The sequence below is a fragment of the Pseudonocardia thermophila genome, assembly GCF_900142365.1.
GTDB classification, from domain to species: domain Bacteria; phylum Actinomycetota; class Actinomycetes; order Mycobacteriales; family Pseudonocardiaceae; genus Pseudonocardia; species Pseudonocardia thermophila.
Genome location: NZ_FRAP01000007.1, coordinates 1 through 223,639, shown reverse-complemented (window position 1 = coordinate 223,639; position 223,639 = coordinate 1). Strand labels below are relative to the sequence as shown.

At 72.6% G+C, this 223,639-nt stretch carries 227 protein-coding genes, 5 pseudogenes and 1 riboswitch (1 of these 233 cut by a window edge); of the genes and pseudogenes, 91 read left to right on the top strand and 141 right to left on the bottom strand.

The window, feature by feature from the left end:
* On the top strand, positions 1 to 414 hold the 3' portion of the coding sequence (locus tag BUE41_RS11755) for a hypothetical protein (RefSeq protein WP_073457065.1). Its footprint begins 126 nt before the window's first position; only the last 414 of its 540 coding nucleotides appear in the window; the start codon falls outside the window, past its left edge; its stop codon occupies positions 412 to 414.
* Positions 415 to 855: 441 nt separating this feature from the next.
* The gene (locus BUE41_RS11750) at positions 856 to 1,098 is read left to right on the top strand and encodes a hypothetical protein (protein ID WP_073457064.1); all 243 of its coding nucleotides are present in this window, start codon (positions 856 to 858) and stop codon (positions 1,096 to 1,098) included.
* Between the two features lie 669 nt (positions 1,099 to 1,767).
* On the opposite strand, the gene BUE41_RS11745 is transcribed toward BUE41_RS11750, so the two are convergent.
* Both BUE41_RS11745 and BUE41_RS11740 read right to left on the bottom strand, forming a co-directional pair.
* Positions 1,768 to 2,505, bottom strand: coding sequence for a sugar phosphate isomerase/epimerase family protein (locus tag BUE41_RS11745; RefSeq protein WP_073457063.1), 738 nt, complete (start codon positions 2,503 to 2,505; stop codon positions 1,768 to 1,770).
* 16 nt (positions 2,506 to 2,521) lie between these two features.
* Positions 2,522 to 3,307 (bottom strand): SDR family NAD(P)-dependent oxidoreductase, encoded by a 786-nt coding sequence (locus tag BUE41_RS11740; RefSeq protein ID WP_234997185.1) that lies wholly within the window; start codon positions 3,305 to 3,307, stop codon positions 2,522 to 2,524.
* 116 nt (positions 3,308 to 3,423) lie between these two features.
* Between BUE41_RS11740 and BUE41_RS11735 the strand changes: the two genes are divergently transcribed.
* The 3 genes and pseudogenes from BUE41_RS11735 to BUE41_RS31840 form a co-directional block, all read left to right on the top strand.
* Positions 3,424 to 4,107 (top strand): ThuA domain-containing protein, encoded by a 684-nt coding sequence (locus BUE41_RS11735; protein ID WP_073457061.1) that lies wholly within the window; start codon positions 3,424 to 3,426, stop codon positions 4,105 to 4,107.
* Entirely contained in the window at positions 4,104 to 4,865 is a 762-nt protein-coding gene (locus tag BUE41_RS11730) for an SDR family NAD(P)-dependent oxidoreductase (RefSeq protein ID WP_234997184.1), read from the top strand. The genes BUE41_RS11735 and BUE41_RS11730 overlap by 4 nt, the downstream gene beginning before the upstream one ends.
* A 1-nt stretch (position 4,866) precedes the next feature.
* Positions 4,867 to 5,919 (top strand): annotated as a pseudogene (locus BUE41_RS31840) (MFS transporter); the annotation flags it as partial.
* Between the two features lie 127 nt (positions 5,920 to 6,046).
* On the opposite strand, the gene BUE41_RS11720 reads toward BUE41_RS31840, so the two are convergent.
* The 8 genes from BUE41_RS11720 to BUE41_RS11685 are packed head-to-tail and all read right to left on the bottom strand — an operon-like array spanning position 6,047 to position 12,925.
* Positions 6,047 to 6,967: a TrmB family transcriptional regulator gene (locus BUE41_RS11720; RefSeq protein WP_073457058.1), complete on the bottom strand. Its 921-nt coding sequence runs from the start codon at positions 6,965 to 6,967 to the stop codon at positions 6,047 to 6,049.
* A gap of 50 nt (positions 6,968 to 7,017) precedes the next feature.
* Complete coding sequence (locus BUE41_RS11715; protein WP_073457057.1) at positions 7,018 to 7,752, bottom strand: SDR family oxidoreductase; 735 nt, start codon at positions 7,750 to 7,752, stop codon at positions 7,018 to 7,020.
* Positions 7,753 to 7,760: 8 nt separating this feature from the next.
* On the bottom strand, positions 7,761 to 8,057 hold the full coding sequence (locus BUE41_RS11710) for a Dabb family protein (RefSeq protein WP_073457056.1): 297 nt from the start codon (positions 8,055 to 8,057) through the stop codon (positions 7,761 to 7,763).
* On the bottom strand, positions 8,057 to 8,278 hold the full coding sequence (locus BUE41_RS11705; RefSeq protein WP_073457055.1) for a ferredoxin: 222 nt from the start codon (positions 8,276 to 8,278) through the stop codon (positions 8,057 to 8,059). The genes BUE41_RS11710 and BUE41_RS11705 overlap by 1 nt, the downstream gene beginning before the upstream one ends.
* Positions 8,275 to 9,468, bottom strand: a complete 1,194-nt coding sequence (locus BUE41_RS11700) for a cytochrome P450 (protein ID WP_073457054.1) — start codon at positions 9,466 to 9,468, stop codon at positions 8,275 to 8,277. The genes BUE41_RS11705 and BUE41_RS11700 overlap by 4 nt, the downstream gene beginning before the upstream one ends.
* A complete protein-coding gene (locus tag BUE41_RS11695) occupies positions 9,465 to 10,460 on the bottom strand; it encodes a Gfo/Idh/MocA family protein (RefSeq protein WP_073457053.1) in 996 nt (331 codons plus the stop codon). The genes BUE41_RS11700 and BUE41_RS11695 overlap by 4 nt, the downstream gene beginning before the upstream one ends.
* Entirely contained in the window at positions 10,457 to 11,473 is a 1,017-nt protein-coding gene (locus tag BUE41_RS11690) for an LLM class flavin-dependent oxidoreductase (RefSeq protein ID WP_073457052.1), read from the bottom strand. Before BUE41_RS11690 ends, BUE41_RS11695 begins: the two co-directional genes overlap by 4 nt.
* A gap of 9 nt (positions 11,474 to 11,482) precedes the next feature.
* A complete protein-coding gene (locus BUE41_RS11685) occupies positions 11,483 to 12,925 on the bottom strand; it encodes an FAD-dependent oxidoreductase (RefSeq protein WP_234997182.1) in 1,443 nt (480 codons plus the stop codon).
* 166 nt (positions 12,926 to 13,091) lie between these two features.
* Between BUE41_RS11685 and BUE41_RS11680 the strand changes: the two genes are divergently transcribed.
* Positions 13,092 to 14,273, top strand: a complete 1,182-nt coding sequence (locus BUE41_RS11680) for a cytochrome P450 (protein WP_073457050.1) — start codon at positions 13,092 to 13,094, stop codon at positions 14,271 to 14,273.
* 92 nt (positions 14,274 to 14,365) lie between these two features.
* On the opposite strand, the gene BUE41_RS11675 is transcribed toward BUE41_RS11680, so the two are convergent.
* From BUE41_RS11675 to BUE41_RS11635, 9 genes are all read right to left on the bottom strand, one after another.
* The gene (locus BUE41_RS11675) at positions 14,366 to 14,866 is read right to left on the bottom strand and encodes a nuclear transport factor 2 family protein (RefSeq protein WP_073457049.1); all 501 of its coding nucleotides are present in this window, start codon (positions 14,864 to 14,866) and stop codon (positions 14,366 to 14,368) included.
* Entirely contained in the window at positions 14,866 to 16,803 is a 1,938-nt protein-coding gene (locus BUE41_RS11670) for an oxidoreductase (RefSeq protein ID WP_073457048.1), read from the bottom strand. The genes BUE41_RS11675 and BUE41_RS11670 overlap by 1 nt, the downstream gene beginning before the upstream one ends.
* Positions 16,804 to 16,841: 38 nt before the next feature.
* Positions 16,842 to 17,276, bottom strand: a complete 435-nt coding sequence (locus BUE41_RS11665) for a cupin domain-containing protein (protein WP_143172096.1) — start codon at positions 17,274 to 17,276, stop codon at positions 16,842 to 16,844.
* 129 nt (positions 17,277 to 17,405) lie between these two features.
* A complete protein-coding gene (locus tag BUE41_RS11660; protein WP_073457046.1) occupies positions 17,406 to 19,031 on the bottom strand; it encodes an FAD-dependent oxidoreductase in 1,626 nt (541 codons plus the stop codon).
* A 265-nt stretch (positions 19,032 to 19,296) separates the two neighbouring features.
* Entirely contained in the window at positions 19,297 to 20,112 is an 816-nt protein-coding gene (locus BUE41_RS11655; RefSeq protein ID WP_073457045.1) for an SDR family NAD(P)-dependent oxidoreductase, read from the bottom strand.
* On the bottom strand, positions 20,109 to 20,297 hold the full coding sequence (locus BUE41_RS11650; protein WP_073457044.1) for a ferredoxin: 189 nt from the start codon (positions 20,295 to 20,297) through the stop codon (positions 20,109 to 20,111). The genes BUE41_RS11655 and BUE41_RS11650 overlap by 4 nt, the downstream gene beginning before the upstream one ends.
* A gap of 2 nt (positions 20,298 to 20,299) precedes the next feature.
* Complete coding sequence (locus BUE41_RS11645) at positions 20,300 to 20,761, bottom strand: VOC family protein (RefSeq protein ID WP_073457043.1); 462 nt, start codon at positions 20,759 to 20,761, stop codon at positions 20,300 to 20,302.
* Positions 20,758 to 21,537, bottom strand: a complete 780-nt coding sequence (locus BUE41_RS11640) for an SDR family NAD(P)-dependent oxidoreductase (RefSeq protein WP_073457042.1) — start codon at positions 21,535 to 21,537, stop codon at positions 20,758 to 20,760. Before BUE41_RS11640 ends, BUE41_RS11645 begins: the two co-directional genes overlap by 4 nt.
* The gene (locus BUE41_RS11635) at positions 21,534 to 22,805 is read right to left on the bottom strand and encodes a cytochrome P450 (protein ID WP_073457041.1); all 1,272 of its coding nucleotides are present in this window, start codon (positions 22,803 to 22,805) and stop codon (positions 21,534 to 21,536) included. The genes BUE41_RS11640 and BUE41_RS11635 overlap by 4 nt, the downstream gene beginning before the upstream one ends.
* A 124-nt stretch (positions 22,806 to 22,929) precedes the next feature.
* On the opposite strand from BUE41_RS11635, the gene BUE41_RS11630 reads away from it, so the two are divergent.
* Positions 22,930 to 24,111, top strand: coding sequence for an MFS transporter (locus BUE41_RS11630; protein ID WP_073457040.1), 1,182 nt, complete (start codon positions 22,930 to 22,932; stop codon positions 24,109 to 24,111).
* Positions 24,112 to 24,142: 31 nt separating this feature from the next.
* On the opposite strand, the gene BUE41_RS11625 is transcribed toward BUE41_RS11630, so the two are convergent.
* The 10 genes from BUE41_RS11625 to BUE41_RS11580 form a co-directional block, all read right to left on the bottom strand.
* Positions 24,143 to 24,925 carry an amidohydrolase family protein gene (locus BUE41_RS11625; RefSeq protein ID WP_073457039.1) on the bottom strand — a complete coding sequence of 261 codons (783 nt, stop codon included), beginning with the start codon at positions 24,923 to 24,925 and terminating at the stop codon, positions 24,143 to 24,145.
* A complete protein-coding gene (locus tag BUE41_RS11620) occupies positions 24,922 to 25,671 on the bottom strand; it encodes an SDR family NAD(P)-dependent oxidoreductase (RefSeq protein ID WP_073457038.1) in 750 nt (249 codons plus the stop codon). Before BUE41_RS11620 ends, BUE41_RS11625 begins: the two co-directional genes overlap by 4 nt.
* Complete coding sequence (locus tag BUE41_RS11615) at positions 25,671 to 27,209, bottom strand: class I adenylate-forming enzyme family protein (RefSeq protein ID WP_073457037.1); 1,539 nt, start codon at positions 27,207 to 27,209, stop codon at positions 25,671 to 25,673. The genes BUE41_RS11620 and BUE41_RS11615 overlap by 1 nt, the downstream gene beginning before the upstream one ends.
* Positions 27,210 to 27,222: 13 nt before the next feature.
* Positions 27,223 to 27,615, bottom strand: a complete 393-nt coding sequence (locus BUE41_RS11610) for a Rieske (2Fe-2S) protein (protein WP_073457036.1) — start codon at positions 27,613 to 27,615, stop codon at positions 27,223 to 27,225.
* Positions 27,608 to 28,750, bottom strand: coding sequence for an amidohydrolase family protein (locus BUE41_RS11605; protein WP_073457035.1), 1,143 nt, complete (start codon positions 28,748 to 28,750; stop codon positions 27,608 to 27,610). Before BUE41_RS11605 ends, BUE41_RS11610 begins: the two co-directional genes overlap by 8 nt.
* Positions 28,751 to 28,767: 17 nt before the next feature.
* Positions 28,768 to 29,925 carry a thiolase family protein gene (locus BUE41_RS11600; protein WP_073457034.1) on the bottom strand — a complete coding sequence of 386 codons (1,158 nt, stop codon included), beginning with the start codon at positions 29,923 to 29,925 and terminating at the stop codon, positions 28,768 to 28,770.
* Positions 29,922 to 30,317 (bottom strand): Zn-ribbon domain-containing OB-fold protein, encoded by a 396-nt coding sequence (locus tag BUE41_RS11595; RefSeq protein ID WP_073457033.1) that lies wholly within the window; start codon positions 30,315 to 30,317, stop codon positions 29,922 to 29,924. The genes BUE41_RS11600 and BUE41_RS11595 overlap by 4 nt, the downstream gene beginning before the upstream one ends.
* A complete protein-coding gene (locus BUE41_RS11590; RefSeq protein WP_073457032.1) occupies positions 30,314 to 31,183 on the bottom strand; it encodes a hypothetical protein in 870 nt (289 codons plus the stop codon). Before BUE41_RS11590 ends, BUE41_RS11595 begins: the two co-directional genes overlap by 4 nt.
* 269 nt (positions 31,184 to 31,452) lie before the next feature.
* Positions 31,453 to 32,226, bottom strand: coding sequence for a FadR/GntR family transcriptional regulator (locus BUE41_RS11585; protein ID WP_084754781.1), 774 nt, complete (start codon positions 32,224 to 32,226; stop codon positions 31,453 to 31,455).
* A 190-nt stretch (positions 32,227 to 32,416) separates the two neighbouring features.
* Positions 32,417 to 33,145, bottom strand: a complete 729-nt coding sequence (locus tag BUE41_RS11580; protein ID WP_159444895.1) for a carboxymuconolactone decarboxylase family protein — start codon at positions 33,143 to 33,145, stop codon at positions 32,417 to 32,419.
* Positions 33,146 to 33,206: 61 nt separating this feature from the next.
* Here BUE41_RS11580 and BUE41_RS11575 point away from each other — a divergent pair, with 61 nt between their 5' ends.
* Complete coding sequence (locus BUE41_RS11575; protein ID WP_073457030.1) at positions 33,207 to 34,352, top strand: acyl-CoA dehydrogenase family protein; 1,146 nt, start codon at positions 33,207 to 33,209, stop codon at positions 34,350 to 34,352.
* A gap of 98 nt (positions 34,353 to 34,450) precedes the next feature.
* Here the strand turns inward: BUE41_RS11575 and BUE41_RS11570 are convergent, their stop codons facing one another.
* From BUE41_RS11570 to BUE41_RS30735, 4 genes are all read right to left on the bottom strand, one after another.
* Positions 34,451 to 35,236 (bottom strand): crotonase/enoyl-CoA hydratase family protein, encoded by a 786-nt coding sequence (locus tag BUE41_RS11570; RefSeq protein ID WP_084754777.1) that lies wholly within the window; start codon positions 35,234 to 35,236, stop codon positions 34,451 to 34,453.
* A complete protein-coding gene (locus tag BUE41_RS11565; RefSeq protein WP_073457029.1) occupies positions 35,233 to 35,997 on the bottom strand; it encodes an SDR family NAD(P)-dependent oxidoreductase in 765 nt (254 codons plus the stop codon). Before BUE41_RS11565 ends, BUE41_RS11570 begins: the two co-directional genes overlap by 4 nt.
* A gap of 19 nt (positions 35,998 to 36,016) precedes the next feature.
* A complete protein-coding gene (locus BUE41_RS11560; RefSeq protein ID WP_073457028.1) occupies positions 36,017 to 37,198 on the bottom strand; it encodes a thiolase family protein in 1,182 nt (393 codons plus the stop codon).
* 207 nt (positions 37,199 to 37,405) lie between these two features.
* Complete coding sequence (locus tag BUE41_RS30735) at positions 37,406 to 37,564, bottom strand: hypothetical protein (RefSeq protein WP_159444894.1); 159 nt, start codon at positions 37,562 to 37,564, stop codon at positions 37,406 to 37,408.
* Positions 37,565 to 37,709: 145 nt separating this feature from the next.
* On the opposite strand from BUE41_RS30735, the gene BUE41_RS31835 reads away from it, so the two are divergent.
* Together BUE41_RS31835 and BUE41_RS11550 are read left to right on the top strand one after the other, a co-directional pair.
* The gene (locus tag BUE41_RS31835; RefSeq protein WP_073457027.1) at positions 37,710 to 37,919 is read left to right on the top strand and encodes a hypothetical protein; all 210 of its coding nucleotides are present in this window, start codon (positions 37,710 to 37,712) and stop codon (positions 37,917 to 37,919) included.
* Entirely contained in the window at positions 37,916 to 39,523 is a 1,608-nt protein-coding gene (locus BUE41_RS11550; protein WP_281690240.1) for an FAD-dependent oxidoreductase, read from the top strand. The genes BUE41_RS31835 and BUE41_RS11550 overlap by 4 nt, the downstream gene beginning before the upstream one ends.
* A gap of 92 nt (positions 39,524 to 39,615) precedes the next feature.
* Here the strand turns inward: BUE41_RS11550 and BUE41_RS11545 are convergent, their stop codons facing one another.
* From BUE41_RS11545 to BUE41_RS11535, 3 genes are read right to left on the bottom strand one after another with little or no spacing between them, the layout of a single operon-like run.
* On the bottom strand, positions 39,616 to 40,236 hold the full coding sequence (locus tag BUE41_RS11545) for a carboxymuconolactone decarboxylase family protein (RefSeq protein WP_073457026.1): 621 nt from the start codon (positions 40,234 to 40,236) through the stop codon (positions 39,616 to 39,618).
* Positions 40,236 to 41,882 (bottom strand): AMP-binding protein, encoded by a 1,647-nt coding sequence (locus BUE41_RS11540; protein ID WP_073457025.1) that lies wholly within the window; start codon positions 41,880 to 41,882, stop codon positions 40,236 to 40,238. Before BUE41_RS11540 ends, BUE41_RS11545 begins: the two co-directional genes overlap by 1 nt.
* Positions 41,879 to 42,637, bottom strand: coding sequence for an enoyl-CoA hydratase/isomerase family protein (locus tag BUE41_RS11535; RefSeq protein ID WP_073457024.1), 759 nt, complete (start codon positions 42,635 to 42,637; stop codon positions 41,879 to 41,881). Before BUE41_RS11535 ends, BUE41_RS11540 begins: the two co-directional genes overlap by 4 nt.
* Positions 42,638 to 42,689: 52 nt before the next feature.
* On the opposite strand from BUE41_RS11535, the gene BUE41_RS11530 reads away from it, so the two are divergent.
* The gene (locus tag BUE41_RS11530; protein ID WP_073457023.1) at positions 42,690 to 43,241 is read left to right on the top strand and encodes a nuclear transport factor 2 family protein; all 552 of its coding nucleotides are present in this window, start codon (positions 42,690 to 42,692) and stop codon (positions 43,239 to 43,241) included.
* Between the two features lie 16 nt (positions 43,242 to 43,257).
* On the opposite strand, the gene BUE41_RS11525 is transcribed toward BUE41_RS11530, so the two are convergent.
* Together BUE41_RS11525 and BUE41_RS11520 are read right to left on the bottom strand one after the other, a co-directional pair.
* Positions 43,258 to 43,872: an EthD domain-containing protein gene (locus BUE41_RS11525; RefSeq protein WP_073457022.1), complete on the bottom strand. Its 615-nt coding sequence runs from the start codon at positions 43,870 to 43,872 to the stop codon at positions 43,258 to 43,260.
* 80 nt (positions 43,873 to 43,952) lie between these two features.
* Positions 43,953 to 44,783, bottom strand: coding sequence for a hypothetical protein (locus tag BUE41_RS11520; RefSeq protein WP_073457021.1), 831 nt, complete (start codon positions 44,781 to 44,783; stop codon positions 43,953 to 43,955).
* Between the two features lie 113 nt (positions 44,784 to 44,896).
* Between BUE41_RS11520 and BUE41_RS11515 the strand changes: the two genes are divergently transcribed.
* Genes BUE41_RS11515 through BUE41_RS11505 form a run of 3 tightly spaced genes read left to right on the top strand, consistent with a single transcriptional unit; the run spans position 44,897 to position 48,629 of the window.
* Positions 44,897 to 45,778 (top strand): FAD binding domain-containing protein, encoded by an 882-nt coding sequence (locus BUE41_RS11515; RefSeq protein WP_073457020.1) that lies wholly within the window; start codon positions 44,897 to 44,899, stop codon positions 45,776 to 45,778.
* Complete coding sequence (locus tag BUE41_RS11510) at positions 45,775 to 46,269, top strand: (2Fe-2S)-binding protein (protein WP_073457019.1); 495 nt, start codon at positions 45,775 to 45,777, stop codon at positions 46,267 to 46,269. Before BUE41_RS11515 ends, BUE41_RS11510 begins: the two co-directional genes overlap by 4 nt.
* A complete protein-coding gene (locus tag BUE41_RS11505; RefSeq protein WP_073457018.1) occupies positions 46,269 to 48,629 on the top strand; it encodes a xanthine dehydrogenase family protein molybdopterin-binding subunit in 2,361 nt (786 codons plus the stop codon). The genes BUE41_RS11510 and BUE41_RS11505 overlap by 1 nt, the downstream gene beginning before the upstream one ends.
* A 70-nt stretch (positions 48,630 to 48,699) precedes the next feature.
* On the opposite strand, the gene BUE41_RS31265 is transcribed toward BUE41_RS11505, so the two are convergent.
* The 6 genes and pseudogenes from BUE41_RS31265 to BUE41_RS11480 form a co-directional block, all read right to left on the bottom strand.
* Positions 48,700 to 48,894: an SDR family oxidoreductase gene (locus BUE41_RS31265; RefSeq protein ID WP_200803872.1), complete on the bottom strand. Its 195-nt coding sequence runs from the start codon at positions 48,892 to 48,894 to the stop codon at positions 48,700 to 48,702.
* A gap of 67 nt (positions 48,895 to 48,961) precedes the next feature.
* Positions 48,962 to 49,450: pseudogene (locus tag BUE41_RS32875) on the bottom strand (SDR family oxidoreductase); the annotation flags it as partial.
* A gap of 18 nt (positions 49,451 to 49,468) precedes the next feature.
* Positions 49,469 to 51,346, bottom strand: coding sequence for a metallophosphoesterase (locus BUE41_RS11495; RefSeq protein ID WP_073457016.1), 1,878 nt, complete (start codon positions 51,344 to 51,346; stop codon positions 49,469 to 49,471).
* Between the two features lie 15 nt (positions 51,347 to 51,361).
* A complete protein-coding gene (locus BUE41_RS11490) occupies positions 51,362 to 51,664 on the bottom strand; it encodes a hypothetical protein (RefSeq protein ID WP_073457015.1) in 303 nt (100 codons plus the stop codon).
* Positions 51,661 to 52,221 (bottom strand): RNA polymerase sigma factor, encoded by a 561-nt coding sequence (locus BUE41_RS11485; protein ID WP_084754774.1) that lies wholly within the window; start codon positions 52,219 to 52,221, stop codon positions 51,661 to 51,663. The genes BUE41_RS11490 and BUE41_RS11485 overlap by 4 nt, the downstream gene beginning before the upstream one ends.
* Complete coding sequence (locus BUE41_RS11480; RefSeq protein WP_073457014.1) at positions 52,218 to 53,702, bottom strand: sodium:solute symporter family protein; 1,485 nt, start codon at positions 53,700 to 53,702, stop codon at positions 52,218 to 52,220. Before BUE41_RS11480 ends, BUE41_RS11485 begins: the two co-directional genes overlap by 4 nt.
* A 205-nt stretch (positions 53,703 to 53,907) precedes the next feature.
* Here BUE41_RS11480 and BUE41_RS11475 point away from each other — a divergent pair, with 205 nt between their 5' ends.
* The 7 genes from BUE41_RS11475 (at position 53,908) to lexA (ending at position 61,094) form a co-directional block, all read left to right on the top strand.
* Entirely contained in the window at positions 53,908 to 56,076 is a 2,169-nt protein-coding gene (locus tag BUE41_RS11475) for a carbon starvation CstA family protein (RefSeq protein WP_234997181.1), read from the top strand.
* Positions 56,073 to 56,252 (top strand): YbdD/YjiX family protein, encoded by a 180-nt coding sequence (locus BUE41_RS11470; RefSeq protein WP_073457013.1) that lies wholly within the window; start codon positions 56,073 to 56,075, stop codon positions 56,250 to 56,252. The genes BUE41_RS11475 and BUE41_RS11470 overlap by 4 nt, the downstream gene beginning before the upstream one ends.
* Positions 56,253 to 56,456: 204 nt before the next feature.
* Positions 56,457 to 57,629, top strand: coding sequence for an acyl-CoA dehydrogenase family protein (locus BUE41_RS11465; RefSeq protein ID WP_073457012.1), 1,173 nt, complete (start codon positions 56,457 to 56,459; stop codon positions 57,627 to 57,629).
* 6 nt (positions 57,630 to 57,635) lie between these two features.
* Positions 57,636 to 58,781: an acyl-CoA dehydrogenase family protein gene (locus BUE41_RS11460; protein ID WP_073457011.1), complete on the top strand. Its 1,146-nt coding sequence runs from the start codon at positions 57,636 to 57,638 to the stop codon at positions 58,779 to 58,781.
* A 44-nt stretch (positions 58,782 to 58,825) separates the two neighbouring features.
* Complete coding sequence (locus tag BUE41_RS11455) at positions 58,826 to 59,602, top strand: alpha/beta fold hydrolase (protein WP_073457010.1); 777 nt, start codon at positions 58,826 to 58,828, stop codon at positions 59,600 to 59,602.
* A gap of 47 nt (positions 59,603 to 59,649) precedes the next feature.
* Positions 59,650 to 60,402 carry an FkbM family methyltransferase gene (locus BUE41_RS11450; protein WP_073457009.1) on the top strand — a complete coding sequence of 251 codons (753 nt, stop codon included), beginning with the start codon at positions 59,650 to 59,652 and terminating at the stop codon, positions 60,400 to 60,402.
* Between the two features lie 29 nt (positions 60,403 to 60,431).
* The gene (gene lexA / locus BUE41_RS11445; RefSeq protein WP_073457008.1) at positions 60,432 to 61,094 is read left to right on the top strand and encodes a transcriptional repressor LexA; all 663 of its coding nucleotides are present in this window, start codon (positions 60,432 to 60,434) and stop codon (positions 61,092 to 61,094) included.
* Here lexA and BUE41_RS11440 read toward each other — a convergent pair.
* The 5 genes from BUE41_RS11440 to BUE41_RS11420 are packed head-to-tail and all read right to left on the bottom strand — an operon-like array spanning position 61,025 to position 64,953.
* Positions 61,025 to 61,690, bottom strand: a complete 666-nt coding sequence (locus BUE41_RS11440; RefSeq protein WP_073457007.1) for a histidine phosphatase family protein — start codon at positions 61,688 to 61,690, stop codon at positions 61,025 to 61,027. The genes lexA and BUE41_RS11440 overlap by 70 nt on opposite strands.
* Positions 61,684 to 62,472 (bottom strand): methyltransferase domain-containing protein, encoded by a 789-nt coding sequence (locus BUE41_RS11435; RefSeq protein ID WP_200803870.1) that lies wholly within the window; start codon positions 62,470 to 62,472, stop codon positions 61,684 to 61,686. Before BUE41_RS11435 ends, BUE41_RS11440 begins: the two co-directional genes overlap by 7 nt.
* Before the next feature lie 17 nt (positions 62,473 to 62,489).
* Entirely contained in the window at positions 62,490 to 63,554 is a 1,065-nt protein-coding gene (locus tag BUE41_RS11430; protein ID WP_200803860.1) for a glycosyltransferase family 4 protein, read from the bottom strand.
* Entirely contained in the window at positions 63,551 to 63,943 is a 393-nt protein-coding gene (locus BUE41_RS31260) for a 6-pyruvoyl trahydropterin synthase family protein (protein WP_073457005.1), read from the bottom strand. The genes BUE41_RS11430 and BUE41_RS31260 overlap by 4 nt, the downstream gene beginning before the upstream one ends.
* 20 nt (positions 63,944 to 63,963) lie before the next feature.
* Positions 63,964 to 64,953 carry a zinc-dependent alcohol dehydrogenase gene (locus tag BUE41_RS11420; RefSeq protein ID WP_073457004.1) on the bottom strand — a complete coding sequence of 330 codons (990 nt, stop codon included), beginning with the start codon at positions 64,951 to 64,953 and terminating at the stop codon, positions 63,964 to 63,966.
* A 45-nt stretch (positions 64,954 to 64,998) separates the two neighbouring features.
* Here BUE41_RS11420 and BUE41_RS11415 point away from each other — a divergent pair, with 45 nt between their 5' ends.
* From BUE41_RS11415 to BUE41_RS11405, 3 genes are read left to right on the top strand one after another with little or no spacing between them, the layout of a single operon-like run.
* Positions 64,999 to 65,715 (top strand): CDP-alcohol phosphatidyltransferase family protein, encoded by a 717-nt coding sequence (locus BUE41_RS11415; protein WP_073457003.1) that lies wholly within the window; start codon positions 64,999 to 65,001, stop codon positions 65,713 to 65,715.
* Positions 65,712 to 67,307 carry a sulfatase-like hydrolase/transferase gene (locus BUE41_RS11410; RefSeq protein ID WP_073457002.1) on the top strand — a complete coding sequence of 532 codons (1,596 nt, stop codon included), beginning with the start codon at positions 65,712 to 65,714 and terminating at the stop codon, positions 67,305 to 67,307. The genes BUE41_RS11415 and BUE41_RS11410 overlap by 4 nt, the downstream gene beginning before the upstream one ends.
* Positions 67,308 to 67,348: 41 nt before the next feature.
* Positions 67,349 to 68,380, top strand: coding sequence for a Gfo/Idh/MocA family protein (locus tag BUE41_RS11405; RefSeq protein ID WP_073457001.1), 1,032 nt, complete (start codon positions 67,349 to 67,351; stop codon positions 68,378 to 68,380).
* A gap of 3 nt (positions 68,381 to 68,383) precedes the next feature.
* Here the strand turns inward: BUE41_RS11405 and BUE41_RS33075 are convergent, their stop codons facing one another.
* The 7 genes and pseudogenes from BUE41_RS33075 to BUE41_RS11385 form a co-directional block, all read right to left on the bottom strand.
* Positions 68,384 to 68,644, bottom strand: coding sequence for an aldo/keto reductase (locus BUE41_RS33075; protein WP_456107111.1), 261 nt, complete (start codon positions 68,642 to 68,644; stop codon positions 68,384 to 68,386).
* A 94-nt stretch (positions 68,645 to 68,738) separates the two neighbouring features.
* Positions 68,739 to 68,810 (bottom strand): annotated as a pseudogene (locus tag BUE41_RS33070) (hypothetical protein); the annotation flags it as partial.
* Positions 68,811 to 68,952: 142 nt separating this feature from the next.
* Positions 68,953 to 69,180, bottom strand: a pseudogene (locus tag BUE41_RS33065) (aldo/keto reductase); the annotation flags it as partial.
* 44 nt (positions 69,181 to 69,224) lie between these two features.
* Positions 69,225 to 69,365: a hypothetical protein gene (locus BUE41_RS33060; protein WP_425595365.1), complete on the bottom strand. Its 141-nt coding sequence runs from the start codon at positions 69,363 to 69,365 to the stop codon at positions 69,225 to 69,227.
* A 15-nt stretch (positions 69,366 to 69,380) separates the two neighbouring features.
* The gene (locus BUE41_RS11395) at positions 69,381 to 70,073 is read right to left on the bottom strand and encodes a DUF6766 family protein (RefSeq protein ID WP_234997178.1); all 693 of its coding nucleotides are present in this window, start codon (positions 70,071 to 70,073) and stop codon (positions 69,381 to 69,383) included.
* A 101-nt stretch (positions 70,074 to 70,174) separates the two neighbouring features.
* Entirely contained in the window at positions 70,175 to 70,558 is a 384-nt protein-coding gene (locus BUE41_RS11390; RefSeq protein WP_084754772.1) for a hypothetical protein, read from the bottom strand.
* Between the two features lie 7 nt (positions 70,559 to 70,565).
* Positions 70,566 to 70,823 carry a DUF7218 family protein gene (locus BUE41_RS11385; RefSeq protein ID WP_073457118.1) on the bottom strand — a complete coding sequence of 86 codons (258 nt, stop codon included), beginning with the start codon at positions 70,821 to 70,823 and terminating at the stop codon, positions 70,566 to 70,568.
* A gap of 158 nt (positions 70,824 to 70,981) precedes the next feature.
* On the opposite strand from BUE41_RS11385, the gene BUE41_RS11380 reads away from it, so the two are divergent.
* Both BUE41_RS11380 and BUE41_RS11375 read left to right on the top strand, forming a co-directional pair.
* Positions 70,982 to 71,863 (top strand): manganese catalase, encoded by an 882-nt coding sequence (locus BUE41_RS11380; protein ID WP_073457000.1) that lies wholly within the window; start codon positions 70,982 to 70,984, stop codon positions 71,861 to 71,863.
* A 70-nt stretch (positions 71,864 to 71,933) separates the two neighbouring features.
* Positions 71,934 to 72,383 (top strand): DUF4383 domain-containing protein, encoded by a 450-nt coding sequence (locus tag BUE41_RS11375; protein ID WP_073456999.1) that lies wholly within the window; start codon positions 71,934 to 71,936, stop codon positions 72,381 to 72,383.
* A gap of 500 nt (positions 72,384 to 72,883) precedes the next feature.
* Here the strand turns inward: BUE41_RS11375 and BUE41_RS11370 are convergent, their stop codons facing one another.
* The 9 genes from BUE41_RS11370 to BUE41_RS11330 all read right to left on the bottom strand — a co-directional run bounded on the left by BUE41_RS11370 (position 72,884) and on the right by BUE41_RS11330 (position 83,515).
* Positions 72,884 to 73,579, bottom strand: a complete 696-nt coding sequence (locus BUE41_RS11370) for a GntR family transcriptional regulator (RefSeq protein ID WP_200803859.1) — start codon at positions 73,577 to 73,579, stop codon at positions 72,884 to 72,886.
* A gap of 175 nt (positions 73,580 to 73,754) precedes the next feature.
* Positions 73,755 to 74,228 (bottom strand): hypothetical protein, encoded by a 474-nt coding sequence (locus tag BUE41_RS11365; protein ID WP_073456998.1) that lies wholly within the window; start codon positions 74,226 to 74,228, stop codon positions 73,755 to 73,757.
* A gap of 29 nt (positions 74,229 to 74,257) precedes the next feature.
* Positions 74,258 to 75,370 carry an FAD-dependent monooxygenase gene (locus BUE41_RS11360; protein ID WP_073456997.1) on the bottom strand — a complete coding sequence of 371 codons (1,113 nt, stop codon included), beginning with the start codon at positions 75,368 to 75,370 and terminating at the stop codon, positions 74,258 to 74,260.
* Between the two features lie 47 nt (positions 75,371 to 75,417).
* On the bottom strand, positions 75,418 to 76,212 hold the full coding sequence (locus BUE41_RS11355) for an alpha/beta fold hydrolase (RefSeq protein WP_073456996.1): 795 nt from the start codon (positions 76,210 to 76,212) through the stop codon (positions 75,418 to 75,420).
* Between the two features lie 123 nt (positions 76,213 to 76,335).
* Positions 76,336 to 78,171: an ABC transporter ATP-binding protein gene (locus tag BUE41_RS11350; RefSeq protein WP_073456995.1), complete on the bottom strand. Its 1,836-nt coding sequence runs from the start codon at positions 78,169 to 78,171 to the stop codon at positions 76,336 to 76,338.
* Positions 78,168 to 79,025, bottom strand: a complete 858-nt coding sequence (locus BUE41_RS11345; protein WP_084754770.1) for an ABC transporter permease — start codon at positions 79,023 to 79,025, stop codon at positions 78,168 to 78,170. The genes BUE41_RS11350 and BUE41_RS11345 overlap by 4 nt, the downstream gene beginning before the upstream one ends.
* Entirely contained in the window at positions 79,022 to 80,026 is a 1,005-nt protein-coding gene (locus BUE41_RS11340; protein ID WP_084754768.1) for an ABC transporter permease, read from the bottom strand. Before BUE41_RS11340 ends, BUE41_RS11345 begins: the two co-directional genes overlap by 4 nt.
* Complete coding sequence (locus BUE41_RS11335; protein WP_159444893.1) at positions 80,023 to 81,618, bottom strand: ABC transporter substrate-binding protein; 1,596 nt, start codon at positions 81,616 to 81,618, stop codon at positions 80,023 to 80,025. Before BUE41_RS11335 ends, BUE41_RS11340 begins: the two co-directional genes overlap by 4 nt.
* A 94-nt stretch (positions 81,619 to 81,712) precedes the next feature.
* Positions 81,713 to 83,515 carry a gamma-glutamyltransferase family protein gene (locus tag BUE41_RS11330; RefSeq protein ID WP_073456993.1) on the bottom strand — a complete coding sequence of 601 codons (1,803 nt, stop codon included), beginning with the start codon at positions 83,513 to 83,515 and terminating at the stop codon, positions 81,713 to 81,715.
* Positions 83,516 to 83,771: 256 nt separating this feature from the next.
* Here BUE41_RS11330 and BUE41_RS11325 point away from each other — a divergent pair, with 256 nt between their 5' ends.
* Positions 83,772 to 85,283 (top strand): FAD-dependent oxidoreductase, encoded by a 1,512-nt coding sequence (locus tag BUE41_RS11325; protein WP_073457114.1) that lies wholly within the window; start codon positions 83,772 to 83,774, stop codon positions 85,281 to 85,283.
* A gap of 3 nt (positions 85,284 to 85,286) precedes the next feature.
* Here the strand turns inward: BUE41_RS11325 and BUE41_RS11320 are convergent, their stop codons facing one another.
* From BUE41_RS11320 to BUE41_RS11285, 8 genes are all read right to left on the bottom strand, one after another.
* Entirely contained in the window at positions 85,287 to 86,069 is a 783-nt protein-coding gene (locus BUE41_RS11320) for an IclR family transcriptional regulator (RefSeq protein WP_159444892.1), read from the bottom strand.
* A gap of 86 nt (positions 86,070 to 86,155) precedes the next feature.
* Positions 86,156 to 87,493 carry an NADP-specific glutamate dehydrogenase gene (gene gdhA / locus BUE41_RS11315; protein ID WP_073456991.1) on the bottom strand — a complete coding sequence of 446 codons (1,338 nt, stop codon included), beginning with the start codon at positions 87,491 to 87,493 and terminating at the stop codon, positions 86,156 to 86,158.
* Between the two features lie 111 nt (positions 87,494 to 87,604).
* On the bottom strand, positions 87,605 to 88,549 hold the full coding sequence (locus tag BUE41_RS11310; protein ID WP_073456990.1) for a DUF6282 family protein: 945 nt from the start codon (positions 88,547 to 88,549) through the stop codon (positions 87,605 to 87,607).
* Between the two features lie 25 nt (positions 88,550 to 88,574).
* Positions 88,575 to 89,570 carry a cyclase family protein gene (locus BUE41_RS11305; protein WP_084754764.1) on the bottom strand — a complete coding sequence of 332 codons (996 nt, stop codon included), beginning with the start codon at positions 89,568 to 89,570 and terminating at the stop codon, positions 88,575 to 88,577.
* Positions 89,567 to 91,015 carry an MFS transporter gene (locus tag BUE41_RS11300; RefSeq protein WP_073456989.1) on the bottom strand — a complete coding sequence of 483 codons (1,449 nt, stop codon included), beginning with the start codon at positions 91,013 to 91,015 and terminating at the stop codon, positions 89,567 to 89,569. The genes BUE41_RS11305 and BUE41_RS11300 overlap by 4 nt, the downstream gene beginning before the upstream one ends.
* A 60-nt stretch (positions 91,016 to 91,075) precedes the next feature.
* Positions 91,076 to 91,999 carry a hypothetical protein gene (locus BUE41_RS11295; RefSeq protein ID WP_073456988.1) on the bottom strand — a complete coding sequence of 308 codons (924 nt, stop codon included), beginning with the start codon at positions 91,997 to 91,999 and terminating at the stop codon, positions 91,076 to 91,078.
* Between the two features lie 28 nt (positions 92,000 to 92,027).
* The gene (locus tag BUE41_RS11290; RefSeq protein WP_073456987.1) at positions 92,028 to 92,807 is read right to left on the bottom strand and encodes an HpcH/HpaI aldolase family protein; all 780 of its coding nucleotides are present in this window, start codon (positions 92,805 to 92,807) and stop codon (positions 92,028 to 92,030) included.
* 155 nt (positions 92,808 to 92,962) lie between these two features.
* Positions 92,963 to 93,709 (bottom strand): SDR family NAD(P)-dependent oxidoreductase, encoded by a 747-nt coding sequence (locus BUE41_RS11285; RefSeq protein ID WP_073456986.1) that lies wholly within the window; start codon positions 93,707 to 93,709, stop codon positions 92,963 to 92,965.
* 256 nt (positions 93,710 to 93,965) lie between these two features.
* On the opposite strand from BUE41_RS11285, the gene BUE41_RS11280 reads away from it, so the two are divergent.
* From BUE41_RS11280 to BUE41_RS30145, 5 genes are read left to right on the top strand one after another with little or no spacing between them, the layout of a single operon-like run.
* The gene (locus tag BUE41_RS11280) at positions 93,966 to 94,364 is read left to right on the top strand and encodes a carboxymuconolactone decarboxylase family protein (protein ID WP_073456985.1); all 399 of its coding nucleotides are present in this window, start codon (positions 93,966 to 93,968) and stop codon (positions 94,362 to 94,364) included.
* Positions 94,365 to 94,380: 16 nt separating this feature from the next.
* The gene (locus tag BUE41_RS11275; protein WP_073456984.1) at positions 94,381 to 95,889 is read left to right on the top strand and encodes a flavin-containing monooxygenase; all 1,509 of its coding nucleotides are present in this window, start codon (positions 94,381 to 94,383) and stop codon (positions 95,887 to 95,889) included.
* A 1-nt stretch (position 95,890) separates the two neighbouring features.
* Positions 95,891 to 96,805, top strand: coding sequence for an MBL fold metallo-hydrolase (locus BUE41_RS11270; RefSeq protein ID WP_084754761.1), 915 nt, complete (start codon positions 95,891 to 95,893; stop codon positions 96,803 to 96,805).
* Positions 96,802 to 97,743 (top strand): DUF6282 family protein, encoded by a 942-nt coding sequence (locus BUE41_RS30150; RefSeq protein ID WP_073456983.1) that lies wholly within the window; start codon positions 96,802 to 96,804, stop codon positions 97,741 to 97,743. Before BUE41_RS11270 ends, BUE41_RS30150 begins: the two co-directional genes overlap by 4 nt.
* Complete coding sequence (locus BUE41_RS30145) at positions 97,740 to 98,312, top strand: carboxymuconolactone decarboxylase family protein (RefSeq protein ID WP_073456982.1); 573 nt, start codon at positions 97,740 to 97,742, stop codon at positions 98,310 to 98,312. Before BUE41_RS30150 ends, BUE41_RS30145 begins: the two co-directional genes overlap by 4 nt.
* 3 nt (positions 98,313 to 98,315) lie before the next feature.
* Here BUE41_RS30145 and BUE41_RS11255 read toward each other — a convergent pair whose 3' ends face one another.
* Complete coding sequence (locus tag BUE41_RS11255; RefSeq protein ID WP_073456981.1) at positions 98,316 to 99,794, bottom strand: HNH endonuclease signature motif containing protein; 1,479 nt, start codon at positions 99,792 to 99,794, stop codon at positions 98,316 to 98,318.
* 71 nt (positions 99,795 to 99,865) lie between these two features.
* On the bottom strand, positions 99,866 to 101,650 hold the full coding sequence (locus BUE41_RS11250; RefSeq protein WP_143172093.1) for a sigma-54-dependent Fis family transcriptional regulator: 1,785 nt from the start codon (positions 101,648 to 101,650) through the stop codon (positions 99,866 to 99,868).
* A gap of 556 nt (positions 101,651 to 102,206) precedes the next feature.
* On the opposite strand from BUE41_RS11250, the gene BUE41_RS11245 reads away from it, so the two are divergent.
* The 7 genes from BUE41_RS11245 to BUE41_RS11215 all read left to right on the top strand — a co-directional run bounded on the left by BUE41_RS11245 (position 102,207) and on the right by BUE41_RS11215 (position 109,269).
* Positions 102,207 to 103,391 carry an LLM class flavin-dependent oxidoreductase gene (locus tag BUE41_RS11245; RefSeq protein WP_073456979.1) on the top strand — a complete coding sequence of 395 codons (1,185 nt, stop codon included), beginning with the start codon at positions 102,207 to 102,209 and terminating at the stop codon, positions 103,389 to 103,391.
* A 115-nt stretch (positions 103,392 to 103,506) separates the two neighbouring features.
* Positions 103,507 to 104,655 carry a 3,4-dihydroxy-2-butanone-4-phosphate synthase gene (locus BUE41_RS11240; protein ID WP_073456978.1) on the top strand — a complete coding sequence of 383 codons (1,149 nt, stop codon included), beginning with the start codon at positions 103,507 to 103,509 and terminating at the stop codon, positions 104,653 to 104,655.
* Between the two features lie 2 nt (positions 104,656 to 104,657).
* Complete coding sequence (locus BUE41_RS11235; protein ID WP_234997176.1) at positions 104,658 to 105,185, top strand: flavin reductase family protein; 528 nt, start codon at positions 104,658 to 104,660, stop codon at positions 105,183 to 105,185.
* A 29-nt stretch (positions 105,186 to 105,214) separates the two neighbouring features.
* Positions 105,215 to 106,822, top strand: a complete 1,608-nt coding sequence (locus tag BUE41_RS11230) for a long-chain fatty acid--CoA ligase (protein WP_234997174.1) — start codon at positions 105,215 to 105,217, stop codon at positions 106,820 to 106,822.
* Positions 106,823 to 106,873: 51 nt separating this feature from the next.
* Positions 106,874 to 107,650: an N-acyl homoserine lactonase family protein gene (locus BUE41_RS11225; RefSeq protein ID WP_073456977.1), complete on the top strand. Its 777-nt coding sequence runs from the start codon at positions 106,874 to 106,876 to the stop codon at positions 107,648 to 107,650.
* 111 nt (positions 107,651 to 107,761) lie between these two features.
* The gene (locus BUE41_RS11220) at positions 107,762 to 108,163 is read left to right on the top strand and encodes a hypothetical protein (protein ID WP_143172092.1); all 402 of its coding nucleotides are present in this window, start codon (positions 107,762 to 107,764) and stop codon (positions 108,161 to 108,163) included.
* Between the two features lie 59 nt (positions 108,164 to 108,222).
* Positions 108,223 to 109,269, top strand: a complete 1,047-nt coding sequence (locus BUE41_RS11215) for a zinc-binding dehydrogenase (RefSeq protein ID WP_234997173.1) — start codon at positions 108,223 to 108,225, stop codon at positions 109,267 to 109,269.
* 48 nt (positions 109,270 to 109,317) lie between these two features.
* Here the strand turns inward: BUE41_RS11215 and BUE41_RS31830 are convergent, their stop codons facing one another.
* The 9 genes from BUE41_RS31830 to BUE41_RS11170 are packed head-to-tail and all read right to left on the bottom strand — an operon-like array spanning position 109,318 to position 115,292.
* The gene (locus tag BUE41_RS31830) at positions 109,318 to 110,088 is read right to left on the bottom strand and encodes a carboxymuconolactone decarboxylase family protein (protein WP_073456974.1); all 771 of its coding nucleotides are present in this window, start codon (positions 110,086 to 110,088) and stop codon (positions 109,318 to 109,320) included.
* Between the two features lie 46 nt (positions 110,089 to 110,134).
* On the bottom strand, positions 110,135 to 110,860 hold the full coding sequence (locus BUE41_RS11205) for a GntR family transcriptional regulator (RefSeq protein ID WP_073456973.1): 726 nt from the start codon (positions 110,858 to 110,860) through the stop codon (positions 110,135 to 110,137).
* Positions 110,857 to 111,714 carry an NAD(P)-dependent oxidoreductase gene (locus BUE41_RS11200; protein ID WP_200803858.1) on the bottom strand — a complete coding sequence of 286 codons (858 nt, stop codon included), beginning with the start codon at positions 111,712 to 111,714 and terminating at the stop codon, positions 110,857 to 110,859. The genes BUE41_RS11205 and BUE41_RS11200 overlap by 4 nt, the downstream gene beginning before the upstream one ends.
* Positions 111,707 to 112,099, bottom strand: coding sequence for a carboxymuconolactone decarboxylase family protein (locus tag BUE41_RS11195; protein WP_073456972.1), 393 nt, complete (start codon positions 112,097 to 112,099; stop codon positions 111,707 to 111,709). Before BUE41_RS11195 ends, BUE41_RS11200 begins: the two co-directional genes overlap by 8 nt.
* A complete protein-coding gene (locus BUE41_RS11190) occupies positions 112,092 to 112,490 on the bottom strand; it encodes a cupin domain-containing protein (RefSeq protein ID WP_073456971.1) in 399 nt (132 codons plus the stop codon). Before BUE41_RS11190 ends, BUE41_RS11195 begins: the two co-directional genes overlap by 8 nt.
* Before the next feature lies 1 nt (position 112,491).
* Complete coding sequence (locus tag BUE41_RS11185; protein ID WP_073456970.1) at positions 112,492 to 113,385, bottom strand: NAD(P)-dependent oxidoreductase; 894 nt, start codon at positions 113,383 to 113,385, stop codon at positions 112,492 to 112,494.
* Entirely contained in the window at positions 113,378 to 114,235 is an 858-nt protein-coding gene (locus BUE41_RS11180; RefSeq protein ID WP_073456969.1) for an SDR family NAD(P)-dependent oxidoreductase, read from the bottom strand. Before BUE41_RS11180 ends, BUE41_RS11185 begins: the two co-directional genes overlap by 8 nt.
* Positions 114,232 to 115,035: an N-acyl homoserine lactonase family protein gene (locus tag BUE41_RS11175; protein ID WP_073456968.1), complete on the bottom strand. Its 804-nt coding sequence runs from the start codon at positions 115,033 to 115,035 to the stop codon at positions 114,232 to 114,234. Before BUE41_RS11175 ends, BUE41_RS11180 begins: the two co-directional genes overlap by 4 nt.
* The gene (locus BUE41_RS11170; protein WP_073456967.1) at positions 115,032 to 115,292 is read right to left on the bottom strand and encodes a hypothetical protein; all 261 of its coding nucleotides are present in this window, start codon (positions 115,290 to 115,292) and stop codon (positions 115,032 to 115,034) included. The genes BUE41_RS11175 and BUE41_RS11170 overlap by 4 nt, the downstream gene beginning before the upstream one ends.
* Before the next feature lie 86 nt (positions 115,293 to 115,378).
* On the opposite strand from BUE41_RS11170, the gene BUE41_RS11165 reads away from it, so the two are divergent.
* Positions 115,379 to 116,305, top strand: a complete 927-nt coding sequence (locus BUE41_RS11165) for an alpha/beta hydrolase (protein WP_073456966.1) — start codon at positions 115,379 to 115,381, stop codon at positions 116,303 to 116,305.
* 18 nt (positions 116,306 to 116,323) lie between these two features.
* Here the strand turns inward: BUE41_RS11165 and BUE41_RS11160 are convergent, their stop codons facing one another.
* From BUE41_RS11160 to BUE41_RS11150, 3 genes are all read right to left on the bottom strand, one after another.
* Complete coding sequence (locus tag BUE41_RS11160; protein ID WP_073456965.1) at positions 116,324 to 117,532, bottom strand: uroporphyrinogen decarboxylase/cobalamine-independent methonine synthase family protein; 1,209 nt, start codon at positions 117,530 to 117,532, stop codon at positions 116,324 to 116,326.
* Positions 117,533 to 117,618: 86 nt separating this feature from the next.
* The gene (locus BUE41_RS11155; RefSeq protein ID WP_073456964.1) at positions 117,619 to 118,638 is read right to left on the bottom strand and encodes a peptidyl-alpha-hydroxyglycine alpha-amidating lyase family protein; all 1,020 of its coding nucleotides are present in this window, start codon (positions 118,636 to 118,638) and stop codon (positions 117,619 to 117,621) included.
* Positions 118,635 to 119,888, bottom strand: coding sequence for an amidohydrolase family protein (locus BUE41_RS11150; protein ID WP_073456963.1), 1,254 nt, complete (start codon positions 119,886 to 119,888; stop codon positions 118,635 to 118,637). The genes BUE41_RS11155 and BUE41_RS11150 overlap by 4 nt, the downstream gene beginning before the upstream one ends.
* A gap of 234 nt (positions 119,889 to 120,122) precedes the next feature.
* On the opposite strand from BUE41_RS11150, the gene BUE41_RS11145 reads away from it, so the two are divergent.
* Positions 120,123 to 121,061 (top strand): LysR substrate-binding domain-containing protein, encoded by a 939-nt coding sequence (locus BUE41_RS11145; RefSeq protein WP_084754751.1) that lies wholly within the window; start codon positions 120,123 to 120,125, stop codon positions 121,059 to 121,061.
* Positions 121,062 to 121,065: 4 nt separating this feature from the next.
* Here BUE41_RS11145 and BUE41_RS11140 read toward each other — a convergent pair whose 3' ends face one another.
* A complete protein-coding gene (locus BUE41_RS11140; RefSeq protein WP_073456962.1) occupies positions 121,066 to 122,121 on the bottom strand; it encodes a PucR family transcriptional regulator in 1,056 nt (351 codons plus the stop codon).
* 399 nt (positions 122,122 to 122,520) lie between these two features.
* Between BUE41_RS11140 and BUE41_RS11135 the strand changes: the two genes are divergently transcribed.
* The 8 genes from BUE41_RS11135 to BUE41_RS11100 all read left to right on the top strand — a co-directional run bounded on the left by BUE41_RS11135 (position 122,521) and on the right by BUE41_RS11100 (position 130,291).
* On the top strand, positions 122,521 to 123,513 hold the full coding sequence (locus tag BUE41_RS11135) for a carbohydrate kinase family protein (RefSeq protein WP_234997171.1): 993 nt from the start codon (positions 122,521 to 122,523) through the stop codon (positions 123,511 to 123,513).
* Positions 123,514 to 123,688: 175 nt separating this feature from the next.
* Complete coding sequence (locus tag BUE41_RS11130; protein ID WP_073456961.1) at positions 123,689 to 124,711, top strand: ABC transporter ATP-binding protein; 1,023 nt, start codon at positions 123,689 to 123,691, stop codon at positions 124,709 to 124,711.
* Between the two features lie 45 nt (positions 124,712 to 124,756).
* Complete coding sequence (locus BUE41_RS11125; protein ID WP_073456960.1) at positions 124,757 to 126,289, top strand: ABC transporter substrate-binding protein; 1,533 nt, start codon at positions 124,757 to 124,759, stop codon at positions 126,287 to 126,289.
* Between the two features lie 16 nt (positions 126,290 to 126,305).
* Positions 126,306 to 127,253: an ABC transporter permease gene (locus tag BUE41_RS11120; RefSeq protein ID WP_073456959.1), complete on the top strand. Its 948-nt coding sequence runs from the start codon at positions 126,306 to 126,308 to the stop codon at positions 127,251 to 127,253.
* The gene (locus tag BUE41_RS11115) at positions 127,250 to 128,146 is read left to right on the top strand and encodes an ABC transporter permease (RefSeq protein ID WP_073456958.1); all 897 of its coding nucleotides are present in this window, start codon (positions 127,250 to 127,252) and stop codon (positions 128,144 to 128,146) included. The genes BUE41_RS11120 and BUE41_RS11115 overlap by 4 nt, the downstream gene beginning before the upstream one ends.
* Positions 128,143 to 129,183 carry an ABC transporter ATP-binding protein gene (locus BUE41_RS11110; protein ID WP_084754750.1) on the top strand — a complete coding sequence of 347 codons (1,041 nt, stop codon included), beginning with the start codon at positions 128,143 to 128,145 and terminating at the stop codon, positions 129,181 to 129,183. The genes BUE41_RS11115 and BUE41_RS11110 overlap by 4 nt, the downstream gene beginning before the upstream one ends.
* Positions 129,184 to 129,328: 145 nt before the next feature.
* Positions 129,329 to 129,706, top strand: coding sequence for a hypothetical protein (locus BUE41_RS11105; RefSeq protein ID WP_073457105.1), 378 nt, complete (start codon positions 129,329 to 129,331; stop codon positions 129,704 to 129,706).
* 3 nt (positions 129,707 to 129,709) lie between these two features.
* Complete coding sequence (locus BUE41_RS11100) at positions 129,710 to 130,291, top strand: cyclodeaminase/cyclohydrolase family protein (protein WP_073456957.1); 582 nt, start codon at positions 129,710 to 129,712, stop codon at positions 130,289 to 130,291.
* Position 130,292: 1 nt separating this feature from the next.
* On the opposite strand, the gene BUE41_RS11095 is transcribed toward BUE41_RS11100, so the two are convergent.
* The 6 genes from BUE41_RS11095 to BUE41_RS11070 form a co-directional block, all read right to left on the bottom strand.
* Positions 130,293 to 132,002: a formate--tetrahydrofolate ligase gene (locus tag BUE41_RS11095; RefSeq protein WP_073456956.1), complete on the bottom strand. Its 1,710-nt coding sequence runs from the start codon at positions 132,000 to 132,002 to the stop codon at positions 130,293 to 130,295.
* A 22-nt stretch (positions 132,003 to 132,024) separates the two neighbouring features.
* Positions 132,025 to 132,936: a methylenetetrahydrofolate reductase gene (locus tag BUE41_RS11090; protein ID WP_143172091.1), complete on the bottom strand. Its 912-nt coding sequence runs from the start codon at positions 132,934 to 132,936 to the stop codon at positions 132,025 to 132,027.
* Positions 132,937 to 133,037: 101 nt separating this feature from the next.
* Entirely contained in the window at positions 133,038 to 133,997 is a 960-nt protein-coding gene (locus tag BUE41_RS11085; protein ID WP_084754747.1) for an electron transfer flavoprotein subunit alpha/FixB family protein, read from the bottom strand.
* A complete protein-coding gene (locus BUE41_RS11080; protein ID WP_073456955.1) occupies positions 133,994 to 134,752 on the bottom strand; it encodes an electron transfer flavoprotein subunit beta/FixA family protein in 759 nt (252 codons plus the stop codon). The genes BUE41_RS11085 and BUE41_RS11080 overlap by 4 nt, the downstream gene beginning before the upstream one ends.
* Before the next feature lie 6 nt (positions 134,753 to 134,758).
* Entirely contained in the window at positions 134,759 to 137,269 is a 2,511-nt protein-coding gene (locus tag BUE41_RS11075; RefSeq protein WP_073456954.1) for a GcvT family protein, read from the bottom strand.
* 14 nt (positions 137,270 to 137,283) lie between these two features.
* The gene (locus BUE41_RS11070) at positions 137,284 to 138,756 is read right to left on the bottom strand and encodes a trimethylamine methyltransferase family protein (RefSeq protein ID WP_268794468.1); all 1,473 of its coding nucleotides are present in this window, start codon (positions 138,754 to 138,756) and stop codon (positions 137,284 to 137,286) included.
* A gap of 114 nt (positions 138,757 to 138,870) precedes the next feature.
* On the opposite strand from BUE41_RS11070, the gene BUE41_RS11065 reads away from it, so the two are divergent.
* The 6 genes from BUE41_RS11065 (at position 138,871) to ku (ending at position 144,681) form a co-directional block, all read left to right on the top strand.
* A complete protein-coding gene (locus BUE41_RS11065) occupies positions 138,871 to 139,680 on the top strand; it encodes an IclR family transcriptional regulator (RefSeq protein WP_073456952.1) in 810 nt (269 codons plus the stop codon).
* Positions 139,677 to 140,345 carry a corrinoid protein gene (locus tag BUE41_RS11060; protein ID WP_073456951.1) on the top strand — a complete coding sequence of 223 codons (669 nt, stop codon included), beginning with the start codon at positions 139,677 to 139,679 and terminating at the stop codon, positions 140,343 to 140,345. The genes BUE41_RS11065 and BUE41_RS11060 overlap by 4 nt, the downstream gene beginning before the upstream one ends.
* Positions 140,346 to 141,233, top strand: coding sequence for a dihydropteroate synthase (locus BUE41_RS11055; protein WP_073456950.1), 888 nt, complete (start codon positions 140,346 to 140,348; stop codon positions 141,231 to 141,233).
* Entirely contained in the window at positions 141,230 to 143,062 is a 1,833-nt protein-coding gene (locus BUE41_RS11050) for an ASKHA domain-containing protein (RefSeq protein ID WP_073457102.1), read from the top strand. Before BUE41_RS11055 ends, BUE41_RS11050 begins: the two co-directional genes overlap by 4 nt.
* A 13-nt stretch (positions 143,063 to 143,075) precedes the next feature.
* Positions 143,076 to 143,648 (top strand): DUF1638 domain-containing protein, encoded by a 573-nt coding sequence (locus tag BUE41_RS11045; RefSeq protein WP_073456949.1) that lies wholly within the window; start codon positions 143,076 to 143,078, stop codon positions 143,646 to 143,648.
* Positions 143,649 to 143,715: 67 nt separating this feature from the next.
* Positions 143,716 to 144,681 (top strand): non-homologous end joining protein Ku, encoded by a 966-nt coding sequence (gene ku / locus BUE41_RS11040; RefSeq protein WP_073456948.1) that lies wholly within the window; start codon positions 143,716 to 143,718, stop codon positions 144,679 to 144,681.
* 535 nt (positions 144,682 to 145,216) lie between these two features.
* Here ku and BUE41_RS11035 read toward each other — a convergent pair.
* Positions 145,217 to 145,831, bottom strand: coding sequence for a TetR/AcrR family transcriptional regulator (locus BUE41_RS11035; RefSeq protein WP_073456947.1), 615 nt, complete (start codon positions 145,829 to 145,831; stop codon positions 145,217 to 145,219).
* Positions 145,832 to 145,931: 100 nt separating this feature from the next.
* Here BUE41_RS11035 and BUE41_RS11030 point away from each other — a divergent pair, with 100 nt between their 5' ends.
* A complete protein-coding gene (locus BUE41_RS11030; protein WP_200803857.1) occupies positions 145,932 to 146,993 on the top strand; it encodes a hypothetical protein in 1,062 nt (353 codons plus the stop codon).
* Here BUE41_RS11030 and BUE41_RS11025 read toward each other — a convergent pair.
* A complete protein-coding gene (locus BUE41_RS11025; RefSeq protein ID WP_073456946.1) occupies positions 146,959 to 147,699 on the bottom strand; it encodes a DUF1345 domain-containing protein in 741 nt (246 codons plus the stop codon). The genes BUE41_RS11030 and BUE41_RS11025 overlap by 35 nt on opposite strands.
* A 52-nt stretch (positions 147,700 to 147,751) precedes the next feature.
* Here BUE41_RS11025 and BUE41_RS30730 point away from each other — a divergent pair, with 52 nt between their 5' ends.
* Positions 147,752 to 147,907, top strand: coding sequence for a hypothetical protein (locus BUE41_RS30730; RefSeq protein ID WP_159444891.1), 156 nt, complete (start codon positions 147,752 to 147,754; stop codon positions 147,905 to 147,907).
* A 9-nt stretch (positions 147,908 to 147,916) separates the two neighbouring features.
* Here the strand turns inward: BUE41_RS30730 and ctaD are convergent, their stop codons facing one another.
* Positions 147,917 to 149,677, bottom strand: coding sequence for an aa3-type cytochrome oxidase subunit I (gene ctaD, locus BUE41_RS11020; RefSeq protein ID WP_073456945.1), 1,761 nt, complete (start codon positions 149,675 to 149,677; stop codon positions 147,917 to 147,919).
* A 99-nt stretch (positions 149,678 to 149,776) separates the two neighbouring features.
* A complete protein-coding gene (gene ligD, locus BUE41_RS11015) occupies positions 149,777 to 151,351 on the bottom strand; it encodes a non-homologous end-joining DNA ligase LigD (protein WP_073456944.1) in 1,575 nt (524 codons plus the stop codon).
* Positions 151,352 to 151,535: 184 nt separating this feature from the next.
* Here ligD (BUE41_RS11015) and BUE41_RS11010 point away from each other — a divergent pair, with 184 nt between their 5' ends.
* On the top strand, positions 151,536 to 151,967 hold the full coding sequence (locus BUE41_RS11010; protein ID WP_073457100.1) for an Hsp20/alpha crystallin family protein: 432 nt from the start codon (positions 151,536 to 151,538) through the stop codon (positions 151,965 to 151,967).
* 312 nt (positions 151,968 to 152,279) lie between these two features.
* Here the strand turns inward: BUE41_RS11010 and BUE41_RS11005 are convergent, their stop codons facing one another.
* The 4 genes from BUE41_RS11005 to BUE41_RS10990 form a co-directional block, all read right to left on the bottom strand.
* On the bottom strand, positions 152,280 to 153,053 hold the full coding sequence (locus tag BUE41_RS11005; RefSeq protein WP_073456943.1) for an amino acid ABC transporter ATP-binding protein: 774 nt from the start codon (positions 153,051 to 153,053) through the stop codon (positions 152,280 to 152,282).
* Positions 153,050 to 153,718 (bottom strand): amino acid ABC transporter permease, encoded by a 669-nt coding sequence (locus BUE41_RS11000; RefSeq protein WP_073456942.1) that lies wholly within the window; start codon positions 153,716 to 153,718, stop codon positions 153,050 to 153,052. The genes BUE41_RS11005 and BUE41_RS11000 overlap by 4 nt, the downstream gene beginning before the upstream one ends.
* Positions 153,719 to 154,474, bottom strand: coding sequence for an amino acid ABC transporter substrate-binding protein (locus BUE41_RS10995; protein ID WP_073457099.1), 756 nt, complete (start codon positions 154,472 to 154,474; stop codon positions 153,719 to 153,721).
* A gap of 376 nt (positions 154,475 to 154,850) precedes the next feature.
* Positions 154,851 to 155,648 (bottom strand): multicopper oxidase domain-containing protein, encoded by a 798-nt coding sequence (locus BUE41_RS10990; RefSeq protein WP_084754742.1) that lies wholly within the window; start codon positions 155,646 to 155,648, stop codon positions 154,851 to 154,853.
* A gap of 339 nt (positions 155,649 to 155,987) precedes the next feature.
* On the opposite strand from BUE41_RS10990, the gene BUE41_RS10980 reads away from it, so the two are divergent.
* Positions 155,988 to 156,776 carry a class I SAM-dependent methyltransferase gene (locus BUE41_RS10980; protein ID WP_073456939.1) on the top strand — a complete coding sequence of 263 codons (789 nt, stop codon included), beginning with the start codon at positions 155,988 to 155,990 and terminating at the stop codon, positions 156,774 to 156,776.
* 362 nt (positions 156,777 to 157,138) lie between these two features.
* On the opposite strand, the gene BUE41_RS10975 is transcribed toward BUE41_RS10980, so the two are convergent.
* Genes BUE41_RS10975 through BUE41_RS10965 form a run of 3 tightly spaced genes read right to left on the bottom strand, consistent with a single transcriptional unit; the run spans position 157,139 to position 158,396 of the window.
* Positions 157,139 to 157,480: a nuclear transport factor 2 family protein gene (locus BUE41_RS10975; RefSeq protein ID WP_073456938.1), complete on the bottom strand. Its 342-nt coding sequence runs from the start codon at positions 157,478 to 157,480 to the stop codon at positions 157,139 to 157,141.
* Positions 157,477 to 158,046 carry a TIGR03086 family metal-binding protein gene (locus BUE41_RS10970; RefSeq protein ID WP_073456937.1) on the bottom strand — a complete coding sequence of 190 codons (570 nt, stop codon included), beginning with the start codon at positions 158,044 to 158,046 and terminating at the stop codon, positions 157,477 to 157,479. The genes BUE41_RS10975 and BUE41_RS10970 overlap by 4 nt, the downstream gene beginning before the upstream one ends.
* On the bottom strand, positions 158,043 to 158,396 hold the full coding sequence (locus BUE41_RS10965; protein WP_073456936.1) for a cupin domain-containing protein: 354 nt from the start codon (positions 158,394 to 158,396) through the stop codon (positions 158,043 to 158,045). The genes BUE41_RS10970 and BUE41_RS10965 overlap by 4 nt, the downstream gene beginning before the upstream one ends.
* Before the next feature lie 117 nt (positions 158,397 to 158,513).
* Between BUE41_RS10965 and BUE41_RS32415 the strand changes: the two genes are divergently transcribed.
* From BUE41_RS32415 to BUE41_RS10945, 3 genes are all read left to right on the top strand, one after another.
* Positions 158,514 to 161,654, top strand: coding sequence for an ATP-binding protein (locus tag BUE41_RS32415; protein WP_073456935.1), 3,141 nt, complete (start codon positions 158,514 to 158,516; stop codon positions 161,652 to 161,654).
* 771 nt (positions 161,655 to 162,425) lie between these two features.
* A complete protein-coding gene (locus BUE41_RS30140) occupies positions 162,426 to 162,605 on the top strand; it encodes a hypothetical protein (RefSeq protein WP_143172090.1) in 180 nt (59 codons plus the stop codon).
* A 455-nt stretch (positions 162,606 to 163,060) separates the two neighbouring features.
* On the top strand, positions 163,061 to 163,771 hold the full coding sequence (locus BUE41_RS10945; protein ID WP_073456932.1) for a YoaK family protein: 711 nt from the start codon (positions 163,061 to 163,063) through the stop codon (positions 163,769 to 163,771).
* A gap of 26 nt (positions 163,772 to 163,797) precedes the next feature.
* Here the strand turns inward: BUE41_RS10945 and BUE41_RS31250 are convergent, their stop codons facing one another.
* Complete coding sequence (locus tag BUE41_RS31250) at positions 163,798 to 164,004, bottom strand: helix-turn-helix domain-containing protein (protein WP_200803856.1); 207 nt, start codon at positions 164,002 to 164,004, stop codon at positions 163,798 to 163,800.
* 553 nt (positions 164,005 to 164,557) lie between these two features.
* Here BUE41_RS31250 and BUE41_RS10935 point away from each other — a divergent pair.
* Positions 164,558 to 166,345: pseudogene (locus BUE41_RS10935) on the top strand (thiamine pyrophosphate-requiring protein); the annotation flags it as partial.
* 12 nt (positions 166,346 to 166,357) lie between these two features.
* Here BUE41_RS10935 and ligD (BUE41_RS10930) read toward each other — a convergent pair.
* Complete coding sequence (gene ligD, locus BUE41_RS10930) at positions 166,358 to 167,284, bottom strand: non-homologous end-joining DNA ligase (protein ID WP_084754798.1); 927 nt, start codon at positions 167,282 to 167,284, stop codon at positions 166,358 to 166,360.
* A gap of 50 nt (positions 167,285 to 167,334) precedes the next feature.
* Positions 167,335 to 167,817, bottom strand: a complete 483-nt coding sequence (locus BUE41_RS10925) for a DNA polymerase ligase N-terminal domain-containing protein (RefSeq protein ID WP_073456930.1) — start codon at positions 167,815 to 167,817, stop codon at positions 167,335 to 167,337.
* A 96-nt stretch (positions 167,818 to 167,913) separates the two neighbouring features.
* On the opposite strand from BUE41_RS10925, the gene BUE41_RS10920 reads away from it, so the two are divergent.
* Positions 167,914 to 168,867, top strand: coding sequence for a TIGR03557 family F420-dependent LLM class oxidoreductase (locus BUE41_RS10920; RefSeq protein WP_073456929.1), 954 nt, complete (start codon positions 167,914 to 167,916; stop codon positions 168,865 to 168,867).
* Positions 168,868 to 168,890: 23 nt separating this feature from the next.
* On the opposite strand, the gene BUE41_RS10915 is transcribed toward BUE41_RS10920, so the two are convergent.
* Entirely contained in the window at positions 168,891 to 169,274 is a 384-nt protein-coding gene (locus BUE41_RS10915; RefSeq protein ID WP_073456928.1) for a DUF5313 family protein, read from the bottom strand.
* Positions 169,275 to 169,366: 92 nt separating this feature from the next.
* Between BUE41_RS10915 and BUE41_RS10910 the strand changes: the two genes are divergently transcribed.
* A complete protein-coding gene (locus BUE41_RS10910; RefSeq protein ID WP_073456927.1) occupies positions 169,367 to 169,639 on the top strand; it encodes a hypothetical protein in 273 nt (90 codons plus the stop codon).
* Positions 169,636 to 170,322, top strand: coding sequence for an HAD family hydrolase (locus tag BUE41_RS10905; protein ID WP_073456926.1), 687 nt, complete (start codon positions 169,636 to 169,638; stop codon positions 170,320 to 170,322). The genes BUE41_RS10910 and BUE41_RS10905 overlap by 4 nt, the downstream gene beginning before the upstream one ends.
* On the opposite strand, the gene mptB is transcribed toward BUE41_RS10905, so the two are convergent.
* Entirely contained in the window at positions 170,295 to 171,770 is a 1,476-nt protein-coding gene (gene mptB, locus BUE41_RS10900; RefSeq protein ID WP_073456925.1) for a polyprenol phosphomannose-dependent alpha 1,6 mannosyltransferase MptB, read from the bottom strand. The two genes, BUE41_RS10905 and mptB, sit on opposite strands and share 28 nt — an antisense overlap.
* Before the next feature lie 163 nt (positions 171,771 to 171,933).
* Between mptB and BUE41_RS10895 the strand changes: the two genes are divergently transcribed.
* Positions 171,934 to 172,314: an ATP-binding protein gene (locus BUE41_RS10895; RefSeq protein ID WP_073456924.1), complete on the top strand. Its 381-nt coding sequence runs from the start codon at positions 171,934 to 171,936 to the stop codon at positions 172,312 to 172,314.
* A gap of 29 nt (positions 172,315 to 172,343) precedes the next feature.
* Complete coding sequence (locus tag BUE41_RS10890) at positions 172,344 to 173,324, top strand: L-histidine N(alpha)-methyltransferase (RefSeq protein ID WP_073456923.1); 981 nt, start codon at positions 172,344 to 172,346, stop codon at positions 173,322 to 173,324.
* Here the strand turns inward: BUE41_RS10890 and BUE41_RS10885 are convergent.
* Genes BUE41_RS10885 through BUE41_RS10875 form a run of 3 tightly spaced genes read right to left on the bottom strand, consistent with a single transcriptional unit; the run spans position 173,303 to position 175,192 of the window.
* Positions 173,303 to 174,313 carry an iron-containing redox enzyme family protein gene (locus BUE41_RS10885; protein WP_200803855.1) on the bottom strand — a complete coding sequence of 337 codons (1,011 nt, stop codon included), beginning with the start codon at positions 174,311 to 174,313 and terminating at the stop codon, positions 173,303 to 173,305. The genes BUE41_RS10890 and BUE41_RS10885 overlap by 22 nt on opposite strands.
* Positions 174,310 to 174,504: a CDGSH iron-sulfur domain-containing protein gene (locus BUE41_RS10880; RefSeq protein ID WP_073456921.1), complete on the bottom strand. Its 195-nt coding sequence runs from the start codon at positions 174,502 to 174,504 to the stop codon at positions 174,310 to 174,312. Before BUE41_RS10880 ends, BUE41_RS10885 begins: the two co-directional genes overlap by 4 nt.
* Positions 174,494 to 175,192 carry a HemK2/MTQ2 family protein methyltransferase gene (locus BUE41_RS10875; RefSeq protein ID WP_200803854.1) on the bottom strand — a complete coding sequence of 233 codons (699 nt, stop codon included), beginning with the start codon at positions 175,190 to 175,192 and terminating at the stop codon, positions 174,494 to 174,496. The genes BUE41_RS10880 and BUE41_RS10875 overlap by 11 nt, the downstream gene beginning before the upstream one ends.
* A gap of 169 nt (positions 175,193 to 175,361) precedes the next feature.
* Between BUE41_RS10875 and BUE41_RS32410 the strand changes: the two genes are divergently transcribed.
* Entirely contained in the window at positions 175,362 to 175,490 is a 129-nt protein-coding gene (locus BUE41_RS32410; protein ID WP_268794464.1) for a hypothetical protein, read from the top strand.
* A 7-nt stretch (positions 175,491 to 175,497) separates the two neighbouring features.
* Here BUE41_RS32410 and BUE41_RS10870 read toward each other — a convergent pair whose 3' ends face one another.
* The gene (locus BUE41_RS10870; protein WP_073456920.1) at positions 175,498 to 176,790 is read right to left on the bottom strand and encodes an MFS transporter; all 1,293 of its coding nucleotides are present in this window, start codon (positions 176,788 to 176,790) and stop codon (positions 175,498 to 175,500) included.
* An 88-nt stretch (positions 176,791 to 176,878) separates the two neighbouring features.
* Between BUE41_RS10870 and BUE41_RS10865 the strand changes: the two genes are divergently transcribed.
* The 5 genes from BUE41_RS10865 (at position 176,879) to BUE41_RS10845 (ending at position 180,239) form a co-directional block, all read left to right on the top strand.
* Positions 176,879 to 177,751, top strand: a complete 873-nt coding sequence (locus BUE41_RS10865) for a LysR family transcriptional regulator (RefSeq protein WP_073456919.1) — start codon at positions 176,879 to 176,881, stop codon at positions 177,749 to 177,751.
* Between the two features lie 71 nt (positions 177,752 to 177,822).
* Positions 177,823 to 178,401 carry an ArsR/SmtB family transcription factor gene (locus BUE41_RS10860; RefSeq protein ID WP_073456918.1) on the top strand — a complete coding sequence of 193 codons (579 nt, stop codon included), beginning with the start codon at positions 177,823 to 177,825 and terminating at the stop codon, positions 178,399 to 178,401.
* Positions 178,398 to 179,048, top strand: a complete 651-nt coding sequence (locus BUE41_RS10855; protein ID WP_073456917.1) for an SRPBCC family protein — start codon at positions 178,398 to 178,400, stop codon at positions 179,046 to 179,048. The genes BUE41_RS10860 and BUE41_RS10855 overlap by 4 nt, the downstream gene beginning before the upstream one ends.
* The gene (locus BUE41_RS10850; protein WP_073456916.1) at positions 179,045 to 179,443 is read left to right on the top strand and encodes a VOC family protein; all 399 of its coding nucleotides are present in this window, start codon (positions 179,045 to 179,047) and stop codon (positions 179,441 to 179,443) included. The genes BUE41_RS10855 and BUE41_RS10850 overlap by 4 nt, the downstream gene beginning before the upstream one ends.
* 85 nt (positions 179,444 to 179,528) lie before the next feature.
* On the top strand, positions 179,529 to 180,239 hold the full coding sequence (locus BUE41_RS10845; protein ID WP_159444890.1) for a type 1 periplasmic-binding domain-containing protein: 711 nt from the start codon (positions 179,529 to 179,531) through the stop codon (positions 180,237 to 180,239).
* Here BUE41_RS10845 and BUE41_RS10840 read toward each other — a convergent pair.
* Positions 180,236 to 180,532, bottom strand: a complete 297-nt coding sequence (locus BUE41_RS10840; protein ID WP_073456914.1) for a PadR family transcriptional regulator — start codon at positions 180,530 to 180,532, stop codon at positions 180,236 to 180,238. The two genes, BUE41_RS10845 and BUE41_RS10840, sit on opposite strands and share 4 nt — an antisense overlap.
* Before the next feature lie 168 nt (positions 180,533 to 180,700).
* Here BUE41_RS10840 and BUE41_RS10835 point away from each other — a divergent pair, with 168 nt between their 5' ends.
* Complete coding sequence (locus BUE41_RS10835; RefSeq protein ID WP_073456913.1) at positions 180,701 to 181,495, top strand: SDR family NAD(P)-dependent oxidoreductase; 795 nt, start codon at positions 180,701 to 180,703, stop codon at positions 181,493 to 181,495.
* Here the strand turns inward: BUE41_RS10835 and BUE41_RS10830 are convergent.
* Positions 181,492 to 182,322 carry a sigma-70 family RNA polymerase sigma factor gene (locus BUE41_RS10830; protein WP_073456912.1) on the bottom strand — a complete coding sequence of 277 codons (831 nt, stop codon included), beginning with the start codon at positions 182,320 to 182,322 and terminating at the stop codon, positions 181,492 to 181,494. The two genes, BUE41_RS10835 and BUE41_RS10830, sit on opposite strands and share 4 nt — an antisense overlap.
* A gap of 133 nt (positions 182,323 to 182,455) precedes the next feature.
* Between BUE41_RS10830 and BUE41_RS10825 the strand changes: the two genes are divergently transcribed.
* Entirely contained in the window at positions 182,456 to 183,976 is a 1,521-nt protein-coding gene (locus BUE41_RS10825) for a catalase (RefSeq protein WP_073456911.1), read from the top strand.
* Positions 183,977 to 184,036: 60 nt separating this feature from the next.
* Here the strand turns inward: BUE41_RS10825 and BUE41_RS10820 are convergent, their stop codons facing one another.
* Positions 184,037 to 184,582, bottom strand: coding sequence for a Dps family protein (locus BUE41_RS10820; RefSeq protein WP_234997168.1), 546 nt, complete (start codon positions 184,580 to 184,582; stop codon positions 184,037 to 184,039).
* Positions 184,583 to 184,649: 67 nt separating this feature from the next.
* Positions 184,650 to 185,717, bottom strand: a complete 1,068-nt coding sequence (locus BUE41_RS10815; RefSeq protein ID WP_073456910.1) for a glycosyltransferase family 4 protein — start codon at positions 185,715 to 185,717, stop codon at positions 184,650 to 184,652.
* Between the two features lie 116 nt (positions 185,718 to 185,833).
* Between BUE41_RS10815 and BUE41_RS10810 the strand changes: the two genes are divergently transcribed.
* Positions 185,834 to 186,376: a type 1 glutamine amidotransferase domain-containing protein gene (locus BUE41_RS10810; RefSeq protein ID WP_073456909.1), complete on the top strand. Its 543-nt coding sequence runs from the start codon at positions 185,834 to 185,836 to the stop codon at positions 186,374 to 186,376.
* Here BUE41_RS10810 and BUE41_RS10805 read toward each other — a convergent pair whose 3' ends face one another.
* Positions 186,377 to 187,492, bottom strand: a complete 1,116-nt coding sequence (locus BUE41_RS10805) for an LLM class flavin-dependent oxidoreductase (RefSeq protein WP_073456908.1) — start codon at positions 187,490 to 187,492, stop codon at positions 186,377 to 186,379.
* Positions 187,493 to 187,693: 201 nt separating this feature from the next.
* Positions 187,694 to 187,788, top strand: a riboswitch (SAM riboswitch).
* 204 nt (positions 187,789 to 187,992) lie between these two features.
* Here BUE41_RS10805 and BUE41_RS10800 point away from each other — a divergent pair.
* From BUE41_RS10800 to BUE41_RS10745, 12 genes are all read left to right on the top strand, one after another.
* Positions 187,993 to 189,597, top strand: coding sequence for an ABC transporter substrate-binding protein (locus BUE41_RS10800; protein WP_073456907.1), 1,605 nt, complete (start codon positions 187,993 to 187,995; stop codon positions 189,595 to 189,597).
* A gap of 32 nt (positions 189,598 to 189,629) precedes the next feature.
* Positions 189,630 to 190,574, top strand: coding sequence for an ABC transporter permease (locus tag BUE41_RS10795; RefSeq protein ID WP_073457095.1), 945 nt, complete (start codon positions 189,630 to 189,632; stop codon positions 190,572 to 190,574).
* On the top strand, positions 190,571 to 191,467 hold the full coding sequence (locus tag BUE41_RS10790) for an ABC transporter permease (RefSeq protein ID WP_073456906.1): 897 nt from the start codon (positions 190,571 to 190,573) through the stop codon (positions 191,465 to 191,467). Before BUE41_RS10795 ends, BUE41_RS10790 begins: the two co-directional genes overlap by 4 nt.
* A complete protein-coding gene (locus tag BUE41_RS10785) occupies positions 191,464 to 193,092 on the top strand; it encodes a dipeptide ABC transporter ATP-binding protein (RefSeq protein ID WP_407691657.1) in 1,629 nt (542 codons plus the stop codon). Before BUE41_RS10790 ends, BUE41_RS10785 begins: the two co-directional genes overlap by 4 nt.
* Complete coding sequence (locus tag BUE41_RS10780) at positions 193,089 to 193,802, top strand: hypothetical protein (protein ID WP_073456904.1); 714 nt, start codon at positions 193,089 to 193,091, stop codon at positions 193,800 to 193,802. Before BUE41_RS10785 ends, BUE41_RS10780 begins: the two co-directional genes overlap by 4 nt.
* Positions 193,799 to 194,623, top strand: coding sequence for a DUF1684 domain-containing protein (locus BUE41_RS10775; RefSeq protein ID WP_073456903.1), 825 nt, complete (start codon positions 193,799 to 193,801; stop codon positions 194,621 to 194,623). The genes BUE41_RS10780 and BUE41_RS10775 overlap by 4 nt, the downstream gene beginning before the upstream one ends.
* Positions 194,620 to 195,648 (top strand): LLM class flavin-dependent oxidoreductase, encoded by a 1,029-nt coding sequence (locus BUE41_RS10770; protein WP_073456902.1) that lies wholly within the window; start codon positions 194,620 to 194,622, stop codon positions 195,646 to 195,648. The genes BUE41_RS10775 and BUE41_RS10770 overlap by 4 nt, the downstream gene beginning before the upstream one ends.
* On the top strand, positions 195,645 to 196,997 hold the full coding sequence (locus BUE41_RS10765; protein ID WP_073456901.1) for an NtaA/DmoA family FMN-dependent monooxygenase: 1,353 nt from the start codon (positions 195,645 to 195,647) through the stop codon (positions 196,995 to 196,997). The genes BUE41_RS10770 and BUE41_RS10765 overlap by 4 nt, the downstream gene beginning before the upstream one ends.
* A 16-nt stretch (positions 196,998 to 197,013) precedes the next feature.
* Positions 197,014 to 198,192 (top strand): threonine synthase, encoded by a 1,179-nt coding sequence (locus BUE41_RS10760; protein ID WP_073456900.1) that lies wholly within the window; start codon positions 197,014 to 197,016, stop codon positions 198,190 to 198,192.
* Positions 198,189 to 199,436 (top strand): amidohydrolase, encoded by a 1,248-nt coding sequence (locus BUE41_RS10755; protein WP_073456899.1) that lies wholly within the window; start codon positions 198,189 to 198,191, stop codon positions 199,434 to 199,436. Before BUE41_RS10760 ends, BUE41_RS10755 begins: the two co-directional genes overlap by 4 nt.
* Before the next feature lie 94 nt (positions 199,437 to 199,530).
* Positions 199,531 to 199,758 carry a hypothetical protein gene (locus BUE41_RS10750; protein ID WP_073456898.1) on the top strand — a complete coding sequence of 76 codons (228 nt, stop codon included), beginning with the start codon at positions 199,531 to 199,533 and terminating at the stop codon, positions 199,756 to 199,758.
* A 197-nt stretch (positions 199,759 to 199,955) separates the two neighbouring features.
* On the top strand, positions 199,956 to 200,351 hold the full coding sequence (locus BUE41_RS10745) for an ester cyclase (RefSeq protein ID WP_073456897.1): 396 nt from the start codon (positions 199,956 to 199,958) through the stop codon (positions 200,349 to 200,351).
* Here the strand turns inward: BUE41_RS10745 and BUE41_RS10740 are convergent.
* The 11 genes from BUE41_RS10740 to BUE41_RS10690 all read right to left on the bottom strand — a co-directional run bounded on the left by BUE41_RS10740 (position 200,348) and on the right by BUE41_RS10690 (position 211,011).
* The gene (locus tag BUE41_RS10740; RefSeq protein ID WP_073456896.1) at positions 200,348 to 202,138 is read right to left on the bottom strand and encodes a chorismate-binding protein; all 1,791 of its coding nucleotides are present in this window, start codon (positions 202,136 to 202,138) and stop codon (positions 200,348 to 200,350) included. The genes BUE41_RS10745 and BUE41_RS10740 overlap by 4 nt on opposite strands.
* Complete coding sequence (gene der, locus BUE41_RS10735) at positions 202,138 to 203,571, bottom strand: ribosome biogenesis GTPase Der (protein WP_084754739.1); 1,434 nt, start codon at positions 203,569 to 203,571, stop codon at positions 202,138 to 202,140. Before der ends, BUE41_RS10740 begins: the two co-directional genes overlap by 1 nt.
* Positions 203,571 to 204,209 (bottom strand): lysophospholipid acyltransferase family protein, encoded by a 639-nt coding sequence (locus BUE41_RS10730; RefSeq protein ID WP_084754793.1) that lies wholly within the window; start codon positions 204,207 to 204,209, stop codon positions 203,571 to 203,573. The genes der and BUE41_RS10730 overlap by 1 nt, the downstream gene beginning before the upstream one ends.
* A gap of 88 nt (positions 204,210 to 204,297) precedes the next feature.
* Positions 204,298 to 204,972 (bottom strand): (d)CMP kinase, encoded by a 675-nt coding sequence (cmk, locus tag BUE41_RS10725; RefSeq protein WP_073457092.1) that lies wholly within the window; start codon positions 204,970 to 204,972, stop codon positions 204,298 to 204,300.
* 144 nt (positions 204,973 to 205,116) lie between these two features.
* A complete protein-coding gene (gene aroH, locus BUE41_RS10720) occupies positions 205,117 to 205,479 on the bottom strand; it encodes a chorismate mutase (RefSeq protein ID WP_073456895.1) in 363 nt (120 codons plus the stop codon).
* 10 nt (positions 205,480 to 205,489) lie between these two features.
* A complete protein-coding gene (locus BUE41_RS10715) occupies positions 205,490 to 206,302 on the bottom strand; it encodes a pseudouridine synthase (RefSeq protein WP_073456894.1) in 813 nt (270 codons plus the stop codon).
* Between the two features lie 25 nt (positions 206,303 to 206,327).
* A complete protein-coding gene (gene scpB, locus BUE41_RS10710; protein WP_234997165.1) occupies positions 206,328 to 207,131 on the bottom strand; it encodes an SMC-Scp complex subunit ScpB in 804 nt (267 codons plus the stop codon).
* 19 nt (positions 207,132 to 207,150) lie between these two features.
* Positions 207,151 to 207,942, bottom strand: coding sequence for a segregation and condensation protein A (locus BUE41_RS10705; protein ID WP_073456893.1), 792 nt, complete (start codon positions 207,940 to 207,942; stop codon positions 207,151 to 207,153).
* A 7-nt stretch (positions 207,943 to 207,949) separates the two neighbouring features.
* Positions 207,950 to 208,921 (bottom strand): ParA family protein, encoded by a 972-nt coding sequence (locus BUE41_RS10700; protein ID WP_073456892.1) that lies wholly within the window; start codon positions 208,919 to 208,921, stop codon positions 207,950 to 207,952.
* A 174-nt stretch (positions 208,922 to 209,095) separates the two neighbouring features.
* The gene (gene xerD / locus BUE41_RS10695) at positions 209,096 to 210,025 is read right to left on the bottom strand and encodes a site-specific tyrosine recombinase XerD (protein ID WP_073456891.1); all 930 of its coding nucleotides are present in this window, start codon (positions 210,023 to 210,025) and stop codon (positions 209,096 to 209,098) included.
* Positions 210,022 to 211,011: an LLM class F420-dependent oxidoreductase gene (locus tag BUE41_RS10690; RefSeq protein ID WP_073457090.1), complete on the bottom strand. Its 990-nt coding sequence runs from the start codon at positions 211,009 to 211,011 to the stop codon at positions 210,022 to 210,024. Before BUE41_RS10690 ends, xerD begins: the two co-directional genes overlap by 4 nt.
* 118 nt (positions 211,012 to 211,129) lie before the next feature.
* On the opposite strand from BUE41_RS10690, the gene BUE41_RS10685 reads away from it, so the two are divergent.
* On the top strand, positions 211,130 to 211,651 hold the full coding sequence (locus BUE41_RS10685) for a DUF1707 SHOCT-like domain-containing protein (RefSeq protein ID WP_073457089.1): 522 nt from the start codon (positions 211,130 to 211,132) through the stop codon (positions 211,649 to 211,651).
* A 32-nt stretch (positions 211,652 to 211,683) separates the two neighbouring features.
* The gene (locus BUE41_RS10680) at positions 211,684 to 212,283 is read left to right on the top strand and encodes a DUF1707 domain-containing protein (RefSeq protein WP_143172088.1); all 600 of its coding nucleotides are present in this window, start codon (positions 211,684 to 211,686) and stop codon (positions 212,281 to 212,283) included.
* A gap of 1 nt (position 212,284) precedes the next feature.
* Here BUE41_RS10680 and BUE41_RS10675 read toward each other — a convergent pair whose 3' ends face one another.
* From BUE41_RS10675 to BUE41_RS32405, 11 genes are all read right to left on the bottom strand, one after another.
* Positions 212,285 to 212,911 carry an NUDIX domain-containing protein gene (locus BUE41_RS10675; protein ID WP_073456890.1) on the bottom strand — a complete coding sequence of 209 codons (627 nt, stop codon included), beginning with the start codon at positions 212,909 to 212,911 and terminating at the stop codon, positions 212,285 to 212,287.
* Positions 212,908 to 214,644: a CTP synthase gene (locus tag BUE41_RS10670; RefSeq protein ID WP_073456889.1), complete on the bottom strand. Its 1,737-nt coding sequence runs from the start codon at positions 214,642 to 214,644 to the stop codon at positions 212,908 to 212,910. Before BUE41_RS10670 ends, BUE41_RS10675 begins: the two co-directional genes overlap by 4 nt.
* Before the next feature lie 75 nt (positions 214,645 to 214,719).
* The gene (locus tag BUE41_RS10665; protein WP_073456888.1) at positions 214,720 to 215,637 is read right to left on the bottom strand and encodes a copper transporter; all 918 of its coding nucleotides are present in this window, start codon (positions 215,635 to 215,637) and stop codon (positions 214,720 to 214,722) included.
* Positions 215,634 to 216,830 (bottom strand): putative cytokinetic ring protein SteA, encoded by a 1,197-nt coding sequence (gene steA, locus BUE41_RS10660; protein WP_073456887.1) that lies wholly within the window; start codon positions 216,828 to 216,830, stop codon positions 215,634 to 215,636. Before steA ends, BUE41_RS10665 begins: the two co-directional genes overlap by 4 nt.
* A gap of 71 nt (positions 216,831 to 216,901) precedes the next feature.
* The gene (gene recN, locus BUE41_RS10655; protein ID WP_073456886.1) at positions 216,902 to 218,686 is read right to left on the bottom strand and encodes a DNA repair protein RecN; all 1,785 of its coding nucleotides are present in this window, start codon (positions 218,684 to 218,686) and stop codon (positions 216,902 to 216,904) included.
* Between the two features lie 73 nt (positions 218,687 to 218,759).
* Positions 218,760 to 219,671 carry an NAD kinase gene (locus BUE41_RS10650; protein ID WP_073456885.1) on the bottom strand — a complete coding sequence of 304 codons (912 nt, stop codon included), beginning with the start codon at positions 219,669 to 219,671 and terminating at the stop codon, positions 218,760 to 218,762.
* Positions 219,668 to 220,462, bottom strand: coding sequence for a TlyA family RNA methyltransferase (locus BUE41_RS10645; protein WP_073457087.1), 795 nt, complete (start codon positions 220,460 to 220,462; stop codon positions 219,668 to 219,670). Before BUE41_RS10645 ends, BUE41_RS10650 begins: the two co-directional genes overlap by 4 nt.
* Before the next feature lie 5 nt (positions 220,463 to 220,467).
* Complete coding sequence (locus BUE41_RS31245) at positions 220,468 to 220,629, bottom strand: hypothetical protein (RefSeq protein ID WP_200803853.1); 162 nt, start codon at positions 220,627 to 220,629, stop codon at positions 220,468 to 220,470.
* Positions 220,626 to 221,705 (bottom strand): HAD-IIA family hydrolase, encoded by a 1,080-nt coding sequence (locus BUE41_RS10640; protein ID WP_084754737.1) that lies wholly within the window; start codon positions 221,703 to 221,705, stop codon positions 220,626 to 220,628. The genes BUE41_RS31245 and BUE41_RS10640 overlap by 4 nt, the downstream gene beginning before the upstream one ends.
* Positions 221,702 to 222,706, bottom strand: a complete 1,005-nt coding sequence (locus BUE41_RS10635) for a tetratricopeptide repeat protein (RefSeq protein ID WP_200803852.1) — start codon at positions 222,704 to 222,706, stop codon at positions 221,702 to 221,704. The genes BUE41_RS10640 and BUE41_RS10635 overlap by 4 nt, the downstream gene beginning before the upstream one ends.
* 674 nt (positions 222,707 to 223,380) lie before the next feature.
* Positions 223,381 to 223,506, bottom strand: coding sequence for a hypothetical protein (locus tag BUE41_RS32405; protein ID WP_268794463.1), 126 nt, complete (start codon positions 223,504 to 223,506; stop codon positions 223,381 to 223,383).
* Between the last annotated feature and the right edge of the window lie 133 nt (positions 223,507 to 223,639).

Here is a 223,639-nt window from a genome sequence, read left to right as displayed (position 1 = left end):
GTGGCGCTGATCGTGCAGCTCATCGACCTCGCGGCCGAGCACCGCCCGGTCACGGAGGTCATCGACGAGCTCATCGGTGGTACGACCGTGCACATCGACGATCTCGTCGGCTCCCGCGTCGACGCCCGCGAGATCGCCGCGCTGCTGCGGGCCCACGGCTCGCTCGGCACCGTCGAGGTGGACGGCGACTCCACGACGTTCCGTCATCGCTGCGGTAGCGGAGGGCAGTACTGGCGGGCCAATCCCGACGTCGCGAAGGTCGACGAGGGGGAGGTGCCCGGGGTTCCGGGCGGGCGGCCGCGGTACTGCGCGCGGTGCGTGCGCAGCATCCAGGCGCACGCCGGGGATGCGTGGACCGTGCAACCGCCGGAGACCGCCGAGGAGCTCTGCACCTGGGTGGTCAAGGGGTCGTAGCTCGGCTCTCTGCGTGGGTGCCCGCGCACATCCCGACGGATGTGCGCGGGCACCCCTGTCTCGGGGAATCGGCTCCGACGAGGACGGCCCACCTCTCCCGGGTTCTCGCCTCCGCGTTTCCTTCCGCATCCCGCCAGCCGGCTGCGGAGTACCTGCGCCGCCGCGGTCCCGGCATCGTGCTCATCTCTCCGACCGCGTCAGATGCCGCTCAGCGCGCCGCGGTTCGTCGGGCAGTGGGTCACCCTTCGCGGCGAACACAGCCGTGTCGTCACGACGGGTTCCGCAGGGTTCTGGCCGACTGAGTTGCCGCTGCGCTGCATCCGCTCTCCGAGCTGTGTTCGATTGAGGGCCTGCGGAGCGGCTCAAGTCGAACGGCGCGTGCTGCCGAAGGCTCCCCGATCAGACCCCGGCCCAGTTGCGAGCCGCGGCAAGCGGGCGGTCATGGCCAACGACGCCGAGGACGTCGAGAACCGCCGCGAGCGGGCCTTCGAGGCTCGGCGGGTGCCGGTCTACCACCAGGACGACGAGGACGGTCCTGGTACGGCCGGCCTGTGGATCCTCATGCCCACCACCGACGTGGTCGCCCGCTGCGGAAGGCTCACCCGGCTAGCCGAGGGCGGCCTCGGCGCGAACGATCCCCGCACCAGGATCAGCGTCGCGCTGATCTCGCCGCCGCTGTGCTGAGCGGCCGGATGATCACCTAGGCCGACGACGCCGACGGGCCGATGCCGCCACCGGTCAACCCCCGCGACGCACACTGCCAGATCGTGGTGGACGCCGCCACGCTGCTGGGGCAGAACAACGACCCCGCTGGTCGGCTACCGGCCCTTCCCCGCAGAGCCGGCGCGGCAGGTCGCGCCGGATGCGATCTGGCAGCGGCGCAGCTCGAGCCCTTCTCCGGGCGGCTGCTCGATCTGGGCCGCACCCGCCACCACCCCTCCACCGCACTGGCTGATCATGTGAAACCCAGGGACGTGCACTGCCGGTTCCCGAGCTGTCGGCGGAGAGTCGTCAACGGCGAACTCGACCACATCCAGGATTGGGCCGGGGCGGCCCGACCAGCGAAGCCAACTCGGCCGAGCACTGCGTCCACCACCTCGAACACCGAGCGCCCCGGGGGAAGGTCCACGCCGGAGACGACGGCAGCCTCGTCCGGATCACCCCTTCACGACACCGCCGGGTCACCGAGCCCCGCCACTACCGGGCAAACCCGCCATCACCCTTCGAGAAGGCGGCCACCACCCGATCACAACCGAACAGCGCCGGACAGGCCGAACCCTGCACAGGAGCGGAGAGTGTCGGCCGATTCGGGCTGCCGCAACCAGGGCCGACGAGCGGCAGCGCCCGTAGACCTCAGAGCAGCTTCTCCGCCGCCTCCCGCACCAGTACCGCCCGCGGGAAGGGCTCCAGCATCGCCGCCAGCTGGTCCGACTGCACCTCGATCGAGAGCGGCGTGGCGGGCGGCAGCGCCGCCAGGAACTCACTCAGCGCCAGCACCCCCTCCCCCGGCACCAGACGCTCGTGGCGGGCCTCGTGGGCGAGGTCGAGGGGCTCCTCGGCCGCCGCGTCGCACAGCTGCGCGTAGCCCGTCAGGTCCGGGTCGGCGGGCTGCGACAGCGGGGTGCCGGCCCGGTGCAGGTGCAGCGGATCGAGCAGCACGACCGTCCCCGGCACCGCACGCGCGACGCGCTCGGCGTCGGAGCGCGTGCGGATGCCGGTGAACAGCATCGGCTCGATCGCCACCCGGGTCGTCGAGCCGGCGAGGAGGTCCGCGACGGCGGCGACCCGGTCGGTGGTGGCAGCGAGGTCCGGGTCCTGCGAGACGGTCAGCAGGAACCGCGCACCCAGCTCAGCGGCGGCGTCGGCGAGGCGGCGGTGCTCGTCGGTGACGCCGTCCGGACCCAGGCGCACCACCTCGACGTCGAGCAGCTCGACGCCCGAGGACCGGAGCCCGGCGGCGACAGCCGGAGCCTGCGCGGCGACGTCGGAGAACCGCACCCCGCAGAAGGGGTAGCCGGCGTCGGCCGCGCAGCGCGGGACGTCGCCGGGCGCCAGGTCCAGGACCGTCGCCGCCGAGAGCGAGAAGATCATCGCGGTCGCCCGTCGCTCACCGCGAGTCCGCCTCCACGCCCACCGAGTCGACCGACGCCGGGCGCGGCATCTTGTGCAGCGCCGAGGCCGTGATGCCGCCGTCGACGGCGATCGTCTGCGCGGTCACGTACGCGGCCTTCGGCGAGCCGAGGTACATCACGGTCTCGGCGACGTCGTCGGCCGAGCCCAGTCGGCCCATCGGCACGCGGCCCTGGCGCAGGGCACGCACCTCCGGGTCGGCGAAGATCGGCTCCGACATGCCCGCGTTGATCAGTCCCGGTGCGACCGCGTTGACGCGGATCCCGGCGTCCCCCCACTCCAGGGCCATGTGCTCGGTCAACTTGATCACCGCTGCCTTCGAGGCGGTGTAGGCACCCGCGTTCGGCGCCGCCGCGATGCCGTTGATCGAGGAGATGTTCACGATCGCCCCGCCACCGGCGTCGATCATCCGCCGAGCCGCTGCGCGCGAGACGAGGAACGTGCCGGTGAGGTTGACCTCCACCGCCGCCCGCCAGTCGGCGACCGAGAGGTCCAGCAGCGGCCCGAAGCGCACCACGCCGGCGTTGTTCACCACCAGCTTGGGTGCCTCCGGCAGCGCGGCCATCGCCGCGTTGACCGCTTCCTCGTCGGTCACGTCGACGGCGGTCCCGACGCACGATGCGCCGAGCTCGGCCGCGAGCGCCGTCACCGCCTTCTCGTCCACGTCCCACGCCGCGACGCGGTAACCCGCCTTCACGGCGTGCCGGGTGATCACGGCACCGATTCCGTTGCCCGCCCCGGTCACCACTGCCCAACCCGTCACGGCTTTCACCCCATCGTCGTTGCTCGGGTAACGACGCTACTTCTCTACACCTTGCCTTGACCAGAGGGCGGCGTTAGGTTCCTAACGTCGAATTTGGCCAAGGGGGTCCCGGACGCATGAGTCTCCGACGTGCCGTTGTCCTGTCCGGCGGTCCGACGCACGATTTCCCCGCCACTACGGCGTGCCTGACGGAGCTACTGGCCGAGCAGGGGCTGACCGCCGAGGTGCACGAGGACATCGACGCCGGCCTGCGTGCGTTGCCAGGGGCCGCGCTCCTGGTGGTCAACGCCCTGCGCTGGACGATGACCTGCCCCGGCACACCCGATCGCTACCGGGTGCAGGCCGCCGAGCTGGGCTGCTCCCCCGCCCCTGACGCCCGGTCCGCGCTGGAGGAGCACCTGGCCGCGGGCGGCGGGCTGCTGGCGATGCACACCGCGAGCATCTGCTTCGACGACTGGCCGGAGTGGGGTGCCGCGGTCGGTGGGGCCTGGCGCTGGGGGCATTCCTCGCACCCGCCGCTCGGCCCGCTGCAGATCGAGGTCTGCGCCGACCACCCGCTCGTCGCCGGGCTGGACGACTTCGCGATCGAGGACGAGCGCTACAGCGACCTCGATCTCGCCGCCGACGTGCAGCCGCTGCTGCAGTGCGCGGGTCAGCCGCTGCTGTGGGCGCGCGAGCACGGCGGCGGGCGCGTCGTGTACGACGCACTGGGCCACCATCCGCCGTCGTACGAGGTGCCGCAGCACCGTGAGATCGTGCGGCGAGCCATCACCTGGACATCGGGAGAGGGGACCGCGTGAGGGCGCTGAAGGACATGCCGGTGCTGGTCACCGGGGGCGGGTCGGGGATCGGCGCGGCGGTGGTCGCGCGCTTCGCGGCGGAGGGTGCCCGGGTCACGGTCACCGGCCGCCGCGCCGACCGCGTCGCCGCCGTGGCCGAGCAGGCCGGGCCGAACGTGCGGGCCGTGGCCGGCGACGTGACGAACCCCGACGACCGGCAGCGGATGATCGACGCCGCGGTCGAGCACGGCGGCGGCCTGGAGGTGCTCGTGCACGCCGCGGGCAACATGTACCGCGGGCCGCTCGAGGAGCTGGACGAGCAAGCCCTCCTCGACGTGTTCACCTCGAACACGATCGCACCGATGCTGCTCACCGGCCTCGCCCTGCCGCACCTGCGGGAGCGCCAGGGCGCAGTGATCTTCTTCGGCTCCGTGCACACCCAGCGGGCCTTCCCCGGCGCCTCCCCCTACGCGGCCACGAAGGGGGCCCTGGAGGCGCTCACGGGCGTGCTGGCGGCCGAGCTGGGTCCGCAGGGCGTGCGGGTGAGCTGCGTGCGCCCCGGCGGGGTCCTGACCGAGATCAACCAGCGGGCCGGCCTGTTCACCGACGAGGAGGCGGCGGAGCGCATGCGGGCCCTCGGCGCCGCGCACGCCCTGGGGCGCAGCGGCACCCCGGAGGAGGTCGCCGAGGCCGTCGAGTACCTCGCCCGAGCCGAGTGGGCCACCGGCGCCGTGCTCACCATCGACGGCGGGCTCTCGCTCGGCGTCACCAACGCCTGAGGTGGCCGGGCCGCGCGCCGTCGTCGCGGTCTCCACGCTGGCCACCGGGCTCGGTGCGTTCCTCGGTTTCGTGCCGGGGTTCCTGGCCCCGGTGCTGCAGGCGGACCTCGACCTGTCCCGCACCGAGCTGGGCGTCCTCATCGGCGTCTTCTACGGCTCGACCGGGGTCTCTGCGCCGCTCGCCGGGCGGCTCACCGACCGGATGGGCGCTCGCCGCGCCGTCACCCTCGACCTGGTGCTGATCGCGGCGGCGCTGGTGACCGCCGCCGTGTGGCCGGTCTACCCCGTCCTGCTGGTGGGCGCGCTCGCCGCCGGGTTCGGCTACGCGCTCACCAACGCCGGCACGAACCTCGCCGTCGCCGTGGCCGTCCCGGCGCACCGGCACGGGATCTCGCTCGCGACGAAGACGGCCGGCGTGCCGCTGCTGGTGGCCGTCTCCGCGCCGATCGCGACCGCCGCGGGCGAGGCCGTCGGCTGGCGCCCGGTGTACCTCGGCGCCGTCCCGCTGGTGCTGCTCACCGCCGCCGGTGCCGCATGGGCGCTGCCGAGCGCGCGGCCGACCGGCGCACCCGGCCGGTCGGCCGACGCTGCGCCGCGTCGGCTCCCGCGCGGCTTCCTGTGGTACCCGATCGCAGCGTTCCTGCTGGTGGGCGGCTCGCAGCCGCTGTACTCGTGGATGGTCGCCTACCTCAACGAGGCGGGCGACACACCGCTCGCGCTCGCCGGCGCCCTCACCTCGCTCGGTTCGGTCGCCGGCGTCGCCGGGATGGTGCTGGCGGCCCAGCTCTCCGACCGCGGCACGTCCCGCAGCACCGCTACCGGCAACCCGCGCATCCCGGGGGTGGTCGCGATGTGCCTGGCCACCGCGGCCGGGATGGTGCTGCTCCTCGCGGGCCCCGTCACCGGGCTGGTGCCGATGGTGGCCGGGCTGCTGCTGGCGACCGCCGCGCAGCTGGCCGCGATCGGGATCATGCACGCCTCGGTCGTCGCCGCCGCCCCGCACGCCGTCGGACGAGCCTCCGGCGCGACGATGGCCGGCTACTACGTCGGCGCACTGCTGGGCGCACCCGTGTTCGGCGCCGTCGTCGACGCGACCGGCGGCTACACCGCGGGCTGGGCGATGTCGCTGGTGCTCGTGCTGGGCGGGACAGCGGCGTTCAGCCGCTGCCGCCGTGTGGGGTTCACTTCGACGACTGCGTCGTCGCCGAACCCGACTTCGGGGTCCGCCGCCGCGGCCGACGAGCCTGCGCCGCCTGACCCGCGCTCCGACGCAGCAGCGCCGCCGCCGCACCGTGATCCGCCCGCAGGTGGTTGAGCGCCGGGTCCGAGGTCCAGAACTGCTCGAAGTCCTCGACGTCGAACTTCTCGGCGATCAGGTGCATCGCGATGTCGTGGCGCACGTACTCGACGGCGACCAGCACGACCGCGGGATCGTCGGTGTAGACCCCCCAGGCCTCGCCGTTGACGATGCCGCCGATGACCGCCTGCTCCCGGTCCGCGGCGATCACCAGCAGCCGGCAGCCGAGGTTCTCCAGCACCACCTCGGGCTTGGAGAACCGGTGCGCGATGGTGTTGCCGACCGGGTCGGGATCCTCCCCGAACGACACCACGGACACGTCGACGCCCTCGTCCGCGGCGCGCTTCACCAGCGGCTTGAGCTCGGCGATCTCCTCAGGCCACCCGGACAGGAACAGGTCGGTCTGCGCGGCCGCCACGACGTCCTCGGCGCGGTCGAGCAGGGACGCCCGGTCGACCATGCTGTGCACGAGCCGCACCTGCGGCGGCGACGCCACCTGCGGCAGCTCGGCGCGCAGCGTCTCGATCGACTGGTCGAAGTCGCGGCGCATCCGGTCCAGCAGCGCCGACGGCGGCAGCGAGATGTAGCCGACGCTGGCCTCCCCCGCCCGCACCTCGTACGCGGCGCCGCGGCTGACGAGCTTGCCGAGGGTCTCGTAGACGGTGCTGCGGGGGACGCCCGACCGCTTGGCCACCTCGTAGCCGTTCAGCGGTGTACCCGCTGCGACCAGCGCGACGTAGGCCTTCGCCTCGTACCCGGACATCCCCAGGCGTTGCAGCTCCTCGACGACGCTCTGCTGCGACATGTTCCCCCTGCCTTCGGCCGTCCCCGCCGCAGTCATCGTCGCACCTGGGCTCACAGGAGGGCCTGGTAGGCCCCACCGTCGACCGGGATGGCCGCGCCCGTCAAGTACTGCGCCTGGGTCGAGCAGAGGAACGCCACGATCGCGCCGAAGTCGTCCGGATCGCCCATCCGCCCGGCCGGGATGTCGTCGGTCGGCGGGTTGTCCCCGTAGACCGCCGCGACCCGTGCGGTGGCGTGCAGGCCGGGCTGCACCGAGTTGACGGTGATGCCGTCGCGCGCCACCTCACGCGCCAGCGTGCGCAGGAAGCCGGTGAAGCCGGTGCGAGCGGTGTTGGACAGCGCCAGCTCCATGTACGGCTGGCGCACGCCCAACGAGGTGATCGCGACGATCCGGCCCCACCCCTGCTCCCGCATGATCGGCACGGCGGCCAGGCACATGTGGACCGGCGCGAGCAGCGCGCGGTCGAGCGCCTCCTGGTAGGCCTCCGGCGGCACGTCGGTGACCCGGCCCGGCGCGGGGCCGGGACCGTTGACGACGAGGATGTCCAGCCCGCCCATGATGCTGCGGGCCTCCTCGACGAACCCGGCCGCGGCCTGCGGGTCGGTCAGGTCCGCGACCACCCAGTCGGCCCCCAGCTCCACGCCGGCATCGTGTGCGCGCTCCTCGTCGGAGCCGCAGATGGTCACCTCCACGCCTTCCGCGGTGAGCGCGGCGGCGGCGGCCCGGCCCAGGCCCGCCGTGGCGGCCGCGACGGCGGCCTTGCGGCCGTAGATCCCCAGATCCATTCCCTGCCTCAGGTCTCGTGCTGGACAGCGGCCCGTTCCGCGAGGATCGGCCGGATGTACTCGGCGATCATCTTCTGGTGCCGCTCGTCCGCAGCGTAGGCCAGGTAGGCGTCGCGGTCGGGGAGATCCACGACGACGGCCGTGTCCCAGTTGCCCTCGGCGAGCCCGGCGTCGGTGCCGAAGGTGAGCGCGCCGTACTGCTCGGCGTCGCGGCCCCACTGCCGCAGCGCCTCGATCGCGGCGTCGCGCTGCTCGCTCGTGCTGTCGCTCTTCCACTTGAAGAGCACGACGTGCCGGAACCCCATCAGGTCAGCTCGATCTCGTTGCCGTCCGCGTCGAGGACGCGGATCGCGCCGGACGGGCACGAACGGGCCAGCTCGACGAGCGCCTCGTCGGACAGCCCCGGGTGCCCCTCGACGGCCTCGGCGATCTCGTCGTCGTCGAAGACGAACGCCTCCGGCGCCTCGGCCACGCACAGGCCTGCGCTGATGCAGACGGTCTTGTCGACGCTGGCGGTGTAGCTCATGCATCTCCTCCCAGAAGGACCGGGTAGCGGCCCCAGTACGGCCGCGCGGTGTTCGCGTCGCGAACCGGTGGATCGTCCGGATCGCGACGGACCCCGCAGGTGAACATGTACCGCACCGCGCCGGTGACGAGCCCGAACAGGTGGTTGTCCGGATCGACGTCGTTGCCCGGCACCACGCCCGCGGCCAGGTCCTGACCGATGCAGACGTGCATCCCGGCGGCGAACGACAGCCCGAACGGCGCCACGCCGGGCGGCGGCGTGCGGTACGGGTTGAACTCGGCGGCGTCCGGCCCGAACACCTCGGGATCCCGGTTGACCGCCATGAGGTCGATGATCACCGAGGAACCCTCGGGGATCTCCATGCCCGACCGCAGCCGGACCGGCGCGAGCGCGCGCCGCTTCCCGATCGGGCTGGACGGGTTCAGGCGCACCGTCTCGTGCACGCAGCGCTGCACGAACAGCGGATCACCCGCCGCCTTCGGCGCGTCCTCGGGGTGCTCGGCGATCCAGCCGAGGATGTGGTCGATCGAGCGCACGAACGCCGTCGCGCTGGTGTGCGCGGCCGCGAGCAGGAAGAACGCCACCTCGCGGCGCAGCACCTCGTGGGTGAGGCCGAGCTCGTCGGCGTGCTCCATGAGGCAGGTGAGCACGTCGCGGGGCCGGTCGGCGGGGTCGAGTGCGCGGCGCCGCTCGATGGACGGGGTGAGGAACTCCGCGTCCCAGTCCAGCAGCGCCTGCCCGATGACGACCCGCTGCGCGTCCTTGTCCTGCGTCGAGTGCGCCAGGGTGGCGCCCTCGACGAACCGCATCATGTACGCGTAGAGCCGCTCGGTCTCCGCTGCCGTGCCCTCCGGCCGGTCGATGCCCGCGGTCAACGCGGCCAGGTTGAGCAGCAGCTCGTGGCCGAGGTGCACGAGATCGACCTTCCCGGCCGCCAGGTACGGCGCGACGGTGGTCTCGATGACGCCCGGGAACAGATCGCGCTCGTAGTGGTCGAACGTCTCCCGGCGGAACAGCCGGTTCTCCACCCGCCGCCGGGCGCGGTGCTCCTCACCGTGCAGGTTGACCAGCACGTCCGCCATGACGATCTCGCCCTCGTCGTAGAGCGCCTGGCGCAGGTCCTTCGCGCGGTAGGCGTCCTTGGCGTCGGCGAACGTGGTCAGCACGACCGTCTGCTCGGTTCCGGTCATCGCCCCTCCTCCACCGCTTCGGCCACCCGTAGGGTGGCGATCCCGTCTTCGAACGTCGGCACGCCTTCGCCGCCCGCGGCGATCCGCCGCACCAGCTCGGCGAAGGCGAACGTCGCCGGCTCCTCCCCCGGCACGACCAGGTCACGCAGCTGCGGCTCGTCGGCGCGGGCGCCCTGCAGCCGCACCGGGAAGTGCCCGGTGTGCCCGGCCGCGGTGGCGACGAGGGTCCCGTCGCTGCCGTGCGCGACCAGCCGCCAGCCGTCGCCGTGCCGGGCCACCCAGGAGGTGTGCACGGAGCAGACCGCGCCGCTGGGCAGCCGAGCGGTGAAGGCGACACTGTCCGCGCTGGTCGCGGGCACCCCGCCGGGCCACTCGGGCCGCCGGGTGGCGACGGTCGCGCCGGTGACCTCCAGGTCGCCGAAGAGCCAGCGGATCAGGTCGGCGGTGTGCAGGCCGTGCACCCGCAGCGAGCTCGCCCCGTTCGCGGCGTCCGCGCACCAGCCGGAACCGGCGACGGCCTCGGGCCGGGTGAACGTCGGGTAGAACGCGGTCGCGACGACGTTCTCGACCGTCCCGAGCCATCCGCTCTCCACCAGCGCGCGGAACTCCTGCATCCCCGGCCAGAACCGCGACTGCATGTCCACCCACGCGTTGCGCCCGGCCGCGGCCTTCGCCATCGCCTCCGCGTCGCCCAGCGACGGCGCGAGCGGGGCCTCCACCAGCACGTCCTTGCCGGCGGCCAGCGCCGCCTCGGCCATCTCGCGGTGGCGGCTCGGCCGGGTGGCGACGTCGACGAGATCGACGTCCGGATCCGCGCACAGCGCCTCGAACCCGACGTGCGGACGGGCACCGAACCGCTCCGCGACCGCGCGGGCGGTGTCTTCGTGCGCGGTCGCGACCGCGACCAGCTCGACGTCCGGCAGCGCGGCGTAGACGGGCAGGTGGGTGCCGACGGCGTAGTTCGCGCCGATCACCCCGATCCGCAGCGTCATGCGCCCACCGGCGTCTGCTCGAGCGCGGGCAGCACCTCGGTGCCGAACAGCTCCATCGCCTCCAGCACCGCAGCGTGGTCGGGGCCCGTCGGGTACCGGAAGATCATCAGGAAGTCGTCGACGCCGGCCTGGTCGCGGAACCGGCCGATCGTCTCCACGCACTCCTCGGGGGTGCCGAACACGAACCGGTCGCGGACGAACTCCTCCAGCGTGATCTGCGAGGCGTCGGTGACGCCCGGCAGGTCGGTGATCGCCCCGTAGTCGAACAACGTGCGCGCCATCGCCAGCGCGGTGTCGCCGAACTTCTCCAGCGCCGCCGCGCGGTCGGTGTACGGCCAGCAGAACCTGATCGCGGTGACGTGCGGGGTGCGGCCCGCGGCCTCGGCCTGCTCGCGGTACTGCCCCGCCATCGCCGTCATGGTGTCCAGCGACATCAGCGCGTTGGTGATCCAGCCGTCACCGAGCCGGCCGGCGCGGCGCAGCCCGCCCGGCGTCCACGCGGCCAGGTGCAGCGGCACCCCGCCCTCCTGACGCGGCTTCGGGATCACGCTGACGTCCTCGAACGTGTAGATCCGGTCGGCGAACGAGAACCGCTCCTGCGTCCACGCCTGGCGCAGGATGCGCAGCGTCTCGTCGAAGCGCTGGGCGCGGTCGTCCCAGTTCACGCCGACCGTCGAGTAGTCGACCGGCATGTAGCCCGCCCCGAGCCCGAGCCAGGTGCGGCCACCGGAGAGCTGGTCGAGCATCGCCGCGTCCTGGGCCAGCTCGACGGGGTTGTAGAGCGGCGCGATCGCGATCGCGGTGCCCACCTTGACCCGCTGAGTCCGCGCCGCGATCGCGAACGACAGGTGCAGCGGCGAGCCGAAGTACTCGTCGGAGTACTTGTGCTCGGTCGTCAGCGCGGCCCAGAAGCCGAGCCGGTCGGCGGCCTCGGCCTGCTCGAGGATCTCCCCGAGGACCTGGTGCGGGTCACCGGTGACGAGGCCCTGCGTGAACAGCACTCCGACGGACATGGTGGCTCCCTAGTTCGCGGACTTCTCGAGGTGGACCAACGCGATGCGGGTGTCGAGCATGCTGGGGAGCGAGTGGCCCTGCACACCCGGCTTGCGGTTGGGGTCGTGCACGCCGCGAGCGGCGGCCCGGCCGGCGATCCGCCCGAGCGTGAGCCCGCCGCAGATGTGGATGCCGCCGAGGTCGGCGACCGGGTTGAGTCCGCCCGCGCAGTCGCCCGCCGCGAACAGGCCGCGGATCGCGTCCCCGAAGACGTCCACGACCTGCATGTCGGTGGTCGTGGTGAACCCGCCGGAGCAGAAGTTGATGCCCTCGATCATCGGCACGGCGGTGAACGGGCCGGTGGCGCAGCGGCGCCGGCCGGGTGGCAGCACGACGCGCCCGAAGTCCGGGTCGACGGTGGCGTCGGAGGCGAGGAAGGCGTTCCAGCGCTCGACGGTCGCGACGAGCGCATCGGCCGGCACCCCGATCAGCTCCGCCAGCTCGGGCAGCGTGCCGGCCTGCACGGGGGGTTCGGGCATCTGCGAGAGCAGCGTCGCCTTCTCCGTGGCGACGACGTGGTCCATCACGTAGAACGCGCGCCGCTGCGGCTGCTCGTGCAGCCGCTTGACCCGCTCCTCGTACGGGCCCGCCTCGTCGTGGAACCGCACGCCCGCGGTGTTGACCGCGATGGCGTCCTCGACGACCGACGAGGACACGATCACCAGCGGCGGCACGAACGTCATGTTGATCAGATCGCCGCCGATGGCCTGGCCCATCAGGTGACCGTCGCCGCGGCAGGTGTCGATGCCCAGGTAGGGCCCGCGCGCGATGAACTCGGGCTGGTAGCGCTGGCGCAGCGCCGGGTTGGACTGGTACCCGCCCGAGGCCAGCACGACGGCGGAGCGCGCGGTGACGGTGAACGGCTCACCGCCGTCGACCGGGGCCACCACGACGCCGGTCACGCGACCGTCCTGGGTGGTCAGGCGCTTGCCGAGGTGCCCGTAGAGGGCCTTGACGTTGGGCCGCTCGAAGTCGGGCTGGAAGGCGCGCGCGAGCATCCAGGTGTCCTCGATCGCGGCCATCCGGTCGATGGAGTGCTGCTTGGGCCGGGGGATGAACCGGGTGAACCGGACACCGCGATCGGTCAGGATCCGGTAGGTCTCGGCGCTCTCGCGGGCGAAGAGCCGGACGATGTCCTCGTCCCAGATGACCCCGAACTGGTCCTTCGCCAGATCGACCATGCGCCGCGCGTCCTGGACGAACGTCTCGACGTCGTCGACGATGCCCTGGTCGGCCTGCATCTGCGAACCGACGAAGGCGAGGTACCCGGTGGACCACACGGCATTGCCGCCGATGTGCTGCATCGGCTCGACGGCGACGACCTCCACACCCTCGGCCGCGGCGGCCGACACGGCGGCCATCCCGGCAGGTCCGGTGCCCAGCACGACCACGTCGCAGGTCAGGTCCGGCACAGGGCTCCTCCACAGTGAGTTCGGCCACGGACTGAGGTGAGACCTTGCCCTTCCAACCGAGCGGCGTCAAGACACTGACGACTCCAGTGCCCCCTGGACGGGGTCGATGGACACCGGGTAGCGTCGTTAGGACCATCACGCCGAATCCTCTGCAGCGAGGCGGAGCATGACGACGATCACCCTCGATCGGTACGCGGACGTGCGGGAAGCCTTCCGCACGCACGACCTGCGGCAGTCGCTCTACGACGCCGGCGGGGTCGTGATGGCCGACTGCCTACTCGTCCTGCACGGACAGGAGCACAAGCTACGGCGCCGCGTGGAGAACCGGCTGTTCCGGCGCGGGACCTTCCGCCACTGGGAGAAGGAGTTCCTGCACGACCTCGTGCGCGAGAGCATCACGCCGTTCGTCGAGGCCGGTAAGGGCGACCTCGTCGAGATCGGCTACCGCACCGTCATGAACCTGACGGCCATGGTGGCCGGCCTCGACCGCAAGAGCGACGACCCCGCCGAGACCGACGCGCTGTACCGGTTCGCCAAGAAGTTCAGCGAGGGCGCCACGCTCGTGCACAGCACCCGTGACCACGAGGAGGTGCGCGCCGAGGTCCGGGCGGCGATGAAGGAGTTCGACGAGCAGTTCCTGCAGCCCTCCAGGGCGCGCCGGGAAGCCCTGATCGCGAAGGTCGAGGCGGGCGAGCTCGACGAGGACGAGCTGCCGCGCGACGTGCTGACCGCGCTGCTGCGCAACCGCGAGGAGCTCGGCATCACCGACGACATCATCCGCCGCGAGTGCGCCTTCTACCTGCAGGCGGGCTCGCACAGCACCGCGAACGCGCTGACCCACACCGCGCACGACTGGTTCACCTGGTCGAAGGACCACCCGGAGGCCACGCCCGAACCGGAGCTGATCCAGCGCTGCGTGTACGAGTCGCTGCGGCTGCACCCGGCCTCCCCGGTCGCGCAGCGGCGCGCCATGGCGCCGATCACGCTGCGCAGCGGTATCGAGATCCCCGAGGGCGCCACCGTCGTCATGGACCTGCACGCCGCCAACCGCGACGAGACCGTCTTCGAGCGGCCGCTGGAGTACGACCCGCTGCGTGAGGTCCCCGAGGACGTCCCGCGCTGGGGGCACGCCTTCGGCGGCGGAATGCACGCGTGCATCGGCACCGAGCTCGCCGGTGGTGTGCCCAGCACGGCCGAGGGCGAGCGGGTGCTCGGCACCGTGACGCTGATGCTCACCGCGCTGCTGAAGGCGGGCGCTCGACCGGACCCGAACGACCCGCCGCAGCTCGACCCGCACTCCGCGCGGGAGCACTTCGCCCGCTACCCGGTGGTGTTCGAGAAGCAGTAGCCGCAGCGGCGGTGCCAGACGCGAGGGCGGCCGGCGCACCCGCTGCAGCGGGTGCGCCGGCCGCCCTCGCGTCCTGCCTGTGGGGCCCGGGATCAGCCTCCGGCGAGCAGGCACCAGCCCGGGTCGTCCGGGGCCTGCCCGCCCCGCGCGAACGACTCCAGCCCCGGCCACTCCTCGCCCGCGCTGGCGTACCGGCTCCAGTCGTGCACGACGACCCGCGACGCGATGCGCCACACGCCGTCGCGGCGCTCCAGGCGGTCGACGTAGCGCCCGCCGAACAGCCCGACCTCGACGGGCGGGCCGGGGCGGCGGTGCACCGCGACGAAGTAGGTCTCGGCGCGGGCACTGTCGCCCTCGACCAGCACCGTCGAGTTGGTCAGGTGGTGCTGCGTGACGAGCGCGTCGCGGCCCGGCTGGGCCAGCAGCCACTCGGCGAACTCGTGGGCGTTGCCGGAGAAGATGCCGTGGTCGTCGGTGGCGTCGGGGTGGTAGACCGAGCGCAGGAGCGCCAGGTCACCGCGGTCGACGGCCCGGCAGTACCGCACGAGCACGTCCTGGATCTCCTGGCGCGCCAGCAGCTCGGCGACGTCCATCAGACCGCTCGCCCCGCCGCTCGGCCCTCCCGGACCGCCTCGGTGATCGTCCGCGGGGCGACGCAGTCGCCGACCGGGTGCACCTCGACCCCGCGGGCCGCCAGCTCGGCGGTGAGCGCGTCGTCGGCCCGGCGACCGATCGCGAGCACCAGCGCGTCGGCGGGCCGCACCGTCTCCGCGCCGGTGAGCGTGTCGCGGAAGCGGACCCCGTGCTCGTCCGCCCCGACGACGGCCTGGTGCACGAAGAACTCGACGCCCTTGCGCGCGAGCCGCATGTGCATGGTCATCATCGTGGCGGTGTCGAGGTTGCTCCCGGCCGAGAGCTTCGGGGTCGCGACGACGACGGTGGCGCCGCGGTCCGCGAGCACCTCGGCCGGGAGGTAGGCCGGGAAGTGCGCCACGTCGTCCACGACGACGACGGTGCGCCCCGCCCAGTCCGCCGAGGTCGCCGCCACGGCTTCCTCGGGGGTCAGTGCCTGCACGCCGCTGATCGGGAACTCGGGCTCGCGCGGCGACCCGCCGGTCGCGGTCACGACGGCGTCGTAGCCGGCGAGGTCGTCGGCGCCGACCCGGGTGCCGAGCCGCACGTCCACACCGAGCCGCTTGAGCTCTCCTGCCTGGAACTCGACCAGCTCGGCCAGCTCGCGCCGTGCCGGGGTGGCGGACGCGATCGGGACCAGCCCGCCGAGCTCGCCGGCGGCCTCGAACAGCGTGACGTCGTGCCCGCGCTCGGCGGCCGCGATGGCGGCTTCCATGCCGCCCGGCCCGCCGCCCACGACCGCCACCCGCCGCCGCTGCGCCGCCGCCGGCACCGTGCCCAGCCCGAGCTCCGCCTCCCGCCCGACGGCGGGGTTGACGGTGCAGGTGAGCCTCCGGTTGAGGTACAGGTTGCCGAAGCAGCCCTGGTTGCAGCCGATGCACGGCCGGATCGTCTCCGGCGCGGTGAGGCTCTTCTTGAGCCACTCCGGGTCGGCGATGAACTCGCGCGCGACCGCGACGACGTCGGCCTGGCCGCTGGCGAGGACGTCCTCGGCCTCCTCCGGGCGCTTGATCCGGCCCACCGCGAACACCGGCAGCGACACCGCGGCCTTGATCGCCGCCGCGTACGGCACGTACACGCGGTGCTCGACGTCCATCGGCGGCACGATCAAGTGATTGGCCGCCGACGTCCCGGCGCTGACGGAGATGTAGTCGATCAGGCCGGTCGCCTCCAGCCGCCGAGCGATCTCGACGTACTCCTCGGTCTGCACGCCGTCCTCGCGCAGGTCGGCGCCGTTGATCCGCACGCCGAGCACCCGGTCGTCGCCGAGGCCCTCGCGGACCCTGCGCAGCCCCTCCAGCAGGAACCGCATGCGGTTCTCCAGCGAGCCGCCCCAGCGGTCGGTCCGCCGGTTGTTCACCGGCGAGAGGAACTGCCCCGGCAGGTACTCGTGCGCCGAGTGGAACTCGATGCCGTCGCAGCGCGACCGCGCGACCACGGTGGCGGCGGTGTAGTAGCCGTCGAGCAGCTCGGCGATCTCGTCCTCGGTCATCGCGTGCGGGATCTCGGGCGAGATCGCGCTGCGCACGTCCGACGGCGCCCACAGCGGGCGCTGCGAGTCCAGCGACGGCATGCGGGAACCGCTGTGGGCGATCTGCACGATCGCCTTCGTGCCGTGTTCGTGCAGCCCGTCGGCGAGCCGGTCCAGCGACGGCAGGATCCGCTCGTCGTAGGCGAGCAGGTACTCCGGGAACTTCGGGGCCGACGGGTGCGGCGCCGCGCCCTCCACGATCACCGCACCGACGCCGCCCTTGGCCCGCTCCAGGTAGTAGCGGTACATCCGGTCGCCGACGACCCCGTCGCGCGACATGAGGGTCTGGTGGGCGGGGAAGACGGTCCGGTTCTGCAGCTGCAGGCGCCCGGCGTCGAGCGGGGAGGCAAGGTGCGGGAACAGCATGCGGTGTCCTTCAAGCCCTTCGGGGAACGCCTGCGCGCTCACTCTTTGACGGTGTAGGTGTCGCCGTCGGCCCACTGCACGTCGATCGGGCCGTAGGAGATCAGCAGGAACTCCACGCCGTCCGGACCGGCCTCCTCGGGCCCGTACTCGTTGTACGGCTCGATCCAGCGCAGGTCACCCGGGTAGTACCAGCCCGAGCCGTCGTTGAACGTCATCGAGCCCTTGGTGATGTAGTAGATCGTCGTGTAGTTGTGCGCGTGCCGGTCGGCCCGCACGTTGGGCCCGAACTTGTTGGGCACGATCCACGGTCCCTCGGCCCAGCTCTTGCCCAGGAACTGGACCTTCACCGGCTCGCTCATGTGCTCGAAGAACTTGGGGTTCTCCTGCGGGTCGACGAAGTACTCCCACTCGTTGTCGTCGATCCGGGAACGGCCGCAGACGCCGTTCATGAACAGCTTGGCCTGAGAACGCACTGGTGTTCCTTCCTGTCGATGCGCGGTGGGAGGTGGTGATGGTGTGGTGGGGAGCTGTGTCGCAAGCGCCGTCCGGGCGCACGGCGCTTGCGACACGGCGCCCGGACGGTCGTCGGGGAGCGGGTTCCGTCAGACGGTGCGCAGCCCGAGCGCCGCGACGGCGGCGCGGGCGGCCGCGTAGGCCATGGTCGCGCCGGGGCCGAGCGTGGCGCCCGCGCCCGGGTAGCCGGGGCCCATCGGGTGCGCGGTGGTGTTGCCGGCCGCGTAGAGGCCGGGGATCGGCTCGCCGAAGACGTCGAGGGCGCGCCCGTCGCCGTCGGTGACGATGCCGCCCTTGGTGCCGATCACTCCGGAGACGACCTCGATCGCGTAGAACGGCGGGTTCTCGACCGGCCCCAGCGCGGGGTGCGGCGCGTACTGGTCGCCCCAGTACTGGTCGTAGGCGCTCGCGCCGCGGTTGAAGTCGGGATCGACGCCCTCGCGCGCGCCGGCGTTGAAGCGCTCGATCGTCGCCTCCAGGCCCGCCGGGTCGATCTCGAGCTCCGCGGCCAGCTCGGCGAGCGTCGGCGCGGTGGTGAGCCACGACGGCGTGGGCTGCCCGGCCCGGTGGGACAGGAAGCCGTAGTCCTCGAGGTGCTTCTGGTCGAAGATCAGGTAGGCGGGCAGGTTGGCGAAGTCGTAGGCGCCCGGATCGAACAGGTGGAACGCCTTGGTCATGTCGTTGTAGTTGTGCGCCTCGTTGACGAACCGCTGCCCGTGCCGGTTGACGATCACGGTGCGCGGCCCGGTGCGCTCGAAGCGCAGCAGGGTGGCGGTCTGCGCGCCGTCGGTCTCGTCGCCGGGCACGAGCACCATCGGCCCCCACCAGGCCTCGCGCATGGAGCCCAGCTGCGCGCCGATCTTGGCCGCCATGCGGATGCCGTCACCGGTGTTGTGCGGCGGGCTGCAGCTGCCCTGCACGGGCCCGGAGAGGAAGTTGTCGACCATCTCCGGGGACCACTCGAAACCGCCGCAGGTGAGCACGACGGCTCGCGCGGTGATGCGCGAGCCGCCGGCCCGGACACCGACCACCCTGCCGTCCTCCTCGACCAGGCGGTCGGCACCGCACTCGGTGACCAGCACGACGCCGGCCTCGGCGCAGGCCTTGATCAGCGGCGCCACCAGTGCGCGGCCGCGGGCGACGAGGCCCTTCTCGGCGCGCTCCTGCAGCTCGTCGGTGGGGAACCGGGTGAAGATCCGCCACTCCTCGTACTCCCGCATGGTGAACGGGAGCCGCAGGTCGGGGCGCAGGCTCTCGGCCAGGTCGCCCAGCTGCGAGATGTCGTAGAGCTCGGGGTCGAGCGAGCGGCCGCCGGGATGCGCGCCGTCCCATTCGGGGTGGTAGTCGGGGAAGTTCTCCATCGGCACCATGCGCAGCCCGGCGCGGCGCTCCAGGAACTCCAGCATCTCGGGGCCGCGGTCGACGAGCGCTTCGAGGACGTCGTCGGCAGTCCGACCGGCGGTGACGGCACGCAGGTAGCGCAGCGCGTCCTCGCGGCTGTCGGACAGACCCATCTCGGTCATCGCGCGGTTGCCCGGCACCCACAGCATGCCGCCCGAGACCGCCGAGGTGCCGCCCAGGTAGCGGGCCTTCTCGAGCACCACGACGCGAGCACCGGCATCCGCCGCCGTCAGCGCGGCCGTCAGGCCGATCGCCCCGGAACCGACCACGACCACGTCGTAGTCGCCGCCCAGCTCCCCGCTCCAGATCCGCACGTCCAGTCCTTCCTCGGCCCGCGGCGCCGGGCGGCCGCCACCGGCCGCTGATGTCTCTCGCGTCCCGCCACCCGATCCGGTGCCTCAGGACTGCTCAGAACTGCTCAGAAACTGCTGATGCCGCTGACGACCGACGACCACCGGCCCGCGTTCGCCCGCGGAACCGTCGCCCGACGCCTTCCGCCGGTCGGGCACCCATGAAACCGTGACCCCAGACTGGTTGGCCGGGCCGATGGTGTCAAGGCTCCTGACGACTATTCCCGTGTTAGGCCTTGTCCTCCTCGTCCTGGATCGTCCCGGGCCGCGGGAGCAGGCGCACCACCATCTGGAGCAGACCGCCGTCGACCACGATGTTCTGGCCGGTGACGTAGCTCGCGGCGTCGCTGGCCAGGAACGCGATCACGCTCGCGATCTCCTCCGGCCGGCCGATCCGGCGCTGGGCGACGAAGCGTTCGCGGGCGGCACGCACGTCGGGATCGGCGAGGAACCCCAGCGCCATCGGGGTCTCCATGATGCCCGGGCTGACCGTGTTCGCGCGGATGCCGTAGCGGCCCCACTCGACGGCGATCTGGCGGGCCAGGATCTCCACGCCGGCCTTCGTCGGCGAGTACGGGCCGCTGAACGCCTGCGGGGTCGATCCGGCCACCGAGCCGATGTTGACGATGCTGCCGGACCGCTGCTCGCGCATCATCGCGCCGAACGCCTGGGTGCACAGGAACGGCCCGCGCAGGTTCACCGCGACCATGTGGTCCCACGCCTGCGGCGAGACGTCCTCGAGCCGCTCGAACATCACGACGCCGGCGTTGTTGACCAGCGCGTCGCAGTGCCCGTACGCCTCGTGGACCGACTCGGCGGCCGCCTGCACATCGGCCGGTGAGGTCACGTCGGCGACCAGGGCCAGCCCGTCCACCTTCTCGGCGACCGCGCGGGCAGCGTCGCCGTCCACGTCGAGCACCGCGACGCGGGCGCCCAGCTCGGCGAACAGCTGCGCCGTCGACGCGCCGAGGCCCTGCCCCGCGCCGGTCACGACGGCCACCTTCCCCGCGAGGTCGATGCGACCGGGGGTCACGGTCGGGGTCACTCCACCACCTCGATCGCGTGCTCGGGGCACGCGGCGGCGCCCTGCAGCGCCTCGTCCCGCGCGTCCTCGCTGATCTCCCCCACGGGCAGCACGAACCCGTCGTCGTCCAGCGCGAAGACGCCGGGCGCCGTCGCAGCGCACTGCCCGTGGCCCGCGCACGCCTGCAGGTCCACTTCCACCCGCATGGTCATTCCTCCTCCGCCGCCAGTTGCAGCAGCTCGACACGGACCCCGTCGGGGTCCTGCACGTAGACGACCTTCCCGCCCGCGGCGACCCCGACCGTCGGGCTGACGACGGTCCGCGACACCGGGCGCACGCCGGCGGCGAGCAGCCGGGCGTGCACCGCCTCGACGTCGTCGACGACGTAGCAGGTGTGCGCGGTGCCCGGGTTCGCGGTGCCGGTGTCGACCGGGGTGCGCTCGACCCCGCGGTACTCGGTCAGCTCCAGCCGCACCCGGCCGCCCGGCGGCCGCAGGTGCGCGAAGTGCAGCTCGGCGCCGGGATAACCGGTCACCTCGCCGACGTAGGGCTCGTTGCGCACTTGCCGGGTGACCAGCTCGAAGCCGAGCAGCCCCTGGTAGAAGGCCAGGGAGCGGTCGAGGTCGGCCACCTGGATGCCGACGTGGTGCATGTACCGGAACTCGCTCATGCCGCGGTCATCCCTCCGTCGACGGCCCAGATCTGGCCGGTGATCCACGACGACTCGTCGCTGACGAGGAACACGGCGGCGTGGGCGACGTCGTCCGGGGTGCCCAGCCGCCGCAGCGGGTAGTCCTGGGCCCGGACCTCCTGCCAGTCGTCGGCCAGCGCGCCGCGCTGCTCGGTGTAGGTGCCCACCACCAGCGGGGTGGGCACGGTACCGGGGCAGATCGCGTTCACGCGGATCCCCATCGGCGCGTACTCGACCGCGAGCTGGCGGGTCAGCCCGACCACGCCGGCCTTCGACGCGGCGTAGGAGGCCAGGCCGGGGATCCCGATGAGCCCGCCGACGCTCGCCTGGGTGACGATCGACCCGCCGCTGCCCTGTGCGAGCATCCGGCGCAGCGCGTGGCGCGCGGACAGGAACACCCCGGTCAGGTTGACCGCGATCACCCGGTTCCAGTCCTCGAGATCGAGGTCGGGGGCGCTGCCCGGACCCGCGACGCCCGCGTTGGCGTACAGCGCGTCCAGGCCACCGAACGCCGCGACGGTCTCGGCCACCATCTGCTCGGTGTCCGCGTCCGACGTGACGTCGGCGGCGCAGGCGATCGCCCGCCCGCCCTTGTCCTCGATCATCCGGGCGGTCTCCGCGGCGGCGGCCCCGTCGCGGTCAGCGCACGCCACCGCGGCGCCCTCGGCGGCGAACCGCAGCGCGGCGCCGCGGCCCAGCCCGGATCCGGCCCCGGTGATGAGCGTGCGCTTGCCGGCCAGCCGCCCGCCGCTCACGCCGGCACCGGTGCGGGCTGCTCGGCGGGCTTGGTGGCCGAGAGGAACACCGGCATCCGCTCGTAGGTGTCGTGGTGGGACGAGGCCACCGGCACCGGCGGGTCGTTCGGGTCGAGCTCGACGTTGGCGGCGTAGAGCGCCCGCAGGATGCGCAGCATCGTGCCCTCGGTGGGCTGGGCACCGTCCCGCTTGGCCAGCCCGGTGACCAGCGGACGACCGACGCAGACGTGGGCGCCGCCGCCGAACGTGAGGCCCCACGGCCGGGCGCCGTTCGCCGCCGGCGGGCGGTAGGGGTTGAACTGGTCCGCGTCCTCGCCGAAGACGTCGCGCTGGCGGTTGGCGGGCACGAAGCACAGCGCCACCCGCTCCCCCTCGGCGATCTTCCGGCCGGAGCGCAACGTCACGTCCTTGGTGGCGTAGCGCAGCAGGGTCGGCGCGGGCTGGTGCAGCCGCAGCGACTCGTTGATCGCCAGCCGCAGGAAGTCGGAGTCGAACTGCTTGCCGCGGTCCTCCGGGTGCTCCCGCCACCACTCGTCGAGGTGCAGGATCACGTGCGGCAACGTGTGCGTGGTGGTCTGCGTGGCCGCGACGAGGAACAGCGTCGCCTCGCGCAGCGGCAGCTCGTCGTCCCACTCGTCGTTCCAGTGCAGGAAGAGCAGGGTCAGCAGGTCGATGGGCAGGTCCTCGCGGGAGATCCGGCCGGCCCGGTAGTCCTCGACCAGCTTGCGGCGCCGCTCCAGCGAGGCGCCGAAGAACTCCTCCACGAACTCCTCGCGCAGCGCCAGGCCGCGACGCAGCACCTCGGCGTGGTCCTCCTTGGACCACTCGACCGTCGCCGCCGCGCCCAGCTCCTCGAGGAAGAAGCGGAACCGCTCGGTGCGCTCCGGGGTGTCGACGCCGTCGATGCCGGTGGTGGCCGCGGCGATGCGGTGCAGCATGGCGCGCACCAGCACCATCAGGTCGACCTTGACCCGACCGTCGGGACCCGCCTCGGCGAGGCAGTCCGCGATCATCTTCTCGACCACCGGATTCAGCGCCTTGTGGTCGTAGTACAGCAGCGAGTTCCGGTCGAACAGCGGGTTCTCCATCCGCCGCCGCTCACGGTGCTCGGGCCCGTCGAGCAGCAGCAGTGAGTCGGCGAACAGCGGCTTGCTCTCGGTGTGCGATCCCTGGCGGAAATCCTTGGAGCGCAGGATCTCATCGATCTCGTGGTAGTCCGAGATCATCGTCATGGTCGCGATGTGCGCAGGTGGCTGCCACTCCCGCATGGGGTCTCTCCCGGCTCGACGGTGAACCACGTCCTAATTCAGGCTCATAGTTAACAGTAATACCGATGCCTGTTCAAGGCTCGATTTGCTGCATACGATGACCATGGATAGCGAGGAGGCTGGGATGGGACGGGCAGTTGTCGCGGTCAGCTTCGTCGCGATCGGATTCGGCACTGCCCCCGCGTTCCTGGTCAGCTTCCTCGCCCCGGTGCTGCAGGACGACCTCGGTCTCTCGCGCACCGCGATCGGCGTGCTGGTGGGCGTCATGTTCGGAGCCACCGGCTTGGGCTGCATCCTCGCCGGGCGGGTCACGGAGATCATCGGCGCCCGGTGGTCGGTCGGCCTGGACGGAGTGCTGCTCGCGGGCGCGCTGCTGCTCCCGGTGCTGCTGCCGGGCTACCCCGCGCTGGTGACCTGCGTCGTGCTCGCCGGTATCGGGTACGGGCTGGTGCAGGTGGCCACCAACGTCGCGGTCGTCGCCGCACTGCCGCCGCAGCACCACGGCGTCGGACTCGCGGTGAAGACCGCGGGCGTGCCGGGGATCGTGACGGTGCTCTCGCTCGTCGCCCCGCCGGTCGGCGCTGCAGTGGGCTGGCAGCCGGTGTTCGTCACCGGCGCGGTCGCAGCCGCGCTGCTCGGGATCGCCGCGGTCTGCGTGCTGCCGGACGCTCGGCGGTCACGGAACTCGGGCCCGCGCATCCCGCTCCCCCGCCGGTTCTGGCGCTACACGCTCGGCGCGACCCTGCTCATCGCCGGCTCCCAGCCGATCTACTCCTGGGCGGTGCCCTACCTGCACGAGGCCACCGGCGCCTCGCTCGCCCTCGCCGGCGCGGTGACGGGCCTGGCGTCGTTCCTCGCGCTCGCCCCGATGATCGCAGCGGCGCGCATCGCCGACCGGCTCGGCGCCCACCGCAGACTGCCGATCGCCGTCGTCCTCGTCGGCGTGCTCACCGCCGCGGAGGCGCTGATCGCGCTGCTCTCCACGCAGGTGGTGGCCGGTGCGATCGGGATCGTCGTCGCGACCGGTGCCCAGCTGGGCGCGATCTCGCTGATGCACGCCGCCGTCGCGGCCGCCGCGCCGGACACCCTCGCCCGCGCTGCGGCGATGACGATGGTCGGCTTCTACAGCGGCGCGCTCATCTCCGCGCCGCTGTTCGGGATGCTCGTCGACGCGTCCGGCAGCTACGCGGTCGGATGGGCGGCGAGCACGGTGCTGGTGGCCGCGGCCGCCGCCACGTTCTGGTGGTGCCGGCCGGTCGGGCACCGCGCCGAGAACGACGCTGCCGTGATCAACGAGGCCAGTTGATCACGGCAGACGTCGTTCTCGGCGCACGGGTTCACGAGATCCCGAGCAACCTCGCCAGGTTCCCGCCGAGGATCGCGTCCGTGTCCTCGTCGGACAGGCCGAGGTCGCGGATCGCGGCGATCTCGGCGGCCGGGTCGGCCATCGGCCAGTCGGAGGCGAAGCAGATCCGGTCCGGCCCGTGCTTCTCGATGATCTGCCGGACCCGCTTCGGATCGAGCGTCGCCAGGCTCGGCGGCCACGACGTGTCGAGGTGCACGGGCAGGCCGATGACGATCTCGGCCGCCTCCTCGAACCGCTTGTAGCCGCCGAAGTGGCAGGCGATCAGGTCCAACCGCGGGAACTGCTTGACGATCTCGGCGAGCATCGCCGGGCTGCACCGGTCGCCCGGGTCGGTACCGGCCCCGCCGACGTGCATGATCACGGCGAACTCACCGGACATCGCGTCGAACGTCTCGTAGAGCCGCCGGTCGTCGATGCGCAGGTCCTGGAACATCGGGTGGACCTTCGCCCCGCGCAGCCCGTGGCGGCGCAGGCTCTCGACGTTCTCCTCCGGGGTCAGACCGGGGTGCACCGACCCGAACGGGACGAACAGCTCCCGGTCCAGGCTCCCGGCGAACCGGTTGGCGTTCTCGACGCGGTCGGGCGTGTTGGCGATGCCGAGGCTCACCGAGCGATCCACCCCGGAGCGCCTCATGACCTCGGTCAGGCTGCCCACCGTGCCGTCGCCGAACCGCTTCAGGTCGGCGGGTGAGGCCGCGATCGCCTTCTTCGCGACCGCATCGGGGTAGACGTGCGTGTGCCCGTCGATGATCACAGCTTCGTCACCTCGCCGCCGTCGATGACGAACACCGACCCGTTCACGAAGTCCGCCAGCGGCGAAGCCAGGTAGCACACGAGCGGGCCGAACTCGCCCGGATCGCCCATGCGGCCCGCCGGGATCTTGCGCAGGCGCCGCTTCAGCACCTCGGGCGACTCCAGCACGGCCGACTGCGCGTCGGTCTCGAACGCGCCCGGCGCGATCGCGTTGACCTGGATGCCGAACGGCGCCCACTCGGCCCCGAGCGCCTTGGTGAACTGCAGCACGGCACCCTTCGACGCCGAGTACGACACCAGGATCGGCTTGCCGTTGATCCCGGAGGTGCTCGCAATGTTGATGATCTTGCCGGAGCGCTGGGCGAGGAAGTGCCGACCCGCCGCCCTGGCCAGCACCGCGGGCGCCCGCACGTTGACGGCGAAGACCTCGTCCCACTGCTCCTGCGGCTGCTCGGCGAACTTCCCGGCGGGCGCGATCCCGGCGTTGTTCACGACGATGTCGAGCCGGCCGAACCGCTCCACCGCAGCGTCGGCGAGCGCGGCGACCGCGTCGGCGTCGCGCATGTCGACCGTCGCGATCCCGATCTTCTCGGGCGCGGTGGCCTGCAGCTTCTCCAGCGCCTCGGTCGAGCGCGCCGCAGCGAGCACCGAGGTGCCCTCCGCGACCAGCGCCTCGACGGCGGCCTTGCCCAGTCCGCGGCTCGCCCCGGTGACGATCGCGACCTTCCCGTCCAGTTGCAGGTCCATCACCGGCTCCCAGCCGTGGCGATCTCGACGATCGACCGCTTCGCGATCTTGCCGACCGCGTTCTTCGGCAGCGAGTCCAGCACCAGCACCCGCTCGGGGATCTTGATCGTGGGCAGACCGGCCGCGCGGCAGTGCGCCTGCAGGGCCGCCTCGTCGACCTGCTCGCCCTGCCGGACGGCGACGGCGGCCAGCACGGCCTCGCCCCACTCCTTGTCCGGCACGCCCACGACCGCCGCCTCGATGACGGCCGGGTGCGTGTAGAGCACCTTCTCGATCTCCGACGGGGTGATGTTGTAACCGCCGCGGATGATCAGGTCCTTGATCCGGTCGACGATGTAGAGGTAGCCCTCCTCGTCGAAGGTGCCGACGTCACCGGACCGCACCCACCCGTCGACCAGCGTCTCCGCGGTCTTCTCCGGGTTGCGGTGGTAGCCGCGCATCGTGTACGGCGTGTGGAACACCACCTCGCCGCGCTCACCGGGCGGGCAGTCGTTGCCCTGCTGGTCCACGACGCGCACGTCGGCCAGGAACGACGCCCGCCCGGCCGACGACGTCAGCTCGGTGCGCCCGGCCGCGATCCTGCGGTGGTCGTCCTGGGTGAGCATCGTCCCGATCGACGCGATCTCGGCCATGCCGTAGAGCTGGGAGAACACCGGTCCGAACCGGTCGACCAGCTCCGTGACGCGGTCCGGCGCGATCGGCGCCGCTCCGTACCCGATCGAGGTCAGCGTGGGCACCGACGTCGAGTCGAGCCCCGCCTCCAGCACCCGGTACAGCATCGTCGGCACCAGGTAGGTGTGCGTGGCCGCGCGCTTGGTCGCCTCGGCCGCGAAGACCTCGGGATCGAAGCCGCGCGCGTCCAGGAACCCGACCGCGCCGCCCAGGAAGAACGACGGCGCGAGCGTGATCTGCACCGACGAGTTGTGCGGGATCGTGGTGAGCCAGCGCGAGCTCGCTGACATCTTGTACTCGATGCCGGCGACCATCGCGTGGGTCGCCACGGCCCGGGAGTCGAACAGGATGCCCTTGGGCATGCCCGTGGTCCCGCTCGTGTAGACGATGCAGAACTCGTCGTCGGCGGCCCGGGCGTGCAGGGTGGCCGGCGCGGCGGGCGAGGCATCGGCCAGGCAGCCGTAGCCCGACGGCGACGGGTCGTCGACGTCGAGCACGGCCACCCCGAACTCCGCTGCGAGCGTCTGCGCGTACTCGGCGAAGCCCGCCTCGGTGATCAGCACCTTCGGCTCGGCGTTGGTGAAGATCGAGCGGTACTCGTCGAGGCTCATGCGGAAGTTCAGGCCGCAGTACACACCGCCGGCCTTGGTGACGGCGACGATCGCCTCCGCGACCTCCAGCCGGTTGCGCAGCAGCACCGCCACCCGGTCACCCTTCGCGACGCCGTAGCGGCCGTGGAGGGTGTTCGCGAGCCGGTTGGTGCGCTCGTCGAGCTCGGCGTAGCTGAGCTGCCGGTCGCCGTCGAACGCCGCGGTCGACGACGGGTTCTTGCGGGCGTGCGCCGCGACGGCCACCCCGATGTCCATGTCGCTCCCCTACCTACACGTACAGGACGACGTCGCCGTCCTCGACGGCCACCTCGTACGTCCGCACCCGCATCTTCTGCGGGTCGACGATCGAGCGGCCGGTCTCCAGCTCGAACTCGAAGCCGTGCCAGGGACAGGTGATGAACTCGTTGTGCCGGATGTAGCGGTACTCGTGCACCGGTGTGTCGTCCATCGTGCCCTTCACGACCCCCTCGCAGAGCGGAGCGCCGGCGTGGGGGCAGTTGTTGCGCAGGGCGTAGAACTTCCCGCCGACGTTGAGCACGCCGATCGAGCGGCCGTCGATGGTGACGACGCGGCGGTCGCCGTAGGGGAAGTTCTCCAGCTTGTCGATGACGTGGCGGGTGCCCCGCGGCGTGGTCACGGGCTCGGGGATGGTGTCAGTCAATGCGGTCTCCGTAGACGGCGCGCGGGGTCTCGACCATGATCTTGTGCCGCAGCTCCTTCGAGAGGGGCGCGAGCGAGCGGTCCGGGTTGTCGAAGTCCCAGTGCGGGTAGTCGGACGAGAACATCAGCACCTGGTCGGCGTGCAGCATCTCCATCAGCGGCGCCAGGTGCTTCGGGTCGTGCGGCTCGATGAACGGCTGCGTCGTGAACCGGATGTGGTTCAGCAGGTACTCGGACGGCGGCTTCACCAGCCACGGAACCTCGTTGCGCAGACCCTTCCAGTCGCGGTCGAGCTTCCACATCACCTCGAGGGCCCACATGAAGCCGCCCTCGACGATGATGTACTTCAGCTTCGGGAACTTCTCGAACACGCCGTGGCAGATCATCGACAGCGTGTTCGACTGGTGGATCTGCCCGAGGGCGGTGTGCCACTCCAGGTAGAAGGTCGGCGTCCCGGCCATCTTCGGCGCCTTGGCGAACACGTTCTCCGTGCCCGAGGGGTGCACCATCAGCGGCAGCTCGTGCCGTGCACAGGCCTCGTAGATCGGCCAGTAGTGCTTCTCCCCCATCAGGATCTCGCCGAGCGGCATGAACACCGCGACGATGCCGTCCCGCTTGGCCATCCGGTCGATCTCGGCGACCGCCGCCTCCGGATCCTGCGGGGCGATGCAGATGGCGCCGCGCCAGCGCTTGTCGTTCTGCAGCCAGCGCTCGCACATCCACTCGTTGTAGGCCTGCGCGATCGTCGCGGCGACCATGCCGTCGGGCATCGAGCCGATGCCCAGGCACTGCCCGGCGATCAGCACCGCGCGGTAGATGTTGTGCGTGTCGAGCAGGTGGCGGGCGGTGAAGTCGGGATCGGTCGCGGGCGGCATGCCCGGCCGGGCCGCGTCCTCGCGGTAGGCGCCCGCCGAGTTGATGTAGAGGTAGTCCAGCGGCAGCGTGAACTGCGCGGCCGCCATCCCCTTCGCCCAGTCGTCGCTGCTCACCCCGAGTCGGGCCCGCCAGGTCTCGGTCATGTACGGGATGAGGTCGCGGATCCCGTTGACGAAGTTGGGGTGGACGTCGGAGTCGATGATCCCCGTCTTCTTCGGATCGGACAGCTCCGCGCTTCGCGGCGCCTCGACGGTCGTCATTGATCCTTCTCCTCTCGTTACCGCGCCCTGCCGAGCAGCGCGAGGTTGTAGTACTGGGCGGCGGAGCCCGCGCCCGCCGCGAGCGCGACCTCCGCGCCGGGTATCTGACGCGCACCCGCCGTGCCGCGCACCTGGTGCACGGCCTCGACGAGCTTGAGCGTGGGCGCGCCCCAGCCGATGTGGCTGAACGACAGCAGCCCGCCGTCGGTGCAGGTAGGCAGCTTCCCGTCGGGCCCGATGCCGGTGGCCAGGGCGAAGTCGGTGCCCTCGCCCTCGCCGCAGAACCCGAGCGCCTCGAACTGCCGCGCCACCTCCAACGAGTTGACGTCGTAGAGCTGCGCGACGTCGACGTCGGACGGGCCGAGCCCGGCCTGCCCGAACGCCTTGCGCGCCGCCTTGGCGCCGATCGACCAGACCTCCTCGTAGCGGGCCGGGTCGACGTACTGCTGGCGCAGCCACTCCATGCCGGCGCCGAGCAGCACGACGGGCGGGTGCCGCAGGTCACGGGCCCGCTCCAGCGTCGTGACGACGACGGCGGCGCCGCCCTCGGAGGCCAGGCACAGGTCGAGCAGCGTGAAGGGATCGACGACCGGCGGTGCGGCGAGGACGTCCTCGGCGGTGTACGGGCCGCGGCCGTACATCACCGCGTCCGGGTTGGTGGAGCCGACGTTGCGGATGGTCGCGGCGATCTCGGCCATCCCCTGCCGCGCGTATGGGAAGCGGGCGAGGTGGCGCTGGGCCACCAGCGCGAAGTGCGCGGCGGTGAACGCCCCGAACGGCGCGACGAACTCGTTGCCCGGCCGGGTGTAGGAGGCCACCTTCCCGCCGCCGAGCACCCCCGCCTGTCCGCCGGTGATCAGGATCGTGGTGGCCTGGCCGGTGAGGATCGCGCCGGCCGCGTCCACCAGCGCGGGGATGCCCTGCGGGTAGGAGTCGCCGATCCAGGACAGCGGGACGCCGAGCATCGTCGACCAGTCCGCCGAGCCCGGGGCGAGCTCAGTACCGCCCGGGCCGGGCCAGCGCGCGGCGATCCCGTCGAGATCGGTGTGGGACAGACCGGCGTCGGCCAGCGCGAGCTTCGCCGCGTCCAGCGCGACCTGCAGCGAGTTCTTCTCCGAACGCTTGACCTGCGGCGTCACCCCGACCCCGACGATCGCGACGTCCTGCAGCTTCACGGCACGATCTCCCGGAACGCCGGGACGGTGCGCCCGTCCTGCTCCACCCAGGTCACCTCGACGGGCGCACCGATCGCGGGCAGGCGCCCGCCGGGCCCGTCGACGAAGGTCGTCAGCATGCTCCAGCCCTCGTCGAGATCCACGATGCCGAGCCGGAACGGCACCGGCACGTCCGGCGTGGCCGCCTTGTGCACGACGGTGGCGCTGTACACCCGGCCCCGGCCCGAGCTGCGCTCGTAGGACCAGTTCTCGGACAGGCACTGCGGGCAGGCGATCTGCGGGGTGAAGAAGTTGCGCCCGCAGTCCCGGCACACCGGCCGGACCAGCTCGTGGCGCGCGGCCGCCGCCCAGAACTCGCCGGTCAGCGCCTCCGCCTCCGCGGAGAGGGTCACGCCTCCCCCACGAGCAGCAGGTGCGCCGCTTCCTTGACCGTCATGCCGACCCGGACGCCGCGGCGCGCGGCCGCCTCGTTGTGGGCGCTGATCAGGCCGTACTCGTAGCCGGCGAACGCATCGCCGATGGGCGCGGTGTTGCCGTCGATGCAGGCGCCCGGCAGACCCGCCTCGTCGGCGGTCTTCAGCCCGGCGATGCCGGAGCGGTTCTTGCTCATCCCGCCGTCGTGGCAGATGAAGCCCCACGGCTTGGCCTCGAGCAGGAACTTCGCGCCGCTCCGGCCGGTGTGCCCGGCCGTGACCAGCACGGACGTGTTCTCGTCCTCCGGGTAGGCCCACACGATGGAGTCGGTGACGACGACGCGGCGCCCGCTCTCGTGGGTCTCCTTGATCTCGCGGCGGACCTTGTTGCCGACCTCGGTGTCGGTGGGGTCGTTGTCGAGCAGCAGGTCAGCGGCCTCTCGCACGGTCATGCCGGACCGCACCCCGCAGGTCTCGGCGACGTAGTTGACGTGCTTGACGATGCCGTTCTCGTAGAGGTCGGCGCCGTTGCCCATGTCGGCCGTCATGCCGTCGGCCGTCGCCGCCGGGATGCCCAGCGCCTCCAGGTACCACAGGCCCGCGATGCCCGCGCCGTCCTTGCCGACGCACGCGTCGTGCCCGATCACCCCGCGGGGGCGATGGATGGCGATCATGCGCGCAGGCAGCACCCCGATGTAGGAGGCGGGTACCACCACGTCGGTCCCGGTGTTGCGGGCGTCCACGTACCGGGCGGAGTCCATCGTGACGATCCTGCGACCGTTGCGCTCGGCCACCACGTCCTGCGGGTGGTCCTGCTCCCGCTCCAGCAGCGTCTTTCCGTTCATGCCACGTCCTGACGTCGTCGTCGTGCCGTAATCCATGTATACCATTATCATCTGCAGCTGCCTAGACGGCTGGGCGTCGCTAGATCACCCACGCCGCGTACGGAGACGATGATGCAGGTCACACCGAGGCCTTGACCAGACCACGGCGGCAAGAAGCGGCACGAAGGGGCCGAGAACGCACGCGTCCAGCGAGCAGGCGCGCAGCACGAACCGGGCGTGCGCGACGCGCACGCCCGATCGCCGACGGCGGACTCAGCGCGGCAGGCGCCTCACTGGCCGTACATCTCCCAGCTCAGCACCTCTTCCATCTGGCGCTGGTAGTGGCGCTCGAAGTAGCGCAGGGTGTCGTCCATGTGCCTGCGCATGGCCGCCTCGGCCTTGTCGCCTTCACCGGACTCGATGCCGATGCAGACCTCGTCGTGCGCCTGCCAGACGAGCTTGCGGAACCGCTTCGGGTAGTCCACGCCGAGGACGGTGCCGTCGGTGATCCAGTGCAGGGAGTTGATGCAGTAGCCGAAGAGCTGGTTCTCCGAGCCCCAGGCGACGAGGTCGTGGAAGCGGCGGTTCTCGTCGAGGAAGGCCTCGCGGTCGTCGAGGTTCTCCCCCATGCGGTCGACCGATGCGCGCAGCTCGGCCAGGAGCTTCTGGTCGCCGCGCTCGGCGCACAGCCGGGCGGTGATCGGCTCCAGCAGCTGCCGGGTCTCGATGACGACCCGGAACGGGGTGTCGGCGAACTGCATCAAGAGCGCCAGCGTGCTCGCCAGGTGACGGGAGTCCGGCTGGGTGATGACGGGGCCGCCGCCGGGACCGGGGCGGATGGTCAGCACGCCCTGCAGCTCGAGGATGCGCAGCGCCTCGCGCAGCGTGTTGCGCCCGACGTTGTAGGTCTCCAGCATGTCCCGCTCGGGGGGCAGGTGGCTACCCGGCGCCAGGTTGCGCTCCTTGATCTCCCGGACGATGCGCTGCGCGATCACGGTGGCGCGCTTCGGCGGCATCCCGGTGGGCACGGACCTCGGTGTCACGTCCCTGCGGGCGACGGACATGTCTGCTCCCCCTGGCGTCTGTCACCGGCACGGGCCGGACCCTTTTGTGACCATGATACGCAGCGTTGCGACGGACGGCCGACAGAGCCGTCCACCACGGTACCGGCGCGGCGCGACAGCCGCCGGAGCCACCTCCGCCGCGCCGGTGCGGTGCGGACGATGCTGATCGAGACGATTCAGTAGCTGTCAGTCAGCTAGCGACGTCGCGCGACTCGAGTACACCCTGCGCGGCCGGCAGCCACGACGCGACACCGGCGAAGGGCATCGCCACGAGCGTCGCCTCGACGAGCTGCTCCTCGGTCGCGCCGGCCCGACGCGCGCCGCGGGCGTGGATGGCGACGAACCGCGGCTGGTACTCGGCGGCGTTCACCGCGCAGAGCAGCAGCTCCATGTCCCGCGCCGGCAGCGGGGTCTCACCGAGCGAGGACTCCCGCATGAGGAAGTAGCCCTCCAGGCCGGCGGGCACCCGCTCGCCGAGCAGCTCGACGTAGTCGGGCACGAACCCGAAGTAACCCTTGAAGTACTCGTAGGCGCCGGACACCGAGGCGTCGAACGTCTGCTCGGTCGCGGCCCCGTCACCGGACGCCGGGCCGTAGGCGGCCTCCAGTGCGGAGACCAGCAGCGCGTGCGGCGTGACCCCGCGCGAGATCAGCAGCCCGACCGACGCACCCTCGGCGTGCTCGCGCGGCAGCCCCGCCTTGGCGGCCGCCGCCATGAAGTGGTCGACGTGCGCAGCGTCCCGCTTGACCGCGCAGATCGCCGCGGCGAACAGGAACTTCAGACTCGCCGGCAGCGCACCGTCGGAAGTGATCACGTCCGACACCCTGGCGAGGCCCTCGACGAACTTCGGCGTCGTCGCCTCCAGCCGTGCAAGCCACGGCGACTCCGGCACCAGCGCTGCGACCCGATCCCCTGCCATCCGCGACCACTCCTCGTCGAACACTCGCGTCGTGTCGGTAAGTACCAGTATCATAGTATTCATGAACTCGCCGGAGAAGTGGCTCAATCTAGGGCCCGCCGAACTCGCTCTGCAGGAGGAAGCGCGCGCTCTGGGTGCGTCGGTCGCCGGGATCGCGGCCGAGGCCGATGCCATGAGCGAGATCCACCCCGGGATGCGCACGGCGCTGCGCGAGAGCGGACTCGCGGCCCTGATGGTTCCGGCGAGCTACGGCGGGCGCAATCCCGACGTCGATCCGCTCGCCGTCTGCATCGTGCGCGAAGCGCTCATGCGCGCCTCCTCGCACCTCGACTCGATGTTCGCCCTGCAGGGCATCGGCAGCTACGCCATCACCCGCGGCGGCACCGACGAGCAGAAGGCCCACTGGCTGCCGAAGGTCGCCTCCCTGGAGTCGCTCGCCGCGCTCGCGCTCACCGAGGAGCAGGCCGGCTCCGACCTGAAGAACGTCGCCACCACCGTCGTCGAGAAGAACGGCGAACTGGTCGTGACCGGCGCGAAGTCGTTCATCTCCAACGCCGGAGCCGCCGACTTCTACGTCACCCTCGTCAAGGAGGAGGCCGGGCTCTCGCTGGTGCTCGTCCCCGCGGACGCGCCCGGCGTGTCCACCTCCCCCAGCCCCGAACTGATCGCCCCGCACGTGCTCGGCGAGATCGTGTTCGACGACGTCGTACTGCCCACGAGCGCCCGGCTCGGGCAACCCGGCAAGGCGATGTCGCTCGTGCTCGCCACGCTCGCGGTGTTCCGGGTATCGGTCGCGGGCGCGGCCTGCGGGCTCGCCGCGGGGGCGCTGGAGGAGGCGGCCCGACACGCCCGCTCCCGGGAACAGTTCGGGCGGCCGCTGCTCAAGCACGGCCCGGTCGCGCAGCTGCTCGCCGACTCGTGGAACGACCTCGAGATGGCCCGGCTGCTCACCTACCAGGCCGCGGCCGCCGCGCGGGAGGACCCCGCCGCGTCGCTGAACCGCTCCTCCATGGCGAAGGTGGCGGCCACGGAGGCGGCCTGCCGGATCGTCGACCGGTGCGTGCAGGTCATGGGCCGGTGGGGGCTGATCGCGGGCTCGCCGATCGAGCGGTACTACCGCCAGGCCCGGCCGATGCGGGTGTACGAGGGGGCGTCCGAGGTGCTGAAGCTGGGCATCGCGAAGACGCTCTGCGACAGCCTCGACTGAAGGCTCGACTGAGAGCTCGACTGAAAGCCTGCCGCAGCCACACAGGACCGGAGGCTCGTGCCGGGCGAAGGCCGAACCCGGCACGAGCCTCCGGGGCTTCACCGCCCGGTCCAGCGGGGCGGGCGCTTCTCCGCGAACGCCCGCGCTCCCTCCCGGGCATCCTCCGAGTTGCGCACGTGCGCGATCAGCGTCTCCTGCCGCTCGAACTGCTCGTCGAGCGGCCAGTCCTGGGACTGCGTCATGACGGCCTTCGCCGCGACCACGGCCAGCGGCGCGTTCGCGGCGATCTCCGCGGCGAGCTCACGGGCTCTGGCGAGCGCCTGCCCGTCCGGCACGACGGCGTTGACCAGGCCCAGCTCCGCGCACCGGACCGCGGTGAGGGGCCGGCCGGTGAGCAGCGCCTCGGCGGCGAGGTTGCGCGGGATCCGCTGCGGCAGCCGGAGCATGCCGCCGCCGGACGCGACGAGCCCGCGCCGCACCTCGGGCAGCCCGAACACCGCGCTCTCCCCCGCGACGATCAGATCGCAGGCCAGCGCGATCTCGAACCCACCGCCCAGGGCGGGCCCCTCGACCGCGGCGATGATCGGCGTGGCCGGCGGACGGGCGACGATGCCGAAACCACCGCGGCGCTCGTCGATCGGCCGCTCCCCGGTCTCGGCGTAGGCCCGCAGATCCATGCCGGCGGAGAACGTGCCGCCCGCTCCGGTCAGGACGATGACACGCGCCTGCGGATCGGCGTCGACCTCGTCGAGCACGGTCGCGATGGCCCGCGCCGTGGGGAGGTCGATGGCGTTGCGCCGCTCGGGGCGGTTCACGGTGAGGACGACGATCCCGTCCTCCCTCTCGACCTGCAGCGCCCCGGCTGCCAGCGGTGACGCGGTCACCGCGGCGCCATGCGGATCGCGCCGTCGAGGCGGATGGTCTCCCCGTTGATCATGGGGTTCTCCAGGATGTGCACGGCGAGCGCACCGAACTCGTCGGGCACACCGAGCCGGCTCGGGTGCGGCACCATCTTCCCGAGCGAGTCGCGCACCTCCTGCGGCAACCGACCCAGCAGCGGGGTGTCGAAGATGCCGGGCGCGATCGTGGCCACCCGGATGAGCTTCGACGCGAGGTCGCGGGCGGCGACCAGGGTCATCCCGACCACGCCCGCCTTCGACGACGCGTACGGGATCTGACCGATCTGGCCCTCGTAGGCGGCGACCGACGCGGTGAGCACGATCGCGCCGCGCTCGCCGTCGACCTCCTCGGTGCGCGCCATCCGCGCCGCGGCCAGCCGCAGCACGTTGAACGACCCGATGAGGTTGAGCTCGATGATCGCGCGGTAGTCGTCGAGGGAGCCGGGGCTGCCGTCCTTCTGCAGCACCCGCATGGCGTGACCGCGGCCCGCGCAGTGCACGACGGCGCGCAGCGGGCCGAGCTCCTCGGCCGCGTCCAGTGCGGGCGTCACGCCCTCCTCGGTGCGCACGTCACCGGCGACGAACCGGGTTCCGTTGCCCAGCTCGTCGGCCATCGCGGCGCCGTTCGAGCTCTCCAGGTCGAGCAGGACGACGTGCGCGCCGCCCTTGACCAACCGCCGGGCCGTGGCCAGGCCGAGCCCGGAGGCGCCGCCGGTGACGACGGCCGAGATCCCTGAGATGTCCATGTGTGAGTACCAACTCCCCCTAGATACGCTCGATCAGCATCGCGTTCGCCATGCCGCCCGCCTCGCAGATCGTCTGCAGTCCCAGCCGCCCGTCACCGGCCTCCAACGCGTTCAGCAGGGTCGTCGTGAGCCGGGCTCCCGACGCGCCGAGCGGGTGCCCGAGCGCGATCGCCCCACCCCGGACGTTGAGCCGGTCGGGATCGGCGTCGAACGCCGCCTGCCAGGCGAGCGGAACCGGCGCGAACGCCTCGTTGACCTCGTAGAGATCGACGTCGTCGATGGTCAGCCCGGCGCGCTCCAGCAGGCGCTTCGTCGCCGGGATGGGGGCGGTGAGCATGGTCAGCGGGTCGTCGCCGCAGACGGCGAACCCCCGGAACCGCGCCCGCGGCTCGAGCCCCAGCTGCTCGGCGGCCCGGGCGCTGGTGAGCAGCAGCGCGCTGGCCCCGTCGGCGATCTGCGACGAGTTCCCCGCGGTGATCGACCAGCGGATCTCCGGGAAGCGCTCGGCGATCGCCGGGTTCTCGAACGCCGGCTTGAGCCCGGCGAGCTTCTCCGGCGTCGTGCCGCGGCGGATGCTCTCGTCCTTGTCGACGACGGTGCCGTCGGGCAGCGTGATCGGGACGATCTCGCGGTCGAACCCGCCCGAGTCGGCGGCCGCGCCCGCGCGCTCGTGGGAGCGGGCGGAGTACTCGTCGAGCTGCTCACGGGAGAGCTTCCAGCGCGCGGCCACCAGCTCCGCGGCCACGCCCTGCGACACGAGCCCCGGTGCGTACCGCTCGGTGACCGAGGGACCGTACGGGTCGGCGTCCATCCGCGCCACGCCCATCGGGACGCGGCTCATCGACTCCACGCCCGCGACCACGACGACGTCGTAGGCCCCGGCCATGATCCCCTGGGCGGCGAAGTGCACGGCCTGCTGGCTCGATCCGCACTTGCGCTCGACCGTCACCGCGGGCACGTGCTCGGGGAACCCGGCGGCAAGCCACGCCATCCGCCCGACGTTGCCCGACTGCTCGCCCGCCTGGCTCACGCAGCCGGTGACGACGTCGTCGACGCGCCCTGGATCGATCCCCGTGCGCTGCAGCAGCGCCGCGATCGTCTGGGCGAGCAGGTCGACCGCGTGCAGGCTCGACAGCGCGCCGCCCGGCTTGCCCTTCCCCATCGGGGAGCGGACCGCGTCGATCAGGACCGCTTCATCCACCTGAACCTCCTACTGCTCCACCGCGCCCGCCTTCGCCTGCACCAGACGCTGCCGGGACGTGGACTCCGACACCGGACCGGACGCCGGCACCCGGCCGCCCGCGAGCACGTGCACCGACGAGCGGCGCCCCGCAGGACGCGTGGGCCGCGAGGAACGCCGGCAGCGCGCGCGGGACGTCGTGGCCGGGGATGCGGGCGAGGAACGCGGTCATGCGCGCTGCGCGGACGGGCGGCCGAACAGGCCGGCAGGACAGATCATGAAGACCACCGGGACGACCAGGACGAGCAGCGCGATGGGCAGGGTGAGCAGCGCGCAGGCGCCCCCGGCGGGGAAGCCGGTTGCCGCAGCCTGGACCAACGTGCTCACGGCTGATAACCATATACATGGATTCGCGGGAGCGGAAGCCCTCCCCCGACTCCTCGCACAACGGGGCCGCACAACCTCGACGTGCATATCGTTATCAGAGATTATCGAACTTGGTGGCAGTGCAGGCACCGAGGAGGGACCCCCTATGCGCAGGCTTCTCAGCGCGTTCGCCGCGGTCGGCGGCGACGGTCGTGCGGGCGCCGAAGCCCCCGTCGCGACCACCGAGCTCGTCGGCTCGTCGGCCGAGGGCGTCATCACGAAGAACCCGTACGGTCTGCAGGCGAGCGGGCTGCCCGGTACCGCCGGGCTCCGCGCCGTGGTGGGTGCGTCCACGATCAGCGGGGTGCCGGCGTGACGGAGCTGACCGACCGCAGCCCGGTCGTCGTGGTGGGTGCCGGCCTGGCCGGCCTCGCCACAGCGGTCGCCGCCGCCGAGCGCGGTCACCAGGTGACCGTCCTGGAGAAGGGTGACCAGATCGGCGGGGCCGCGTCCTTCTCCGGTGGCCAGGTGTGGGTGGCCGCCAACCACCTCGAGGAAGCGCAGGGCATCGCCGACGACGTCGCGGACGCCGAGCGCTACATCCGCTGGATCTCGCGGCCGCACGACGACCTCATCGACGAGGCGGCCATGCGCCGCTGGCTCACCGAGGCGCCGCGCGCGGCGAAGTGGTTCGAGGACGTCGGGGCCGTGCGCTGGGAGATCATCCCGGACTACCCCGACTACTACCAGGACGCGCCGGGGGCCCGGCCGACCGGCCGCTACCTGACCGCGGTGTACGACGCGCGGCTGCTGGGCGAGTGGCGGTCGAAGGTGCGGGTCACCCCGCACTTCCCCGTCGGCACGACCTACGGCGCCATGCTCGACAAGGGCCTGCGCGCCTCGGCGTTCGGCGCCGCGCGCGAGGCGGCGACGATCGCGAAGGAGGACCTCTGGTCGTTCGGGACCGGCGTCGTCGGCGGGTTCGTCAAGGCCGCGCTCGACCGCGGCGTGGAGATCCTGCTGGAGCACTCCGCCGTCGAGCTGGTGCAGGACGGCGGACGGGTGGTCGGCGTGGTCGCCGAGACACCGGACGGGCGCCGCCGCATCTTCGACGGCCCCGTCGTGATCGCGACGAGCGGCTACGACTGGGACGACGACCTCGCCCGCGAGTACCTCGGCCTGGAGCCGGAGGAGCGGGGCAGCGTCGCACCTCGGACGCTCACCGGCGACGGGCTGCGGCTGGCGGCCCAGGCCGGCGGCGCCGTCCTCGTGACACCGGCGAACCGGGTGCCCGTCCAGCTCGGCTACCCCGTCGACACCTACCCCGGCTACCAGGTCGCGCGGGAGCACTCGCTGCCGCACACCTTCATCGTCGACCGTTCCGGGCGGCGGTTCTGCGACGACGCCGTGTACTGGGAGGTGATCAAGAAGGTGCTCGCGCCGGGCAGCCCGCACCGGCCGTGCTTCATGATCTGGGACTCCCGCCACCACCAGCGCTACGGCCTCGGCCCGACCCCGCCCGGTGGCGAGTACCCCGCCGACGTCGTCGCCTCGGCGGACACGCTGGAGGAGCTGGGCGCGAAGCTGGGCATCGACGGCGCCGAGCTGGCCCGCACGGCGGCCCGGTTCACCGAGAACGTGGAGAAGGGGTCCGACCCGGAGTTCGGGCGCGGGACCAACGCGACCTGGCAGCGGTTCCAGGGTGACCCGAACCAGAAGCCGCACCCGAACCTCGGCGGGGTCAGTGAGCCGCCGTTCTTCGGGATGCGCCTGACGATGGTGAGCACCGGCATCGGGCTCACCGGGATCAGCGTCGACCCGGACGGGCGGGTGCTGGACAAGGACGGGCACCCGGTGGAGGGCCTCTACGCCGCCGGTGCGGCCGCGGCCTTCAACTCCTCCGGGGCGGGCTACAACAGCGGGTTCTCGCTCAGCCGGGCGATCACGCTCGCGCTGCTGGTGGTGGAGGCCCTCGGGTAGCCCCGGCGCCGAGGACGACCTCGCCGTGATCACCAGAGTTCTCGATCACGGCGAGGTCGTCCTCGGCGGGCTGTTCTCGACCGACTGCGGACCTACTTCTGCTGGGGGGCTCCGAGGAGGATCGCGTCGGATTCGCCCTCGAGGTTCCACGGGGTCACGAGCGCACCCGAGCGCGTGCGGTAGCGCTCCGGTAGCTCATCGACCATGTCCATCGCCATCGACAGCCGCCCGTACCCGACGAACGCGGCGATGTTCATCCCCAGCTCGACGATCTCGGCCTCGGAGAAGTGCAGCCTGAGCTGCGCGAACACCTCGTCGTCGATGCTGAGGTGGTCGGTCGCCATGAGATCGGCGAACCGCAGCGCGGCCCGGTCGGCGTCGGTGAGGTCCGGCGCGTCGTCGGGATCGGCCAGCTGGCACACCAGCGCCTCGTCGACGCCATCGGCGGCCCCGTCGGCGTAGCGCACGGCCATGCAGCTGCGGCACTGGTTGTGGAACGCCACGCGCAGCCGCACCAGCTCGATCAGCCGCCGCGAGAGCAGACCGGGCTTGCGCAGCTCCCCCATGTACCTGGCGTAGGCCGAGGCCAGCTCCGGCCGGTGCGCGTAGATGCGCAGGTTGCCGAGCTCCAGGGGGGTCTTGTGCTCGGCGTCGAGCTGCTCGCGCAGCTCCTCGGGGAACTCCTCGGCGGTCAGCATGCGGATGCGGGCCATCAGCGGTCTCCTTCTCGGTCTGCCGCACCGGCCGTCCCGGCAGCGCGCAGTTCGGCCTTGCGGACCTTCCCGGACGGGGTCATCGGGAGCGCATCGACGATGCGCACGTAGCGGGGCACGCAGAACGCGGGCAGGCGCTTCTCGCACCACTCCCACACGTCCTCGGCGGTGAGCGTCGCCCCCTCCCGCGGGACCACCACCACCATCAGCTCGTCCTCCCCCGCCTCAGCGTCGGCGGGCACCCCGACGGCCGCGCAGTCGACGACGTCGGGATGGCCGAGGATGGGCTGCTCGATCTCGAACGAGCTGATGTTCTCGCCGCGGCGGCGCAGGGCGTCCTTGAGCCGGTCGACGAAGTAGTACCAGCCCTCGGCGTCGCGGCGCAGGCCGTCGCCGGTGTGGAACCACAGGTTGCGCTGCGCCTCGACGGTGCGCTCCGGCATGTTGTAGTAGCCGGTCGTCATCGTGTACGGCAGGTGGGCGCGCACCACCAGCTCCCCGACCTCGCCGACGGGCACCTCCTCGTCGGTCTCGGGGTCGACCAGCCGGACGTCGAAGTAGTCCTCGACGAGCAGCCCGGCCGCACCGGGTGGGCGCTCCTCGCCGTAGGGGGTGAGGATCGGCATCGCGATCTCGGTGAGCCCGAAGTTCTCCACGAACGCCTCGATGCCGAACCGCTCCTTGAAGTCGGCGGCGATCGACGTGGCCAGCGGGACGGCGTACAGGCAGCGCAGCGGGTTGTCGGCGTCGTCCGGGCGCCGGGGCTGCTTGTACACCCAGTCCATCATCACGCCGATGAAGTTGGTGACCGTCACCTGCGACTCGCGCAGCTGGTCGACCCAGCGGCTCGCGCTGAACTTCTGCTGCAGCACGAACCGCGCCCCGACGATCATCGCCGGGTAGGCGGCGAGGAACTGGGCGTTGCCGTGGAACAGCGGCCCGACCGCCATGTGCGCGTCGGCGTCGGTGAGCCGGCACAGCGACACGCACTCGTCGGCGAAGAAGTAGAAGTGGGCGTGCGGCATCTCCACGCCCTTGGAGAGCCCGGTCGTGCCGCTGGTGAACAGGATCGCCGCGAGATCGTTGTAGGCCACCTCGGGCAGCTGCGCGGGCCGCTCCGCCGAGGTGAGCGCCGTGAACGGCTCCGCGGCCCAGCCCGCCTCCCGCAGGCGCGCGATCGCTTCGTCGGCCTCCCCCAGCACGTAGAACGTGCGGATCGCCTTCGCCGCCTCGATCTCGAGGAAGTGCGGCACGAACGCCGCGTCGACGACCGCGGCCGTCGGTGCGACCGTGCGCACCTGGTGCTCGAGGAACGAGCCGCGGTAGGCGGTGTTGATGGGCACCTCGACCAGCCCGGCCATCATCGAGCCGAACCACGCGAGCACGTACTCCAGGCAGTTCGGCGCCATGATCAGCACACGATCGCCCGGCTCGCAGCCGCCCGCGAGCAGCGCCCCGCCGATCCGCTCGGCGGCGTCGAGCGTCTCGGCGTAGGTCAGCTTCGCGCTCTGGAACGGGACGTCGAGGTAGACGCGGTCGCCGTGGGTCGACGCGCGGTGGCGCAGCACCCAGGGCAGCGTCCAGTTGCGCCGGTCGGGGAAGGTCAGGCGCAGGTCGCGGTAGGTCCGCGGCTTCTTCTCGCTCATCGACGGAACCTCGGCCGGCGCTTCTCCATGAACGCCGCGGCGCCCTCGCGCATGTCCTCCGAGCCGATGGCCTGCACGAGCATGCCGAGCCCGCTCACGTAGTTGTCGCGGCAGGCGTTCCACCACACGTTCGAACTCATCTTCGCGATCTCCAGGTAGCGCGGCGACAGGGCGAGCAACTCGTCCGCCCACCGGGTCACCTCGGCCTCCAGCTCGTCGTCGTCGACGACGGCGTTGATCCAGCCCAGCTCCAGCGCCTCCTCGGCGGTGTAGCGGCGGCACATCATCGAGATCTCCTTGGCCCGCTTCTCGCCGACCGAGATCGCCAGCAGGTTGGTACCGCCCAGCACGGGCGCGCTGCCGACCCGCGGGCCGGTCTGCCCGAGCTTGGCGCTGCGCGCGGCGATCGCGAGGTCGCACGCGACCACGAGCTCGTTCCCGCCGCCCGCCGCCGCCCCGTTGACCGCGGCGATGACGGGCCGCGGCGAGGTGCGGATCGTCTCGAACAGCTCCAGCGAGGCGAAGAACATCGCCCGCAGTTCGTTCGGGTCGGGATCGGCGAGGTTGGCCAGGTAGCCACCGGCGCAGAAGGCCCGTCCGGTGCCGGTGATCACGATGACCCCGGCGTCGGCGGCCTCCCGGACAGCGCGCCGGATCTCACCGCCCATCGCGCTGTCGTAGGCGTTCATTCGGTCCGGCCGGTTGAGCCGGATCCAGGCGACGTCGCCGCGCCGCTCCGTGACCACGTCGGACATACATGATTACTATCACCCTGGATTCGTCCCGACAACGGAGTGGAGACATCTCATGGCGAGCGAGGACCTGGAAGCGCGGATCAGGCGGCTGGAGGACCGGGCCGAGATCCAGGAGCTGGTCGCGGTCTACGGACGGCGGATCGACGACCGCGACATCGAGGGCATCGCGGACCTCTACACCGAGGACGCGATGTTCGACTCGACCGACGGCCCGATCCACGGGCGGGGGCCGGTGATGGACTACTACCGCCGCCAGCTCGACCGGTACGGGATGACCTACCACTACCCGCACAGCCACACGATCGAGTTCACCGGTCCGGACACCGCCACCGGCGTCGTCTCCGCGCACGCGGAACTGGCCATCCTGCCCACGCCGTTCCTGGTGGCGTTGCGCTACCTCGACCAGTACCGGCGTGAGCACGGCCGGTGGAAGTTCGTCTCCCGCCGGGCCCTGCAGCTCTACGCCGCCCCGCTCGCCGAGCTGCCCGACGTCCTCGCCACCCCGCTGCGCCGGCGCTGGCCCGGGACCGAGCCGACCACCGCCGACATCCCGGAGAACCTGGACACCTGGAAGGCCTACACCTCGGCGCAGTCCTCGGCGTGACCGCTCCTGGCGCGGGTCAGACGACGACGTGGACCCGCGCCAGGACGCGCTCGGTGCCGAACACCAGCCCGGCCAGCTCCCTGCGGTCGCGCTCGCCCGCCTCCGAGGACAGGTGGGCGAGCGCGGCCGCCGGGTCGGCGAACCACAGCACCTCCACCGCGTCGAACACGCCGGGGACCTCGGGTATCCGGGCGAACGCCTCCCGGGCCGCGGCCGCTCCGCCGCGCTCCGGCTGCGCCAGCGCCTCGGCGAGGACGCTCGGGTCACCGCGCAGGAAGCTCAGCATGCGGACGTGCCCGTCGAGCAGGGGCACCGCCTCACCGATCCGCCGGGCGAACACGGCACCGCCGCGCGAGCGGTCGACGAACCTGCGCTCGTCGGCCTGCCCCTCGGTGAGGTAGTGCTCGGTCGAGAACATCGCGTCGAAGGCGGCCATGTCCTCGGCGTCGAACTCGGAGCAGGCGTCGAAGCCGGGCCAGGGCAGCGCCTCGGGGATCGCGTGGTTCTGCCAGTAGCGACGGATCCCGGGCAGGACGCCGATGATCGGGCCGTGGATCTCGCGCCAGTGGTGCTGGAAAGCGGGGATCGAGAGGCCGGGGAGACGGGGAGCGAGACCGAAGCGGGTGATCACGGCCCGAGGATATCGATCAATACATGATAATCGTATCCCAGAATTGGCGCGAATGGACGGCGCCCCGCCCCGCCCGAGTGTCAGCCCTGCAGGAGCAGGTGCGCCGCTTCGGCCGCCCGCATCCCGATCTCCACCCCCCGCGCCCGGGCACCCGCGTTGACCGCGCTGATGATCCCGTCGTGGTAGCTGGACAGCCCGTCGCCCATCCGCGCCGTGCGGGCGTCGACGGTCGCCCCGGCCAGCCCGTCCTCCTCCACGATCTTGAGGCCGGCGATGCCCGAGTCGTCACGCCCCCGGCCGCCGTCGGAGCAGATGAAGCCCCACGGCCGCACCTTGCGCAGGTACGGCACCGCGCTGCGGCCGGTGTGGCCGGCGGTGACGAGCACGTTGCGGTCGGTGTCCTCGTCGGTGCCGAAGGCGATCGAGTCGGCGCAGACGACCTGGCGGCCGTCCGGACCCTCCTCCATCACGGTGCGGTTGGTGATCTCCGCGGCGGAGCGGGCGACCGGGTCGGTGCGCAGCAGGATCAGCGCGGCGTCGCGGACGGGCATCCCCGGCTGCACGCCGCACGCCGCGGCCGGGGCGTTGACGCGGCTGACGACACCGTTCTCGACGACGTCGACGCCGTCGCCGAGCAGCACGGTCATCACGTCGGCGGTGGCCGCCGGGATGCCGAGGGCCTCGTAGTACCAGAGCCCGGCGATGCCGGCGCCCTCCGGGCCGATGCCGCAGTCCAGCCCGATCGCGGCGCGCGGCGCGCGCTCGGCGACGAACCGGGCCGGCAGCACCCCCGAGTACGACGCGCTGACGACGACGTCACGACCGGTGTTGCGCTCGTCCACGTGGTAGGCGGAGTCGATCGCGACGATCCGGCCGCGCGCCTCCTCGACGATGACCGTCTGCAGGTCCATTCTCTGATGATAGTGCTCAGAGAATCGACCCATCCCGGGCCTAGCCCCGAACCCAGGACTCTGATAACAATGGCCATCCCGCAACGACGCTGGTCAACTCACCCGGAGGGCCGATGAAGCCCGCTGCATTCGACTACCAATCGCCCACCTCGATCGCCGAAGCGGTGCAGATGCTCGCAGAGCCTCCCGAGGACGGTGGCGACGTCAAGGTCCTGGCCGGCGGCCAGAGCCTCGTGCCACTGCTCTCGTTGCGGCTCGCCACCCCTGCCCGCATCGTCGACATCAACCGCATCCCCGGACTGACGGGTATCTCCGAGGAAGGCGGGGTGCTCACCCTCGGCGCGCTCGTGCGGCAGCGCACGGCCGAGCACTCCGACGTCGTCGCCCGGGCGTGCCCGCTGATGGCCGCGGCGATCCCGCACATCGGGCACACCGCGATCCGCAACCGCGGAACGATCGGCGGCTCGATCGCGCACGCGGACTCGGCGGCCGAGCTGCCCACCGTCGCGCTCTGCCTGGACGCCGAGATGGTCGCCCACGGCTCGAACGGCGAGCGCACGATCCCCGCCGCGGAGTTCTTCACCGGCTTCTTCTCCACCGCGCTGGCCGAGGACGAGATCCTCACGGCCGTCCGCGTCCGGTCGGTGGCTCCCGGCACCGGGGCCGCCTACGAGGAGCTGGCCCGCCGGCACGGCGACTTCGCCATGGTCGGCGTGGCCGCGCAGGTCCGCCTCGACGGCGACACCGTCACCGAGGCCCGCATCGCGCTGTCCGGTGTGGACGCGCAGCCGGTACGGGCCAGCAAGGCCGAGGCGGCGCTCGTCGGGCACACGGTCGACGAACAGACCCTGTCGGCGGCCGCCGACGCCGCCACCGCCGACCTGCACCCGGCCAGCGACCTGCACGCCTCGGCCGCCTACCGCAAGCACCTGGCCGGCGTGCTCATCCGCCGTGCCGTGCGCAATGCCGCGACCCGTGCGAAGGAGAGCGCGTGAACACCCGTGAGATCACCGTGACGGTGAACGGCCGTCGCCACACCCGCACCGTCGAGGTCCGCCGCACGCTCGCCGACTTCCTGCGCGAGGACCTCGGACTGACCGGGACCCACCTCGGCTGCGAACACGGCGTGTGCGGCGCCTGCACCGTCATCATCGACGGCGTCACCGCCCGCTCCTGCCTGCAGCTGGCCGTGCAGGCCGACGGCGCCGAGATCACCACCGTCGAGGGTGTGACCCTGCCCGACGGCGAGCTGCACCCCGTGCAGGAGGCGCTGCGCGACAGCCACGCGTTCCAGTGCGGGTTCTGCACCCCCGGTTTCGTCATGGCGATCTACGGCATGTGCGAGGAGAAGAAGGCGGGCAAGCCCGTTCCCTGCTCGCGGGCGGAGCTGCGCGAAGAGCTGTCGGGCAACATCTGCCGCTGCTCCGGCTACCAGCAGATCATCGACGGCGCCGAGGCGGCCCTCGCCGCGGCGAAGGAGGCGTGATGGCAGGCGGAAGCGCGATCTCCGGGCTCGTCGGGGCCCGGGTCCACCGCAAGGAGGACCGCAAGATCCTCACCGGCACCGGCCGCTACGTCGACGACGTGCAGGAACGCGGGATGCTGCACGCCCACTTCCTGCGCAGCACCGTCCCGCACGCACGGATCGTGTCGATCGACGTCTCCAAGGCGCTCGAGGTGGAAGGCGTCGTCCGCATCTTCACCGGCGCCGACATGAGCGCGATCGCCGATGACCTGAACTTCGCCCAGCCGATCCCGGGCCTGCACAGCCCGTCCTACCCGGCGATCGCGCGCGACGTCGTGCGGTTCGTGGGCGAGCCGGTAGCGATGATCGTGGCCGAGAGCCGCTACATCGCCGAGGACGCCGCCGAGCTGATCGAGGTCGAGTACGACGAGCTGCCGCCGGTGATGAGCACCAAGGCCGCGATGGCCGAGGGTGCGCCGCAGCTGTTCGGCGACGTCGTCCCCGGCAACATCGTGCACACCGACGAGCAGCTGTTCGGCGACATCGAGGCCGCGTTCGCCCAGGCCGACCACATCGTGACCGACACGCTCGACCAGCACCGGTGGGCGTGCAACCCGATGGAGACCCGCGGCGGCGTCGCGACCTACGACCGCGGCAGCGGCCAGCTCACCTACGAGGCGTCGACGCAGACGACGCACACGCTGCGGTTCCTGCTCGCGGGCTGGGTCCGCCACCCCATCCACCAGTTCCGGGTCATCGCCAACAACATCGGCGGCGGGTTCGGGCTGAAGTTCTCGGCCTACCGCGAGGACGTGGCCGTCTGCGCGGCCGCGAAGGCGATCGGCGGCACGGTGAAGTGGGTGGAGGACCGCAACGAGCACCTCATCGCCGCCGGTGCCGCGCGCGAAGAGCAGCTGACCCTGGAGGCCGCCGTCAAGGCCGACGGGCAGCTGCTGGGCCTGCGGGTGACGATGGACCTCGACGCGGGGGCGTACCCGATCAACCCGCCGGCCACCGTCTACACCGGGCTCGTCCGCACCACCCTGCCCGGGCCCTACCGGCTGCCGGCCTACCAGTTCCGGCACAACATCGTCGCCACCAACAAGGCGTCCTACATCTCGCTGCGCGGGCCGTGGGCGGTCGAGACGCTGGTGCGCGAGCGGCTGATGGACAAGATCGCACGGACCTGCGGGATCTCCCCCGTCGAGGTGCGGCGGCGCAACCTCATCACGCTGGCCGACCAGCCCACCAAGATGATCACCAACGTGACGCTGGAGAACGTCACGGCGGCCGAGACGTTCGAGAAGCTCGTCTCGATGATCGACTTCGACGAGGTCCGCCGCGAGCAGGAGGAGGCCCGCGCCCGCGGCAAGCTGCTCGGCTTCGGCCTCGGCACGTTCATCGAGCCGGCGCCGGGCACGAAGGACTTCTGGGCCGCGGTCGGGTTCCCGTTCGGCGCCGAACCGGCCCGGATCCGCATCGAGATCGACGGGAAGGTCACCGTCTTCACCCCGCAGACCCCGCACGGGCAGAGCCACGAGACCACGCTGTCCCAGCTGGTCGCCGACGAGCTCGGGGTCGGGTTCGACGACGTCCGCGTCGTCTACGGCGACACCGACGCCACCCCGTTCTCGATGCTGGGCACCGGCGGCAGCCGGGCCGCGACGATGGCCTCGGGCGCGGTCGTCTACGGCTCGCGCGAGCTGAAGAAGCGCGTGCTCGACATCGCCTCCCACCTGCTGGAGGCCAACGTCGACGACCTGCAGATCGTCGACGGGGTCATCTCCGTCAAGGGGGCGCCCGGCGCACAGGTGCCGCTCGCGCAGATCGCGATGGGGTGCTGGCTCGCGCCCGAGCAGATGCCGCCCGGCACGAACACCGAGCTGGAGTACGTCGCCAGCTACGACGGCGAGGGCGGCGGGTTCTCCCAGGCCAGCCACGCCTGCTGGGTCGAGATCGACCAGGAGACCGGCGACGTCGAGGTCAAGCGGTTCCTCGTCGTCGAGGACTGCGGGAAGATGATCAACCCGGCGATCGTCGACGGGCAGGTCATCGGCGGCGTCGCGATGGGCATCGGCGGGATGCTGCTGGAGCACTCCGCCTACTCCGAGGACGGGCAGTACCTCTCCGCCACGTTCATGGACTACCTGATGCCCACCGCGCCAGAGATCCCCGACATCGAGATCGAGCACCTCGAGTACGAGTCCGACAAGGTCATCGGCTCCCGCGGGGTCGGTGAGGGCGGCACAGTGCTCGCCCCCGCCGCGCTGCTCAACGCCATCGACGACGCGCTCGCGCAGGCCGGCGGCGGCCGGGTCACCACGACCCCGGTCACGCCGACCCGAGTGCTCGAGCTGCTGGGGGTGATCGAACCGGACTGACAGTGGCGGCATGCAGCGGCCCGGTCGCCGACCCCCGGCGGCCGGGCCGCTGTCGTCGTTCCGCCCGGGTTCAGCGGGGCCCGAGGTTCGGCCCGATCGTGAGCCGCGAGACGACGGTGTCCTCCAGCAACCGCAGCACGAACGCCACCGCGGCGGCCACCCGCTCGGGCGGCATCATCCACTCCTGGCCGTGGCTCACCTCCGGCGCCGTGCCGGCGTTCGCGTAGAGGTCGGTGTCCATCCCACCCGGGTAGAGCGTCGTCACCCGGATCCGGCCGCGCTTCGCGCAGGCCCCCGCGATCACCCGCGCGTACGCGGTCAGCGCCCTTCGACACCGCGTAGTGGCGCTCCGAAGCGCCCGTGCCCGATCCCGGCGGGTCACCGGCCGAGGAGTTGACGAACACGATCTGGCCGGAGCGCGGATCGAGCAGCCCGCGGTCGAGGACCGCGTTCGTGACGGTCATCGTGCCGTGCACGTTCACGGCGACTGCCAGCTCCGCCCGGCCGGGCTGCACCACCTCGATCGCGTCGTCGGTGAACACGCCCGCGTTGTTCACCAGCGCCCGCACACCGGCGGGCCAGCGGTCCTGCACGGCGGCCAGCACCGCGTCGACGGCCGCGGCGTCGCGGATGTCGCAGACGTGCGTCGTGCAGGACCGCCCGAAGGCGGTACCCGCCGCGGCGAGCGCCGCCTCGTCGACGTCGAGGAGGACGGCGTGCGCGCCCTCCCCCGTCACGGTCCGGGCGATCTCCAGCCCGAGTCCTTGTGCGCCACCGGTGACGACGACCGCAGCGCCCGGATGTCGTCCACGAGCGCGCATGAGATCGGCAGGAGCGAGCTACGCGGACTCCGGTACCGCCTCCCGCGCCCGGTCCCGCGCCGACCACGGCACCGTGAACGACTCGACGAGGTGCACCCTCGGCAGCACCCTGGCGAGATCGGCGGCGCGCCGCGCGGGTGGCACCTCCTCGATACCGAGCACGTGGATCTCCACCTCGTCGGCGGCGACCCGCAGCCGCAGGTGGGACTTGTAGCCGTCGATCCGCAGCCCGGAGAACGCCTCAAGGGTGTGGCAGCCGAAGCGGTCGGCGATCTGCAGGTAGGTCACGAACACCACCGTGCCCAGGACGGCCAGCAGCGGGTACGCCCAGATCATCACGTACCACGGCGCGGTCGGCGGGTCGCCGAGCGCGGCGGCGAGCAGCGCGACCAGCGCGGCGACGGCGAGGTGGCCGAGCGTGTGGCCCAGGGTGAGCAGTGCTCTGGCCCGGTCCCGCGGTCTGCGGGAACGCCGTTCCTTGGTGCCGCTGGTCGCGTAGCCGTAGAGGATCCCGGCCACGACCACCGTCGGCACCCAGAACTGCCACGCCCGCGCCCAGGACAGCGGCCAGTTCAGCGCGAACGCCAGGAACAGCACGTAGTCGACCGCGCCGACCAGCAGCGGCAGTGACGGCCCGTTGCGCCACGCGGCCGACAGGAACTGCGAGGTGCCGATGCGGCGCGAGACGTCCACGTCCGGGTAGCAGGTGCGGCGCTCGTAGTGCACGCCCGCGCCGGAACCGCTCGGCCACGGCTGCAGCGCGAACCCGAGCCGTTCCGGCAGGTGGTGGGTGGCGGCGAGCGACGCTCCCCCGCCGCCGCACGTCACCAGCTCCGGGCAGAACGGCTCGGGCTCCTCGGCCAGCTCCCCGGCCGGCTCCGCGCCCGGTTCGGCGGCGGGCGGCGGCTCGACCGGGTCGGTGCAGGTGTAGCGGGAGTAGTGGTGCTGGTCGCCGGTCAGCACGAGCCGCACCCGGTGCCGCTCGGCGGCACCGAGCACGCGGTCGACGAACCACAGCAGCGTGTAGAGCGGGCTGTCGGCCTCCGCGGAGTACAGCTCGCGGCCCGACGCCTCCAGCCAGCTCGGGCTCGCCGTGCACAGGATGATCTTCGCGTCGCCGAGCAGGGCGCGGGCGGCGCGGAAGTAGGCGAGCTGCTCGGCGTCGATCGGGGCGTCCAGCTGGCTGTCGACGGCCCACAGCCACCACCGCGGCGACAGCTGGACCGCGAAGTAGCTGCGCGACTGGAACGCGCCCCAGCCGCCGACGTCGTCGCGTTCCGCGGGCGGCGGGACGGGGATCGGTGCAGGCACCGGATCGCCGCGGCCGGCGGGGGTGCGCAGGACCCACGACTCGCAGAAGTTGCGCCGGAACGCGGCCAGCCCGTCGTACCAGTCGTGGTTGCCCGGCAGCGCCACGACCGGCGGGAGGTCGAACACGTGGTCCAGGCTCGCCGCGGCCCGGAAGACCTCGTTGAACCGCAGCTCGTACTGCAGCGCCGACGCCGTCGGGTACACCTCGTCACCGCCCAGCACCAGCAGATCGGCCTGAGCCGGGCGGGCGCCTGCCCCGGTCGCCGCGATCGGCACCGATGCGCCGCCGGACACGCAGCGGGCGGTCGCGAACGTGGCGTCGAAGCCGTCACCGGTGTCGGCGACGTAGTCCACCCAGACGTCCTCCCGCCCGGGATCGGGCAACCGGTAGAACTCGCGCGGGGTGGTGGCCATCGTCTCGCGCTTGTCGGCGAACTTCGCGAACGACGCGGCCTGCATGACCTCGACGGCCGTGCGCACCAGCTGCGGCACCGACAGCCACCGCACCGCGGGCTCCCCGTGCACCCGGGTCCGGCGGCCCTGCACCGCGTCGAGCACGCGCGCCAACGGCATCGGCAGGCCCACGGCCACCTCCCCGGGTCAGGGCTGGCCCGCGCGGACCGGCGGCACGGCGCTCGGGTCCTGCGGGGCGGTCACGCCCGGCGCGGGGTCGGAGAAGATCACGTGCGCGTCGGGGTCGGCCTGGTTGAGCGCCCACAGCGCCAGGCCGTCGGCGACGACGAACACCACGGTCGCGAGGACGGCGAGCACGATGCGGCGGCGGCGCTCCCGGCGGCGCCACTGCGAGCTCGCGGCGCGGAAGTCCTCCGGCGTCTCCGGCACACCCGCCGCGAGTGCCTGGAGGGCGTCGCGCAACCGCTCGTCCGTGCCCCTGTCGTTCACCGTCGCTCCTCCATCGCGCGGGTCAGCGCGGCCATCCCCCGGGACACGTGCGTCTTGACCGCTCCGGGCGAGATCCCCATGGCGTCGGCGATCTCGCGTTCGCGCAGCTCCATCCAGTATCGCAGCACCAGCGCCTCTCGCTGCCGATCCGGGAGGCTCGCCAGTGCCGCCACGACCGCGCGCTGGTCGTCGCGCAGCAGCGCCAGCGCCTCGCTGGACACCGCCGGGCTCTCCCCGGAGTCGCGCTGCAGCTGCCGGCGGGCCACCTGCAGGTGCCGCAGCCGCATCCGGGTCCGGTTGATCACGACCGAGCGCAGGTAGGCCAGCGCGGCGTCGGTCGAGCGCAGCCGCCGCCACCGGCGGTAGAGGTGGTAGAAGGCCTCGGAGACGATGTCCTCGGCGTCGTCGGCGCCCAGCAGGACGGCGAGCCGGATCAGCGACCGGCGGTGCTCGGAGAACAGCGCCTCGACCGCGCGATCGCGATCGTCGTGGATCTCCTCGGCACGGGTCTCCGGCACGTCCGCGGCCCGCTCCGCGATCCCCCACCAGCCGATCATGTCGACATCACCGCCCCGCTCCCCCGTCGGCGCAGCACGATCGTCGCGACGGCGGCCACCGCGAGGTTGACGGCCAGCGCGACCAGGGCAACGTACAGCAGCACGGAGCCGACCGCGACGACCGAGGTGAACCCGCGCACGACGACGAGCACGGTGCCGGTCACCATCCCGGCCAGCCAACCGGCGAGCAGTCCGTGGCGGTGCCACCAGCTGCTGACGAGGCCGAGCACGACGGCGGGCATCGTCTGCAGGATCCAGACACCGCCGAGCAGCTGCAGGTTGATCGAGTCCTGCTCGCGCAGCCCGAAGACGAACCCGATCGCGGCGAACTTGACCAAGAGCGACACCATCCGCGACACCCGCACCTCGTGCTTCGGCGTCGCCGTCGGGTGGAAGAACGGGACGTAGACGTTGCGGGTGAACAGCGCCGCGACAGCCACCGACATGACCGCGGCCGGCACCAGCGCCCCGACCACCAGCGCGCCGAACACGATGCCGCTGGCCTCCGCCGGGACCACGGCCGAGACCAGCATCGGCACGGCCACCTCGGCCCGGCCGGGCGGCGCCGTGATCCCGGCGGCGAGCGCGGCCACGGCCAGCACGCTGAACAGGCCCAGGAGCATCGTCCAGGCCGGCATGGCGACGCTGGCCCGCCGCAGCGCGGCCGGGCCGTCGGCGGCGAACGCGGCCGTGAGCACGTGCGGGTACATGGGCAGCGCGAGCGCCGAGCCGACGGCGAGCGAGACGAACGCCGGGCCGAGCTCGGGATCGAGGAACAGCGAACGGCCCGTCGTCGCGCCGAGCCGGCGTTCGGCGGTGGCCAGCGCAGCGTCCGGCCCGCCCAGCAGGTGGAGCACGACGAGCAGCACGCCGATCGTCGCGGTGAAGATCAGCACGCCCTTGAAGAACGCGATCACCGTCGGCGCACGCAGGCCGCTGCGGTAGGTGGCGACCGCCAGGACGGCGAACACGGCGGTCAGCGCGAGGTCGCCGACCAGGCCGGGCGGGTAGAGCCCGCCGGCGATGAGCACCGCCCGCACCCCGATGAGCTGCAGCGCGATGTAGGGCATGGTCGCGAGCACGCCGGTGAGCGCGACGGCGAGCATGAGGGCCGGGGAGCCGTAGCGGTGGCGCACCCAGTCGGCCACCGTGACCGCGCCTGCGTCCCGGGCGGCCCGCCACAGCCGCGGGAGCAGCACGAACAGGACCGGGCACAGCAGCGCGGTGTAGACGAACGGGAAGAACCCGATGGCGCCCGCGGCGTACACCAGCCCGGGCACGGCGGCGAACGTGTAGGCGGTGAAGATCGAGCCGCCGAGCAGGAACCACGTCGTGACGGGGCCGAGCGAACGGTCCGCCAGCGCCCAGCCGGGCAGGTCGGGGAGCTTCTCGATCGGTCGTAGGCGGCGCGCGGTGACCGCGAGGGCGGAGGCGGCGAGGAGCACGCCGACGAAGGCGAGCGTCTCCCCCCACTTGATCATGCGGCTCCTCGCATCCGATCGGCCGGAGAAGCTACGCCGTGGCGCAGCGGCTGTCCACCGGCCACCTGCACGGTGCGTGAGCCGTCCGGCCGCGCGCAACCCACCGGAAAAGTTGCCGGGAGCGTGTCAACCGGATGCGGGGGCTCCGCAACTGAGGGGGCGGAGCCGCAGCACCGCAGCTGCGGCCTGGTCTGCAGGAGGGCTCGTGATCGTACGGGAAAGGGACGACCGGCAGCGGTCGCGCCTGTCGCCACGCCAGATCATCATCTGGACCGCGGTCGCGCTCGTCGGCGCCGTCGCCTGGAGCGTGCTGGCGCTGGCGCGCGGAGAACGGATCTCGGCGATCTGGATCGTCGCGGCCGCGCTCGGTTCGTACGCCATCGCCTATCGCTTCTACGCCCGCTTCATCGTCAAACGGGTGCTGCGGGTCGACGACGACCGCGCCACCCCCGCGGAACGGCTCGACAACGGCACCGACTACCAGCCGACCGACCGGCGGGTGCTGTTCGGCCACCACTTCGCCGCGATCGCCGGTGCGGGCCCGCTGGTCGGCCCGGTGCTCGCCGCGCAGATGGGCTACCTGCCCGGCACGATCTGGATCATCGTCGGGGTGATCCTCGCCGGCGCGGTGCAGGACATGGTCACGCTGTTCTTCTCGATGCGCCGCGACGGCCGCAGCCTCGGCCAGATGGCCCGCGACGAGATCGGCCCGATCGGCGGCGCGGCCGCCCTGATCGCCGTGTTCGCGATCATGATCATCCTGCTCGCCGTGCTGGCGCTGGTCGTCGTCAACGCGCTCGCGAAGTCGCCGTGGGGCACGTTCTCGATCGCGATGACCATCCCGATCGCGATCTTCATGGGGATCTACCTGCGCCACATCCGCCCGGGCCGAGTCGTGGAGACCAGCCTCATCGGTGTGGCTCTGCTGCTGCTGGCGATCGTCGCGGGCGGATGGGTGCAGGAGTCGGAGCTCGCGCCGTTCTTCACGCTCGACCCGCGCACGCTGGTCATCTGCCTGGTGATCTACGGCTTCGCCGCGTCGGTGCTACCGGTGTGGCTGCTGCTGGCACCGCGCGACTACCTGTCGACCTTCATGAAGATCGGCACGATCGTGCTGCTCGCCGTCGGCGTGGTGCTGTCGGCGCCGGTGCTCAACACCACCGCCATCACCGAGTTCGCGCTCACCGGGAACGGGCCGGTGTTCGCCGGGTCGCTGTTCCCGTTCGTGTTCATCACGATCGCCTGCGGCGCGCTGTCCGGGTTCCACGCGCTGATCTCCTCCGGCACCACTCCGAAGCTGGTGGAGAAGGAGTCGCAGGTGCGGCTCATCGGCTACGGCGCGATGCTGATGGAGTCGTTCGTCGCGGTCATGGCCCTGATCGCGGCCTGCATCCTCGACCCGGGCCTGTACTTCGCGATGAACTCCCCCGCCGGGTTCCTCGGCCCCACGCTGGAGTCCGCGTCGGAGGCGGTGAACCGGCTCGGCTTCGTCATCACCCCTGAGCAGCTGGCCGCTGCGGCCGCGTCGGTGCAGGAGAGCACGCTCGTCGCCCGGACCGGTGGCGCCCCCACGCTGGCCGTCGGTATGGCCGAGATCTTCTCGGCGATCTTCGGCGGAACCGCGCTGAAGGCGTTCTGGTACCACTTCGCGATCATGTTCGAGGCGCTGTTCATCCTCACGACGGTGGACGCCGGCACCCGCGTCGGGCGCTACATGCTCCAGGACACCCTCGGCAACATCTACAAGCCGATGGCGAACGTGAACTGGAAGCCGGGCCTCTACCTGTGCAGCGCCGTCGTCGTCGGGGCGTGGGGGTACTTCCTCTACGCCGGGGTGACCGACCCGCTGGGCGGCATCAACCAGCTGTTCCCGCTGTTCGGCATCGCCAACCAGCTGCTCGCCGCCGTCGCGCTGACCGTGTGCACCACGCTGCTGATCACGTCCGGCCGGGCGAAGTACGCGTGGGTCACCGGCATCCCGCTGGCCTGGGACGCGGCGGTCACGCTCACCGCCAGCTACCAGAAGATCTTCTCCCCCGACCCGACGCTGGGCTTCTTCGCCCAGCGGGCCCGGTTCGCCGAGGCACTGGCGGAGGGCCGGGTGCTCGCGCCGGCGAAGGACCTCGACGACATGCGGGCCGTCGTCGTCAACTCCACCGTCGACGGCATCCTGTCCGCGGTGTTCGCGCTGCTGATCATCATCGTGATCGCCAACGCGGTGGTGGTCTGGTACCGGGCGCTGACCTCGCCCACACCGTGGCCGACGACGGAGGCACCCGCGGTGCCGTCGAAGATCGTCGCGCCGTCCGGGCTGTTCGCCACGCGCGAGGAGAAGGAGGCGATGGCGATGGCGGCAGGCGGTGACCGGGGGTGAAGGTGCTGCGCGCCGTGCTCTGGTACTTGCGCGAGCTGACCGGGGAGTCGGCGTACGACCACTACCTGGCCCGGCACGCGCGCACGCACCCGGACCGGCCGCCGCTGTCCCGGCGCGAGTTCGAGCGCCGGCGGCTCGACGCGGCGGAGGTGGCCCCGGGTAGCCGCTGCTGCTGAGTCCCCGGCCGGATCGCCACTGGACCAGCAGCGGAGCACGGTGAACGGCCCTCTCGTCAGCACCGCGCTGACGAGAGGGCCGTTCGCGGTGTCCGGGTCCTCCCCTTCGGACGGGGCATGAGCGTTGCGGGGAGCACCCGCTATTTGACAGTGTCGGTGTCCACGTTCGGTGGCGTCGCCCCCATCAGTCAGAGACGAGGTCCGATGCGGTTGCAGCTGTCGCCGGAGGAGGAAGCCTTCCGGCAGGAGATGCGCACGTTCTTCACGACCGAGATCCCCGAGTCGATCCGCGAGGCCGTCGCCTCGCACCGGGAACTGACCAAGGACCAGTGGGTGCAGAGCCAGCGGATCCTCAACGCCGCGGGCCTGGCCGTGCCGCACTGGCCGGTCGAATGGGGCGGCCGGAACTGGACCCCGCTCCAGCTGCACATCTGGCGCGAGGAGATGCAGATGGCCTGCGTCCCCGAGCCGCTGCCGTTCAACGCCAGCATGATCGGCCCGGTCATCGCGACGTTCGGCAGCCAGGAGCAGAAGGAGCGGTTCTTGCCGCCCACCGCCAACCTGGACATCTGGTGGTGCCAGGGCTTCTCCGAGCCCGACGCCGGCTCCGACCTCGCCGGGCTGCGCACCTCCGCCGTCCGCGACGGGGACGAGTGGGTGGTCAACGGGCAGAAGACCTGGACCACGCTCGGCCAGCACGCCGACTGGATCTTCTGCCTGGTCCGCACCGACCCCACCGCGAAGAAGCAGCGCGGCATCTCGATGCTGGTGTTCCCGATGGACTCGCCCGGCGTCACGCTGCGGCCCATCGAGCTGGTCGACGGCAGCTTCGAGGTCAACGAGGTCTTCTTCTCCGATGTCCGCGTGCCCGCGGAGAACCTGATCGGCGAGGAGAACCGCGGTTGGGACTACGCGAAGTTCCTGCTCGGCAACGAACGCGTCGGCATCGCCCGGATCGGGTTCACCAAGCGACTGCTCGCCCAGGCCAAGGAGCACGCCCGCGCCGTCACCAGCGGCGGCCGGCCGCTGCTGGAGGACCCGCGGATGGCCGCGCGGATCGCCGAGGTGGAGAACGAGCTGCTCGCCCTGGAGCTGACCGCGTTGCGGGTGGTCGCGCACTCGGCCGACGGCAAGCCGCACCCGGCGTCGTCGGTGCTGAAGCTGCGCGGCTCCGAGCTGCAGCAGGCCGCCACCGAGCTGCTGCTCGACATCGCCGGGCCGCTCGCGATCGCGTCGTTCGCCGGCGACGGTTCCGAAGTGCCGCCGTGGGCGCGCCGGACGGCGCCCGAGTACCTGAACTACCGCAAGACCTCCATCTACGGAGGCTCGAACGAGGTGCAGCGCACCATCATCGCCGGCACGATCCTGGGGCTCTGAGCTGACGTGGACTTCGACTACGACACCGAGCAGAACGACCTGCGCGACGCCGTCCGGGCCCTGCTGGAGCGCGCGTACGGCGAGATCGAGCAGCGCCGCAAGGTCACCGCGAACGATCCCGGCTTCGACGAGAAGCTGTGGGCCCGGCTGGCTGAGATGGGCCTGCTCGGACTGCCGTTCGCCGAGGAGCACGGCGGCACCGGCGCCGGGCCCGTCGAGGTGGCCATCGTCGCCGAGGAGATCGGCCGGGTGCTCGCGCCCGAGCCGTTCGTCGAGGTGGTCGTGCTCGCCGGCGGCCTCGTCGACGCGGTCGGCACCGACGAGCAACGCACCCGGATCCTCTCCGGCATCGCCGACGGCTCGCAGATCGTCGCGTTCGCCCACGCCGAGCCGGGCACCCGGTGGACGTCGTCGGCCGCGGGCGTACGGGCGACGCAGGACGGCGGCGGATGGCAGCTCACGGGTGCCAAGGAGCCGGCGCCCAACGGGGCGCGGGCCGACCTGCTCGTGGTGAGCGCCGCGACCGGCGACGGCACCAAGCTGTTCCTCGTCCCGGGCGACGCGGCGGGAGTGACCCGCACCGGCTACCGCACCCACGACGGCGGCCGGGCCGCCCGGATCACGTTCGCCGGAACCCCGGCGGAACCGCTCGGCACCGCCGCGGACGACACGGCCGAGATCGAGGAGGGGTTGGCCAGGGCCCGGATCGCCTACGCCAACGAGACGGTCGGGATCATGGCGTCGGCGCTGGCCGCGACCACCGAGTACCTCAAGACGCGCAAGCAGTTCGGCGTCACCCTGAACACCTTCCAGGCGCTGACCTTCCGCGCCGCCGACATGTACGTCTCCCTGGAGCTCGCCCGCAGCGTCGCGCTCTGGGCCACACTGGTGATCGACACCGGCGGGGACGTCGTGGCAGCCGCGGACCGGGCCCGGCTGCAGACCGGCAAGGCCGGCCGGCACATCTGCCAGGAGTCGGTGCAGCTGCACGGCGGCATCGGCGTCACGGCGGAGTACTCCGTCGGGCACCGGCTGAGCCGGCTCACCGCGGTCGACCACCTGCTGGGCGATCGGGACTGGGCCCTCGGGCGGCTGGCGGAGCGGGTCCGTGAGCACGACGTCGTGGACCCGATCGGGGCGCCTTACGTGTGAGGCTTCCCGGACTCGCCGTCCGGCGGGCTTGATCGGATCGCCGGGTGCCGCACGCCATCGCCCCCGACGGTGCCCGCATCGCCCACCAGGTCGACGGGGCCGGCTCACCGCTGCTCCTGCTCGCCGGGCAGGCGAACAACCACCACTGGTGGGACCCCGTGCGGGCCGACTTCGCCGCCCACCACCTGGTCGTGACGCTCGACTACCGCGGCACCGGCGACTCCGACGCACCCGACGACGGGTACAGCACACCGGGGTTCGCCGACGACGCGGTGGCCGTGCTCGACGCGCTCGGGCTCGGCCGCGTCGACGTGTACGGGACCTCGATGGGCGGCCGCGTCGCGCGGTGGCTGGCCGCGCGGCACCCCGGCCGGGTGCGGCGGCTCGTGCTCGGGTGCACCTCGCCCGGCGGGGAGCACGGGATCGAGCGCGGCCCCGACGTGCGCCGCGCCCTCGCCCAGCCGGACCACGCCGCGGCCCGGCGGGCGCTGCTGGAGCTGATGTACACCCCGGCGTGGCTGGCCACCCATCCCGGCCCGTACGCCACGACCGGCGACCCGGCGATGACCGCGCGCGCCCGCAAGCGGCACTTCGCCGCGAGCGCGCAGCACGACGCATGGGACGCGCTGCCCAGCATCCAGGCGCCGACGCTGGTCGTGCACGGCACCGACGACCGGTTCAACCCCGCGGCCAACGCTCCCCTGCTGGCCGAGCGGATCCCCGGCGCACGGATGGAGCTGATCGACGGGGCCCGGCACGCCTACTTCGAGGAGTTCCGCGACGTCGCGAGCCCGCTGGTGCTCGACTTCCTGGCCGGGTGAGCCCGGAGCGGGTGCCCGGCACGGGCCGTCCGGCCTAGGTTTCCCCCATGCTGCGACGGGCGTTCGGCATCACGCGGTCCCTGCTGATGTACCACGCCATCCCCGGGCGGCGCCGGCGGATGGTCGCGTTCTACAGCCAGTTCCTGGGGCCCGGCGACCTCGCGTTCGACGTCGGCGCGCACGTCGGCAGCCGCGTGCGCGCGTGGCGGAAGCTGGGGGCGCGGGTGGTGGCGATCGAGCCGCAGCCCGACCTGGTGCGGATCCTGCGGCTGTTCTTCGGCCGCGACGACGGGGTCGTGCTGGTCACCGACGCGCTCGGGGCACGGCCGGGGCGGGCCCGGCTCGGGGTGTCGACGACGACGCCGACGGTCTCGTCGATGTCGCCGGAGTGGATGCAGACGGTGTCGACCGACCGGCGGTTCGCGCGGGTCCGCTGGGACCGATCCGTCGAGGTCACCGTCACGACGCTGGACGCGCTCATCGCCGACTACGGCGAGCCGGCGTTCTGCAAGATCGACGTGGAGGGCTTCGAGGCTGAGGTGCTGGCCGGGCTCTCGCGCCCGCTGCGCGCGCTGTCGTTCGAGTACCTGTCGATGGCGCACGAGCAGGCGCTGGACGTGCTGGCGACCGTCGAGGCGCTCGGCGGCGGCCGCTACCGCTACAACTACTCCCCCGTCGAGACGCTGCGGTGGGTGAGCGACCGCTGGCTCGACGCCGCCGAGCTGACCGCGCTGCTCGACCGGGTGCGGCCGGAGGGCCGCTCGGGTGACGTCTACGCCCGCCTGGACCCGGCCGGGTGAGCCCGCACCCGCGGATCTAGAGTTCCCGGGTGTCCGTCGCCGATGATCTCGACCTGTTCGGCCAGCTCGACGTCGCCGGCCTGCCGCCGCGCCAGCAGCAGATCCTGGCCTTCATCCGGGATCACGTGCAGCGCCACGGCTACCCGCCGAGCACCCGCGAGATCGGCGACGCCGTGGGGCTGCGCTCGACGTCGACGGTGTCGCGGCACCTCGCCAGCCTGGAGGAGCAGGGCTTCCTGCGCCGCGGCAGCTCGGTGACCCGGCCGATCGACGTGCGCGCGTTCCTGCGCGGCAGCGCGGTCGATCCCGAGCGCGACCAGGCGGTGCCCGTCCCCGTGGTCGGGGACATCGCCGCCGGCACCCCGATCCTCGCCGAGGAGCACGTCGACGAGGTGCTGCGGCTACCGCCCGAGCTCGCCGGCCGCGGCACCGTGTTCGCGCTGCGCGTGCGGGGCGACTCGATGATCGACGCCGCGATCTGCGACGGCGACACCGTCATCGTGCGCCAGCAGTCCGAGGCGCACTCCGGGCAGATCGTCGCCGCCATGATCGACGGCGAGGCGACCGTGAAGGTGTACCGCCGCCGCAACGGCCACGTCCTGCTGGAGCCGCGCAACCCCGCCTACGACGTCATCGACGGCGACGAGGCGGTCGTGCTCGGCGTCGTCGTCGCGGTGCTGCGCTCGCTCTGAGGATCCGTCTGAGCCGCGAGTTCAGCGGCCGTGGTGTCGCTGAACGTCAACAGCAGCGGCTCGGGCCCGCTGGTGTCGATCCGGCTGATCGCGGCGTCGCCGAGGAACATCCGCCACGCCACGCAGTCGCCCACCCCGAGCGCCCACGTGACCGCCGCCTTGATCGGCGAGACGTGGCTGACCACGACGACGTCGCGGTGCGCGGCGTCAGCGGCCAGCTCCTCGCACGACTCCCGCACCCGCCGGCACAGCGCCGCCAGCGACTCCCCGCCGGGCGGGGTGAAGTCGGGATCGGTGCGGAACTCGTGCCAGTCCCGATCGCCCAGCGCGGTCGGCGGCTTGCCGTCCAGGTGCCCGTAGTCCAGCTCGACCCAGCGCGGATCGATCTCGACGTCGATCTCGCCCGCAGCGAGCACCGCCGCGGTCTCCCGCGCCCGGGTCAGCGGGCTGGACACGATCCGCGCCGGCCGCGGCACCAGCTCCGCCAGCGCCACGGCCTGGCGCCGGCCGGTCGGGGTGAGCGGCGGATCGGCCCGGCCGAGGAGCAGCCCCTCCGCGTTGGCCGCCACCTCACCGTGCCGGACGAGGATCAGCATGGCGGCCTCCCGGGGGTCGCGAGCAGGTCGACGTGGTCCACGCGCACGTGCAGCCGGCCCGCGGCCAGATCCGCGAGGCGGCGCTGCAGGTACGCGCCGGCCGACGGTCGCAGATCCGGCCGCTGATCGCACGCCGCGGAGATCCAACCGCGCAGCCACTCCTCGGTCAGCTCCGCCTTGGCCGGCCCGAGCAGCCAGGGGCTCGGCCGGGTGGTCACGGGCACGCCGCGGGCACGGAACTCGGCCGCGGCGACCGCGTGCGCGTCGGGCCCGAGCAGGCGGCGGCCGTCTGCGGTGCGCCGCTGGTGGTCGTTGAACGCCGCCGCGACGTGCGCGTCGAGCGGATCGGCTGGCTCCAGCTCGACCCGGCCGGCCACCGACAGCGCGAACAGTGCGACGCACCCGGCCTCGGCGCACGCCGCCACCAGCGCGGTCACCTCGTCCGCAGTGAGCAGGTCGAGCAGCGCCGAGGCAGTGACCAGGTCGGTGCCGGCGAGATCGTCGACGGTCAGCGCGGTGAGATCGCCCGGCACGGGCTCCGCGTCCGGCGCGCCCTCGGTCGCCCTCGCCAGCAGTTCCGGGTCTCGATCGTGCAGGTACCAGCGCTGCGGCCCGGGCAGCAGCGGCGCGAGCCAGCGCCGCATCGCCCCGGTCCCGCAGCCGAGGTCGCGCACCGACACCGGTCCGTCGCCCAGATGCTCAGCGGCGCGCCGGGCGAGCTCCACCGAGCGCGCCACGGCGTCGGCGGGCTCGCGCAGGGTCAGCCAGTCCGGCGTGCACACCGGGGAGCCGGGCTCGCTCAGCCGTGCCGCCCAGCTCGTGTCCTCATCACCGCGTCCACCGTCGTGGCCAGGCACCGTGCCGTCACCTCCCAACCGTGCAGTGCCGGTCGGCGCAGCGCCGCGGCGTGCCGCAGCTCTGCGCGCAGGCCCGGATCGTCCAGCCACCGGCGCAGCGCCGCCGCCAGCGCCGCTGCATCGCCGGGTGTCACCAGTATCCCGGGAACCGGGTCCCCGCCGAGCGCTTCGGGCACCCCGCCCACGTCCGACGCGAGCACCGGGATCCCGCGGGCGAGCGCCTCGGTCGCCACCATCCCGTACGCCTCGACGCGCGACGGCAGCACGAGCAGATCCGCCGCAGCGTAGGCGGCCGCCAGCTCCGCGCCGACGAGCGGGCCGGCGACGCGGACCCGGTCGCCCAACCCGTGGTCGGCGATCTCCCGCCGCACCGCCGCCACGTGCTCAGGAGCCCGCCGCAGCGCCCCCACCAGCTCGCAGGTCCACGGCCGGTCGGCCACCTGCGCGAGCGCCGCGACCAGCACGTCCTGGCCCTTCGTCGGGCTGATCGAGCCGACGCACAGCAGCCGCCCACCCCCGGACCCCGCGGCGAGCGGCGCCGCAACCACGCCCGGCTCGGCCACGCGCACGCGGTCGGCGGGCAACCCGTGCCGCTCGACGATCCGGCGCGCCGTCCAGCCGCTCGTGGCGACGACCGCGCCGGCGGCGTGCAGCACCTCCCGCTCCAGGGCGGCGAGCTGCGGGGACTCCTCCCCCAGCGGCAGGTGCACGAGCACCACCAGCGCCAGCCGCCCGGCCTGGGGTACCACGACGTCGGGCACCCCGCAGCCGACGAGCCCGTCGAGCACCACGACGGCCCCGTCGGGCAGCCCGGCCAGCGCGGCGGCGAGCGCGGCCCGATCCTGCGGGCCCGGCCGCGGCCACGAGCCCGCCACCGGGATCTCCACCACGGTCCGCCCGGCCTCGATCAGCGCGCGGCCGACCCGCCGGTCGTAGACGTTGCCGCCGCTGGGCAGCTCCGGGTCGGCGACGTCGGCGGGCACCACCACGTGCAGCGGCGGCGTCACAGCTCCCGCTCGTAGGACGCCCACGCCACGTGGGACTCGTGCAGGGTCACGACGATCCCGGTGAGCCCGCGCGCGCTCTCGCCGAGCGCACCGGCGTGGATCCGGGAGACGAGCCGATCGGCGATCTCCTTGGCCAAGAACTCCGTCGTCGTGTTGACACCGGGGAACACCTCGTCGAGGTTGCGGTAGTCCAGGTCCGCCAGCACGGCCTTGAGCTGCTCGGTCGCCAGCCCGATGTCGACGACGACGCCGTCGGGGTCCAGCTCGGGGCGCTGGAACGTCGCGTCCACCACGAACGTGGCCCCGTGCAGCCGCTGCGCCGGACCGAACACCTCGCCGCGGAAGCTGTGCGCGACCATCACGTGGTCGCGGACGGTGATGCTGAACAACGGTCCCCCCTCGTCCCCACCTAGTCGTACCTGACACGCACGCACAGAGCATCCGGTTCACCGGACGCGAGCGCACCGAGCACCCGCGGCAGCTCGGCGAACGCGCACTCCCGGCTGATCAGCGCGTCGAACACCGGATCGGCGAGCAGCCGCAGGGCCAGCGCCATGCGGTCGGCGTGGGTGCGCCGCGCCCGCCGGGCCCCGGCGACCGCACCGACCTGGCTGGCGCGCACCGCGAGCCGGCGGGAGTGGAACCCCTCCCCGAGCCGGACCTGCACGGGCCGGTCGCCGTACCAGCTCAGCTCGATCACCTCGCCCTCGACCGCGAGCAGCTCCAGCGATCGGGTCAGCCCGGCCTCGGTGGCGCTGGCGTGGACGACGAGATCGCACTCCCCCAGCGCCTCGTCCGGCAGCGCGAAGTCGACGCCGAGCGCCGCCGCGGTCGCCGCCCGCCCCGGGCGGACGTCGACGAGCTGCACGCGGGTACCCGGGATGCGGGCCAAGAGCGCAGCGGCGCAGCAGCCCACCATGCCGCCGCCCACGACGGCGATGCGGTCGCCGACCAGCGGGGCGGCGTCCCACAGCGCGTTCACCGCGGTCTCGACGGTGCCGGCCAGCACGGCCCGATCGGCCGGCACGTCGTCGGGCACCACCGTGACCGCGTCCGCCGGCACCACGTACCGGGTCTGGTGCGGGTAGAGGCAGAACACCGTGCGCCCGCGCAGCTCGCCCGGGCCCTCCTCGACGACGCCGACGTTGAGGTAGCCGTACTTGACCGGGGAGGGGAAGTCACCCTCCTGGAACGGGGCGCGCATGATGGTGGCCTGGCTCTGCGGCACACCGCCGCGGAAGACCAGGGTCTCGGTTCCCCGGCTGACCCCGGTGAACAGGGTGCGGACCACGACGTCCCCGGCTTCCGGCTCGGGCAGCTCGACGGCGCGGATCTCGCCCTCGCCCGGGGCCCGGAGCCAGAACGCGTGTGCGGTGCGGTCGAGCGAGGTGCGGTCCACCTGAACCTTTCGACTCCTGGATCCGTGGTGGGAGGCGTGACGACGATGGCGAGCCTAGGCGGTGCGGCGGTGGCGCGGCAGCTGTCCGCGGCCGGCGGCGCCGCCGTGCTGGTGATCGCGGCGCTGCGGCCGGGACCGGTCGGCTGGCTGGCCGGCCTGGCGTACACGGCGGGGCTGGTGTGGCTGCTGGCGTCGGCGACGCGCCGGGCCGGCGAGGTGACGCTCGGCCCGGCCGGGTTGGTCACGCTCGCCCGCGCCGTGCTGGTCGGCGGGGTGACCGCGCTGGTCGCCGACGGGTTGATGACCGGGCACGTCCCGGTCCCGGCGCTGGTCGGGTTGGCCGGGGTGGCGTTGCTGCTCGATGCCGTCGACGGGCAGGTGGCGCGGCGGACCGGGACGGCGACCGCGCTGGGCGCCCGCTTCGACATGGAGGTGGACGCGGCCCTGCTGATGGTGCTGAGCGTGCAGGCCGCCCACGACCTGGGTCCGTGGGTGCTCGCGATCGGCCTGATGCGCTACGGCTACGTGGCCGCGAGCTGGGTGCGGCCGTGGCTGGCCGGGTCGCTGCCGCCGCTGCTCGTGACGAAGGCGATCGCGGCGCTGCAGGGGATCGCACTGGTCGTCGCCGTGTCCGGGGTGCTCCCCCGGCCGGGTGCGACGCTGCTCGTCGCCGGGTCACTGGCCCTCCTCACCTGGTCGTTCGCTCACCACGTGCAGCGGCTGCGACGCGCGCGGGCGGCCGCGGCCCGGACCATCCGGTGACCCGGTGGGTGCGGCGGGCCGCCGCGGCGGTCGCCGCCGTGGCCGTGCTGGTCGCACTCGCGCTGCCGGTCGACGGGCCGCTCACCCCGGCCGCGTTCCTGCGCATCCCCGTCGAGGCGCTGGCCGGGACCGCGCTGCTGCTCGTGCTGCCGGCCCGCACCCGCCCGGTCGTCGCCGCCGCGCTCGGCGCGGTGCTGGGTCTGCTGACCGTGCTGGGCCTGCTGCACATCGGTTTCCACGCGGTACTGGGCCGCCCGTTCGATCCGGTGGTCGACGCGCCGCTGTTCGCCGACGGGATGCGCTTCCTGTCCGGCACGCTCGGCACCCCGGTCGCGGTCGTCGCCGCGGTGGTGGCGGGCCTGCTCGCGATCGCGCTGCCGGTCGGTCTGGCCGCGGCGGTGGTGCGGCTCGCCCGCGTCGTCGCGCACCGGCGGACGGGGGCGGCACGGCTGGTCGCGGTGCTGGTCCCCGTCTGGATCGCGCTCGCGGTGCTCGGCGTCCAGCTGGTGCCGGGCGTTCCGGTCGCGTCCGCATCCGCGGCGACGCTGGCCCGCGACACCGCCGTCGGGATCCCGGCCAGCCTGCAGGCCCAGCGCGAGTTCGCCGCCCGGCTGACGGCCGACCCGCTGCGCGACGTGCCCGCGGCCGAGCTGGTCGCCGCCCTCCGCGGGAAGGACGTCGTGGTCGTGTTCGTGGAGAGCTACGGTCGCAGCGCCGTCGAGGATCCCGAGTTCGCACCGCACGTGGGCCCCCTGCTCGACGACGGCACGGCCCGCCTGACCGCGGCCGGGTTCGGCGCCCGCAGCGCGTGGCTGACCTCCCCGGTAGCCGGTGGGAGCAGCTGGCTCGCCCACGCCACGTTCCTGTCCGGCCTGCCGGTCGGCGACCAGGGCCGCTACGACGCGCTCGTCGCCAGCGAGCGCCGCACGCTCTCCCGGGTGTTCGCCGAAGCCGGGTGGCGCACCGTCGCCGTGCAGCCGGGCACGACGACCGAGTGGCCGGCGGCCGGCTTCTACGGCTTCACCGAGGTGCTCGACTTCGGCCGGCTCGGCTACCGCGGCCCCGACCGCGGCTGGGCCAGCGTGCCCGACCAGTTCACGCTGTCCGCGTTCCACCGGCTCACCCACGACGGGCCGCCGGTGATGGCCGAGATCGACCTCGTCTCCAGCCACGCGCCGTGGCGGATGATCCCGCCCGTCGTCGACTGGGCCGAGCTCGGCGACGGGCAGGTGTTCGACGCGCTCGCCGCTCCCGCCGATCCCGAGGCGATCTGGGGGCAGGGCGGCGCCGCGGTGCGGGCGGCTTACCGCGGCGCGATCGAGTACTCGCTGGCCAGCCTCGTCTCCTACGTCGAGCACCTCGGTGACGACGACCTGGTGCTGCTGGTGCTCGGCGACCACCAGCCGGCGCCGGCCGTCACCGGTGACGGCGTGGGCCGCGACGTGCCGATCTCGATCGTCACCCGGGACCGGACGGTGCTCGACCGGATCGCCCCGTGGGGCTGGGCCGATGGGCTGCGGCCGTCCCCGGCGGCACCGGTGTGGCCGATGGCGGACTTCCGCGACCGGTTCCTCGCGGCCTTCCGCGGGTGAGCGGTGCGGCAAGATCTCCCCGACCCACGAGGAGGCCCGCCATGACCGTGCTGCCCACCCCGCGCACCCCGGACCCGATGACGGCGCCGCCCGTCCGCTGGGGGCTCCTCGCCGCGGGCGGCATCGCCCGGATGTTCGGGGCAGCGCTGCGCCGCGGCACCCGTCAGGAGATCGTCGCCGTCGGCTCCCGCGACGCGAACCGGGCCAGCGCGTTCGCCGACGAGTTCGGGATCGCCACGGCGTACGGTTCGTACGAGGACCTGGTCGCCGATCCGACCGTGGACGTCGTGTACGTGGCGTCCCCGCACTCCGAGCACCACCAGCACGCGCGGCTCGCGCTGGAGGCCGGCAAGCCGGTGCTCGTCGAGAAGGCGTTCACCCGCAACGCGCAGGAGGCGCGCGATCTCGTCGCGCTCGCCCGGGAGAAGGGCCTGCTGCTGGTGGAGGCGATGTGGAGCCGCTTCCTGCCGCACTACGACGTCATCGCGCGGGCGATCGAGGACGGCCTGCTCGGCCCGGTCACGACGGTGTTCGCCGAGCACTGCCAACCGCTCTACCCGGACGGGCCGCAGCGGCTGGCCGCACCGGAGCTGGCCGGCGGCGCCCTGCTCGACCTGGGCGTCTACCCGATCTCGTTCGCCGATCTCGTGCTGGGGCCGCTGACCTCGGTCACGGCGACGGGGGCGCTCACCGATCGCGGCGTCGACGCCCAGGAGACCGTCGTCGCCACGGGCGCCGACGGCGGACAGGCGGTCCTGCACGCGTCGATGCTCGCCCGGTCGGCGTGCGCGGCGGCGGTCTGCGGCGCCGCGGCTCGCATCGACGTGGCCGGGACGTTCTACTTCCCCACCACGCTCACGCTGTACGACCGCGCAGGGAACCTGCTCGACACGTTCTCCTGGACCGCCGACACCGCGCACGAGGGGCTGCGGTTCGAAGCGGCCGAGGTGGCGCGGCTGCTGACCGCGGGCGAGACCGAGGCGCCGCTGCTGCCGCTCGACACCAGTGTGCGGATCATGGAGGTCATGGACGAGGTGCGCCGGCAGCTGGGGGTGCGCTACCCCGGGGAGTGAACCTCACCGGCGGACGTGCACGTGCTCTCGGATCAGCTCGTCGTAGACGGCGGCGACGGCGGCGTGCGTCTGCGGGTCCAGCGGCGCGAGATCGGCGGCCGCGGCGTTCGCGGCGGCCTGCCCGAGGTTGCGCGCCCCTGGGATCACCACGGTCACCTGCGGCTGGTCCAGGATCCGGCGCAGCGCGAACTGGGCGGTGGTGACGCCGCCGGGCACGAGCGGGGCGAGCCGCTCGACCGCGGTCAGGCCGATCTCGAACGGCACCCGGCGAGGGTCTCGCCGACGTCGAACGCTCGCCGTGCCGGTTGAAGCTGCGGTGGTCGTCGGGGGCGAACGCGGTGTCCGCGGTGCAGCGGCCGGAGAGCAGGCCGGACGCGAGAGGGACCCGCGCGATGATCGCCACGCCCGCCTCGGCCGCGGCCGGCAGCACCCGCTCCAGCGGCTTCTGCCGGAACACGTTCAGGATGGTCTGCACGCTCGCCACCCCCGGGGCGCGTGATCGCGGTGAGCGCCTCCGCCGCCGTCTCGACGCTCACCCCGTACGCGGTGATCCGCTGCTCGGCCACCAGCTCGTCGAGCGCATCGTAGACCTCGTCGCGGTCGTAGACGGGGGTGGGCGGGCAGTGCAGCTGGACCAGGTCGAGCGTGTCGACACCGAGCTCGGCCCGGGAGCGGTCGTTCCACGCCCGGAAGTTCGCGCGCGAGTAGTTCTCCGGCACCTGCTCGGCGCGCCGGCCCGTCTTCGTCGCGACCGTGAGCCCGGCCGTGCCGCGCTCGCGCAGGAACCGGCCGATCAGCACCTCGCTGCGGCCGTCGCCGTGGACGTCGGCGGTGTCGAGGAAGGTCACACCGGCGTCAACGCCGCGTGCAGCACGGCCAGCGCGTCCGCGTCGTCGACCCGTCCCCAGTCACCGCCGAGCTGCCAGCACCCGAGCCCGACGGTCCCCACGTCGCGGCCCAGCCGCGCCGCCTCCCGGGTTTCCATCCGGCGAGCCTACGGTCAGCCCTCGATGCCGGTGGCCCCGTGCGCGGTGCCCATCGGTTTCGACTCCGGCGACCCGCGCTGACGCAGGTAGATCGACAACGCCACCATCGACGCGACCGCCAGGAACTCCGACTGCCAGTTCTGCAGGGTGCGGTTCCAGAAGTCGGCCGAGCCGACGTAGCCCCACCAGCTGACCGGGTCCTCAAGCTGGCGCAGCAGCTGGTCGTTGTACGCGGCGCGGCCCGCGATCGACTGGGCGAGCCAAGACGCACCGAAGATCACGCCCATGACCAGCCCCAGCGAGTTGGCGTACAGCCGCAGCAGACCTCCGGAAGAACGGGCGGGCCGTGGTGAATCGGGGCCGGCGAACCGGCCGATCCGCTGCGCGCGCGCCGACTCCAGGCCGGCGTCGCCGACCTTCTTCGACTCCGGGGAGCCGCGCTGCACCAGCCACACCGTCACCACGATGTAGAGGAAGAACTGCAGGTACTCCGACTGCCAGTTCTCCGCGACGTCGGTGGCGAAGTCCGACGAGGTCACGTACTGCGCCCACGACACCGGTATGAGCCCGTCGGCGATCTGCTGGTGGTTCTGCTCGGCCAGCCCGGCGACCGACTGGCCGGCGAGCGTCGCGAGGAACAGCAGCGTGAAGCAGGTCCACAGGCCGTTGTCGCGCAGGAAGCCGCGCGCCCCCGTCAGCTCGGTCACCCCTGTCACCCCCGTCACCTCTGCAGCAAGCCGAGGACGAGCAGGTAGCCCAGCCCGAACGCGACCAGCAGGACGGTCACCCAGAACGCGATGCGCACGGCTCAGCCCTCCACCGCGCACTCGTAGGGGGCGCCGGGGCGAGCCCGGCAGCCCGCGGCCCGCACCCGCCACTCGTCGCCGAGCTCGGCCAGGAACACGACGTCGCCGGCGAACCGCACCTGGGCGCTGTCGCCCCACACCTGCACCGCCTCGACGATGCCCGCGGGCGGGAGCTGCACGATGGTGGCCGCACAGTCACGGCCGAACGACTGGACCCCGCGACGCGCCTCTGGCGTCAGCGCCGCGCAGGCCGCGGCGCCGTCCCCGTCCGCAACCGCCGCGGCGAACGCGGTCGCGGCGGTCCGCACCTCGGCGTCGCGGGCCGATCCGCACGCGGCCAGGACCACCGCGGCGAACGCCGCGCCCACGACCGCCCGCCCGCGCATCGGGCGCTCAGTGGTTGCGGAGGGCGTCGATCAGCTCGTCCTTCGACATGTCCGAGCGGCCCTTGATCCCCACCTTCTTCGCCCGGTCGTACAGCTCCTGCTTCGTCATGTCGTCGTAGCTGCCGGACTTGCCGCCGCGGCGGCCGACCGCTTTGCGGCCCTGCCCGGCCGCGGCGTTCGCGATCCGAGCGGCCTTCTCCTTCGACGCACCCTGCTCGCGCAGCTCCTCGTAGGTCTTCTCGTCCTTGATGCTGGGGTTCGGCATGGGGGCCGGGTGCCCGGTCGCGCGGGCACGGAAACCCGGCACGGGAACTCGGCACGCAACTCGGTGCGGGAACTCGGTGCGGAACTACTGGGCGCGCCGGTTTAGTGCCCGGCGCCGCGGGAACGCACATCGCTCCAGCCGACCAAGGAGAGCCGACCGTGTTCCTGCACAAGCAAGAACTGCAGTTCGCGTCCACCCCGGACAAGCCCGATGCCGTCTACGCCCGCAAGCTCCAGGAAGTCCTCGGTGGGCAGTACGGCGAGATCAGCGTCGCGATGCAGTACATGTTCCAGGGCTGGAACATGCACACCCCCGGCAAGTACCGCGATCTCGTCTTCGGCATCGGCGCCGAGGAGATCGGGCACGTCGAGATGCTCGCGACGATGATCGCCCAGCTGCTGGAGAAGGCGCCGCTGGGCATCACGTCCGACGCGGTGCAGGACGATCCCACCGTCGCCGCCGTCATCGGTGGCACCGATGTGCAGCACGCCATCGTCGCCGGCGCCGGCGCCCGCCCGGTCGACAGCAACGGCAACCCGTGGCAGGGCAGCTACATCACCGCCAGCGGCAACCTGCTCGCCGACTTCCAGGCCAACGCGAACGCCGAGATGCAGGGCCGGGTGCAGGTCGCGCGGCTCTACCACATGACCGACGACCACGGTGTGCGTGAACTGCTGTCGTTCCTGCTGGCCCGGGACACCATGCACCAGAACATGTGGCTCGCGGCCGCGGCGGAGCTGCAGGAGGAGGGCGCGGAGACGCTGCCGGTGCCGAGCAACTTCCCGCAGTCCAAGGAGTACACCGACGTCTCGTACCAGTACCTGAACTTCTCCGACGGGGCGGCGGCCGCCGAGGGGCGGTGGGCCAAGGGGCCGGCACCGGACGGGAAGGGCGAGTTCACGTACCACGACGGGCCGACCACGTCGGCGCCGATGCCGCCACCCACCCACCCCGACAGCCGGTTCTACGGGACGACGGAGTTGCCCAACGTCGTCGAGAAGGCAGCAGGGGCCGCGCAGGACGCGTTGAACAAGGAATGACGGGCATGGTTCATCCCGGCGCGATCCGGGGACTGACACATCGACCCACCTCGGCTCATCGGAGGAACCCGTGACCACCACCCGCTCTGCTTCCAGCACCCCCGTCCAGGTCGCCGCCGGCGCCGTCGGGATCGTCTTCCTGCTCGTCGGTGTCCTGGGGTTCGTTCCGGGGATCACCGCCAACTACGACCAGCTGTCGTTCGCCGGGCACGGATCCGGAGCGTTGCTGCTGGGGATCTTCGCCGTTTCGGTGCTGCACAACATCGTTCACCTGCTGTTCGGGGTGGCGGGGGTGGTGATGGCGCGGTCCGCCGGCGGAGCTCGGAACTACTTGATCTGGGGTGGAGTCGTCTACCTCGTGCTGTGGCTGTACGGGCTGGTGATCGATCACGGCGGTCCCGCCAACTTCGTGCCGGTCAACAGCGCTGACAACTGGCTCCACCTCGTTCTCGGGGTCGCGATGGTGGGGCTGGGGATCGCGTTGACGCGGGGGCGACGCGCGGCCGCCGTTCGCGACTGAGCTCAGGGGCGTTGCCCCGGACTCCACCAGGGGCGTTGCGACCCGGACCGCCCTCGGTGGGGCGGGGGTCGGCCGCCCGGCCGTTGCGTCGATGCCACGCCGGCGGCGGGGGATGCAAGCGGAGAGCATGCTCGCATCCCCCGCCGGCGTGGCTCTACCGGGGGCCGAGCGACGGCGGATTCTTCGCCCCGCTCAGCTCCTCCTGCGTGCTGCTCGCCACGCACTGGTGCGGGTGCCGGCGCTCTCCCAGGAGATCCACTTCCCGCCGGTGGCGGCAGCACAGCCACTTTCCAGCAACCCGCCCCCGCCCCGTCGCCTGCGCCGCCGCCCTCGACCACGCGGGCAAGAATCTCTGGCGCGCACCCGTACCGGTCACCCGCACCCGCGGCGCGCACTGCACGAGCACGTCAAGGAGATCGGCGTCAGCCGGCGACCGCGGGAAGACTCGCCGGCGAACCCGGCGGCGTGACGTCGGACAGTGATCGCCCGGAGCAGCGGTGCTACCGCCTGCGCTCGGTCTCCTCCACGTAGCGGGCGAGCGACTCGCTGGCCGAGCGGATGTGCGCGACCATCGCCTCCCGGGCGCCGTCGGCGTCGTGCTCCCGGATCGCCGTGGCGATGCGCTGGTGCTCCTCGAGGTTCTGCTTGAGGAGGCGGGAGTTCCCGGCGTACACGGGGTAGCTCGAGTTGAGGGGCAGCCGGCGCCCGACGTCCTCGATGCTGAGCACCAGGTGGTGGTTGCCCGATCCGGCGAGGATCGCGGAGTGGAAGTCCCGGTTGGTCTCCGACCACCGCTGGTTCGCTTCCGCGGAAAGCGCGAGCTCGGGGTTTCCGGCGTACTTCTCCAGCGCAGCCGCGAAATCCTCGAGCGCCTTCTCCATCTGCCGGATCTGCGCGTCGTTGATGCGCTCGACGGCGAGCTCGGCGGCGAGCCCTTCGAGTGCGGCGCGCACCTCGCCGAGCTCGCGGACGTCCCTGCCCGAATGACCGTTCACGCGGGCGCCGCGGTTCCGCACGATCGTCACGATCCCCTGGGCGTGCAGCACCCGGAGGGCCTCGCGGACCGGGGTGCGGCTGACCCCGAACTCCTCCGCGATCGTGCTGTGCCGCAACCACGATCCGACCGGGATCTGACCGTTGAGGATCCGCCGCTGCAGCTCCTCGACCACCCGCTCGCTGATCGCCTCGTCACCCACGTCGGTGCCCCATGTCCGGTCCAGCCCTCCCCGCAGATGGGATCCAGAAGTGATCCACGGCCACGCAACGCGCGGATTATTGCATCCGCTGATCCCCTTATCGCCGAAGCGGCGGTCCGGTGGTCGGAGGGGCGCCGCGCCGGCGCCCCTCCGACCGGGCACCTCACGCCCGCCATCAGCTCCAGGCGTGCGTGACGCGCTCCTCCTTCGGCGGGACGTGATCGTTCGGGTCGATGATCTGGTGCTGGCGGCCCGACAGACCGCGGCCGTTCGACTGCGGAGTGCCCGGTTCCTCGGTGGCCGACTCCTTCACCAGCTCGATGATGTAGTGGGTGACCGGGTGGTCCTCGAGGTTCTTCAGCCGGTGCGGCTTGAGTCCGCCCTTGCGGCCCACCGTCTTGAAGAACGCGTAACCCTGCTCCGCGTTCTGGATGTGGCCGAACTCCTCGTCCTCGTCGTACTCCATCGAGGCCGCCCGCCCCGGCGTGGGCCAGAGGATCAGGTGGTCGTACTGGTGGGAGTGGTAGAAGATCGACTCTCCCGGGCCGAGGTTCATCGCCCACACACGGATGTACTCGTTGGCGAAGATGAGCTCGTCGCCGGGGTCGGTCGAGATCGCCGACGTGGCCGACGTCGTTTCGGACGTCATGTCAACTCCTCCTGTTGCGCCGGGTGGATTCAGGCCCGGCTGGCTTCGTACTGCCGGAGCGCCGCGTAGCGGGCCGCGACGTCATCCGCGGTCGCGGGCACGTTGCGGTCGATGGATCCCTGGACGCCCCGCTGGGCGCGGTCGACGTAGGGCCGCTGCCGGCGCTCGTACTCGGCGAGGGCCCCGGCGAGATCGCCGGGGTTCTCCTCGATCGCCTGGGCGAGGAACAAGCCGCCGCTGATGCCGAGCGACGTGCCCCGCCCCGAGAGCGGTGCCGCGCAGTGCGCCGCGTCGCCCACGAGGACGACCCGGCCCACCGACCAGCGCGGCATCCTGGTCTGCGAGCACTCGTCGAAGAACAGTCCGGGGCTCGCGACCATGCGGTCGATCAGCTCGTGCACCCGCCACACGTCGTCGCGGAAGACCTGCCGCAGGACCCCGCGCACCGCGGCGGGATCGTGGTGGTCGACGTCGAGCTTCGGTGAGCGGAAGTACGTTCCCGCGAGTTCCGCGTCCGGGCTCTGGAGCAGCGCCATCATCCGGCCGGGGGCGAGGTGCATGCGGCCGGGCGTCCCCTCGGGCGCAGGCGGGCCGACCGGAGCCAGCGCCAGGTAGACGCCCAGGAAGCGGACGTAGTCCGCCTCGGGCCCGAAGACGATCGACCGGGTCCGCGAGTGGACGCCGTCCGCGCCCACCACGAGGTCGAAGTCGTCCTCGGTCCCGTCGGTCAGCGACACGTGCACGCCGTCGGCCCCGGCGGCGAGATCCGCCACGGTCGTGGCGAAACGCAGGTCCGTCCCGGGTTCCAGCGCACCGACGAGGATCCGCATGAGGTCCGGCCGGGTGATCTCGATGTCGTCCGGGCGGTCGTGGCTGTGCTCGGTCGAGAAGCCGGCGATGCGGTTCCCGTGGTCGTCGACGAACTCCGAGTCGACGGACATCCGGATCTCCGCGGCCCTGATCTCGTCGAGGATGCCCATCTCGCGGACCATGTCCAGGGCGTCCCCGCGGACGTCGATCGGCGAGCCCGACGTGCGGATCTCGGGCGCGACCTCGAGCAAGGTGACGGCGTGGCCGCGCCGCTGCAGGTTGATGGTGGCTGACAGGCCGGCAACACCGGCACCGACGACGAGGATCTTCATGCGAGTCCGATCGTGCTCGGGGTGGTCGGGAGGGACGGGCACGGCGCTCAGGAGCCGGCCCGGTTCGCCAGGACGTGCTCGCGCACCATCCGGGCGACCGGCTCCTTGAACTCCGAGGTCAGGCCGTGCCGCGCGCCCTCGACGCAGACGAGGGCGGAGTCCGGGATCAGGTCGGCGAGGTGGCGCCCCACCTCGGGCGGGGCGAGCGGGTCGTCCGTCCCGTACACGAGCAGGGTGGGCGCCTTGATCCCGCGCAGCTCGTCGCCGAGGTCATGGGTCCGCAGGGCCTTCATGCGGTTCGTCTCGGGCCCGCTGACCTGGCCCGCCATCATCGTGCGCAGCCGCTCCAGCTGCGCCGGGTCGGCCTGGCCGGCCGGACTGAGGATCGCCTGGACCATCAGGTCGAAGCGCTCCTCCGGCTGGCGGGACAGGAGGTCCTGCGCGAAATCGGTCGTGCTCCGGTGGCTCGCCGGGGCGGTCCCGACGATGAGGCTCTGCACCCGGTCGGGATGGCGGACCGCGACGTGCAGGGCGACGCAGCCGCCGAACGAGAACCCCATGACGTGGGCGCGTTCGATGCCGAGCGCGTCCATCAGGTGGACGCAGTCGTCGGCGAGGTCGCCGATCGAGTAGGGCTCGGCACAGCGGAAGCTCTCGCCCACGTCGCGCTGGTCGTAGGAGATCGAGCGGATGCCCTCGCCGAGCAGCGGGGCGAACCCGGCGTACTGGCGCCGGTTCGACTCGCCCCCGTGGTGCATCAGCAGGACCTCGCCCGAACCGAGCTCGTGGTAGGCGACCGGGCCGTTCCTGGTCTGGACGACCTCGACCGTGGTGTAACTCATTGCATCAACCTTCCAAGGATGCGATTCACAGTAATCCGTATTGCATCCGTCATCGAGTTCTTCTCATCGGCGATGAATCGCGCTGACCGGGCGATTCGGATGGCCGCCAGGAACCGGACGTCGCTAACGGGGTTCAGGCAGACCGAGTACGCCGTCGGCCTGCGGAACCGACGCGACCAACCGGCGCGTGTAGTCGTGCCGCGGCCGGTCGAGGACCTCCGAGGTCAGCCCGGACTCGACGACCTTGCCGTGGTTGAGCACGTACACGCGATCGGTGATCTGCCGGACGACCGCGAGATCGTGGGTGATGAAGACGTAGGTCAGCCCCAGGTCGGCCTGCAGGTCGCGCAGCAGGTTCAGGATGTGCGCCTGCACCGAGACGTCGAGGGCGGAGACCACCTCGTCGCAGACCACGATCCGCGGTGAGCGGCTGAGCGCCCGCGCGATCGCCACGCGCTGCCGCTCCCCGCCGGAGAGCTGGCCCGGCCTGCGCTGCGCGTAGGTCGCCGGCAGGCCGACGCGCTCGAGCAGCTCGGCGGTCCGCTCCTCCAGATCGTCCACCCCCGCCAGCCGGAGCCCCTCGCGCAGCGTCGACCCGATCGTCCGGGTGGGGTTGAGCGTCGAGTACGGGTCCTGGAAGGCCATCTGGACGGTGCCGCGCACGGCTGCCCACTGCTCCTTCGACAGCGCTCCTGCAGTGAGCTCGACACCGCCGACCTCCACGGTCCCGGAGGTCGGCCGGGTCAGACCCACGATCATGCGGGCGAGCGTGGTCTTGCCCGACCCGGACTCGCCGACCAGGCCGACGCTCTCGCCCGCGAACACGTCGATGTCCACGCCGTCGACGGCGACCTTGTCCCGGAACACCTTGCGCACGTCCCGCACGGTCACCAGAGGCTGCCCGTCGGTGGTGAGCGCGGCCGCCGGCTCCGGCCCGGGCTGCGCGGTGGGCGGTTCCAGCGTGATCTCGCCGGCCCGGACGCAGCGGACCCGGTGGTCGGCGTCGTCATCGGTGAGCTGCAGCTCGACCGGCGCCGCGCTGCAGGCGGGCAGCGCGAACGCGCACCGCGGCGCGAAGTGGCACCCGCCCGGCCGGTGCCCGGGCGCGGGGACCGAGCCGGGGATGGTCCGCAGCCGGGCCATGCGGTGGTCCAGCGGCGGATCGGCGGCCAGCAGCGCGGCCGTGTACGGGTGGCGCGGGGCCCGCCGGATCACGTCGGACCGCGCCACCTCCACGATCTGCCCCGCGTACATCACGTAGACGCGGTCGCAGGTCGCGAACGCCACCCGCAGGTCGTGGGTGATCAGCACCAGCCCCAGCTCGTGGGTCCGGCGCAGGCGGTCCAGCAGCAGCAGGACGTCGCGCTGCGTGGTGACGTCGAGCGCCGTCGTCGGCTCGTCCGCGACGAGGACCTGCGGGTTCTCCGCGATCGCCGCCGCGATCCCGACCCGCTGGCGCATGCCGCCGGACAGCTGGAACGGGTACTTGTCCGCCACCGCGGGATCGGTGATGCCGACCTCGCGCAGCCGGGCGACGGCCTCCGCGCGGCGCGCCGCCCGGGACAACGGGCGGCCGTTCGCGTCCCGCAGCGCAGCGGTTACCTGGTCACCGACCTTCATCACCGGGTTCAGCATGGTGAACGGGTCCTGCATGACGAAGGCGATCTCGCTGCCGCGCATCCGGTGCCGGGCCGCTCGGCCGATCCGCAGGAACGGCACGCCACCGACGCTGACGTCGCCCTCGGTGACCAGCTCGGGGGGCAGTAGATCGAGGACGGCGCGGGCGGTGACGGACTTCCCGCTGCCGGACTCGCCGACGATCGCGATCGACTCCCCCGGCGCGACCTGCAGATCGATCGACTCGGCGATGAGCCGCCGCCCGTCGGCACGGCGCAGCCACACGCTGAGCGCGTCCGTCGACAGGCCCGCCGTCGGCACGGCCTCGGTCACCTGGCTCATCGTTCCTTCCTCGACTGCTCGTGGGTGCGCTGGACGTGCTCGCCGATGAGGTTGGCCGAGACGGCGAGCAGGACGATGGCCACCGCGGGCGCGGCGACCGCCCAGACGTCGGTGAACACGGCCGCCCGGTTGTCGGCGACCATCCGACCCCAGTCCGGGGCACCGGGCGGAACCCCGAGGCCGAGGAACGACAGGGACGACAGCTCGACCACGCCGTAGGTGAAGGTCACGAAGAACACCGCGACCACGTTCGGGACGATCGTCGGCACGAGGTGGGTGAGCACGACCCGCCAGGTGGGCAGCCCCAGCGTCACGGCGGCCTCCATGAACGGCAGGTGCGCGCGCTCCATGACCGCCGCCCGCAGGTTGCGGACGTGCATCGGCAGCCCGAAGATGATCAGCACCACGAGGGTGATCCCGAAGCCGCCACCGGTCACTCCGGCGACGACGATCGCGACCAGGAGCGCGGGCACCGAGTAGAAGAAGTCGATGATCCGGCTGATCACCGCGTCGGTGCGCCCGCCGAACCAGCCGGCCGCGACGGCCAGCACCGTGCTGATGGCGGTGACGCCGAGGCCGAGGACGAGCGGCCCGAGCAAGGAGGTCCGGGCGCCGGCGACGAGGCGGGAGAGGGTGTCGCGCCCGAGCTGGTCGGTGCCGAGCGGGTGGGCGCCGCTCGGGCCCTGCAGGCTCTCCGCGGCGTTGATCGCCGCCGGGTCCTGCGGGGCGAACCCGGGGAACAGGGCGCACGCGGCGACCACGACGAGGAAGACGCCGGCGAGCGCGGTGAGCGGCGGGACCTTCGGCAGCCGCAGCCGGGCGCCGACCGGGGCGACCTGGGTGACAGCGCTCATCGGTTCGTCTCCAGCCGTGCGCGTAGTCGTGGATCGATCGCCATGCAGACCAGGTCGACGACGAGGTTCACCGTGACCACGAGCAAGGCGACGCAGAACGTCACTCCCTGGATGACGGGCATGTCCCGGTCGTGGATCGCGTCGACCATGAGGCTGCCGATCCCGGGGAGGTTGAACACCCGCTCGACGAGGATCAACCCGGTGAACAGGGAGACCACCACGCTGCCGGACAGCGTGACCAGCTGGACGCCCGCGTTGCGGAGCACGACGTGCTTGAGCGTCCACCACCGCCCGAGCCCCCGGGCCCTGGCGAACGTCGCCTGGTCCTCCTCGAGGATCTGCCCGACCCGGACCCGCGTGATCCGTGTGGTGACGGCCAGCAGCACGATCGCCGCGGTCGCCGCGGGCAGGACCAGGTGGCGGACGGTGTCGAGCCCGCCCTCCCCCGCACCCAGGGCCGGGAACCAGCCGAGCTGGACCCCGAAGAGCCAGGCGAGGAACGTGCCGACGACGAAGGCGGGGGTGCTCGCCCCGAGCGTCGTCATGCCGAGGGAGAAGCGGTCGAGCCGGCTCCCCGGGCGGGACGCGGTGAGGATCCCCAGCGCGAGTCCCGCGCCCATCGCCAGGATCCAGGTGAAGGCCAGCAGCGGAAGCGTCACCTTCACGGTCTCGCCGATCAGCGTGGCGACGGGGGTCTTCTGGATGATCGACTCGCCGAAGTCGCCGTGCAGGATCCCGCCGAGGAACTGCAGGTACTGCTCCGGGAGGGGCCGGTCGAAGCCGTACCGCTGCCGGATGCTCTCCAGCTGCTCCTCGGTCGCCAGCTCGCCGCCGATCGCGTGCTCCGGCCCGCCGGGGGCGGCGTGGATGAACAGGAAGACCACGATGCTCACGGCGAACATCACGCAGACCGCGGAGACCACGCGCACGACGACGTAGCGCAGCAGCCCCGGGGCGAGCGCCCGGCGCGCCGAGCCCTGCGGTGCGGTGGCGACGGTCATCCGCCGACCTCCACCAGCCGGTCCCACCGCTGCATCCACCAGTAGTTCGTGAAGCCGTTGATCGTCATCGGCGCCTTCAGCCCGAAGGTCATGTCGGGGTTCACCAGCGGCAGCGCCGCACCCCCGCGGTGGTAGGCCTCGACCGCGGCGAGGAGCCGCTCACCGCGCTTCGGGTCGCCGACCGGGAGCGTGTTGCTCTCGTCGAACGCCTGCTGCGCGGCCGGGTTGTCCTGCTGGGTCAGGTTGATCCGGGACTTCGCCGGCACGAAGTAGCCCAGCGGCATCGCCGGATCGGGGGCGTTCGTCGAGAACTTGTTGAGGGTGAGGCCGTCGTGCCGGCGGGCGAGGGTGACGTCGATGTAGTCGTCGCCGCGGGGATCGAGCTCGACGTCGATCCCGACCTCGGCCAGGTCCTGGGCGATCGTCTGCGCGACGAGGCTGGTGTCGGCGTCGGTGGAGTCCAGCGGCAGCTTGAGCGTGAAGCCGGCCGGCACGCTGGAGGAGGCCAGCAACCGGCGGGCCAGGTCCGGGTCGTAGGTGTTCAGCTCGTCGATCCGGGCGAGCGTCTGCTCGACGGCCTCCGCGCTCGCGACGAGCTCCAGGTTCGACTGCGGAGACAGGGCCCGGGCGACCTGTCCGTGTCCCGCGAGCGCCGCGTCGACCACGGCCTGGCGGTTGATCGCGTGCCGCACCGCGTCGCGCACCGCCGGTTCGTCGAACGGCGGCTTCGTCACGTCCATCTGCAGGATGAACACGGTGGCGTCGGCGATCTTCGACAGCCGGAAGTCCTTCAGCGCCTGGATGGAGTTGATCTGGCCGGTCGGGATCTCGAAGATCGCGTTGGCGGACCCGGACTGCAGCGCGAGCATCCGCGCGGAGTCGTCAGGGACGATCGTGAAGGTGATCGACTCGAACGGTGCGGGATCACCCCAGTAGTCCGGCCGCTTCACGACCCGCATCGACTTGTCCGGCTCGAAGGAGTCCAGGACGTAGGGGCCGCTGCCCAGCTGCCCCACCGCCGGCGTCCCCACCTTCTCGCCGTGCTGCTCGTAGAACGCCTTGCTGACGATCCCGGTCCGGGCGATCGTGTAGAGCAGCAGCGGCTGCGGGGCCTTCAAGTCGAGGGCGATCGAGCTGCCGTCGGTGGTGACGGTGGCGATGCTGCGCATGACGACGTGCGTGGTGCTCAGGTGGTCGTCGCGCATCGCCTGCTCGAACGTGAACCGGACGTCGTCCACCGTGACCGGGCTGCCGTCGCTGAACGTGACGCCGTCGCGGAGGGTGAAGACGTAGCGGGTGGGGCTCGCCTGCTCGAAGGTGGTCGCCAGGTTCGGCTGGAAACCGCTCCCGTCGTAGCGGACGAGCGGCTCGTTGACCAGCAGCATCACCCCCTGGGTGGCCACTCCGCCCTGCCACTGGTCGAACACCGGCTGGGTCGCCTCGACGAGGACCTTCAGGTCCTTCGGGAGCCCTTCGGAGCTGCCCCCGCCGCCGGGCGACCCGCAGGCAGCCAGGCCGACGAGGAGGAACAGCGCTGCTGCAGCGGCGGCGATCCGTCGGCGGACACATCGCGCGGTCAAAATCGGTTTCATTGGTGTCATCTCCGCGTGCGGACGGTGTTCTTCGGATGGGGTGGCGGCGCGGTGGCCGGCCACGGATCGCCGGACCCGAGCGGTCTGGGCCTGACTAGCGGCCGACCGCGTAGCCCTGGGCGCCGCGCGGATTGGCGCCTGCGCGCAGCAGCCCGGTCTGCGGGTCCCGCTCGACGGCGGAGAGCCGGCCGAGGTTGCCGGGGCGCGACACCGTGACGAGGTGGCCACGGCGGCGGAGCCCCCGGATGACCTCCTCGCCCATCGCCTCCTCGACGACCAGCCCGCGCGGGGTCCACTCGCGGGGCCAGAACGACTGGGCGTTGGCGGTGACGTGGAACATCGGGGACTCGATGGCCTGCTGCGGGTCGTACCCGCCGACGAGCGTGCGCAGCAGGTAGAGCAGCTGCCACTGGTCCTGCTGGTCGCCGCCGGGTGAACCGAGCGCGGACACGGCGACCGACCCGCGCTCCAGGACGGTGGGCGACAGCGTGGTCCGCGGCCGCCGCCCCGGCCGCAGCGCCGACGGGCTCTCCGGGTCGAGCCAGGTCATCTGCAGGCGGGTGCCCAGGCAGAACCCCAGCTCGGGGATCGTGGGGTTGGACTGCAGCCAGCCGCCGGACGGTGTGGCGGACACGACGTTGCCGTACCGGTCGATCACGTCGATGTGCACGGTGTCGCCGCGGGTCTCACCCGAGGGGCGGACGGTGGGTTCACCGATCCCGTACGCCTCGGAGACGGCGGCGTCGATCTCCTCCTTGGTCTTCAGGGGCGGGAAGTACGGGGCCACGCCCGGGATGGAGCCGGGCCGCCAGTCGGCCGACGCCCGCGGGGTGATCAGCAGAGCCCGCTGCTTGGCGTACTCCGGGGAGAGCAGCGTCGCCAGGAGGGCGTGGTTGTCGCGGACGTCGCCGTAGTAGGCGTCGCGGTCGGCCAGGGCGAGCTTGAGCGCCTCGGCGATCGTGTGCACGCCGCGCTCGGTGGACGGATCGAGGTCGGCGTCGTCGAAGTGGTCGAGGATCGCGAGGGTCTGGAGCAGGACCGGACCCTGCGACCAGAACCCGGCCTTCGCGATCGTGGTCCCCCGGAACGTGAACCGGACCGGTTCCTCCGCCCGGACGCGGAACTCGGCGAAGTCGTCGACCGACAGGACACCCGCGTAGTCCCCGCCGTCGGCGTGCCGGTGCACGGTCCGGGCCGTGCGCACCGCCGCCTCCGCGACGAACCCCGTCCGCCACTCGCGCGCCGCGGCGTCGATCCGCGCCTCCCGGCCCGTCGCGGTGTCAGCCGCGGCGAGCAGCCGGCGCAACGTGCGGGCGTACGCGGTGTTGCGGTGGATCGTTCCAGCCTTCGGGGCACGCCCGCTGGCCAGCCACAGCTGCGCCGAGGTCGGCCAGTGATCGCGGAACAGGTCCGCGACGGTCGCGATGGTGCGAGCCGCGTTGGGCAGCAGCGGATGGCCGTGCTCGGCGTAGTGCAGGACGTACGCGAGGACGTCGGCCAGATCCCAGGTGCCCAGCTCGCGCAGGATCCAGAGCCACCCCTCGACGGCTCCGGGCACCGCGCTCGCCAGCGCCCCCGCACCCGGGACCGATTCGAGCCCCAGCGAGCGGTAGTGCTCGATGTCGGCGCCCCGCGGCGCCGGCCCCTGCCCGTTGATCACCAACGTCGTGCCCCCCGCCGGCGTGGCCAGCGCGACCAGGTCACCCCCGGGTCCGTTGAGGTGCGGCTCGACGACGTGCATCACGAACCCGGCGGCGACGACGGCGTCGAAGGCGTTGCCGCCGCGTTCGAGCACGCTCTGAGCGACGCCCGAGGCGACCCAGTTCGTGGACGCGGCCATGCCGAACGACCCGGTGAGCGTCGGGCGGCTCAGATGATCAGGGGGGTCGGTGAACATGGGCAGGAGTATGCAACTCCACCAGCGTGGATGCAATATCTCAATGTCAGCCTCCGCCTGCTTGTTAACTGGATGTTCATAATCCGGATCTGGATGTCTGAAATGTCCGTGCGTGGGACCGGGCAGCGGGAAGAGCACCCGCCTCCGCCGCGGCGGCGTGCCGCGTGCTCTAACAGAGCGAGCGTTACGCAGGCCGTGACAGCACAGCTCGAACGTGCGGCGCATCACCGGCGACGCACCCGGGTACGTGCCGGTCATGACCGTTCCCACGACGACGGCGACCGGCTCGCTGTGGCTCGCCGACCGACCCGACGTCCGCTATCCGCCGCCCACCGCCGACCGCCACTTCGACGTGCTCGTGCTGGGCGGAGGCATCACCGGGCTCACGACCGCGCTGCTGCTGCGCCGGCGCGGGGCACGGGTCGCCGTCGTGGAGGCCGACCGGATCGGGTCCGCCGCCACCGGCAACAACACGGCCAAGGTCACCGCCCTGCAGGGCACGGTGCTGTCGCAGGTGCGCCGCACCCGCGGCGCGGCGGTGGCCGCGGCCTACGCCGAGCACAGCCTGCGCGGTGTCGAGCTCGTCGCTGCGCTCGCCGAGGAGCTCGGGATCGACTGCGCGCTGCGCCGCCGCGCCGCCGCGACCGTGGCGGCGTCGGAAGCCGAGTTGCGCGCCGTCGAGCGGGAGGCGGAGGCGGCCCGCGAGGCCGGGTTGCCCGTCGCGTGGACCGACGAGGTGGATCTCCCCTACCCGGTCGCGGGTGCGGTGCGGCTGGCCGACCAGGTCGAGATGCACCCGGTCGCGTACGCCTACGGCCTCGCGGCCGCGGTCCACGAGTCGACCGACGGGGTGGGCTCCCGGGTCTTCGAGGGCACCCGCGCGCTGTCGGTGCAGGAGGGGTCACCGGCGCGGGTGGAGACGAACCACGGCCCGCTGACCGGCGACCGGGTCGTCGTCGCCACCCACTACCCGGTGTGGGACCGAGGCCTGTACTTCGCGCGCATGGAGACGGTGCGCGCGTACTGCGTCGCCGGCCGGGTCCGCAACCCGAGCCGCGACATGGTGATCACCGCGGGCAGCCCGACCTGGTCGATGCGGTCGGCGGGGCGGACGATGATCGTGTGCGGACAGGACCACCCGGCCGGCGCCCGCGGCGTCGACCCCGGCCGCTACGCCGCGCTGGAGGCGTACCTGCGCCGGCACTGGGCCGTCGATGAGGTCACCCACCGCTGGTCGGCGCAGGACGTGCTGCCCTACGACCATACGCCGATGATCGGCAGCTACACGCCCGTCTCCAGCCGGATGCACGTCGCGGCCGGGTACTCGAAGTGGGGTCTGTCCGGCGGCACGATGGCCGCGGCGCTGCTGGCCGACCAGATCGCGGGGGAGCCGACGACCGGCGTCTTCGGCCCGCACCGGGTGACGCTGCGCGGACTGCCGACGCTGGCGCGGTTGCAGGCCAAGGTGGGCGTCGACATCGTCGGTGACCGGCTGCGACCCGGCGAGGTGGGCGCGGTGACCGAGCTCGCCCGCGGCTGCGGCGCGATCCTCCGCCGCGGCGCCGACCGCACCGGCGTCTACCGCGACGAGGACGGCGGGCTGCACGCGGTGTCGGCGCGCTGCACCCACCTGGGCTGCCTGGTGCGGTTCAACGCCGCGGAGCGCAGCTGGGACTGCCCGTGCCACGGCTCCCGCTTCGACGTGGACGGAGCCGTGCTCGAAGGACCGGCCGTCGAGCCGCTGCCGCGGAAGGACCCGCCGGCGTAGCGCTCAGTCCGCGGACGGGATGTCGTCCGGCAGCGGCAGCTGCGACACCCACAGATCGGTGCCGGCCAGGTCCACGGTGATCTCGTACGCCGTGCGGTAGAGGGCCGCGGCGATCCGCTCGTCGCCGTGCGGGGCGCCGACGGCGGCGATGGTCGCGGCGATCTCGTGGTCGTCGAACACCGGTGCCGCGATGATCGACATGCCGAGGGGGCCCTCGGCGTGGGTGATGCCCCGCTCCGCCTCGGCGACGAGCTTCTCCACGCGTGCGCGCTCGGCGGGGTCCAGGCTCGCCCAGTACTTCGTGATGACGTGGCGGTCCGGGGAGAACTTGAGGAACAGCCTGCCCTGGGCGGAATCCATGTCCAAGGTGGCGCCGATCCGCACGGTGACGAGGATCGGGCTCGTCCCCACCTCGCTGACCAGCGACACCACCGGCCCGGACGCGCCCCACAGCGACAGCACCACGGTCAGCCCGATCTCGCGGGAGAGCTGGCGCATGTGCCGCGGGGCGATGTCGAGCACGCGCCGCCGACCCTGCGCCACCGCCCCGAGCTGCACCAGCAGCGGGCCCGGCTCGTACGCCGTGGGTTCGTCGTGGGAGCGCTCCAGGAACCCGGCGAGCGCGAGGGAGCCGAAGTAGCGGCTGACGGTGCTGCGGTTCAACCCGACCAGCGCCGCCGCCTCGGCCGCGGTCAGCCGAGGCCGGTTCGCGGTGAACAAGGCGAGGAGCTGGCCGACCCGCTGCACCGCCTGGATGTCGCCGGTGCCGCCCGAGCCGTTGGTCAAGTGCTGCTCCTCCATGTGGTGGCGAGGGGTGGAACGATCCGCCTAACCTGCACCGACCTGGGACTATACCGACGACGGCGGCGCGCTCAGATCAGCCCCAGCCCGAGCATCGCCTCGGCGACCCGTGCGTAGCCGGCGATGTTGGCGCCGGTGACGTAGTTGCCGGGGGCGCCGTACTCCTCCGCGGTCTCGTAGCAGCGGGCGTGGATGTTCACCATGATCTCGCGCAGCCGGGCCTCGGAGTGCTCGAACGTCCACGAGTCCCGCGACGCGTTCTGCTGCATCTCCAGCGCCGACGCCGCCACCCCGCCGGCGTTCGCCGCCTTGCCGGGCCCGAACGCCACCCCGGCCTCCTGCAGCACCCGCACCGCGTCGGGGGTGGTGGGCATGTTCGCGCCCTCCCCCACCGCGATGCAACCGTTGCGCACCAGCGCGGTCGCGCCCGCGACGTCGAGCTCGTTCTGCGTGGCCGACGGCAGCGCCACCTGGCAGGGCACCTCCCAGATGGACCGGCCGGACACGAACGTCGCACCCGCGATCTTCTCGGCGTAGGCGGAGATGCGTTCCCGGCGGACCTCCTTGACGTCCTTGAGCAGGTCCAGGTCGATCCCGCGGGGATCGTGGACGAACCCGGTGGAGTCCGAGCAGGCCACCACCCGCCCGCCCAGCTGGTGCACCTTCTCGATCGTGTAGATCGCCACGTTGCCCGAGCCGGAGACGACGACGTCCTTGCCCTCCAGGGAGTCGCCGCGCACGCGCAGCATCTCCTCCATGAAGAACGCGCTGCCGTAGCCGGTGGCCTCACGCCGCACCTGCGCCCCGCCGTAGAGCAGGCCCTTGCCGGTGAGCACGCCGGACTCGTAGCGGTTGGTGATCCGCTTGTACTGGCCGAACAGGTAGCCCAGCTCCCGGGCGCCCACGCCCATGTCACCGGCCGGGACGTCGGTGTGCTCGCCGAGGTGGCGGTACAGCTCGAGCATGAAGCTCTGGCAGAACCGCATGACCTCGCGGTCGGAGCGCCCGCGCGGGTCGAAGTCCGATCCGCCCTTGGCGCCGCCGATCGGCAACCCGGTCAGCGCGTTCTTGAACACCTGCTCGAAGCCGAGGAACTTCACCGTCCCGAGCAGCACCGAGGGGTGGAACCGCAGCCCTCCCTTGTACGGGCCGAGCGCGCTGTTGAACTCCACGCGGAACCCGCGGTTGATGTGGATGTTCCCCTCGTCGTCCTCCCACGGGACCCGGAAGATGATCTGCCGCTCCGGCTCGCAGATCCGCTCGACGATCTTGGCGTCGGCGTACTCGGGGTGGCGGTCGACCGCGGGGCCGATGCTCTCCAGCACCTCCCGCACCGCCTGGTGGAACTCCGTCTCACCGGGGTTGCGGTCCAGAACTCGCTGGAAGATCGGCTCCAGTGCCTCGTGCATGACGTGCGTCGTGTCCTCTCGACGGTGAGCAGGCGCCCTTCCAGCCATTCTCACCGTGAGCGGGCGAGCCGCCACCGATGGCGATCATCGCCACAGTCGTCCGGACACGGATCACACGTCCAGCAGCTGCCCCGCGTTCCTCCCCACCATGGCGCGGATGTCGTCCTCAGGCGTCTTGGCGTCGAGCAGCTTGCGGACCATCCGCCGGTAGGCGGTGATCGGCAGCGGGTTGCCCTTCTGGCCCAGATCCGAGGAGAAGATCGTGTGGCCGACGCCGGCCGCCTCCCGGTACGGGGCGGTCCGCTCGACCGGGTCGCCGGTCGAGCGGGAACCCACGTACATCGCCAGGCACAGCTCAACGGTCACGCCCTGGCGGCACCACTGCGCCACCCGGTCCGGGTCGGCGCCGACGACGAAGTCGGGGTGGCTGACCACGATCCGGTCGACGCCGGCGGCGAGCGCGGCCGGGATCAGCACGTCGATCTCCGCCGCCGGGAGGTGACCGCAGTTGAGGATGGCGGACTCCGCCGCGATGACCGACAGGATGTCGTGCACCTCCGGCAGGAGCCCGCCCGCCTCGTCGAGGATGCTGATCGGCTCGTTGTCCCGCAGCGGGATGCCCGAGACCGGGAACCCGCTGTGGTGGTGGGCGTGGAACTCGATGTGCGCGGTGGAGGCGATCGTCGGGAACCAGACGACCCGCCCGCCCATGCGCAGCGCGAGCTCCACGCCGTACGGGTTGAGCCCGCCGACCGTGCGGTTGAGCGCCACTCCGCCGACGACCTGCACGCCGATGTCCCGCAGCCCGACCGACTCCAGCGCCAGGATGTCGCTCTGCATGGAGTGGTGGTGCGACTTGCACACCAGCGCTCGGAAGCCGACCGTCGCCGCGTCGGTCGCCGCATCCATGATCGACATGCGGCGCGGGAACGGGCTCGGTCCGGGGTGGGTGTGCAGGTCGACACCGCCGACGAGCAGAGCGTCGACCTCCGGGTCCGGGACGAACCGGTCGGCGTCGAGCGTCTCGTCCCAGAGGTCACTGACGGTTGCGGTCATGCGGCAGTCCTTTCGGCGTGCGCGGTCACTTGACGGCGATGGCGTTCGGTGGCGAACCCACCCCGCCCACCAGATTCAGCGGTTTGACGGTCAGGAAGAACTCGTAGCGGCCGTCGGCGGCGCAGTCGGCGGCGAGCTCGTCGAGCTTCCACAGCTCGCCGATGACCATGCCGAGCAGCGCGAGCATCGGGCGGTGCAGCATCCCGTTGTGCGACGGCCCGCGCGGGGGCGGTGGCTCGTCCGGGTCGATCCAGCCGGAGGCCGGGTTCACCGGGTACGACTCCAGACCCGCGTTGTCCGAGGCCATGAGGGCGATCCGGTGGTCCCAGAGCCAGGCCAGCATCGCGTCGGACTGGTCGAGCCCGGTGCCGCCCTCGCGCGGCTCTGCCCGCTGCTCGGGCGTGCGGCGCACCCACTCCTCGGCGAAGCCGGTGCGCAGCAGCACGATGTCACCCGGCTCGATCGTCACCCGGCAGTGCTCGGCGATCGCGTCCAGGTGCTCCGGGGTCAGCCGGACCATCGTGGTGAACTCCAGCGGCTCACCGATGCTCTCGAAGTACGAGACGGCGTCGAGCAGCACCCCGCGCCCGGCGATCGCCTTCTCCGCGAGCAGCTGGATCCCCAGGTCGGGGGTGCCTACGGCGATCGCCTCGTCCGGCACCCCGCCGTAGAAGCCGTGGCGGGGATGGCGGATGTGGCGCAGCCCGTCCACCTGGGAGGTCGACTGCAGGTAGAACGAGTCGAGCCAGTCGTCGCGGTGGTTGGGGTTGTTGGAGAAGATGTGGTGCTCCGTGGCCGGCCGGGTGCCGGCCAGGCTGGGCACGAAGGTGTTGAGCGGGTAGTCGAGGTTGAACGTCGCCCCGCGGCGGATCAGCCGGGCCGCCGCCGCGGTGCGCTCCTCGGTGAGGAAGTTGAGCGTGCCCAGCTGGTCGTCGGGCCCGAACAGGCCCCACGCCGACCCGGGCGGGGCGTCGGTGCGCTGGGACAGCTCGGCGTGGTCGGGGATTCCGGCGATCGTCATCGGGCCTCCACGGCGTCACCCCGGGTCGGCGGTTCCGACCCGCTCTGGTCCTCGGCGCTGGTCTCGGCAAGGAACTCCCGGTAGGCGTCCTCACCGGCCTTGCGCAGGTCGATGCCGCGGGTCTCCGGGCCGCACGCGGTCGCGACGAAGATCAGGGCCGCGCCGATCACGACGAGGATGCCGGCGGTGTACTCGTACGGGACGACCGCGCTGAGCCACACCATGTAGTAGGAGAAGAACGACGGGATGATCACCGCCGTGCCGTACGCGACACCCCAGCCGCTGGATCGCACGACGGTGGCGAACCGCTCGTTGATGTAGGCCGGCAGCACACCCAGCGGGGCGACCGTCACGATGTGGCAGGCGACCGCCAGCAGCGTCAGCGTTCCCCAGTCGTGGATGGTGTTCGAGCCGATCAGAGTGATCGCGACCGGGTAGACGACCGCCGTGAGCGGCGCGGTGATGAACAAGGCCTTCTTGCGCCCGATGTGGTCGGACAGCCAGCCGAAGAACACGTACGACGCCATCGCGACCGGCACGATCAGCTGCGTGTTGGCCAGGTCCTCGGCGGTGTAGCCGTCGTTCATCATCAGGAACTGCTGCAGCACGCTGCCGGTGATGTTCACGACGAAGAAGACACCCGTCATGATCACCCAGGCCTGGATGAACGCCCGGCCGGTGCGCCCGCGCAGCAGCATCCGCAGCGGCGACTGCTCCGCCACCACCGTGCCGCTGATCTCCTGCTTCGCGACCCGCTGCACCTCGGAGTCCTCGACCCGGCGGCGCAGGAACCACGCGACCAGGATCGACAGCACGAAGCCGACGACGAACGGCAGGCGCCAACCCCACTGCACGTACGGCGAGTTCACGTCGCCGCTCGGGGCGATCATGAGCGTCAGCGCCATCGCGATGGCCACGAACAGCGGGCCGGCGCTCGCGGAGCACTGGATGAGCGCACCGATCAGGCCGCGGCGGTTCGGCGGCGCGTACTCGAGCGCCATCGGGGTGGCCGCCGTGTACTCGCCGCCGAGGAAGATACCCTCGATGAACCGCAGCAGAAGAAGCAGCGTCACTGACATGACCGCGCCGACCTGCTCCGCGCCCGGCAGCAGCGCGATGAGCAGCGACACGATGCCGAAGCCGTAGATCGTGATGGCGCCGGTGGTCCGGCGCCCGATCTTGTCGGCGAAGTGCCCGAAGATCAGGCCACCGAGCGGGCGGCCGAGCAGGGTGACGGCCAGCGTCATCCCGGCGAAGATCGCCTTGCCCTCCGCGGACATGTCGCCCTGGAAGTAGACCAGCGCGGGCAGGAGCACCGATCCCGCGATGTAGATGGAGTAGGAGTCGACGGCGAACCCGGCCCAAGCACTGAGGATGGCCCGGCGCCGGCGGGCGCGGAACTCCGGATCCGACGTGTCCGGAGCGGCAGCGATGCCCTCGGCCATGACGTGTCTCCTTCGACAGTGAACGGACGCCAGGGCGGCCCGGGCCGCCCCGTGGGAGGGTCAGTCGGTCGGGGCCGGGTACTCGTCGGCGTTGAGCACCCAGCCCGGCCGCGCCGAGAAGTCGTGGCGCGGGCCGGAGAAGATGTCGATCAGGTGGTTGGTGCGCCACCCTATGGCCTGAGAGGTGTGCACCGTCGGCGGCGGGATGATCGTCACGGACGGGCTGCCGACCCGTACGTGATCTTCGGGGCGCCACTTCGTGCCGTCGGTGCCCCAAGGGGTCTGGATGTGGTGGATGTACGTCCCCGCGACCACCAGGCTCGCCTGCTCGAAGTCGTCGTGGAAGTGCGGAGACATCCTGGTCAGGTCGCGCGGGCCGCTCGACGGCGGCATGAAGTTGACCATGAACGCCCGGGTGCGGAAGATCCGGCCGAACCGCTTCGGATCGGCCGGCACGTCGGACATCGAGTAGCTGCGCCAGCGGTAGCCGCCGACCGGCTCGGGCCACAGCTCGAGCGGCGCGACGTGCGGGTGCGGCTCGGCGTACGCCGCGGCGTTGGAGGCCTTGGCCGCCCACTCCGCCTCGTCCGACTGCAGCAGCTGCACGATCGGGCCGGTCCCGGTGCTGGTCAGCGAGCTCTGCCCGGGCGGGACGACCAGGAGCGCGGGACCGGTCGCCTCGTGGACGACGCCGTCGTCGTCGGTGCCGCGGACCGAGCTGCGCTCGTCGATCAGCAGCACCACCTGCTCCGAGTCCAGCCGCGCCCGCCAGACGAGATCGCCCGCGGCGGGCTCGGTGTAGATCATCACGAAGTTCTGCCCGCGCGTGATCCACTGGTGCGAGCCGTCCGCGGTGGTCACGTCCGGCGGCAGCACCGAGAAGTCGAGGAACTGCGGCGCTGCGATGTCGCCGCCGGCGGTCTCCGCGGGCGCGCCGGTCGCCGTCGCGAGCGCCGAGCGCGGATCGTCCTTCGTGTACGCCATCTCGTCTCCTCTTCGTGGTGGTCGCGGATCAGCGCACGGCGGAGAGCGCTTCGCGCGCCGACGACGCCGCGGAGCGTGCAGCCGAGGTCAGGAACCCGGTGTCGTTGCCGACGACGATGAACCGGCAGCCCTGCTCGGCGCGCAGGCGCACTTGGTCCGCGCCCTGCACGACGGTCCCGACCGGCACCCCGGCGGCGACGGCCGCCTTGATGCAGCGCGTGACCGCGTCGTGCACCGCGGGCGAACCGGACGGTTCCCCCATCGACAGCGACAGGTCACCGGGCCCGATGAACACGCCGTCGACGCCGGGCGCCGCCATGATCGCCGCGATGTCGTCGACGGCCTCCTGCTCCTCGACCATCGCGATGCGGGCGACGTCCTCGTGCCCGGCCCGCACGTACTCGTCGCGACCGCCGGGTAGCCGCCCCCACTGCCCGGCGCGTGCCGCGAAGCCCATTCCGCGGGTGCCCTCGGGCGGGAAGAGGAACTGGCGCATCGTGGCGGCCGCCTGCTCGCCGTTCGAGATGTGCGGCACGAGCAGGCCGGCCGCGCCCGCGTCGAGGTAGCGCTGCCCGTCGCCGTACCCGTGATCGGTGACGCGCACCAGCGGCGCGACGCCGCTGCGGGAGTAGGCGACGAGCAGCCCGTAGACGTCGCGGACGGAGAGCAGGGCGTGCTCGGTGTCGATGATGACGAAGTCGAACCCCGCGCCTGCGATGATCTCGGCTACCTCGAGGGCGGGGAGTTTGACGAACGTGCCGATCACCGGCCCGTCGGCAGCGCGCAGCATCTCGCGGAACGTGGTCATCGATCGTCTCCATCGACCCGATGCTCTGTTCGATTTACGAACAGCTTGTTCGCGATGCAGCATGCACCTCTGTGGGTGCCATCCGCAAGAGTCCCCTCGTCCCGGGAGCGCCGGAATCGTTCAAGCACCGGTCGATGCATCTGCCAGACCCGGGCTCACTGGGCCACGTAGCCGCCGTCGACGCTGAGGATCGCGCCCGTGATGCCGTCCGCTTCCGGCGAGGCGAGGAACGCGATCGCGCGCGCCACGTCCTCCGGCGCGGAGATGCGGCCCAGGGGATGCCGCGCGAGCACCGCGGCGGCCGTGGCCTGCGGGTCCGGGTCGGCGGCGCGGGCCTCGGCGATGAAGTCGGTGTCGATCGCACCCGGCGCCACGGCGTTGACCCGCACCTTGCGCGGTGCGAGCTCGATCGCGAGCTGGCGGGTCAACTGGACGAGCGCCCCCTTCGTCATCGCGTACACGCACTGGTTCGGCATGCCGACCAGACCGGAGATCGACGCGACCGTGATGATCGAGCCACGGGTCCTCGTCAGCGCCTCGACCGCGGCGCGGGCGTGGGTGAACGAGCCGCGCACGTTGGTGGCGAAGAGCGACTCGAAGTCCTCGTCGGTCGACTCGCCGATCGGCTTGCGCAGGAACCGCGCGGCGTTGTTGACCAGCAGGTCGAGCCGGCCGAACGCCTCCTCGGCCGCCGCGACCGCGCGCTCCGCGGAGCCGGGGGCGGCCACGTCGGCGACCACGGGGACGACCTTGCCGATGCCCTCGTCGAGCTCGGTCACCGCGGGCGAGATGTCCTCGGCGACGACCGCGTAGCCGCGCTCGAGCAGCAGCCGGACCAGCGCCCGGCCGACCCCGCCCGCTGCGCCCGTCACCAGCGCGACCCGGCCCTCTTCCGTCGTCATGTCCGTCCTCCCGGGAGTGCGTCTCAGTGCGCACACACCGTACGCCAGTTGTCTGACCGTCTGACAAACCCACGTTGACGGGGTGACCCGACTTGGCTAGCTTCTGTTGTCGCGCATTGCGCGACATCCATCCCGAATTGCGCAACAGATGGCTCGCGGCCGGCGCCGGACGAGGCGCGGACCACACGAGGCGAGGTTCCATATCGTCTGACAGTCTGACAATATTGGGCGACTCGATGCGGAGCGGAGGTGGCCGATGCGGGACGCGGACGATCCCGGCATAGCCGCAGGGTTGGCGGTCCGCCGGGCCGTGTTCGGAACCGAGGCCGTCGAACGCAACTACACCAACGCCACGCCGTTCAGCCGGCCGGCGCAGGACTGGATCGCCGGCGCCGTCTGGGCGGACGTGTGGACCCGCGGCGGGCTCGACCGGCGCACCCGCAGCCTCGTGACGCTCGCGATGCTCACGGCGCTCAACCGGCCCACGGAGTTCGAGTCGCACGTGCGCGCGGCGCTCGCCAACGGCTGCACCGTCGCCGACATCCAGGAACTGCTGCTGCACACCGCGCCGTACTGCGGCGCACCCGCCGCCCTGCAGGCATTCCGCCAGGCCGAACGAGTGCTGACCGAGGCCGGCGCGCTCCCGAGCGACTAGCAGAGGACTTCACAAGGTGCTTCTCCGACGCAAGGTGCCCCGCCGCTCCGTCCGCGTCGCCATCATCGGCGCCGGCTTCGGCGGCATCGCCGCCGCGATCAAGCTGCGGCAGCGCACCGGAGCCACGTTCACGATCTTCGAGCAGTCCCCGGACATCGGCGGCACCTGGTACGACAACCGCTACCCCGGCTGCGAGGTCGACATCCCCTCACACGCCTACAGCTTCTCCTTCTACAAGTACGACTGGCCGCGCACCCACGCCCGCCAGCCCGAGCTGCTGCGCTACGCCCAGGACGTCGTCGACCACTTCGGACTGCGCCCGCATCTGCGGCTGAACACCAAGGTCACCGACGTCACCTGGGACGACGAGCACCACCACTACACCGTGCGCACCTCCGCGGGCGACGTCGAGACGTTCGACGTCGTCATCTCCGCGCTCGGGCTGCTCAACGTGCCCAACTACCCCGACTGGCCCGGCCTCGACGAGTTCCGCGGCGAAAAGTTCCACACCGCCCGCTGGCGTCACGACGTCGACCTGGAGGGCAAACGGGTCGCCGTCGTCGGCACCGGATCGACCGCCGTCCAGGTCGTGCCCGGGATCGCCGACACCGTCGGGTCGCTGCTGGTGTTCCAGCGCGAACCCGGCTGGATCGAGCCCAAGCACGAACGCGACTTCACCCCGCGCGAACGCTGGATCTACAAGCACGTGCCCGGGGCGCAGTGGCTGCACCGCGGCTACCTGTTCTGGACCTCGATCGTGCGGTTCAAGGGCTACGACGCGAACAGCGCGATGCAGGAGACGATGCGCCGGCGCTGCCTCGAATTCATCCGCAGCACCGTGCGCGATCCCGCCACCCGCGAGGCCGTAACGCCCGACTACCCGTGGGGGTGCAAGCGGCCCGTCGTCGCCTCCACCTTCTACCCGACGCTCAACCTGCCGCACGTCGAGCTCGTCCCGTACCCGGTCACGTCGGTGACGGAGAAGGGCCTGATCGACAGCCGGGGCGTGCACCACGACATCGACGTGCTCATCATGAGCACCGGGTTCCAGCCGACGAAGTTCCTGTCCAGCCTGCAGGTGCGCGGGATCAGCGGGCGCAGCATCCACGACGCGTGGGCCGAACGGGCGTCGGCATTCCTCGGGATCACCGTGGCCGGGTTCCCCAACTTCTTCATCCTCTACGGGCCCAACACCAACGGCGGATTCTCGATCATCGCGCAGCTGGAGCGGCAAGCCGAGGTCGCCGCGCGTGCGGTGCGGCAGCTGGAGATGGGCGCGGCGTACGTCGACACCTCCGAACTGGCGCAGAAGCGGTGGGTCACATGGATCGATGACCAGATCGCCCGCAAGGCCAACGCGATGGAAGCCGGCTGCCGGAACTACTACCACGCACCCAACGGCGCCAACATCACGCAGTGGCCGGGGGCGCACCTCAAGTACCTGATGGCGACGAAACTGCTCGCGCCGCTCGGGATCCGGCCGGTGCGCGTCCCCCACCCCTCCCCCGAGCCGGTGCAGGTGTGACGTGCCCAAGCCGTCCCGGGCCCGGCCCCGCAGCTCGACCACGGTGCAACCGGTCCGCATCGGCGCGGTGACGGTCACGCCGCTGGTGCAGTTCCACTACCGGGTCGATCCGCACCTGTTCTTCCCCGATCTGGACCTCTCCGAGCTCGATCCCGGCAGCTGGTTCCTGCAGCCCCCGTACTGCGAGGACGACTTCCTCGTCGTGGACATCAGCGCGTTCCTCGTCCGGGCGCCAGGGCGGACCCTGCTCGTCGACGCCGGGGTGGGCAACAGCAAGCCGCGGCCCAACCCGTGCTTCCGGGAACGCTCAGATCCCTGGGAAGAGCTGCTGAAGGCAGCGGGGGTGGAGCCCAGCGAGATCGACACCGTGGTGTTCACCCATCTGCACGTCGACCACGTCGGGTTCGCGACCCGGTTCGACGGCAGCCGGTGGGTGCCCGCGTTCCCCGCTGCCCGGTACCTGACCACCGCGGCGGAGCTCGACTACTGGACCGGCTCCGAGGCGGCGCGTTTCCGGGAACAGCTCGGCGACTACCTCGCCGACAGCGTGCTTCCCCTGCAGGAGGCCGGGCTGCTGGACGTCGTGGCGCCCGACCACCGGGTGAGCCCTGAGGTGCGGCTGCTCCCAGCACCGGGGCACACGCCCGGGAACGTGTGCGTCGAGATCGTGTCGGCGGGCCAACGGGGGGTGTTCGCCGGCGACATGGTGCACCACCCGATCCAACTAGCGAGGCCGGGACTAAGCACGGACTTCTGCGTGCACGGCGCGTGCGCAGCCGAATCCCGGCAGGCGCTGCTGCGGGACATCGCCGACACCGACGCGGTGCTGTTCCCCGCGCACTTCCCCGAAGCCGTGCCCGGCCGGGTCCGCGCCGACCCGGCCGGTGGGTACCGCTATGAACCGGTGACGTCATGAGCGTTCACGACGACGACTGGGCCGCCGCCCAACCGGCCGGCTTCGCCGAACTGTTGAACGGGGCGATCGACGTGCACGTCCACGGGCAGTCGGACCTCGTGGCAGGTACAGCGAGTCGCGGCGCTGACGAAGGGGTGCTGCGCCTCGCGCAGCGGTACGGGATGGCGGGATGGGTGCTCAAGTCCCACCTGTGGCCGACGACCGACCGCGCGTTCGCGCTGCGGAGGATCGCCGGGCCGGACTTCGCGGTGCACGGCAGCTTCACGCTGAACCCCGCGCTCGGCGGGGTCTCCCCCACCGTCGTCGAGCTGGCCGCGGCACACGGGGCGTCGGTGATCTTCTTCCCTACCTGGGGTGCTGCAGCCGACGCCGGTCGCGGCGGCTACATCACCGGACTGCTGCGCCGGCTCTCCCCTTCGATCGACACGTTCGTCGAGGAGCGCGCCATCCGGGTCGTCGACGGGAACGGCGAGCTGACCGGTGCCGCGCGGGAGACCCTCGATGCCTGCGCCGCGCTCGGGCTCTCCGTCGCCACGGGCCACGTCGATCTCGCGGAGAGCACGGCGATCGTCGAGCACTGCGCCGGCGTCGAGCACACCCGCGTGCTCGTGACGCACCCGCTGCACTACGTCAACGATGCCGGCGAACTTCGCCGGTTCACCGATGCCGGCGTGCTGGTGGAGCTTGCGGCCGCCCCGCTGCTGCACCCGGACGCCCACCTGCACGTACGCGATCTCGCCCGTGCCGTCGAGACGCTCGGCCCCGACCAGCTCGTCCTCAGCTCCGACGTGTTCTCCCGTTGGGTCCCGCCGGAGCCGGAGTGCCTACGACTCGTCGCCGAGCAGCTCGTCTACCTCGGTGTGGATCGCGCGTCCGTCCATCGCATGCTCGCCGTGAACCCACGGCGCTTCCTCGGAATCGGAGTGGATTCCCCATGACCACACGCCTGGCCCGCATCATGCCGGACGAGATGACGCCCGAGCAGAAGGAGATCTACGAGGCGTTCACCGGCGGTCGCCGCGCCGCACCCGAGGCGGCGTTCTCTCTGGTGCACCCCGAGGGCGGCCTCATCGGCCCACCGAACGCGTGGCTGCTCAGCCCAAGACTCGCCCGTGGCCTGGAGCGCTTCGGTGGGGCGCTGCGGTTCGACCTGAGCCTCTCCCCGCGGTCGCGGGAGATCGCGATCCTGCTCCTGGCTTTCCACCGGCAGAGCCCGTTCGAGCTGTACGCACACCGCAAGGCGGGACGTGCGGCCGGGCTCAGCGACGAGGAGATCGAAGGTCTCGCGACCCGCACCCCTCCGGCGTTCACCTCCGACGAGGAACGCGCCGTCTTCGACGCCACGCTCGCGCTGCTCGATCGCAAGACGCTCGACGACGACGAGTTCGCCGCGGCCACCGCGGTCATCGGTAAGCGCGGTGTGCTCGAGCTGGTGGTGCTCCTCGGCTGGTACGACTCGATCGCCACCCAGCTGTCCGTGTTCGGTGTCGTGCCGCCGGAGGAGTGACCCTCAGGGCGGGGATGGATCACCGTCCGCCGTCGCGGATCCACGACCGGTCAGCGGCCGATGGTCCCAGGGATACGTCCGGTAGACCGCGCCCGTGGGTGAGGTCCACTGCACCCCACCGTCGGGAAGCGGCTCGAGGCGCCAGTCCGAGTCGTGCTTGAGGTGATGGTGGTGCATGCACTCCAGCACGACGTTTCGCTCCGCCGTGGGCCCCGCAGGGTATGGCACCACGTGGTCGAGCTCGCACGCCGACGCACGGCGGCGGCAGCCGGGGAACCGGCAGACCCCGTCGCGGGCCCGGACCAGGTCGGCCAGGCCCACCGGCGGCCGGTAGGTGGTGCGGCCGAGATCGAGCGCCACCCCGGAGAGCGGGTCTGTGACGAGCCGCCGCCACACGGCGTCCGCGGCGATCTGTCGTGCCTGTGTCGCGGTGATCGGCCCGTACCCGGCCAATTCGGCGGGCCGGTTCGCCTCGCCGCGGAGGGTCTCGAGATCGACGACGACGTGCACGGACGCCTTGTCCGGGGCGGCCGGGCGCACGATCTGCACACCGGAGCCGCACGGTGCAGCACCGGACACGCCCTCCGCGGGTCCGCCGCCCTCCGCCGGTCCGGAGACCAGCTCCCCGGCGAAGACTCGCCCGGTGATCAACCCGACGAGCAGATCAGCGCGGCGGGCGCCCATCGAACGAGGATCGTCGGCGCCGAGCCCACGGGCCAGCGCGGTGAGCCGCTCGTCGCAAGCGACGGCGTCGGGCGCGGACATCGACGCGGTCAGCGTCGCCATCCCGTCTGCGTCGGGGTACATCCGCACGCTGCGCTTGGCGTGCGCCTCTCGGTGCCGCTCCTCGGCGCCCTCCGGGTCGACGGCGATGATCGCCCGCTGCATCGCGGCCCGCAGCTGCCCGATGGTCTGCGCCGGGGCCTTCGGCAGCACGATCTCCTGGACGCGGGTGGCGACCTCGACGGGCAGGTCCCGCACCCGGTCGGCGATCGCGGCGACGCGCTGCTCGTCGAGCTCGCCCTTCTCCCACAGGTCGCGGGTCGGCCGGAGGTGCTGATCGAGCGCGGTGGCCCGGTCCAGTTCCCGCCGTGCGACGCCGCGGGTCAGCTTCAGCTCGGCGGCGATCTCGTCGGCCGCGTACCGGGTCTGCACGGGATCGCCCGAGCGGCGGCGGGCGAACTCGGCCAGCGCCCGCGCGTACCCGGACAGCGCCCATCCGGCCATCCGCCGCCAGGCGCCGGCTGTGGCGAGCACTCCGGCGTCGTCCACCTCGTCGAGCGGTCGCTTGCTGAACACGAGCTCCATCGCCAGCGCGAACGAAGCGGGGGCCGTCGCGAGGTTCAGCTGGGGGTCGGCGGGTAGCCCGTCGGGACCCCACTCGTCGTCCCATGGCCCATCGGGCCCCCAGGGCTCGTACGACGTGTCGTCGGGCCCGGGGACGTCGAGCTGGACTCCACCGGCTTCGCTGCTGTCGAACATGGGTTCGACGCTAGCCGGCTCCACCGACATCCGTGGGCCGAACCGGAGAACTCGGCCAGCGTGGCGCGTCGTCAGGCGCCGAGCTGGTGCGAGGTGGCGATCCCCAGGCTGCGCATCCTTCGGTAGAGGGTGGCGCGGCCGATCCCGAGGATCCGCGCAGCTTCGCTGCGGTTACCTCCGACGCTCGCGAGGGTCTCGATGATGAGGTTGCGCTGCGCCTCCTCGATGGCTGACAACCGACGGCGTCCGGCTCGTTTGAGCACCCAGGTGGGCAGGTGCTGGGGCTGGATCTCGCGCGCGGCGTCGCCGACGGAGACGACCACTGCGACGAGTGCGTCGCGCAGTTCGGCGACGTTGCCCGGCCAGGGATGGTCGAGCAGGGTCTGCATCGCCGGCAGCGAGCAGTGCATACGGCGGTCCGGCGCCAGGTCTGCGAGCAGCGCCGGGACGATGTCGGTGACGTCCTCGGATCGCCGCCGCAGCGGCGGAACCCACAGGTGGTGCGGGAAGGCGGCGAGCGTGAACTCGAGCGCGTCGTCACCGCCCGCGCGCCGCGCCGTGACCAGCAGGCGCCCCGGGGTACGCGCACGTCCCGACGTGGATCCGTTCACCGCGAGCCCGCGCAACCGGGCCAGCGGCCGTTCGGCGAGCTCGTCGATGCGCCGGATGACGACCGTGTCGCCGCAGGCGAGCGCCGCATCCGCGCGGTCGAGCATCTCGTCCTGGCCGGTCTCCCCGGGCGAGGTCGAGGCGTCGAAGACGCGCAGGCCACGGGGCATGGGGGCGAGCTCGTGCAGGTACAGCGCCAGGCGATGTTTCCCGGTTCCCGGCTCGCCGCTGAACGCCACCGGCGCGGTGCCGTCGGCGAGCTGGCGTACGCGCTCGAGCAGCTGACGCCACTGCGCGCTGTGACCGGGCGGGCCGGGCTTGGGCGCCTGCGGGGTGGTGTCGGCGACCGTGCCGGACCGCTCCACGGACTCGTGCGACCGCTCGCACGGATCCAGCCGGACCACGACACCGCGGGGCTCGCCCGAGCCGATCGACACCGGTGTGCACCGCATCCGGAACCGGCCGCGGGCCAGATCGACGGTGGCTTCCGACCTGCCAGAGCTCACCGTGGTACGGGCGGCATCCCACAGGATCGCCTGGTCGGTGGGGATCAGGTGCTTCACGGCCGGCGGGTTGGTGAAGATCATGTTGGGGCTGATCGCGACGACCGCCCCACGATGGCGCCGGCACGCGCGGGCGAACGCCTCCAGCAGCGCCACCTCGGACTGCGAGGACATCTGGGTGAGCCGGGTTTCGATGTGCCGGACCGCCTCCAGGATAAGGGGTGGCATCAGCGGGTTGTACTCCGCCGCCAAGCACGAGATGTCGAGGATCCCCTCGACCGCACCGGTCGTGGGGTGGCGGATCGGCACTCCGACGCAGGCCAGGTGTCGCAGGAAGTCGGCGTAGTGCTCTTCTCCGCGCACCGTCACGGGGACGGCGTCCTCCAGCGCCGTGCCGACCCCGTTCGTACCGGCGAACTCCTCCGCGAACCCGAAACCCGGCGCCACGTGGGCCCGGTCCAACGCATCGTGCAGCGACTTCTCCCCGACCCAGCGCTCGAGGATGCGCGCCTCGGCGTCGGCGAGCAGGACGCTCGTCGAGGTGCCGGACAGCGACGTCTCCAACCGGTCGAGCACCGGCCGGGCGGCCCGCAGCAGTCGGCTGTCGTCGTCGAAGTCGTCGGTGTAGGGCAGCTCGGCCTTCATCTCGTGGCTGAGGCCGCACGCCGAGGACCGATGCCACGACGCCTCGATGACGGGCCGCAGCCGCCGGTTGCCGGGCCGCTCCACCTCGGTACGCGTCAAGAGGGTGCCATGCGCGGAACCAGTCGCAGAGGTAGGCCTCATCGCCGACCCTTCTGTACTCGCTTCGTGCGTGACGGCCTGCATCGTAGGGATCACGCCGGGTACGCATCGCGTCTCAGAATGAGACACCTCGGCCTCCGCGCCGCCGTGACCCGAGTGCTCCGCGGCCGCGACCGCGCCACCGCACGATGATCACGTTCGCCCAGCATGCGGCCACTGTCAAGCACATGTGGGGGAAACCTTGGAACAACGGATCCCCGGGTGTCTCACCCTGAAACACCACGCTTGGCGCCGAATGTCGCAACATCTGTCGCAGCTGGCCCACGGAGCCAGACCATCCCGAAGTGGGATCGCTGCTGCAATCGGACTGCGCGACACGAAGGAGTGAACGATGACGTCCATCCGTCGCCGCGGATCCCGTATCGAAGCACACACCTGATCCGCAGCAACGGCCGCTTCTAGCACCGAATCCGAGATCCCGAGGATTCGGACTGCCACCACATTCCTTGTCACATCCGGCGCGCCAGCGACCCGGCGATACAGGAGGAGAGCACGCGTGAAGGACATCCTGTTCTACCTTCCGGTGGTCGGTAGCTACGACCAGCTGCGAAAAGGTTTCGCAGGGGTCAACGACAAGAACTACCAGAACATGCTGTTCCAGCTGACCAAGCAGGCGCAGCTAGCCGACGACCTGGGCTACTGGGGCGTAAGCTTCACCGAGCACCACTTCCACATCGAAGGTTTCGAAGAGTCGAACAACCCGATTCTGCTCGACCTGTACGTCGCGATGCAGACGAAGAACATCATGGTCGGGCAGATGGCGAACGTGCTGCCGTTCCAGAACCCGATCCGGCTGGCCGAGGACATCGCGATGCTCGACCACATGACCCGTGGTCGAGCGTTCGTCGGCATCGCCCGCGGCTACCAGAAGCGCTGGGCCGACGTGCTGGGACAGACCTACAACGTCGGCGCGACCTTCTCCGACAAGTCCGAGCGGGACGTCGCTAACCGGAATCGTTTTCTCGAGCACTGGGAGATCATGAAGGCGCTGTGGAGCCAGCGCACGCTCTCCCTCAAGACCGAGAACTGGCAGGTCCCTCCGCCGGGTATCGACTTCGGCCACGAGGCCGTGGACCTGTACGGCACCGGCCAGAACGAAAAGGGCGAGATCGTCGAGATCGGTATCGCCCCGAAGCCGTACCAGAAGCCGTGGCCCCAGGTCTTCCAGCCGTTCAGCTTCAGCGAGGAGTCCTTCCGGTTCTGTGCTCGGGAGGGAATCTCCCCGATCGTGATGAACACCAACGACGAGGTGATCTCCCGACTGCTCGACGTCTACCAGGAGGAAGCCGAGGCGTCCGGGCGCGGCAAGCTCAAGCGCGGCGAAGGCGTCGGCATCTTCCGGGACGTCCTGGTGTCTCGCGACGCCGAGGAGGCGCACTACTGGGCGAGGCGCGGTAACGGTTTCGTCTTCCCCCAGTGGTTCGCCCCGATGGGCTTCGCCGAGGTGATGCGTAACCCCGGCGAGACCGGAACCATCCCCGGCGACTACGACACGATGGTCGAGCGCGGCTTCGAGTTCGTCGGCACTCCCGACGACGTCAACCGGATGATGGAGAAGCTCGTCACCAAGCACAACCCGGAATACCTGCTGCAGTGGCAGTACTCGGGCCCGATTCCGCACGACGTGCAGATGCGCAGCCTTGAGCTGTGGGCCACCGAGGTCGCACCGAACTGGATCTGACGCAGGCCGGGCTTCGCCCGGGCCGCGGCCCGGGCGAAGCCCCACCCGGACCACGGAGCGTTCGGCCGTGCGGTGCAGCGACGTCGACGAGAGAGGAAGGGCAGTGTCCAGCCGGATGGACGCATGGCCGTCGGCCGACCGGCGTGACGAGGCGGCGGAGGCCGCGATCGCCGCATTCTCGCGCGGCGAGCTGGTCGTCGTGATCGACGACGCCGGGAACGCCGGGGATCTGGTCGCCGCCGCCGGGTCGATCACGCCCGAGCGGATGTCGTTCGTGGTCCGGCACACCAGCGGCGTCGTCGGCGTCGCCGTCGACGGCCGCAGAGCCGACGAACTGCGCCTGTCCCCCATGACCGGCACGAACACACCGGCGGCCCCGTTCCTGGTCTCCGTCGACCTGCGCCGCACGAGCACGACCGGCATCTCGGCCCGGGAACGCGCGGCAACCGCGCGGGCGCTCGCCGACCCCGCCGTACGCGCCGAGGACTTCGACCGGCCCGGTCATGTGCTCCCGCTGCGTGTCCGTGACGGCGGCGTGCTCGAACACGCGGTCCCTGCTGAGGCCGGAGTCGACCTGGCCCGGCTGGCCGGGCTCGCCCCGGCCGCCGTGGTGGCCCGGATCGTCGACGACGACGGCGCGGTGCCGGAACGAGCCGAGCTGGAGGTGTTCGCCAAGCAGCACGGGCTGGCCTGCCTGACCGTCGCGGACCTCGTCCGCTACCGCCGGCGCCACGAGCGGTTCCTGCACCGGGTCGCGCAGACCCACCTGCCCACGCGGTTCGGGACCTTCCAGTCGCTGAGCTACGCGGAGCCCCACGGAACCGAGCACCTCGCGCTCGTGCTCGGTGACGTTGCCGGCGCGGAGCCGGTCACGGTGCGCATGCACGCCGAGTGCCTCACCGGGGACGTCTTCGGTTCAGCGCTCTGTGCCTGCGGCGCCGAGCTCGACGAGTCGTTGCGGCGCATCACGCAGCGCGGCACGGGGGTACTGGTCTACCTGCGGGGAGTGGAGGCCCACGAGCTGCGCGCCGATCCCGCCCTCGACGCCCCGGCCGACGCTCACCCCTACCACGTCACGGCCCAGATCCTGCGCGATCTCGGCGTGCACAGCGTCGAGCTCCTGACCGACGACCCCGCCACGGCCGCCGGGTTGGAGGACTTCGGCGTGACCGTCGCCGCCCGGGTGTCGCCGATGCCCCACCCCCGTGACCACCTGCCGACCCTGACCGCTGCCGCAGCGGTGTCCGAACCCGGAGGACGGTGACCGTGTCGACGACGCAGAGCCCACCGAGCCTGTCTGCCGCCGAGGCCGCCACCTTCAAACGGGCCATGTCGCTGTTCCCCAGCGGGGTCACGGTCGTGACGACCGTGGACGCCGGCGGCGACCGGCGTGGCTTCACGGCGAGCGCGTTCTGCTCGGTGTCCCTCGAGCCACCGATCGTGCTGGCGTGCTTGGACACCTCCGCCGACTGCTATCCGGCGTTCAGCTCAGCCTCGCACTGGGTGGTCAACATCCTGGCCGATGACCAGGCCGAGGTGGCACGGCGGTTCGCGACCAAGGGCATCGACAAGTTCGCCGGGAACGACTTCGCCACCGGGTACCGCAACCTCCCCGTGCTCACCGGCGCGGTCGCCGTCCTGGGATGCCGCCGGTACGCGGCCTACCCCGGAGGTGACCACGTGATTCTCGCCGGCGGGGTCGAGACCGTGTCCGTCGCCGATCGGATGCCGCTGACCTACGCCGCGCGCACCTTCCCACGCCTGCTCTTCGACACGTCGACGCCGACTCGTTGACACCGGGCACGACGGCAACGGAGTTACCCATGCAAAGCCTGATGATGGACCGGCCACTGCAACTGAAGTCGTTGCTGTGGCGCGCGGAGCACCTCTTTCCGCACAAGAAGATCATCACGCGGGTCGAGGGAGGGTTCAAGGAGTACACCTACGGCGAGTACGGCCGGCGGGTCCGCAAGCTCGCCAAGGCCCTCGCGCATCTCGGGGTACGCGCCGGAGACCGGGTCGGCACGCTGGCCTGGAACACGTACCAGCACTTCGAGACGTACTTCGCAGTGCCCTGCATGAACGCGGTGCTGCACACGATCAACACCCGGCTCAGCCCCGACCAGATCGGCTACATCATCCGCCACGCCGGTGACCGGGTGCTCTTGGTCAGCCCGGACCTGCTGCCCCTCCTGGAGGGAATTCCGGACGCCGTCCGCGACGTGGAGGCCATCGTCGTCCTGGGCGAGTCGGCACCCGCGCCGACCTCGCTCGGCCCGGTGCACTGGTACGAGGAGCTCATCGATCGCTTCGACGACGATCTCGAGTTCCCGGACGTCGACGAGAACAGCGCGGCCGGCATGTGCTACACGTCCGGGACCACGGGAAACCCCAAGGGGGTCGTGTACAGCCACCGGAGCACCGTGCTGCACGCGCTGATGCTGTGCATGCACGGATCGATCGGGGTCTCCGAGCAGGAGACGTACTTCCTGGTGACCCCGCTGTCGCACGTCAATTCCTGGGGGATGCCCTATGCCTGCACGTTGCAGGGCGCGGGCATCGTCTTTCCCGGCGTGCACCCGCAGGCACCTCATTACCTCGAGGCGATCGAGCACGGCAAGGCGACGGTCTGCGTCGCCGCGGTGACCGTGGGAATGCTGATGCGCGGGGAACTGGAACGGTCGGAGCGCAAGTACGACCTCGGTTCCCTGCACACGCTCTGGCTCGGCGGGCAAGCTCCGCCGGTCGCCGAGATGCAGTGGTGGGAGCGCAACGTCGGGGCGCGGGTGACGCAGGGCTGGGGGATGACGGAGGCGTCACCGCTGCTCACCTTCACCGGGCTCACCAGCGCCCACCGTGATGCCTCCGACGAGGAGCGGTACCGCATCATGGGCACGCAGGGGCAGCCGTTGCCGCTGGTGGAGCTCAAGCTCGTCGATGACGAGGGCCGCGAACAGCCCTGGGACGGCGAACACCCGGGCGAGATCCTCGCCCGCTCCCCGTGGGTCGCCCGCTCCTACTTCGACGACGAGCGATCCGGCGATTCCTTCCGGGACGGCTGGTTCCGCACCGGGGACATCGGCGTGATCGACCGCGAGGGCTACCTGCGGCTCGTCGACCGCGCGAAGGACCTCATCAAGAGCGGTGGCGAGTGGATCTCCTCGGTCGACCTGGAGAACGCCTTGATGGCGCATCCGAAGGTTCGCGAGGCCGCGGTCGTGGCGCGACCGGACCCCAAGTGGCTGGAACGGCCGGTGGCCTTCCTCGCCGTCGACGAGCCCGTCACCGACGAGGAGATCCGCGAGTTCCTCAGCGGCCGCTTCCCCAAGTTCTGGCTCCCCGACGCCTACGTCGTGGTCGACGAGGTGCCCAAGACCAGCGTCGGCAAGTTCGACAAGAAGCGCATGCGGGCCAGCATCACCGAGGGCTGACCGAAGCGCCTTCCTCATCTCACCCGGTTATCGACACAAGGAGGTGCAGCCATGTCTTACGCCAAGCGTTTGTGGGCTCTGGACTCCCCGACGTTCACCCTCGACAGCGGGATTCTCATGGTCGGTGCGACCGGCGAGACCACCATCCCCATGCCGGCCTACCTCATCGAGCACCCGAAGGGCCTCGTCCTCTTCGACACCATGCTCGTGCCGGACGCCGCGGACGACCCGGAGCGGGTCTACGGTCCGCTCGCCGAGCACCTCGGCCTGAAGTACACCCGTGAGCAGCGGGTGGACAACCAGATCAAGGCGCTCGGCTACCGGCTCGAGGACGTCACCCACGTCATCGCGTCCCACACGCACTTCGACCACTCCGGTGGGCTGTACCTGTTCCCGCACGCGAAGTTCTACGTCGGCGAGGGAGAACTGCGGTTCGCGCTCTGGCCGGACCCCGCGGGGGCGGGGTTCTTCCGGCAGGCCGACATCGAGGCGACCCGGTCGTTCAACTGGGTGCAGGTGGGATTCGACCACGACCTCTTCGGCGACGGCAGCGTGGTCGTGCTGCACACCCCAGGGCACACGCCGGGCGAGCTGAGCCTGCTGGTGCGGCTGAAGAGCCGCAACTTCATCCTCACCGGCGACACCGTGCACCTGCGGCAGGCGCTGGAGGACGAGATCCCCATGCCCTACGACTCGAACACCGAGCTCGCCATCCGCTCGATCCGGCGGCTGAAGCTGCTGCGGGAGTCGGCCGACGCCACCGTGTGGATCACCCACGACCCCGAGGACTGGGCGGAGTTCCAGCACGCCCCGTACTGCTACGAGTGAGCCGGGACGATGGCGGTACTGGTCGACTACACCTGCTCGAACTGCGGCACCCACGAAGCCTGGGTCGAGCGCCCCATACCGGATGAACGGACTTGCCCCCTCTGCCGGTCGGTGGCCCGTCGGCGGTTCAGCGGCCTGCTGCTGGGGGGTGCGCCCGCCCCGCGCGCGGAGGCGCCCGCCCTGTCCGGGCCCGCGCTGTGCCAGCGCTACCCGGATGTTCCCGGGCTGTGCCACATGAACCCGGTCGCGGCACGGAGCTGGATCGCCCGCGCGCGGCGGGACAACCGCGCCCTGGAACAGGAGATCGCACGGCAGGAACGGGCGTACGCCGAGGGCACGCTCGACCCGTCGACCTCGCCGGTCGCCCACGACCACGGTCACGGGCACGGGCATGGGCACGGACATGGGCACAGCCACGGACACGCCCACAGCCACGACCACGCGGCGGCGAGCACCGGTGCAACGGCAGCTGCTGCCCCGGTCGGCGCCGGGACCGCACAGGGGCACGGGTGATGTTCGAAGGCAGGATCGCGCAGTTCAACGCCCCTCGCGAACCGTTCGAGCTCAAACGGGTGACTCTCCCGTCGGTCGGTCCGGGCGAGGTGCTGGTCAAGATCCACCGGGCGAACATCTGCGGTTCCGACCTGCACGCCTGGCACGGGGACTTCTCCACGCGAGGGCTGGGTGGAGTGCTGCCCACCGTGCTCGGCCACGAGATGGTCGGGTCCATCGCCGCGCTCGGGGACGGAGTCGCCGAGGACTCGGACGGGCACGCGGTCGGCGTCGGGACGCGGGTGGTGTTCCCGTACTTCTTCCCGTGCCACCGGTGCCGCAACTGTCTAGCGGGGCGCCGTGTGTCGTGCGCCAGGCTGCGCATGGCCATGCTGGGCGACGCGACGCAGCCACCCTACTTCGTCGGCGGGTACGGCGACTACTTCCTGCTCCCGGCCGGCGCGGTGTTCTACACCGTCCCGGATGAGCTCTCCGACGACGTGGCGTCCGGCGTCAACTGTGCGTTGTCGCAGGTCGTGCACGGGCTGGAGCGGGCGGCCGTCTCGCTCGGCGAGACTGTGGTGATCCAGGGAGCCGGTGGGCTGGGGCTGTACGCAGCCGCGGTGGCCAAGGCGCGCGGGGCAGCCAGGGTGATCGCCCTCGACGCGGTGCCCGAGCGGCTGGAGCTCGCCCGCGCCTTCGGGGCCGACGAGGTGGTGAACATCGCCGAGTTCCCGGACCCCGCGAAGCGGGTCCGGCAGGTGCGCGACCTGACCGGCGGCCGAGGCGCCGATGTGGTGGTGGAGGTGGCCGGTCGGCCCGACGTGATCCCTGAGGGCATCAAGGTCCTTGCCCTCAGCGGGCGCTACCTGACGATGGGCAACATCAACATCGGCTCGACCTACGAAGCGGACGCCTCTCGCCTCGTGATGGCGAACAAGACCATGATCGGTGTCTCGCTCTACGAACCGATCGCGCTGTCGACGGCCCTGGCCTTCCTGGCCGGGCATCAGGACCGGCTCCCGCTGGACCGGCTCGCCTCGACGACGTTCTCGCTCGAGGACATCAACGAGGCGTTCGCCGCGGCCGACAACCGCAGCGTGGTGCGCGCGAGCATCGCGATGTGACCGGCCGGCCCACAGCCGCACCGCCGGGCGCGGCTGTGGGCCCCGCGCTCAGCGCTGCGCGGCGAGCTCCGCGAGGATCGGTGCCGCCGTCGTCGCGGCGTGGATGCCGATCACGCTCACGATCGCCAGGACCTCCATGATCTCCCCCGCCGACGCGCCGAGCCGGACCGCGTTCTGCATGTGCAGCTTCAGCCCGGGCACGTAGAGGTGGGTGGCCGAGGCGTCGAACGCGATGTAGATCAGCTCCTTGACCTTGGGTGGCAGGGTGCCGGTCTTCCACGGCACCGACGAGAACTCGAGGTAGGCCTCGAAGAGATCGGGGTCGAGCTCGAGCAGGCCGTCCCAGAACTGGTGCCAGTAGCCGCGGTTGGCCTCGAACTCGGCCTTGAGCCGCTGCCGGCGCTCGTCGAGGGGCGCAGGCCCGTCGCGCAACCCCTCCTCCTGCAGCACTTCCAGAAGCAACGGGACGCCGATGTTGCTCGCGTGGATGCCGAGGGTGGAGGTCAGCTCGAGGACCTCCATGATCTCCTCCTTCGTCGCCCCGTGCTCGAACGCGGCGGCGATGTGCTGGCGGATCCCAGGCTCGTAGAGGTGGGTGGCGGCGGCGTCGGCCGCGATGTAGACGAACTCCTTGACCTTGGGTTCCAGGTGCTGCTCCCCGGTCCACGGCACGGCGGAGAAGCGCAGGTAGGCCCGCACGAAGCCGGGATCGAGCTCCAGCATCCGCTGCCACGGCTCGCCCCAGGTGCCGCGCACCTTGATGAACTCGTCCTTGATCTGCTGCTGCTCGGGCGTGAGCGCCTGCTCGGTCGTCGACATGGGTGTCCTCCGGACGGGACGGGAGTCGAATGAGGGGCGCCGGGACCTAGTCGCCGGCCTTTTCTTCGGCCTCCGCGCGCAGCCGCGCGAGCGCGGTGCGGGAGGCGTTCTGCACGTGGGCCGCGCAGGCTGCGGCGGCGCGCTCGGCGTCACCGGCCTCCACCGCGTCGACGACGGCGGAGAGCTCGGCGGCGGCCTGCGCGGGCCGGCCCGCCTCGGCGAGCGAGGTCGCTCGCAGCAGCCGCACCCGGGCCTGCAACCCAGCGAGGGTCTGCTGCAGCGGCTCGCTGCCGCACCCGCGGAACAGCACCTCGTAGAAGCGGTCCTTGGCCTGCAGCTGGTCGAGCGGGTCGGACGAGTCGGCGGTGCGCGCGATCTCGTCGACGGCGACCCGCAGCTCCGCCACCTGCTCGGGGGTGGCGCGCTGGACGAACCGCTGCACCGCCAGCGCCTCCAGCGAGGCGCGCATCTCGTAGATGTCGGCGGCGTCCTCTGCGGTGAGCGTCGTGACGATGGCGCCGCGCTGCGGCACGACGGTCACGAGCCCCTCGGCGGCGAGCTGGCGCAGCACCTCCCGCACCGTCGGCCGGGACACGCCGAGTTGCTCCACCAGCTCGCGTTCGACGAGGCGCTGCCCGGGCTGCAGCTTGAACCCGAGGATGGCGTCGCGGACGAGCGTGGCGACCTGCTCGCGCAGGGGGGCGGCGACGCGCCCGACCTGGTCGGCGGACCAGGTGGGCCCGCCGACGTCCGGTGACGTGCTGGCGTTCATCCCCGCAACCATCGCACGATCTCGGTGTGGTCCGCACCGGGCCCCAGCGCTTCGGCGGCCTCGGCCCACAGCTCGACGGTGCGGGCGGTGAGCGCCGACGGCGCACCGGTGGCCTCGGCCAGGCCCAGCGCGATCCGGATGTCCTTCAGCATGAGCGTGAGCGCGAACCCGGAGTCGTAGGTGCCGGGTAGGACGAAGTTGGGCCACTTGTTCTCCGTGGAGCCGCTGCGGCCGCTCGAACCGTTGACGGCGTCGAGCATGACCGCGGGATCGAGCCCGAACCGCTCACCGGCGAGCAGGGCCTCCGAGCTGGCCAGCAGGTGCGCGGCGGACATGAGGTTGTTGAGCGCCTTGAGCGCGTGCCCGGCGCCGACGGGGCCGACGTGGCGGACTCGGCCGAACAGCGACAGCAGCGGCTCCAGCCGGCCGACGACGTCGTCCGGGCCGCCCGCCATGACGGTGAGCGTGCCGGCTACCGCGCCCTTCACCCCGCCCGACACCGGCGCGTCGATGAGCACGGCGCCGTGGGCGGCGACCTCCTCGGCGAGCGCGCAGGTGCGCAGGGGCTCGGACGAGCTCATGTCGACCAAGACTGAGCCCGGGGCCATCGCCGCCAGCAGCCCGCCGCGCACGACGCTCTCGACGACGCTCGAGTCGGGCAGCATGAGGATCACGACCGGAGCTTGGCCCGCCTCGGCCGCGCTGTCGACGAGGGTGAGCACGTCGCTGAGCTCGGGCCGCGGTACGGCGTCGTGCCCGCGCACGGTGATCCCCGCGGCGGCGAGCCGCCGGGACATCGGGCCGCCCATGCGTCCGAGCCCGACGAACCCGACGACCGCGGGCAGATCAGCCAACGCCCTGCTCCGCGGCGATCTCACCGAGCACCTTGTCGGCGACCCGGAACGACTCCAGCGCCGCCGGCACCCCGCAGTAGATCGCGGTCTGCAGCAGCGCCTCCTGGATCTCGGTCTCCGTGCAGCCGTTGGTGATCGCGCCCTTGACGTGCACGCCGAGCTCGTGGTTGCGGCCGAGCGCGGTGAGCATGACGAGGTTGAGCAGGCTGCGGGTCCGCCGGTCCAGGCCGGGCCTGCCCCAGATCTCGCCCCAGCAGGCGAGCGTGACGAATTCCTGGACGGGCCTGGAGAAGTCGCTCACGGCGGCCAGTGACCGCTCGACGTGGGCCTCGCCGAGCACCTCCTTGCGGATCGCGAGTCCGCGCTCGTAGCGGTCGTCACCCATGCAGGGCTCCTTTCCGGTAGTCCGCCTCGTCGACCTCGTCCTCCCACACCGTCGGCCCGATGGACACCGCGAGGTGGGTCATGATCGTTTCGGTGGTGCCGCCGTGCCAGTGCCGCTCGCCGGGAGGCACCCACACGACGTCGCCGGCCCGGATCACCTGCGGCTGTTCGCCGTGGGTGCACACCCAGCCCATCCCGGCGGTGACCACGAGGATCTGGCCGCCGGTGTGGTGGTGCCAGTAGGTGCGCGCGCACGGCGCGAACGTCACCGAGTTGATCGTGGTGCCATCGGTGGTCGGCAGCACGGGATCGCCCCACACCGTTCCGGTGAAGGTGTCGGTCCGGGCCGTGGTCGGCACGTCGCCGGGGGCTCGCCCCCGCACGATCTGCATGTCAGTTCCCTCCCAGGTCGTGCACGCGCACGCCACCCGACACGTCGCCGATGGCGTCGACGACGCGGTTGCTGATCTGGTCGCCGTAGCCGAGGTTCTCGGCCAGTCCGAAGCTGGCGAGCGGCCCCGCGGCGTTGAGCGTGGGGACACCGAGCCTGCCGAGCAGGTCGACGTAGAGCTGGACGTCCTTGGTCATCAACCGGCCGGTGAGCCCGCCCTCGAGGTAGTCGCCGCGGACGATGTGCGGGAACCGGTTCTGCGTGGCGAAGTTGACGCCGCTGCTGGTGTTGAGCACGTCGAGCAGCTGCACCAGGTCGAGGCCCGCCTTGCGGCCGGCGACCATCACCTCGGCGGTGGCCGCCAGGCTGACCGCGTTGAGGAAGTTGTTGAGCAGCTTCGTCGTGTGCCCGGCACCCGGCCCGCCCATGTGGTGGACCTGCGCGGCGATCGGCGCGAACACCCACGAGATGCGGGCGAGCGCGTCGGCGTCGCCACCGGCCATGATCGTGAGCGTGCCCTTCTCCGCGGCCGCGGCGCCCCCGGAGATGCCGGCGTCGATGTACTGCACGCTCCGCTCGGCGGCCTCCGCGTGCAGTTGCTGCGTCGACGTGGGCGACGCCGTCGAGAGGTCGACGACAGTGGCGCCGGCCCGCGCGCTCGGCAGCAGCGCCCGCACCACCGGCTCGACGACGTGGCTGTCGGGCAGCGACAGCAGCACCACGTCGGTGCGGGCGGCGACGTCAGCGGGATCGGCGGCCGGGACCGCCCCCACCTCCTCCGCCGCACCGGGCCGCGTGTCGTAGCCGATCACCTCGATGCCCGCCTCGACCAGTCGGCGGGTCATGCGGCCGCCCATGTTGCCCAGCCCGATGAACCCGACGGTCCGCTCAGCCATCCCGCTCCTCCAGTTCCGGGTGCATCCGCAGGTCGTGCGGCCGGGGATCCCAGGCTCCGGCGCCGCCCGACGGCCGCACGATGCTGACGGCGGCCGCGCCGCCGTCGACCGACACGACCTCGCCGGTCATGTACGCCGCCCCGTCGCTCAGCAGGAACGCGACGACGGAGGCGATCTCGTCCGGGGTGCCGGGCCGGCGCAGCGGGGTCGTGCTGGCCCGGCGCGCCATGTCGTCTCCCCCGCCGGGTCCGTCACCTGCGCCGGCGAACAGCGCGGTGGGCACGATGCCCGGCGCCACCGCGTTGACCCGCACACCGATCGGCCCGCCGTAGATGGCCGCACCCTTGAGCAGGCCCAGCACGCCGTGCTTGGACGCGTGGTAGGCCAGCAGGTCGTCGGCGCCGCGCAGCGACGCGATCGACGCGGTGAGCACGATCGCCCCGCCGGGGTGCCCGGCAGCGTGCTGCACCTCGTACTGGCGGAACGCCGCTCGCACGCCGAGGAACGCGCCGCGCAGGTTGATCCCGAGCACCCGGTCCCAGTCGGCGACCGACAGCTCGGTGAGCCGGACCAGCGGGCCGGGGATGCCGGCGTTGAGGTGGTGCAGGTCGATGCGGCCGAACTCGGCGACCCCGGCCGCGACAGCGGCGTCGACGTCGGCCTCCTGCGCGACGTCGCCCGGGCACCCGATCGCCGGCCCGGGCAGTTCCTTGGCCAGCGCCTCCAGCCGGTCGCCGTCGATGTCGCAGAGCACCAGCGACGCGCCGTCGGCCGACAGCCGCCGCGCGGTGGCTGAACCGAGGCCGCCCGCGGCCCCGGTGATCAGGCAGACCTTCCCGGCGAAGCTCATGCCGCCGCGATCCGCACGACGAGGTCGGACAGCCCGTCGGGCAGGCCGGCCACGCGGTCGGGGAACCGCTTGCCCACCTCGGCGTCGTGGCCCGCGACGAGCAACCGACCCGGGTCCTCGGTCATCTCCCGCAGCACGTCGAACCCCCTGTACATCTCGACCAGATCGGAGAGCACGAAGAACGGCCGGTCGCGCTCCAGTTCCTCGTAGAAGTGCAGGGCGTCGGCGGCGAGCACGACAGCGCCGGTGCTGGTGCCCACCTGCACGACCAGCTGCCCGGGGGTGTGCCCGCCGACCACCACCAGCTCGATGCCGGGCGCGAGGTCGCAGGTGTCCTCCACCAGCCGCAGCCTGCCCTGCTCGCGGACGGTGCCGAGGTGAGCCAGCTCGCCTGCCTCCACGTGGTGGGCGAACTGCAGCCGCCCGGCGTACGGCCCGGTCCAGAACTCGTACTCGCGCCGGGCCATCACCACCTCGGCGTTCGGGAAGCGGTGCAGGTTGCCGATGTGGTCGTAGTGGGCGTGGGTGACCACGATCCGCTCGACCTCGCCGGCCTCGACGCCGAGCGCGGCCAGCGCCGCGACCGGGTCGACGAGCGTGTCGCGGCCGCGCCGCCGCCCCGGCTCGGCTCCGAACCCGCAGTCGACGAGGATCGTGCCGGCCGGGCCGCCGCGGACGAGCCAGAAGTAGTAGTCCATGGCGAACGGTTCGTCCGGCTCGCCGTAGAGGTGGTAGTTCAGGTAGCTCTCGGCCTTGCGGGCCGTGCGCGCTCCGTAGCGCACGGCGAGTACTTCGTTCACGTGGTGACCTCCTCCGCCGCCGACGCGTCCAGCGTGCGGCCGCGCACCTCGGGCAGCCACCGGTTGAGTGCGAGCGTGCAGGCCGCGGCGGCGACGACCATGTGGAGCGCGGACGGGGTGCTGCTGCCGGAGCCGGCGGCGATCGCGGCGGTGACCAGCCCGCCGAGGAGGGCGCGGCCGATGGCGAACCCGATCGTGCTGGGCCTGGTACGCGGCTGCGCCGGGAACAGCTCGACGAGCCGTGCGCTGTGCGCCATCGCACCCTCCCGTCGACACCCCTTGATCGATCGTCAGACTGTCAGACAATATTGTCCGACACAAGTGTGACGAGGAGGACACAGCGATGGAGCTGGACCCCGAGATCCTGCCCGCGCTGCAGGAACGGGTGGCCGCGAGCGCAGGCACGGTCCTCCCCGAACGCGGCGACGTACTCGGGCTGCGCGCGCTGATCGAGGCCCGCCAGGCCGAAAGCTACGCGGCGCTCCCGCCCGCCCCGGAGATCACGGTGACCGCCCACCGCGCCGGGGAGATCGACCTGCGCTGGTGCGTCCCGCCCGACGGCGGGCCCGGCTCCGCGGTGGTCTACCTGCACGGCGGCGGCATGATCGCCGGCACGCTCGACGGCTACGACCCGATGCTGCGCCACTACACGCAGCTCACCGGGATCCCGTTCCTCGCGGTGGAGTACCGGCGCGCACCCGAGCACCCAGGTACCGGCCCGGCGGAGGACGCGTTCGCCGCGCTGCGCTGGCTGGTCGCGCACGCGGCGGAGTTCGGGGTGGATCCGCGGCGGATCGCACTGATGGGCGACAGCGGGGGTGGCGGCATCGCCGCGGGTGCCGCGGTGCTGGCCCGCGAGGCCGGGGTGCCGGTGGCGCGGCAGGTGCTGATCTACCCGATGCTCGACGACCGCACGGTGGAGCCGGACCCGCTGCTCGCCCCCACCGCGACCTGGACCTACGACAACAACGCGACCGCGTGGGAGGCGGTGCTCGGCGACGCGCGCGGCGGGCCGGACGTGCCACCGGTCGCGGCGCCGGCCCGGCTCACCGACATGACTGGGCTGCCGCCGACGTACCTCGAGGTCGGGGAGCTGGACATCTTCCGCGACGAGTGCCTGGCCTTCGCCGGCCGGCTGCTGGCCGCGGGCGTGTCGTGCGAGCTGCACGTGCGGCCGGGGGCACCGCACGGCTTCGAGTGGCTCGCGAAGAAGGCGGAGGTGAGCCGCCGGGCGCTCGCTGACCGGGTCCGGGTGATCCGGTCGGTCTGACGAGCGCCCGGGCGGGGATCAGCCCCAGAGGCGCTCGCTCGCGATCCGCGCGCCCTCCCCCAGGGCGCGCAGCTTGGCCCACACGATCTCCTCGTGCCCGACCCGCGAGCCGATGCCGCAGTCGGTGCCGGCCTGCACGTTCTCCTTGCCCAGCACGCTCGCGAAGTTCATGATCCGCTCCGCGACGAGCTCGGGGTGCTCGACGAGGTCGGTCGCGTGCGAGATCACCCCGGGCATGACCTGCTTGCCGTCGGGCAGCTTGACGTCGGCCCACACCCGCCACTCGTGGGCGTGGCGGACGTTGCCCGCCTCGAACGCGTACGTCTGAGCGTCGATCTTGAGCAGCAGGTCGACGACGTGCTTGAGCTCGATGTCGGTGACGTGCGGCCGGTGACCGCTGCCCCAGCAGCAGTGGAACCGCACCAGCTCGGTGGGCAGCCCCTCCACCGCGTGGTTGATCACCTCGACCGCCATGCCCAGGTAGCGGCGCAGGTCGGACAGGCTCCACTCGGGGTAGAACGACCAGGTCGTGAGGAACTCCGGCTCGTCGATCTGCACCACCAGGCCGGCGTCGGTGATAGCGCGGTACTCCTCGCGCACCACCTCGGCGACCGCCATGAGGTACTCCTCCTCCGAGGGGTAGTACTCGTTGATCGCGCCCGCACCGAGGCTGAGCGGGCCGAGCGCGGCGATGAACCCCTCGACGTCCTCGGCGTCGGGCCGGGCCTTGAGCGCGTGCTGGAGGGCGTCGATGTCGGCGGCGATGGCCTCGTGGCCGACGTAGCGGACCGGCTCGACGCACACCCGCGGCCGCGGCGGCGCCGGGGTCTTGCCGGGCGTGGCGAAGCCAGGGCGGACCGGGCCGCCGGAGCCGGACAACCACAGCCCGGACGCGTACACCCCCGGGAAGAGGGCGCGATCGCGCTCGGCGACCCCGCCGCGCTTCGGTGGTACGGAACCGGGCTCGCGCACCTCCCAGCCGGTGACGCGGGCGTGGATGTAACCGGCGTAGGCGCCGGCCGCGCCGGCCTTGACGTACTCGCCGTCGTTGACGACGTCGATGCCAGCGGCGATCTGCTGGTCGACGACCTCCTGCACGGCGCTCGGCAGCCGCGCTGCGATCGCGGCCTCGTCCCGCTCCGCGTCGTTGACCAGCTTGTTCAGGTCGGGCGGGAGGGGCAGGTTGCCCCCGTGCGACGTGCGGACCCGTCCGTCGTTGCGCTTCATCGTGTGTCCTTCCTGGTGGCGGCGCGAGCGAGAGCGCAGGACGGTCCGCCGGGCGGCGGGTTCGCCGTCCGGTGCTCTCGGCCGGATCAGCCGATGGGGGTGAACTTCTGCAGTTGGTGGCCGGCCATGTCGGCGGGCACGCGGCCGGCGGCGACGCCGAACGTGCCGGTGACCTCGGCGACGTACACGGCGCCCGTCGGGTCGACGGCGATGCCGTGCGGGGCGATGAAGTTGCCGGGCGCATCGCGCATCACCGTCGAGGCGCCCCAGCGGGCGACGACGCTGCCGTTCCGGTCGAACACGCTGACCCGGCCCGGCCGATCGGTCGTGCTGGCCCCGCGGGTGAACGAGGCGTTGCCACCGGGCCGCCACAGCTCGGCGACGTACACCAGCCCGGCGGCGTCGACGGCGATGTCGCAGGGCCGCTGCACGTCGGTCCACTCGGCGACGTAGGTGCCGTCGAGGTCGAAGATCTGGATGCGGTCGTTCTCCCGGTCGCCGACGAGCAGGTGCCCGTCGGAGGTGGCGCAGATGGCGTGCGGCAGGTGGAACTCGCCGGGTCCGGTGCCGATCCCGCCCCACGAGTCGACGAGTTCGCCGTCTGCGGTGAACCGGTGGACGCGGCAGTTGCCGTAGCCGTCGGCGACGAACAGCTCCCCGGTGGGCGCGACGGTGAGGTTGGTGCAGCCGTTGAACGGCCCGGCCGGGCGTTGCACGGTCTCGTTGAGGTGCACGACGACGGGACCGCGGCGGCCGTACCCGGTGTCGGAGGCGACGCCGGGGGTGCCGATCGTCTGCAGCAGCCGTCCGTCCGGGGTGAACCGGCGGACGGTGTGGTCGCCGCAGTCGACGCACCAGACGGTGCCGTCAGGGGCCAGGGTGAGCCCGTGCGGGGTGTGGAAGATCCCGTCGCCCCACGCGGTGAGCACCGTGCCGTCGGGGTCGAGTACGACGACGCCGTTGCGGTTGCGGGTGAACAGGTAGACGGTGCCGTCCGGGGCGACGTCGACGGCCGCGACGTCGGTGTGGGCGAGGTGCTCGGGCACCCGACCCCATCGGTCGTCGACCGTGTAGCGCAGATCGGGGCGGGCGGGAGCGGCCGTCATCGGGCACCCGCCCCGGCGGTCTCGGCCGACTCCGGCAGGAACCCCCACGGGTGCGTGCCCCAGCCGGGCGCGATCAGCTCCCCCGCGCGGATCGTGTGCACCGGCACGATGCCGTACTCCCCGGAGAAGCGGGTCTTCGTGGTGTCGACGAACGTGAAGTCACCGCGCACGAGATCGAGCACCGTCAGGTCGGCGACGCGCCCGACGGCGATCGCGCCGATCTCGTCGGCCAGCCCGATCGCGGCTGCGGCCCGCCCGGTCGTCATGGAGACGACGTCCCGGAACGAGTAGCCGACGGCCATGAACTTCGCCATGCACTCGACGAGGCTGTGGAACTTCTGCCCACCGAGCGTGACGTCGCTGGAGATCGTGTCCGGGTGCAGCCCCCGGTCGGCCTGCTCCTTGGCCACCGCGTAGCCGAAGTTGCCCATGCCGAGCGCGGGATCGAGCACCACCCCGCGCGCCCGGGCCTCGGCGATCAGCGGGAACGTGGCGTCGACGTCGTCCATGACCCCGCCGACGTTGGGGGTGCACAGGTGCGTCAGCACGTCGCCCGGCTCGAGCACCTCCAGCAGGTGCCGGGTCACCTCCGCCATCCGGTCGGGTCGGGGCCGCTCGGCGGCCTTGAGGTCGCCGATGTGCACCATCAGCGGCACGCGGTGCTCGCGCGCCACCTTCTTCGACCGGTCGACGATCTCCTCGCCGCGCTCGTTCACGATGTCGCCGACCAGCCGCAGCTTGACGCCGGAGACGAGCCCCGGGTTGTGCTCGACGCACGCGGCGATGGCGCGCTCGTCGATGTCGTCGAGGGTCGCGACGTCAGCCCAGCCGGGCATGGTGTGGGCGTGGCTGCCCGCGTTGACGAACACGACCACGCGGGTCGCCGCCTTCGGCAGGATGTGCGTGGGGAACACACCGAGGTTGGCCACGCCGACCGACCCGCAGTCGACGACGGTGGTGACGCCGGAGCGCACGCCGACGTCGTCGGGGTCGCAGCAGCCCATGCCGACGCCCGGCGTGGTGGCTCCGTGCGCGACGTGGGTGTGGATGTCGATCAGGCCGGGCACGACGTAGCGGTCCGCGCCGCGGATCTCGACGACGCGCCGTGCCTGCGCCGGGTCGATCTCGGGCGCGATCGCAGCGATGCGGCCACCGGCGACCGCGATGTCGGTGCGGCCGTCGATGCCGGAGCCGGGGTCGAGCACATGGCCGCCGCGGATCAGCAGGTCGTACGGGGGGACAACGGTCACGCGGTGCTCCCGTCTGGTCGTCCAGGGGTACCGGCCACCCGGCGGGCGGACCCGGATCCCGGTGCGGACACCCGCGCCGTGTCGTTGCTCCCTGTCCTCGCCGACGGTGCCGTACCCGGATGCTAGGGCCGGTCGGAGCGGCCCGACGGCGACGAAAACGGCACGATTGTTGAGCTGAGGTCAACCGTTGCCAGCGGTTGACGGGTGTAAGCCACGTCACCGAGACTCAGCCGGGTGAGCACGCACCGTGGCGGTGGAGGCCTGCACCTGCCCCCGCTGAACGCGCTGCGCAGCTTCGAGGCGGCGGGCCGCCTGGGCAGCATCCGGGCCGCGGCCGCTGAGCTGTACGTGACGCCCGGCGCGGTCAGCCGGCAGGTGCGGGCCCTGGAGTCGTGGCTCGGTGTGGCGCTGTTCCGCCACGAAGGCCGCACGATCCGGCTGACCGACGTCGGCGCGCGTTACCTGCGCGCCGTCACCGAGCACCTGACTGCGATCGCCGACGCGACCGGCCAGGTGAGCGGGCGCTGGCGCCCCGAAGAGGCGCTGAACATCCGCTCCTACACGCTGCTCGCCAGCACCTGGCTGGTCCCCCGGCTGAACCGGTTCCGGCGCAGCCAGCCGTGGATCGAGCTGGATCTGGTCACCTCCAGCAACCCGGCCGACTTCGGGCGCGGCGACGTGGACGCCGAGATCCGCCCGGCTGCGTCGGGGCCGTGGCCGGGCTCGGACGCCGATCTCGTCGTCGACGCCGATCTGGTGCTGGTGTGCAGCCCCAGCTACGTCGCGGAGTACCGGCTGGCCGAGCCCGCCGATCTCAAGAGGCTGCCCGGCGACGGTTTCCTGCGCTCGGCCGCGTCCCCGCACCTGTGGCAGATGTGGTTCGACGCGGTCGGTCTGGACGGGGTCACCGTGAACCGCGGGCCGTCGTTCGGCGACTCCACGCTGGCCTACCAGACCGCGACCGCGGGCCACGGCGTGATGCTCGCGCCGCTGCCGTTCATCGAGCCGGACCTGGCGTCGGGCCGGCTGGTCATGCCGTTCCCGGACGTGCCGCGGCCGCGCAGCCAGTTCTACCTCGTCTACCCGGCCGACCGGCCGCACCGGAAGGCGTTCACCGCGTTCCGCAAGTGGCTCCTCGCTGAGGGTCGTCCGACGCTGCGCGCGAGCGCCTGAGGAGTCACGCGCGGCCCATCCCGGCGACGATCTCGACGGCCACCTCGGCCATCAACCGATCGCGTTGCTCGCCCAGCCGCAGCCCGGTCAGCTCCTCGATGCGCCGCATCCGGTAGGCGATCGTGTTCGGGTGGACGTGCAGTCGGCGCGCCGCCTGGCTCGGGCTGCCGTTGACCTGGAAGTACGCGGTGAGGGTCGCGAGGTAGGGCATGCCGGTGGCGGCCTCCTCGTCGAGCAGCCGCCCGATCACCTCCTCGCCGAACGAGCGCAGCTCAGCGAGATCGGGGAAGCGCGCGAGCAGCCGGTTGACGCCGAGATCGCGGAAGGTCAGCACCCGCTCCGCACCGCTGCGGCGGCGGGCCACGGCGAGCGCCCGCCGGGCCTCGCCGTAGGAGCGCGCGACGTCGGCGGCGGCGCAGTAGGCGTCGCCGATCCCGGCCGCCGCGACGCCGAGCTGGTCGGCCAGTGCGACCGCCCGGTCCACGGCGGCGGCGGGCGTGTCCGCACCGAGCACCGCGACCACCTCGTCGGGCCGCGCCGTCACCATCGCGGTGGGCGCGTGCCGACGGATCTCGGCCTCCGCGGCGGCCGGGTCCCGGTGCGGCACGAGCACCGCGACGGCGTGCGGGCGCCCGTCGTGGCCGAGGTGGGCCGCCCACCGGGCCAGCTCCCCGTCGTGGTGCGCCCGGCCCAGCAGCAGCGCCTCCAGGAGGTCGCGGCGGGCCGCGCCGGCGGGATCGCGGGCCGCCGCGCACGCCAGTGCCGCGTGCTCGGCGGCCAGGCACAGCAGTTCAGCCGGCACCGGGCCGGCCGGGCGCCCGACCACGACCTGCCCAGCGCCGGGCGGGACCACCGCGGCGACCCCGTCGGCCGGGGTCAGCGGCGGTCCGGTCGCCGCGACCACGCGGGTGCCGGCGAGCACGGTGACGGGTGCACCGACACCGGCGGCGAGGATGCCGGCGAGCTCGGCCGGCCCCGCGCCGCGGGCCGCTGCGGCGCTGAGCCGGCGGCAGGCCGCGACGACGCCGCGCGCACATCCGTCATGGCTCGGCTCCGGCATGGCGCGGACGCTAGGACCGCCCGGCGCCGACGGGCAACCGGCCCGAACGCGGTGCGGATGCTTCGTGAACGGCCGTTGTGGGGCGCCACAACCGCAGGTCACGCCGGGCGATCCCGGAGCACCGGAAACAGCGGACCGTTGAGTTTTCCGCACGCTTGGTTGAGGTACCCGCGCAGCTCACGACCGGGTCACCGGCCCGGGTGACACGTTTGTGGAACTGGCCAACACCTCAGTCCGCGGAATTGGAACCGCAGCCGATACCGCGTTGTCGCCGGGCCTGCGAACCTGGTTCGCAGCAGTTCGGCCGGAACGCCCGGCGCCCCGATTTCCCGCCGTTCCCCAGAGGTGATCGCATGCGCGTCGACGTCCGCACCCGGGATCTCGACCTCGGCGGCTGACGTGGCCACGACCGTGCTCGTCACCGGTTCGGTGATCACCGAGCAGCGCATGCACTTCCCCGGCCGGTTCGCCGACCAGCTCGTCGCCGGCCGGCTGCGGCAGGTGTCGCTGAGCTTCCTCGTCGACGACCTGGTGGTGCGCCCCGGCGGCACCGCGGCCGCCGTCGCCTACGGGCTCGGCGTGCTCGGCGCCGCACCGGTGCTGGTCGCCGCGGTCGGCGCGGACTTCGCCGAGCACCGCGCGTGGCTGGAGCGCCACGGCGTGGACTGCGCCGGTGTCCGCGTCACGGCCACTGCGCCCACCGCCCGCGTCGTCACCACCGTCGACGACACCGGGTCCCGGATCACGTCCGTTCACCCGGGGGCGCTGCCCGAGACCCGCACCATCGCCCTCAACCCGCTCGCGGCCGCCCATGTGCCCGAGCTGGTGCACGTCGGCGCCGGTGATCCCGGTGCGATGCTCGCGCACACCGCGCAGGCGCGGGCGCTGGGCCTGCCGTTCGCCGCCGACCCGGCGCACGCGCTCGAACAGCTCGACCGTGAGCACTGCCGCGCGCTCATCGACGGCGCCCGCTGGCTGTTCACCGACGAGGACGGCTGGCAGCTGCTGCTGCAGCGCACCGGCTGGTCCGCCGAGGAGGTCGCCAGCCGGGTCGGCACGCGCGTCACCACGCTCGGTGCGAAGGGATCGCTGCTGGTCACCGACGACGCCGGCATCCACGTCGGCGCGGTGCCCGCCCGCGGGGTGGCCGATCCGACCGGGGCCGGTGACGGGTTCCGCGCCGCGTTCCTGGCCGGGATCCTGCACGGCCTCGGCCCGGAACGCGCCGCCCAGCTCGGCGCGCTCGTCGCGGCCAAGGTGCTGGAGAGCTCCGGCGCGCTCGCGTGGCGGCCCGACCCGGACGACGATCTCTCCCGCGTCGCCGCCGCGTACGGGCAGCAGGCCGCCGCCGAGCTGGCCCCGGTCCTCACCGCGGGACGGGTGCTGTCGTGACCCGGCGATCGTTGAGGTCAGCGCAACGCAGGGCGGCGTTCTCGTCGCGGGAACCGCCCGTCCCGCGCCGTACGATCCGTTTCGTCCCGATCTTCGCCCGGGCGCGTCGCGCCGGGGAGATGCGGATGCAGGGTGCCGTTCGTACAACGTCGTCGACGCACGGAGCGAGTCCCCGATGAGCCTTGCGCCCCCGCCGTCCCGCGAGCCGCTGCTCGCCGTCTCGGACCTCGCGATCGACCTGGCCGGTGAGACCGTCCAGCGCGGTCTGATCCACGACGTCTCGTTCACCGTGGCGCCCGGCGAGTCCGTCGCCCTCATCGGGGAGTCCGGCTGCGGCAAGACGATGACGGGCATGGCGGTGCTCGGGCTGCTCCCGCGCGGTTTCACCGTCAGCAGCGGGTCGATCCGGCTCGGCGGCCGCGATCTGCTCGCCTGCAGCGAGCGCGAGCTGCGTTCCGTCCGTGGCCGCTCGCTGGGCGCGATCTTCCAGGAGCCGATGAGCAGCCTGGACCCCACGATGCGCGTGGGCGACCAGATCGCCGAAGCGCGGCGGCTGCACCTGGGTGAGAGCCGCAAGGTGGCCAGGGCGCGGGCGGAGGAGCTGCTCGATCGCGTCGGGATCGCCGACGCCGCCCGCCGCCTGGACTCCTACCCGCACGAGCTGTCCGGTGGCATGCAGCAGCGGGTGATGATCGCCTCCGCGATCGCGTGCGATCCCGATCTCGTGCTCGCCGACGAGCCCACCACCGCGCTCGACGTCACCATCCAGGCCGAGATCCTGGAGCTGCTGCGCGAACTGCGCCGCGAACAGGGGATCGCGGTGCTGCTGGTCACGCACGACCTGGGCGTGGTCGCGGACTTCTGCGACCGCGTCGTCGTCATGTACGCCGGCACGGTCGTCGAACGCGCCGGGGTCGACGAGCTGTTCGCCGATCCCGCCCATCCCTACACGCGTGCGCTGCTCGACGCGGTCCCGCAGACCGGGCACCCACGCACGCTGCTGCCCGTCATCCAGGGCCGCGTCCCGGTCGCGGGCCGCTTCCCCGCGGGCTGCCGGTTCGAGCCGCGCTGCCCGCACGGCGGCGACGAGCGCTGCCTCGCGCCGCAGCACGAGACCGCCCTACCCGGCGCCCGCTCCGTGCGCTGCGCCCGGGCCGCGGCAGGCGAACCCGTCACCCGGCCCGCTGTGCCTGCCTGATCAACCGTCCCGGGCGTCCGTCGCCCCCTGCAGGACAGGACTGCCATGACCCCTCTGTCATCCCGAGCGTTCGCGCTGCTCGCGGCGGTCGTTCTGGCTGTGGTGCCGGCCGCGTGCGGATCCTCGGCATCAGGTGGAGCCGACGGCGACCCACGCGGCCGGCTCAAGGTCGGCGCCGCCGCCATCCCCTCGTCGCTCGATCCCCGCAAGTCCGCGCCGTACGAGGCGCAGTGGATCGGGATGCTCTACGACACCCTGATCCAGCGCGCTCCCGACGGCACGTTCGAGCCGGCGCTCGCGGAGAGCTGGACCCTCTCCGACGACGGCCTCGTCCTCGATCTCACGCTGCGCGCCGGCGTGACGTTCCAGGACGGGGCACCGTTCGACGCGGCCGCGGTGAAGGCCAACCTCGACGCCGCCAAGGCCGGGGGCACGAACTTCTCCGCGCAGCTCGCCGACGTCGAGTCGGTCGAGGTGGTCGACGACCGGCACGTCCGGCTGCGGATGGCCCGGGCCGCCGCACCGATGCTCGGCGTGCTCGCCGGCGAGGCCGGAATGATCATCAACCCGGCCCGCCTCGGCGACGACCTCTCCCGCGCAGGTGCCGGCGCCGGCCCGTTCAAGCTCGACAAGTTCGAGGGCCCGCGCCTGGAGTTCACCGCCTGGGACGGCTACTGGAACGCCGACGCGGTGAAGGTGAGCGGCGTCGACATCGACGTCTTCATCGATGACAGCGCCCGGCTGCGCGCCCTGCGCTCCCGCCAGCTCGACACCGCGTTCGTCATCCCCGCGCAGGTCCGCGAGGTGGAGGCGAGCGGGCTCACCCTGCTCCGGCCGGCGATCGCGGAGTCGTTCTGGGGCGTGCTGGTCAACACTGGCCGTCGCGAGCTGGCCGACCCGAGGGTGCGCAAGGCGATGATGCTCGCCCTCGACCGCGAGGCGCTGGCCCGCAACGTCTTCGGCGAATCCGGCTGCACCCCGAGCGCGCAACCGTTCGACCCGAAGGACTGGGCCTACTCCGCCGCGATCGAGGAGCTGCCCGAGGTGCAGCACGATCCCGGGTGGGCCAGGCAGCTGCTCGCCGAGGCGGGCCTGCCGAACGGGTTCAGCATCGAACTGCAGGTGGGCACCGCGCAGAACTACACCCAGATCGGCCAGATCCTGCAGTCGCAGTGGGGCGCCATCGGCATCACCGTGAACCTGCGGCCGATGGAGAACGTCCAGTTCGTCACCGCGCGGCGCAACGGCGAGTTCGACGCGACCGTATCGGTCTACCTCAACGCCCGGCCCGACCAGAGCGTGTTCGTGCAGAACTTCCTGCTGCCCGGCGGCATCTTCAACCCGGGCGGCTACGACCAGCCCGGCACCGCCGAGCTGCTGGCGCGATCGTCGTCCAGCTTCGACCCGACCGTGCGCGGCAGAGCGATGCACGAGCTGATGACCGCCGTGCTGACCAGCGGCCCGCCGATCATGCCGATCTGCACCGCGCCGCGGCTGGCCGCCCACCGCGACACCGTGGAGGACCTCGACATGACGCTCGACACGAAGTTCGTCGGCGTCGGCGTGACCACGGCGTGACGGCGAGGAGGACCGCATGAAGCCCACGTACGTGCTGACCCGGATCGGCGGCGGGCTGGTCGTGCTGTGGCTGGTGTCGCTGCTGACCTTCGCACTGCTGCAGCTGGTGCCGGGGGACGCTGCCCAGCTCGTCGCGGGCGACAACGCGTCGCCGGAACGCGTGGAGGAGATCCGCCGCCAGCTGGGCCTGGACCAGCCGCTGATCACCCAGTACCTGTCCTGGCTCGGCGGGATCCTGCACGGCGACCTCGGCAACTCGGTGTTCACCGGTGACCCGGTGACCGCCGCGATCCTGCGGGCGGCCCCGGCCACGCTGTCGATCACCCTGGTCGCGCTGATCATCGCGGTGGCGATCGGCGTGCCGGCCGGGATCGTGGCAGGGCTGCGGCAGGGCGGCTGGATCGACCGCGCCGTGTCGCTGCTCGCGACCGTCGGCATCGCGATGCCCGGCTTCTGGGTCGGGATGCTGCTGATCCTGCTGTTCGCGCTGACCAACCCGTGGCTGCCGGCCACCGGGTACGCCCCGATCAGCGACGGCATCGGCACGTGGCTCTCGCACATCATCATCCCGGCCACCGCGCTCGGGCTGGCCACCGGCGCCGAGCTGGCCCGGCACGCCCGCGGCTGCGTGGCCGACGTCCTGGAGCGGCCCTACATCCGCACGGCGCGGGCCCGCGGCGCCGGGTCGTTCTGGCTGATCCGCCACCACGTGCTGCGCAACGCCGCGATCCCGGTCGTCACCGTGCTCGGCCTGCAGGCCGGGCGCCTGCTCGGCGGCTCGATCGTCATCGAGATGGTCTGCGGGGTCGACGGACTGGGCACGCTGGCGATCAACTCGATCCTGCAGCGCGACCTCCCGATCCTGCAGGGCTACGTGCTGCTCGCCGCCGCCGTCGTCGTGGTGGTCAACCTCGTCGTCGACGGCGTGTACGGCTGGCTCAACCCGAAGGTGCGCACCTCATGACCGCTACGACGGTGACCGCCCCGAGCACGGCCGCAGCCGCCCCGCTGCCCGTCGAGTCGCCGTGGCGGCAGGCGCTGCGGCGGCTGCTGCGGCGTCCGTCCAGCGTGGTGGCGCTCGGGTTCCTGCTCGTGCTGATCGTGCTCGCGGTGCTCGCCCCGTGGGTCGCGCCGCACGACCCGCTCGTGCAGGACCTGGAGAGCTCGTTCGCCCCGTACACCGCCCAGCACTGGCTCGGCACCGACGACCTCGGCCGCGACGTCGCCTCCCGGCTGATCCACGCGATCCGGCTGGCGCTGCTCGCACCGCTGATCTCCGTCGGGGTGGCGGTGCTGCTCGGGGTGCCCACCGGGTTGTGGGCAGGTCTGGCCCGCGGCTGGGTCGACGCGGTGCTCAGCCGGCTGGCCGACGCGCTGCTCAGCCTGCCCGGATTGGCGTTCGCGCTGGCCATCATCGCGGTCGTCGGGCCGGGCCTGGCGAACGTGATGGTCGCGCTCGGCATCGTGTTCGCGCCGACCCTGTTCCGGGTGGTGCGCGGTGCCGCGATGGCGGTGGCGGAGGAGCCGTTCATCGACGCCGCTCGGTCGATCGGATCGCGGACCTGGCGGATCCTCTGGGTGCACGTGCTGCCGAACGTCGCAGCCCCGCTGCTGGTGCAGGCCACGATCCTCATGGGGCTCGCACTGCTGTCCGAGGCGGGCCTGTCGTTCCTCGGCCTCGGCGTCCAGCCGCCGGAGGCCAGCTGGGGTTCGATGCTGCGCACCGCGTACGACAACCAGTTCGAGGCGCCGCTCGCGGTGCTGCCGCCGGGCATCGCGGTGGTGCTCACCGTGCTGGCGTTCAACACCATCGGCGACGCCATCCGGGACGTCATGACGGCGAGGGGGCGGCGATGACCGGCTCGGCGAGCATCGACGCGATCGCGAAGGACCAGCCGTCGGCCGCGGCGCGGGAGCTGCGCGCGCACGGCCTGGTGCGCACCTACCCGATCGGCCGGGGGGCGTTCGGCCGCGCACACACGGCGGTGCGGGCGGTGGACGGGGTCGATCTGGAGATCACCGCCGGTGTCACCGTGGGTGTGGTCGGTGAGTCCGGGTCGGGCAAGTCGACGCTGGGCAGGCTGGTGTCGCTGCTGGAGCGCCCCGACGCGGGCCGGATCGTGCTGGACGGCCGCGACACCGGACGGTTGCACCGCGCGGAGCTGCAGGAGCTGCGCCGCCGCCTGCAGGTCGTCTTCCAGGACCCGTTCGGCTCGCTCGACCCCACCAAGTCGATCGGGCACGCGGTCGCCGAACCGCTGCTGGTGCACCGGCGGGTGCGCCGCTCGGGGATGGCCACCGCCGCCGAGGAGCTGCTCACCACGGTCGGCCTCGACCCGGGGCTCGCCCGCCGCTACCCCGAGCAGCTGTCCGGCGGACAGCGTCAGCGCGTCTGCATCGCCCGCGCGCTGGCGCTGGAGCCGTGGCTGCTGGTCGCGGACGAGCCGACGTCGGCGCTGGACCTGTCCACCCGGTCGGAGATCCTCAACCTGCTGCTCAGCCTCCAGCAGGACACGGGTCTGTCGATCCTGCTGATCTCGCACGACTTCGCGACGGTGCAGCACCTCGCCCACCGCGTCGCGGTCATGTACCTGGGGAGGATCGTGGAGGAGGGTCCGACCCACGACGTCGTCACGAACCCGCAGCACCCCTACACGTCCGCGCTGCTGTCCGCGGTCCCGGTCGCCGATCCGCCGCGCCAGCGCGCCCGGCAGCGCGTGGTGCTGCGCGGGGAAGCGCCGAACCCGGCCAGGCTGCCGTCGGGGTGCCGGTTCCGCGGCCGCTGCCGGTTCGCCGTGGCCGAGTGCGCGACGACCGACCCGCAGCTGACGGATCTCGGCTCCGGCCACCGCGTCGCCTGTCTGCTGCACGGCGCCGTGGGGCCGGCTGCCTGATCGGCGAGCTGCCCGATGGTCGGGCTTCCCGGCCCGGCTCCGTCCCCCTCCGGCAAGCCGGCGTTTCGCATGAGGCACCATCGGTGACGTGTCCAGCGCAGTCAGTGTCGACGTCATCGCCGCGCTCGCGTTCACGTGGCTCGGCATGGTCCTCGCGATCTCGTTCCTCGAAGCGCCGCTGAAGTTCCGGGCGCCCGGCATCACCACGCGGCTGGGGCTGGGCATCGGGAAACTCGTCTTCCGCGCGCTCAACGCCGTGGAGGTCGTGGCGCTGGTCGTCATCGTGGTCGCGCTCGTCGTGGGGGCTCCCCCGGCGGTCGTGGTGATCTCCGCGGTCGTGGCGGGCGCCATGCTGGTCCTGCAGCTCGCCGCGGTGCGCCCCGTGCTGAACAAGCGCACCGCCGCCGTCCTCGCGGGCGAGGACGCGCCGCGCTCCCGCGCCCACCTGTTCTACGTGGGGTTGGAGGTCGTCAAGGTGGTCGCCCTGGTCGTGCTGGGGATCGCCGCGCTGGCGGCGGCCTGATCGATGCGCGACTGGACGCTCGCGACCTACCTGGAGCGCCTGGCCGCGCCCCGCCCGCCGACCCCCGCGGGCGGTGTGGTGGCCGCGCTCTCCCTCGCCCAGGCGGCCGGGCTGCTCACCATGGTCGCCCGGATCGCGGGCGGCCCCGACGATGTGCTGACCCGCGCCCCGCAGCTGAAGGAGCGCGCACTGGAGCTGGTTGAGGCGGACGTGCGGGCGTTCGACGCGGTGACGGTGGAGGTGGCCCGGTCCCGCGACGATCCGGGCCGGGCCACCGCGATCTCCGCCGCCCTGGTCGCGGCCGCCGGGCCGCCCGCGCAGGTCGTGGAGCTGGGCTGCGAGGCGGTGGGGCTGGCCGAGCGGCTCGCGGTGATCGCGGGCCGCACCGTGCTCGCCGACGTCGCCGCCGCGGCCGAAGCCGCCGCGGCGGCCGTCGCGATCAGCCGCACCAACGTCGAGTCGAACGTCCGCGGGGCACCGCACGGCCCGGACGTCACCCGGCTGCGTGAGGGGCTCGCCCCCGTCGACGAGGTGCTCGCCCGCGCAGCCGCGCTGCGTGAGGCGGTGCGCGGCCGCGTGGGGTGAGTCAGGACAGGTTGAGCACGTTCCCGTCGGCGTCGATGTCGATGTGGTGCGCAGCCGGGTCCGCCGAGAGGCCCGGCATCGTGCGCATGTCGCCGCAGATGGGGTAGATGAACCCGGCCCCGACGGAGGCGCGGACCTCGCGCACCGGCAGCCGCCACCCGGTCGGCGCGCCCTTGAGCGCCGGGTCGGACGAGAGCGACAGGTGCGTCTTGGCGATGCACACCGGCAGGGTGCCGAACCCGTTGCGCTCGTAGGTGTCGAGCTGGCGGGCGGCAGCCGGGTCGTAGTCGACGCCCTCGGCGCCGTAGACCTTCGTCGCGACCGCCTCGATCTTCTCCCGCAACGAGGCCTCGTCGGGGTAGAGGAAGCGGAACTCCGCCGGCTCGTCGGCCGCCTCGACGACCGCCTCGGCCAGCTCGCGGGCGCCCTTGCCGCCGTCCGCGAAGTGGGTGCACACGGCCGAGCGGGCGCCTTCGGAGGCCGCGATCTCGGCGATCGCCGCGTGCTCGGAGGGGTGGTCACCGGGGAACGCGTTGATCGCGACGACCAGTGGGACGCCGTGCAGGCGGATGTTGTCGATCTGCTTGCGCAGGTTCGCGCCGCCCTCGTGCACCTCATCGGGGTTCTCCTCGAGCAGCGCGGGCGGCAGCGGTGCGCCCGGGACGATCGTGTGCCTCCCGGACATGGCCTTGAGCGCCCGCACCGTCGTCACGACGACGGCGGCGTCGGGGACGAGGCCGGAGGCTCGGCACTTGATGTTGAAGAACCGCTCGGCGCCCATGTCGGCGCCGAACCCGGCCTCGGTGACGAGGAAGTCACCGCCGCGGATGCCGATGAGATCGGCGACGACGGACGAGTTGCCGTGCGCGATGTTGCCGAACGGGCCGGCGTGCACCAGCACGGGGGTGTTCTCCAGCGTCTGCAGCAGGTTGGGCTTGAGCGCGTCGCGCATGATCGCCGCCATGGCGCCGGCGCCGCCGATCTGCTCGGCGGTCACCGGGTCGCCGCTGCGGGTGTAGCCGACGACGATGCGCCCGAACCGTTCGCGCATCTCCTGCAGCGACCGGCTGAGCGCGAAGATCGCCATGACCTCGCTGGCCGCGGTGATGTCGAAGCCGGACTGCCGCGGCACCCCGTCGGTGCGGCTGCCGAGTCCGATGACGATGTTGCGCAGCGCGCGGTCGTTGACGTCGAGGACCCGCCGCCAGGTGATCGAGTGCAGGTCGAGCCCGCTGGCGTTGCCCTGGTAGAGGTGGTTGTCCAGCACGGCGGCGAGCATGTTGTGGGCGGCGGTGACTGCGTGGAAGTCGCCGGTCAGGTGCAGGTTGAGCACATCCATGGGCACGACCTGCGAGTAACCGCCGCCCGCCGCGCCGCCCTTGATCCCGAACGTGGGGCCCATCGACGGTTGCCGCAGCGCGATCGTCGCCCGCTTGCCGATCTGGTTGAGTGCCTGCCCCAGCCCGACGGTGGTGGTCGTCTTGCCCTCGCCCAGCGGGGTGGGGGTGACCGCGGAGACCACGACGTACTTGGCCTTCGGCCGGTCGGACAGCTCGTCGATCGCGGACAGCTTGATCTTGGCTACGTGCTCGCCGTAGCCCTCGATGAGGTGGCGGCCCAGGCCCATGCGCTCGGCGATCTCGTCGAGTGGTTTGAGGGCGGCGTTCCGGGCGATCTCGAGATCGGTCGGGACGGTCGTCGGAAAGGTCATGTGCTCCCCCGGATGTCAGGTGTCAGGCAGGCACGCTCAGGCGTGCCCGGTCGTGGACGGCGAAGCGACCCGCGCGGATCTCCCCCGCCCACGCCGCGGTGGCCGGGAGCGCCCCGAAGGGGAAGAAGTGCACGTCGGAGATGAGCGAGGCGGGATCGGCGGCGACGGCTTCGGCGATGCCGAGCAGCATCGCGTCGGGGTGGTGCACGGCCGAGGTGGCGAGTTTGAGCACGCCGCCGGTCTGGTGGCGCAGTACCGACAGGGACGGCCCGACCCCGCAGGAGAGCCCGAACCGCAGCAGCTTCACCGGTGAGGTGAGCCCGGGCAGCCCGACGTGCACGGGCAGGTCGATCCCGGCCGCGCGGATGCGCCGCTCCCAGGCCACCACCGGTTCGGCGGCGAACCCGAACTGGGTGACGACGTGCGCGGTGAGCCCGTGCTCGCGGGCGAGCGCGGCCTTGGTGAGCAGAGCAGCGTCGAGGACGTCGTCGGCGACGTCGGGATGGCCCTCGGGGTGGCCGGCGAGCCCCACGCGTCGGATGCCCGCCTCCTCCAGCAGGCCGGTGGCGAGGATCTGGGCCGTCTCGTGGAACTCGCCGACGGGTTCGGTGGAGCCGGCGACGAGCAGCAGGTCGGTGACGCCGATCGCGGTGAGGTCGGCGAGCATGCGGGCGAGCACGGCTCGGTCGGGGACGTACCGGGCGGCCAGGTGCGGCACCGGCCGCATGCCCGCCGCGGCCACCCAGCGCGCCGCGGCGACCGTCCGGTCCCACGGGGTGCGCTGCAGGAAGGTCAGGTACACGGACGTGCCGGGCGCGAGCAGCCCGTCGAGCGGCGGGAGCGTCGCGGTCTCGCGCGGGGTGATCTCCGCGCTGAACGAGCGCACGAGTCGGCGCAGCATCGCCCCCACCTCGTGGTCGGACACAGGACTCATGACGCGGGTCTCCTCCGGGTACGGCGTCGAGGACGGCGCCGGCGCGCATCGAATCGATTCGATACCGCGGCGAAGGGTCGACGGAGGGTGCGAGGACGGCCTCAGCCGCGGCGACGGCGCAGCTCTTCGTTGATCGCGGGGACGATCTCGTGCATGTCCCCGATGACGGCGTAGGTGGCCTTGGTGACCATCGGGGCCTCGGGATCGGTGTTGATCGCGAGGATCGTCTTCGAGCTGGCGCAGCCCGCCCAGTGCTGGATCGCCCCGCTGATCCCGCACGGGATGTACAGGTCCGGGGAGATCCGGCTGCCGGTCTGGCCGATCTGCTCGTGGTGCGGCCGCCAGCCCAGGCTGGTGACCACCCGGGAGACGCCGAGCGCCCCGCCGAGCAGCTCCGCAAGCTCGCTGACCGCGCCGAACCCGTCCGGCCCGCCCGCGCCGCGGCCCGCCCCGACGACGACCGACGCCGTGGTCAACCCGGACGAGTCGACGGCCTCCACCGGCTCGACCGACACCACCCGGGCGACGAGATCGGCCGGCGCCACCTCGGGCGTGAGCTCCCGGACGGTCCCCACGGCCGGTGCCGGCGCGGGCGCGGCCTCGACCGCGTGCCCGGCGACGGCGAGCAGCGCCGGGGTGTCGGGCAGCTGCATCTCCTCCAGCACCGAGCCGCCGAGCACCTGCCGGGTCACGACCAGCTCGTCATCCGGCACGACCGACACGACGTTCGCCGCCATCGCCACGTCCAGCCGTGCCGCGAGGTGCGCCAGCACCTCCAGCCCGCGCGGAGTGCCGGGCGCGAGCACCACCCGCGACTGTCCCGCCGCGGCCTGCACCGCGGTGGCCCACGCCGCACCCGAGTAGGCGCCGAACGCGTCCCCGGTGGCGTGGTGCACCGTGCGCACCCCGTGCTCGGCCAGCTCACCGGCCGCCCCGTGCGGCAGCTCCCCGACGACGACGGCGTCGACCTCGGCGTCCAGTCCGCGGGCGAACGCCACCGTCTCCAGCGAGGTCTCGGCGATCCCACCGCCCGTGGTCTCCGCGAACACCAGCACGCTCACCGGGCCACCCCCATCCGCTCCAGCAGGTCGACGACGGCCGCGGCCGCCTGCGGCCCCTCCCCCAGCACGTCGACGGTGCTCGGCTGGGCAGGCGGCAGCAGCAGCCGCACCCGCCCGGACCCGGCCGGCGCGGACCGCGGCGCGCGCGTGTCGATCGGGGCCTTCTTCGCCTTCATCCGCCCCTTCAGCGACGGGTAGCGCGGCTCGACCCCGCCCTCCAGCACGGTCGCGACGGCGGGCAGCGGCAGCTCGTAGGTCTCCACCCCGTCGACGCCGTCACCCCGCGCGACGAGGACGCCGTCGGTGACCGCCACCGTGCGCACCCCGTTGACGACGGGGCGGCCCAGCAGGTGGGCGAGCCGGATACCGACCTGGAAGTCGCCGGTGTCAGCGGCGTCGTTGCCCAGCAGCACCAGTTCGTCGCCCCGGTCGGCCACGACCGCAGCGATCTCGCGGGCGACATCGGCCGGCCCGTACGACCCGGGCTCGCAGACCTCGATCAGCACCGCGTCGTCGCACCCGACGGCCAGCGCCGAGCGCAGCTGCTCGACGGCCTCGGCCGGACCGAGGGTGAGCACCGTCGCCCGGCCCCCGGTGGCCGCGGCGACCTGCACCGCCAGCTCGACGGCGCAGTTCTCGTGCTCGCTCACCGTGAAACCCACGTGCCGCGCGTCGACGCCCTGCCCGTCGGCGGTGAGCGTGACCTCGCCGCCCACGTCGGGCACCCGCTTGATGCACACCAGTACGTCGGTCATCGGCGCTCAGCTCCGCATCCGCGCGTTGTCCGGGTCGAACAGCGGCGTCGCGTCCGCGGCGGCGACGGTCACCGGGTACAGCTGCTCCATGTAGGACACGGCGAGCTGGTTGCCGACGTACGCCTCGTCCGGCGGCAGGTACGCCATGAGCAGGTGCTTGCCCAGCGACGGCGCCGAACCCGCCGTGGTGACGTACGGGTGGCGACCGTTGCCGTCGGTGAGCGGGCCGCCGTCCCGGGTGCGGATCGGCTCCCCGCCGAGCATGTAGCGGCGCTGCCCGCCCGCGCTGATGTGGTCGTCGACGGTGAGCGTGCACAGCACCGACCGCGGCCCGGCCTCTCGCTGCTCCAGGTAGCGGGCCCGGCCGATGAAGTCGGCGTCCTTGACCCGCGGCCGCGCCATCCCGGCCTCCACGATCGTGCGCTCGGCGTCGAGCTCGAACCCGTAGGCGCGGTAGCCCTTCTCGATCCGCCCGGTCGTGCCGTACACGCCGATCCCGACCGGCACGGCGCCGTCGGGCTCACCGGCCTCGTGCAGCAGGTCCCACACGCGTGCGCCCTGCTCCATCGGCACGTACAGCTCCCAGCCCAGCTCACCGACGTAGGAGATGCGCGACGCGAGCACCGAGACGCTGCCCAGTTGGATGGGGCGGCAGGTGAAGAACGGGAAGCCGGCGTTGCTGATGTCGTCGTCGGTGAGCCGACCGAGGATGTCGCGCGCCTTCGGCCCCCACAGCCCGATCGTCGTGAACGCCGAGGTCACGTCGACGACGGCGGCGCGATCGGCCAGGTTGTCGCGGAACCACTTCAGGTCGGCCATGCCGTGCGCGGCGCCGGTGACGACGCGGAAGTGGTCGTGGGCGAGCCGCATGATCGTCAGGTCGGAGCGGAAACCGCCGTTGGGGTCCAGCACGGGCGTGTAGATCAGCCGTCCCTCGGGCACGTCGGCCTGCGCGACCACGATGTGCTGCACCGACGCCAGCGCGCCCGGCCCCACCACGTCGAAGATCGCGAACGCGGTGAGGTCGACGATGCCGGCGCGCTCCCGCATGGCCAGGTGCTCGGCGTTGATGATCGGCGACCACCAGCGGGAGTCCCACTCGTGCTCGCGCGGCACGACACGATCGCCGTACTCACCGAGCAGGACCTCGTTGGAGGCGTACCAGTGCGGTCGCTCCCAGCCCGCGGTCTCGAAGTAGACGGCCCCGGCCGCCGACGTCGCCGCGTGCATCGGGGCGAGCCGCTTGCCGCGGTCGCTGGCCCACTGCTCGGCGGGGTGGACGATGCCGTAGGTCTTGTTGAACGACTCCGACGTGCGGGCGCGCACGTGCTGGCGGGTGCGCTGGTGCGGGTAGAACCGGGCGATGTCGGAGTGCGCGAGGTCGATCTCCGACCAGCCCTGCGTCATCCACTCAGCGACGGCCCGACCGACGCCCGGACCCTCCTTGACCCAGACCGCCGCGGCCGACCACAGCCCCTTGACCTCGGGCGTCTCGCCGAGGATCGGGGCGCCGTCCGGGGTGAGCGAGAGCAGCCCGTTGATGGCGTAGCGGATCTCCGCGCCGTCGGCGCCGAGCGCGTCGGGCATCAGCTCGAGCGCCTGCTCCAGCTGCGGATCGAAGTCGTCGGCGGTGAACGGCAGCTCCGTCGGCGACAGCTTCGCCTGCTCGATCGTCGGGATGTCCTCGGGGTCGTACAGGATCGGGCGGTGGGCGTAGGAGCCGACCTCCATGTCGGCGCCGTGCTGGCGCTCGTAGCAGAAGGTGTCCATGTCCCGCACGATCGGGAAGCTGATCTCGCCGGGTCGCTCGGCCAGTTGCGGGATCGGACCCACCGAGATCATCTGGTGCACGGCGGGGGTGAGCGGGATGGCCGCGCCCGCCATCCGCGCGAGCTTCGGGCTCCACACCCCGCAGGCGATGACGACGTACTCGGCCTCGATGTCGCCCTTGTCGGTGCGGACCCGCTTGATCCGGCCGCGTTCGACGTCCATGCCGACGACCTCGACGTTCGGCACGGTCGTCAGGGCGCCTGCCTGCTGGGCGGCCTCCCGCATGAGCGTGCCGGCGCGCAGCGAGTCGACTACGCCGACCGACGGTGTCCAGAACGCGCCGAGGATCTGGTCCTTGTCCAGGAACGGGATGCGCGCCACGACGTGGTCCGGGGTGACCAGCTCGGCGTCGATGCCCCACGCCTTCGCCGACGACATGCGCCGGCGCAGCTCCTCCATGCGCTCCTCGGTGCGAGCGACCTCGTAGCCGCCGGACTCGGTGAACACGCCCAGCTCCTTGTACTGGCGCATCGAGTCGAGCGTGAGGTCGGTCAGCTCGCGGGAGTGGTCGACGGGGAAGATGAAGTTCGACGCGTGGCCGGTGGAGCCGCCCGGGTTGGGCAGCGGGCCCTTGTCGATCTGCACGATGTCGCGCCAGCCCAGCCGAGCCAGGTGGTGAACGAGGCTGTTGCCGACGATGCCGGCGCCGATCACGACGACGCGGGCGGTGGCGGGCACGGTTGCCATTGCTGCTCCTTCTCCTAGTCGCCCAGCTCGCGACGGCGGCGGGTCACGTACTCGGTCAGTTCCTCGCGGACGGCGTCGTCCAGCGGGGGCGGCTCGTACTCGGCCAGCTTCGCGCGCGCGATCTCGGCGGCCCGGGCTGCGGCGTCCTTGCCCCCGCCCCGCACCCAGCGCTCGTAGTTCTCGGAACTCGACAGGAAGGGCCGGTAGAAGCAGGTCCGGAACCGTTCCATGGTGTGGGCGGCGCCGAGGAAGTGCCCACCGTGGCGGACCTCGTCGTGCGCCCCGAACGCCAAGCTCGCCTCGTCGATCTCCAGCGGGGTGAACTCGTGCTGCAGCATCTCCAGCACCTGCACGTCGAGGACGAACTTCTCGTAGCTCGCGACCAGCCCGCCCTCGAGCCAGCCCGCGGAGTGCATCACCCAGTTGATGCCCGCGAGGAACGTCGGGAGCATCGTCATGAGCGCCTCGTAGCCGGCCTGGGCGTCGGGGGTCTGGCTGGAGGTGAGCCCTCCACCGGAGCGCACCGGCAGGTTGAAGCGGCGGGCGATCTGCCCGGTGGCGAGCAGCCCGATCGCCGACTCGGGGGTGCCGAAGCACGGCGAGCCGGACTGCATGTCGATGTTGGACAGGAACGAGCCGAACACGACCGGGCAGCCGGGCCGGATGAGCTGGGCGAGCGCGATCCCGGTGAGCGCCTCGGCGATCTGCTGGGCCAGGGCGGCGGGGATGGAGACCGGTGACATCGCGCCCATGAGCAGGAACGGGGTGACGACGACGGCCTGGTTCGCCGCGCAGTACTCGAACAGGGCGTCGAGCATGCGCTCGTCCCAGCGCAGCGGCGAGTTGCAGTTGATCAGGGAGATCGTCGCAGGCGTTTCCTCGATCGTGTCGCGGCCGCCGAAGAGGATCTCGGTCATCGCGATCGTGTCGCGCGCGTTCTCCCCCGAGACGACGTTCCCCATGTAGATCTTGTCGGTGAGCGTCTGCAACGCGAACGTCATATCGAGGTGCCGGGAATCGAGCGGGGCGTCCTCCGGCTCACACACCACACCACCCGCCGAATCCAGCACCGAGAACACCTGAGAAAGGCGGGCGAAGTTCTCGAAGTCCGCCATTTTCGCGTCTCTTCGGACGTTCCCCTCGCGGACGAACGGCGGCCCGTAGACCGCGCCGAACGCCATGCCGTCCCCGCCGATGTGCACGGTGTTCGCAGGATTGCGGGCCTGCAGGTCGAACCCGGACGGAGCCTTCGCGACCTGCTCGAGGACGAACTCCGGATCGAAGCGGACGAGCCCGTCCTCCACCTTCTGCCCGGCCTGCCGGAACAGTTCCAGAGCCCGCCCGGAACCGAACTCGACGCCGATCTCGCTCACCAGCCGGCGCCAGCCGCCGTCGAGCGTGTTCATGGCCTGTTCGGAAAGGATCTCGTAGCGGGGCATGGTGTTGCGGAACATGCGCGCTCGCTCTCGGGGGTTCGCAGAAACGATCTCTTGACGTTCCGGGTGAACGGGGCCACAGTAGCGGCAATCACCGGAACCTGGGTTCCATGATGTGAAACTCTTCGGCCCCGAGTTGCGAGACGGGCCGGGACGGGATCCCGAATGACCACGCAGACCCCGCAGACGGGCAGCCAGGCCGTCGAGCGCGCCAGCGCCTTGCTCGGTGTGATCGTCGAGTCCGGGGCACCCCGCACGTTCACCTCGCTCGTCGACGAGCTCGGGCTGGCGAAGTCGACGACCTCACGCCTGCTCAGCGCCCTGGAGCGGGCACGGCTCGTGCACCGCGACCGGTCCGGCGCGTTCCGACCGGGCGCGCTGTTCTCGCTGCACGCGGCCCGGCCGAGCGCGCTGCACGATCTGTCCGAGCTGGCCCGGCCCACGATGGAGCACCTCTCGGAGCTCTCGGGCGAGACCGTGGTGCTCGCCGTTCCACGGGGTGGGCAGGTGGTGCAGATCGACCAGGTCGACAGCCGCTACATGCTCGGCGCCGTCAACTGGGTGGGCGTGGATGTGCCGGCGCACTGCACAGCGCTCGGCAAGGTCCTCTACGCGTTCGACGCGTTGCCCCGCCCGCAGGGCGCGCTGGAACGGCGCACCCCGCACTCCCCCGTCGACCGCGCCCAGCTCGACCACATGCTGGTCGAGGTGCGCCGGCGCGGCTTCGCGGTCTCCCTCGACGAGCTCGAGCTGGGCCTGGCCGCGGTCGCGGCACCGGTGCGCACCGTCGACGGCGTGGTCGCCGCCGCGATCTCGGTGTCCGGCCCGACCAGCCGCATCAACGACTTCGGCATCACCGCCCTCGGTGAGCTGCTGGTGGCGGAGCTGCGCGGGCTCTCGGCGCTCTTGGGTCACCGCCCCGATCCCGATCCGCGGCGCAGCCGCCTGACCGGCACGAAGGAAGGCATGCGATGACCGACCACCAGGAGATCCTGCGCGGCCTCTACGACGAGACCCTGGTCGGCAACGGCCCACGCGTGCTCGAGCTGACCAGGCAGGGGCTGGAGACGGGCCTGACGCCGGAGTCGATGCTGTTCGACGCGCTGATCCCGTCGCTGGAGGAGGTCGGGGCGCGGTTCGAGCGCGGCGACTTCTTCGTGCCCGAGATGCTGGTGGCCGGCCGGGCGATGAGCGGAGCACTGGACGTGCTGCGCCCGCTGCTGGCCGAGACCGGCGCGCAGACCGTCGGCACGTTCCTGATGAGCACGGTCAAGGGCGACGTGCACGACATCGGCAAGAACCTGGTCAACATCATGCTGGAGGGCGCGGGCTTCCACGTGATCGACCTGGGCGTGCAGGTCTCGCCGGAGAAGGTCGTCGCGGGTGTGCAGGAGCACAAGCCGGACATCGTCGGGTTCTCGGCCTTCCTCACCACGACCATGCCGATGTTCAAGGCGAACATCAACGCGCTGCAGAAGGCCGGGCTGCGCGACGACGTGATCGTGATGGTGGGCGGGGCGCCAGTCACCCAGGAGTACGCCGACGCGGTCGGCGCCGACGGCTACGCGGCCGACGCCGCCACCGCCGTCCGCAAGGCCAAGGAGCTGCTCGCGGCGCGCCGCGCGACGGTGGGGGTCTAGATGCACACGGTTCTGCGTTCGGCCACCCGCGAGGTGGTCATCGGCCCGGACCAGCCGTTCTGCCTGATCGGCGAACGGATCAACCCGACCGGCCGCACGGCGTTCGCCGAACACCTGCGCGCCGGGGACCTCTCCCCAGTGGAGATCGATGTCGCCCAGCAGGTCGCGGGCGGGGCGACGATGCTCGACGTCAACATGGGCGTCCCGCTCGCCGACGAGGCCGAGCTGCTCGCCCGCGCCGTCGCGCTGGTGCAGGAGCTCACCGACCTGCCGCTGGTGATCGACTCGTCGGTGGTCGAGGCGCTGGAGGCCGGGCTCGCGGCGTACCAGGGGAAAGCGCTGGTCAACTCGGTCACCGGCGAACGCGAGCGGCTGGACGCGATCCTGCCGATCGTCAAGCGGCACGGAGCGGCGGTGATCGCGCTGCCCAACGAGGAGGACGAGATCCCCGCCGAGCCGCAGAAGCGGCTGGACATCACCCGCAAGATCATCGACATCGCGGCCGGCGAGTACGAGATCCCGATCGAGGACCTCGTGATCGACCCGCTCGCCATGCCGGTCGGGGCGGACACCTCGCTGGTGCGGACCACGCTGCGCACGATCGAGCTGATCCGCGAGGAGTTCGGCGTCAACACGACCCTCGGCGCGGGCAACGTCTCCTTCGGCATGCCGAACCGGCCCGCGCTGGGCGCGGCGTTCCTGCCGATGGCGATGACGTGCGGGCTGACCAGCGCGATCATGGACGTGCGCTCGCCGCAGATGGTCGACGCCGTGAAGGCCGCCGACCTGCTGCTGGGCAACGACGACTGGGGCGCGGCGTGGATCGCGCGGGCCCGGGCAGCAAGAGGCGCGCAGGAGGGAGCGGCCGCGGCCGCGGCTGCGTCGTGACCGAGCCGGGGCCGGACCGGGCGCGGATCCGCTTCCACCCCGACGGGTCCGCGCCCCGCGAGGTGCGGGTCCCGGCCGGCACCACCCTGTTCGACGCGGCGAGCTGGAACGGCATCGCCGTCGACTCGACGTGCGGCGGGCACGGCACGTGCAAGAAGTGCCTGATGCGCGTGATCGAGGGCGACGTGCCGGTGTCGCGGGTCGATCCCCGCGCGTTCACCCCGGAGCAGCTGCGCGCGGGCTGGCGGCTGGCCTGCCGCGCCGCGGCCGAGCAGGACCTCGTCGTGGAGGTGCCGCCGCTGGTCACCCGGCCGAAGGCGGCGACGGTCGGCGTCGGCCGGCAGGTGGTGCTGCGGCCGGCCGTCCAGAAGCGGTGCGTCACGCTGCCGGAGCCGTCGCTGGCCGACCAGCGCAGCGACCTGGAGCGGCTGCGGGCCGCCCTGGACGACCTGGAGTTCTCCGCCGACCTGCGCGCGGTCCGCAACCTCTCCCGCGCGATGCGCGCCGCTGACGGCGTGGTCACCGCGGTGATCGTCGACGACGTGCTCGTCGACGTCGAGCCGGGCGACACCGGTGCACGGTGCTACGCGCTGGCGTTCGACCTGGGCACCACCACGGTCGTCGCCACACTGCTCGACCTGGTCACCGGCACCCCGGCGGCGGTGGCGTCGGTGCTGAACCCGCAGCAGCCCCACGGCGCCGACGTGATCACCCGGATCAGCGCGACGATGATGGACCCCAGCGCGCTGGACCGGCTCACCGCGCTCGCCCACTCCGCGCTCGACGGCCTGGCCGGCGAGGTGTGCGCGGAGGCCGGTGTCGATCGGCGCGAGGTGTACGAGATCGCTCTGGCCGGCAACGCGACGATGGTCCACCTCGCGCTGGGCCTCGACCCCGAGCCGCTGGGCGTCGCCCCGTTCGTCATGGCCGGCCGCGAGTTCCCCGGCCTCACCGCGCGCGATCTCGGTGTGCAGGTGCACCCGGGCGCGCGGGCGTACGTGTTCCCGGCGCTCGGCGCGTACGTGGGCGGGGACGTCGTGGCGGGCGCGCTGGCGTCCGGGATGGACCGCGACCGGCGGATCCGGCTGTTCATCGACATCGGCACGAACTGCGAGATCGTCCTGGCGGCGGGCGACCGGCTGCTCGCGACCGCGGCACCGGCCGGCCCAGCGTTCGAGGGGGCGGCGATCCGCTGCGGGATGCGGGCCGCACCGGGCGCGATCGAGGGTGTCAAGATCAGCGAGGACGACGTGCTGCTCGACGTGATCGGCGACGTCGAGCCGCTCGGTCTGGCCGGTTCCGGCCTGGTCGACGCGGTCGCGGCGCTCGTCTCGACGGGACTCGTCGACGCGTCGGGCCGGCTCGCGACCGCCGACGACCCGGGCGTTCCACCGGGCCTCGCGGCGCGGCTGCGCACCGTCGGCGAGGAGCGGGCGTTCGTCCTGCACGCCGGCCCTCAGCACGACCTGTGCCTGTTCCAGCGGGACATCCGCGAGCTGCAGTTCGCGAAGGCGGCGATCGCGACCGGCTGGTCGCTGCTGCTGGAGGAAGCGGGCCTCACCCAGGACGACGTCGCGCAGGTGGTGCTGGCGGGTTCGTTCGGCAGCTATCTGTCCGCGTCCGCCGCGGTGCGGATCGGCCTCGTCCCCGGGGTGTCGCTGCTGCGGATCGTCAGCGCCGGCAACGTCGCCGGCGAGGGCGCGAAGATGGCTCTGCTGTCGGTGCGGGAGCGCGCCGCGGCCCGGGCGCTGCTGGAGGAGGTGCGCTACGTCGAGCTCTCCGACCGTCCCGACTTCAACGACCGGTTCGTCGACCGCCTCGCGTTCTGACCGGGTCGCGATCGTGGCGTGCGGCGCGATCGCCCGGCACGTCCGCGAGGTCGCGGTCCGCCGAGCCTGGCCGGTCGACGTCCACGTGCTGCCCCCGCTCCTGCACAACCGCCCGGAGCGGATCGCCGCCGCCGTCGAGGCACGGGTCGTCGAGCTGCGGGCGGACTACGCCACCGTCGCCGTCGGTTACGCCGAGTGCGGCACCTCCGGCGTCCTCGACGCCGTGTGCGCCCGCCTCGGCGTGCCTCGCCTGCCCGGCGCCCACTGCTACGACCTGTTCGCCGGCGAGCGCCGCCTCCAGGAGCTGCTCGCCGCCGAGCCGGGCACCTACCTGCTCACCGACTGGCTCGCGGCCAACGTCGACCGCGCCGTCGTCACCGAGCTGGGCCTCGACCGTCATCCCGAACTGCGCGACGCCTACTTCGGCCACTACCGCCGCGTCGTCTGGCTGGCCCAGCACCCCACCCCGCGGCTGCGCGCCGCCGCCGAGCGCGCTGCCGCGGTGCTCGGTCTGCCGCTGGAGACGATCGTCGTCGGCGACGCCCTCCTCGAGGAGGCCCTCACCCAACTGCTGCGCTGGTCCTGACCGCGGCATGGTTCCGCCCTGCACCGGGTACGCCTCGCGGAAGGCGACCACGGACGGGAGTGCAGGGATGGCGCGGGCGATCTGGACGGGTTCGATCAGCTTCGGGCTGGTGTCGATCCCGGTGGGGCTGTTCAGCGCCACCGACGACCACACGATCCACTTCCACCAGTTCGAACGCGGCACCTCCGACCGCGTCCGCAACAAGCGCGTCAACGAGCGCACCGGCGAGGAGATCGACTTCGCCGACATCGTCAAGGGCGCCGACGTCGGCGACGGCGAGCACGTCATCGTCGAACCCGACGAGCTCGAGGCCATCGCCCCCGGCCGCTCCCGCGACCTCGAGATCACCGATTTCGTCGACCTCGAGGAGATCGACCCCCTCTACTTCCAGCGCACCTACTGGCTCGCCCCGACCGCCGAGCAGTACGCCCGCCCGTACGGCCTGCTGCTCGCCGCACTGACCCGCACCAACCGCGCCGCCATCGGCTCGTTCGTCATGCGCGGCAAGCAGTACCTCGCCGCGATCCGCCCCGACGGCGACGTCCTCGCCCTCGAGACCCTCCACTTCGCCGACGAGGTCCGCGATCCCCACGAGGAACTGGAGAACCTCCCCAGCAAGCTCCCCGCCTCCGGCAAGGAGCTCGACATGGCCGTCCACCTCGTCGAGTCGATGAGCGGCCCGTGGAAGCCGGAGGACTACACCGACACCTACCGCGACAAGGTCGAGGAACTGATCGCGGACAAGCAGCGCGGCCGCCAGACCGTCGTCGAGGCCGAGCCGCCGGACCCCACCGAGATGTCCGACCTGCTCGCCGCACTCGAGGAGAGCGTCGAGGCCGCGCGATCCGGCCGCCGCACCCGCGCCGACCGCTCCGCGAAGGACGACCGCACCGCCGGGGACGGCACCGCCGAGGACGACCTCGCGAACGCCACGAAGGCCGACCTCGCCGCGAAGGCCAAGGAACTGGACATCAAGGGCCGCTCGACGATGACCCGCGACGAACTCGCCGAGGCGATCCACGACGCCTCGTGACGTCGGTGGCATCAGCCCACCACGGCGCCCGCGCTTCGGCGTGGCCGTCCGGGCAACGCCGATCTCGCGCACGTCGTCGTGCGCGCGTGCCGTCGTCGTCGGTGAAGGTGCAGGAGAATGGCTCTCCTGCCAGGTTCACCGCGGCCGCGACGACCTTCGCCGCGCCTGCGAAGCGCTCGTGGCATTCTCGAGCGCCGCAGGCGCTCCCCGAGAACACCGTCCTTCCGAAGGACTCTCCCCGAGAACACCGTCCTTCCGAAGGACTCGGAGCCCCGGCGAGGACAACTCGCCCTCCCCCACCGGACAACTCGCCGATCCCGACGGGGCAACTCGCCCTCCCGGGCGGGGTCTGGTTCCTGACCCCGGACGAGGACCTGCGCCGGGAACGTCTGATCTCCCGGCACCGGGCCTACGGCCGCACCCGGGCGAGGCCCGCGACCGGGCCCGCGGCTCCGACGAGCGCAACGCGCTGCTGATCAACGCCACCCGGGCCGCCGCCGACCTGGTCCTGGCCGCGGTCCCGGACTGAGCGCACTCACCCCTCTCGGCGCTCCGCCGCGTCGAACGCCGGCGCGAGCACCGCCAGCGCCGCCCGCAACCGCTCCCGCAGCGACCCCGTGGGCACGACCAGCCCCCCGCCGCCGAGCGGTCGGATCCACCCTTCCACGGCGATGCGCACTGCGGCCGCGACGCTCGCCGCGAGCACCCGCGCACTCTCCCCGTGAGTCTCACCGAGCCGGCGCGCGAGCACGTCCGCCAACGGCGCCGCGATGTCGGCGGTGGCCTCGAGGTACGCCGCCCGCAGCGCGGGCCGCGAGGTGATCATCAACAGCGCCCGCGGGTCCTGCTCGCCCGGATCGGTGTACTGCTCGACGACGGCCTCGACGACCGCGTCGGCCAGCCGCATCTGCGGCCGCGCCGCGACGGCCTCGGCGACCCGCCGTTCGCGGTCGGCGGTGACGGCGGAGACGATCGCCTGCTCGCGGCTGGCGAAGTAGTTGTTGTACGTCCGCGGCGCGACCCCGGCCGCCGCGGCGATGTCCTCCACTCGTACCTGGTCCGGTCCGCGTTCCAGAGCCAGCCGCAAGGCGGCCTCGCGCAGGGCCGCGCGCGTGGCCTGCTTCTTCCGCTCCCGCAGCCCCGGTGTCACCGAGCCAGCATGCCATGAATCGTGCGAACACGCAAACTTGCGTGCACGCAATTTTTCTGCCAGCCTCGGCGCCACACCGATCCGAGGGAGGAGGCACCCGATGCGTGCCAGGGGAATCGCCTACGACACCGGGTTCGTCGTGCACGGCCACACGTCCCGTGAGCGCTTCGATCCTGCGGTGGTGCGGCGTGAGCTGGAGATCATCCGGGACGACCTGCACTGCACCGCCGTCCAGATCGTCGGCGGCGACCCGGACCGGCTGGAGCTGGCCGCCCGCACAGCCGCCGAGCTCGGCCTGGAGGTCTGGTTCTCGCCGTACCCGCTGGAGCTGGAACCGGCCGAGATCCTCGCGCTCCTGCGGGACTGCGCCGAGCGCGCCGAACGGCTGCGCCGGGACGGGGCCGAGATCGTGTTCGTCACCGGTGTCGAGCTGAGCGTCATGAACCGCGGGTTCCTGGACGGCGAGAGCACCGAGGAGCGGGTCGCTCTGCTGCTGAGCGACCCGCAGCGGCGCGCTGCGGCGGTCCGCGAGCTCGGCGGACGCATGAACGCGTTCCTGCGCGATGCCGTGGACGTCGTCCGCGAACACTTCGCCGGGCCGCTCACGTACGCGGCGATCCAGTTCGAGCAGGTCGACTGGACCCCGTTCGACTTCGTGACCTACGAGCTGATCCGCTCCGCCGAGGTCGCCGACCGGTTCCGGGAGGGCGTGCGCGTGCTCGCCGCCGGGCCGAAGCCGCTCGCGATCACCGGGTTCGGCACCGCGAGCTACCGCGGCGCAGGCGACCGCGGCGGCCGGGTGCTCGAGGTGGTCGAGCTCGATCCCGCGACCCACCGGCCCATCCGGCTGACTGACGTGCACGAGCGCGACGAGGCCGGCCAAGCCGCCTACCTCACCGAGCTGCTGGAGATCTTCGAGACCGAAGGGGTGGACAGCGCGTTCGTGTACCTGTTCGCGCAGCACGGTTACCCGTACCGCCCGGACGGCGATCCCCGCGACGACCTGGACCTGGCCAGCCTCGGTGTCGTCCGCCTGCTCGACGGCGAGGCGGGCACGACCTACCCCGGCACGGAGTGGGAGCCCAAGCCCGCCTTCGGCGCGGTCGCCGAGGCGTACGGCCGCCGGCTCAGCCCGTCAGCACACCCACGGTCGCCGCGATGATGACGGTGTTGTAGAGGAACGACATCATGCTGTGGAACAGCATCTTCGCCCGCATCTCCGACGTCTTCACGATCGCGTCGGAGGTGGCGTAGGTGAAGCCGATCGTGATCGCCAGGTAGACGAACTCGATCAGTGTCGGCGCCTTCCCGCCGGGGAACTCGACGTGCTGGATCCCCTGGGCGCGCCCGACCGCCCACAGCCGCGCGTAGCGCTCGGCGTAGCTCAGGTGCAGCACCGCCCAGGACAGCACGATCAGCAGCAGCGCCGACCACGAGTACGTCGCGATCAGCGCCGCCGTCTCGTCCGGGTCCGCGCCCTCCGCCACCAGTTCGGCGATGGCCCGCTCCCCCGCGTTCCCCGTGGTCTGCAGGAGGAGCAGGACCGCGCTCGCGACCGTCACGACGGTCGTCGCGACCAGCAGGTAGCCGAGCCGCGGATCCTGCAGGCGGCGGGTCCAGTGCGGATCGGCGCCGCGGCGCGCCCGACGCATCCGCCACAGCCGCACCCCGATGAACGCGCAGGCCAGGACGATCCACACGACCGCGGCGCCCTGGTAGATCAGGTCGTCGAGATCGGGGTTGGTCCACAGATCGACGAAGATCACCAGCGCGACGAGCAGCAGCAGCCCGTCGAGCACACGGGTCGGCCACGAGCCGCCGGTCAGGTCGGCGACGGGGTCCGCGGGCGAGCCGTCGGAGCTGGTCATGTCCGTCCTCCTCGGTTGCGGGACGGACGATATCGGTCACGCTCCGTCACCCGTGTGGGGTGACCGGAGTGAGCGGCGCAGCGCCGGGTACGCCGTCGGCGAGCCGATCCGCCGTCGGGTCCCGCACCCGGTGGCGCTGCTGCGCGCACTGCGCCGGGCCCTGCTCCGCACGGTGCTGCGCGGGCTGATCCGCTCCGGCTGGGCCTGATCCACGGGCTCAGCGCTGCTTCGGCTCCTCCTCCGCGCCGTCCCCCGGCGTGGAGCGGGCGACGAGCTGCTCGTACAGCGAGGCCCGCCCCGTCACGTGCGCCTCCTGCCGGAACCGCTCGACGAGCTGTGGGTAGTGCAGCTCGAACGCCGGACGTTCCGAGCGGATCCGCGGCAGCTCGGTGAAGTTGTGCCGCGGCGGCGGGCAGCTGGTGGCCCACTCCAGCGAATTGCCGAACCCCCACGGGTCGTCGACGGCGACGACGCGGCCGAACCGCAGGCTGTGCAGCACGTTCCACAGGAACGGCAGCGTCGACAGACCGAGCAGCACCGCCCCGGCCGACGAGATCGCGTGCATCGTCGTGAAGCCGTCGATGGGCAGGTAGTCGACGTAGCGGCGCGGCATCCCGGCGTTGCCCAGCCAGTGCTGCACGAGGAAGGTGAGGTGGAACCCGATGAACATCGTCCAGAAGTGGATCTTCCCGAGGGTCTCGTCCAGCATCCGGCCGGTCATCTTCGGGAACCAGTAGTAGAGGCCGGCGAAGACGGAGAACACGATCGTCCCGAACAGCACGTAGTGGAAGTGCGCCACCACGAAGTAGGTGTCGTGCATGTGGAAGTCCAGCGGCGGGGACGCGAGCAGGATCCCGGTCAGCCCGCCCAGCAGGAACGTCGCGAGGAAGCCGACAGCGAACAGCATCGGCGTCTCGAGGGTGATCTTCCCCTTCCACATGGTGCCGATCCAGTTGACGAACTTGATGCCCGTCGGGATCGCGATCAGGAACGTCGTGAAGGAGAAGAACGCCAGCAGCACCGCACCGGTCGCGAACATGTGGTGCGCCCACACCGCGGCCGAGAGCACGGTGATCGCCACGCTGGCGAACACCATCCCCTTGTAGCCGAAGAGCGGTTTGCGGCTGAACACCGGGATGATCTCGGTGACGATGCCGAAGAACGGCAGCGCGACGATGTAGACCTCCGGGTGGCCGAAGAACCAGAACAGGTGCTGCCACAGGACGGCACCGCCGTTGGCGGGATCGAACACGTGCGCGCCGAAGAGCCGGTCGACGAGCAGGCCGAACAGGCCGGCCGTCAGGACGGGGAACGCGATCAGGATCAGGATCGAGGTGAAGAAGATGTTCCAGGTGAAGATCGGCATCCGGAACATGGTCATCCCCGGTGCGCGCAGGCAGATGACGGTCGTGAGCATGTTGACCGCGCCGAGGATCGTGCCGAGCCCGGACACGATCAGCCCCGCCAGCCACAGGTTCCCGCCCGCCCCCGGGGACCGGATCGCGTCCGAGAGCGGGGTGTAGGCGGTCCAGCCGAAGTCCGCGGGCCCGCCCGGGGTGAGGAACCCCGACATCACGATCAGCCCGCCGAACAGGAACAACCAGTACGAGAACGCGTTCAGCCGCGGGAACGCCACGTCCGGCGCACCGATCTGCAGGGGCAGGATGTAGTTGGCGAACCCGAACAGGATCGGCGTCGCGTAGAGCAGCAGCATCAGCGTGCCGTGCATCGTGAACAGCTGGTTGTACTGCTCGTTCGACAGGAACTGCTGCCCCGGCGTCACCAGCTCGCCCCGGATCAGCAGGGCCATCGCCCCGCCGATCAGGAAGAACAGGAACGCCGTCGTGAGGTAGAGCAGCCCGATGTCCTTCGGATCGGTGGTGCGCAGCACGTGCAGCGTGCGGGAGCCGAGGGGGCGCGAGCGGTGCGCGCGGGGCCGGATCGGCGTGGGTACGGGCACGGGACCGGTGCGGGTCATGGCAGCCTCGGACTCAGTCGCAGGCAGGGCGTGGTCCGCACAGCGGTAACCCACCGGGCAGCGCCGAAACCTCGGATCGGTGAGCGGTCGGCGGTTCCCTCACACCGGCGGCAACCGCTGATCCCGCCCGATCAGCTCCGCCAGCGGGTCCCCCACCTCCTGCAGCCGGTCCAGCACCGTGTGCAGCGTCCAGCGATCCGGCCGCAGCCCGGGATCGTCCAGCTCTCCCCACCGGATCGGCACGGACACCGGCGCCCCGGCTGCGGGCCGCGGGCTGAACGGCGCGACGAGCGTCTTGTTGATCGCGTTCTGGGTGTAGTCGAGACGGGCGAGGCCGCCGCGACGGTCCTTGTACCACTCCCAGCTCACCAGCTCGGGCACGGTGCGCCCGACGGCGCGGGAGATCCGCTCCACCCACGCCCGCGTCTCGCCGAACGTGCAGCCCGACGTGACCGGCACCCAGATCTGCACGCCGCGGCTGCCGGTCACCTTCGGCGCCGCCGCCACCCCGAGGTGGTCCAGCGCCGTGCGGAAGAGCCGGGCGAGCACCAGCACGTCGTCGAAGGTGCTGGCCGTGCCGGGATCGATGTCGATCAGCGCCCACGTCGGGGCGTGGACGTCGGGCAGCCGCGACGTCCACGGGTGCAGCTCGACCGCGCCGAAGTTCGCCAACCACACCAGCGCCGGAAGGCCGTCGGGCACGACGTAGCAGGCGGTCTCGCCGGGATCGGCCTCCGGGTTGTGCCAGCGCACCAGCCAGTCGGGCGCGTGGTCCGGCACCTCCTTGTGCCAGAACCCGCCCTCGTCGACTCCGTCGGGGTAGCGGTGCATGTTCACCGGCCGCCCCGCCAGGTACGGCAGCATCCACGGCCCTACCTCGGCGTAGTAGCGGATGAGATCGCGTTTGGTGACGCGACGCGCCCCCCGCCGGCCGGGGAAGAGCACCTTGTCGAGGTTGGTCAGAACCAGCTCCCGCCCGGCCAGCTCCCATCGGCCGCGCCGCCCCAGCTCGTCCAGAGCGGCGAGCTCGTCGACGTTCGGCGGCTCGACGCTCGTCGGCACATCCAGGCGCACCTCGGCGTCCGCGGCGGCGACCCCGCCCTGCCACATCGCTGCGGGCGCGGCCGCCACCTCCTCGTTGGTGCGGCCGCTGACCACCGAGCGGCGATGGTCCTCGGGGTCCCAGCCGTCGACGGCGTGCTCGTCCCGCTTGTGGATCAACAACCACTGATCGCGCCCGCCGTCACCGTCGCGGCGCACCAGCACGAACCGGCCGGCGAGTTTCTCCCCGTGCAGGTCGAAGTGCAGCTCACCGGCCTCGACGGCGGCGGCCGGGTCGTCGGTGCGCGCAGGCTCCCACGTGCCGCGGTCCCACACGATCACGTCTCCGCCGCCGTACTCGCCCTTCGGGATGACGCCCTCGAACCCGGCGTACTCCAGCGGATGGTCCTCGACGTGCACGGCGGTGTGCCGCGCCGCGGGATCGAGCGTGGGCCCGCGCGGGACGGCCCAGCTGACCAGCACCTCGTCGATCTCCAGCCGCAGGTCGTAGTGCAGCCGCCGCGCCCGGTGCCGTTGGACGACGAACCGGCGGCCGGGCGCGGGATCGGCGGCTCCGGACGGTTCCGGGGTGCGCGCGAAGTCCCGCTTCGCCCGGTAGGTCTCCAAGGCCATGCCGTGGGGTACCCCGACCCCACCGTCCCGACCCACCGCCATATCCAAACTTGACACTGAGAAAATCTCTATCTAGCGTTGCAGATATTAGGAAACCCCTCCGGAGCCCACAGCGTCGTGGGCTCCGGCGACGCAGGACTTCTGCCGTCGTGGACACAAGTTCGAGGAGGGAGTGGACCGCGCGATGCTGGTGCGCATCGACCCGTTCGGCGAGCTGGACCGCCGGGCCCGGCAGGCGTTCCTCACGGGCACGTGGTCGCGACCCGCCGTGATGCCGATGGACGCCTACCGCGAGGGCGACACCTTCGTGGTCGCGTTCGACCTGCCGGGCGTCGACCCCGGCGCGATCGAGGTGGACGTCGAGCGGAACACGCTCTCCGTCAAGGCGGAGCGGCGCCCCCTGCTCACCGGGGACGACGTCGAGATGCACCTGTCGGAGCGCCCCTTGGGCGTGTTCGCGCGCCGCCTCGTCCTCGGCGAGGACCTCGATCCCGACGGCGTCACCGCCACCTACGACGCGGGCGTGCTGACGTTGCGCATCCCGATCACCGAGAAGGCCAGACCGCGCCGCATCCCGGTCGCCGCCCCGCCGGAGCGCACGCAGCTCGACACCTGACCCGCGCCCGAGGACCACCGGCCGCACCGACGGCCGTGCGAGGGAGGCCGACAGGTTGCCGCACGACGCCCTGTCGGTCACCGCTTGGAACCCCGAGGGGACCTCCGATCCGGGAGCGAGTCGGGAAGGGGGTGAGGCATCGCAGCGCCCAGGCAACGACGGAAGTATCGCGCCGGCCGGGCCGGTCGTGATGCCGGCCCGGCGCCCTCCGCCCGGGATCCTCCGCCACGAGCCATCACTACAGGAAAAGTGAAATGATGGCAGCAGGTTTTCGGCGCGACGACCCGGCAGTCGTGCAGCCCGCCGTGCGGCTCAGATCGGGTCGAGGATCCGCCGCAGGAACTGCCGGGTCCGCGCCTGTTCCGGCTTGCCGAGCACCTGAGCCGGCGGCCCCGACTCCAGCACGACCCCGCCCTCGATGAACAGCACCTGGTCGGCGACCTGCTGAGCGAAGCGGATCTCGTGCGTGACGATGACCATCGTCCAGCCCTGCGCCGCCAACTCCTTGATCACCCGCAGGACGTCGCCGACGAGCTCGGGATCCAACGCCGACGTCGGCTCGTCGAACAGCATCAGCTGGGGCCGCAGCGCCAGCGCCCGGGCGATCCCGACGCGCTGCTGCTGACCGCCGGAGAGCTGGTAGGGGTACTGGTCAGCCTTCTCGGCCAGCCCCACCTGCGCCAGCAGCTCCTTCGCCTCGGCGATCGCGTCCGCCTCGGGCCGCTTCTGCACGATCACCGGCCCCTCGATGACGTTCTCCAGCACGGTCCGGTGCGGGAACAGGTTGTGCGCCTGGAACACCATCCCGCTCTGCGCCCGTAACCGGGCCAGCACCGCGCGGTCGACCGGCTCGGCGAAATCGACGGTGACGTCGCCGACGCGGATCACCCCGGCGTCCGCGCGGTCCAGCGCGTTGAGCGTGCGCAGCACCGTCGTCTTGCCCGAGCCCGACGGCCCGATCACGGTCGTGACAGTGCCCGCCGGCACGTCGAAGCTGATGTCCCGCAGCACCTGCAGGTCGCCGAAGGACTTGCGCACCCCGCGCACCGACAGCAGGGGCTCAGAACCATCTGCCGGTCCGGTCATCGCGCCACGTACCTCTCCAGTCGTTCCTCCACCCGGTTCTGCGCGAACGACAGGATCAGGCAGACGACCCAGTAGTACACCGCCGCGACCCCGTAGAGGGCGAAGAAGTCGAACGTCGGTGCCGCCGCGAGTTGGGCGACCCGAAGCAGCTCTGTCACCAGGATCGTCGAAGCCAGCGACGTATCCTTGACCAGCGAGATCAGCGTGTTCGACAGCGGCGGCACAGCGGTGCGGGCAGCCTGCGGCAGGATCACCCGCCGCAGCGTCAGCACGTAGCCCATGCCGATGGTCTGCGCCGCCTCCCACTGCCCTTTCGGGATCGACAGGATCGCCGCCCGGATCACCTCGGCCGCGTATCCGCCGACGTTCAGGCTGAACGCGACCACGGCCGCCGGGAACGGGTCCATCACGATCCCGAACTGCGGGAGCCCGTAGAACACGATGAACAGCTGCACCAGCAGCGGCGTGCCGCGGATGAGGCTGATGTAGCCGCGCGCCAGCAGCGACAGCGGCGTGATCGACGACAGTCGGGCCAGCGCCACGAACAGCGCCAGCACCAGCCCGATCGAGAAGCTGATCAGCGTCAGCGGGATGGTCTGGGTGACCGTGGCCACCAGCATCGGCCACAGGTTGCGCCAGATCAGCTCCCAGGTCGATGCGTCCACCTAGCGACCGCTCACGTCCGTCCCGAAGTACTTCTCCGAGATCCGCGCGAGTGTGCCGTCGGCCCGCAGCTCGGCCAGGGCCCGGTCGACGTCGGCGATGAGCCCGCTGTCCTTGCGCGCCGCGAAGGCCTGCTCGCTGGTGTCGCCCGTGGTGCCCGCGATCTTCACGCCGGTGTCGCCGGTGGTCTTCAGGTACTCGGCGACGGCGAGCGAGTCGTTCACGGTGGCGTCGACGCGGCCGTCCTTGAGCAGCCGCACCGCCTGCACGAAGCCCTCGACGGCCTCGACGTTCGCACCGGCGTCCCGGGCGACCTGCGCCCAGTTGCTCGTGGCCGACTGCGCCGTGGTCTTGCCGGTGAGGTCAGCGAGCGAGGTGATGCTGGTGTCGTCGGCGCGGGTGACGATGACGCCCTCGGAGACGGTGTAGGGCGCCGACAGGTCGTACTTGGCCTTGCGCTCGTCGTTGATCGTCACCTGGTTGGCGACCAGGTCGAAGCGGCGGGCCTCCAGCCCCGCGAAGATCGAGTCCCACGGCGTCTGCACGAACTCGACGGTCTTGCCGAGCTTGGTGCCGACCGCTTGGGCGACCTCGACGTCGTAGCCGGTGAGGCTGCCGTCGGGACCCTGGAAGCTGAACGGGCTGTAGGTGCCTTCGGTGCCGACGCGCAGGGTGGCGGAGTCCGCGCCGCTGCTGCAGCCGGCCATCGTGACGGCGGCCAGCAGCGCAGCGGCGACGGCGAGGAACGTGCGACGCACGGACTTCTCCTTCGAGCTGAGGACGACCCGTGCGCGCACGACCGCGGCACGGGCGGGAATGGATGTGGATGGGCGGCAGACGCCGCCGTGTGTCGGGATGCGGTCAGGAACAGAGCGCGGTGTGGGTGCGGCACAGGTCGACGTGCCGGCGGGACCACGTCGGCCGCGGCGGCGCCGCCGGTCCGAGCCGTCCAGCTCGCAGCATGAGTCCCCCTGTCCCCCACGGTCCGCCGCGCAGGATCCGGACAGCAGATGCCCGGGCGATCCTCCTGTCAAGGCGACCGTTCCCATCATTCCACGCGGCGACCCACCGTTCCCCTACTCGGGGTGTTGCCGTTGCCCCCCACGCGGTAGGGCGTCGTCGCGTTCCCGTACATCAGGTGGTCCATCGGCCGTCGCACGCGTGCTGCAGGTTGTGGCAGTGGTCCAGCCACACACCGGGGTTGTCGGTCCGCAGCGCCGCGAAGTAGCTCTGTCCGGCGTCGACCTCCAGCGAGTCGAACCACCAGGGCTGCCGGTCGCGGCGACGCCGTCGCGGGCGAGCACGACGGCGTGGCGGCCGTTGCAGTACCCGGGGCCACACCGTCGAGGAACCCGGGGCACGATCGACGACGCGGTCGAACCGGCGGTCACGCCCGCGCCGTGGACGGGGACGGGGCCGGCGACGTCGGTCCCGTCGATCACGGCGAGCGTGAACGGGGCGCCGGAGACCGACGTCGGTGGCTGCGGTGCCGCCGCTGCGCTCGATCACCAGCGCGCCGAGCAGGCCCCGCACGACCTGCTCGTGCGAGACCTGGTGGGAGTGGCACCAGTACGTGCCCGCGGCCGGGGCGACGAACCGGTAGACGTGCTCGCCGCCGGGCGGCTCCGCGTCCTGGGTGACGCCGGCGACGCCGTCCTCGGCGTTGGGCACGTCGACGCCGTGCAGGGTCACGCCATCGGCCACGGACTCGCTGACCAACCGCACCTGCAGCAGCTGCCCCGCGGCGACGCGGATATCGGGGCCGGGCGTGGTGCCGTTGAGGGTGTAGCGGGTGCCGTCGGTCCGCGCGCCGGCCGCCGGCGAGCACGGCGTCGTCGTCGCGGCCGGCCAGCGCCGTGTCCGGGCCCGCGTCGAACACGAGGTGGACGTGCGCGTCGACCAACCCCGGCAGCAGCGCGGCGCCCGGCAGATCGATCACGTCGGCGCCGGGCGGGACCGGTGCGCGCAGACCGGCGTCGACCGCGCCGATCCGCCCGTCCTCGACGACGAGCGGATCGGCGACCGGCGCGGTGCTCAGCCCGTCGAACAGCCGGGCGGCGCGGACGGCGGTGCGCCGCCGGAAGCGATCGGAGGTGGTGGCGGGCGAGGTGCTCGACGCTGCGGTCACCGCGGTAGTGGACGCCGCCGGCGGTGGACGGGGCATCGTGGAGAGCCCGGGACCGCAGTACTGGCGTCCGGCTCCGGTACCGCTGGGCGGAGTTCGGCCGAACCGCCGATGCGCCCGCGCCGGCGCGGCGGTCCACTGGGGCGATGACCACGCCGGGGTGGACCGATGCCGAAGCCTACGAGCGCTACATCGGGAGGTGGAGCGCGCCGGTCGCGGAGCGGTTCCTCGCCCGGCTCGCGCTGCCGCCGGGGCTGCGCTGGCTCGACGTCGGGTGCGGCACGGGCGTGCTCACCCGGGCGGTGCTCGCCGCCGCGGCGCCCGCGGTGATCACCGGTGTGGATCGATCGGCGGCGTTCGTCGAGCACGCCCGCGGCGCGACAGGTCCTCCGGCGCAGTTCCACGTCGGCGACGCGGCCGCGCTCCCGCTGCCCGACGACGCCGTCGACGTCACGGTCAGCGGGCTGGTGCTCAACTTCGTGTCCGATCCGGCGGCCGCGATGGCCGAGGCGGTCCGGGTGACGGCCCCGGTCGGCACCGTGGCCGCCTACGTGTGGGACTACTCGGGCGGGATGGAGCTGCTGCGCCGGTTCTGGGACGCCGCGATCGCGGTCGATCCCGCCGCTTCCCGGTTCGACGAGGGCATCCGCTTCCCGCTGTGCCGCCCGGAACCGCTGGAGATCCTCTGGACCGCCACCGGCCTCGCCGACGTCGCCGTCGGCGAGGTCGACGTCGACACGGTGTTCGCCGACTTCGACGATCTGTGGACCCCGTTCCTCGGCGCGGTCGGCCCGGCCCCCAGCTACCTCGCAGCGCTGACGCCGACGCACCAGGCCCGGCTCCGGGAGCACCTGCGGGACTCGGTCGACCCGCGCTCGGACGGGACCGTCCACCTGCGGGCACGGGCGTGGACGGTGCGTGGCCGGGTGCCGTGACGGGCCCGGCCAGGCCCGGCGAGTCGCGGTTCTCCCGACGGCGAGTTGCCCCGAGCAGGTCCGTGAGTTGGCCGAACCCGCAGGGCGAGTTGCCCCGATGGAGACGGCGAGTTCGCCGTACAGGCAAGGCGAGTTGCCCCGCTCGGGACGGTGAGATCGCCGAAGTCGGATGCCGCGGTCCGCCCAACCGGACGGGCCGGCGCCTGGACCGGCGAACTCGCCGCACCGAACGGGCGAACTCGGTGTCCTCGAAGAGACAACTCGCCCGCCTGATTCGGACAACTCGCCGTCGGAATGCCGCGATTCGCCGTCGCGAAGCCCCCGACTCGCCGACGTGGAACCCGCGACTCGCGCCGCTCGGTTCAACCCTTCACGTACGCGAGCTTCTCCGCCACCAGCCCGTCCTCGACGCGGAAGACGTCGACGCCGCGCACGTGCCCGTCGGCCCACCGGTAGCGCCAGCGCACGACGACCCGGTCCGCGGCCGCGATCAGCTCTTCGGTGGCGAACTCCCCCTCCGGCGTCGCCCGGAACAACCCCTCCCACACCGCGCGCACGGCGTCGGCGCCGACGTGGCGGCGGCCGTCCGGTGGCGAGGTGTCCTCGAAGACGCAGTCCGGGGTCATCGCCGCCATGACCGCGTCGACGTCCTTCGCGTCGAACGCCTTCTGGAACCGGGCGACGGCGGCGACCGCGGCGTTCACGGGGTCCGCCCCATCATGCCGAGCAGTCGTGCCTGCGGTCCCGCTGCCGCCGGCACGGGTACGGGCTCACCGATCACCCCGGCCTGCCGGTACAGCGGCTGGACGGGGACGAACCACGCAGCGAGCGCGGCCGCCGCGGCCGGGTCGAGCCGGTCGTCGGCACCGATCGAGCGGGCGAGGTCCCACGCGTGCACGAGGTGGTCGGCGGCGAGCTGCAACGCGTACTCCGCGCCGGGGAGATCGCCGAACGAGAGATGCACCGTGCGCTCCATCGCCCCGGCCTCCCGCACCGCGTCCAACGCCGACACCGCGGCCGTGTCGAACGCGCCGACGGGATCGGTACCGAGCAGGTCGCCGGAGAACCGGTCACCGATCTCGGCGATCGTCGCCCCGGCGAACAGCGGCGGCGCCCACCGGTCCTCCTCGACGACGTGCCGCACCAGCTCCTGTACGGTCCACCCGGGCAGCGCCGACGGCGCGCCCCACTGGTCGCCCACCACGTGCACGCGATCACCGAACTCGGCGACGCAGACGGCGAAGATCTGCGGAACGTCCACGCCGGTCATCGGCGTGCGTAGCGGGAGGCGCCCCACCGGTCCACGACCGGTTCGCTGCCGACCACCCAGGCGCTGTGCTCGGCCGGCAGCGCCGTGACCTGGCCCGGGGCCGCGTCGAACTCGATGCCGTCGCACGTGCGGACGCGCAGCGTGCCGGACACGCGGTACTGGAAGTGCGGCGCCTCGCACCACTCGGTGCCGGCGACCGGGCGGACGACGGTGGTCCAGCACCAGCCCGGCTCCCGTGTGAGGTGGCCGATCTCCGCTCCGCCGATGCGGACCAGGTCGAGCCGGCCGTGCGGGGACTCCCGGGTTTCGGTGGGGGTGTCGAAGTCCTGCTGCTCGTGCGTGGCGCCCATGTCGTCCTCCTGGGTCTGCTGTCGGGACGGCGCGGACGCTACGGCCGCGACCTTGCAGTTCGATGGCGACGAGCAGGCCCCCTGTCCGCAGACCGCCCGCTGCGCCACGATGTGCCGATGCCGGGCGGCGTGCGGGTGCAGCTGTTCGGGCGGTTCCAGGTCCGGCGCGACGGCGCGGAGATCCCGCCCGCGGTGTTCGGCGGCCGCAAGGTCCGCACGCTGCTGCGCGTCCTGGCCGTGCGCCGCCCCGATCTCGTCCCGCACGCCGTGCTGGCCGTCGCGCTGTGGCCGGAGCGTCTGCCCGCCGATCCGACCGGCAACCTGGGTGTGCTCGTCAACCGGGCCCGCCGCGCCCTCGGCGATCCCGCCTCGGTCGTCACCGGCACCGGCGGCTACGCGCTCGGCACCTGCACCGTCGACGTCGCCGAGTTCACCGCCGCGCTCGACGCCGCCCGCGCGGCAACCGAGCCCGCCACGGCGCTGCGCGCCTGCACCGCCGCGCTCACCCTGTGGGGTGAGCCGCTCGCCGAGGACACCTACGCCGAGTGGGCTCGGCCGGTGCGGGAGCGGCTGCTGCGCGATCACGTCGAGGTGTGTGAACGCGCCGCGGCCGCCGCGCTCGCCCTGGGCGATCCCCGCAGGTCACTCGCCCTCGCCGCGGAGGCGGCGGCCGCCGAACCGCTGCGCGAGTCGGCCGTGATCGCGGTGGCCCGCGCGCTGGCGGCGACCGGGGATCCCGCGGCGGCACTGGCCCGGCTCGCCGGACTGCGGGCCGCACTCGCCGAGGAGTTGGGCGTGGATCCCTCCCCCGAGGTCGAGCGCCTTCAGCTGGCCCTCCTGCGCAACGAGGTGCCTACCTCGAGCCGCGTCGCCGCGCCCGCGCTGCTGCCCGACCGGCCGCCCGTGTTCGGCGAGCTCGCGTTCGTCGGCCGCACCGAGGAGCTCGCGGCCGTGCGCGCCACCGTCGCCGGGAGCGGGATCGCCGCGCTGGTCGGGCGGGCGGGATCGGGCAAGTCACGCCTGATCGCGGAACTCGTGCGACAGTCCCAGCTCCCGGTGATCGCTGCACGGGCGTTCCTGCCGGAGCGCGCCGAACCCTGGAGCCTCACTCAGTCGGTCCTGCGCGAGGCACTCGCCCTCGACGCGGCGATCGCGGACTCGCTCCCCCACCGGATCCGCGCCGCTCTGGCCGAGCTGCTGCCTGAGCTCGGGGACGCCGGCGAACCCGTCGGCGGTGAGAGCCGGCGCGCGCTCCTGCTGACGGGCGCCCTGCGGCTGCTCGAGGCCGCCACCGGCAGCGGCGCTCTGCTGGTCGTCGACGATCTCCAGTGGGCCGACCCGAGCAGCGTCACCCTGCTGGCGTCCGCCCTCGCCCGGCTGCCCCGGCTCGCCGCCGTCGTCGCGATGCGCCCCGAGGAACTCCCGCCCGGCACCCTCGGCGTGCTCCACGACCTCCGCGAGTCGACGACGCACGTCGCCCTCGGACCGCTGCCGGGCGCGGCGATCCGCACGCTCGTCGGCCATCCGGGCCTGGCCGAGGCGGTGGAGCGGAACACCGACGGCACCCCGTTCGCCGTCGCCGAGCTCCTCCGCGAGCTCACCGCCCGTTCCGTGATCGCGCCCGGCCCGACCGGTTGGACGCCACGCACCGCCGGCGCGGCCGGGATCGCGGCCGAAGTCGGGCGAGCCGGCCAGCTCCGGGCGGTGCAGCGCCGCGCGGTTCGCTTCGACGCCCGAGCCACCGAGGTCCTGCGCCTGCTCGCGCTCCTCGCCCGGGAGGCCCCGGCCCGCACGATCGCCGACGCCGCCGGCATCGACGGCCGCGCCGTCCTCGATGCCCTGTCCCGGCTCGCGGCCGCGGGCCTGGTGCGCCTCGGCGAACGGGGCTGGGCGACCGCGCACGACCTGGTCGCTGAGACCGTCACGGCCGGCCTCGATCCCGCCGACCGCGGCCGTCTCCACTCTCTCCTCGCCCGCGCGCTGGACGCCGACCCGGACGGGCCGGCCGATGCTGCCGAGGTGGCCCGGCATCACCGTGATTCCGGCGACGCCACGGCCGCGGCGGCCGCGTTCGCCCGCGCCGCCCACCGCGCCCTCGCCCGCCGCGCCACCCGCGAGGCCGCCGCCTCCGCGTCCGCCGGGCTCGCCCTCGCCCCGCACCCACCGATCCGCGCCGATCTCCTGGCCGCCCGCGCGGAAGCTGCCGCCGCGCACGGCGAGCTCGCCACCGCCGGCGCCGACTTGCGCACCGCTCTCGCCGATACCCCTTCCGGCCCGCAGCGTTCCCGGCGCCGCTCCCGCCTGGCGATGCTCACGTTCGGTGCCCGCGACCCCCACCTCGCCGCGGAGCTAGCTGAACTCGCCCTCGTCGAGGCCGACTCCGACGCCGCGGCCCGCGCCTTCGCCCTCGAGACCGCCGCGATCATCGACATGAACCTCGGCCACCCCGACCGCGCCCGCACCCGCGCCGAGGAAGCGCTGCGCCTTTACCGCGACCACGGCGACGGCGGGGGTGTCGCCCGCATCCTCGACGGCCGCGCTATGGCCACCTTCCTCGACGGCCGCATCGCCGACGGTGTCGCCGTCTTCGGCCGGGTCGCCCAGCTCTTCACCGACTCCGGCGATCTCCTCCGGGTCGTCACCCCGCTCTCGACCCGCGGCCACGGCCTGGTCTTCATGGCCCGGCCCACCGAGGGCCTCGAGGTGACCACCGCCGCCCTCCAGCTCGCTCGCGACCTCGACGCCCCCGAGGGCCAGGCATACGCACTGTGGCACCGCTCCGAAGCCCTCTCGGCCCTCGCGCGCGCCGACGAGGCCGCCGCCGACGCCGCAGAGGCGCTCGCGATCGCCCGCGCCGTCGACCACCAGGGCTGGACCGCCACCGCCCACCGCGCCGCCGGTATCGCCGCCCAGGCCTCAGGCGACCTCGACACCGCAGCCGCCGAGTTCGCCGCCTCCGCCGACGTCGCCGGTGATTCCCTCACCCTCTTCGCCGCTTGGGCCGCCGCCCGCTCCGCCGTCACGGCCATCGCCGCCGGGAACCTCACCGGCGTGGCCGCTCTCGTCGACCGCGCCCTGACCATCGGCCCACCACTGGGCGGCTTCGAAGCCCGCCTCGCCGCCGCCGAACTGGCCGCAGCCCGCGCCGACCCCACGACCTCCGGCATCGCCACAACCGCCTTGGCGGCGGCCCGCGCCGCCGGCGAAGCGGCGACCGTCCCGCGGCTCACGGTGTTGGTGGCGCAGCGGGTGAGGTGAAGGGCAGCCCGAGTCGTTCACGGCGACCGGGGTCTCGGTTCTCGTTCTCGCCGAGGTCGCCGGCTGACCCCGATCTCCTCGGCGTAGTCGTGCAGCGCGCAGTAGCCGTCGCCGTTGCCGAGTTCGGTTGGTCCGTCGTCGCTGTGGCGGACTCGGTGATCGATGTGGTGGATCGGGGTGTCGCAGTAGGGGGCGGTGCAGCGGCCGTCGTCACGGGCTGATGATCGCGGCGCGGGTGCCGTGGGACCCGCGGCTCGGGGATTCCCACCGATGACCACACCGTCTCGGGTGAACGGACGCCGGATGGTCTTCTGCCCCTCACCATCCGCGAGCAGCGCGACGGGGACGGGTCCGAAGCCGGGGATCTCGACGGGGATCGGCGAGTCGGGGTCGAGCAGCAATGTCCGCGGCACACGTCAGCCCGGTGACCCGCTCAACCAGGGTGTCGGCCATGATCTGCCCCCGCGTGCGGGTCAGCGGCTCGGGCGAGCACCACAGACCTTCACCGCTTGGTCCAAGGCGTAGCAGGCGAGGGCCTGCGGAGTCGGCAGGTGCGCGATGAGGGGGGGCTGTGCCGTCCTCGGGCGAGGGCGTGATCGACACCCAGCGGCCTGCGTGCGCCGCCTTGACCCGGTCCTGGAACGTCTCGGGCGCGACGTCGGCGGCGATGGTCGTGACCAGGGTGTGGATCCGCCCCACCGACGGGGCCTCGAGCGGCGCCTGGGCGAGCCGTGCGTCGAGCTGGGCGCGCTCAGAGTCGGAGGTGCTGGGGTGGTGTCGGTGATCACCCGTACCCGTGCGAGGTCGATCGTCCCGGCGCCGAACAGCGCACGGACGTGGTCGAGCTCGGCATGCAGTTCCGGTGATCTGTTTGTCGGCCATCGCAGGCGCGATCTCGCCGGCGTGCCGACGGTGACCGTGACGACCTTCGCGATGTCGACGGGTCGGTGATGCCTCGGATCAGCGTGTCGACGTGGGCGCGGGCGCCGGTGTTCAGTGCGGTCCCGGCGCGGACGAGCCAGGTGGTGGCCCGTTCCACCGCGACCTGGTAGTCGCGGGAGCAGGCGGTGGCCTGGCTTGCGCTCATACCCGAACTGCAGAGACCACCACCGACGACGTCCGGGCACACCGAACCCGGAACCGCGACGAATTCCAGCACTCGAACCGCGACGCGACGCACATGCTGCAGGTGCGCGATGAGCGCGCGATCAGCTGAGCGAAGTGAGAGCTCCACCGGAGGAAGGCCCGGGGTCCAGGGGCAGCGCCCCGGGTCGAGCCCCGCGGCGCAGAAGCGGGTCCAGGACAGCACCCTGGGCGCACCACAAGATCCGAACCAGGACCTCAAGCGACCCGCCTCACACCCAATCCTCCCCCATATTGCATCCGACCCTGCGATACTGCGATGCATGCTCCCCCACTGGGCCGCGGGCAACCGCTTCGAGATCACCGCCCTGCAGGTGCTGACCTTCTCCACCGGTGTGGCCGACGCAGTCGGCTACCTCGCCCTGGACAAGGTCTTCACCGGCAACATGACGGGCAACGTCGTGATCCTCGGGATGGGTGCTGCGGGCGCCGACGACCTGCCGGTCGTCGGCCCGCTGATCGCGCTGCTGGCGTTCGTGGTCGGCGCCGCGATCGGCGGTCGTGCCCTGCGCGGCGCGCCCACCGGGTGGACGCCGCGCTGCACCGCTCTGCTCGTCCCCGTCGCGCTGGCGTTCGCCGCGGCCGCGGTGATGCTCGCCGTCGTGCCGGTCACCGTGGGCACGGTCGAGGCGTTCTCGATCACCGCGGTGCTCGCTGCCGCCATGGGGCTGCAGGCCGCGGTGGCGCGCAAGATCGGCATCCGCGACCTCACCACGGTGGTGGTGACCTCGACGCTCGCCGGTCTGGCCGCCGACTCCCGACTCGCCGGGCGGGTCGACCAGCCGTGGCTGCGCCGGGCGGGCGCGGTCGGCCTCATCGCGACTGGAGCCTTGGTCGGAGCGCTGCTGATCGGCCTCCAGGTCTGGGCCGGGGTCGCGGTCCCGGCGATCCTCACGGCGCTGGTCGCGGCCGCTGCGTGGCACGTCCTGCGGGTCCGCGCAGCGCACGAGGGGTCGGTCGTGGCCACCCGCTGATCTGCGCTCAGCCGCGCCGCACGGCCCTACGAGGGGAGCTGCCCGAAGCACCTGCGGTACAGCTGGGAGAACCGGCCGAGGTGGACGAACCCCCACGTGGTCGCGATCTCGCTGACCTGCGCGTCGCCGCCGCTGGCCAGGATCGCGTCGCGGACCCGGTTGAGCCGCACCTCCCACAGGTACCGCCATCGGGCTCCGCACCAGGTCCTGCCGGAACCCGACTTGCAGGACACGCGCGCCGACGCACACCTTCGGCCGCCGCCAGCCCGCTGACGCACGCCGCAGGTCACCCGGTCCGGCGCAGCGCGCAGGTGCACCACGCGCTCTGGCACCCCGCCGTGTCCGGCGGCATCACGATCGCGCAGTACGCGGTGATCGCCGCGATCGCCGAGTTCCCACGCCGACCAGCAGCGCCTCGGCCAGATCGCCTCGTTGGACACGTCGACGGCGGCGGACGTCATCGCGCGGCTCGAACGGCAGTGCTGGATCTCGCGCGTCCGCGCCCGCGGGGACGGCCGCCGCTACGTCCTGTCGCTCACGAACACTGGCGCTGCGCCGGTCGCGTCCTGCTCCCCGACCTGCTCCACCGGTCGTACGGTTCGCTGCGCGTCCCGCGCGGCGGCGCCGCGGAGTCGCTCCGCCGCCCGCGCGAGCACCGTGGCGGGCACGACGTACGACTCCAGCAACCTGCCGCACCTCGCAACGGCGTCGATCGTCGAGTGAGCTCGGCGTTTCGCTCCTCCTGCCCCGGGAACCCGCCGGGTGCACCCGACGGCAGGAGGAGCGATGTCCGAGACGGTTGCCGACCACGTGCTGGCCCGGCTGCGGGAGTGGGGTGTCGAGCAGGTGTTCGGCTACCCCGGGGACGGGATCAACGGGCTCGTCGTGGCGTTCGGCGCGGCGGACGACCGTCCGCGGTTCGTGCAGTCCCGGCACGAGGAGATGTCGGCGCTGCAGGCCGTCGGCTACGCGAAGTTCGCCGGCCGGCCCGGGGTCTGCCTGGCCACGTCCGGGCCGGGTGCGATCCACCTGCTCAACGGGCTCTACGACGCCAAGCTCGACCACGTCCCGGTGGTGGCGATCGTCGGGCAGACCGAGCGCAGTGCGATGGGCGGCGCCTACCAGCAGGAGGTGGACCTGCAGGCGCTGTTCAAGGACGTCGCGAGCGAGTACCTCGTCGAGGTCAACGTGCCCGAGCAGCTGCCCAACGCGCTCGACCGGGCGTTCCGCACGGCGATCACCCGCCGTTGCCCCACCGTGGTGATCATCCCGAGCGACGTGCAGGACGAGGCGTACACGGCGCCGGCGCACGCGTTCAAGCAGGTGCCGTCGAGCCCGCCGGGGACGGCCACGCCGGTGCTGGAGCCCGATCCGGACGCCGTGGCCGCGGCCGCGGAGATCCTCAACGCCGGGCGGCGCGTCGCGATCCTCGTCGGGCAGGGCGCGCGGGGTGCGGCTGCCGAGGTCGAGCAGATCGCCGACGTCCTCGGCGCCGGGGTGGCGAAGGCGCTGCTCGGCAAGGACGTGCTCCCCGACGACCTGCCGTTCGTCACCGGCTCGATCGGGCTGCTGGGCACCCGGCCGAGCTACGAGATGATGCGCGACTGCGACACGCTGCTCATCGTCGGTTCGAACTTCCCGTACAGCCAGTTCCTTCCCGAGTTCGGCCAGGCCCGTGCGGTGCAGATCGACGTCGACGGATCGCTCGTCGGCATGCGGTACCCCACCGAGCTGACGGTCGTCGCCGACGCCCGGGCCGCACTGCAGGCGCTGCTCCCGCTGCTGCGCGGGCGCACCGACCGAGCATGGCGGGAGGAGATCGAGGAGAACGTGGCGGCCTGGTGGGTCACCGTGGAGCGGCAGTGCCGCGTCGACGCCGACCCGGTCAACCCGATGCGGATCGTCTGGGAGCTGTCGCAGCGCCTCCCCGCGAACGCGATCGTCACCGCCGACTCCGGCTCCGTCGCCAACTGGTACGCGAAGTGCCTGCGGATGCCCGCCGGGGTACGCGGGTCGCTCTCCGGCACGCTCGCCACGATGGGGGCCGGGGTGCCGTACGCGATCGGGGCCAAGTTCGCCCATCCCGACCGGCCCGCGATCGCGCTCATGGGCGACGGCGCCATGCAGATGAACGGCATGGCCGAGCTGCTCACGATCGCCCGCTACCGGCACCGGTGGAGCGATCCCCGGCTCGTGGTGTGCGTCCTGCACAACAACGACCTCAACCAGGTCACGTGGGAGCTGCGGGCGATGGGCGGGGCACCGAAGTTCGAGGAGTCCCAGACCCTCCCCGACATCTCCTACGCCGCTGTGGCCGTCGACGCCGGGCTGGTCGGGATCACCGTGCGGACGCCGGACGAACTCGGGCCGGCGTGGGACCGCGCCCTCGCCGCGGACGGCCCGGTGGTGCTGGACGTGCACTGCGATCCCGAGGTGCCGCCGATCCCGCCGCACGCCACCCTCGACCAGGGGCTGGCGATGGTGAAGGCGGTGCTGGGCGGGGATCCGTCGGCCGCGCACCTGGTCGTGCAGGGCGCCAAGGAGAAGCTGCAGGAGCTGCTGCCGGGGCGGAAGCGCTGGCCGGTGTCAGGCTCCGGGCTCCTCCCGCACCACGTCCTGCGGTGCCTTGTCCGCACGCAGCCCCAGGTAGCGGGGATGGCGCAGCCTGCCGTCGCGGGTCCACTCGGTGAAACCGATCTCGGCCACCAGCTCCGGCCGCACCCAGTGCACGCCCCGCCCGGGCACCCGGTCCACGAACGGCGACGCGTCGGCGGCGAGCGCCTGCAGCCGGGCGCCGAGATCGGCGAGGACGCGCCGGTCGAACCCGGTGCCGACCCTGCCCGCGTAGCGCAGACCGCGTTCGTCGAAGTAGCCGACGAGGAGCGCGCCGAAGCCGGTCCGGCTGCCCTCCGGATCGGTCCAGCCGCCGATCACCAGCTCCTGCTCGTGGACGCACTTGAGCTTCAGCCAGTCCGGCGAGCGACGCCCCACCCGGTACGGCGCGTCGGCCCGCTTCGCGATCAGGCCCTCCCAGCCGCGGGCGCACGCCTGCCGCAGGTACTCCTCACCGTCGCCGACGCGGTGCGGGGTCACCCGCACCAGGCCTCGGCCGGTCACCGCCCTGCGCAGCAGCCGCTTGCGGACCCGCAGCGGCACCGCGGTGGTGTCCCGGCCGCCGACGACGGGCGCGTCGAACACGTAGTAGAAGACGCGGATCCCGCTGGCCCGCGCGGCGTCGGGATCGTGCAGACCGCTGCGCCGCTGCAGCCGCGCGAAGCTGGTCTGCCGCCCCGCGAACGCGACCACCTCGCCGTCGACGACGCTGCCGGGTGACACCTGCGCCTCGACCGCGTCCACCAGCTCGGGGTAAGTGCGGTCCAGCGGCTGTCGCGAGCGCGACCACAGGTGCGCGCCCTCGGCGGTGCGCGCGGCCACGACGCGGACGCCGTCGAGCTTGCGCTCGAAGATCCAGGCGGGATCGCTGAACCGCTTGTCGGTGAGCGTGGCCAGCATCGGCGCGACGAAGCCGACCTCCGCCTGCGGCAACCCCTCCAGCAGATCGCTCACAGGTCCTCGTTCCGCCGGTCGGACAGCACCGATCCCGGCTCGGTGACGGCCGGGTCGCGCCGCCGATCGGCTCCCTCGTCGTCGAGCTTCACCATCAGCCACGCCGGCTCGTCACGGCCGAGCCGGGTGCGTTGCAGAAGGTAGCCGCCCTCCAGCTTCTCCCCGTGCAGCCACACCTTGACGTGGCCGTCGGCGAGCGCCTCGGCGACGGGTTCCTCGGTCAGGTTCTCGTACGTTCCGGTGTCCCAGACGATCACGGTGCCGGCCCCGTGGTCCCCGTCGGCGACCCGGCCCTCGTAGTCGGCGTACTCGAGGGGATGGTCGGCGGTGCGTTCGGCGAGGCGGCGCTGCTGCGGGTCCGTCGACGGCCCCTTCGGCACCGCCCACGAGACGAGCACGCCGCCGATCTCCAGCCGGACGTCGAAGGTGACGGTGGAGGCGGCGTGGCGCTGGATCACGAACCGCGGCCCGCCGTTCATGCGGTCCGGTCCAGCGTGGTTCCTCGTGGTGCCACGGGGTCCCTCCTTCCGGGTCCCCCGGCGAGTACCCGGACCGCGACGGGGTACGCGCCCGGCATGCCCACCATCGGTTACTTCCTGTCCTGCGAGCAGTACGGCCCGAAGGAGCTCGTCGCGCAGGCCCGCGCTGCGCAGGACGCGGGCTTCGAGCGCCTGTGGATCTCCGACCACTTCCACCCGTGGAACGACGAGCAGGGCGAGAGCCCGTTCGTCTGGTCGGTGATCGGCGCGCTGTCGGAGGCGGTGGACCTGCCGATCACGACGGCGGTGACCTGCCCGACCATCCGCATCCACCCGGCGGTGGTCGCGCAGGCGGCGGCGACCGCGGCGGTGCAGCTGGACGGCCGGTTCGTCCTCGGCGTCGGCAGCGGCGAAGCGCTCAACGAGCACGTGCTCGGCGATCCGTGGCCGCCGGTCGGGCAGCGGCTGGAGATGCTGGAGGAGGCGATCGAGGTGATCCGGCTGCTGCACCGCGGCGGCGAAGTCAGCCACCGCGGCGCCTACTACGAGGTCGCCGAGGCCCGCATCTACACGATGCCCACCGAACCGGTGCCGATCTACGTCTCCGCGTTCGGGCCGCAGGCCGCGCAGCTGGCCGCGCGGATCGGCGACGGGCTCTGCACGGTGGGCCCGCAGGCCGACGTCATCGCGGCGTTCCGCGGCGCCGGCGGCGGGGACAAGCCGGTCCAGACCGGGTTCAAGGTCTGCTGGGACGCCGACGAGGCCGCCGCGGTGACCCGCGCGCACCGGCTGTGGGCCAACGACGCGCTGCCCGGCCAGCTCGCCCAGACCATGCCGCGGCCGAAGGACTTCGAGGCCGCGATGAACCTCGTCCCCGAGGCCGACGTCGCCGCCTCCATCGTGTGCGGCGCCGACCCGAAGCGGCACGCCGACCAGGTCCGGGCGTGCGTCGACGCGGGCGCGGACGAGATCTACGTGCAGCAGGTCGGTGCCGACATGCACGGGTTCTTCCGCGGCTGGGCCGAGGAGGTCCTGCCCTTGTTCCGGTGACGCCGGTCCCGCTGATCCGACGATCAGCGGACGGGCGCGGATCCCGCTCTGGCCTTCCGCAGCGCCTTCCGCAGCGCACGCCGCCGGGACCGGACGAGGCTCGCGTAGCCCTCGGGGTACCCGGCCTTGATCGCGCGGTGCTCGGTGGAGGCGTGCACGAACACGGTCGTGTAGAGCAGCCCCATCACCGCGCCCATCGTGATCGCCGAGATCCGCAGCGCGGCGTCGCCGGGCAGCAGGACCATCAGCAGGACGGCCACCGGCCCGATCTGCACCATGGCGCGCGCGAAGTGCCGCAGCAGCCAGGTGCGGGCGGTGACGTCGTGCAGCACCCATCGGTGCATCTCGGGCGGCAGGCCGGCACCGAAGGCGTACCCCAGCCACCGCCAGGGTCCGGGTCGCTGCATACCGCCAGTGTTCCCCCGCCCGGTCCGGCCAAACCAGGGGTGAGAGCGCCGGTGGTGCGGGTACCCCCTTCCCCGACGAAGGAGGCCTCACCATGTTCGACCGCCTGCGCGCCCTGTTCGGCCGGCCGCGTCCCCCCGAGGACGTCCGGCCCGACGCGCACACCGCACGCTCCCGCGAGACCGGGGGCACCGATACCGACAGCACGGATACCGACGGCACCGATACCGACAGCACCGAGTTCGGCAGCACGGACAGTGCAGCCACCACCGGAACCGGCCGTTCCGAAGGGTTCGTCGGCCGCGTCGCCGGCCAGGACGAGGGGTTCGCCGGCGAGACCGGGGCGGAAGCCCGGGGAGACCGATGACGGACCGTGCCGATACCGCCCACCCCGACACCGCCCACCCCGACACCGCGATCGTCGACGTCGACGGCACCCTGGTCGACACCAACTACCACCACGCTCTGGCCTGGTTCCGCGCGTTCCGCCGGTTCGGTGTCACGCTGCCGGTGTGGCGGCTGCACCGAGCCATCGGCATGGGCGGGGACCAGCTCGTGCCCGCGGTGGCCGGGAACCGGTTCGAGGACGACCACGGCGATGCCGTCCGCGAAGCGTGGAAGGACGAGTTCGATCCGCTGATGGGTGAGGTCCGGCCGTTCGGCGGGGTCTGCGAGCTGCTCACCGCGTTCGGCGAGAGCGGGCTGAAGGTCGTGCTCGCCAGCTCCGGCGCGCCCGAGCACGTCGACGCCTACCTCGACCTGTTCGACGGCCGCAGGCTCGCTGACGCGTGGACGACCAGCGAGGACGTGGACCGCACCAAGCCGGAGCCGGACCTGATCACGGCAGCGCTGGACCGCGTCCGCGGCGAGGTCGGCATCGTCATCGGCGACTCCGTGTGGGACTTCCGCGCCGCCGAGCGCGCCGGTCAGCGCGGGTACGCGATCCGCACGGGCGGGTTCTCCGAGTCCGAGCTGCGCGAAGCAGGCGCCCGGAACGTGTTCGAGTCGCTGCCCGAGCTGCATCAAGCACTGCCGAGGATCCTCGGCTGATCGAGGGGCTCGGCGAGCCGCTGCCACAGCGGTCGCAGGAGCAGCACGCCCGCCGCGGCGACGGGGGCGGCGACCAGCGGCTGCATGCCGGCGAACACCCACCAGTCCCCCGGTGGCGCGTCGATCAGCGCGATCACGGCGGTCACCGCGGCGAACCGCGGCACCCGGTGCGGCACGCCGCCGGACACGACCAGCGGCAGCAGCGCGAGCAGCAGGTACCACGGCTGCACCGCGGGCCCGCACGCCACGGCCACGACCATCCCGAGCGCGGTGCCGCGGACGGCGTCGACGCGGCCGGCTACGGTCGCCCGCAGCAGGGCGACGACCACGCAGGCCCCGGCGAGCACCGCGATGCCGCGCACGACGGCCAGCGTCGGATCGAGCGGGGCGCCGAGCAGGTGCGCGAGCCCGAACCCGAGCACCGACGGGGCGGAGAGCCAGGTGACGACGGAGGCGGGCACGTCGAGGGCCGCGACCCACGTCCAACCGCTTCCGCCGACCGAGCCGGCGAGCAGTGCCGCGGATCCGGCCGCGACCGCGCCGACCACGGCGAGCGCAGCCGCACCGACCGCCACCAGGTCCCGCGGGCGACCGCCGCACCGCGCGGCGTGCTGCGCCGCGACGAACCCCAGCGCGAGGAGCGCGGGCAGCTTCACCATCGCGGCCGTCGTGATCAACGCGTAACCGGCCCACCGAGCCCCGTCGCGACCGGTGCCGTCCCGGGCCGCCAGCTCCAGGCCGACCAGCATCGCGCCGAGCACGAGCGCGTCCAGGTGCACCCCGCTGACGAGGTGGAACAGCACGAGCGGATGGGCCGCGCCCAGCACGATCACCCGGCCGCCGTCGATGCCGCGGCGAGCGCCCAGGCGCAGCAGCGCCCAGACGATCGCGGCGAGCCCGGCCAGCGCCGCGACCCGCATCAGCGCCACCCCGGCCACGAGATCGGTGCCGGTCAGCTCGGCGACGGCCTGCTGCAGCAGCTGTGCGAGCGGCCCGTACGGGGACGGATCGTCGCGCCACAGCTCCGGGGTCGCCCGCACCTGCGGGGCGAGTGGGCCGAGCGCGGCGAGCGGGCTCCACACCCCGGGATCGAAGCCGCGGGCGGCGACAGCGCCCTGGGCGAGCATCGCGTAGACGTCGCGGGAGAACAGCGGCGGCGCCAGCGCGAACGGCGCCGCCCACGTGATCAGCATCCGCAGGGCCGAGGACGGTGTGGTCCCGTCGGTGCACGCCACCCTGGCCGCCCCGAACCAAGCGATGACGAGCAGCAGCGCCCCGGCGTAGGTGAGGGCCAGCGCGACCGTGCCGAGCGGGGCAGGCGGCGGCGGCCCGGGCAGCGCGCCCGCACCGAACGCGCCGACGGCGGCCGCGATCGATCCGGTGAGGCCGATGCGGCGCGGTGTGCGCGTCCGGTCGACCGGTGGTGCCGGCGCGATCCTGAGCGTCACGAGAAGTGAATACCCCACGCGGTGGTCGGGCACCCGGGCCGGAGGGCCTGGTTGCCCCGGTCGGGAGTCGCCGATCGGACCATCGTCCGGTGTGCCGGGGTTCGTCCGGGGTACCCCTCCTGCATGACCGCCGGCCTCCTCGACGACCGCAACGGCTGACGGGATGTCGGGCCGATTCCACATCGACGTGGCCGCCGAGCCGACCGAGATCGGGCTCGTGCGCCGTGCCGTTGCGCTGTTCCTGCGCGTGAGCGGCTGGCCGGACGCGGCCGCCGAGCAGGTCGTGTTCGCGGTCGGCGAGGCGGTGAGCAACAGCGTGGAGCACGCCTTCCGCGGCTTCGCCGTCGGCCGGGTCGGCGTCGACCTCGAACTCGACGCGGCCGGGCTGCTGGTCACCGTGAACGACGACGGCCGCTGGCGCGAACCCGGCCACAGCGGGCTGCGGCACAACGGGCTACCGCTGATCCGGGCGATGGTCGACGACCTCGTCGTGGAATCGGACGCGGCCGGCACCCGCGCGGTCATGCGCATCGCGCGCGGTTAGCGCGTGAGCAGTCCGGGTAGCCCGCCCGCATGGCGTTCCCCGAGCGTCGCTCGCCCGACGGCCTGCCCGACGATGCGGGGTGGAGTGACCACTCCGCCCTGGCCGCGGCGCTGGGCGAACCGATCCCCCGGATCCCGCCCGTCTACGGCTACGACGAGCGCGGCTCGGAGCTGTTCGAGGACATCACGCGGCTGCCCACCTACTACCTGACCCGCGTCGAGTGGGACCTGCTGCGCACGCACGCGCGGGAGATCGCCGCTGAGCTGCACGGGGTGCGGTTCGCGGAGCTGGGCAGCGGCAGCGGCAAGAAGACCCGCACGCTGCTCGCCGAGGGCGCGCCCGCGCGGCCCGCGGAGTACCTGCCGGTCGACGTGAGCGCGGAGATGCTGCAGCGGGCCGCCGCGGTGGCGGAGAACGTGCCGGGGCTCGTGGTCCGGCCGCTGCGCACCCGGTACGAGGCGGGGCTGGCGCACCTGCGCGAGCATCCCGGGGAGCGGCTGGTGATCGGGTTCCTGGGCGCCAACGTCGGCAACACGACCCGGGCCGAACGCGCTGCGCTGCTGGCCGAGGTCGCGGCCGCGCTCCGCCCCGGCGACGGGTTCCTGGTGTCGGCGGACCTGCGCAAACCCGGTACGGTGTTCACCCGCGCCTACAACGATCCGCCCGGGGCGAGCGCGTTCGCCGACTTCCGGCGCAATCATCTGGTGCACCTCAACCGGCTCTGCGGCGCCGACTTCGTGCCTGGCCGGTTCGTGCCCGTCGCCCACTACGACGAGGGGGTCGGCGAGGTGCACGCCCTGCTGCACGTCCGCACCGCGCACGAGGCGCGCGTCCCGGCGGTGGGCCGGGTCCTGCGGCTCGACGCGGGTGCGGCGATCAACGTGGGCATCTCGGCGAAGTTCGACCACGACGCGTGGCAGGCCGAGCTCGCCGCGCACGGTCTGCACGTGCGGCGCTGCTGGTCGGACCAGCGCTGGCAGTACGCGATCTACCTCGCCGAACGCGGGTGAAGCGGGGTGCGCAACGCACTTCGGCCCTGTCGCCAGGACTCCAGCAGGTGCCCGGCGAACCGCTCGGCCAGGAGCTCCGAGGCCCGGATCCCGAACACGACGTCGGCGGCGAGCGCGGGCTCGGCCGCGAGCAGCGGGGCGAGCACCCGGCGGCGCACGAGCTGCTCGTGCACGGCGTCGGCCTCGACGTGCTCGGCGTAGAACTCGCTCGCGTCGGCGGAGAGGCCGAGCCGCTGCATGCCTTCCACGAGCCGCCGAGATCCCGGTGACGAGGTCAGCTCGACGGCGGCGAACTGCCCGACCAGCGCGCCGCGCAGGGCCCGGTGCAGCCCGCACAGCGACATGAAGGTGACCTCGGCCAGGGCCGGTGCGGGTGTGGCGTCGAGGTAGCGGCCGTAGGCGGGATCCAGGTCGAGCGCGACCATCATGCGGGCGAACAGGTGCTCGTGCATGCGCTCGGCGCGCCCGGCGCCGTACTCGTCGTGCTCGACGGTGACCAGCCCGGCCTTCGCGGGCCCGGACAGCCGCGGGATGACGAAGGCCTGCGGATCGGCCTCCTTGAGGTGGTAGAGCGAGCGCTGGGCGACGTACTCGCGGAACTGCTCGACGTCGCCGTGCCGCTGCAGGTGCACGGACGGCCCGGCCGGCTCGACCGGTTCGACGAGCAGCGCGTCCAGTTCGGCGGCCACGTCATGGCCCGCGGGGACGTCGCGGCGCAGCGCCGCGAGGAAGGCTCGTTCCAGCTCGCGGCGGCCGGTGAGCACGACGGGATCCCACTCGCGCTCGTCGGCCACACCGGCGAAGCCGCGGTAGTGCAGCTCGTAACAGCAGTAGAGGGCCAGCTGCAGGTCGTCGCCGTAGGGATCGGCGTCGGTGAGCGGCGGCAGCGCGAACCCCTCCCCGCGCAGCCCGGCGAGCACGGCGGCCGAGAGCGGCCCGCGGGCCTGCGGCAACGGCGGCGCCGCCACGGGTACATCGGTGAGGGTCACTGTGGCTTGCTCCGGCGTCGGTGGCTGGTGTCGCAGAACGGGGGCCGGCGGGTGCGCCGGCAGGTGCACAGGGCGGTCACGGCCCGCTCGGAGACGACGGTGCCGCCGTCGGGCAGCTCGATCTCCACGGGCCCGGAGACCAGCAACGGACCCTCGCCGGTGACGAGGACGCGGGTCGGTTCAGCCGGCACGACGGCCTCCGATCACGACGATCTCCTCCGTCTCGCTCCCGTCGGGGACCAGGCCCCGCGCCGCGAGCAGGTCCCGCCGCGCGCGCAGCACCGGCCCGAACGGGATGTGCGCCCGCGCGAGCACCACGGCCGCGAGCCCGGTCTCCTCCAGGGCCTCGACGGTCCGGTCGGCGTCGGCGAGTGCGGACTGCACGATCAGCACGTCGCCGCCGGGCGCCAGCACGTCCGCCACGCCGGCGCAGATCCGGTCGAGCAGCGCGCGGCCGTCGCGCCCGGCGTCCCAGCTGCGGGCGAGCCGGTGCCGGGGCAGCTCGTCGGTCTCCGCGGGCACGTAGGGCGGGTTGGTCACGACGAGGCCGAAGCGCCGGTCGCGGACCGGGGCGAACAGGTCGCCGCGGTGCACGGTGACAGGGGCCCGGTGCAGGCGCGCGTTGAGCGCGGTCGCGGCGACGCAGCGGCGGGCGAGATCGACGGCGGTCACCGAGCGCGCCCCGGCCCGGTGGGCGTGCACGGCCAGCGCGCCGGTGCCGGAGCACAGGTCGAGCACGGCCCGACCGGCCGCGTAGCCGCGGCGGTGCATCACGTCCGCGACCAGCCGGGTGTCCGACTCGACGGCGTACACACCCGGCGGGCGGATGAGCAGGAGGTCACGGCGCCGCTGGGCGGGCGGGCCGACGAGCGTGGTCATGAAGCGGTCCGCTGATCACGGGTCATGCAGGTCGCGTACCCCGGGAACGGGAGTCTCACTCCGCTACGGCTCTTCGCTCCTCCGCCTCGCTCGCCGTGGCTGCTCCGTCGTGCTCGCCGGGCGCCTCCGGCGCGGAGCGCGGGCTCGCGCGCCGTGGAGCCGAGCCGCCGTGGTCTCGCCGGGGCGCGGTCGGTGCTCAGCGGCGCGGGCGCAGCCGAAGGTCATCGACACCGGCTTCTACTGGTACGACGCGTCCAACATCGACGACCCGGAGATCCAGGCGGTGCTCTACGAGTGACGGCGCCTCAGGCCGCCGCGGCGAGGGACTGCGCCGCGGCGGCCCGGCTGCGCCGCAGCACCACCAGGCCGGCGCACGCCGCGAGCGGCACGATCCCGCACACCGCCATGCCCGCGCGGGCACCCCACGCGGTGGTGAGCGCCCCGATGATCGGCGCTCCCACCGGCGTGCCACCGGCGAAGACGAGCATGTAGAGCCCCATCACGCGGCCGCGCTGCGCCGGGTCCACCCACGCCTGCACCGAGGCGTTGGCGATGGCCTGGAACGCCAGGTTGGTCGCACCCGTCACGACCAGCAGCCCGAGGAACACCACGAGCCCGGGCGCGTACGCGGCGGCCTGCGCGGCGCCGAACCCGCCCGCGGTGGCGAGCAGCAGCGACGTGCCCGACCGGCGGACCGCGGTGGCGATCAGCGCCCCGATCACGGACCCGACGGCGAGCACGATGTTGAACAGCCCGTAGAGCCCGGCCCCGCCGCCGAACGCCTCCTCGGCCATCGCGGTGAGCACGATCGGGAAGTTCAGTCCGAACGTGCCCACGACGCCGACCAGCACGATCGCAGCGGCCACCCGGGGTCGGTGTGCGACGTGCCGCAGGGCGTCGCGCAGCCGGCCGGTCTCCTCGTCGAACTCCGGCGCCGGATGGAGGTCGGCGGGGCGCAGCAGCAGTCCAGCGGTGGGCAGCAGGTAGGCGAGGGCGGTCGCGGCGAACGCCCAGCCGGTGCCGACGGTCGCGATCAGCCCGACCGCGATCGCCGGGCCGACCAGCCGGGACCCCTGGAACGCGGCCGCGTTGAGCGCGATCGCCGCGCGCGCCCGCTCCGGCGGCACGACCTCGTTGACGAACACCTGCCGCGCTGGGTTGTCGAACAGGTGGACGACGCCCGCGACGAGCGCGAGCAGGTAGAGGATCTCCACCCGGGCGGCGCCGCCGAGCGTCAGCACCGCGATCGTCGCGCCCACAGCGGCGTTCGCGCTCTGGGTGATCAGCAGCACCGCCCGCTTCGGGAACCGATCGGCGATCAGCCCGCCGTGCATGCCGAACAGTGGTATCGGCAGGAATTGGCACGCCATCGCGATCCCCACCGCCGACGGCGAACCGGCCAGCTCCAGCACGAGCCAGTCGAGCGCGATGCTCTGGATCCAGTTCCCGGTGCTGGCGACGGTGTGTCCGGCCAGGTAGATGCGGTACGGGCGCAGCCGTAGTGCGGCGAAGGCGCTCCCTTCTCCCGGATCGGTGGTGTCGGTGGACTCGTCGGCCGTGGCCGTCGTCACGAAGCTGCCCTTCGTCAGGAATCTCACGAGGATGGGAGGCGGTGATCCCCATCCTGGGCAGCGACAGCCCTATTCTGAACCCCGATACATCAGCTAACTGTTATTGCGAATCGTGATGAGCGAGCCGTACGACCCCGCCCAGCTGCGGACCTTCCTCGCCGTGGCCCAGACACGCAGCTTCACGCAGGCCGCCGCGCGGCTGGGGGTGCGGCAGCCGACGGTGAGCCAGCACATCCGCAAGCTGGAGGCCGCGACCGGGCGGGTGCTGGTGCTGCGCGACACGCACACCGTCTCGCTCACGGCCGACGGCGAGGCCATGATCGGCTTCGCCCGAGCGATCCTCGCCGCGCACGAGCAGGCGGCCCGGTACTTCACGGGCGACCGCCCGCACGGGCGGCTGCGCATCGGCATGGCCGACGACCTGGCGCTCACCGGCCTGCCCGCGATCCTGCGCGAGTTCCGGACCCAGTACCCGCTGGTCGACCTGGACATCATCGTCGACCAGAGCGGCACGCTGCACCGCAGGCTGGAGAACGACCGGCTGGACGTCTTCGTCGGCAAGCGCCCGCCCGGCGAGCACACCGGCAAGCTCGTCAAGCGCGACCGGCTGGTGTGGGTGGGCACCGAGAACACCCGGATCGACCGCAGCCGGCCGCTGCCGCTGGTCGTCTACCCCAACCCGAGCCTGTCCCGCGACGCGATGCGGGCCGCGCTCGACCGGGCCGGCATCGCTTACCGCAGCGCCTGCATCTGCCGGGGCGTGAACGGCCTGATCGCCGCGGTCGCGGCCGGGGTGGGGATCTCGGCGATGGCGGCCAGCCTCGTCCCGCTGCAGCTCGCAGCACTGGGCCCGCGGCACAAGCTGCCCGAGCTCGGCCACATCGACCTCGTGCTGCTGACCAACCCGCGCACCGAGGAGCGGCCCGCCGTCCGGGCACTGGCCGACGCGGTGCTCGCCGCAGGCCCCGCCCGCCTGGCGACGGCCTGAACCGGCGCACCATGAATTGAGGCGCATCTGCTTTCTCGACAGCAACGGCTGTCGAGTGGCACGGTTCCGGCGTGCATCGGACGACCGCCGCGGTCGAGGACCCCGCCGTGGCCGCGGTGGCGCTGGACCCCATCCGCGCCCGCCTGCTCGAAGCCCTGCGCACCCCGGGATCGGCTTCGTCGCTCGCCGCCGAGCGGGGCATGACCCGGCAGAACGTCAACCACCACCTGCGCGCGCTGGAGGCGCGCGGCCTGATCGAACTGGTCGAGGAGCGCCGCAAGCGCGGCATGACCGAGCGGATCATGCAGGCGACGGCCGGCGCGTTCGTCATCTCCCCCGAGGCGTGGGCGATGGTCGCACCCGATCCCGATCGCGAACCCGACGAGCTGTCCGCGCAGTGGCTGCTCGCGCTGGCCGCGCGGCTGCTGCGGGAGGTCGGGCGGCTGATCACGACGGCGGGCTCGCGCCGGGTGGCCACCTTCGCGATCGACGGTGAGATCACCTTCGCCAGCGCCGCCGACCGCGCCGTGTTCACCCGCGAGCTGGGCGAGTCCGTGCGCGCGCTCGTCGCCGAGTACCACGCCGAGGAGGGGCGGCCGCACCGCCTCGTCGTCGGCCTCCACCCCGCGATGCCACCGGAGAAGCCGTGAGCACCCCGTCCGAGATCCGCCGCGAGGTCGCGCTGCCCGCCCCGCCTGAGCAGGTGTGGCGCGCGATCGCCGCGCGCGAGGGCCAGGCCGGCTGGTTCACGACGTTCGACGACGAGCCCTGGGCCGAGGTCGTCGAGGACCCGCCGCACCGGCTGGAGCAGCGCTTCGGCACGCAGGAGATCGAGTACGTCATCGAGGCCGCGAGCGGCGGCACCACCGTGCTCCGGTTCGTCCACAGCGGTGTGCGCGAGGACGACTGGGGTGACGAGTGGGACACCAGGACCGGCCACGGCTGGGATCTCCACCTGTTCACCCTCGGCGAGTACCTGCGGCACTTCCCGGGCCGCCCGGCGCTCTACACCGAGGCCGAGGCCCCGCCCGGCGGGCACGTCCGGCCGCGGGTGCTGACCGCGCTCGGCGACCCGGCCGTCGGCGCGGTCATCGACACCCCGCTCGGCCGCGGCGCCGTCGACGTCCGCACGGACCGCTACGTCGGCGCCCGCACCGACCCGGGCGCTGGTCCGCTTCCACGAACGCACGCCCATCGGGATGACGCTCGCGATCGGTCACCACAGATGGACCCGGCGACCGACCGGCAGAAGATCGTCGACACCTGGACGGCCTGGCTGGCCGAGAAAGCAGGATGACCATGCCTTCGATGGAGCCGTTCCTGATGTTCCAGAAGGGCGAGGCCGAACAGGCCGTGCGCTTCTACACCGGACTGTTCGACGACGGTGAGATCCTCACGCTCGTGCACACCCCGGAGGGCGAGGTGCAGCAGGGCGTGTTCCGCGTCGCCGGGCAGCGCGTGCGCGTGTTCGACTCCCCCGTCGCGCACGCGTGGGACTTCACCCCCGGCGTCTCGCTCTTCGTCCACTGCGACAGCCGCGAGCAGCAGGAGGAGCTCGTGTCCGCGCTGGCCGAGGGCGGCCAGACGATGATGCCGCTCGACGACTACGGGTTCGGCCCGTTCGCCTTCGTCACCGACCGGTTCGGCGTGTCCTGGCAGCTCGCGCTGGACCTGCCGGCCGACTGGCGCTAGCTCGTCACCCAGCGGCGCGCCGCAGCCACTGCGCCACCCCGTCGATGTGCACGGTGGCGGCGGCCGAGGCGAGGTACGCGGCGTCGTGCGGACGGCGCCGAGCGCTGCGGAGATGGGCTACACACCGGACCGGGCCGCCCGCGCGCTGCGCACCCGACGCTCCGCGGTCATCGCGCTGATCGTCGCCGACATCGAGAACCCGTTCACCTCGCTCGCCCGCGGCGTGGAGGACGTGGCCCAGCCCGCCGGCTACTCGGTGCTCCTCTGCAACACCGACGAGGACCCGCAGCGGGAGCAGGCCGCGCTGCAGGTGGCGCTGTCGGAGCGGATGTCCGGGGTGCTCCTCGTGCCCGCTGCCGACGGCAGCCCGATCGAGCCGCTGCTGGAGCGCCGCGTCCCGGTCGTCACCGTGGACCGCTCGCTGCACCACTACCCCGTCGACTCGGTGGTGGTCGACAACCTGGCGGGGGCCGTCAGGCGACCGCCCGCCTCTGCGCCCGCGGTGCCCGCCGGGTCGCGTGCATCACCGGCCCGCCGGAGGTCGAGACGGCCGAGCTGCGCAGCACCGGCTGGCGCCAGGAGTTCCGCCGCCACTCCCCGGCACCGATCCCGACGTCTACCTGGAGCACGCGGACTACCGCGCCGACGGCGGCCGAGCAGCGATGGCCCGTCTGCTCACGCTGCCCGAGCCGCCGGACGCGGTGTTCGTCGCGAACAACCTCATGGCCCGGCCCGCACGATCGTGCTGCGCAACGAACCCGACCCGGGGAACGTGCTCCTGGCGCAACGGGACTAGGACGCCCGGCCGTGGCGGCTGGCCGCGAAGGCCGCGCACGCCCGCAGCGCCTCTGTGGCCCCGTCCTCGGTGAGCCGGTAGTAGCGCCGGCGCGGACCGACCCGCTCGCTCTGCTGCTCCCACTCGGAGGCGACGATGCCCTGCTCCTCCAACCGCCCGAGGATCGGGTAGACCGAGCCCGCCGGACGCCCCGTGGCCCGCACGATCTCCAGTCCCCACACCGGCTCCGTGGCGGACAGCAGCACCTCCAGCACGTCCACCGTCGCGGCGGTGACCCTGCGCAGCGGCTCCATGCGGCGACGCTACCTATATCGAGATGGAATGGCGATTCCCACGAAGGCGCCCGTCAGGGCGCGGGGAGCGCTGCCGCGCCGGCCGCCCGCTTCACCGGAAGCGGCTCATCTCCTCATCGACATCGAACCCAATTGACAGTAGCTACCTAATCGAAGAAACTCCCAACGATGTCCCGCCTCGACAACCACGTCCTCCTCGTCGTCGGCGGTGGAGCCGACGGCCCCGCCGCCCCGGACGAGGACCTCCCGATCGGCAACGGCCGCGCGATCGCCATGCGCTGCGCGGCCGAAGGCGCGGCGGTCGTCGTCGCCGACAAGGACCTCGGCCTCGCCGCCGAGACCGTCGAAGCGATCGAGCGCGCGGGCGGTCGCGCCTGCGCCGTTGCCGCAGACGTGTCGGATGAGCAGGCCTGCGTCGCGCTCGTCGAGGAGGCGGAAGCGGCGTTCGGCTCGCTCTCCCTGCTGGTCAACAACGTCGGGATCGGGGCAGGCGGCGCGATCGGGGACACCTCGGTCGCGGACCTCGATCTGCTCTACCGCGTCAACCTGCGCAGCCAGTTCATCGTCCTGAGGGAGGCGTTGCCGGTGCTCGCCGCGTCGGGGCGCCCGGCGGCGGTGGTCAACGTCTCCTCGACGGCGGCTCTGCGACCGACCCGCGAGCCGCTCGTCGCCTACGAGACGACGAAGTCGGCGATCGGCGCGCTCACGCGCAGCGCCGCAATGTCCGCAGCACCGCTCGGGGTGCGCGTGAACGCCGTGGTGCCGGGGCTCATCGACACGACGTGCCGGCGCCGGGACGTCGGGACGGACCCGACGCCGCTCGACGCCCTCGTCCCGCTCGGCCGACTGGGCTCGCCGTGGGACGTCGCCGCGGCGACGTGCTTCCTGCTCTCGCAGGAGGCGGCCTACATCACCGGGACCGAGCTGGTCGTCGACGGCGGTTTGACGGTCCCGATCGGCTAGTCGCCCTCGACCAGCGCCCGGCGCATCCCGGTGAGCGTGCGGGAGAGCAGCCGCGACACGTGCATCTGCGAGATGCCCAGCTCTGCGGCGATCTGGCTCTGCGTCCACCCGCCGTAGAACCGCAGCAGCAGGATCCGCCGCTCACGTTCCGGCAGGGCGTCCAGCAGCGGCCGGACCGACTCGACGTCCTCCACCGCGCCGATGAGCGCATCGTCCTCGCCGATGCGGTCGGAGAGGGCGGCGTCGTCAGGACCCGCGGGAGTGTCGAGCGTCGTGGTGTGGTGGCCGGCCTCGGCGCGCAGCGCCTCCAGGACCTCGTCGACCTCGACACCGAGCCTGCGCGCGATGTCGCTGGGCCGCGGGGACCGGCCGAGCTCCTGGGTCAGGTCCCCGGTGACACCGCGGATGGAGACCGACAGCTCCTTGAGCCGCCGCGGTACCCGCATCGCCCACGTGCGGTCGCGGAACCAGCGCAGGATCTCCCCGCGCACGCTCGGTACGAGGAACGCCAGCACGTCGGAGCCGTCGGCGCGGTCGGCGTCCCAGCGGTCGACCGCCTTGATGACGCCGACGGACGCGACCTGCTGCAGGTCCTCGCGCGACCACGGGTTCCCCGACGCGTAGCGCCGGGCGAGCCGCTCGCCCACGGGCAGCAGCTCGACGATCACCTGCTCGCGCAGGCGGGCCCGCTCCGGGGAGTCGGCCGGCAGCTCGGCGATGCGCTGCAGCATCGGCACGAGGACGGCGTACTCGCTCGCGGGCCGGGTGGGCGGCGCGTTGGCCGCGATGGGATCTGCGGAGCGGGCGGGACGGGTGACTGTCGGCATGGCTACCTCCGTGCCAGCAGAGGACGGAGGGCGACTGGTTGCACCCCGAGTCTGGACGACTCCTGCCTGAACCGTACCCGAGTCGGTCACGCATCAGGGTTTCATTCGGTGAACGGTCGGGGACGGGTCGGGGATGACCGAACCACGCATCCCCACGACGACGGACTCCGGCCAACCCGTCGACAGCGACCAGCACTCGCTCACCGTCGGTCCCGCCGGACCGATCCTGCTGCAGGACAGCTACCTGATCGAGCAGATGGCGCAGTTCAACCGGGAGCGCATCCCGGAGCGCCAGCCGCACGCGAAGGGCAGCGGCGCGTTCGGCCGGTTCGAGGTGACCGCCGACGTCTCGGCCTACACGGCGGCGACGGTGTTCCAGCCCGGCCAGGTCACCGACGTGGCCGCCCGGTTCTCCACGGTCGCCGGTGAACGCGGCAGCCCCGACACCTGGCGCGATCCCCGCGGTTTCGCGCTGAAGCTCTACACGCCCGACGGGATCTACGACATGGTCGGCAACAACACGCCGATCTTCTTCGTGAAGGACCCGATGAAGTTCCAGCACTTCATCCGCTCCCAGAAGCGCCGCGCCGACTCGAACCTGCGCGACCACGACATGCAGTGGGACTTCTGGACGCTGTCGCCGGAATCGGCGCACCAGGTGACGTGGCTGATGGGCGACCGCGGCATCCCGCGCACGTGGCGGCACATGAACGGCTACAGCTCCCACACCTACCTGTGGCTGAACGCCGCGGGCGAGCGGTTCTGGGTGAAGTACACGTTCAAGACCGACCAGGGCGTGGAGTTCTTCACCCAGCACGAGGCCGACCAGATGGCCGCCGTCGACACCGACTACCACGTGCGCGACCTGTTCGAGCACATCCGCGACGGCGAGTTCCCGAGCTGGACGCTGTTCGTGCAGATCATGCCGTTCGACCAGGCGAAGGACTACCGGTTCAACCCGTTCGACCTCACGAAGGTGTGGCCGCACGGCGACTACCCGCTGATCGAGGTCGGGCGGCTCACCCTGGATCGCAACCCGACCGACAACCACACCGAGATCGAGCAGCTGGCGTTCCAGCCGAACAACCTGGTGCCGGGCATCGGTCCGAGCCCCGACCGGATGCTGCTGGCCCGACTGTTCTCCTACGCCGACGCCCACCGCGCCCGGCTGGGAGCGAACTACCAGCAGATCCCGGTGAACGCGCCCACCTGCCCGGTGCACTCGTACTCGAAGGACGGGGCGATGCGCGTGGTGAAGGTCTCCGACCCGGTGTACGCGCCCAACTCCTACGGCGGCCCGGCCGCGGACGTCGAGCGCGCCGGCCCGATGGCCACCTGGCACGCGGACGGTGACCTGATGCGCAGCGCCTACGTCGACCACGCCGAGGACGACGACTGGGGCCAGGCCGGCGTGCTGGTGCGCGAGGTCATGGACGACGCCGCGCGCGAGCGGCTGGTCGACAACGTGGTCGGGCACCTGCTCAACGGGGTCAGCGAGCCGGTGCTGCGGCGGGCGTTCGACTACTGGTCCAACGTCGACGCCGATCTCGGCAAGCGGATCGAGGACGGAGTGCGTGCGAAGGCCGGCGCGCGCGACCCGAAGGCGGCCGAGCAGGCCAACCCGGCGCGCACGAGCGCGCAGGAGAAGGCCTGACGTGAGCCGGGCCGGGCGGTGAGGCCCGGCCCGGTCGGTCCGCGTCAGCTGCAGCGTCCGTCAGCTGACGGCGCCCGCCGCACCAGCCTCCGTGCTCTGCCCCGCCGTGCGCAGGGTGCCGTCGGCGTTCTCCAGGTGGGCCCGGACGAACCAGTGGTACTGCTCGAGATCACCGGCCTGCGAGATCAGCAGGTCCTGGGTGACCGGGTCGGACTCCTCGGTCTCGTCGATCGCGACCCGGTGATCGGCGATGACGCCCTGGTAGACGACGTCGAGCGCAGCCAGGTGAGCGATCGCGTCGGCGCGGCCGACCGAGTAGTCGTCCCAGCTGCGGGCGGCGACGAGCGCGCCGGGCGTACCGTTCGGGGAGCCGCCGAGGGTCGCGATGCGCTCGGCGATGTCGTCCACCATCGCACGCACCCCGTCGACCTGCGGGTCCAGCATGGTGTGCACGGAGATGAACTGCGGCCCGACGACGTTCCAGTGCACGTGCTTCAGCGTCAGCGCGAGATCGTTCAACGCGTGCAGCCGCTGCTGGAGCAGGGCGATCACCGCCGCAGCGGTGTCGGTCTTCATGCCGGGTACGGTGTAGTTCGGGGTGGTCACGGCTGTCCTCTCTGGTCTGACGTGCGTACGGCCGGACACGTACCCAACCCCGCTCGCCGCTACACCATCAGCGCGTCGGTGCCCCGCGGCGCTCACTGAGCAGCTCGTGGAGCACGTCGGAGACCGTCGCCCCGATCCGTTCCCACGAGAAGCGCGCGAGCACCCGGTCCCGCCCGGCGATGCCGAACGCGACGGGCATCGACGATTGCGCGAGCAACCGCGCGACCGCGCGGCCCAGCTCCCCCGGCCTACCCGGCGCGACGAGCACCCCGGTGACCTGGTCGACGACGAGATCGGGCAGCACGCCGACCGTGGAGGCGATCACCGGCCGGCCGCACGCCATCGCCGACAGCACGGGCAGGCCCGCCGCTGGCTCGCGCGGGACGTGCACGACCAGATCGGCAGATCGCAGCAGCGGCCCGGCGTCACCGGATCCGACACCGCCCACGAGGCGCACGCGATCGGCGACCCCGGCGGCGTCGGCCCGGCGCCGGCAGCGGCGGGCATCGGCCGCGGTCCACGTTCCGGTCCCGGCGGCGACGACCAGCTGCACGGCGGGCACCAGCCGCAGCGCCGACAACACGTCCTCGATCCCCGAGCCGGGCCCGATGCCGCCGACAGCGACCAACCGCGGATCGACGCCGCGGTCCAGCACTGCCCCCTCGGGGGTCAGCGCGTCGGCATCCACCCCGGGCGGCACCACGCGGATGATCGCGCGCGGCACACCCGCACGCACGAGCCCGCGCGCCTGGTGCGCGGACGCGACCAGCACCCGGTCGGCACGACGGGCGACCGCGGCCGTCGCGGCCCCGGGATCGCCGTGGACGTCGGGCAGCGACAGCACCAGCGGGAGATCGAGCTCGCGCGCGGCGGCCCCGGCCGCGAGCCCGGCAACCGACGCCTGCGCGTGCACGACGTCGGGCCGCTCCGCCCGCCACGTCCGCACCAGCGCGTCCGCGAGCCGCGGCAGCTCGTCGGCCAGCGCGCCCTCCTCCCCCAGCGCGGCCGGGTGGACCACGACGTCGTGCCCGGCCGTGAGCGCGGTGACGAGCCCGTCGACGTGCTCCGGCACCCGATCTGCTCCGGTGGGCGTGCCGATCGAGGGCGTGCTGATCGAGACAACCGCGATGCGCATCGAGCTCCGCGTCCTTCCCCGTCACGTGCTGATGGGGATGCGTCGCCCGTCCCGGCCGGCTCGAAACCTCCGCTCGACGCCGTTTGCCCGCCCACCCGCCGGGTACCCGGCGGCCCATGGGTGTGCTGGACGGGAAGCGGATCGCGATCATCGCCACCGACGGCGTCGAGGAGGTGGAGCTCACCGAGCCGCGGGACGCGGTCACGTGGGCCGGAGCGACTGTCGAGCTGCTCTCCGTCGGGACCGGACCGATCCGGGCGATGAACTCCGACATCGAGCCGGCCGGGACGTACGCCGTGGACCGACGGGTCACCGACGCCGATCCCGGCGACTACGACGCGCTGATCCTGCCGGGTGGCACGATCAACGCCGACCGGCTGCGCATGGACCCGGACGTCCGTGCGTTCGTCGCGCGTGCGCTGGAGTCCGGGAAGCCGGTCGGGGCGATCTGCCACGCTCCGTGGACGCTGGTGGAAGCCGGTCTCGTCGAGGGCCGCACGCTCACCTCGTACCCGAGCCTGCGCACCGACATCGCCAACGCGGGCGGCACCGTCGTCGACGAGCAGGTCGTGGTGGACGGCAACCTCGTGACCAGCCGGGACCCGGGTGATCTCCCCGCGTTCTGCACGACGCTCGTGGAGGAGATCGCCGGGAGCTGATCAGGCTGCGGGCACGGTGTCCGCCGCGGTGAACCCGCTCGCCCGGCCCGCGTCCTCGGGTCCCCACAGCGTGGTGTGCAGCTCCCGCTTCACGAGGGGGATGACCTCCTCCGCGAAGCGGATGAGCACCTCCTTCTGCTGCTCGTACGGCAGCACGGGATTGATCGACACCGACTGCACGTCGTGCCGGAAGGAGGCGTGGTAGTCGATGATCTTCTCGGCGACCCGCTCCGAGGTGCCGACCAGCGCCGGACCGCGCGCGACGGCCTCCTCGAGCGTCGCGAACGACGTGACCTTGCCCGGGCGGGTGTCCCCGGCGTGCTTCGCGGCCGTCTTCGCCGCGAAGCCCTCGTAGATGGGCCGGTACTGAGCGATCGCCTCCTCGTCGGTGTCGGCGAGGAACAACCCGCCCGAGCCGGCCCCGACGTAGGCGGTGGCCGGGTCATGGCCGTGCTCGACGAACTTCTCCCGGTAGCGGTCGATGAGGACCTGGTAGTTCTCCCGCGGCTGCAGCGCGTTGGCGGTGAAGAGCGGGTCGCCCCACTTCGCGGCCAGGTCCACCGCGATCGTCGACGTGGCCGAGCCGTGCCAGATGCGGAACGGGCCGGCGTACGGCCGCGGATGCGTGGTGACGTCCGTCAGCGGCGCCCGGTGCGTGCCCTGCCAGGTCACGTTCTCCTCGCGCAGCAGCCGGCGCAGCAGCTCGTAGTTCTCGACGAAGTACTCGTACTGCTTCTCCAGCTGCAACCCGAACATCGGGAAGTGCTTGTCCTCGTTGCCCTTCCCGATGACGATCTCCAGCCGCCCCCCGGACAGCTGGTCGATCGTCGCGTAGTCCTCGGCGACGCGCACCGGATCGAGCAGCGACAGCACCGTGACGCCGGTGGACAGCAGGATCCGCGAGGTCGCCTGCGCGAGCGCGCCGAGCAGCACGGTCGGCGACGACGAGACGAACTCCCCCGCGTGCCGCTCCCCCACGGCGTAGGAGTCGAAACCGACCCGCTCGGCGAGCACCGCGATCTCGACGACCCGCTCGAGCCGCTCGTGCACGCTGATCAATTCTCCGGTCACCGGGTGCGGCGAGTGCGGGACGATGTCGAGGACTTGAAACCTCACACGTTCGACCTTAACCACGCCTACCCAATGAATTGCACAGTGAACCACGTCACACCGCGCCGGGGAATAGATTTGCTCCGCAACCAGTCTGGGACGACCCCGGCAAATGTCCGGGCAATTGCCTGGCCAATCGTCGCCTGGGCCACACGGGCTTGCCCTGCGCGCTTCCTGCGCTTACCGTCGTAGCGCCGGTGCACGCCGGTACCATCCAGAGCGGCCGAGAGACCCGGCTCGACGACGCCGCAGCAACCCCCCGCGCCGGCGGGAGCGGGTGCTAACGCCGGGATCGATGGAGGTCGGACGTGTTCAGCTCGGCGAGCCGAGTGCCTGCCCCCGCCGCGGTGACGACCTGGCACGCGTGGCGGCACCACGTCGACCTGTGCCGCACCGCCACTGCGCTCTGTCGCGCCTGACGGTCCCCATCTGTCCAACCATTTCCCCGCCGTCCACCGACGGTAATTCCGGCGTGCCCGGAGCACATTTTCCCGAGGACAATAATCATGACCGTCAGGCCATTCCGCCGCGCGCTCGCCGCTGTGCTGGGCGCCGGGCTGCTGGCCGGTTGCGGCGCAGGTGGCGCCGCGGCCGCCGCCCCCGCCGGCCCTCCCCAGCCCGGCGGCACCCTGAGGTTCGCCGTCTCCAGCGACCAGGGCTGCGTCGATCCCCAGCAGGTCGGCAGCAACGACTCGATCTACTCCCTGCGTCAGCTCGTCGACTCGCTCACCGACCAGGACCCCGAGACCGGTGAGCTCAAGCCGTGGCTGGCCACCTCGTGGACGAGCAACCCCGACGCGACGTCCTACACGTTCAGGCTCAAGAGCGGTGTGACCTTCAGCGACGGCACTCCGCTCGACGCCGCGGCGGTGAAGGCCAACTTCGACCGCATCCCGCAGCTCGGCGCCCGCGGCACGCTGCCGAAGGGCTACCTCGCCGGGTACGTCGGCAGCACGGTGCTGAGCCCGACCGAGATCAAGGTCGATTTCGACCGGCCCAACGTGCAGTTCCTGCAGGGCACCTCCACGCACAGCCTGGGCATCATCTCCCCCGCCTCCGCAGCGCTCTCCGACGACGAGCGCTGCGCGAAGGTGATCGGCTCCGGCCCGTTCGTGCTGGAGAGCTACACGAAGAACTCCTCGATCGTGCTGAGCAGGCGCACCGGCTACACCTCGCCGTCGTCGCTGGCCGAGCACACCGGCGACGCCTACCTCGACCGGCTGGAGTTCCGCATCGTGCCGGAGTCCGGTGTCCGCGTCGGCAGCCTGATCGCCGGCGAGGTCGACGCGATCGGCAACATCGGCCAGCAGGACGAGGCGCCGCTCGCCGGCGCCGGGATCCAGCTGCCCGCCCGGGCCAACCCGGGCCTGCCGTTCGGCATCACCTTCAACCTGTCCCGTCCGTTCGGCGCCGACCCCGCGATCCGCGAGGCGCTGTCCTGGGCGATCGACCGCGACGAGGTGGTGAGCGCGGTCTACACATCGGCCACGAAGCCGGCCACCGCCCCGCTGGCCTCCAGCACCCCCGGCTACGCCGACCAGTCCGCGCTGCTCGGCCACGACCAGGCCAAGGCCGCGGCGGTGCTCGACGCCGCCGGCTGGCTGCCCGGCCCGGACGGTGTCCGCGTCAAGGACGGCCGACCGCTGCGCATCGAGCTGACCTGGTTCAACAACGCCGGGTCGAACAAGCCGACGCTGGAGCTGCTGCAGCAGCAGGTCCGCAGAGTCGGCATCGACCTGCAGCTGCGAGAGCGGCCGATCTCCGACGCGTCGGTCATCCAGCAGAGCGGTGAGTTCGACGCGCTGTGGGGCAACCTGACCCGGGCCGATCCCGACATCCTGCGCAGCTCGTACTCCAGCAAGGGCGCCAACACCTACCGGTTCCCGGCCTCGCCGCTCGATGACCTGCTCGCCGAGCAGGCGGCGCAGTCGGACGAGGACCAGCGCTCGGCGACCGTGGCGAAGATCCTCACCAACCTCACCGAGAACTACCTGACGATCCCGGTGGTGGAGCTGACCACGACGCTGGGCGTGGCGGCGAACGTGCACGGCCTGAAGTACGACGCCTCCTCGCGCATCCAGCTCTACGACACCTGGAAGAGCCAGGCGTGAGCTCCCGGACGTCGACCGTGAACGCGGCAGCGCTGGTCCGCTACGTGCTCCGGCGGATCGGGCTGGCGATCGCGGTGCTGTGGGCAGCGTTCACCGTCTCGTTCATCGTGCTCTACCTCATGCCGGGTGACCCGGTGGCCACGATGGCGGGCGGCGGGCTGGACGGCGAGCCGCTCACCCCGGCCGAGCTGGACGCTCTGCGCGCCCGCTACGGGCTCGACCAGCCGCTCATCGTCCAGTACGGCCAGCATCTGTGGAACGCGCTGCACGGCGATTTCGGCACCTCCGTGCAGAGCGGCCAGGACGTGCGTGCGGCGATCGCCGAGGCGCTGCCACCGACGCTGCAGATCGCGACCGCCGGCCTGGTGGTCGCGATCGTCGGCGGCACCGCGCTCGCCGTGGTCGCCACGTTCACCCGGGTGCGGTGGCTCAAGCAGGCCCTGCTCGGGCTGCCGTCGCTCGCGGTGTCGCTGCCCGTCTTCTGGGTCGGGCTGATGCTCGTGCAGATCTTCTCGTTCGGGCTGCGGCTGTTCCCCTCCGTGGGGGCGGAGGGCCCGGCGTCGCTGGTGCTGCCGGCGATCACGCTCGGCCTGCCCACCGGCGCCCTGGTGGCGCAGGTGCTGGCGAAGAGCCTCGACCAGACCCTCACCGAGCCGTACGTGACCACGGCTCGGGCCAAGGGCGTCGGCCGCGCGGCGATCCACCTGCGGCACGCGCTGCGCAACGCGGCGATCCCCGCGCTCACCGTCCTCGGGTACGTCGTGGGCAACCTGCTCGCGGGCTCCGTCGTGGTCGAGACGGTGTTCACGCGGCCCGGCATCGGGCGGCTCACCGTCGCCGCGGTGGGCGTGCAGGACATCCCGTTGGTGCAGGGGATCGTCGTGTTCGCCGCTGTCGTGTTCGTGCTGGTCAACCTCGTCGTCGACCTGACCTACCCGCTGCTCGACCCGAGGATCGCGACGGGAGCCACCGCATGACCGAGCTGCTCGAACGACCGCAGAGCGCACTCCCCGAGCCGGTTCCGGTCCAGGTCACCCGGCCGGACCGCGGCAAGCTGCTGCGCTTCCTCGGCCACCGACCCGGACTGGTCCTGTCGCTGCTGATGGTCGCGTTCGTGCTGGTGGCCGCGTTCGCGCCGGGCCTGCTCGCGCCCGGTGACCCCGGCGTCGGCGACACCGCGGAACGGTTGCAACCGCCGAGCCCCGCGCACATCTTCGGCACCGACTACCTGGGCCGCGACGTGTGGACCCGGGTGGTGCACGGTGCGTCGTTGTCGCTGCAGGCCACGGTGATCGCGGTCGCGGTGGCGCTCGTGATCGGCGGTCTCATCGGCCTGCTCGCCGGGTTCGTCCGCGGCTGGCTCGACGACCTGCTCATGCGCGTCGTCGACGTGCTACTGGCCATCCCCGCGGTGCTGCTGTCGCTGGCGCTGATCACGGCGCTCGGCTACGGCACCGTGAAGGTCGCGATCGCCGTCGGTGTGGCGAGCGTGGCCAGCTTCGCCCGCGTGATGCGCGCCGAGACGCTGCGGGTGCGCCAGGCCACCTACGTGGAGGCCGCCTACGCCGTCGGCACCCGCTGGTACGTGACGCTGTGGCGGCACGTCCTGCCGAACGCGGCCGGTCCCGTCGCGGTGCTCGCGGTGCTGGAGTTCGGGCTGGCGATCCTCGCGGTGTCGGCCCTGTCGTTCCTGGGCTACGGCGCCCCGCCACCAGCCCCCGAATGGGGCTCGCTGGTGGCGGAGGGCCGCAACTACCTGGCGGTGGCGTGGTGGCTGTGCGCGCTGCCCGGTCTGACGATCGCAGCCACGGTGCTCGCGGTGAACCGCATCTCGCGGGCGCTCGACGGGGAATGGCGGAGGTTCCGGTGACATCGTTGCTGCAGGTGGAGGATCTGCGCGTCTCCTACGGAGGCGTGCTCGGCGAGCTGCAGGCCGTCGACGGCGTGTCGCTGACGGTGGAACCGGGTGAGGTCGTCGCCGTGGTCGGCGAGTCCGGTTCGGGCAAGTCGACGCTGGCGATGGCGGTGCTGGGGCTGCTGCCCGGCACCGGTCGGATCGACGGCGGCCGCGTCGTGCTCGACGGCCAGGAGCTGACCGGGCTGTCCGAGCGGGAGATGCGCGCCGTGCGCGGGCACAGGATCGGGCTGGTCCCGCAGGACCCCACCGTCTCCCTCAACCCCGTCACGCGGATCGGCGACCAGGTGGCCGAGGTGCTGCGCGTGCACGGCCTCGCCGATCGGCGCACCGCCGAGCTGGAGGCGATCGCGCTGCTGGAGAAGGCGGGCCTGCCCGACGCACAGGTCCGGGCGCGGCAGTACCCGCACCAGCTCTCCGGCGGCATGCGCCAGCGCGTGCTGATCGCGATCGCGATCGCCGCCAACCCGAAGCTGATCATCGCGGACGAGCCGACGAGCGCGCTCGACGCCACCGTGCAGCGGCGCATCCTCGATCACCTCGATTTGCTGACCCGCACCTCGGGCACCTCGGTCCTGCTGATCACCCACGACCTCGGCGTGGCGGCGGACCGGGCCGATCGGATCATCGTCATGTCCCAGGGCAAGGTCGTCGAGGAGGGCCCGGTCCAGCAGATCCTGGAGGATCCGCGCGACCCGTACACGCAGCGGCTGGTCGCCAGCGCGCCCGGCCTGCGCCCGGTGCCGCCGCCCGCGCCCCTGCCCCCCGGCCACCCGCTGGTCGAGGTGACCGACCTGGTCAAGGAGTACCGGCTGCCCGGGCGGCGCACCCTGCGGGCGGTCGACGGGGTGTCGTTCACGATCGGCCGCGGCGAGACGCTCGGACTGGTCGGCGAGTCCGGCTCCGGGAAGTCCACGATCGCCCGCCTGCTGCTGCGGCTGGTGGAACCGACGTCCGGGCGGATCGTCCTCGACGGCGACGACATCACCCGGGTGCGCGGCAAGGCCGCCCGGGCGCTGCGCCGGCGCGCCCAGCTCGTCTACCAGAACCCGTACGCGTCGCTGGACCCGCGGTTCTCCATCGAGGAGGTCGTCACCGAACCGCTGCGCGCGTTCAACGTGGGCACCCGGGCCGAGCAGAAGGCCCGCGCCGCGCAGCTGATCGACCGGGTCGCGCTGCCGGCGTCGGTGCTGCGGCGCCGCCCCGCGGAGCTGTCCGGCGGGCAGCGCCAGCGGGTCGCGATCGCCCGCGCGCTCGCGCTGTCCCCGGACCTGGTGGTGTGCGACGAGCCGGTGTCCGCGCTGGATGTGTCGGTGCAGGCGCAGGTGCTCGACCTGCTGCGCGAGCTGCAGGCCGAGCAGGGCCTGGCCTACCTGTTCATCTCGCACGACCTCGCGGTGGTGCGTTCGATCGCGCACCGCGTCGGGGTGCTGCAGCACGGACAGCTGGTGGAGCTGCGCCCCACGGAGCAGCTCTACTCCGCGCCCGAGCACCCCTACACCGTTGAACTGCTCGCCGCCGTCGCCGGGCAGGGCAGCACCCGGCGGGAGCCGGTCGGGACCGGAAAGGCACTGCCGTGACCGCGCCCTTCTACACCGCACGCAACCACCTCGGCGTCGAACTCGGCGCCGACGCGACCACCGCCCAGCTGCGCACGGCCGGCCGCGGCTTCGACTACGCGGTGCTGCCGGCCGTCGCGGCGGCCCGGATCGGCCCGCTGGTCGGTGAGATCGGGCTGGTGGTGCGCGGCCCGATCCCGGCGACGCCCGATCCGCGCTGGGGCTGGGAACCGCTCGGGCCGCTGCCGGCCGGCCCCTCGCACCTGCCGCTGTTCCTGCACGTCTTCCCCGGTGACCCGGTCGACGCGGTCGTGCACGCCGACGCCGTGCGGGTCACGGCCCCCGATCTCGCGACGGCGGGGGCGATGCGCGCACGGGTGCGGGCCGCGGCCCGGGCCGGTGGCCTCGATCCCGGCGTGCTCCCCGTACTCGCCGATCTCGACGTGCACATCACCGACAAGGGCCGGCCCGCCGCGCCCGACCGGCTGTCGGTCACCGGCTCGGCGGCGGACGTCGCCCGGGTCATCGAGGCGGGGGTACGGCTGCGCGCCGCCGACGGCGTGACGCTGCGCCCCCGTGACCCCGAGAACGACCTGCGCCGCCTGGCCGCGGAGCTGATCCCGCTGCTCGCCGGCCGCGGCCTCTTCCGCCCCGGCCCGCCGGGCCCGCTCCGGGACCGCCTCGCCCTGGGAGCCCACCCCGCAACCGTCCCGACCGTGGAGAGCGCATGACCACCACCGCAGGCACCACCGCTGCAGACACGACCGCAGACACCACCGACGGCCAGGCCTTCGCGGCCGAATGGGCTGCCTGGCACGCCGCCCGCGAGGAGGAGCTGCGCGCCCCGCACGGCTGGCTCAGCCTCACCGCACTGCACTGGCTCGACGAGCACGCCACCGCGTTCCCCCAGCTGCCGGGCACGTGGCGCGCTACCGGCGACGGCGGCGTCGAGATCAGCGCGAACGGCGAACTGGCCGTCGGCGGCGCCCCGATCCGCGGCACCAGCCGCGTGGAGCCGGTCGACGGCCTGCCGGGCGTGCTGGTCGAGGCCGGCGAGCGCCGGGTCGAGGTGATCCGCCGCACCGACTCCTACGGGCTGCGCGTGCGCGACCCGCAGGCACCCACCCGCACCGCGTTCGCCGGAGTTCCGGCGTTCCCGGTCGATCCCCGCTGGGTCGTCCGCGCCCGGTTCACGCCGTACCCGCAGCCGAAGAAGATCACCGTCGGCGCGGTCGTCGACGGCCTGCAGCACTTCCCCACCGCCGTCGGCACCGTCGCGTTCGAGATCGACGGGCAGCGTCAGGAGCTGATCGCGCTCGCCGGCCGCGACGGTGGGCTGGCCCTGCACTTCCGCGACGCCACCAGCGGCGTCACCACGTACGGCGGCGGACGCATCGTGCAGGTCGGCGCGCCGGACGAGACCGGGTACGTCACGGTGGACTTCAACCGCGTCGTGAACCTGCCGTGCGCGCTCACCGCGTACGCGACGTGCCCGTTGCCGCCGGAGGAGAACCGGCTGACCGTCGCTATCGAAGCCGGTGAGCGCTCATGACCGTCCTGCACCTGGCCGTCGAGCTCGACGGCGACGGCGCACATCCGGCGGCGTGGCGGCGCGCTCAGCACGGGCCGTCCGAGCTGCTCACCGCTCGGCGCACCGAGCGGGTGGCGCGGCGGGCGGAGAACGCCGGGTTCACCCTGGCCACGTTCGACGACGCGATCACCCCGCCCGGGGCCGGCCCGCTGGGCCGGATCGGCGCGGTCGAGCGCGCCGCGTTCGTCGCGCCGCTGACCACCTCGATCGGGCTCGCCCCGGTGGTGGCCACCACCTACACCGAGCCGTTCCACGTCGCGTCGCAGCTGGCGTCGCTCGACCACGCGAGCCTCGGCCGCGCGGGTTGGGTGGTGGCCGCGGGGACCGAGCCCCACCGCGCGTGGGGCCGGCCGCCGGTCACCGGGGACGGGCTGGCCCGCGAGGCCCGCGACGCGGTGACGGTGGCGCGCGACCTGTTCGACTCGTGGGGCGACGACGCCGCGATCCGCGACGTCACCACCGGCCGCTACCTCGACCGCGCCCAGCTGCACTACATCGACTTCGTCGGCGAGACGTACTCGGTGAAGGGCCCGGCGATCGTGCCGCGCCCGCCGCAGGGCCACGTGGTCGTCATCGCCCCGCACGGGCTGATCCCGGACCCGGACGTGGCGCTGGTGACCACGCCGCAGCGGGTCCCGGACGCCCCGCTGACCTTCCTGGAGCTGGAGGTCGCGCTGGACACCGACGTGCCCGCCGAGGAGCGGCTGGCCGCGCTCGACGCGCACACGCCGTGGCCGAGGACCGGGCGGCCGCGGCACGTCGGCTCCGCGGAGTCGCTCGTCGAGCGCCTGCGCGGTCTCGCCGGCACCGTCGACGGGGTGCGGCTGCACCCGCTCGTCCTCGACGAGGACCTGCCCGTGCTCTCCGCGCGGGTGCTGCCCGCGCTGTTCGAGTCCCGCACCGCGACCCGCCCGCGGGCCGGTGCGTCGTTGCGCACCACGCTCGGCCTGCCGCGGCCGGCGAACCGCTTCGAGGTGGCGTCATGAGCGAGTACCCCTTCCCCGGCGCCCAGCTGCACTTCGGCGTGTTCTTCCAGGGCGTGAACCACTGGACGATCTGGTCGCACCCCGACAGCGGGTCGCAGATCGACTTCGCTTCGTTCCGGCGGGTGGCGCAGACGGCCGAGCGCGGTCTGTTCGACGCGTTCTTCCTCGGTGAGGGGCTGCGGCTGCGCGAGTCCGGCGGGAAGATCCACGATCTCGACATCGCCGGTCGGCCCGACGCGATCACCCAGCTGTCCGCGCTCGCCGCCGTCACCGACCGGATCGGGCTGGTGGCCACGCAGAACACCACCTACAACGAGCCCGCCGACCTGGCTCGCCGGCTCTCCGGGCTGGACCTGCTGTCGGGTGGCCGGGCCGGGTGGAACGTCGTCACCACTGACAACGCCTGGACCGGGGAGAACTTCCGCCGCGGCGGCTACCTCGACCACGCCGACCGCTACGTGCGCGCCGGGCTGTTCGTCGAGGCCGCCCGGGCCATCTGGGACGGCTGGGCCCACGACTGGCCCGCCGCGGACGGCTCGACGTGGGCCCGCCCCGGCGCGGTCACCCCGGTGCGGGTGCAGAACGCCCAGTTCGACGTGGAGATCATCCCGACGCTGCCGCGGTCCCCGCAGGGTCACCCGGTGCTGTTCCAGGCCGGTGACTCACCGGCCGGGCGCGACTTCGGCGCCTCCTACGCCGAGGTGATCTTCTCCGCGCACGGTGCCGACTTCGACGACGCGCTCGCGTTCGCGAACGACCTGCGCGCCCGCCTCGTCGCCGCCGGCCGGCCCGCCGACGACCTGCGGATCCTGCCCGGCACGGAGATCGTCATCGCTGACACCGAGGAGGAGGCTGAGGAGAAGCAGCGCTGGATCCGGTTGCAGCAGGTCACCCCGGCCACCGCGCTGGCGATCGCGAGCCAGGTCTGGGGCTTCGATCTCTCCGACCGCGACGCCGACGGCCCGCTGCCGAGCGAGGACCCGGTGGAGGTGGAGGAGACCGGCGAGATGGGCAGCCGGCGGTGGACCGATCGCCGCGCGATCGCCGCCCGGTGGCGGGAGGTCGCCGAGGCGGAGAAGCTCTCGCTGCGCGAGACCGTCATCCGGCTCGGCCCGCAGCGCGGTCACGCCGGCACCCCGAGCGGGCTGGCGGACAAGTTCGCGCACTGGGTGCGGTCGGGGGCGATCGACGGGTTCAACGTCTCCCCCTACCTCATCCCGGACGGCCTGGACGACATCGTCGACCGACTCGTCCCCGAGCTGCAGGACCGCGGCGTCTACCGCACCGAGTACACGGGTACGACGCTGCGCGAGCACCTCGGGCTGCGGCCGCCGCTCACCCGCCGCTGAGGCAGGCTGCCCGGCCATGACCTTCTCCGCGCTGTCCCACCTGGAGTGCTCCCGCACCGGGGCCGCCCTGGACGCCGACGTCGTCCAGGGCGTGTCGGCGGCGGGAGCGCCGCTGCTCGCGCGCTACGACCTGGAGCGGGTAGCGGCGACGGTGAAGCCGGCGGAGGTCGCGCACCGACCACCGGACCTGTGGCGCTACCACGAGGTGCTGCCGGTCCGCGATCGTGCGCACGTGGTGACGCTCGGGGAGGGCATGACCCCGCTCCTGCCGCTGCCGCGGCACGGGGCGCGGATCGGGCTGCCACGGCTGCTGATGAAGGACGAAGGCCTGCTGCCCACGGGCGCGTTCAAGGCCCGCGGCGCCGCGGTCGGGGTGTCGCGGGCGGTCGAGCTGGGCGTGGCCGGGATCGCGATGCCGACCAACGGCAACGCGGGCGCGGCGTGGGCGGCCTACGCGGCGCGGGCCGGCATCGGCGCGCTCGTCGCGATGCCCGCCGACGCCCCGGAGATCACCCGCCGCGAGTGCGTGATCGCCGGGGCCGAGCTGCACGTCGTCGACGGCCTCATCGGCGATGCGGGCGCACTCGTCCGCGCCGAGGTGGCCCGCCGCCCGGGCTGGCAGGACACCGCCACGCTGCGCGAGCCGTACCGCATCGAGGGCAAGAAGACGATGGGGTACGAGATCGCCGAACAGCTGGGCTGGCGACTGCCCGACGTGATCGTCTACCCGACCGGCGGCGGGGTCGGGATCATCGCGATCCACAAGGCGCTGCTGGAGCTGCGCGAGCTGGGCTGGGTCTCGGGCGATCCGCCGCGGCTCGTCGCGGTGCAGGCGGAGGGCTGCCGCCCGATCGTCGACGCGTTCCTGGCCGGGGCGGACGAGAGCGCCGCTCCTGCCGATCCGCGGACGGTCGCCTTCGGCATCACGGTGCCGAAGCCGCTCGGCGACTTCCTCGTGCTCGACGCGGTCCGTTCGACCGGGGGCACCGCGATCGCCGTCACCGACGAGGACCTGCTCGCTGCCCAGGCCGCGCTCGCCCGCGACGAGGGCACCTGGATCTGCCCGGAGGGCGCTGCCTGCGTCGCCGCGGTGGCGCAGCTGCGGGGGGCCGGTGAGCTCGCGGAGTCCGATGAGGTCGTCGTCCTCAACACCGGCTCCGGCCTCGTCTACCCGCACACGGTGGGCCTGCCGTGAGCACTGCCGTGGCGTGGCGCCGGGATCTGCACGCGCATCCCGAGCTGGGCTTCACCGAGTTCCGCACCGCTAGCCGGGTGGCCGGGCACCTCGCCGACCTGGGTTGGGACGTCGTGGCGGGCGAGCCCGCCATCGCGCCCCAGGAGCGCCTGGGCGTGCCCGGCGTCGACGAGCTCGACACCGCGTACGCCCGCGCGGCGGCCACCGGCGCCGACCCGCGGTTCCTGCCGGCGCTGCGCGGCGGGCACACCGCGGTCGTCGCCACCCTCCCCGGCGCCGGCCCCGTCGTCGCGGTCCGCGCCGATCTGGACGCCCTGCCGATCGTCGAGGCCGACGATCCCGCGCACCGACCAGCCGCGGAGGGCTTCGCCTCCCGCTGGCCGGGGCAGATGCACGCGTGCGGCCACGACGGCCACGTCGGCATCGCCGTCGAGCTGGCCGAGCGGCTCGTCGCCGACCGGCCGGCCGCCACCGTGAAGCTGGTCTTCCAGCCGGCGGAGGAGGGTGGCCGCGGCGGGCGCGCCGTCGCCGCCAGCGGACTGCTCGACGACGTCGACCTGTTCGTCGCCGTCCACCTGGGCCTCGGCCTGCCCACCGGCACCGTCCTGCCGTCCGTCGACGGCCTGCTGGCCAACTCCAAGATCCGCGCGGTCTTCCACGGCCGCGCCGCCCACGCCGCGCTCGCCCCGCAGGACGGCCGCAACGCCCTGCTCGGTGCCGCGTCGGCCGCCCTCGCGCTCACCGGCCTCACCCGCGTCGCCGGTCACGACACCCGCGTCTCGGTGGGTCGGATCTGCGGCGGCACCGTCCCGAACGTCGTCCCGGACACCGCCGAGCTGCTGTTCGAGACCCGCGCCGACGACGGCGACGTCAACGCCGATCTCGAACAGCGCGCCCGCGCCGCCCTCGCCGGCGCCGCCACGATGCACGGCCTCACCGTCGACGTCGAGCTGATCGGCTCCGTCACCACCGCCATCGCCGACGACTCCGCCCGTGCCGCCGTCGCCGGTGCGGCCGAAGCGACCGGCCTGCGCTTGACCGGCCCCACCCACGCCGGCCTGGCCAGCGACGACGCGACCGCCCTCATGCGGCGCGTGCAGGCCCACGGCGGCCGCGCCACCTACGCCGGCATCGGTGCGGAGCTCGCCGGCCCGCACCACACCCCACGCTTCGACTTCGCCGAGGACGCCCTCCCCGGCGCCGTCGATCTCCTGGAGCGCCTCGTCCGGGAGGCCGCCCGATGACCCGCCGCAGACACGTCGACTTCTGCCGCACGGCGGCCGCGCTGTGTCGGTGACCCGGTCCCCGTCTCGACCCGTCACCTCACTGGAGCCAGCCATGACCCGACCCGACACCCCCACCAGCACCTACCGCCGCTCGCCGCGCCAGCGCCGCCGCGCCGAGATCACCGAGGCCCTCCTCGACGGTCTGGAGGCCCTCATCCAGCGCCACCGCGGCCTGCACACCGACGACGGCGACGCCCTCCACGCCGAGCTGGTCGCCGCCGAGGTGGCCCACCAGCTCGCGATCACGCGCTCGGCGCTGCAGCGCACGCCGGCGGTCTGACTCTGGAGGATCGGGCGCTCACCCGCCGGTCACGGTGCGGCCGGCGGGTGACTCCGATCTCTTGACGCGGTCGTGGACCGCGCAGCGTCCGTCGCGCACTCCTGCCGAGGTCATCTCCGCCCGGGCCCGGGAACCACCCGTCGCCGTCACGAGAACCGCGACTCGCGCCCCAGGCGAACACCCGGGATCCTCCACCCATGCCGACCGACCCCGACCTGACCACCACCTACCGGGCCTACCTGTCAGCCCTCAACGACCGCCGCTTCGCCGACCTCACCCGCTTCGTCCACGACACCCTGACCTACAACGACGAACTCCTCACCCGCGCGCAGTACGCGTCGATGATCGAAGCCGACACCCGCGCCGTCCCCGATCTGCACTTCGTCCCTCAGCTCCTGCTCGCCGACGCCGACGCGGTGGCCTGCCGCCTCTGGTTCACCTGCACCCCGACGAGCACGTTCTTCGGTTGCGCACCGACGGGCCGGCAGATCGCGTTCGCGGAGCACGTCTTCTACCGCTTCACGGATGGCCGCATCGCACAGGTGCTTTCGCTGATCGACCGGACCGCGATCGCCGCGCAGCTCAGCGGTTAACGCGCCGCTGACGCCACCCCCGATGCAGCGGCCTCCTCCACCGGTACCACGACGACCGGCCGCCACCCCCGCAACGAGTTCACCAGCGCCACGGCGGAAGCCCGCTCGAGATCAGCCGGGCGGACGACCCGCTCGGCCAGCACCCCGGCCTCCAGCAGCACCCGCCGCGCCACCCCCGGCAGACACCCGGAGGACAGAGGCGGCGTCCACCACCGCCCCTCCAGCAGCACCGCCAGGTTGGCGGTGCACGACTCGGTCAACTCCCCGCGCTCGTTGACCAGCAGCACGTCGTCGACGGCCGGGTGCCGCGCCAGCCGCTCCTCGAACGGCCCCCGCCGGCTCGTCTTGTGGTACGGCCATCGGGAGCGCGAGGAGATCGGCTCCGGATCCACCACCACCCGGGCGGGCCCGGGATCCGGCGCTGGCCCCACGGCCACCCGCACCGCCCCGTCCCGATGCGCGGTGATCCGCACCCGCGCATCGTCGGTCGATCCCTGCACCGCGTCCGCGACGGCAGCGCGCGCAGCATCCACGTCGAACGGGAACCCGAGGTAGGCAGCGGAATCGGCCATCCGCTCCAGGTGCAGCTGCAGCCGCAGCGGCCCCCGCCCGGGTTCGTACCGCAGCGTCTCGATCAGGTGCACGTCTTCCGGCTGCACATCCAGCACCGCGGCCTTGGCCAGCACCTCCGCGTGCTCGGCCGCCGGATCGGAGCTCCAGGTGATCCCACCGCCGGAGCCGTAGACGGCGTGGTCGCGCAGCCGGTCGGCCACCACGGTCCGGATGGCCACCGAGAACCGGGCCTGCACCGGGGCGGTCGGCGGCGCGACGAACCCGACGGCCCCGCAGTACACCCCGCGCGGGAGGTCCTCCAGCTCGGCGATGATGTCCATCGTGGCGGCCTTCGGCGCGCCGGTGACGGATCCGCACGGGAACAGCGCCTCGAACACGTCGACGAGCCCGGCGCCGGGCAGCAGCCGCGCCTCCACGTCCGACGTGAGCTGGTGCACGGTCTCGTACTTCTCCGGCCGGACCAGCGCCGGCACCCGCACGGTGCCGGTGCGCGCGATCCGGGCGAGATCGTTGCGCACCAGATCGACGATCATGATGTTCTCGGCGCGTTCCTTGCTGCTCGCCCGCAGCGCGGCGACGATCTCGGCGTCCTCGGCGGTGGTGCGGCCGCGGCGGGCGGTGCCCTTCATGGGCCGCATGAGCACGTGGTCGCCGCGCAGTTCGAAGAACAGCTCGGGACTGGCCCCGGCGATCGCGAACCGGCCGGTGTCGAGGAACGCGTGGTGGGCTCCGCGCTGGGCGTGCGCCAGCCGCGCGTAGAGCCGCCGCGGATGCTCCGCGATCGGCGCCTCCAGCCGCATCGTGAGGTTGACCTGGTAGGTGTCGCCGGCCGCGATCCGCTCCCGGACGGCCTGGACGGCGCGGGCGTGCCGGTCGGCGTCCCAGCGCGGCGTCCAGCGCCAGCCCGGGCCGGCGGGCGGCAGCGCCACCGGGTCCACCTCGACGGGCGCCGGGCCGATGCCGAACCACACCAGCGGCAGCCCCTCCTGCGGTGGGTGGGTGCGCAGGGCCGCGTCCAGCCCGGGCGCGGCCTCGTAGGCGACGAACCCGGCGGCCCACTCCCCCGCGGCGGTGCGTCGCGCCACTTCGGCGAGCACCGGCCGGACCTCGTCCGGGTGCCGCGCGACCAGCTCCCGGAACGGCCCGGTGAAGGCCAGCGCCCGCCCCGAGCGCATGTCGTCGAAGCGGGCCCACGACCCGGCCGGGCCGGACATCAGCGCCGGGCGCTGCGGGGCTTCTTCTCGCGCACCCGCACCGAGATCCGGATGGGGCTGCCGGGGAAGCCGAAGTCCTCCCGCAGGCGCCGTTCGAGGAACCGCCGGTACCCGGCCTCCAGGAACCCGGTGGTGAACAGCACGAACGTCGGCGGCCGGGTCCGCGGCTGCGTCGCGAAGAGGATCTTCGGCTGCTTGCCGCCGCGCACCGGCGGCGGGTTGGCCGCCACGACCTCACCGATCCAGGAGTTCAGCACACCGGTGGAGATCCGCTTGTCCCACGACTCCAGCGCCCGCCGCATGTACGGGGCGATCTTGTGCACCGAGCGACCGGTGAGCGCGGAGATGTTGACGTGCTCGGCCCAGCGCACCCGCACGAAGTCGCGCTCCAGCTCGCGCTTCATCGCCAGCCGCCGGTCCTCGTCGACCAGGTCCCACTTGTTGAACACGATGACGAGGGCCCGCCCGGCCTCCTCGACCATCGAGATCACCCGCTGGTCCTGCTCGGTGACCGGCTGGCTCGCGTCGAGCAGCACCAGCGCCACCTCGGCGGCCTCGATCGCGGCCTGGGTGCGCAGGCTGGCGTAGTACTCCATGCCGATCGCGTTCTTCACGCGCTTGCGCAGGCCCGCGGTGTCGACGAACCGCCAGATCTCCCCGTCCAGCTCGACGAGGGAGTCCACCGGGTCGACGGTGGTGCCGGCGACGTCGTGCACCACCGAGCGCTCCTCGCCGGCGACCCTGTTGAGCAGGCTGGACTTGCCGACGTTCGGCTTGCCGATCAGCGCCACCCGCCGCGGGCCGCCACCGCCGGTGCCGACGTCGTCGCGCGGGGTCTCGGGCAGCACCTGGAGGATCTTGTCCAGCAGGTCGCCGGAGCCGCGCCCGTGCAGACCGCTGACCGGGTGCGGTTCGCCCAGCCCCAGCCGCCACAGATCCGCGACGTCGGCGAGCAGCCGGTCGTCGTCGACCTTCGTGGCAGCCAGCAGCACCGGGCGCTGGGAGCGCAGCAGCACCTTCGCGGCGGCTTCCTCGGTGGCGGTGGCCCCCACGGTGGCGTCGACGACCAGCAGCACCGCGTCGGCGGTGCGCATCGCGTACTCGGCCTGGGCGGCGACGGCGGCCTGCAGGCCGGTCGCGTCCGGTTCCCAGCCGCCGGTGTCGACCACCACGAACCGGCGGCCGTTCCACAGCGCGTCGTAGGCGACCCGGTCCCGGGTGACGCCCGGGACGTCCTGCACCACCGCCTCCCGGCGTCCGATGAGCCGGTTCACCAACGTCGACTTGCCCACGTTCGGCCGGCCCACGACCGCGAGCACCGGCGCCGGGGGCAGCTCGGCAGCACCCGGATCGTCGGCGTCGATGCCGAACTCGTCGGGATCGAGGCCCAGCGCCGCCATGGCGTCCAGGTCCTCCTGCGGGGTCTGACTCATCAACTGCTCCGTCGGGTGTCGAGTTCGCGGACCGCGGCGGCCAGCTCGGCGCGCACGGCCTCGGTCGCGGCGGCCAGACCGGCTCGTCCGCCACCTGCAGGAATGGTGACGGGTTCCCCCACCATCACGTCCACCCGGGGGCGGAACCGGCGGCGTGCTCCGTCCGGGCGACGCGTGCCGCGGCACACCACGGGCACCACCACCGCCCCGCTCGTGCGCGCCAGCCAGGCCGCGCCCTGCTGGACGGCCGTCACGTCACCGGTGCCGCGGGTGCCCTCCGGGAAGATCGCCACCAGACCGCCACCGCGCAGCACGGCCAACCCCGCGGTCAGCGGGGTCCGGTCGGCCGTGCCGCGCCGGACCGGGACCTGCCCCAGGCGGCGCAGCACCCAGCCCAGCGGACCGACGAACATCTCCTGCTTGACCCAGAACACCGCACGCCGCCGGAAGAGTCCGAACAGCAACGGGCCGTCGACGAACGCGCTGTGGTTGGCGACGACGACCACCGGCCCGGTACGCGGGACGCGGCCGCGGCCGTGCAGGTGCAACCGGAAGACCAGGAACCACAGCCAGCTGCCGATCCAGCGGGCGAGGTCGTGCAGCCACGGCCAGGCCCCGGCCGGCAGGTCGGCGTTCACCCCGGCCGACAGGTCGTCATTCACCCGCACCGACAGGTCGTCATTCACCCGGACCGACAGGTCGTCATTCACCCGGACCGACAGGTCGTCATTCACACAGCCCACGCTCCTCGACCAGCCTCACCAGCAGGTCCAGGACGGCGTCGACGGACAGGTCGTCGGTGTCGACGATCAGCGCGTCGGGGGCCGCGTGCAGCGGAGAGGTCTTGCGGGTGGAGTCGAGCTGGTCGCGGCGGCGCACGTCGGCGAGCACGGTCTCCACGTCGACCTCCCGGCCGGCCTTGCGGTCCTGCGCGGCCCGCCGCGCGGCCCGCACCTCCTCCGACGCGGTCAGGTAGACCTTCAGCGGGGCGTCCGGCACCACGACGCTGCCGATGTCGCGGCCCTCCACGACGATCCCGCCGTTCTCGTGCACGGCCTGCTCGATCAGTTCCCGCTGCCGCGCCACCAGTACCTCGCGCACCTGCGGGATCGCGGAGACCGCGCTGACCGCGCGGGTCACCTCGGGCCCGCGGATCTCCGCCTCCACGTCCTCGCCCGCCAGCCGGACGCCTGGGGCATCCGGGTCGGTGCGCAGCTCCAGCGCGCACGTCGTCGCGATGCGCACCACCGGCTCGACCGGGCCCTCCGGGTCGACGCCGGCGCGCAGCACCGCGAGGGTGGCCGCTCGGTACATCGACCCGGAGTCGAGGTACCCAGCGTTGCAGTGCTTCGCCAGCCGCCGTGACACCGTCGACTTCCCGGTGCCGGAGGGCCCGTCCATCGCCACGACCCCGCGCAGCTTTCCGGTCACGCCGCCGAACCCCTTCCGGTGCGCCGCCCGTTCCGCCTGGGCGACTGCGTCATCCGGGCGCCGCAGGCGGACGCCCACGGCGAACGCCCACGGCGCCCATGCCCGGGCTCCACGCTACTGGGGGAGATCCGTGCGCAGTGCAGCGGCTCCACGCAGGTAGACGTGACGGATCTCCGCCCGGGGTCGCGGCGTGTCGACGTGCGCGAGCAGCCGCAGCACCCTCGGCATCGCCCCGGGCACCGCGATCTCGCACGCGCACATCAGCGGCACGTCGGTCAGCCCGAGCAGCCGCGCCGCGTACGCGGGGAACTCGGCGGTCAGGTCGGGGGTGGCCGTGAACAGGATCGAGATGATGTCGTCCGAGGTCAGGTCGTTGCGCTCGAGCACGGCGGTGACCAGTTCCGCCGCCCCGGCGAGGATGTCCTCCCGGGTGTCGGCGTCGACCTGGATGGCTCCCCGGATGGCGCGGACCGTCACGGGACCACCGTCACAGCCCGACCGACCGGTAGAGCGAACCGATCTCGATCTGGTCGAGCGGGCGGAACTTGCCCGGCCGCTGGTTGCCCAGCTTGACCTCGCCGATCGCGGTGCGCACCAGCCGCTGCACGGGGTGCCCGACGGCGTCGAGCAGCCGCCGCACGATGTGCTTGCGGCCTTCGTGGAGCACGACCTCGACCGCCGCCTTGTTGCCGATCACGTCGACGACGCGGAACTTGTCCACCTGGACCACGCCGTCGTCGAGCTCGACGCCCTCGCGCAGGCGCTTGCCCAGGTCGCGCTCCGGCGCGCCGATGACCTCGGCGAGGTAGGTCTTCTGCACCTGGTACGACGGGTGCATCAGGCGGTGTCCCAGCTCGCCGTCGTTGGTCAGCAGCAGCAGGCCCTCGGTGTCGGCGTCGAGCCGGCCGACGTGGAAGAGCCGGTTGCGGCTGCGCCCTTCGAACTCCGGCTCGACCAGCCCGCGCTCCACGACGAGGTCGCCCACGCACGGCCGGCCCAGGTCGTCGGACATGGCCGACAGGACCCCGCGGGGCTTGTTCAGAGCCAGGTAGACCATGTCGTCGCGCAGCTGGATGCGGGACCCGTCGACGTGCACGATCGCGGTCTGCGGGTCGATCCGCCTGCCCATCTCCCGGACGATCTCGCCGTTCACCGCGACCCGGCCGGCCGCGATCATCTCCTCGGCGGCCCGCCGGGACGCCACACCCGCCTGGGCGAGCACCTTCTGCAGCCGCACGCCGTCCGGGCGCGCCGCGGAGCGGGTGCTCGCTCGGGCTCCAGCGCTCCGCTCGGTGTTCATCCTTCTCAACCTCGTCACTTCGTCGTCACAGCTCGTCGATGGCGTCGACGTCGGGCAGCAGGGGCGCGATCGGGGGCAGCTCGTCGAGCGACGACAGCCCGAGGCGCTCCAGGAACAGCTCCGTCGTGCGGAACAGCGTCCCCTGCGTGCTCGGGTCGACGCCGGCCTCCTCGATCAGGCCCCGGGTCAGCAGGGTGCGCAGCACGCCGTCGCAGTTCACCCCGCGCACCGCGGACACCCGTGCCCGGGTCACCGGCTGACGGTAGGCCACCACGGCCAACGTCTCCAGCGCCGCCCTCGTGAGCTTCGCCCGCTGCCCGCCGAGCAGCAGCTTCTCGACGTACGGGGCGTGCACGTCGCGCGTGTAGAACCGCCATCCGCCGCCGGAGCGGCGCAGGTCGAACCCGCGGCCGGCGTCGGTGTAGGCCTGCGACATCCGCCGCAGCGCCGTCGCCACCCGGGTCGTGGGCTGCTCCAGCGCTGCGGCCAGGGTCTCCTCGTCGGCCGGTTCGTCGACGACGAGCAGCAGCGCCTCCAGCGCCGACTCCAGCGCCGCGTCGTCGGCAAGGTCGTCGGCAAGGTCGTCGGCAGGGTCGTCGGCAGGGTCGTCGGCACGGTCGTCGACGCCCTCGGCACCGTCTTGTCCGGCGCTGTCTTCTCCGGCGCTGGCCGCTGCGGTCACCTGCTCCGCCCCGTCGCCGCGGGCGTGCGGCGCACCGCTGCCGTTCCCACCGCCGTTCCCACCGCCGCCTCCCGCGCCGGGGGCACGGCCGGGGTCGAACTCGACGAGCTCGTCGAGGTCGATCGGGGATCCGGGATCGTCGGTCACGGGTGAAGCATCCAGGTCATCAGGTACTCGGGTAGCCCGTCCAGCGTACGGTGAGCTCGCCGAACGGCTCCGGCTGCTCCAGGTCGATGCACTGCTCCCGGTACATCACGAGCACCGCGAGGAAGCGCGCCACCACCTCGATCGGGGCCACGCAGTCCGCGGTCAGCTGGGCGAACGTGGCCTCCCCCAGCTCCTCCAGGCGGGCCTGGATGATCGCGGCGTGCTCGGGTACCGACACGTCGTGGGCGTGCAGGTGGTCGGTGCGCACCTCCGGCGGCGGTTTCGGGCGGAACACCGCCGCCGCCAGCTCGGCGAACGACTGCGCGTCCACGCCGAGCAGCACCTCGGGCAGCAGCTTGGTGAACCGCTCCTCCAGCGACACCGACCGCGGGTACCGCTTGGCCGCCTTCTTCTCCAGCTCGACGAAGACCTCGGCGACCTGCTTGTAGGCCCGGTACTGCAAGAGCCGCGCGAACAGCAGGTCGCGCGCCTCCAGCAGGGCGAGGTCCTCCTCGTCCTCCACCTCGCCCTGCGGCAGCAGCCGGGCCGCCTTCAGGTCCAGCAGCGTGGCCGCGACGACGAGGAACTGAGTGGTCTCCTCCAGGTCCGCGTCGTCGCCGAGCTCGGTGAGATGGGCGATGAAGTCGTCGGTGACCTGGTGCAGCGCCATCTCGGTGACGTCGAGCTCGTGCTTGCTGATCAGCTGCAGCAGCAGGTCGAACGGGCCGGTGAAGTTGTGCAGCCGCACGGTGAAGCGCGGGCGGCCGTCCGTCTGCTGCTGCCCGGGGGCCTCCTCGGGGGCGATGGTCACCGGGCGGTCACCGGGCCAGGACTTCGCGGGCGAGCAGCCGGTACGCCTCGGCCCCGTTGGACGCGGGCGCCCACGAGGTGATCGGCTCGCCGGCGACCGTGGTCTCCGGGAACCGGACGGTCCGGTTGATCACCGCCTCGAACACCAGGTCGCCGAACGCCTCGACGACCCGCTGGCGGACCTCCTTGGTGTGCAGGGTGCGCGGATCGAACATCGTCGCGAGGATGCCGAGGATCTCCAGGTCCGGGTTGAGCCGGTCCTGCACCTTCTCGATGGTGTCCATCAGCAGCGCCACCCCGCGCAGCGAGAAGAACTCGCAGGCCAGCGGGATGAGCACCTGGTCGGCGCACGCCAGAGCGTTGATCGTCAGCAGGCCGAGCGACGGCTGGCAGTCGATCAGCACGATGTCGTAGTCACCGAGCACCGGCTTGATCGCCCGCCCGAGCGCCTGCTCGCGGCCCACCTCGGTGACCAGCTGCACCTCGGCGGCGGACAGGTCGATGTTGCTCGGCAGCAGGTCCATGCCCTCGACGGAGGTGGGCCGGATGACCTCGCGGACGTCCGCGCCGCGCTCCATCAGGACGTTGTAGATCGTGGTCTCCAGCTCGTGCGCCTGCACGCCCAGCCCGACCGACAGCGCTCCCTGCGGGTCGAAGTCCACCAGCAGCACGCGCCGGCCGTACTCGGCGAGCGCCGCGCCCAGGTTGATCGTCGACGTTGTCTTGCCGACGCCGCCCTTCTGGTTGGCCACCGCGATGACCCGGGCCGGGCCGTGCTGGGTGAGCGGCTCCGGCTCGGGAATCACGCGTTGTCTCCCCACGGAATCGGCTGCAGTGATGCCGTCGACCTCGTCGACGTCCCCGGTCGCGTCATCGGCTGCGTAGTCGGTGACACCGTCGTGTTCGACGACACCGTCGTGTTCGACGTCGGGCCCCGCGACGCGCTCCGGGCGCGGGGCGAAGGGCCGCGGTGTGTCCATGCGGGCTCCCGGTCTGTCGCTGGCCGGTCCCGCGCAGGGGCCGGTGACCGCAGGGTATGAGGCGTCGCCGACGAGCAGCAACGCGCCCCGCCGTGTCGTGGCCGTCATCTTCAGCAGGACGCGGCGATCGTCTTGACGACGCTACCTGAGGGTAGCGATCACCCTCACAGGGGGTCACCGACGCGCGGTCGCGCGGGGATGGCTGGTCGCGTAGACCTCCCGGAGCGTGTCGACCGTCACGTGCGTGTAGACCTGGGTCGTCGACACCGACGCGTGCCCGAGCAGCTCCTGCACCACCCGGACGTCGGCACCGCCGGCGAGCAGGTGCGTGGCGAAGCAGTGACGCAGCGTGTGCGGCGACACGGCCGCGGAGAGCCCCGCGTTGTCGGCGGCGGCCTGCAGGGCGTGCCAGGCGCTCTGCCTGGTCATCCGCCCACCGCGGGCGTTGAGAAGCAGCGCGGGCGAGCCGCTGCCGCGGGCGGCCAGCACCGGCCGGGCCCGCACCAGGTAGGCCTCGATCGCGGCGAGCGCCGGCCGGCCGACGGGCACGATCCGCTCTTTGCCGCCCTTACCGCGCAGCAGCACCGTGCGCTCCGCGGTGTCCAGGTCGTCCAGATCGACGCCGACGGCCTCGGAGATCCGCGCGCCCGTCGAGTAGAGCAGCTCCAGCAGTGCCCGGTCGCGCAGCGGGATCGGGCCGGTGCCGATGCAGCCGGCGAGCAGCTGGTCGACGTCGTCCACGGACAGCGCGCGCGGCAGCTTCGCCGGCAGCGCGGGCGGTGCCACCGCCTTGGCCACGTCCTCGGCGACGAGCCCGTCGCGCGCGGCGAACCGGTGCAGCCCGCGCACCGCCGCCAGCGCCCGCGCCGCCGAGGAAGCCGCCAGCGGCGCCGGCCCGCCAGGGGGTGGGTTGCGCAGCGCCGTCACGAACCCCGCCACGTCGGACTCGCGGACCGCGCCGAGATCGTCGATGCCCTTCTCCGTGAGGTAGTCGACGTAGCGGCGCAGGTCACCGGTGTAGGAGCGCAGCGTGTTCGCCGCGCTCCCCCGCTCCACGGCGAGGTGGTGCAGGAACGCCTCGACGGCGGCGGCGGGAGCGATCATGCCAGTGCGGGGATGACCTCACGCTCGAACAGCTCGATGCCCGAGCGGTCCCAGGCGGCCTCGAAGAAGTTGCAGATCGCGTAGGTCATGCCGGCATCGCGCAGCTTCGTGAGCTTCTCCACGATCTGCTCGGGCGTGCCCCAGCCCGGCAGGTCGCGGCTGAACCCGGCGAGCCACTTCTCGGCCCTCTCCGCGCCGAGGTAGGGCGTGATGCGGGCGACGTTCGCCCGGAACCGCTCCTCGACCTCGGCCTCCGTCTCGCCGATGACGACGTTGTAGTTCGCCGAGCGCACGATCGCGTCGAAGTCGGTGCCGACCGCCTTGCAGTGCTCGGCGAGCAGCGCGGACTTGCGGGTGAAGCCATCCAGCGTGCCGTCGAAGTTCGTGTACTTCGCGTACTTCGCGGCGATCTTGAGGGTGACCTTCTCGCCACCACCGGCGATCCACAGCGGGATGCCGCCCTCCTGCAGCGGCAGCGGCCGCACGATGGCGCCGTCGACCTGGTACTGCTCGCCGGTGAGCGTGGCCACGCCCTCGGTCCAGGCCTGCCGCATGATCTGCACGCCCTCGTCGAGCTGCCGGAGCCGCTCGGGGGCGCTCGGGAAGCCGTAGCCGTAGGCGCGCCACTCGTGCTCGTACCAGCCCGCCCCGATGCCCATCTCCACCCGGCCGCCGGAGACGACGTCGCAGGTGGCGGCGACCTTCGCGAGGTAGACCGGGTTGCGGTAGCCCATGCAGGTGCACATCTGCCCGAGCCGCACCCGCTCGGTGACCGCGGCGAACGCGGCCATCAGCGACCACGCCTCGTGCGTGGCCTCCTGCGACGGCTTCGGGGTCGTGTGGAAGTGGTCGTAGACCCAGATCGACTCCCACGGCCCGGCGTCGGCGGCCTGCGCGAGCCGCTTCATCGTCGCCCAGTGCTCGGCGGGATCGATGCCCACCAGGTCGTGTCGCCAGCCTTGGGGCACGAACACCCCGAATCGCATCGCCGTCATGTGCGGTGATGCTAATCCCGTCGGGCGACGCCGACCGGGTGGCGCGGCGATCACCGGATGAGTACTTTCGCTGATCCCCGCCGACGGAGTCGTGATCTACCGTGACGCGATGAGCGCGATCGATCCCCGGCAGGATCCCGGCCGGCTGCGCGTCGGTCATCCCGAGCGGCAGCAGGCCGTGGACGCACTTGCCGAGCACTTCTCCCTCGGCCGCCTCGAGCCGGCCGAGTTCGAGCAGCGCACCGCCGCCGCGTGGGCCGCCCGTACCCGCGGCGAGCTGGATGCGCTCTTCCACGACCTGCCCGCGCTGCCGCCCCCGCCGGCGCCGTACCCGGGGTCGCCACCCGCGCCCTACGGCCGGGACGGAGCCACCGGGATGCCGCTCTCCGACAAGCAGAAGTGGGTGGCCGGGGTGCTGCAGCTGGTTCTGCCCTTCGGCACCGGGCGCCTCTACTCGGGCCGGGTCGGGCTCGGCATCACCCAGCTCGGCGTGTCGCTGTTCTTCGCGATGCCGCTGCTCACGGGCCGGTCGCCGGCGGCGCTCGTCGTCCCCGTGCTGTGGTGCTGGCTCGACGGGATCGCGATCCTCACCGGCCGCCCCGCCGACGGCCACGGACGGCTCCTTCGCTGAACCGGGGGACGGCGCGCACATATCCTGTCGCGGTGGGTGCCCAACCGGATCAGCGCCGTCTGCGCATCGGCGACGCGGAACGCAGAGCCGCCGTGGAGGCGCTCGGCGAACACTTCGCGCAGGGGCGGCTCGACGCCGACGAGTACGGCGAGCGCAGCGCCTCCGCCTTCGCCGCTCGCACCGTGGGTGAGCTTGAGGACCTCTTCCACGACCTGCCCCCGCTGCCGCGGCCGCCGCACCTCGGGCCACCCGTCCCGGCAGACCGGGCAACGGTGCCACCGACGCACCAGCCACCGACGCACCAGTCCGGCCCGGACGTGTGGCGGCGTCCGCCGATGGTCCAGCGGATCGCCCCGCCGCACCCGTCGCAGTTCGCGGGCCCGGACGCGCCCTACGGCCGCGAGCCCGGCTCCGGCATCCCGTACTCCGACAAGCAGAAGGTCGTCGCCGGCGTCCTGCAGCTGTTCCTGCCGTTCGGCGTGGGCAGGTTCTACGCCGGGCACGCCGGGCTCGGCATCGCCCAGCTGCTGACGACGTTCTTCTTCGGGATCGGGATCTTCTGGAGCTGGATCGACGGCTTGGTCATCCTCACCGGCCGGCCGACCGATCCGTACGGCCGCCCGCTGCGGTAGTTCAGTCGGCCTTCCTGGCGGCGAACGCCGAAGAACGGTCCGGCCACGGCGCGTCCACCGCACGGCCCTTCGCCGACGACCCGAGCAGCGCGTGCGCGGCGAGCAGCCCGGCCACGGTCACCCCGTTGACGATCGTGCCCGCCAGGGCCATGCGCACGGCCACCGGCAGCGACACCCACCGCGCGGTGAGATCGGACTCCTCGTCGTCGTGGCCGGTCGGGGTGCGGCCGACGTCGGTGAGCCCGCGGGCGAGGAACACCCGCACCGCCTCGTCGGAGAAGCCGGGCGAGGGCACCAGGTCGACCAGCACCTCCCAGTGCTGCGCGGCCAGCCCGGCCTCCTCGGCGAGCTCCCGCTCCGCCGCCTCGACCGGCTCCTCGTCGGCGTGGTCGAGCAGGCCGGCGGGCAGCTCCCACAGCCGACGCCGCACCGCGTGCCGGTACTGGTGCACCAGCATCACCCGGTCGTCCTCGTCGACGGCGACGATCGCGACCGCCCCGGGGTGCTCGGTGACCTCGCGCACGGCGGTGCGCCCACCGGGCATCACCACCTCGTCCTTGCGGACGGCGAACACCTTGCCGACGTAGATGTCGGAGCTGGAGGCGACGTCGAACGAGTGGCGGCTCACGACGCGCCCGTGGTGTTGACGGCGGCGCTGGCCGCCGTGTTGACGGGGACGCGGTCGCGCGCAGGCAGCTCGACCGGCAGCCGACCGGCGGCCTGGTAGTCCAGCGCGGCCTTCACGAACGCGGCGAACAGCGGGTGCGGGCGGGTGGGGCGGCTCTTCAGCTCGGGGTGCGCCTGTGTGCCGACGAAGAACGGGTGCACGTCCTGGGGCAGCTCGACGAACTCGACCAGCTTCCCGTCCGGGGAGGTGCCGCCGAACACCAGCCCGGCCTCCTCCAGCTTGCCCCGGTAGGCGTTGTTGACCTCGTAGCGGTGCCGGTGCCGCTCGGACACCTCGCGCGTGCCGTACGCGGCGGCCACGACCGATCCGGCGAGGAGCGTCGCCGGGTAGGCGCCCAGCCGCATCGTGCCGCCCATGTCCCGCTCCCCCGCGACGACGTCGCGCTGGTCGGCCATCGTGGAGATCACCGGGTGCGGGGTGTTCTCGTCGAACTCCGCGGAGTTCGCACCCTCCAGCCCGGCGAGCGAGCGGGCCACCTCGATGACCATGCACTGCAGGCCCAGGCACAGCCCCAGCGCCGGGATCTTGTTCAAGCGGGCGTGCCGGACGGCGCCGACCTTGCCCTCGATGCCGCGCACCCCGAACCCGCCGGGGATCAGCACCCCGTCGACGTCGGCGAGAGCCGCGGCCGCGCCGGCCGGGGTCTCGCACAGGTCGGAGGGCACCCACACGATCTCGACGCGGGCGCGGTGGGCGAACCCGCCGGCGCGCAGTGCCTCGGTGACCGACAGGTAGGCGTCGGGCAAGTCGACGTACTTGCCGACGAGCGCGATGCGGGTGGTCTCCTCCGGTTTGTGGACGCGGTCGAGCAGGTCGCCCCACACCGTCCAGTCGACGTCGCGGAACGGCAGCCCGAGCCGGCGCACCACGTACGCGTCGAGGCCCTCGCGGTGCAGCACCCGCGGGATGTCGTAGATCGAGGGCGCGTCGGGGGCAGCGACCACGCCGTCCTGCTCGACGTCGCACATGAGGCTGATCTTGCGCTTCATCGGTTCGGGGATGTCCCGGTCGGCGCGCAGGACCAGCCCGTCCGGCTGGATACCGATGTTGCGCAGCGCCGCGACGGAGTGCTGCGTCGGTTTCGTCTTCAGCTCCCCCGACGGCGCCAGGTACGGCACCAGCGACACGTGCAGGAAGAAGCAGTTGTCGCGGCCCACGTCGTGGCGCACCTGGCGGGCCGCCTCCAGGAACGGCAGCGACTCGATGTCGCCGACCGTGCCGCCGACCTCGGTGATGACCACGTCCGGCGCGACCCCGTCGGGGCCCGGCTCGGCCATCGCGAGGATGCGTTCCTTGATCTCGTTGGTGATGTGCGGGATCACCTGCACGGTGTCGCCGAGGTACTCGCCACGACGCTCCTTCGCGATCACCGCGGAGTAGACCTGGCCGGTGGTGACGTTGGCCCGGCCGGTGAGATCGCGGTCCAGGAACCGCTCGTAGTGCCCGATGTCCAGGTCGGTCTCGGCGCCGTCCTCGGTGACGAAGACCTCGCCGTGCTGGAACGGGTTCATCGTGCCCGGATCCACGTTCAGGTACGGGTCCAGCTTCTGCATGATGACCCGCAGTCCCCGGGAAGTGAGGAGGCGACCGAGGCTCGAGGCCGTGAGGCCTTTGCCGAGCGAGGACGCTACCCCGCCAGTGACGAACAGATGACGCGTCGCGCGAGGTTGCACGGAACTCTAATGTACAGCTCCCCGCGCTCCGGCCGCAGTGCGACCCGGGGAGGCCATGATCACCTCTGCGGATGATCAGGCCTTCGGGGCGGCACCGTCCGTCGCCGTGGCGGCCATGCCGTAGCGGCCGGCGCGCTCGTCGAGCTGCTCGCGCAGCGCCAGCACCGTGGACACGCGGCCGGTCCCGGTCTGCACGTCGTCGACGGTGGAGACGCCGCGGGTGATGTTGGGATCGGCGCGGGCCACCCCGACGACGCCGGTGGCGTCGGCCGTGCCGGTGCGCCCGACGAGCACGGTGCCGCGGCCGAGGCGGTCCATCTGCGCGGCGAACCGGGCGACCACGGCGGCGGCGTCACCGGCGTCGACACCGGTCAGCGCGCCGCCGGTCACGACGAGCACCAGGTCGGCCGGGGCGGGCACGTCACCCGGGCTCACGAAACCGGCTGCGGCGAGCCCGGACAGGACGCTGCTGGCCCCGTTCGTGTCCGCGCCCGGCCCGAGCAGCGTGCCGCCGATCAGCCCGCCGACGATGCTGCCGGTGTCGGCCGCGGCGGGCAGCTGCGCGCCGGGCGGCAGCAGCCGCGACGCCAGCTCGCGCAGCTGGTCGCCGCGGGCCGGGTCGCCGACCGCCTCGGTGAGCGCGACGGTGCCGGTGATCGTGGCGCCGGCCTGCCCGACCAGCTCGGTCAGCGCGGTGATGTCACCGGCGTCGGCGCCCGCGGCGGTGACGAGCAGCACCCGCTGGCCCTGCAGGATGCCGCGGATCGCGGCCGGCCCCACCCGTTCGGCGAACTCGTCGGCCGAGCGGGCCGCCGCGGCGAGCGCGTCCCGCTCGGCGGTCACGGCCGTCAGCTGGTCCTGCAGCGACGCGTTGCGGTTGGTCACCGCGTCGAGCAGTCGGCTCGACACCCCGCCGGACCCGAGCAGCAGCCCGACGGCGAGCGCCAGGAACACCGCTGCGATCGACACGATGTGCGCGCGGAAGGAGATCACGCGAACCAGCCCTTGATCGTCTCGACCATCGGTGCGACGACCGTGTCCCAGGTCTGCGCGAACCAGGCGAGCGCGGCGTCTCCGATGTTCGTGGCCACCAGCGCCCCGAGCACCGCCGCCGCCCCGGCCGCGACCAGCAGCAGGATCATCCCGGCGGAGATGCGGCTGCGGTAGAGCATCGCGATCACGCGGCCGTCGACGAGCGCGCCGCCGAGCTGCAGTCGGGTGAGGAACGTGGAGGCGTTGCTGCCGGAGCGACCGCGGTCGAGGAACTCCGCCATCGTCGCCGACATCCCCACGGTCACCACGAGCGCGGCGTCGTGGTGGGCGGCGAGCAGCAGCGCGAGGTCCTCCTGGTTGGCCGAGCTGGGGAAGGTCACCGCACCGACGCCGAGGTCCTGCACCCGCGCGAGCCCGGGCGCGTGCCCGTCCGGTTCCGCAGGCACGACGATGTCGGCGCCGCAGGTCAGGGCGCGGTCGGAGACGTCCTCCGGGTTGGCGACGACGAGATCGGGCGTGTGCCCGGCCTCGAGCAGCGCGTCCGCACCGGCGCCGACCCCGACGAGCACCGGCCGGTACTCGCGGATGTAGCTGCGCAGCGCGGCCAGGTCCTTCGTGTGGTCGTAGCCCGCGGCGACGACGAGCACCTGCCGGTTGGCGAGCTCGACCTCGACCTCGGGGACACCGTCGCCGTCGAGCAGCAGCTGCCGTTCCCGCTGCATGAACTCGGTGGTGTTGGCGGCGAACGCCTCCAGCTGGTGGGACAGTCCCGCCTTCGCCTCGACGAGCGCGTCCGCCACCGAGTCGGCGTCCTGTGCTGTGCCCTCGGCGAGCTTGAGCTCACCGGCGAAGATCTCGCCGCCGTCGATGCGGATGCGCGAGCCGTCCTTGATGGTGATCATCACCTCGGGGCCGACCCGGTCCACGAGGGTGATGCCGGCGTCGACGAGGATGCTCGGCCCCAGGTTGGGGTAGCGGCCGGAGATCGACGGGGCCGCGTTCACGACCGCCTTGACCTGGGCGGCGACGAGCGCGTCGGCGGTCGCCCGGTCGAGGTCGACCTGGTCGATGACGGCGATGTCCCCGGGCTTGAGCCGGCGCAGCAGGTTCTCCGTGCGCCGGTCGACCCGGGCGATCCCGACGAGCCCGGGCAGCTCCGGCCTGCTCCGGCTCATCAGCCCGGCCAGCTTCATGCGCACACCTCCATGCACGCACTCTGACACCCCGCCGGCGGCTTGCCCGGCAGAAACGCCGGACCGTGATGTCACCGACTCGTCGCAGCCTTCCTTCGGGTGGCCGAACGCGACCGATCGGCGGCACGGTGCGCCCGCGCGGTCTCCAGCAGTTCCTCGGCGTGGGCGCGACCGGTGTCGGTGTCGTCGAGCCCGGCGAGCATGCGGGCCAGCTCGGTGATCCGCTCCTCCTCGGCGAGGGCGCGGACGCGGCTGCGGGTCTTCGGGCCGCGCTGCTTGTCGACGACCAGGTGCCGGTCGGCGTAGGCGGCGACCTGCGGTAGGTGGGTGACGACGATGACCTGGTGGCGGGTGGCGAGCCGGGCGAGCCGGCGGCCGATCTCGACCGCGGCCCGGCCGCCGACACCGGCGTCGACCTCGTCGAACACCATCGTGGGCACGGGGTCGGTGCCGGCCAGCGCCACCTCCAGCGCGAGCATCACCCGCGACAGCTCACCGCCGGACGCGCCCTTGTGGAGGGGCTGCGGCTGGGCGCCGCCGTGAGCGACGAGCCGCAGCTCCACCTCGTCGACGCCGTCGGCGCCGGCGACGAGCGGTGCGCCGTCGATCTCCAGCACGTCGGCGGCGCCGGGTTCGGCGCTGCGCGGGGTGACCACCACCTCCAGCCGCGCGTCGGGCATGGCGAGCCCGGCCAGCTCGGCCGTGGTGGCCTTCGCGAGGGTCTCGGCGGCCTTGGTGCGGGCGGCGGTGACGGCGGCGGCGTGGCGGGCCAGCTCCGCGGCCAGCTCGTCGCGGCGGGCGGCGAGCGCGGCGAGCGCCTCGTCGGAGGTGTCGAGCCGCTCCAGTCGTCGCCGGGCCTCCACGGCCCAGGCCAGCACGCCGTCGATGTCGGCGGCGTACTTGCGGGTGAGGGTCTTCAGCTCGGCCTGCCGGGACAGGACCTGGGAGAGCCGTTCGGGATCTGCGTCGAGCCGATCGAGGTAGCCGGCGAGCTCGGCGCCGACGTCGCCGAGCAGGGCCACGACCTCGCCGAGGCGGGCGTCGAGCGCGGCCAGCTCGGGGTCGCCCGCCCCGGACAAGCGGTGGCGGGCCTCACCGACCAGCGCCATCGCGTCGGGGTGGTCGGGATCAGAGCCCTCCACCCCGCCGACGAGCGCGGCCTGCGCGGCAGCTGCGACGCTGCGCAAGTCGTCGGCTGCGGCGAGCCGCTTGGCGAGATCGACCAGCTCCACGTCCTCGCCGGGCTGCGGATCGACGGCCTCGATCTCCGACAGGCCCAGCCGCAGCATGTCGGCCTCCTGGGCCATGCGGCGGGCGCCGTCGCGGCGTTCGGCGAGCTCGGTGATCGTCTTCTGCCACTCGGCCCGCACCTCGCGGTAGCGCGCCAGCGGCTCCAGCACCGGCGGACCAGCGAACCGGTCGAGCAGGGCGCGCTGCTCGGCAGGGCGCAGCAGCCGCAGCTGGTCGTTCTGGCCGTGCACGACGAGGGTGGCCTCCGCCAACCGGCTCAGCACCCCGACGGGCACCGAGCGGCCGCCGAGGTGGGCCCGGGAGCGGCCGTCGGCGCCGACGGTGCGCACCGCGATCAGCTCGCCGTCGTCGACCTCGGCGCCGACCTCGTCGGCCAGCTCCTGCACCTCCTCGTCGACGGTGAACCGGCCCTCGACGACGGCCCGCTCCGCCCCGGTCGCGACCCGCGACGGATCGGCGCGGCCGCCGCCGAGGAGCGTCAGGCCGGTGACGACCATGGTCTTGCCGGCTCCGGTCTCACCGGTGAGCACGGTCAGCCCCGGGTCGAGCTCGAGGGTCGCGTCGTCGATGACGCCGAGACCCTGGATGCGCATCTCGGCCAGCATGGGTCGCAGGGTACGGACCCGTACCGACACGTCCGTGACGCGGCCCGGCATGTCGAGGGCCGCTCGTGGCGCGTCAGTCGTGGTGGGCGCCGCGCCAGCCGCGGACGGGCAGGTTGAACTTGCGCACGAGCCGGTCAGCGAACGGGCTGCCGTCGAGCCGCACCATCCGCACCGGGACGGCACCGCGGGTGACCTCGACCCGGGCGCCGGGCGGGAGGGTGAACGTGCGGCGGCCGTCGCAGTCGAGCAGCGCCGGAGGCCCGTTGGCGTCGATCTCGATGGCGACCTCGGAGTCGGGCGAGATCACCATCGGCCGGGAGAACAGCGCGTGCGCATTGCTCGGCACCAGCAGCAGCGCCTCCACCTGCGGCCACACGAGCGGCCCGCCCGCGGAGAACGCGTACGCGGTGGAGCCGGTGGGGGTGGCGCAGAGCACCCCGTCGCAGCCGAACGCCGACACCGGGCGGCCGTCGACCTCCAACACGACCTCGAGGATCCGCTCGCGGTGGCCCTTCTCGACGGTGGCTTCGTTGAGTGCCCAGGTTCGGGCGATGACGTCGCCGTTGGAGCGGGCGACGGCGTCGAGGGTCATCCGCTCCTCGATCTCGTACTCGCCGTGGACGAGCTTGTCGAGCGCGGCGGGCAGCAGGTCCTGCTCGGTCTCGGCGAGGAAGCCGATGCGGCCCAGGTTGACCCCCAGCAGCGGGATGCCGACCGGGCGGGCCATCTCCGCGGCGCGCAGCAGCGTGCCGTCGCCGCCCAGGACCAGGACGGCCTCGGCGCCCTCGGCGCAGCCCGGCCCGCCCTCGACGAGGCGCGGGGCGAGCTCGTCGGGCAGGCCCTCGCACTCGACGCCCGCCCACTCCTCGCCGATCACCCGCAGCCGCACCCCGTCCTCGGCGAGGCGCTGCGCGACGCTGGCCGCCACCCGGCGGTTGGTCTCGCGACCGGAGTGCAGCACGACGAGGATCTCCCGCGCGGTCACGCCGGGCCCTCCGCGACGGCGGTCGCGAGCACGTCGTCGCCCGCGTCGGGGCCGGTGCGGTCCAGGTGCAGGAAGTACTCGACGTTGCCCGACGGGCCGGGCAACGGGCTCGCGACCGCGGCCCGCACGGCCAGTCCCAGCTCGCGAGCGGTGTTCGCGACGTCGGTGAGCGCCGACAGGCGCAGCTCGGGATCGCGCACCACCCCACCCTTCGGCAGCCGGGCGCGGCCCACCTCGAACTGCGGCTTCACCATCGGCAGCAGTGCGCCGGCCGGGGCCGTGCACGCCAGCAGCGCGGGCAGGACGGTGCGCAGCGAGATGAACGACAGATCGGCGACGGTCAGGTCGACCACTCCCCCGATGTCCTCCGGTCGCAGCGTGCGGACATTGGTGCGGTCGTGCACCCGCACCCGCTCGTCGGTGCGCAGCCGCCACGCCAAGAGCCCGTAGCCGACGTCGGCGGCCACGACCTCGGCGGCGCCCCGGTCGAGCAGCACGTCGGTGAACCCACCGGTGGACGCGCCGGCGTCGAGGCAGCGCAGCCCCGCGGGCGACACCTCGAACGCGTCGAGGGCGCCGATCAGCTTGTGCGCGCCGCGGGAGGCCCACTCCCGCTCGCCCGCGGCCGCGACCTCGATGGGGGTGTCGCGACCGACGACGGTGGCGGGCTTGGCTGCCGGCATCCCGTCGACGGTGACGCGGCCGGCAGCGATGTACTCCGCGGCCTGCCGCCGTGAGGCGGCCAGACCTCGGCGCACCAGCTCGGCGTCGAGCCGGGCCCTGGTGGCCACCACCGTCACGCCGAGCCGGCCGAGCCGGCGGCCAGCGCCGCCCCGAGCGCGGCGTGGATGCGCTCGAACACCTCGACGTGCTCGGCGAGCGGTCGCTCGGCGAGGGTGTCCAGCTCTGCGAGTGCACGGGCGACGGCCTGCCCGTCGTCCGGCAGGGGATTCGTCATCGAGCAGCTCCCGGTGCAGTGGCCTTCCCCGCCACGGTAGCCGAGCTGTCCGACGGCGCGACGAGGCCCAGCTCACTCAGCGCCGCCGCGGCCGCGGCGCCGTCCGCGACGACCGTCACCGGGCCGCCACCGTCCGCCCAGTGCACCGCGCACAGGGCCCGCAGCGCGGTGAGCGGATCGGGGGTGTCCGGGGAGCCGGACAGGACGAGCGACCCACCGCTGCGGGTGACCGTCCATCCGGGCTGCGGCCCGATCCGCAGCGCGTCCGCGGGCTCGGCCAGCGCACCCAGGTCGGCGGCGACGAGGTCCGGGCGGCGCTCCTGCGGCGCGGCGAGCAGTTCCGCCGGGGTGGACACGCCGGTGAGCACCAGCAGCGTCGGCAGACCGGCAGCGCGTCCGCCCTCGATGTCGGTGTCGAGCCGATCCCCGATCACCAGCGGCGCGGTGGCCCCCGTCCGGCGCGCCGCGGCCTGCAGCAGCGCCGGGGCGGGCTTGCCCGCGACCAGCGGTGTCAGGCCCGTCGCGGTGCGCAGCGCAGCCACCATGGATCCGTTTCCCGGCAGCAGCCCGCGCTCGGTCGGTAGAGTCGCGTCCACGTTGCACGCGACCCACAGCGCGCCCCCGCGCAGCGCGACCGCCGCCTCGGCCAGGTCGCGCCAGCCGGTGTCGGGGCTGTAGCCCTGCACGACCGCCACGGCCCCGTCGGCCGCGCGGACCGGGACCAGCCCGACCGCGGTCACCTCCTCCGCCAGCGCCTCCGTGCCGACAACGAGCACGCGCGAACCCGGCTCGAGCCGCTCGGCGAGCATGGCCGCCGCGGCCTGGGAGCTGGTCGCGACGTCGGCGGGCTCCGCAGGGAATCCCAGCTCGGTCAGGTGCGCGGCCACGTCGGCCGGGCGGCGGGAGGCGTTGTTGGTCACGTACGCCGTGCGGCAGCCGCGCTCGGCCGCGGCCCGCACTGCCTCCACCGCGCCCGGGACGGCGCCCTTGCCCCGGTAGAGCGTGCCGTCCAGATCGGCGAGCAGGACGTCGTGCTGGTCGCGCAGGGCCGTTCCCGAAGCGGTCCCCGAGGTCACGGTGCGGACTCCTCCTCGGACGGGCGGGCCGGTGCCGCTGCGACCCCGGCAGCGGTGGTGGCAGGCAGCTGCGCCGGCTCGGTCACCGGTGCGGACCCGACCGGATCGGGCCTTCCGACCCGGTTCCCGGTGTCGGGAGCAGTCGGGCTCGGCTCCGCGTCGGGCTGGTCCGCCGCCACCGAGTCGGGCGAGGACCCGGCCGGGTCCGGGGACACCACCTCGTCGGCGGAAGCGTCGGCGTCACCCTTCGGCTGCGCGGAGTCCTCCGCGGACGAGTCGTGCTCGTCAGACCCCTCGGACGCGGAGTCGGGTTCCCGTTCCGCGTCCTCCCGTTCCGCGTCGTCTGGTCGCGCGTCGTCTGGTTGCGCGCCAGCCGAATCGGCGTCCTCGTCGACCTCGTCGGGGAGGAAGTCGACCTCCACCTGATCCAGCGGCTCCCCGGTCAGCTCCGCGATGCGCTCGGCGGCGTCGGTCTCGTCGTCCTCGTCCGCGTCGTAGGCGTGGACGAACCACTGGATCGCGTCGCTCGTGCGCCCGGCGGCGAGCAGGTTGTCGGCGTAGGCGTAGAACAGCCGCGCAGACCACGGGTCGCGCCGCGCCGGGTCCAGCTCGGGGATCTGCAGGGTGACGACGGCGGCGTCGTGCTCACCGAGGTCGCGGCGGGCGCCGGCGACGACGATCAGCAGCTCGATCGCCTCGGCCCGGGTCAGCTGCTTCACCTCGGGGCTGCGGCCCAGCTCGATCGCGCGCTCCGGCCGGCCCAGTGCCCGCTCGATGTCCGCCATCACCGCGAGGTGTCCGGGCCCGCCCCCCATGCGCCGCGCCGCGCGCAGGTCGTTCAGCGCTTCGGCCCACTCACCTGCCCGGTACGCCGCGATACCGGCCGCCTCCCGCACGACGGCGATCCGCGACGCCCGCTGCCGCGCGTACCGCGCGTGCTCCAGCGCCAGCTCGGGATCGTCCTCCAGCGCACGGCCGGCCGCCACCAGGTGGCGCGCCACGACCTCCGCGGTCTCCTTCTGCAGTCCGCGCAGATCCCGGCGGGCAGCGGCGTCCAGCTGCGTCGCCTTGATGTCGTCGGACAGGGGCGGCGCCGACGGTCGGGCCGCCCGGGCCGCCGCACGCTCCCGTCCAGGCGCCCGGCCGGGCCGTTCGGCGCGGGCCCGCCGCGCTCCACGGGCAGCGCGGTCGTCGCGGACCGGGCGGTCGCGATCAGCCGCCCGGTCCCGCCGCGGCCGCTCGTCGCCCCTGCGAGCAGCGTCATCAGTGCGGTGCTCATCCCGGCCGCGCTCGCCCCGCGCACGGTCCCGGTCGCGATGCCGCCACGGCCGGTCGCCGCTGGCCCGGTAGCCGCGATCGTCGTCGCGACCGCTCGGCTGCTCCCGCCACGGCCTCCCGTCGCGCGCGTTCCGACCGCCCTCCCGTGCATCGGAGCGCTCGTCGTACGCACGGCCGTCACCCGCGTCGCGCCGGTTCCGCCAGGGGCGGTCCCCGCGCCGCTCGCCCTCACGCGCGCGCCAGCCCTCGCCGATCCGCGGGCCGTCCGCGTCGCGCGGTCTGCGCGGCCGCCCCTGTGACCCCCGGCCCTGCTCCCAGCCACGCTCCCGACCACGCTCACGATCGCGGTCACGGTCGCGCGGGTGGTCGTCGCCGGCGTCACGGCGCGCGTCGTCACTCATCCGACCAGGATGACGCTGCCAACCCGTTCCTGCTCGCTCACCGGATCCACGATCCGCGGGCCGATCCCTCCGCGCTGCGCGACCGGCCGACCCGGAGCGATCCCTGCCTCGCGGGTGGTCATCGCCGGAACCATCCGCGATACTCACCGAGCAAGGATACAAAAAGGGGCCCTCGCATCAGCGAGGGCCCCTCTTAACAGCGGGTTTGATGTCGGCGGCGACCTACTCTCCCACACCCTAGCGAGTGCAGTACCA

Coding starts and splice junctions, on each gene's coding strand:
- BUE41_RS11340 (WP_084754768.1), bottom strand. CDS start 80,026: ATGACCGTCGCCACCGCACCGCAGGGCTCGGCGCGCCGGGCGCTCGCC.
- BUE41_RS11055 (WP_073456950.1), top strand. CDS start 140,346: ATGCACACGGTTCTGCGTTCGGCCACCCGCGAGGTGGTCATCGGCCCG.
- BUE41_RS11115 (WP_073456958.1), top strand. CDS start 127,250: ATGACCGCTACGACGGTGACCGCCCCGAGCACGGCCGCAGCCGCCCCG.
- BUE41_RS11290 (WP_073456987.1), bottom strand. CDS start 92,807: ATGACCACGTTCCGCGAGATGCTGCGCGCTGCCGACGGGCCGGTGATC.
- BUE41_RS10905 (WP_073456926.1), top strand. CDS start 169,636: ATGACGGACCGTGCCGATACCGCCCACCCCGACACCGCCCACCCCGAC.
- BUE41_RS11255 (WP_073456981.1), bottom strand. CDS start 99,794: ATGTTCGACAGCAGCGAAGCCGGTGGAGTCCAGCTCGACGTCCCCGGG.
- BUE41_RS10910 (WP_073456927.1), top strand. CDS start 169,367: ATGTTCGACCGCCTGCGCGCCCTGTTCGGCCGGCCGCGTCCCCCCGAG.
- BUE41_RS10920 (WP_073456929.1), top strand. CDS start 167,914: ATGCCCACCATCGGTTACTTCCTGTCCTGCGAGCAGTACGGCCCGAAG.
- BUE41_RS11025 (WP_073456946.1), bottom strand. CDS start 147,699: ATGACCAGCTCCGACGGCTCGCCCGCGGACCCCGTCGCCGACCTGACC.
- BUE41_RS11415 (WP_073457003.1), top strand. CDS start 64,999: ATGGCGAGCCTAGGCGGTGCGGCGGTGGCGCGGCAGCTGTCCGCGGCC.
- BUE41_RS11735 (WP_073457061.1), top strand. CDS start 3,424: ATGAGTCTCCGACGTGCCGTTGTCCTGTCCGGCGGTCCGACGCACGAT.
- BUE41_RS10865 (WP_073456919.1), top strand. CDS start 176,879: ATGAGCGAGCCGTACGACCCCGCCCAGCTGCGGACCTTCCTCGCCGTG.
- BUE41_RS11650 (WP_073457044.1), bottom strand. CDS start 20,297: ATGCGGGTGGAAGTGGACCTGCAGGCGTGCGCGGGCCACGGGCAGTGC.
- BUE41_RS10890 (WP_073456923.1), top strand. CDS start 172,344: ATGGCGTTCCCCGAGCGTCGCTCGCCCGACGGCCTGCCCGACGATGCG.
- BUE41_RS11695 (WP_073457053.1), bottom strand. CDS start 10,460: ATGACGCTGCGGATCGGGGTGATCGGCGCGAACTACGCCGTCGGCACC.
- ctaD (WP_073456945.1), bottom strand. CDS start 149,677: ATGACCCGCACCGGTCCCGTGCCCGTACCCACGCCGATCCGGCCCCGC.
- BUE41_RS11350 (WP_073456995.1), bottom strand. CDS start 78,171: ATGAGCCAGGTGACCGAGGCCGTGCCGACGGCGGGCCTGTCGACGGAC.
- BUE41_RS33060 (WP_425595365.1), bottom strand. CDS start 69,365: ATGGAAACCCGGGAGGCGGCGCGGCTGGGCCGCGACGTGGGGACCGTC.
- BUE41_RS11240 (WP_073456978.1), top strand. CDS start 103,507: ATGGACGCATGGCCGTCGGCCGACCGGCGTGACGAGGCGGCGGAGGCC.
- BUE41_RS10690 (WP_073457090.1), bottom strand. CDS start 211,011: ATGCGATTCGGGGTGTTCGTGCCCCAAGGCTGGCGACACGACCTGGTG.
- BUE41_RS32405 (WP_268794463.1), bottom strand. CDS start 223,506: ATGACCACCCGCGAGGCAGGGATCGCTCCGGGTCGGCCGGTCGCGCAG.
- BUE41_RS10775 (WP_073456903.1), top strand. CDS start 193,799: ATGACCACCACCGCAGGCACCACCGCTGCAGACACGACCGCAGACACC.
- BUE41_RS11540 (WP_073457025.1), bottom strand. CDS start 41,882: ATGAGCGAGAAGAAGCCGCGGACCTACCGCGACCTGCGCCTGACCTTC.
- BUE41_RS11645 (WP_073457043.1), bottom strand. CDS start 20,761: ATGAGCGAGTTCCGGTACATGCACCACGTCGGCATCCAGGTGGCCGAC.
- BUE41_RS11635 (WP_073457041.1), bottom strand. CDS start 22,805: ATGCGGGAGTGGCAGCCACCTGCGCACATCGCGACCATGACGATGATC.
- BUE41_RS11190 (WP_073456971.1), bottom strand. CDS start 112,490: ATGCAGATCGTGCGGGGGCGAGCCCCCGGCGACGTGCCGACCACGGCC.
- ligD (WP_073456944.1), bottom strand. CDS start 151,351: ATGGCCTTGGAGACCTACCGGGCGAAGCGGGACTTCGCGCGCACCCCG.
- BUE41_RS10700 (WP_073456892.1), bottom strand. CDS start 208,921: ATGGACACACCGCGGCCCTTCGCCCCGCGCCCGGAGCGCGTCGCGGGG.
- BUE41_RS10770 (WP_073456902.1), top strand. CDS start 194,620: ATGACCGTCCTGCACCTGGCCGTCGAGCTCGACGGCGACGGCGCACAT.
- BUE41_RS11100 (WP_073456957.1), top strand. CDS start 129,710: ATGCGCGACTGGACGCTCGCGACCTACCTGGAGCGCCTGGCCGCGCCC.
- BUE41_RS11230 (WP_234997174.1), top strand. CDS start 105,215: ATGCAAAGCCTGATGATGGACCGGCCACTGCAACTGAAGTCGTTGCTG.
- steA (WP_073456887.1), bottom strand. CDS start 216,830: ATGAAGCTGGCCGGGCTGATGAGCCGGAGCAGGCCGGAGCTGCCCGGG.
- BUE41_RS11160 (WP_073456965.1), bottom strand. CDS start 117,532: ATGAAGCGCAACGACGGACGGGTCCGCACGTCGCACGGGGGCAACCTG.
- BUE41_RS10915 (WP_073456928.1), bottom strand. CDS start 169,274: ATGCAGCGACCCGGACCCTGGCGGTGGCTGGGGTACGCCTTCGGTGCC.
- BUE41_RS11715 (WP_073457057.1), bottom strand. CDS start 7,752: ATGGATCTGGGGATCTACGGCCGCAAGGCCGCCGTCGCGGCCGCCACG.
- BUE41_RS11485 (WP_084754774.1), bottom strand. CDS start 52,221: ATGATCGGCTGGTGGGGGATCGCGGAGCGGGCCGCGGACGTGCCGGAG.
- BUE41_RS10685 (WP_073457089.1), top strand. CDS start 211,130: ATGAGCGCGATCGATCCCCGGCAGGATCCCGGCCGGCTGCGCGTCGGT.
- BUE41_RS30145 (WP_073456982.1), top strand. CDS start 97,740: ATGACCACACGCCTGGCCCGCATCATGCCGGACGAGATGACGCCCGAG.
- BUE41_RS11535 (WP_073457024.1), bottom strand. CDS start 42,637: ATGTCCGACGTGGTCACGGAGCGGCGCGGCGACGTCGCCTGGATCCGG.
- BUE41_RS11505 (WP_073457018.1), top strand. CDS start 46,269: ATGGCAGGCGGAAGCGCGATCTCCGGGCTCGTCGGGGCCCGGGTCCAC.
- BUE41_RS11515 (WP_073457020.1), top strand. CDS start 44,897: ATGAAGCCCGCTGCATTCGACTACCAATCGCCCACCTCGATCGCCGAA.
- BUE41_RS10830 (WP_073456912.1), bottom strand. CDS start 182,322: ATGCCGACAGTCACCCGTCCCGCCCGCTCCGCAGATCCCATCGCGGCC.
- BUE41_RS10750 (WP_073456898.1), top strand. CDS start 199,531: ATGACCCGACCCGACACCCCCACCAGCACCTACCGCCGCTCGCCGCGC.
- der (WP_084754739.1), bottom strand. CDS start 203,571: ATGAGTCAGACCCCGCAGGAGGACCTGGACGCCATGGCGGCGCTGGGC.
- ku (WP_073456948.1), top strand. CDS start 143,716: ATGGCGCGGGCGATCTGGACGGGTTCGATCAGCTTCGGGCTGGTGTCG.
- BUE41_RS10840 (WP_073456914.1), bottom strand. CDS start 180,532: ATGGAGCCGCTGCGCAGGGTCACCGCCGCGACGGTGGACGTGCTGGAG.
- BUE41_RS11580 (WP_159444895.1), bottom strand. CDS start 33,145: ATGGCAGGGGATCGGGTCGCAGCGCTGGTGCCGGAGTCGCCGTGGCTT.
- BUE41_RS11305 (WP_084754764.1), bottom strand. CDS start 89,570: ATGACGATCGCCGGAATCCCCGACCACGCCGAGCTGTCCCAGCGCACC.
- BUE41_RS11140 (WP_073456962.1), bottom strand. CDS start 122,121: ATGCCGGAGCCGAGCCATGACGGATGTGCGCGCGGCGTCGTCGCGGCC.
- BUE41_RS11465 (WP_073457012.1), top strand. CDS start 56,457: ATGCGGTTGCAGCTGTCGCCGGAGGAGGAAGCCTTCCGGCAGGAGATG.
- BUE41_RS30150 (WP_073456983.1), top strand. CDS start 96,802: ATGAGCGTTCACGACGACGACTGGGCCGCCGCCCAACCGGCCGGCTTC.
- BUE41_RS11405 (WP_073457001.1), top strand. CDS start 67,349: ATGACCGTGCTGCCCACCCCGCGCACCCCGGACCCGATGACGGCGCCG.
- BUE41_RS10850 (WP_073456916.1), top strand. CDS start 179,045: ATGACCATGCCTTCGATGGAGCCGTTCCTGATGTTCCAGAAGGGCGAG.
- BUE41_RS32415 (WP_073456935.1), top strand. CDS start 158,514: ATGCCGGGCGGCGTGCGGGTGCAGCTGTTCGGGCGGTTCCAGGTCCGG.
- BUE41_RS11010 (WP_073457100.1), top strand. CDS start 151,536: ATGCTGGTGCGCATCGACCCGTTCGGCGAGCTGGACCGCCGGGCCCGG.
- BUE41_RS11165 (WP_073456966.1), top strand. CDS start 115,379: ATGGAGCTGGACCCCGAGATCCTGCCCGCGCTGCAGGAACGGGTGGCC.
- BUE41_RS10980 (WP_073456939.1), top strand. CDS start 155,988: ATGACCACGCCGGGGTGGACCGATGCCGAAGCCTACGAGCGCTACATC.
- BUE41_RS11225 (WP_073456977.1), top strand. CDS start 106,874: ATGTCTTACGCCAAGCGTTTGTGGGCTCTGGACTCCCCGACGTTCACC.
- BUE41_RS11285 (WP_073456986.1), bottom strand. CDS start 93,709: ATGACGACGGAAGAGGGCCGGGTCGCGCTGGTGACGGGCGCAGCGGGC.
- BUE41_RS11195 (WP_073456972.1), bottom strand. CDS start 112,099: ATGGGTGACGACCGCTACGAGCGCGGACTCGCGATCCGCAAGGAGGTG.
- BUE41_RS11185 (WP_073456970.1), bottom strand. CDS start 113,385: ATGGCTGAGCGGACCGTCGGGTTCATCGGGCTGGGCAACATGGGCGGC.
- BUE41_RS11545 (WP_073457026.1), bottom strand. CDS start 40,236: ATGGCCCGCATCCGCATGCTGACCGCCGAGGAGTTCCCCGAGGAGCTG.
- BUE41_RS11585 (WP_084754781.1), bottom strand. CDS start 32,226: ATGTCCGTCGCCCGCAGGGACGTGACACCGAGGTCCGTGCCCACCGGG.
- BUE41_RS11355 (WP_073456996.1), bottom strand. CDS start 76,212: ATGAGTTACACCACGGTCGAGGTCGTCCAGACCAGGAACGGCCCGGTC.
- BUE41_RS11130 (WP_073456961.1), top strand. CDS start 123,689: ATGAGCCTTGCGCCCCCGCCGTCCCGCGAGCCGCTGCTCGCCGTCTCG.
- BUE41_RS11095 (WP_073456956.1), bottom strand. CDS start 132,002: ATGACCTTTCCGACGACCGTCCCGACCGATCTCGAGATCGCCCGGAAC.
- BUE41_RS11205 (WP_073456973.1), bottom strand. CDS start 110,860: ATGAACGCCAGCACGTCACCGGACGTCGGCGGGCCCACCTGGTCCGCC.
- BUE41_RS10895 (WP_073456924.1), top strand. CDS start 171,934: ATGTCGGGCCGATTCCACATCGACGTGGCCGCCGAGCCGACCGAGATC.
- BUE41_RS10925 (WP_073456930.1), bottom strand. CDS start 167,817: ATGAACGGCGGGCCGCGGTTCGTGATCCAGCGCCACGCCGCCTCCACC.
- BUE41_RS10740 (WP_073456896.1), bottom strand. CDS start 202,138: ATGTCCGGCCCGGCCGGGTCGTGGGCCCGCTTCGACGACATGCGCTCG.
- BUE41_RS31245 (WP_200803853.1), bottom strand. CDS start 220,629: ATGACGAATCCCCTGCCGGACGACGGGCAGGCCGTCGCCCGTGCACTC.
- BUE41_RS11680 (WP_073457050.1), top strand. CDS start 13,092: ATGACGACGATCACCCTCGATCGGTACGCGGACGTGCGGGAAGCCTTC.
- BUE41_RS11615 (WP_073457037.1), bottom strand. CDS start 27,209: ATGGACATCGGGGTGGCCGTCGCGGCGCACGCCCGCAAGAACCCGTCG.
- BUE41_RS11745 (WP_073457063.1), bottom strand. CDS start 2,505: ATGATCTTCTCGCTCTCGGCGGCGACGGTCCTGGACCTGGCGCCCGGC.
- BUE41_RS11155 (WP_073456964.1), bottom strand. CDS start 118,638: ATGACGGCCGCTCCCGCCCGCCCCGATCTGCGCTACACGGTCGACGAC.
- BUE41_RS11335 (WP_159444893.1), bottom strand. CDS start 81,618: ATGAAACCGATTTTGACCGCGCGATGTGTCCGCCGACGGATCGCCGCC.
- BUE41_RS11480 (WP_073457014.1), bottom strand. CDS start 53,702: ATGATCAAGTGGGGGGAGACGCTCGCCTTCGTCGGCGTGCTCCTCGCC.
- BUE41_RS10970 (WP_073456937.1), bottom strand. CDS start 158,046: ATGACCGGCGTGGACGTTCCGCAGATCTTCGCCGTCTGCGTCGCCGAG.
- BUE41_RS11280 (WP_073456985.1), top strand. CDS start 93,966: ATGCGGGACGCGGACGATCCCGGCATAGCCGCAGGGTTGGCGGTCCGC.
- BUE41_RS10815 (WP_073456910.1), bottom strand. CDS start 185,717: ATGCGCATCGCGGTTGTCTCGATCAGCACGCCCTCGATCGGCACGCCC.
- BUE41_RS11710 (WP_073457056.1), bottom strand. CDS start 8,057: ATGGGGTTCCGGCACGTCGTGCTCTTCAAGTGGAAGAGCGACAGCACG.
- BUE41_RS11365 (WP_073456998.1), bottom strand. CDS start 74,228: ATGACGTCCGAAACGACGTCGGCCACGTCGGCGATCTCGACCGACCCC.
- BUE41_RS11105 (WP_073457105.1), top strand. CDS start 129,329: ATGGTCCTCGCGATCTCGTTCCTCGAAGCGCCGCTGAAGTTCCGGGCG.
- BUE41_RS10835 (WP_073456913.1), top strand. CDS start 180,701: ATGTCCCGCCTCGACAACCACGTCCTCCTCGTCGTCGGCGGTGGAGCC.
- BUE41_RS31835 (WP_073457027.1), top strand. CDS start 37,710: ATGCGCAGGCTTCTCAGCGCGTTCGCCGCGGTCGGCGGCGACGGTCGT.
- BUE41_RS11440 (WP_073457007.1), bottom strand. CDS start 61,690: ATGCTGATCCTCGTCCGGCACGGTGAGGTGGCGGCCAACGCGGAGGGG.
- BUE41_RS11590 (WP_073457032.1), bottom strand. CDS start 31,183: ATGAACGGAAAGACGCTGCTGGAGCGGGAGCAGGACCACCCGCAGGAC.
- BUE41_RS11450 (WP_073457009.1), top strand. CDS start 59,650: ATGCTGCGACGGGCGTTCGGCATCACGCGGTCCCTGCTGATGTACCAC.
- BUE41_RS10715 (WP_073456894.1), bottom strand. CDS start 206,302: ATGAACACCGAGCGGAGCGCTGGAGCCCGAGCGAGCACCCGCTCCGCG.
- BUE41_RS11300 (WP_073456989.1), bottom strand. CDS start 91,015: ATGGCCGAGGGCATCGCTGCCGCTCCGGACACGTCGGATCCGGAGTTC.
- BUE41_RS11125 (WP_073456960.1), top strand. CDS start 124,757: ATGACCCCTCTGTCATCCCGAGCGTTCGCGCTGCTCGCGGCGGTCGTT.
- BUE41_RS11080 (WP_073456955.1), bottom strand. CDS start 134,752: ATGACCGACGTACTGGTGTGCATCAAGCGGGTGCCCGACGTGGGCGGC.
- ligD (WP_084754798.1), bottom strand. CDS start 167,284: ATGCTGGCCACGCTCACCGACAAGCGGTTCAGCGATCCCGCCTGGATC.
- BUE41_RS11575 (WP_073457030.1), top strand. CDS start 33,207: ATGAACTCGCCGGAGAAGTGGCTCAATCTAGGGCCCGCCGAACTCGCT.
- BUE41_RS10825 (WP_073456911.1), top strand. CDS start 182,456: ATGACCGAACCACGCATCCCCACGACGACGGACTCCGGCCAACCCGTC.
- BUE41_RS11110 (WP_084754750.1), top strand. CDS start 128,143: ATGACCGGCTCGGCGAGCATCGACGCGATCGCGAAGGACCAGCCGTCG.
- BUE41_RS10800 (WP_073456907.1), top strand. CDS start 187,993: ATGACCGTCAGGCCATTCCGCCGCGCGCTCGCCGCTGTGCTGGGCGCC.
- BUE41_RS11180 (WP_073456969.1), bottom strand. CDS start 114,235: ATGAGCTTCGCCGGGAAGGTCTGCCTGATCACCGGGGCCGCGGGCGGC.
- BUE41_RS11345 (WP_084754770.1), bottom strand. CDS start 79,025: ATGAGCGCTGTCACCCAGGTCGCCCCGGTCGGCGCCCGGCTGCGGCTG.
- BUE41_RS11295 (WP_073456988.1), bottom strand. CDS start 91,999: ATGGCGTACACGAAGGACGATCCGCGCTCGGCGCTCGCGACGGCGACC.
- BUE41_RS11310 (WP_073456990.1), bottom strand. CDS start 88,549: ATGACCGCAACCGTCAGTGACCTCTGGGACGAGACGCTCGACGCCGAC.
- xerD (WP_073456891.1), bottom strand. CDS start 210,025: ATGATCGCTCCCGCCGCCGCCGTCGAGGCGTTCCTGCACCACCTCGCC.
- BUE41_RS11675 (WP_073457049.1), bottom strand. CDS start 14,866: ATGGACGTCGCCGAGCTGCTGGCGCGCCAGGAGATCCAGGACGTGCTC.
- BUE41_RS11750 (WP_073457064.1), top strand. CDS start 856: ATGGCCAACGACGCCGAGGACGTCGAGAACCGCCGCGAGCGGGCCTTC.
- BUE41_RS11005 (WP_073456943.1), bottom strand. CDS start 153,053: ATGACCGGACCGGCAGATGGTTCTGAGCCCCTGCTGTCGGTGCGCGGG.
- BUE41_RS11620 (WP_073457038.1), bottom strand. CDS start 25,671: ATGGACCTGCAACTGGACGGGAAGGTCGCGATCGTCACCGGGGCGAGC.
- BUE41_RS11705 (WP_073457055.1), bottom strand. CDS start 8,278: ATGAGCTACACCGCCAGCGTCGACAAGACCGTCTGCATCAGCGCAGGC.
- BUE41_RS11330 (WP_073456993.1), bottom strand. CDS start 83,515: ATGTTCACCGACCCCCCTGATCATCTGAGCCGCCCGACGCTCACCGGG.
- BUE41_RS11530 (WP_073457023.1), top strand. CDS start 42,690: ATGGCGAGCGAGGACCTGGAAGCGCGGATCAGGCGGCTGGAGGACCGG.
- BUE41_RS10945 (WP_073456932.1), top strand. CDS start 163,061: ATGCTCCCCCACTGGGCCGCGGGCAACCGCTTCGAGATCACCGCCCTG.
- BUE41_RS10765 (WP_073456901.1), top strand. CDS start 195,645: ATGAGCGAGTACCCCTTCCCCGGCGCCCAGCTGCACTTCGGCGTGTTC.
- BUE41_RS11690 (WP_073457052.1), bottom strand. CDS start 11,473: ATGTCCGTCGGAGTGCTGTTCACGCAGGGCCTCGTCACCGGTGACCCG.
- BUE41_RS10745 (WP_073456897.1), top strand. CDS start 199,956: ATGCCGACCGACCCCGACCTGACCACCACCTACCGGGCCTACCTGTCA.
- BUE41_RS11325 (WP_073457114.1), top strand. CDS start 83,772: ATGACCGTTCCCACGACGACGGCGACCGGCTCGCTGTGGCTCGCCGAC.
- BUE41_RS11385 (WP_073457118.1), bottom strand. CDS start 70,823: ATGCCGAACCCCAGCATCAAGGACGAGAAGACCTACGAGGAGCTGCGC.
- BUE41_RS31830 (WP_073456974.1), bottom strand. CDS start 110,088: ATGTCGACGACCGAGCAGGCGCTCACGCCCGAGCAGCAGCAGATCAAG.
- BUE41_RS11075 (WP_073456954.1), bottom strand. CDS start 137,269: ATGGCAACCGTGCCCGCCACCGCCCGCGTCGTCGTGATCGGCGCCGGC.
- BUE41_RS10790 (WP_073456906.1), top strand. CDS start 190,571: ATGACCGAGCTGCTCGAACGACCGCAGAGCGCACTCCCCGAGCCGGTT.
- BUE41_RS11065 (WP_073456952.1), top strand. CDS start 138,871: ATGACCACGCAGACCCCGCAGACGGGCAGCCAGGCCGTCGAGCGCGCC.
- cmk (WP_073457092.1), bottom strand. CDS start 204,972: ATGGACGGGCCCTCCGGCACCGGGAAGTCGACGGTGTCACGGCGGCTG.
- BUE41_RS11030 (WP_200803857.1), top strand. CDS start 145,932: ATGCGTGCCAGGGGAATCGCCTACGACACCGGGTTCGTCGTGCACGGC.
- BUE41_RS10965 (WP_073456936.1), bottom strand. CDS start 158,396: ATGGGCGCCACGCACGAGCAGCAGGACTTCGACACCCCCACCGAAACC.
- BUE41_RS11520 (WP_073457021.1), bottom strand. CDS start 44,783: ATGGACCTGCAGACGGTCATCGTCGAGGAGGCGCGCGGCCGGATCGTC.
- BUE41_RS11700 (WP_073457054.1), bottom strand. CDS start 9,468: ATGACCGGAACCGAGCAGACGGTCGTGCTGACCACGTTCGCCGACGCC.
- BUE41_RS11060 (WP_073456951.1), top strand. CDS start 139,677: ATGACCGACCACCAGGAGATCCTGCGCGGCCTCTACGACGAGACCCTG.
- BUE41_RS11390 (WP_084754772.1), bottom strand. CDS start 70,558: ATGCGCGGGCGGGCGGTCGTGGGCGCGGCGTTCGCCGCGGTGGTCCTG.
- gdhA (WP_073456991.1), bottom strand. CDS start 87,493: ATGCACGAGGCACTGGAGCCGATCTTCCAGCGAGTTCTGGACCGCAAC.
- BUE41_RS10760 (WP_073456900.1), top strand. CDS start 197,014: ATGACCTTCTCCGCGCTGTCCCACCTGGAGTGCTCCCGCACCGGGGCC.
- recN (WP_073456886.1), bottom strand. CDS start 218,686: ATGCTGGCCGAGATGCGCATCCAGGGTCTCGGCGTCATCGACGACGCG.
- BUE41_RS11120 (WP_073456959.1), top strand. CDS start 126,306: ATGAAGCCCACGTACGTGCTGACCCGGATCGGCGGCGGGCTGGTCGTG.
- BUE41_RS11090 (WP_143172091.1), bottom strand. CDS start 132,936: ATGAGTCCTGTGTCCGACCACGAGGTGGGGGCGATGCTGCGCCGACTC.
- BUE41_RS10810 (WP_073456909.1), top strand. CDS start 185,834: ATGGGTGTGCTGGACGGGAAGCGGATCGCGATCATCGCCACCGACGGC.
- BUE41_RS11630 (WP_073457040.1), top strand. CDS start 22,930: ATGGGACGGGCAGTTGTCGCGGTCAGCTTCGTCGCGATCGGATTCGGC.
- BUE41_RS11170 (WP_073456967.1), bottom strand. CDS start 115,292: ATGGCGCACAGCGCACGGCTCGTCGAGCTGTTCCCGGCGCAGCCGCGT.
- BUE41_RS11605 (WP_073457035.1), bottom strand. CDS start 28,750: ATGACGACCGTCGAGGCGCCGCGAAGCGCGGAGCTGTCCGATCCGAAG.
- BUE41_RS11360 (WP_073456997.1), bottom strand. CDS start 75,370: ATGAAGATCCTCGTCGTCGGTGCCGGTGTTGCCGGCCTGTCAGCCACC.
- BUE41_RS11565 (WP_073457029.1), bottom strand. CDS start 35,997: ATGGACATCTCAGGGATCTCGGCCGTCGTCACCGGCGGCGCCTCCGGG.
- BUE41_RS11670 (WP_073457048.1), bottom strand. CDS start 16,803: ATGCTGTTCCCGCACCTTGCCTCCCCGCTCGACGCCGGGCGCCTGCAG.
- BUE41_RS11720 (WP_073457058.1), bottom strand. CDS start 6,967: ATGTCGCAGCAGAGCGTCGTCGAGGAGCTGCAACGCCTGGGGATGTCC.
- BUE41_RS10875 (WP_200803854.1), bottom strand. CDS start 175,192: ATGACCACGCTCGTCGGCCCGCCCGCCCAGCGGCGCCGTGACCTCCTG.